This window comes from Fuscovulum blasticum DSM 2131, from assembly GCF_003034965.1.
Taxonomy (GTDB): domain Bacteria; phylum Pseudomonadota; class Alphaproteobacteria; order Rhodobacterales; family Rhodobacteraceae; genus Pseudogemmobacter; species Pseudogemmobacter blasticus.
This window is the reverse complement of the sequence record NZ_PZKE01000002.1, coordinates 162,218-345,620: the sequence shown is the minus strand read 5'-3', so window position 1 is coordinate 345,620 and position 183,403 is coordinate 162,218. Positions and strand designations below refer to the sequence as shown.

Sequence of the window (183,403 nt, the reverse complement as noted above, 5' to 3'; positions counted from 1 at the left end):
CTGCATGACACGATGGCTGTCTTCTATTCCGGCGATGGCGGGTGGCGCGACATCGACCAGCAGATCGGTCTGGCGCTGCAAAAGGCGGGTATCCCGGTGGTCGGGGTCGATTACCTGCGCTACTTCTGGCACCAGCGCACGCCGCAGGAAACCGCCGACGATCTGGCGCGCATCCTGCACAAGTATCAGGCCGAGTGGGGGGTGAAGCATGTCATGCTGATCGGCTATTCCTTCGGCGCCGACATCCTGCCGCAGAGCTACAGCCTGCTGCCGCCGGAAGATCAGGCCGGCATCGCGCAGATCAGCCTGCTGGGCCTGTCGCACCAGCGCGACTATGTGATCCATGTCGCGGGATGGCTGGGCGTTGGCAGCGACAGCACGCAAGACCCTACCGACGACATGAAGAAGATCGCGCCGGATCTGATCCAGTGCATCTATGGCAAGACCGACGATGACGATGCCTGCCAGTCACAGACGGGCATGGGCTATGAACTGGTCGGGTTCGACGGCGATCACCATTTCGACGGCGACTATGCCGGGGTCACTAAGAAAATCATGCTGGGCCTGCGGACCCGCCTGGGAAATTGACGCCGGCAGGCGGCCTTGCCCCCGCTTCTGCCGTGGCAGGACAGGTTCTGACCCGGCAATGGCGTCAGTCCGGCTCTATCGGCGGCGGACCGAGTTTCCGCCGTCAATGATGCGGTTGATCAGGGCGGCGACGGCCCTGTGCATTTCTGCCGAGCCATCGCCCGCGGGAGCGTTTGAGTGGGCTTCGGCCGCATCCCTGAGAACCCCAACGATCTCGCGCTCTGGCAGGATATTGTGATCATTCAGGGCAAGAAGGAGCGACTCGCAAATGGCAAGGGCGGCGGCTCCGGCAGCTTCGGGGGGCACGGGCATATGACTTCGACTTTCCACAAGAATTGTGACATCCTGCCGGCATCCGCGCCTTGAGGCGCCCTGACGCGCCGGGTCAGGTTCATCCGGCAACCATCGTTGCAGTAAATCGGACGGGTGGACTGATTTGCATCAGGATTGAGCCGCGTTGTTTGCGGAGAATGCACCTTGAGCGGAGGGCAGGGCGCTGCCTGCGCAGAAGAGGGTGGGCAATGGTCGAGCGGGACACCGCGCTGCTGATTCAGGACAGCCCGTTTGCGCGCAAGCTTTCGGCTTTCGTGCGGCTTGCGCCGGGCGATCTGTCGGTGATGTCCGATCTGTATCGCCGCCGGCGCCGCTTTGCCGTGGGCGTGGACATGATCCACCAGGGGCAGACCGACCATGCGGCCTATGTTCTTGCCTCGGGTTGGGCCTGTTCCTACAAGATCCTGCCAAGCGGAAACCGGCAGATCGTGGACATCCAGATCCCCGGCGATTTCCTTGGGTTGCGCTCGGTTCTGTTCCGCACGTCCGACCACAACGTCGAACCGATCACCGTTGTTCATGCCTCGGAGGTGACGCAGCGCGATCTGCTGTCAGCCTTTTCCGAGACGCCCCGGCTGGCCACGGCGGTGCTGTGGGCCGCGTCGCGGGATGAGGCGATGGTGGTCGAGCATCTGGTCGATCTGGGGCGCCGCAACGCAACCGAGCGGATGGCGCATTTCCTGCTGGAACTGGGCGCGCGGCTGCGGCTGGTGGGCTTGGCCGACAAGGCCGGCTTTGCCTGCCCGCTGTCGCAATACCTGCTGGCAGACACGCTGGGGCTAAGTGCGGTGCACGTCAACCGGGTGCTGCGCGAGCTGCGCGAGGAGGGTCTGGTGACGTTTCAGAAGGGCCACGTCACCTTCGATGATTACGAGGCGCTGGTCGAATTCGCCGGTTTCGACCGGGCCTATCTTGACCACGAAGGCCCGTTGCTGACCTGAGGACGAAGTTGCCCTTCCGGGACAGGTGTTCCCGGAAGGGCAGGCGGGCTTATGCCAGCGCGTGGGTGGCCGCATTCAGCGACTTCAGGCATTCGGCGTCATTCTTCGCTGCCTGGGCCTTTTCGGCCGCCTTGTAATGGGTCAGTGCCGCATCCTTCTTGGGGCCGGCCGGCGCCTTGTCCCAGGCGGATTTGACGGATTTCATCTTGTCGATCGTCGAGGTGGGAATGGTCATGGACATGTTCGTATCCTTTTCAGCGACCAGTCGCCGGGGGCGCCCCGACCGGACCTCCCCTGCGGGACCGGACCGGCTTTATCGTTCAGGGCGGGATCGGGTCTGTCGCCGATGACGGCCGCGGGTATTCGCGAACCATGGCCCAATCTAGGCCCGGAACAGGCGCCGGTGCTGATGCAGGTTTGCTTTGCGGCGGTTCAGCCTGGCTGCGCGGGAAAGCGGCAAGGAACCGCCGAGGGGGGCAAGGCGACGCCAGACGCGGACGAAAACCGCCCGCCAAGTGTGGCGGGCGGCAAGGCAGGCGGTCGGTCAGGCCGGGTCAGTTGGTCGGCGTGATCACGACTTCAACCCTTTGGTTCATTGCGCGCCCCGCCGCGGTGGCGTTCGAGGTGATCGGTTCACCCGATCCGCGCCCGGAATAGCTGATCCGGCTGGACGGCACGCCATAGCGGATCAGTGCGCGGGCCACGGCCAGGGCGCGTTCCTGGCTGAGTTGCTTGTTGTACATCTCGGACCCGACCGAGTCGGTATGGCCCACCACCCGGATGGTCGAGCTGGGATGGCTGTTCAGCGAACGCGCCACTTCGCGCAGCGCGGGCATGAAGCCTGGGGTCAGCGTGACCGAACCGGGCGCAAAGCTTACCGCTTCGGGCAGGATCACGCGCAACTGGTTGCCCGTGTTAGTGATGCTGGCGCCGCTGCCGGCAAGCTGGACAGTCAGCTCGCGTTCCTGCCGGGCGGCGGCTTCCGACAGGGTGCCCCCGGTCATCGTCCCCGTATAGGGGCGGCTGGGGGTGGTGGCGATATAGGTGCAACTGGTCACGGAAAGTACGGCCGCAACCGTAAGAAGGCGGATGCTGGACAACATGGGGTGATCCTTTTCGCGGCCGCCCCGGCGGAACGGCGGGCTGCCGCCTTGGCCGGGTCGGGCCATGCCCCATGGTGCCCCCCGCGCGATCGGGGCGCCCTAATCTGCATCAGCCCGGACCCGGATGTTCTGCCCGGCCCCCTAACCTTGATCAGTCTGGCCGCGTGACGGGGTGCTAGGCTTGTGCTTTGCAAAGGCGGAATGTGATGAAACAGGGCTACGTCGGAGCACTTGAACGCCTGACAAGAGACAACCGCGATTTTCGCCGCGTGCTTTTCACCGCAGGCCATCTGCAACTGGTGCTGATGGCCCTGCGGCCTGGCGAGGAAATCGGGTCCGAAGTGCATATGACCCATGACCAGTTCTTCAGGATCGAAAAGGGCAAGGGCCGGATCAGGATTGACGGTGTGAAGATCAGGGTCGCCGCCGGCGACGCGATCCTTGTGCCGGCCGGGGTGCGCCACAACCTGACCAATACAGGAAAGCGCCGCCTGCGGCTTTACACGATCTACGCGCCGCCCAACCATGCTGACCAGCTTGTCGAAGCGACACGGGCCATTGCCGACGCGCATGAAAAGGCGCGCGCGCTTGCCGCCTCGGCCGAACAGGGGCGCAAGGACATGATTGATGAGGGAGGGCCTGTGGCCGCGGCCACAGCCTGACCGCGTGTCCTGCCCACGCGCCCGGCTCCATTCCGCACCGATCCTTGTCCCAACAGCCGGTGCGGACGGCGTCGCCCGCCTTTGATTCCCTCAAGGCGGGCGGCGTGCTGTGGGCGCGCCGAAGAGATCGTATCCGGGCCGTCCGTCCCGCAGTTCCCCGGAAATCCCTCTCCTGCTGACGGGTGTTAGTGCGCGCCCCGGTTGTTTGACCCAGATTGCCCCATGCCGGTTTCGCAACAACCTCCGGCTTTCCCGCAGACCTTCGGACCTGCCTGCCGCTTCTGGCAGGTACCGGCAGGGTGCCCCTTATTCACACGGACAGGAGCCATCTCATGGCACAAGAAAACGCGAACCACCGGACCGCAAGCGCCGACTACGATGCCGTGGTCGAGCAGATGGCCACCCTGCGGCAAGACATGATGGAGCTTGCGAGGAACGTGCAGACTGCCGCCGGCACGCGCAGCCAGGCGCTGGCCAAGGATGTCACCAATGGCATGAGCGATGCCGTCAGCTACCTTGGGCGCAAAGGCCATGATGCCGATGTGCGGATCGAAGGCGCCGTGGCGGCAAACCCTTACATGGCGCTGGGGCTGGCGGTCGGAATGGGTATTCTTCTCGGGGCCATGACCCGGCGCTGATGGTTTTGCGCACCCTCTTGGCCGAACGGTTTCGCGGCACGCTGGACAGGGGCCGTTCTGCCCTTGTCTGGTCGGTGCTGCTGGCGGCGCTGCTGTCCGCCGGTTCGGCCCTGCTGCTGACTGCCGCGGTCATGGGACTGTCGCGCCTCATCGGGCCAAGCCTTGCCATGACGGCGGTCGGGCTTGGGCTGATCGTGGCGGCCGCGGCTCTGGCCCTTTGGCGGCGGCGGGTCAGGCCCGCAGGGCCCTTTCTGCCGGCAAGGCCAGCGGTGACGGCGGGTTATGCGCTGGGGCAGGCAGGGTTCGTTCTTGGCTTTCTTATGGCCCGAAACCTGCTGCGCCGGCGGCTGCCCTGAAGGCCGCACGAACCCCGATCGGCGCGGCACCGCGAACAGGCGGCCGCGCAGGATCGGGGCACATCCCTTGACCGTCCCCTTGCAAAGCGGAGGCAATCAGATGGCGTTACGTTCCACCCGTTTCATGGTGACCTTCCGGCATCCCTTTTCCCTGCCCGGAGATGCGGCCCGCCTGCCGGCAGGCGACTATGAAATCCTTGTCGAGGAAGAGCTTCTGCAAGGTCTGACCTTTGAAGCCTATCGCCGCACGGCCAGCTTTCTTGTGGCCGGTTCCGCGAAGACGGGCCGGACCGAGATGTATCCGGTGTCCGAGCATGACCTTCAGGGCATGCTGACGCGGGATCAGGCGCCGGACGCGGATGGCATCGCATTGCTGACAGAAAGCAGGTAGGAATGACCGATGGATTCCGAAAACCGGCAAGGCCGGCGGTTTGTGCGCCGAAACCGGGGGAGACCGCTTACGCCGGCCAGATGCCGCCGGACGCGCTGGTTCCCGCGCAGGGCGATGTGCCGGCAGACCGAACCTGCCTGCGCTGCCGCACCATTTTCAGAAGTGACGGGTTCGGTCAAAGGGTCTGCCCACGATGCAAGGCATCTTCTTCGTGGCGGAACACTGTCCCCCTTGCCGAAGGATACCCAAGGACGGGCTGACCCAGACCTGCAACCGTGACCCAACCGAAAGATCGGCCTGACCTTTGCCCCAAATCTCCATTCTGCATGAGACGCTTTATCGCTACCGAAACCCGGTTCAACTGGGGGCGCACCGGATGATGTTGCGCCCGCGCGAAACGCGGGATCTGAAGCTCATCTCTTTCGATCTGCAGCTTTCGCCCGAAGCACCCGTGACCTGGGCGCATGATGTGGCGGGAAACGCCGTCGCGACGGCCATCTTTCCCGGGATGACCGATACGCTCAGGATCGAGTCCCGCGCCTCGATTGATCTGAGTGCCCCCGCCTGGCCGGTGTTCGCCATCGCGACATCGGCCATCGAATATCCCTTCCTCTATTCCGCCGATGAACGCACGGATCTGGGGGCGCTGGTGGCCGCGCAATACGCAGACCCGGCAGGGCGCCTGTCAGCCTGGGCCAGGGGCTTCGTGATGGGGCCGGCCACCGACACGCTGTCCTTGCTGAAGGATGTCAGCCTGGGCGTTTCCAACCAGATCTCCTATCAGGCGCGGGATCTTGAGGGCACGCAAGGGCCGCTTGAAACCCTCGACCGCGGTTGGGGATCGTGTCGCGATTTTGCCGTGCTGTTTGCCGAGGCGGTTCGGACGCTAGGTTTCGGCGCGCGGATCGTCTCGGGTTATCTGTTCGACCCGACAGAGAACAGGCTTGGTTCGGCCGGCGCCGGATCGACCCATGCCTGGGTTGAGGTCTTTCTGCCCGGCGCCGGCTGGATTGCCATCGACCCCACAAATCGCGCGGTGGGTTCGGCCAACCTGATCCCGGTTGCCGTTGCGCGCAACATCCAGCAGGTCACGCCGGTATCCGGCAGCTTTCAGGGCTTTTCCGCAGATCTTGTCGAGCTCTCCGTGAAGGTGACCGTTGTGCAGGAAGAACCCGTCACCTCCACCATGACCCAGCCCGCGCCCTTTGTCCGTGACCGCTGATGGTTGCGGGCGTTTTCCGGCATTGTCCGGGCGTGGCCGTCTGCAAGACTGCCGCAAGTTAGCGCGCGGCAGGCGAAAGGCGCGCAAGCTGCATCATGCCGCTGAAGCTGCCTGTCGCACGGATTGCCACAGGCAAAGCCAGAGATCGCGATGCCAGGGCCGAAGCGCCGTTCCATTCCTTCAGAAGAAAGCCCGCACCAATGCTGACCAACATCCTTATCATTATCCTTGTCCTGATGCTTGTCGGGGCTCTGCCAAACTGGCGATACAGCGCCTCGTGGGGGTATCTGCCCAGCGGTGGCCTGGGGATCATTCTGGTGATCCTGCTTGTTCTGGTTCTGACCGGCCGGATCTGACGCCGGCAATCCGGGGTGCCAAAATCCGGCACCCCATGACCCGTTGTAACCGTGTTACTGCCCTGTGGTGATCAACCTGCCCCGGAAGCCCCTGCTTGCGGGGCAGGTCTTTTGCCCGGGTGCGCGGCTCACGCTATTCGACCCGGATGAGTGCCTTGTAAAAGATCCTCGTGACCCCGCTTGGAAGTTCCAGCTTCACGTCATGGGCGGTCTTTCCGGGTCTCAGATTGCTCCAGGCCCTCGGGGTGCGCAGTCCCTGAGGGACCAGTTGGTTGATTGTCGTGACATACTTCACGCCCTGACCGTCAGTGCAGATGATCTTGCCGTATCGGATATGGCCGCGAATCTTGACGGTGGGGGATCCGAACAGATCCTTGCCGCTTCTGACCTCTCCCCTTGCGCCTTCCGCCGTGCAATGACCGCCGCTGCTTCCCTTGCCGTTCAGGACAAAGGTGAACACCTGCTGGGCATCACTGGCGCCAAGGGCGGGGCTTCCATCGGGTCTGACGCAAGCTGAAAGTGCCAAAGCCATCACAAAACACAAAGCAACCCGCACTCGTTATTCCTTTCCAGGTTTTGACGGACATTCCCGAAGCGGTCTGTCGCCTGATCGCAAGATCGCCTGACAAGATAATTTGATCAAGAAATCTCTGCCCCAAGCGGTGACTTCTCCTTCGAAAAGACACCGGATTGGTCGGGGCGAACGGCGGTCTTCACGACGCTTGGGCGACAGGCCCGTTCTTCAGGGTCTTGCTGCACGGCCTCCGAATATCAAAGGCAATCACATCGACGATGCCGCAACCCCGCTGCCCAAGGGCCGTTTCTGCCACTGGTGTGGCAGGGCCAGTGGTGCCAGCACGGCGATCTGCGTCGCAGGGTCGTGCGCCGGCTTGCGGTCAACCCGGCGTGCCTTTTGCCCGGAAGCTGCCCCCGGTCAGGTGTTTCCCGCCATCATGCGAAGGCGCAGCCTGTGGGCGGCGCCGTCAAGCGGGATGCGGATCGTGTTGGTGGCATCCGGCTCTGCGCCTTCCTGCGCCTTGTCTGGCCCCTGCGTGACCGTGAGGTCGATCACCGTCCCCGCGATGCGGATTTGTACCGAGATCGCCGGCCAATGCGCAGGCAGACAGGGGGTGATCGACAGATGCCCCCCCTCGCGCCGCAGGCCCAGAATTCCCTCGACGGCGGCGCGGTACATCCAGGCGGCCGATCCGGTGTACCAGGTCCAGCCGCCCCGGCCCCTGTGGGGGGCAACCGAATAAACATCGGCCGCCACGACATAGGGTTCAACCTTGTAGCGCCGCGCCGCCTCGGGTGTCAGGGCGTGGTTGATCGGGTTCAGCAGGGCGAACAGGGCGGCGGCCCCGTCGCCATCGCCCAGTTTCGCGCGGGCAAGGATCGCCCACATCGCGGCATGGCTGTATTGCCCGCCGTTTTCCCGCAGGCCCGGCGGGTAGCCGGCGATATAGCCCGGATCGGGCCCGAAATCGGCGGCGGCATTGTCGAAGGGCGGGGTGAACAGCAGGGCAATTCCGGCGTCGGGGTCGATCAGGTGCCGCGAAACGGCGGCCATGGCCCGGCTGGCGCGCGCCGGGTCGGCCTGCCCGGACAGCACCGCCCAGCTTTGGGCGATGGAATCGATCCGGCACGACCTGCCCGCCGCCGAGCCCAGCCAGGTGCCATCATCAAAGGTCGCGCGGCGATACCAGTCGCCATCCCAGGCCTCCCGCTCCAGCGCGGCGCGCAACTGCACGGCATGGGCCTGCCACCGGGCGGCGCGGGCCGGGTCGCGCGATGCGGCCAGCGGGGCGAAGCGGTGCAGCGTGGCCAGCAGCAGCCAGCCCAGCCAGACGCTTTCGCCCTGTCCGCCTTCCCCGACCCGGTTCATGCCGTCGTTCCAGTCGCCGGTTCCGATCAGCGGCAGGCCAAGCGTGCCGGTCAGCGCAATCGCCCGGTCCAGCCCAAGGGCGCAATGTTCGTAAAGCGTGGCCTCGGCGCCCGATGATCCGGGCAGGAAGAAGGCGTCATGCTGGCCGGGCGCCAGCGACGGCCCGTCAAGGAAGGGCAGCGGGGTATCAAGCACGGCCATATCCGCCGTGACCGCCACATAATCGGCGGCGCAGAAGGCCAGCCAGACGCAATCATCCGAAATCCGGGTGCGGACACCCTGCCCGGAATGTGGCAGCCACCAATGCTGCACATCGCCTTCGGGGAACTGGCGGCCGGCGGCGCGCAGCAGATGCGCGCGCACGCGGTCGGGCTGGGTCAGGGTCAGCGCCATGCCATCCTGCAACTGATCGCGGAAGCCATAGGCGCCGCTGGCCTGATAGAAACCCGCCCGCGCCTGCACCCGGCAGGCAAGCGTCTGATATTGCAGCCAGCCATTGACCATGATGTCCATCGCGCGGTCGGGCGTCGTGATCTGCACGGTGCCCAGCACGCTGTCCCAATGCGCCTCGACGGCGGCAAGGCTGGCGTCAAGATCGGCCGCGCGCAGGCTGCGGATCAGCGCGCGCGCCGCTTCGGGCGATGGGGTCTGGCCAAGGAAATGGTCGATGGTGATGCTGGCGCCCGGGGCCAGATCCACCGTCCGCGCCAGCGCAAGGCAGGGGTCAAGCCCGGCCCCGGTTGCCCCGGACAACGGCAGCCCCCCGGTCAGCGCCAAAGGTGCCGCCAGATCGCCGCCCTGGCCCAGAAAGGCGGCGCGGTCGGTGGTGAACCCGGTCTGCGCGCCGCCCATATCGGCAAAGGTGATGCGGTCGGGAAAGGCAATGTTCCAGGGGTTGCGCGCCAGGATCGCGCCGGTTTCCGCATCCTGTCCGGTGGTGACGAAGGGCGCGGCCGAGGCGCGCGTGACGCCCAGAACCAGTTCGGCATAGCTGACCACGGTCAGCCGCCGTGGCCGCCCCGACAGGTTGCGCAGCGTCAGCCGCGAGATCTTGACCGGATCATCCAGCGGCACGAACTGCACCAGATCGAAACCGATGCCGCCGGCCTGATGCTGGAACCGGCTGTAGCCGAAGCCATGCCGCGCGATATGCCGCCCCGTCTGGCGCAGCGGCCGGGCGGTGGGGGAAAACAGCGCGCCCGTCGCTTCATCGCGGATATAGAACGCCTCGCCGGTGGGGTCGGACACGGGGTCGTTCGACCATGGGGTCAGCCGGTTCTCGCGGCTGTTTTCGGCCCATGTGCTGCCGCTGCCGGTGGCCGAGACGTGGAACCCGAACCCGTCATTGGCGATGACGTTCACCCAGGGCGCCGGCGTCGCGGCGCCCTGGTCAAGGACGGTCACATATTCGCGCCCGTCGCGGGCAAAGCCGCCCAGACCGTTGAAGAACTCAAGCTCGGGGGCCGGCAGCGGTGCCATGGGCCGCGCGGGCGGCGCAGGGTCCACCAGCGGGACCGGGTTCGCCGCATCGGCTGCTTCGGTCAGCATCGCCGCGATCTGTTCGGCCAGCGTGCCGCGCCGGGCCACCAGCACCACGCGCGCCACGCCGATCAGCAGCGCCCGCGCCTCGGGCGACATCAGATCGGCGCGCAGGGCAAACACCTGCCCTGGCAAGGCGCCTGCGTCGGGGGCGCGGCTGGCACGCAGGGCGGCCTCGATCCCGGCCTGCAGGCTCTGAACATAGGAGGCGGGGTGTTCGTTCAGGATCACCAGATCCACCGCCAGACGCTTGCCGCGCCAGTATTCCTGCGCCAGCAGCATCTCATGCACATGCGCCATGTCGGCCGGGTCGTCGATGCGCAGAACCACGATCGGAAGATCGCCCGAAACGCCCAGGGGCCACAGGGCCGATTGCTTGCCCAGACCGCCGGCGATCAGGTCAGGGCGGGCGCGGAACCGCGGATCGGAATACAGGATCGGCGCGGTCAGCCGCTGGAAGCCTGCCGCCTGCTGGGTATTGGCCCCCAGATGGCGCAGTTGCACCTGCGCCTGTGTCCAGGCCAGCGTCTTGGCCCGGTCAAAGGCGTTGCGGTCATGGTGGCGGTCGATCAGGTCCAGCAGCGCCGCCCGCGTTGGCGCGGCCACCATCCAGAACGCCAGCCGCACGGTGCCGCCCGCGGGGATGCGGACCCGCTGGCGCAGGGCGAACACCGGGTCCAGAACCGTGCCGACGCCGCCCGCCAGCCTTGCGCCCGGTTCCATGGCCCGGGCCGAGGCCAGATCATTGTCGCGCCCGACAAAGGCCGCCCGGTCGGTTTCATGTTCCGGCGGGGCCGAGGGTTCGCCCTCGATCACCAGGAACTGCGCGGCCCAGACCGGCGGTTCATCAGGCGAACGCGGCCGGCGGGTGGCGATGATGGCGCCGAATTCGGGCAGGTATTCCGTTTGCACGAACATCCGGGCAAAGGCGGGGTGGGCCGCATCCGCCGCGGGCGTTGTCAGCACCAGCTCGGCATAAGAGGTCAGCTCCACCTCGCGCGGGCGGTGCGAACTGGAACTGACCGAGACGCGGCGCACCTCGGCATCGTCCTCGCCCGAGACCAGAACATCCATCACCGTCGACAGGGTGTCATCCTGACGCCAGATCGCGGCGCGGTCCTCGAAGAACTGCACGTCGCGCTGGTCTGCGCCGCTGGCCGCGGCAACGGGGTGAAGCCGGCCGTTGCGCAGATCGCGCAGCCAGATGCCCGAGGTGGCGTTTTCGCGCGTGGAATCCGCCTGCCAGCGGGTCAGGGCAATGTCGCCCCAGTGGCTGTAGCCGCCGCCGGCGGCGGTCAGCATCACCGAATAGCGGCCGTTCGACAGGATATGGCTGACCGGCGGCCCCTGCGGTGCCCCCTCGATCAGCGCCATGCGCTGCATCTCCAGCGCGGTGGAACTGTCAGGCAGGGCCACCGCTTCGGGGCGCGGCGTCACGGCGGAAACATCGCGCGGAATGCGTTCCTGCAACAGCAGTTCTGCGGCGCGGATCATCGGTTCGGCGTGGAAGCGCGCGCGCATCCGGCCGGCTTGCAGCACATTGGCGATGGCGACGATGGTCATGCCCTGATGGTGGGCCATGTAGCTGCGCACCACGGCCACCGCAACGCCTTCGGGCAGGCGGGCGGGGGTGAAATCCAGCGCCTCGTAAAAGCCGTAGCGCCCGCGTCCGCCCAGCCCGGCCAGAGCGGCGTAATTGCGCCGTGCCTCAACCGGCGCGAACATGGCGGCCAGCCCGGTGGCATAGGGTGCCACCACCAGATCGGTCGCCAGCCCGCGCTTCAGCCCCATGCCGGGGATGCCGAAGGTGGAATACTGGTAGTTCATCTGAAGATCGCGCGCATTGAAGCCCGATTCCGAGACGCCCCAGGGGATGCCCCGCCTTCGGCCATAGGCTTGCTGCCCCGCCACCACCTGCCGGTTGGTCTGGTCCAGCAGGCTGCCCGGTGGTTCCTGCATCACCAGGGCCGGCATCAGATATTCGAACATCGAACCCGACCAGGACACCAGAACCGACCCGCCGCGTGACGGGGTGGCCGCACGGCCCAGCCGGAACCAGTGCCGCACCGGCAGATCGCCCTTGGCAATGGCGAACAGGCTGGCCAGCCGCGCCTCGGACGCCAGAAGGTCATAACAGCCCTCGTCAAGCGCGTTGTCATTCCGCGACCAGCCGATCGACAGCAGCTTGCGGTCAGGGTCGAACAGGAAGGCGAAATCCATGGCCAGCGCCATCGCCCGCGCCTGCGCCCCAAGGGCCATCAGCCGGGCGCGCAGATCATGGGGGCAGGGGTGCGCATTTCGGGCGCATTGGTCGTGCAGGGCGCCCAGCCAGGCACGCAGCTCTTCGGCTCCCGGATCCGCCGGCAGGATCGCCCGCGCCTTGGCGGCCAGGCGCAGAACGGCGGGCCAGGTGTCGCTGTCGGCACCGGGGGCAAGGATCGCGGCCTCCACCTCGTCCAGCAGGCCGTTCATGCGCGCCTCGGCGGCGCCGGGGGCCTGGCGCGCAAGGTGCAGCGTGTCCAGCAGGCCATCGCGCAGGGGGCTGCCGTCCCGCGCCGGCGGATCGCCCTCTTGCGACCATCCCTCGCAGGCATTGGCGAGCGCGATCAGGTGGCCCGCCAGATTGCCGCTGTCCACCGAAGACACATAGGCCGGGTCCAGCACCCGCCCGTCATCCGTGGCATACCAGTTGTAGAAATGCCCGTTGTGCCGTGGCAGCGCCTGCATGCTGGCCAGCGTCGCCTCCAGCCGGGCGGCGGCCTCGGGCGTGCCGATCCAGCCGAAATCGCGCGCGGCCACGCAGGACAGCAGGTAAAGGCCCATGTTCGTGGGCGATGTCCGCGCCGCCGTCAGCGGGGCGGGGGTTTCCTGATGGTTGTCGGGCGGCAGATGGCTGTGCGCCTCTGTCACGAACACCTCGAAATAGCGCCATGTCGCACGGGCGATGCGGCGCAGATCCTGCGCGGCTTCTTGCGGCAGGGCAGAGGCGGCCGCCGCACCCGGCGGCTGGCTGATCCGCAGCGCGATGACCGGCGCGGCCAGCCACAGGATCGCGAAGGGCAGGACCAGCGTCAGCGACGCCTGTCCCGGCCCCAGCGCGGCCGCGGTGACAGCGGTGCCCAGCCCCATGCCACCGGCCATGAACCGCACCTGTGCCCAAAGCCCCGGACGCGCGCCGTCCAGCGCCTGCGCCGCCGTGGTCCATTCCAGCAGGTGCCGGTGCGAAACTGTCATCCGCCACAGGCTGCGCAGCGTCGCATCCATCATCCGCCAGGCCGTATCCGGCAGGAAGGTCAGGATCAGCCCGATCCGCAGCCCGGCCATGTCCAGATCGCCCGCCGTCTGTTGCAGGTGGCTGGTCAGGTCCAGCCCGGACCGGCGCGGGATCAGCCCAAGGACCGCCGGCAGCAGAACCGGCACCGCCAGCACCGCCAACAGCAGCCCCGTTGCGATCGGCGCCACCGGGCCGGGCAGCAGCCATCCCAGCCCCAGCGCCGCCAATGTGGCCGGCGCAACCAGCGATCGGCGCAGCGTATCGGCCATCTTGACCCGGCCCAGCAGCGGCAGACCCGGCGCGAACAGCCAGCGCAGCAATTGCCAGTCGCCCCGCGTCCAGCGATGCTGACGGCGGGCGGCAACATCGACACGGCCGGGAAACGCCTCGACCAGTTCGACATCCGAGGCCAGACCGGCGCGGGCGAACACGCCTTCCAGCAGGTCATGACTGAGCAGCGTGTTGTCGGGCACGCGGCCCTGCATCGCCGCCTCGAAGGCATCAATGTCGTAGATGCCCTTGCCGGTGAACGACCCTTCGCCGAACAGGTCTTGCCAGATGTCCGACGCGGCCGCGGCATAGGGGTCCATCCCGCCGGGCCCGGCGGTTGCCTTCTGGTAAAGCGTGGCCGGAGCGCCCGGCTCCAGCGCCGGGGTGACGCGGGGTTGCAGGATGCCGTAACCGCCGGTCACACGGCCACTGGCCGCATCGAGCAGCGGGCGGTTCAGCGGGTGCGCGATCTTGCCGATCAGCCGCGCCGCCGTATCGCGCGGCATCCGCGTGTCGGCATCCAGCGTGATGACATACCGCACCCCGGCGGGAACGGCGGGCACCTGTCCATCCGCATCGCGAAAGCCGGTGTCCTGCGCGCCGCGCAGCAGGCGGTTCAACTCGTGCAGCTTGCCGCGCTTGCGTTCCCACCCCATCCAGACGCCCTCGGCGGCATTGAACCGGCGCGGGCGGTGCAGGTGCAGGAACCGCGGCCCCGCCGGGCCGGGCGGATGGCGCCGGTTCAGCGCGGCAATGCCCTCGGTCGCCTGGGCGAACAGCGCCGCGTCGCCGGGCATGACCTGTTCGGGGGCATCCACATCATCGGTCAGCAACACGAAGGTCAGGTCGCCGCCGGCCCCCGACAGGTGATGCACCTCAAGCGCGTCAATCTGTGCGCCCAGATCTTCGGCGCCCGAGACCAGCACCGGCACCGCAATGACCGTGCGCAGCTCTGACGGCACACCCGCCCGCAGATCCAGCCCGGGCAGCAGCGTGGCCCCGACGGCGGCCCCGGCCAGCCGGTCCACCAGCATGGCCGCGACGGCACTCAGCGGCAGCAGCATCGCCAGCAGCCACAGCGCGCCAATGACGGAGCCGCTGCCCGCCACCCACCAGGCGCAAAGACCCAGCAGCCCCAGCGTCACACCGGCAATCGCACCAAGATAGCCGCGAAGACCCGCCGCAATGCCCCATCTGCGAAGACGCAGGCGGGCGGGCGGGCGAACTCCGATCCTGCGTTCGAAATCGGCCCTGCCGCCGGCAATCAGCGACCAGCCCACGTCAGACCGGGGGTCATGCGGGGGCTGCACTTCGGCCCCTGCGCGGGCCAGCGCCACCACGCCGGTCTCGCTCAGGGTGCTGCCCCGCGCCAGATCTTCCACCGCGCTGCGATAAAGGTTGCGGCTGGCGAAATCCATCTGCGCATAACCGGGGTGGTCGTGCAGCCCGGCTTCGACAAGGCTGACCCCTTCGAAGAACTCGGCCCAGTCGGTGGCGGAAATGCTGCGCATCGCGGTCACGACATTGCGCAGGGTCACGTTCGATGCCCCCTGCCGCTCTTGCGCGTGGCGCACAACGGTATCAATCGAGCTGCCCTGCGCGGCCAGACGCTCTTCCAGCCAGCCAAGCGCGGGGTTGGTGCGCGGGTCGCGGTCGCGCAGGCGCTTGGCCAACTGGGCGGCAAAGACCTCGGACAACGGGCGCCGGGCCTGGCGCGCGATTTCGGGCAGCAGGGCCGCATGGGCCTGACCCGGCGCGCAGACCCGGTCCGCAAGGGCATCGGCCTCGGACCGGCGGGCGCGGCCTTGCGTCATCTGATCGGCCAGCCGCCGCAGGTTTTCGATCAGGACGATGCGCAGGGTGATCGCAACCGCCCAAAGCTCTCCGATCGTCAGCGGCTGGATGGTCTGATAGGCCACCAGAAAGCGGTGCAGCGTCCGTATGTCGAAATGGCTGTCGGTATGCGCCACAAAGGCCCAGGCAATGCCGAAGACGCGCGGATAGCCCGCGAAGGGCCCCGTCGCCAGCTTGGGAAGGCGCCGATAGTATCCGGCAGGCAGATCGGTGCGGATTTCACGGATCTGCGCTTCGACCAAATGGTAGTTGTCCAGCAGCCAATCCGCCGCCGGAACCACGTCACGCCCGGCCGCCACCTCGCGCGCGCTGGCCCGCCAGGCGGCCAGCAGCACCCGGGCGTTATCGTCAAGGCGGCGGCGCAAGGGCGGAATGTTGCGCGGCCGCGGCGCGATGGACTGCGCGGCGGCCAGCGTCAGCGCATGTTGTTCAAGCCGTTCAACGCTGAAAAGCTCGGCCCGGACGGGGGCGGTATCGGCCCAGGGATCAAGGGGGGCTGCCGTTCCCCGGCCAAGACCGGCCAGCATCCGCAGCATTGACGCGGGGGCGGGCCGGGGGCGGGGGCTCATTACTTTTTCTTCTTCGGTGTGGTCACGGCCGTCAGCGAGCCCTTTTCGAACAGCGGGGTCGCAACGGGGGCAACCTTCACCTGCTTGGGTTTCTTCGTCTCGCGATTGCCGCGCTTGTTTTCCTTTGCCACGAGAATATCCTTTGATTTTCCGGCCATTGGGCACGGATATGGAATTGCGTTCCCTGCGGGCTTGCAGGGCGGACGGGCTGTTCGCAGAAACCGAAAATGGAAACCTTCCCACGGAATGGGGGGCGATGTTTTCGGGGTATCAGGCAAACCGGGTCTGGCGGAGGTCTCTCGACGCCGGACCGGCCTTCGTCCCTTCAACATGGGCCGCCTTGGCGGCCAAGACAAGCCGCCTGATGGTGAATCGCGCCGGGAATCGCGGGCAGGAGCAACCCTGGCGCCGCGCGACAGGTGAACCGGCCAGGCCATGGCCGAACCGCCCCTTCGGCGCCCGGGGGCGGGCTGGCGACAATCCTGTTGCCCTGGCCGCGCGCGGTCTGTCCCGCTTATCGGGCTGAACCCTGCCCGACGGATTGATCTGCCCCGGCAACCAGCGGCGGCAGGTCTTCCAGCGTTGAAATGTGCGCCGCGGCCTTGGCCGGTGTGGGCGCCAGCGGGTCTTCGGAATAGAAGATGGCGGTCATCCCGGCCTCTGCCGCCGCGGTGACATCCCAGACGGGATCGTCGCCCACCATCCAGGCCCGGGCTGGCGGCAAGCCGAGATCGGCCAGAAGACCGGAATAGGCGGCGGCTTCCGGCTTTCCGACCCCAACTTCTTCCTCGATGCGGATGATCTGAAAGTATTTCTCCAGATCAAACCGCGCGATCTTGTCCCTTTGCCGTGGGCCTGAACCGTTGGTCAGCAGCGCAAGCCGCAGCCCTTGCCCGGTCAACTGATCCAGCATGTCCCGCGCACCGGGTTTCAGGCGGATGGTCTCTTCAAGAAAGGTCTCGAACCTGTCGGCGATCCGGTCGGCATCAACGCCGTGCAGCGGCTCTGACCCGGGCGGTCGGGCAAGGTTCAGCCGGTGGAAGGCTGACCGCACGACCTGCCGCCGGGTGGCGTCACCTTCCAGCCGCCACATCTTGCGCCCTTCGTCCCGGGACAGGAATTCCAGAACGCGGTTCAGCACATTGGCAGTAACCCAGCGGCTGTCATGTTCGCCAAGCGCATCGGCGTGTTCGGCGATGATCGCGGCCCAGGTCCGTTCCGGGGTCCGGTAGGCCGTCAGCAAGGTGTCGTCCAGATCGAACACAACCGCCACGGGCCGGCGCAGAACGCCGTAACTGGCGCCGCCTGTCATGCGTCCGCTGCCGCCGCAAGCGCGGCGGCCAGATCAACCGCATGGCCAAGCGCGCCCAAGGCCCGGGCAAGGGCCACAAGGTCGCCCAGAACCACGTCCTTCCGGGCGCGCGGGCCGGTATGGTTCAGCCGGATCAGCCCGTCCCCTCCGGGCCCGACGCCGGCACTCAGCGTATGCCCGGCGGGCGCATGGGCAAGCACCGCCGCCGCCGTGATCCCGGGGGGCAGGGCCGCGGCCGTGACAAGGTTCGAGGCGCGGTCAGGCGAAACCCAGGCGCGGCCGGTCAGGGCCAGCGCCCCCGCCCGCGCCGCCCGCGCGGCATCGGCATGGCGGGCCTGCAAGGCGGCCAGCCCTTCCTGTTCAACGCGCGCCAGCGTTGCGGCAAGCGCGTGGAATTCCAGCGCCGAAGGGGTGCCGGGCAGGGCCAGGCGCCCCGTTGCCAGCCAGCCGTCGCGCAGATCGGCCAGCGACAGGATCGACGGCGCTTCGTCCGCCGGGGCCACCCGTTCCCATGCGGCAGGCGAAATGGACAGCGCCGAAACACCGGCCTGCCCGCCCAGCGATTTTTGCGGCCCGATCACCGCGACATCCAGCCCCAGCCCGTCGACCTCCAGCCGGTGCCCCCCGACCGACGCCACCGCATCGACCACGATCAATGCCCCCCTTGCGCGAGCAAGCGCGGCAATTTCCTCAAGCGGGTTCAGGATGCCATAGGCGCTTTCGGCATGTACAACGGCGACAAGATCGAACGGCGCCGCGTCCAGCGCCTCGGACACCGCGTTAAGGCTGATCGGCTGTCCCGGTCGGGCGACCAGATCCTGCACCTCAGCCCCGGCGCGCCGCAGCCAGCCGCCAAACCACCGCCCATACATCGAGGTGACGATGTTCAGCGCCCTGAGCCCGGGCCGGCCCAGGGATTGGGCCACGGCTTCCAGCGCCACCACCGCCTCGCCCTGAAGCAGCAGCACATCGTTGCTGGTGCCAAGCAGGCGCCCGATCGCATCTGCCAGGGGCGCGAAGCCTGTGGCGGGAAATGCCGGGGCATCGGGCAGCGGGGTCCAGGGCGCGGGGGGTGTCATGGCAGGTCTCCGGGCGGGGAAAGCGTGGGAATGGCGGCAATCAGGCGACGGGTCAGATCGGCCTGCGGATGGGCAAGCACCTTGGTTGCCGGACCCGTCTCGACAATCCGGCCCGCGTCCATCACCGCGATCCGGTGTGAAATGGCGCGCACCACCGCAAGGTCATGGCCGATGAACAGGTAGGCCAGCCCAAGGTCACGCTGAAGCCGGACCAGCAACGCCAGGATGCGGCCCCGGATCGAGGTGTCCAGCGCCGACAGCGCCTCGTCCAGCACCACCAGCCGCGGGCCCGTGGCAATGGCGCGGGCGATCGCAACCCGCTGTTGCTGCCCCCCCGAAAGCGTGGACAGCGGCCGCGGCGCCAGGTCGGGGGCAAGGTCGACCTGTGTCAGCAGATCGGCAATCCTTGTTGCCCAGGCAGCGCGCGGCATCCCGGAATGAAGCCGCAGCGCCTCGGCCAGCGCGCCTTGCACGGTGGCGCGGGGATGAAAGGCCGCGGCCGGATCTTGAAACACCATCTGCAGCCCGCCGCGTGCCCGACGCAGATCGCGTCCGCGCAGCGCCAGCCAGTCCTGCCCGTCAAAGCGGATGGCCCCGGCATCCGGGCGATCCAGCCGCAGGATCATGCGGGCCAGCGTGGACTTGCCACAGCCCGAAGGCCCGACAAGCCCCAGCGTTTCGCCCGCATCCACCGACAACGAGACGTCTTCCAGCGCGCGCACCCGCCGGGCACCGTGGTGGGTCTTGCTCAGGTCGGTGACGGTCAGCAGGCTCATCCGCGCGCCTCCACCAGGGGCGGGCTGGACAGGTCAAGATGGGCCGCCAGCAACTGCCGCGTGTACTCAGCCTGCGGTGCGGCCAGCACGCGGGCCGTGGGTCCGATCTCTTGCAGCCGCCCATTGCGCAACACGGCAATCCGGTCGGCCAGTTGTGCCGCCAGCCCGATGTCATGCGTCACGAAGATCAGGGCCATGGTCCGGGCCTCGGCCAGATCCCGCAGAAGGGCCACGATCTCGGCCTGCACCAGAACATCCAGCGCCGATGTCGCCTCATCCGCGATCAGCAGCGCCGGCCCGGCCGCGATTGCCAGAGCAATGGCGATGCGCTGGCGCTGCCCGCCGGAAAACTGGTGCGGATAACCCTCCAGAGCGGCGCGCGGATCGGGCAGCCTGACCTGTGCCAGCAGATCGCCCGCCCGGTCCCGCGCCGCCCGGGGCGAAAGCGGCAGATGGGTTCGCAAGACTTCGACCAGATGCGCGCCAATCGAAAGCAGCGGGTCCAGACTGCCCCCCGGGTCCTGAAAGACAAAGCCGATGTCCCGCCCCGGAACAGGGGTATCGCCCGACCAGATCAGATCGCCCCCGACATGGCTTCCGCCGGGCAGCAGCCCGGCGATTGCCCGCGCCAGCGTGGATTTTCCCGACCCGGATTCCCCGATCACCGCCAGCTTTTCGCGCGGGGCCAGCCGAAGGTCGATGCCCTGCAGCGCGGGCAGCGGGGCGCCCGGATAGGTGACGGCGAGCTGTTGCAGGGACAGCAGCGGACGGTCGGTCATCGCGGCCTCCGCTCGGTCAGGCTGTCGGTCAGGGCTTCGCCCACGAGATAGGTCGAGACGACGGTGATCACCAGCGCCAGCCCCGGGATGATCGACAGCCACGCGGCCGAGCGCAACTGGTTGCGCCCTTCGGCGATCATGCCGCCCCATGTCACCACATTGGGGTTGCCCAGCCCAAGGAAGGACAGGGCTGCCTCGGTCAGGATTGCGCCCGCGACGATGATCGCGGTCAGCGACAGCACGGGGGGCAGGGCCAGCGGCATGATCTGGCGAAACGCAATCTCGGCGGGGTGCAGGCCAAGCACCCGCGCGGCGGCCACGAATTCGCTTTCCCGCAGCGCAAGAACCCTTGATCGCGCCAGCCGGGCAGGGCCGGTCCAGGCGCCAAGCGCGATGGCCAGAACCACCCCCGCCAGTGACGGCCCCGCGACAGAGACAAGGGCCAGTGCCAACAGGAAGCCCGGCACGATCTGGAACGCCTCGACAAGGCGCATCAGCACCGCCTCGGTCCAGCCGCCAGCCAGGCCGGCAACCGTGCCGACGATCATCCCGGCCGACAGCGCCACCACGGCCACCAGCAAGCCCACCGTCATCGAGGTGCGGGCGCCATGGATCAGACCCGCCAGCAGATCCCGCCCCAGCCGGTCGGTGCCCAGCGGATGGGCGGCATCGGTCAGCGGCAGGATCAGCGGCTTGCCCGCGATTGCCAGCGGATCGCCCGGCGACAGAAGCGGCGCGGCCAGCGCGATCAGGGCAAGCGCCAGCAGGACGGCCCCGCCCGCCAACGCTTCGGGGCGCTTCAGCAGGCCGGCCATCAGGTGCCCCCCCGTCCGACGCGCGGGTCGATCACGCCATAGGCCAGATCGACCAGCAGGTTGGTCAGGATCACCAGCACCGCCGAGACCAGGATCACCCCCAGCAGCAGCGGCGTATCCCGCCCGGCCACGGCTTCTTGCGCCAGCCGCCCGAAACCCGGCACGCCAAAGACGCTTTCCACCACCACAGACCCGCCCAGCATCGAGGCCGCCTGCAACCCCAGCAGGGTGATCAGCGGCAAAAGCGCATTTCGCGCGGCGTGGTTCAGCACGATGCGGCTTTCCGACAGGCCCCGGGCGCGGGCGGCAAGGATGTAATCCTGGCTCCAGGCCTCGGCCATGCCGCTGCGCATCACCCGCAGGAACAGCGCCAGATAGATCATCCCCAAGGTCGATACCGGCAGTACCAGGTGCCACGCGATGTCCAGCGCCCGGTCCATGCCGGTCTTGCCGGAGGCGATGGTCTCGATCCCCGACACCGGCAACCAGCGCAGTTGCACGGCGAAGATCACCGAAAGCACCAGACCCAGCCAGAAACCGGGAATCGAGTAAAGCAGCAGCGACCCGCCCGACAGCAGCCGGTCCACCGCCGAACCCGGCCTGCGTCCGGCCAGGATGCCAAGCGCCGATCCGGCAAGGAATGACAGGGCGGTGGCGCTGCCCATCAGCCAAAGCGTGTTGGGTAGCCGTTCGGCAATGACGGCGGCGATGGGGCGGTTCAGCGCGACAGACCAGCCCAGGTCACCCTGCGCCAGCCGCCCAAGGGTGAAGATCAGCCGCCGCCAGATGGACTGGTCCAGCCCATGCTCTGCCCGCAGTTTCGCGGCCAGGCCGGCATCGCCGCCCCCGATGCTGGCCAGATAGGCATCCACGGCATCGCCGCCAGCCGAATTCAGCAGCAGGAAAACCCCGATCACCACGATCAGCAGCACCGGAATGCTGCCGATCAGGCGACCCAGAATACGGCGCAGGGCAGGGGTCATCTCTGGCGGCGCGAAGGGAAAGGCTCAGGTGCCAAGTGTCAGGTCCGCCCAGTTCGAAACCGCCCAGCGGGGATTGTTCGCGATGTTCCCCAGCTTGTCCGAGGCAACCGAGGTGAAGGACCAGTCGACGACGTTGATCAGCGGCAGGTCCGCCGTGACCAGTTGCTGGAAGCGGTGATAAAGGGCCACGCGCGCGGCCGGGTCCAGTGTCGTCAGCGCCGTGTCGATCAGGCTGTCCAGTTCGGGGTTCACATAGCCCCCCTGGTTCGAGAAGTTCACCCCCGCAGGGATGCCCGACCGCACCAGATTGGTGGTCGAGATTGCCGGGTCGGCCCGGAATACGGGCGGCGCGACGGCAAGGTCGAAATCATGGTCGGTATAGACCGCCTTCTGATGCGCCGCGCTGTCATTCGCCACGATGGTCGCGTCAATTCCCACGGCAGCCAGCGCCTGACGCAGGTAATCACCGAACTGGCGGGTTTCGTTGAAATAGGGCGCGGGCAGCAATCGCAGGGCAAAGCGTTTGCCGCTGGCATCCGCCGGGAAGCCGGCTTCATCCAGCAGGGCCTTGGCCTTTTCGGGATCGAAGGCGTAGGTGGTCACATCCGGCGTGTAGAAGGTCGGATCGTTGGCGGGCACCGGCCCGGTTGCCTTGGCCGCATAGCCAAGGAAGATGGTGTCCAGCACGAATTGCCTGTCGATCGCGTGGGCAATTGCCTGCCGGACCTTCAGGTTGGCCAGATGCGCGTTGCGGTGGTTGATCTCGACCACCAGTTGATACGTCAGCGCCTCATAGCCCTTGGTGATGACGGTCAGGCCCGGCACCTTGCCGATCCGGTCAAGCTCGACCAGCGGCACCGATGAGAAGGCCGCAAGCTGGACTTCGCCCGCCTCCAGTGACCCCGCCGCTGCGGCACGGTCAGGCAGCACGCGGAACACAAGTTCCTCGGCCAGCGGCAGATCGGGTTGCCAGTAGGCCGGGTTGCGCTTCAGCAGATAGTATTCGCCGGGCTTGTAGTCGCCCCAGACGAACGGCCCCGTTCCGATCAGGGCCCGGTTGGCCGGGTTCTCCGCAATTTCGCTGCCATCATAGATGTGCTTCGGCAGCACAGATGACACCACGGGCAGCGCCTTGGCGATCAGTTGCAGCGGTGTCGGGGCCGAAAAGCGGAAGACCGCCGTATGCGCGTCCGGCGTCTCGACGGCGGTAAGGTTGGCAAACAGCGTGCGGCCGATGTTCTGCAACGGTTTCCACACCTGTAGCGCCGAAAATGCGACATCGGCCGAGGTGAAGGGCGTGCCGTCATGCCACGTCACCCCTTCGCGCAGCTTGAACGTGATCGAGAGGCCGTCCTCCGCCCCTTCCCACCCCGTTGCCAGCAGCGGCCGCAGCCCCGCTTCATCATAGGAAGCCTCGGCCAGCGGTTCGATCACCTTGGACGAAATGTAGAACACGCCGTTCGACGCCGCGATCGCCGGGTTCAATTGCGCGGGTTCGCTGTCGGCCGCAACCGTGATCCGGCCGCCGGACTGGGCGCTGGCCGAACGGGGCAGGAATTGCAGGGCAGCAAGCGCCGCAGTCGACAGGAACAGGCCACGACGGGACAGGACAAGGGTCATTCTGGCACCTGATGGTTGGATGAGGGGGAGTGTGGGGCAAGGGGCCCGGGCTGGCAAGCCAAGGCCGGCACCGGGGCTGTGAACGGGGCAAAGACAGCAGACAGGGATGGAAGGCGGATCAGCCCGTTGTCGCGCAAGACCCGGCGTAACCCCAACCACTTCGCCACGCCGGTGATCTGGATTGCGATCGGGGGCCCGCCGGGGCGACGGGCCAGATTTGTGGTCATTCCAAGCTCCGTTTGCGCGCTGCTTTCAGGCGGTCCAGGCGGGGCGTTCTCGCGCCGCGGCCTTGGGGGCCTGTCATGCCGGCAACCTTCGGGATAAATCACGTCAAGATCAATCGTCTATTTTGCGGAAAGACATCATGAAATTTCTCTGCGCCGCCCCTGCGCCGATGGGTTTCTTCCCGGCCCCGCCCGTTGAAACAGGGCACGCCAGTCCTTGACCGCGGGGTCCGCCAGCTTGCGCGCGGCGTGTTCACGCAGAAGGGCGCGCCTCTCCTTCCGTTTCGGCAGCATGATCGGGACCATCTTGCCAATCACGCCACATGGCCGTTCCGTGTTGGCGTTACCCGCCGATCCGTTCGCGTTTCAGCGCCCCCCGCAAGGGCCATGAACCCGCGCGAAAACGTGCGCATTTCGGGGCGCTGTAGGGCTGACATTGCCGTGATCTGGCGATGCAGCCCTTGCCGTCTTCCGGTCGCCGAAAGATCATAAGCCCGATCCATCGTAAGCGTTAACGTGAATCAACGCACCGACACTGGCACCCCACGGGCCCGTGTTTCGGTGCGTTTGGATCAGCGCATCCGAGGCCGGGCCGGACAGAAAGGCCGAAGATGACCGACACACCCGCCCCGCACCTGCAGCGTTTCCGGCAAGACCCGAAGCGGCGCAACCTGACTGTGCGCAGCGTTACCCAACTTACCCCCGCGATGATCCGGGTGGTGCTGGCTGGGGACGATCTGGCCGATTTTCAAAGCCTTGCCCCCGATGATCACGTCAAGCTCTTCCTTGGTCCCGACACCGCCGAGGCGCGGCCGCAGATGCGCGATTACACGCCCCGTCGCTTCGATCCCGTTCGTCGCGAACTCACGCTGGATTTTGTCGATCACCCCGGCGGACCTGCCGCTGACTGGGCACGCGCCGCGCAACCGGGCGATGTGGCACGCATCGGCGGGCCGCGCGGCTCGACGGTGATCACCGGCCCGGTCACGCACTGGCTTCTGATCGGCGACGAGACGGCCCTGCCTGCCATCGGCCGCTGGATCGAGGAATTGCCGGCGGGAACGCCGGTTACAAGCCTTGTCGCCGTGCCGTCAGAGGCGGACCGGCAAGGTTTCGAGTCCGTCGCCCGACACGAGGCGCACTGGATCGCGCGCCCGCTGGCCAAGGCCGCAGACCCGGGCCCCCTGCTGGCGGCGCTTTCCGGTATTGAACTGCGTCCGGGCACTTTCGCCTGGATCGCAGCCGAGGCGGGGGTGGCCAAGGCTTTGCGTGCGGCGCTGATCGCGCGCGGGATGGCGCCGAACTGGATCAAGGCCTCGGGCTACTGGGTTCAGGGGCAGGCCGATGCTTCGGTAAAGTCGCTTGATGATTAGCGCCAGTCTCCGCCTTGCGATCATTGCTGCGCCGACCGCTGTGCGGTGCATCGCCGGGATATGACAAAGGGACGTGCCATGATCTGGTCAGGTGTCACCTGCAGTTCGGGCACGTCGACACAAACATCCAAAAGGCCGGGGCCGCCCGCAAAGGCCCCGGCCCGTTGTCAAATGGCTGGCGCCGGCGGGCCATCACGATGCCCCCGCCCGTGCAAGACCATCGGGGCGCGGCGGTTGGGGGGACATCGGGCACAAGATGGGCCGCTCGTCCTCGCATCAAACCCACTTTCGATATGAACAAGGGACGGCCGGCGGCAGGTCAGCCGCAACAGGTATGCGGGACAACGCTGCCATTTTTGAACCCGACGCGAAGGGACGCTTGGTTCGCTTCAGAAGCGTCGATAGCAGAGCATCTGCGCATCGGCGGCCTGACTGGTCAGGCCGGTACTGGCACAGCACGACCGCCCGTTTGCGGGGAGCAGCGGATAATGCCTCGCAATTCTCGGTCAGATCGCGGTTCATCCCCGCGGATGCGGGGAACAGTCGCCATCAGCCGCTATCGCCAATTGGTCCATCGGTTCATCCCCGCGGGTGCGGGGAACAGAGGTCGGGCAGCCCGCCATACAGGCTTGCGGCCGGTTCATCCCCGCGGGTGCGGGGAACAGGGGACGGGCTCCCACTTCGCAGGCCAGCCGTGCGGCTCATCCCCGCGGGTGCGGGGAACAGGTGCCGAACGCCTGCTTGCCGCTGGTGCCCACCGGCTCATCCCCGCGGGTGCGGGGAACAGCCGTTACCGCGTTCTTCCATCTGCTTCTTCTCCGGCTCATCCCCGCGGGTGCGGGGAACAGATGCTGCCCATGGACGTGGCCGACCGTTCGAACGGCTCATCCCCGCGGGTGCGGGGAACAGACGTTCGGCATGTCTTCGGCCACCACCAACGGCGGCTCATCCCCGCGGGTGCGGGGAACAGGGGGATGGGGCCAGAGATCAGACCCCCCTCCCGGCTCATCCCCGCGGGTGCGGGGAACAGGAGGTTGAGAGACGGAAGCACAGCGCCTACGGCGGCTCATCCCCGCGGGTGCGGGGAACAGCCGATGGGGGTCTCGTGGTGGATGTGAGCGGTCGGCTCATCCCCGCGGGTGCGGGGAACAGCTCTTCCTTGAAGCCGAAGGCCATGAAGTTTGCGGCTCATCCCCGCGGGTGCGGGGAACAGAGCTTGGCGATCACCGGCTCAAGGCCAGCCATCGGCTCATCCCCGCGGGTGCGGGGAACAGTCTTTCTGCAGGCGATTGATCCTCCACGGAATTCACGATGTCAAAGAGCGCGCCGAGGTTTCGGCCTTGGCTGGTCGAGGTCAGGCGGGCTTCTCGGGAAGGAAACTCACCAGCTTGAGTCCGTCGAAATCCACCGGCATCCGGCGGTTGCGGCCATGGGTCAGGAAGTCATAGCCCTGGTCGGTCGGGGCCTTCCAGACCATCACGGCGTCGCCTTCGTCCAGACCGGCCAGCACCTGATCCCAGATCATCTCGCGCGTGCGGGCAGAGTAGTCGCCGACATAGACCCCGGCCCGCAGTTCCACCAGCCATGCGGCAAGGCGGCCGCGCAGGCGGGGCGGGGCGTTCGTGACCACCACGACCATCATCCGCGATGGCCCCCGTCGCCGCTGGGGTCTTCGGGAATCGCCACCGGCATCGCCTCGGGCGGGGGATCGGGGCGGGGCAGGTTGCCGGCCGAAAGCACGTCGTCGATCGCGGGGATGATGCGGGACAGAAGGCCGGTCTTGCGGAAGGCATCGCGGCAGGCAAGCCGGACGGCGCGGTCGGGGGCCATGTCCAGCCGGCCCTTTGCGGCCAGCCCTGCGATGCGAAAGGCCTCGGGCACCACGGTATCAATCTTGAAGAGATCCGCGATGTCATAGACGAAGGACAGGGGCTTGCCGGAATGCAGAAAGCCGATGGCGGGGGCGTAACCGGCGGCCAGCACGGCAGCTTCGGACAGGCCGTGCAGGCAGGCCGTGGCGGCAGACAGGCAGCGGTTGGGCACATCTCCGGCCTCCCAGTCGCGGGTGTCGTAGCGGCGGCGCTTCCAGTTGACGCCGTGACGGTCTGCCAGCAAGGCATAGGTTTCGCGCACCCGCACCCCTTCGATCCCGCGCAACTGGTCGATGGACCGGCGCGACGGTGCCTCTTCGCCAAAGCGCATCGCATACATCTGGCGAACGACCCGCAGGCGGGCGGCATCGTCCAGCGCGATCCGCGCCTGCCACAGCAGACGGTCCGCCCGCGCGCCGCCCGGCTGCCCGGCAGAGTAAAGCCGCACGCCGCCTTCGCCGACCCAGGTGATCAGGGTGCCGACACGGGCTGCCAGGGCCACGGCGGAATGGCTGATGCGGGCGCCGGGTTCCAGCAGGATGCAGGCGATGCCGCCCACCGGAATCTGGGTGCGGGTGCCATCGGCATTCACCGCGACGAAGGCGCCATCCAGCACATCCAGCCGGGCATGTTCGACAAAGACCATCGAGGCCCGGTCCTTGAGCGGGATCGGAGAGGGCGGGGCAAGTCCCGGCAGATCCTGCCCCGCGCCGGTCATGCCGCGCGCCGGATCAGCATCAGGCCGCAGCCGAAGGCCTTGGCGCGACCGAACCCCGCCGCAAGCATCGGCAGAAATGCCGCCGGGTCGGTGATCTCGATCCTGCCCGTCAGATCAAGGATGCCGAATTGCGGCTGGCCCTTGCGCGGGCCGCGATGGCCGGGCAGCACCTCGGTGCTGTAATCCGCCACCTCGGCCGCCAGCAGGTGAAACCCGGCCTTTTGCCCCTGGCGTGCCAGCCAGGCGCGGCCCACATCCTGTGCCAGGGACAGCCGCGCCGGTGCGCGGAGGCTTTGGGCCCCTTCGGGCAAATCCTTGCGGCCGGGAACCGCCTGCAGGGCATCCATGACCAGATCAATGTGGCGCTTCTTCTCTTTGCCACGTTCCGACAAGCCGCCGGTCTTTTCGGTGCGGGTGGCATTGCAGCGCAACTGGAAGTCCAGCCGGTCCCCGATGGAAAGGGCCGGGGCGAATTCCTTCACCTGATGCGGCTCGAACAGGTCGGTCTGCGCGGGGGGGCGGGCCGAGAGGGTGAGGAAACTGTTCTCCCGCTCTTCGCGCCACAGGAAATCGCGGTTGCGGTCGGGCCCATCGGTGAAGACAGACCACAGCAGGTTGTGCTGCGCGGCCTTGCGCGCCGCCGGGTCGGCGGGGGCAAGCAGGGGGGCCAGAGCCTGCGCCGAAGGCCGCCGCGACAGGCGCAGATGGCTGAGATAAAGCGTCATGTCGCAGCCCCCGTCACCGGCCGCACCGCCACCCGGCGCGGCGCGAAATGCCAGCGGGCACGGTCAAGGGCCCGATCGTGCAGCACCTCGCCTGCGGGGTCTTCAACCACCACGGCCTGCAACTGGTCCTTTTGCCGCCAGGGGGGCAGGATCAGTTGCGCCAGGGCGTCCTCTGCCCGTTCGGCCTGCACCAGCCGCGCCCCGGGCGGGGCGGCCAGCGGGCAGGATTTGCGGCCAAGATACAGCGTGAAGACCGGGGCGTTCAGCGCGGTTGCCAGCGCCGCAAGCCCCTGACCCGCCACGGCGACGCTGAACAGCGGCCCGGCGCGGTAGTCGCGCAGGGTGATGGTGGTGTTGGTGCGGCCCCGCGCGGCCCGAAGCGCCTCGGGGCGCGAATTGGGCGATTTCACCGCTGCCGAGGGCACCGTTTCGATGGTGTGGTAATCGCGCAAGGGGGCGCCGCTGTCATGCAGGCCGATGGTGATCTCCAGCGCCTCAAGCGCCGAAAAATCGCCGTCGCGGCGGATGCCAAGCGCCGCCCCCATCACCCCGATCACCGCCGACCGGCCGGGAAAGGTCAGCCCGCCGCGCCGCTCATGCCCGGCAAGTTCGCCCATGGCGCCCAGGTTGGCGGTCAGGCCAAAGATCAGGAAGGGCTGCATCAGGCCCCCCGAACCGCTTGGCCGGCAAAGCGCACGATTTCCGACAGGGTGCCGGTGCCGTCCAGCGTGTTCAGCGGCGTGCAGGTGTTTTCGGCCTGACCATCGTAATAGCAGGCGTCGATCTGTGCCAAGGTTTGCTCCAGCGCCTTGATCGAGCCGGTTTGCAGATCATTCGCGCCCAGATCCCGCAGCTTGCGGTCCACCGGGGTGAAGAAGGCCCCCGACAGATCGCGCGGCGCGCGGGGCCCGGCTTCGGCCCGCATGTAAAAGGCGATCGGGCGATGCGCAAAACTGTTCTGCTTGCCGGCGGGGCTGGTCTGCGGCAGGGCCTTCGCCAGCGCCTCGATCCCGCGCGCCGCCAGCTCCCTGTCGCCGCCAAGGTTTTCGATCAGCAAGTCGCAGTTCACGCAGACATACTGATAATAGATGCCCGAGCCGAAGGCGGTTTCGCCCAGGTGCCCCGCGCCCGTGTCTTCGGCCTTGTTCAGGTCGTCAACCGCCGAATACCAGTCTTCCTCGGCCTGTGCGCTGTGGGTGGTGATGGCATGGGCCACCTGCACCGCCGCATCACGGTTGAAATCGGCGTCATCGGCCAGCATCCGCCCGAACATGGCGATATCCACCGCGCCATCGGCCCGGCGCAGCACCAGCTTTTTCAGGTCCTTGTCCTTGGGCAAGGCCTCGCCCGCAGCCGCCTTTTCGGCAAGCTCCTCGGCCAGCGCCCATTCGGCGGGCGAGATGAAGGCCAGCGTCGTGGCCTTGACCGTCTCGGAGCCGTCCTTTTCCTTCACCGTCTCCAGTTTGCCGAAGATGGCCGCCACCTGCGTTGCGGCATCGGAGGCCGCCTTGTCGGCGATGCCCTTCTTTCCCAGATGCTCGCGCAGCCGATCATGCAGTTTCTTGGTGCGCGTGCCGGTATGCCCGGCCAGATCCAGCGCGAAAAAGCTGCTCTCCCGCAGCGCGCGCTTCACCGATTGCGACGACATCCGCAGCCGCGGCACCCCGCCGACCATCGCCTGTTTCGGGCGGCCCTGATCGTCACGGTTGGGGTTCGAGGGGCCATAGCTGGTCAGCAGGTGGAATTGCACGAAGGTGGTCATTCGGAGGTCTCCTCGGAATCCTGAAGGCGTCGGTCATCGTTTGTCGGGGCAGGAGTGTCGGGATCAAAATACTCGAAGCACCACCGTCGCCTCGCCGCCTCCCAGTTCATCAGATCGGCGGCGAAAACTGCCACGTTGCAAACTCGCCGTTCCGGTTTGAGCATGTGAATTGCATTGCGAAGGCCGTCCGTAAGATCATCGCCCTTTGCCCGGATCAGATGTTCGAAGCGCGACCTGGACAGGATGGGCTTTTCGCCCCCAAGGACTTGGGCCAAGGTTTGTCTGTCGTTACCCCGCAACTCGGCCAGCAGCGTAGCAAGACGTGCAAGATCATAGCTTTGGCTGGGCTTCATACGCAGGTCACGATACAGTTCATGTACCGCCGGCTCGCACAGGATCTTGATGATATCCGCTCGGCGCAAACGGGCAGACAGACCGCGTTGACCCGCCTCGTCCCTTCTAGAAATATGCTGCTTCCACCAGCCAAGGGCAATCGCACCCGGCCCCTTCCTTTCGTCGCTCATGCCGCTTTCCCCTTCTTTTCCGGCAGGGGCAGGTCAAGCGCCTCGAAGATCGCCTTGCCCTGCTTGCCATATCCCCCGAAGGCAAGGCCAAGGAACTTGCGCGCCGTGACGATGCGGTTGATCTGATCGGTCTCGCGCTGGTCGATCCCGGGAACCGCTAGCGCATCGAATTGCCGCAACGCCTGCGCCCGCAGATCGGCCAGCCAGTCGGCGCGCGGGTCAGCCCCGGCCCGGATCGCGTCCAGATGCCTGGCAAACCGCGTCTCGGTGGCCATGAAAAACGCCTCCCGCTCGGCCTCGCGCGCTTCGCCCCCGGCCAGCACCGGCTCCAGCGCGCCGCGCAGGGCGACACCCGCCGCCTCGGCGCCAAGGATCAGGAAGGCCAGCAGATCCTGCGCCTCGACCGGCAGGTCGGGCAGGGGCTGCACCGACAGGGTGAAATCGCGGGGTTTCATGTTGTCCATCGCCCAGCCCGCGACGATGACCGAACCGCCCCCGCCGCGGCCCTCCCAATTGCGCAGCGACAGCGAAAGCTCGGTCACCTCGCTTTTCGCTTCCTGAGCGACGATGCCCAGCCAGTTGCGATACCCGAACCGCCCGGCACGCGGGTGTTTCGGCAGCCATTCGGTGCCGGGTTTCAGCCGGTAATAGGGCGACAGCGGGTGCTTCCAGCGTGCATAGTTCGTCCCATAGGGTTTCTGGATCACCCCGGTCACGCCGCCTTCGCTGGCCACCAGCCGCAACCGGCGCGGCAGGCCGAAAAACGCCTCGGGTCCGAACAGGGCATCCTCGGGTGGAAAGGTTTCCAGCCCCTTGTCCGAAACGCGGGTGGCGCGCATCCAAGGCAGGCTTTGTGTGGTTCCGGGCTGGCCATAGGGCACATTGGCCCAGATGCGCGGCCAAAGCCCGTCCCCGGGATCGGCAAGCGTGACCAGCGGCCCGCCCCCGCGCATCGAGGTGCGATTGCCCGCTCCGCCCGACGGGGCGAAGGCCTGAAAGGTATAAAGGGCCATCGCCGCAAGGGCCGGGTCCAGCACCGGATAGCGGCAGCGATGCACCATCACATCGGCGTTGTTGCGGGCGGTATTGGCACCGGCACTGTCGATGAACAGCATGTCGGGCGAATTGGTCTCGCCCTCCAGCGGCTCCTGATCCTGCAGGAACCGCGGGCCATCACCAAGCAGGTCGAAGGCGGGCGCAAAGGGCGCCAGCTTCTCGCGCAGCCGGGCCGGATCGGGCGCGCGGCGATTGCGCCAGTCATGAAGGTCGGCGGGCGGATCGGCCAGATAGACCAGCCCGATCAGGAATTCATGGCAGGCGATGTTGAGATCGGGCCGCGGCCAGTCCGGCGAAAAGGGCCCCGGTTCGGCCATTTGCCACGGTGCGATGATCCGGCGCGAACCATCGGAACAGATTACCGGAATCCATGGATCGGAAATCAGATTGAGAGACATGGTGATCCCTGCTTGCAATCATGACGATAGAAAGCCGGTCCCGGCTCGCAGTAAAGCGGCAAGGTGACGCAATGGCGTAAAGCCGGGCCGGCCCGCAAAGGGCAAGGACATCATGTCATTGCCCGCGCCCGCAGGTGATGCTAAAAGAAAAGCGCCACGAGCGGGTTCAGAAAGGTATTTTCTGCATCTTTCACACCTCGCGACTTCTTGCCGTTGGCGCGGCGGGGATGTGGTCTTCAGGAGCCTCGGGCGAGTGATTCTCGTCCGAGGCTTTTCAAATTTGCGCTGACGCCTGGGCTTTGTCAATGCTAATGAACTTACATAGCATACTTAATCCCCGCGAGTGCGGGGAACAGATTTGAACCTTCATAGCATACGGTTCATCCCCGATCACGCCCGGGGAGTGAACACCAGACCGCAATCCGTGCCATACCGCAAGCCCTCGCAGATGGTGCCGTCTTCGGCAACCGGGCAGAGGATTGTCCCGGCACTCCTCCACTCGGGCCAGAGGCGGGTGATGGCCGCGATCTCGGGCGAGGATTGGTCGGGCAGGGGCAGGCGGTCCAGCTTCCTGCGGCTGGCCGCGACTTCCGAGAAGGCCCAGGCGTCTGACCAGCCAGGGTCGTTTGCCGGATCGGGTGGCGCCCAGGGGTGCAGCGCCGCCCCCACCCGGCGGGCCAGAACCAGAACGCGCGTCTCTTCGCCCAGGCGGGTGGGGTAGGCCACATCGTCCGCGCCCCGGCCCGCATCCCGGTAACCCGCGGACAGGTCCACCAGATTGTGCAGCGCAAGGGTGCGGGCGCCCGCTGCCTTGCCAAGCGCCTCCATCTCGGCCCGCACCAACGCCTCGGGCACATCCTCGGCGCCCGCGCCATGCACCGCCTCGATCAGCGCGCGCAATCCCTGCGGGGCCTCGATCCGCCCTGCCGCGAACAGCACGCGGGCGCTGCGCCAGACATCGGCAACCGAATAGACCCAGGCCCCGCTGCCCAGCGTGCCCTGCAGCCAGCGGTCATCGGTCACCTTCGCCGGATCGGGCGACAGCACATGCAGCACGGGGGCGGGGACCGGGCGCGTCGCGGCGGGGCGGCGGTCCATATGCCGCCACAGCCGCCCGGCCCGCTGGATCAGCGCCGCAATCGGGGCGATGTCCGAGACCATGACATCGAAATCAAGGTCCAGCGAAGCCTCCAGCACCTGCGTCGCCACCAGCACGAAGCCCGCCCGATCCACCCCATCCTTGCCGACGCGCGCCAGCACCTCGGCCTCGATCCGCTTGCGGTCGTTCAGCGCGAAGCGCGCATGTAGCAGCCGCGCGGCCACCCCCCGTTCCCGCAGCATCCCGACGGCGGCGATCGCATCATCCACCCCGTTGCGCACCCAGACGCAGGCCGCGCCCTGCGCCGCCTGCGCCACCATCAGATCGGCTGCCGCCTCGGCGCTGTCGATCCTGTCCACCTGCACCGGCCCCTTCACCGGCCGCGTATCGGCGGCGAAACCCGTGACCGAAGCCCCGCCCGCCACCGTCAGCGCCGGATAGGCCGGGCCGGGATTGGCCTCGCCATAGGTCGCCAGCAACCGCGCCCGCAGGTCCAGCGGCAGCGTGGCCGTCAGAAGGATGGCCGAACCACCCGCCGCGCGGTGCATCTGCAACAGACGCTCCAGCTCCTTGCCGATATAGGGCTCGCCCATCTCGTGAACCTCATCGACGATCAGGATCTTCGAGGACAGCCCGAAATGCCGAAGCGTCTGGTGCTTGACCGGCAGCACCGACAGCAGCGCCTGATCCACCGTGCCCACGCCGACATCAGCCAAAAGCGCACGGCGGCGGCTTTGTTTCAGCCAGTCGGTGCAGGATGGCGCATCCTCGCCCGGCGCACCCCCTGTCGGCAGATCGCGGAACGGAACCGAAAGCGCGGCGCGGCCATGCGCCAGGGTCAATCTCGGGGCGGCGAAGATCCGGCCCACGGCCTCGCTGGCACGGCCGAACATCGCATCCGCCGTCGCCATCGTCGGCAGGGCGAAGTAAAGGCCGCGCCCCTTGCCCGCCTGCGCCATGCGATGCGCAAGGATCAGCGCCGCCTCGGTCTTGCCCGCGCCGGTTTCATCTTCGATCACCGCCAGCACGGGGCCATCGGGCAGGGCGACCAAGGCACAGGCCGCCTGCATCGGGCGCAGGGCAAAGTCGAAGGTCGCGCCCGGTTGCACCGGGCTGCCCGCCAGCCCGGCCTCGGCCACGGCCCGCCCCGCCGCTGCGCGCGCCTCGGCCAGATAGTCGGCCAGCCGGGGCTGACCGGCCCTTGGCGGAAACCAGGTGGTGTTCGACCCGACCCAGTCAGCCGTGGCACAAAGGCCCGGCACCCACCAGCTCAGCGCGGTCGTGGCGGCGCCCGGGGCAAGGCTCTGCAGCGATGCGCCGGACCAGAGGGCGCTGAAAGCCGCAATGACCTCGCCCGCCGGTTCCAGCCCCGATCCAACCTGCCGCAGGACTTTCCGCAGATCCCGGCTTGATCCGCCAAGGTCGCCCAGCACAAGGTCAGAGGGCTGGCCGTGGTGCCCCGCGACGGCCGCGTAAAGCGCGGCGCGCTGAAGATCATCGCCACCCAGTTTTGCGCCCAGCAGCGCATCATGGGCGAAGAACAACGCCTCGGACAATTCCCAGTGGCGGTATGTCTGCCGAGAACCGTTCTCGATCATCGCCCGGAACGAGTCGCTGATCTTTCCCAGATCATGCAGCGCGACCAGAAGCACCAGCGCGTCGCGCAGCGCAGGCTCGAAGCCAAAGGGGGCGATCAGCCGTTCGGCGACGGCGCCGACATCCAGCATGTGCAGGACCGCCGGGTGCGGCACCTGCCCCTCGGCCGCGCTTTTTCCAGGCCAGGCAAACATTGAATTGTCGTCCATGCGATCCGTGAACCGGCCTGCGCCGGCGGAAGACAGCACAGGTGTTTGAAAAGCGTAAGTCCAGTCGGGTTGCCGACTCAAGGATCGACGGGATCATGAAATCTGTTCGCCGTCACCGGGTGCGGGGCCGTTTCTGGCCTATCGAAGCGCGGCGACCCGGACTTCATCGCCGAACTGCGGGGCTTGGTCGAAGCCGGTATTCGCTTCGCGACCGCTTTGTTCGAAGCGCCTGCCGCGCTTTCTGGCATTTCGCCGGAACGCTTGAACACCCTTCGTATGAATGCCGCCGTCGCCCATGTTCACCCTGGCATCGGGCTATGTGCCCACATGGGCCGCGCCAGAGGGGCAGCAACGGCTTGCAGACAGGGCGCAGCACGTCGCTTGGCTTGCAGGGGCAGGACGGCCCGATTTCCCCGCCGTAGCCGTGCTGCGGGTCGCCGCAGGGGCCACCACGCGCCAAGCCTGCACCGCTGCGGGTATCGACCCCGGCGCACCCCTTGTGGGGCTACCTGTCGAAGCGTTCACCGAATAGTTCCCGAAGTGAAGATCGGAACAACTGCCGCGCTTTCGGGCGCGGCTTTTTTCGTCGTCAAAGGCGAAGCAAGGTCTTGATTGCGTCGTGATAGTTCCCACATCATAACGGTATTAGGATCTAATAGAGGGGCAAATATGGCATCGTTCATTATTACGTACGACACGCACAAAGGGCGGAACTATGACGCCTTCTATGAAGGAATGAGAGAACACGACGGCGTTAGTCTGGCCGAAAGTGTTTGGGGCATCACGTTGAACAACACCGCGGCGCAAGTTCGCGATTGGGTCAAGGGCTTGCTAGACGGTGACGACACTATTGTTGTCGTTCAATTGAAGCCAAAGCTTTCATGGGGCACCCAGAAGGCATCGAAAGAAGCCGTCGCTTGGCTAAAAGAAAACGCCCAAGAATAGTTTAGAGACAACAGCCGCACCTTCCGGGGTGGCTTTTTACGAACCGTTCTCGCCGCTACCGCCGCGACTTGGGAAGATGTATCGAAGAACGATGTAGTAAAGGCCGATTACTTGAATGGTCGCGCCAGAGATAAGCGCGATAAGGACTTCATCCGACCGCGAAGACCAGATCAGAAGCCCAGCAACAATCACCAGCCAAGCGCAAAGCAGACCGTAAGTTGCCCATGAGAAATGCTTCCGAAGCTTAATGTCTTGGCGGTAATCGTTAAGTTTTTCGGTGTTGAACTGCTTGGTGTAGTCGTCCGGTTCAGTCGAAGCGCCAACAGTGTCGTCAAAGACAACCAGTTCTGTCGGCGCATCTTCGCACACCTTGGCGTCAGTGCTGTCGGCTTCTTTGGACTTTAGCACGATACACCTGTTCAATCAGTTCGTTGGGAATGGTGGGCTTGCCCGCCAAGTCCATCTTTTCCGCAACAAGGGTCCAAGGTTCACCTTGGGCATGGCTCGCGTTTGACAGTTGGATGCCCGAATGAGCCTTGTAGGAATTCCAAACGGATTCGAAGAACGGTTCCAAATCGCCCGAATATACCGGCGTTTCCAGTTGGAATTTTCCGTTTTGAACAGCGTAGCGGGTGCCAAGCTTGTTGATCGGGCCGCGACCCGCATCTTTGAACTGAATGTATAGGTCGCGAACGACCGGGCCATGCGGCCAAGCTTCAACGTCTTCGTCGAACAGCGGGCCGCAGCCGTTCCCGAGGAACCAAGCATGAGCGTAGAAGACCAACTTATACAGTTTCAGTTGGTCGCAGGGCGGCACCGAAGATTCCCGCCGCGAACGTTCGAGAAACCAGTTTGCAACCGCCATGGCCGAAGTAGGGGCCGCAGTAGCGTTCATTTCGACCTCCTTCTGCTTCGTCGTGTTATCCACAACTTACCCACAGTCTAACACAAGTTCCTTACAGATGGTGATTGCCTAGCGCAATCGTCAAGATTTGTGGGGACTTCGGCAGCTCGTCGCGCAGGAACATGATCTTGGGTGTTCACGTATGCGTGATCGTTTCCCGGTCTGGGGCGGGTCGGAAGGGCTGCTTTCGGGGGGCAATCTGTCATGGGTAGATTGTGGGTGGAGATTTTCGCACCTACAGATTATTGAGTAAAATCAACAACTTAAATAGGTGAAGTGGCAGCCCGTAGGGGAGTCGAACCCCTCTTCCCAGGTTGAAAACCTGGTGTCCTAACCGATAGACGAACGGGCCACGCTTTCGGTGTGGCGGGTGTCTAACGGGGCTGCGCGGGTTCTGCAAGAGGAAAAACGAAGGTTTTCCGATCAGGCTTCCGCGGCATCGTCCAGACGGAACTGCACGCGCGAACGGCCGCCCCAGGTGTTCACCTCCAGCTTGCCGGCAAGGTGGAAAAGCCGGTGTCCGCCCTGTTCCAGCGCGGGGCCAAGGGGGCTGTCGAAGGCGCCGAACAGCACCGCTTCCGGCCCGCCGCCGCTGCGCCCGCCGATGGTCAGCCGCAGGTGCGATTCGCCCATGCGGCGGGCGGCGACGCTGACCGAGGGCAGCGCGAATCGCGGCGCCGGGGCCGAGGCGCCGAAAGGGCCGGCGCTTTCGATCTGTTCGGCCAGCGCCAGGTTCGCCGCTTCGGGCATCAGCAACCCGTCGATGCGCAGGTCTTGCGGGCCGGCGGCGCCGGCGCCCTGACGGGCCAGCAGCTCGGACAGGCGGGCCATGGCGGCGTCAAGCCGGTCGCGGTCCACCGTCAGGCCGGCGGCCATCTTGTGCCCGCCGCCCTTGACCAGCAGCCCCTCGGCCGCCACGCGCTGCACGGCGGCACCCAGATCAACCCCGGCGACCGACCGGCCCGATCCCTTGCCGATGCCGCCGTCGAAGCCGATCACGATGGCGGGGCGGTTGGTGGCTTCCTTCAGCCGCGCGGCAACGATTCCCACCACGCCGGGATGCCAGCCTTCGGCGGCGGCCCAGACCAGCGGGCCGTCAAGCCCGCGCGCCTCGGCCTGGGCCAGCGCCTCTTCGCGGACGGCCTCGGTCAGCACGCGGCGTTCGGTGTTCAGCTCGTCCAGCCGGCGGGCCAGGGCCAGGGCCTGGGCGTCATCGGTGGCGGCCAGCAGGCGGGCGCCAAGATCGGCCTGGCCGATGCGGCCCCCGGCATTGACGCGCGGCCCCAGCAGAAAGCCCAGGGCATAGGCGGTGGGGGCGCTGTCCATGCGGGCGATGTCGGCCAGCGCGCGCAGGCCGGGCCGCTCCCGCCGGGCCATGACGCGCAGCCCCTGCCGCACGAAGGCGCGGTTGACGCCGATCAGCGGGGCCACATCGGCCACCGTCGCCAGCGCGACCAGATCCAGCAGCGCCATCAGGTCGGGGCCGGCGGTGCCCTGGCCGCGCAACTGCCGGTTGGCCTCGACCAGCGCAAGGAACACCACCGAGGCCGCGCAAAGATGGGCCAGACTGCCGTCTTCGTCCTGCCGGTTGGGGTTCACCACCGCATGGGCGGCGGGCAGGGTTTCGGTGGCAAGGTGGTGGTCAAGGATCACCACATCGGCCGGCGCGGCGGCGGCAACCGGCTCATGGCTCAGCGTGCCGCAATCGACGCAAAGGATCAGCCCGTGGTCGCGCGCCAGCGCCTGCATGGCCGGCACATTGGGGCCATAGCCTTCGTCGATGCGGTCCGGGATATACAGTGTGGCATCGCGCCCCAGCGCGCGCAGCCAGGCCAGCAGCAGCGCGGCCGAAGCCCCGCCGTCCACATCGTAATCGGCGAAGATGGCGATCCGCTCGCCCGAGGTCAGGGCGCGCACCAGCCGCGCGGCGGCTTTTTCCATGTCGCGCAGCGACCGCGGGTCGGGCAGCAGGTCTTTCAGCGTGGGGGCCAGAAAGCCCGCGGCCTGATCGGGCGGCACGCCGCGGCTGACAAGGATGCGGCACAGCGGCAGCGGCAGGCGGGTGGCTTGCGCCATCGCCTCGGCCAGACGGTCGGCCCCGGCATCGGGCCCGACCCAGCGGCGGCCGGTCAGCGAGGCCTGGACATTGAGAAAGGCGGCAGGGCTGGACATGGGGCAGGGGTGCCGCAACGGGGGCCTTCGCGCAAGGGGGAATGGTCGCTCCCGTCCGCCCCCCGCGGCACGGCTTGACTCTGCCCGCCGAAACGCGGCTTTCTGCGGGCGATGGTTCCGGCGGGCGCAAGCCTTCGGATGAAAATGGGAACGCGGTGCGGCGCCTTCGGGGGCCAAGGCCGCGACTGCCCCCGCAACTGTAAGCGGCGAGCTGATCCGCAATGGTCCACTGGTGCCCCGGCACCGGGAAGGCGCGGAAAGGCGAAGACCCGCAAGTCAGGAGACCTGCCATCACACCGAAACCCGAAGCGGGCGGGGCGCCCGACAGGAGACGTGATGGAAGACGGATTTTTCCCCGAACGGGCCTCTGCGCCCGAGGGGCCGGGCGACGCAATCCCCGGCCGAATGTCGCCGCGCTGGCAGGTGACCTGCGCGACGGTCTGCCCGCATCTGGGCCGGGTCTGCCCGGTGGGGCTGGACCTGACGCGGCGGCTGGTGGCGGCCATGGCCACCGGCGCGGGCGGGCTGACGCCCGATTTCGAAATCTCGGGAACGCTGGAGGCCGTGGGCTGCATCCGCGCCTGCCGGCTGGGCTGGCAGGCCGGGGCCAGGGCCACCTGGGTGCGCGGCGACCTTGGCACCGGGGAAACCGGGCCGGGTCCGGGCCTTGCGGCGGCGGCGATCACCGCCGCCCGGCCCGATGCGCTGATCGGGGCCGAGGTCTTGCCCGACCGTCTGGCCTGAGCCGGGGCCGTCACGAAAAAGGCGCCCCCCGAAGACCGGAGGGCGCCCGAAGTTCCGGCAGACCGTGCCGCGATCAGCGCAGATCGAAACGGTCGGCGTTCATCACCTTGGTCCAGGCGGCCACGAAGTCGCGGACGAATTTCTCGGCGGCGTCATCCTGGGCATAAACCTCGGCATAGGCCCGCAGGACCGAGTTCGAGCCGAACACCAGATCGACACGGGTCGCGGTCCATTTCACCGCGCCGGTCTTGCGGTCGGTCAGGTGATACAGGTTGTTGCCCGCCGGTACCCATTTCCAGGCCATGTCGGTCAGCGTGGTGAAGAAGTCGGTCGTCAGGGCGCCGACACGGTTGGTAAAGACGCCATGCGCCGTGCCGCCGTGGTTGGTGCCAATGGCCCGCATCCCGCCGACCAGCACGGTCATCTCCTGCGCGGTCAGGCCCATGAGCTGCGCCCGATCCAGCAAAAGCTCTTCGGCGGAAACCACATAGTCCTTCTTCAGCCAGTTGCGGAACCCGTCGGCCAGCGGTTCCAGCACGTCGAACGAAGCGGCGTCGGTCTGCTCGGCCGTGGCATCGCCCCGGCCCGGCGCGAAGGGAACCGCCACATCCATGCCGGCGGCCCGGATCGCCTGTTCAACGCCCCAGGTGCCAGCCAGCACGATGACATCGGCCAGCGAAGCGCCGGTCGCGGCGGCGATGGGCTCCAGCACCGAAAGGACACGCGCCAGACGCGCCGGTTCGTTGCCTTCCCAGCCGTTCTGCGGGGCCAGCCGGATGCGGGCGCCGTTCGCGCCGCCGCGCATGTCCGACCCGCGATAGGTGCGGGCGCTGTCCCAGGCGGTGGCAACGGCATCCGCCACCGACAGGCCCGAGGCCGCGATCCGGGCCTTGACGGCGGCCACGTCATAATCGCTGCGGCCGGCGGGCACCGGATCTTGCCAGATCAGGTCTTCGGCGGGCACGTCCGGCCCGATGTAGCGGACCTTGGGGCCCATGTCGCGGTGGGTCAGCTTGAACCAGGCGCGGGCGAAGGTGTCGCTGAAATAGGCGTGGTCGGCGCGGAAGCGTTCGCAGATCGCGCGATAGGCCGGGTCAACCTTCATCGCCATGTCGGCATCGGTCATGATCGGCATGACGCGGATCGAGGGATCTTCCACATCGACCGGCATGTCCTCTTCGCGGATGTTGATCGGCATCCATTGCCACGCGCCGGCGGGCGACTTCCTCAACTCCCACTCATAGCCGAACAGCAGGTCGAAATAGCCGTTGTCCCATTGGGTCGGATGGGTGGTCCAGGCGCCCTCGATGCCGCTGGTCACCGTGTTGCGGCCGATGCCGCGGCTGGTGTGGTTCATCCAGCCAAGGCCCTGTTCGGTCACATCGGCACCTTCCGGGCTGGGGCCAAGATTGGCGGCGCTGCCGTTGCCATGGGTCTTGCCGACGGTGTGGCCGCCCGCGGTCAGCGCGGCGGTTTCCTCATCGTCCATCGCCATGCGGGCAAAGGTCTCGCGCACCTGGGCGGCGGTTTTCATCGGGTCGGGCTGGCCGTTCACCCCTTCGGGGTTGACGTAGATCAGGCCCATCTGCACCGCGGCCAGCGGGTTTTCCATCGTCGAAGGATCGGACAGATCACCATAGCGGCTGTCGCTGGGGGCCAGCCATTCCTTTTCGCTGCCCCAGTACACGTCTTTCTCCGGGTGCCAGATGTCTTCGCGGCCGAAGCCGAAGCCAAAGGTCTTCAGGCCCATCGATTCATAGGCCATCGTCCCGGCCAGAACGATCAGGTCGGCCCAGCTTATCTTGTTGCCGTATTTCTTCTTGATCGGCCACAGCAGGCGGCGGGCCTTGTCCAGGTTGGCGTTGTCGGGCCAGGAATTCAGCGGCGCAAACCGCTGGTTGCCGGTGCCGGCGCCGCCCCGGCCATCGGCCAGACGGTAAGACCCCGCCGCGTGCCAGGCCATGCGGATCATCAGGCCGCCGTAATGGCCCCAGTCGGCGGGCCACCAGTCCTGACTGTCGGTCATCAGCGCCTTCACGTCGCGCTTCAGCGCCTCGACATCCAGCGTCTTCAGCGCCTCGCGGTAGTTGAAGCCGGGCAGCGGGTTGGTCTTGCTGTCATGCTGGTGCAGGATGTCAAGGTTCAGGGCATTCGGCCACCACTCCATGACATTGGTCCCGACGCTGGTCATCGCGCCGTGCATGACCGGGCATTTGCCCGAACCCCTGGTGTCGTTCCCGTCCATCCGTGTCTCCGATGCGGCTGTGGTTTTCATGGCGTTCCAGGCCCGGCCCGGCGCGGTGACGCCAGCTTTCCGACCCTGAATATGGAATCGTTCTAACATTTGTGTATCATAATTCCAAATTGCATTTTCTAAGGTGTGCAATAAGCTGGGCTTATGATCAGCCTTTCCATGCGCCACCTCCGCTATTTCGACGCGCTGGCCCGGCACGGCCATTTCGGGCGCGCGGCCGAGGATTGCGCCATCTCGCAACCGGCGCTGTCCTTGCAGATCAAGGAACTGGAGGATCTGCTGGGGGCGACCCTGGTGGAACGCGGCGCGCGGCAGATCCGGCTGACGCCGCTGGGCGAGGACTTCGCCCAAAGGGTGCGCGAAATCCTGCGGTCGGTCGATGAACTGGGCGATCTGGCCCGGGCCTCGGTCGGGCCGCTGGCGGGGCGGCTGCGGATCGGCGTCATCCCGACCGTGGCGCCCTATCTGCTGCCCCGGGTGATCAAGGCGCTTGCCGCGCGCTATCCCGATCTGGACCTGCGCCCGCGCGAGACGGTGACACAGGTGCTGATCGACGATCTGCTGAACGGGCGGCTGGATACCGCCATCGTGGCGCTGCCGGTGTCCGAACCCGCGCTGACCGAACAGCCGCTGTTCGACGAGGAATTCATCCTGGTGCGCCCGCCCGAAGATGCAGGCAAGCCGGTGCCCAACCCCGAAACCCTGCGCGAGATGCGGCTTCTGCTGCTGGAAGAGGGCCACTGTTTCCGCGATCAGGCGCTGTCCTTCTGCATGTTGTCGCCCTCGGCGCCGCGCGACCTGATGGAAGGCAGTTCGCTGTCCACGCTGGTGCAGATGGTGGGGGCGGGCATCGGCGTGACGCTGATCCCGGAAATGGCGGTGGCGGTTGAAACGCGCTCGGCGCAGGTGTCGGTGGCGCGGCTGCCTCAGCCGCGCCCGCTGCGCACCATCGGCATGGTCTGGCGCAAGACCAGCCCGCTGGCCGGACAACTGGCGCAGGTGGCCGAGATCGTCCGTCAGGCCGGGCTGGCGGGGCGCGCCGCCCCTGTCTAGCCGTCCCGGTCTAGCCGTCCCCGTCTAGCCGTGCTTCACCATGACGTGCCGCACCACGCTGTAATCCTCCAGCGCATAGGCCGACAGATCCTTGCCATAGCCGGATTGCTTCAGCCCGCCATGCGGCATTTCGCTGACCAGCATGAAATGCGTGTTCACCCAGGTGCAGCCGTAGCGCAACCGGGCGGCGGTTTCCATGCCGCGCCCCACATCGCGCGTCCAGACCGAAGAGGCGAGGCCATAGTCGCTGTCATTGGCCCAGGTGACGGCTTCTTCGGGGTCCGAGAAGGGGGTGATCGACACGACCGGGCCAAAGACTTCGCGCCGGACGATTTCATCACTTTGCCGCGCCCCGGCCACCACGGTCGGGCGGTAGTAGAACCCGGCAGTGCCCATTGTTTCGCCCCCGGCGGTCACCTCGACATGCGGCAATTCGCGGCGCGTTCCACNAAGGACGCCACCCGGTCGCGCTGCCGCAGGCTGATCAGCGGGCCGATCTCGTTGGTGGTGTCATCCTCGGCCCCCAGCACGATGGAGGAAACGGCGGAGCTGAGGTCTGCGACCAGCCTGTCGTAGATCTTCCTGCCCGCATAGATGCGGCAGGCGGCGGTGCAGTCCTGGCCCGCGTTGTAATAGCCAAAGGCGCGCAGCCCTTCGACCACGGCCTCCAGATCGGCATCGTCATAGACGATGACCGGCGCCTTGCCGCCCAGCTCCAGATGGGTGCGTTTCACCGTCTTCGCGGCGGCATCCAGCATCTTGCGCCCGGTGGCCACATCGCCGGTCAGGCTGATCATGTCCACGCCGGGGTGGTGGATCAACTCGTTGCCCACGGTCTGGCCCCGCCCCGGCAGGATGTTGACCACGCCGGGGGGCAGTTCGTCGGCCAGGATGCGGGCCAGTTTCAGCGCCGTCAGCGGCGTCTGTTCCGACGGTTTGAACACCACCGCATTGCCGCCGCCAATGGCCGGGGCCAGTTTCCAGGCCATCATCATCAGAGGATAGTTCCACGGCGCGATCGAGGCGACGACGCCGATCGGATCGCGGCGGATCATGCTGGTATGGCCTGCCAGATATTCCCCCGCCACCGCGCCCTGCTGGCAGCGCACCGCGCCTGCAAAGAAACGGAAGCAATCCACCACGCCGGGCAATTCGTCATTGGTGACGGCATTGATCGGCTTGCCGCAGTTCAGCGCCTCAAGCGCGGCAAAACCGGCGGCCTCGGCCTCGATCCGGTTGGCAATGCGGTGCAGCGCGGCCGACCGTTCGGCCGGCGTCGTGCGCGACCAGCCGCCAAAGGCGCGGCGGGCGGCGGCAACGGCGCGGCCGATCTGGGCCGAAGACGCCTCGGCCAGTTCCAGGATCAGCGCGCCGCTGCGCGGGTTCAGCACAGGCTCGCCCGGCTCCTGTCCGGGTTCGAAACGGCCATCGATCAGGAAATCGGTATCGGCAATCCGGGGCATCGGTTGTTGCATCGGCTGGGGCATCGGCTGGGACATGGGGGCTTCCTTCGGGATCATTTGCCCGCACCGGCGGTTTCGGAACCGCCGCGGGTCAGGACATAGGCGATCAGGATCGGCACCACGGTCGCGGCAAAGACCACGATGGCGACGACATTGGTGACAGGGCGCTGCCGCGGGCGGACCAGTTCGTTCAGCATCCAGATCGGCAGCGTCGATTGCTGGCCGGCGGTGAAGGTGGTGACGATCACCTCATCGAACGACAGGGCAAAGGCCAGCATCCCCCCCGCCAGCAGCGCCGAACCAAGGTTCGGCAGGATCACATGCCGGAAGGTCTGGAACCCGTTGGCGCCCAGATCGGCCGAGGCTTCCAGGATCGACCCCGACAGCCGGCGGAACCGGGCGACGGCGTTGTTGTAGACGATGACGATGCAGAAGGTGGCGTGACCCAGCACGATGGTCCAGGTCGAGAAGGGAATGTCCATCATCGCGAAGGCCGACCGCAGCGACATGCCGGTGATGATGCCGGGCAGGGCGATGGGCAGGATCACCAGAAGCGAGATGGAATCGCGCCCGAAGAACCGCGCCCGCGACATGGCGGCGGCGCAAAGCGTGCCCAGCACCAGCGCCAGCGCGGTGGAAATCGCGGCCACCTTCAGCGACAGGATCAGCGGCGGCCAGATGTCGGGGCGGTTCCACGCCACGGCAAACCACTTCAGCGTCAGCCCCGGCGGCGGGAACTGGTAGCTGCGCTCCTCGGTCGTGAAGGCATACAGAAAGATCAGCAGGATCGGCCCGTGCAGGAACAACAGCCCGCCAAGGGCCGCCAGCTTCAGGGCAAGGGGGGCGCGGCGTTCAGAGGGCATCGAAAGCTCCGATCCGGCGGGCAAAGACCAGATAGGCCAGCATCACCACGATGGGGATAACGGCGAAGGCGGCCGCCAGCGGCAGGTTCCCCGCGGTGCCCTGCAACATGTAGACCGCCTGCCCGATGAACAGCCGGGATGAGCCGACGATCTGCGGAATGATGTAATCGCCCAGCGTCAGCGAAAAGGTGAAGATCGTGCCGGCAATGATGCCGGGCAGCGCCAGCGGCAGGATCACATGGACGAAGGTCTGCCACGAGGTCGCCCCCAGATCGGACGAGGCTTCCAGCATGGCGTTCGGCACCCGTTCCAGCGAGGCCTGCATCGGCAGGATCATGAAGGGCAGCCAGACATAGACGAAGACGATGAAGGTGCCGATATAGCTGGTGGACAGCGAATTTCCCCCGATCACGGGCAGCGACAGCACCGCGTTCAGCACATTGCCCGCGCCAATGCCCTCGGCGGCCCAGGTCACGATGCCCTCGCGCGCAAGGATCAGCTTCCAGGCATAGACCTTGACCAGATAGCTGGACCACAAGGGCAGCATGACGCCCAGATAAAACACCGCCTTCATCCGGCCCCGCGCATAGCGGGCGGCGTAATAGGCAATGGGAAAGGCCAGCACGACCGAGGCGGCGGTCACGACCGAGGCCATGGTGACGGTGCGCACGATCACGTCGAAATTCGCCGGACGCAGCAGTTCGGCATAGGTCTTGAGCGTGAATTCCGGCACGATCAGGCCCGAGAATTCATCAATCGACCAGAAGCTCTGCCACAGCAGGGCGACCAGCGACCCCAGATAGACCACGCCCAGCCAGATCAGCGGCGGCGCGATCAGCAGCGCCAGCAGCACGCCGGGGCGGCGCCAGAACAGGCCGGTCAGCCGGTCGCCGGGGCCGCGGGCGGGGTGGAACGCGCCGCTCATGCCTCGCCCGCCATCTGATGCGCGGCGTCCGCCGCCCAGGTCAGGCCAACCTCGGCGCCCTCGGCGGGCAGGGCGGTGCCGGCGGGAACCAGCGCCACCAGTTCGGTGCCGCCCACATCCACGGCCAGCCGCGTGCCAAGGCCCAGATAGCGCAGCCCGGTCACCCGGCCCCGCGCGCGCGGCGCGGTGTCGGTCAGCCGGATCGCCTCGGGGCGCAGGCTGGCCCAGGTGGCGGGGCCGCCCAGCCGCGCCGAAAGGTCGGGCGGCAGCACGTTGGATGACCCCACGAAATCGGCCACGAAACGGGTGGCCGGGCGGTCATAGATTTCTTCCGGCGTGCCCACCTGCACGATGCGCCCGCGCGAAAAGACGGCCACGCGGTCGGCCATCGACAGCGCCTCGCCCTGGTCATGGGTGACGAAGACGAAGGTGATGCCCAGCCGGCGTTGCAGGTTCTTCAACTCGTCCTGCATCGCCTCGCGCAGCTTCAGGTCCAGCGCGCCCAGCGGTTCGTCCAGCAGCAGCACCTTTGGTTCGTTGACCAGCGCGCGGGCCAGCGCCACCCGCTGGCGCTGGCCGCCCGACAACTGCCCCGGCTTGCGGCTGCCGTAATCGGGCAGATGCACCAGCGACAGCATCTCGTCGGCCTTGGCCAGACGGCTGCGGCGGTCCACGCCCTTGACCATCAGCCCGTAGGCCACGTTGTCGCGTACGCTCATATGCGGGAACAGCGCGTAATCCTGAAAGACGGTGTTCACGTTGCGCAGGTTCGGCGGCACCCGGCTGACATCTTCGCCAAAGATGCGGATCGCGCCGGCCGTGGGCGTTTCAAACCCCGAGATCAGCCGCAGGCAGGTGGTCTTGCCAGACCCCGAAGGGCCAAGCATGGCGAAGAACTCGCCCTCGGGGATGGTCAGGTCCACCCCGTCCACGGCCTTCACGGCCACAGGCCCGGCCCCGTAATGGCGCGAGACGTTCAGGAATTCGACGGCAGCGGTCATCTGGTCACCGGACATGGCCCGCCCGACCGCGGCGCAGGCACGGCAGGCGCGGGGTGGGAAAGGCCCCTGTCCCCGGCATGGGGAAAGGGGCGTGGCTCTGTGGCTCAGCGGCCGCCGATCACGCCGATATAGTCGGACACCCAGCGGTAATAGGGCACGCAGTTGCCCGCCGGGCAGCTTGCGACCGGGGTGGTCCAGAACCGGATGCGGTCGAAATCGTCAAATCCGTTGGCGGTGCAGCCTTCCTTGGTCTGCATCCCGCTGCCATCGGTGCAGGCGGCAGGAACAACGGGGTTCGACCCGAACCAGACCGACAGGTCGGATTGCAGGTTCGAATTCAGCGAATGTTCCATGAACAGATAGGCGCAGGTCGGGTGCGGCGCCTCGGAATGCAGCATCAGCGTATCGGCCCAGCCGGTGGCGCCTTCCTCGGGAATGGTGCTGGCAACGGGCTGGCCTTCCGATTTCAGCAGGTTCACCTGGAACGGCCACGACCCCGAGGCAACCACGCCCTCGTTCTTGAAGTCGTCCACCTGGATCATCGCGTCGTGCCAGTAGCGCCCGACCAGTTCGCGCTGGGCGCGCAGCAGGTCCAGCGCGGCCGCGTATTGGTCCTCGTTCAGCTCATAGGGGTTGGTGATGTCCAGTTCCGGCTTGTGCGCCATCAGGTATTGCGCGGCATCGGCAATGTGGATCGGGCCGTCATAGGCCTGCACGCGGCCCTTGTTCGACTTGCCGTCGGGCAGGGTGGTTTCCTCGAACACCACCGACCAGGATTTCGGCGGACCGTCCTTGAACACCTCGGTGTTGTACATCAGCACGTTCGGCCCCCACTGGTAGGGCACGCCGTAATGCACGCCGCCCACCGTATGCCAGGGCGCGTCCTTCAGCCGGTCATCAACCTTGGACCAGGACGGGATCAGATCGGTGTTGATGGGCTGGATACGCTTGCCCGCCACCAGCCGCAGCGAGGCATCGCCGCTGGCCGTGACCAGATCGAAGCCGCCCTCGTTCATCAGGGCAACCATCTCGTCGCTGGTGTTGGCGGTCTTCACGTTGACCTTGCAGCCCGAGGCCGCCTCGAACTTGGTCACCCAGTCATAGGCCTTGTCGGTTTCGCCCCGCTCGATATAGCCGGGCCAGGCCACGATATCGACCTGGCCTTCCGGCGTGCCAAGCGCGGTCATCTGCGCGAAGGTCGGCCCAAGGCCGGTCAACAGAACAAGGGCCGTGCTGGCCATCAGCTTCATGGTGTTCATCGCAAACTCCCTGTGGATAGGCCGCTCCGGGCGGCACGCCGGTATTCCGGTCATGCAATCACGCTACGGAAGCGGGCAGGAATCGCAAATGCAAAAGATGGATGCGAGGTATTGGTGTTTCCGATGGCTGGCGGTTTCAGCCGGCCATCAGATGCCGATGGCTTTGCCAAAGCGCCGCGGTCAGCCGCGCCAAACGGGCCGGATCATGCGCGAACAGCGTTTCCGGCGGCGCGGCGCGCATCCAGCCGGGTGGCGGCGCGCCGTCAACGCGGCCCGTGTCCAGCCCCGGCAGGGCAAGGCGCCCGGTCTCGGCCAGCCAGCGGTGGCAGGTGGCGGCGCGCAGGGCGGCCTCGGCCACTTCGGGGTGCAGGGCCAGCGGCGCATCGGGCGGATCGCTGCGGTCCAGCGCGGCCAGCGGCCGGATCAGCCGTTCGCCCCGCCGCCGGGCCGCCGCCGTCAGCCCCCCGTCGCGCCGCAGCCGCGCCAGCAGCACCAGCGCCTCGGCCGACAGGCCGACATTCGCCTGATGCCGTGGCAGGTCGGCGGGCGTCACTTCGGGGCCAAGAAACCGGGTGACGAAATCGGTGCTGATGTCGCCCCCCTGCAGGGTGGCGCGGTCAAACGCCACCAGGTCGGGCGGGCGTCCGAAGGCGGCCTCGGTGTCCAGGATCGCCTCGCGCAGCGGCAGCCGGCTGGGCGGCAGCGGGGCGTTTTCGGTCTTGAGCCATTCCTGAAGCCGCGCCCGGTAATGCGAGACCGGATCGCGGATATAGAAGATCGGGGTGATGTCGGAGGTCAGTTCCGACAGGGTTTCCGCCAGCAGGGCCTTGGCCTTGCCGCGCGCCTGCTGGAACAGCACTTCGCTGGACAGCACCAGCACCCGGGGCGGGCTGGCCGCAACCGCGACGCATAGCTCGTTCCACACCTGCCAGGCCCTGTCCGCCGTCGCCTCGGGGCCGCCATGTTCCTGCAACGTCCAGCCGGTCAGCCGGTCGGGGTGTTCGCACAGGGCCAGCAGCAGGTGATGTGCAATGGCAGAACCGCCGAAGCGCGGGTAAAGCACCGATCTGGCCCGCAGCACCTCTGCCCCGTCATGCAGCGATTGCTGCAAGGCGGTGGTGCCGGTCTTGCCCGGCCCCATGTGCAGCAGGATCTTCACGGAACGGCGGGGCGCGCGGCAAAGCCAAGCTGCGCCGACCGCACGAAATTATGCGCCGGGGCCGAAAGCGGCGCCCCCTTGCGCCAGGCCAGCCCGACCTGCACCGACGGCAGGTCGCCCGAAACATCGCGGATCTCGATCCGGTCGCCTTCCAGCGACCAGGGCCGGTAAACCAGGCTGGGCAGGATCGCCAGCCCGGCGCCAGTAGCGACCAGCGACCGCACCGCCTCGACGCTGCGGGTGCGAAAGGCGATGCGGGGCCGCACCGACAAGCCGGCCATCAGGCGGCGGGTGCTTTCCTCGATCTCGTCCACCATCAGGCTGATGAAGGGTTCCTCGACCAGATCCTCGGGCGCGATGACTTCGGCCGAGGCCAGCCTGTGCCCCTGCGGCAGCCACAGCCGATAGGGCGACACCAGCAGCGTTTCCACGTTCAGCGCCGCGCGGTCACGGATGGACGAGGTGAACAGGACGGCCACGTCCAGCTCGCCCCCGATCAGCAGGTGTTGCAGATAGTCGCCGGTTTCCTCCAGCGCCGAAATCTCGATCGCCGGCCAGCCCCGGCGAAACCGCGACAGCACGTCCGACAGCACATAGCCCGCCACCAGCGACGACACGCCCAGCGACAACCGCCCCGGCACATTGCCGGTTTCCTGCTGGAACGATTGCCGGGCCTGCGACACGTCGCCAAGAATCTGGCTGGCATGGCGCAGGAACAGCCCGCCCTTGTGCGTCAGCTCCAGCCCGCGGGCGCGGCGTTCAAACAGAAGGACGCCCAGATCCACTTCCAGCGCGCGGATCGCTTCTGTGACCGAGCTTTGCGAGATCGACAGCATCCGCGCGGCGGCCGAAATGCTGCCGGAATCGGCCGCGGCAACAAAGAACTGAAGCTGGCGCAGGGTGAAGGCCAAGGTGCCTCGCGGGGGCGGTTGGGTCTGGCCAAGGATTGCACCCTTGCGCCGTCTTTGCCAGAGCGGGCCGACGCTTGCCTTTTCCCGCGCCGCCGGGGCAGGGTGCGGCAAGTGGGGATGAGAATGATTGACGTACCTCAAGGACTGGGCCACGCTTTTCCGCATAGCGAGGAGACATGAGCCGCCCCACCGTCAATGACATTGCCCGCGAAGCCGGCGTCAGCCTGGCCACGGTAGACCGCGTGCTGAACGCGCGGCCCGGGGTGCGGGCGAAAACCGTATCGGCGGTGCAGGATGCGGTGGCCCGTCTGGGCTATGTGCGCGATATGGCGGCGGCCAATCTGGCGCGGCAAAGGCGCTATCGCATGGTGGCGGCGCTGCCCGATGGCGACAGCCAGTTCGTCGAAACGCTGGCCGAGGCGCTGACCGAGGCGGCGCAATCCGCCGTGACCGCCCGGATGGAACTGGAGATCACGCGCTACCCGGCGGAAGACGCCCATGCGCTGGCGGCCCTGCTGGGCCGGATGGCGCCGCAGGACGTGGCGGGTGTCGCGGTCATGGCGCCGGAAACCCCGGTCCTGCGCGATGCGATCAGGGGGCTGAAATCAAAGGGAATTCCGGTCATCGCGCTGGCCTCAGACCTGCCCAGCACCGAACGCGACCATTTCGTCGGCATCGACAGCCGCGCGGCGGGGCGCACGGCGGCGGTGCTGATGGGCCGGTTTGCCGGCGCGGCATCGGGGCAGATCCTGGCGGTGGCGCAGTCGATGCAGTTGCGCGATGCCATCGAACGCCGCCGCGGCTTTGACGAGGTGATGCTGGCCGATTTCCCGGGGCTTGAGGTCTTGCCCACCTTGGAAACCCACGGCTCCGACGCCACCCTCCGCGCCGTGGTGACCGAGGCGCTGCGTCATGCCCGTGATGTGCGCGGCATCTATCTTCTGGGGGCAGGGCACCGGGCGCTGGCCGCCACCCTGGCCGATCTGGGGCTGACCGGGCGATTCGTCGTGATCGGTCACGAACTGACGCCGCACACCCGCCGTGCCCTGCTGGCGGGCCATATTGATGCGATCATCACGCAGAATCTGGGCCACCTTGCCCGGTCCACCCTGCGCGTGCTGCGCGCCAAGGCCGATCACGCCCCGATTGACGAGGCGCAGGAACAGTTGCGCGTCGAAATCGTCCTGCGCGAAAACCTGCCGCCCGATCAATAGGTTGCTTTGCGGCCGCCAGACGGCGCCATCCGGCCCGTCCCATGCTGCACCGCGAAATGAGGTGCGTACCTCATAAATCTGTGGACAGCAGACGCCGCCTGTTCCTATGCTTTCCGCAGGGAGAAGGCCCGGCCGGAGGTTTCCCGGTACAGGCACGTCACGGACTGCATCGACAACCGGGAGGATTACATGAAAGCTGGACATCTGGCCGCATCCGCGGCCCTTGCGCTTGTCGCGGCCTCGGCCGCCTCGGCGCAGTCGAAGGAACTGACCCTGTGCTGGGCCGCCTGGGACCCGGCCAACGCGCTGGTCGAACTGTCAAAGGACTTCGAAGCCCAGTCGGGCATCAAGATGAAGTTCGAATTCGTGCCCTGGCCCAATTTCGCCGACCGGATGCTGAACGAACTGAACTCGGGCGGCCAGTTGTGCGACCTGCTGATCGGTGACAGCCAGTGGATCGGCGGCAGCGCCGAGAACGGCCATTACGTCAAGCTGAACGATTTCTTCGACAAGGAAGGCATCAGCATGGACGATTTCGCCCCGGCGACCGTCTATGCCTATTCCACCTGGCCGAAGGGCGAACCGAACTATTACGCGCTGCCCGCCATGGGCGATGCGAACGGCTGGTTCTACCGCAAGGACTGGTTCGCCCGCCCTGAGATCCAGGCCGCCTTCAAGGAAAAATACGGCCGCGACCTGGCCGAACCGAAGACGCAGAAGGAACTGCTGGAAATCGCGCAGTTCTTCCAGGGCCGCGAGATCGACGGCCAGACCGTCTACGGCGCCTCGATCTTCACCGAGCGCGGGTCCGAAGGCATCACCATGGGCGCCACCGGCGCACTTTATGCCTGGGGGTTCAAATATGAAAACACCCCCGGCAAGTATGACATGGAAGGGGCGGTGAACAGCCCGGCTGCGGTGGAAGGCCTTGAATTCTACAAGGAACTTTACAAGACCGCCACGCCCCCCGGCTATGACAACGCCTATATGGAACAGTCGCTGGACGCCTTCAAATCGGGGCAGGTGGCCATGGCGATGAACTGGTTCGCCTTCTTCCCCGGCCTTTACGCCGACCCCAATGTCGGCGGCGACAAGATCGACTTCTTCGTGAACCCCGCGCAGAACGTGGCCGCCAGCACGCTGGGCGGGCAGGGCATCTCGGTTGTCAGCTACACCGACAACATGGATGGGGCGCTGGCCTATATCAAATGGTTCGCCCAGCCCGAGGTGCAGAAGAAATGGTGGTCGATGGGCGGCTATTCCTGCCACAAGGCCGTTCTGGAAGACCCGGGCTTCAAGGACAGCGCCCCCTTCGCCGGCGATTTCCTTGAAGCGATGAACGGCGTGCAGGATTTCTGGCAGGAACCGGCCTATGCCTCGCTCCTGCTGGCAATGCAGGACCGGCTGCACAACTACATCGTGGCCGATCAGGGCACCGCGCAAGAGGCGCTGGATGGCCTGATCGCAGACTGGACCGAAGTCTTCCAGGACGAAGGCAAGCTCTGACCCTTGATCCCCGTCCCCCACAGCGGGGACGGGGCCAGAGACCCCTCCTTCCCCCGTTCGCGCGGGGGAGGGAGGGCCCGGCGAGACGGCCGTCCCGTCTTGCGCCGCAGCGGGACCATGCCATGACCAACCCCATCGACCTTGCCGCAAGGGCCACGCCCGCCCCCGTCTCGCGCCGCATCCGCGGCCTGTCGGACCGGGCCATCGCCTGGATCTTCGTCGCCCCGACGATCTTTCTACTGCTGGCGATCAACATCTTTCCGCTGATCTGGACGGTGCGGCTGTCCTTCACCAACTACGCCGCCAACAAGCCGAACGCCGAGGTGAAATGGGTGGGCCTGCGCAACTATCAGCGCATCCTGACCGATGACGGCATCTGGGCCACCATGCAGACCACGGCGCATTTCCTGTTCTGGACGCTGCTTCTGCAGGTGGTGATCGGCTTCACCCTGGCCTGGCTGATCAACCGGAAATTCCGTGGCAACGATCTGCTGACCACGCTGATCGTGATCCCGATGATGCTGTCGCCCGCCGTGGTGGGCAATTTCTGGACCTTCCTCTACCAGCCGCAGATCGGCCTGGTGAACTATGTGGTCGAACTGCTGACCGGCACGCCGGCCAGTTCGTTTTCCATGCTGGGGCCGGGCGGGCTGGCGCCCTGGTCGATCATCATCGTCGACACCTGGATGTGGACGCCCTTCGTCATGCTGATCTGCCTCGCGGGTCTGCGGTCGATCCCCGATTACATCTACGAGGCGGCCGAAGTGGACCGCGCCTCGAAATGGCGGCAGTTCTGGACGATCACCGTGCCCATGGTGCTGCCCTTCCTGATGCTGGCGGTGCTGTTCCGTGGCATCGAGAATTTCAAGATGTTCGACATGGTGGCCCTGCTCACCGGCGGCGGCCCCGGCAACGAGACGCTGCTGACCAGCATCGACCTCAAGCGCGAGGCGTTCGAGAAATGGCGGACCGGCTATTCCTCGGCCTATGCCATCATCCTGTTCGTCACGGTCTTCGGTCTTGCGTCGATCTATGTCAAAGCCCTGAACAAGGTGAAGGAAAGATGAGCGCCTGGTCCGTCACCGAACCGTCGAAACTGTCGAAATGGGCGGCCGGTCTGCTGGTCACCTTCTACACCATTGTCACGCTGTTGCCGCTGGTCTGGATCATCTCGACCGGCTTCAAGTCCGGGCCGGACAGCATCAGCTATCCGCCCAAGGTGCTGTTCGAACCCAGTCTCGAAGGCTACGTCAACCTGTTCACCACCCGCACCCGGCTGGGGGCCGAGGAATTCGCCGCCCTGCCGCCGCCCGAAACCTGGTATGACCGGATCGTGCGCGGCAGCGGCATGGTGATCGCCGGCCCGTCGCGCTTTGGCGAACGCTTCCTGAATTCGGTCATCATCGGCTTCAGCTCGACCGCGCTGTCCATCTTTCTGGGCACGCTGGCGGCCTATGCCTTCAGCCGCTTCAAGGTGCCGCTGAAGGACGACCTGCTGTTCTTCATCCTGTCCACCCGGATGATGCCGCCCATCGCCGTCGCCATCCCGATCTACCTGATGTATCGCGAACTGGGCCTCTCGGACACGCATCTGGGGATGATCCTGCTCTATACGGCGGTGAACATCTCGCTGGCGGTCTGGCTGCTGAAAGGCTTCATAGACGAGATCCCCCGCGAATACGAAGAGGCCGCGCTGATTGACGGCTACACGCGGTTTCAGGCGTTCCGCAAGGTGGTGCTGCCGCAGGCGGCGACGGGCATCGCCTCGACCGCGATCTTCTGCCTGATCTTCGCCTGGAACGAATATGCCTTCGCGGTGCTGCTGACCTCGGGCAACGCCCAGACCGCGCCGCCCTTCATCCCCACCATCATCGGCGTCGGCGGGCAGGACTGGCCGGCGGTGGCCGCCGGCGCGACCGTGTTCCTGCTGCCGGTCATGGTGTTCACCATCCTCCTGCGCAAGCACCTGTTGCGCGGCATCACCTTCGGAGCGGTCCGCAAATGAGCAAGACGCCAGCAAGACAGAAGGAAGACGCAAGGAAGACCGTCCGATGACCGGCTTTCTGTCCCGCTTCCTGACCGGCCTTCTTCGCCTGCGCCGCGGCCCGTGGGAAACGCTGTCCACCATCCTGATCGCGCTGGGCGTGGTCATGCTGATGCAGCCCTTCGCGCTCTGGGCCTTCACCTGGTCCTTTCTTGTGACGCTGACCGGCACGGTGATGTTCATCATCACCAGCCATTTCCCGGAGTAAGCCCTTGGCCGAGATCGTCATTCGCAATCTCCGCAAGGAATTCGGCGCCTTCACGGCGGTGAAGGGATCGACCTTCACCATCGGCGATGGCGAATTCTTCATGCTGCTGGGCCCTTCGGGCTGCGGCAAGACCACCACGCTGCGCATGATCGCGGGGCTGGAACTGCCCACCTCCGGCGAAATCCTGATCGACGGCGAAGACGTGTCGCAACGCCCCGCCAGCCAGCGCGACATCGCCATGGTGTTCCAGATGTTCGCGCTTTACCCGCATATGAGCGTTCGGAAAAACATTTCATATCCGCTGGTTAGCCAGGGTATGCCGCGCGCGCAGGTGCAGGCCCGCGTGGCCGAGGTGGCGCGAATCCTGCGGATTGACCACCTGCTGGACAAGGGCGTGGGCGGCCTGTCGGGCGGCGACCGGCAGCGCGTCGCGCTGGGCCGCGCCATCGTGCGCAACCCCAAGGCCTTCATGATGGACGAACCCCTTGGCGCGCTGGACGCCGAATTCCGCGAGATCATGGCCGAGGAGCTGCGCGCCCTGCATGACCGGATGGGCGCGACCACGGTCTATGTGACCCATGACCAGTTGGAGGCGATGCAGATGGGCGACAAGATCGTGGTGATGAACCACGGCGTCGTCGAACAATTCGGCACCCCGCAAGAGATTTACGACCACCCCGCCACGCTCTTCGTGGCCGATTTCATCGGCAGCCCGTCGATGAACTTCCTGCATTTCGAAGGCGGCTTCCGCCCCGGCAGCACCACCGTCACGCTGGCGGGCACCCGGATCGAGGTGCCGCAGCTTCAGGAAGAGGCCGAGGGTCGCAAGCTGGTTCTGGGCGTGCGCCCCGAACATGTGACGCTGACCGCAGACGGCCCCTATCGCGGCCGGGTGGTGGCCACCGAATATCTGGGCACCACACAGATCATCACGCTGGACACCGCGCAGGGCCAGATCAAGGCCCGCGCGCCCTCCGGCCAGCGCGCCAGCGCGGGCGAGACGGTGGGCCTCAGCTTCGCCGCGCCGAAACTGTCGCTGTTCGATCAGGGCACCGGCCGTGCCTTCCGCACGGCGGCCAATGCGGGGGTGTTCCATGGCTGAGGTGGTGCTCTCCGGGCTGAGCCGGTCCTACGGCGCGGTGCAGGCGTTGAAGGACGTGTCGATGACCATTCCCGACGGGTCTTTCGTGGTGCTGCTTGGCCCCACCGGGGCGGGCAAGACCACCACCCTGCGGCTGATCGCCGGGCTTGACCGGCCCGATGCCGGCGACATCCGCATCGGCGGCGCCTCGGTCCTGTCGGACACGCCGGCCATGCGCGATGTGGCGATGGTGTTCCAGCAATATTCGCTCTACCCGCATATGACCGTGCGGGACAATCTGGCCTTTCCGTTGCGGTCGCCCATGATCGCCATGCCGGAAGACCGGATCGCCGCCCGCGTGGCCGAGGTGGCCGAGGTGCTGCGCATCCCGCACAAGCTGGACAACAAGGCGACCGCGCTGTCGGGCGGCGAGATGCAGCGCGTGTCCATCGGCCGCGCGCTGGTGCGCAATCCGCGCATCTACCTGATGGATGAACCGCTGTCGTCGCTGGATGCCAAGCTGCGCGCCGACCTGCGGATCGAGCTGAAGCGCATCCACGCCGATCTGGGCGCGACCTTCCTTTATGTGACCCATGACCAGATCGAGGCGATGACCATGGCCACGCATGTCGGCGTGCTGGACCAAGGCCGTCTGGTGCAGTTCGGCACCCCGCGCGAGATCTACGAATCCCCGGTGTCCACCTATGTCGCCAGCCGGCTGGGCCAGCCGCGCATCACCCTGCTGCCGGCCGATGCCTTTGGCCCCGGTGCGCCGCCGGGCGCGGTCCAGATGGGCTTGCGGCCAGAACACATTGCCCTTGGCGAAGGCCAGGCCGCCACGGTGGGCCGGGTGGAACATCTGGGCGACCAGACCCGGCTGCACCTGAGCCTTGGCCCGCACCAGATTGTCACCCTGGCCGATCCGCATACCCGGCTGGCGCCGGGCGATACCGTGCAGATCCGGCCGCAAACGCCGCTTTGGTTCGACGCCGCCGGAAACCGCCTGCAAGGAGGCCCCGCATGAAACAGTTCATGAATGACAGGGAAACCCTGGTGACCGAGGCCATCGACGGGCTGCTGCGCACGGCGGGCGGGCGGCTGGCGCGGCTGGACGGATACCCGCATATCAAGGTGGTGGTCCGCACCGACTGGGACCGGGCAAAGGTGGCGCTGGTCTCGGGCGGCGGTTCGGGGCACGAACCTTCGCACGCGGGCTTTGTCGGGCAGGGGATGCTGACGGCGGCAGTCTGCGGCGATGTCTTTGCCAGCCCCTCGGTCGATGCCGTTCTGGCCGGTATCCTGGCCGTCACGGGCAAGGCCGGTTGTCTGCTGATCGTCAAGAACTACACCGGCGACCGGCTGAATTTCGGCCTTGCCGCCGAACGCGCCCGCGCATTCGGGCTGAAGGTCGCGATGGTGATCGTCGATGACGATGTGGCGCTGCCCGATCTGCCGCAGGCGCGCGGCGTGGCGGGCACGCTCTTCGTGCACAAGATCGCCGGCGCGCTGGCCGAGGCGGGCGCCGATCTCGACACCATCGCCGCCGCTGCCCAGGGCGTGATCAAGGGCGCCATCTCCATCGGGATGAGCCTTGACACCTGCACCGTGCCCGGCAGCCCCAAGGAAGACCGCATCGGTCAGGGCAAGGCGGAACTGGGCCTTGGCATCCATGGCGAGGCCGGGGTCGAACAGGTTGATTTCTCGGGCGCGCGGGCGGCGATCCAGATGGTCGCGGCACGGCTGGCGCCGCATATGGGCAAGGGCGACCATGTGGCCTTGCTGAACAACCTTGGCTCCACCACGCCGCTGGAAATGAGCCTGCTGGCCGAAGAACTGGCGCGGTCGCCCATTGCGCCGCAGATCAAGGCACTGATCGGGCCGGCCCCGCTGATGACCTCGCTCGACATGCACGGGTTCTCGCTGTCGCTCTTGCCGCTGGACGAAGACCGCGCGCGGCTGCTGGCGGCCCCGGTGGCCCCCATGCCTGGCCCGGCTGCCTGCCCTTGGGGCCGGTGGCGGTGCGGCCCTTGCCCGACGGGCTGGCGCCGATCCAGCCTGTGCCTTCGGCCCATCCGGCGCGGCGGGCGCTGATCGCGCGTTGCTGCGCGGCGCTGATCGCGGTGGAAAAGGATCTGAACGCGCTGGATGCCAAATCCGGCGACGGCGACACCGGCAGCACGCTGGCCGGGGCGGCACGGGCCTTGCAGGCGGCGCTGGACCGGCTGCCGCTGGCGGACCCGACCCAGCTTTACCGCGCCATCGGCATGGAGCTGGCGCAGACCATGGGGGGATCGTCCGGGGTGCTGCTGGCGATCTTCTTCGCCGCCGCGGGCGACGCCTCGGCGGGCGGGAAGGACTGGATCGGTGCGCTTTCGGCGGGGCTGGACCGGGTGATGCAGGTGGGTGGCGCGGCGCCCGGCCACCGCACCATGATCGACGCGCTGGCCCCGGCCCTTGCCGCCTTGCCGCAAGGCGTGGGGGCCGCCGCCGCCGCCGCCCGCGCCGGGGCCGACAGCACCGCGGCCATGACCCGCGCCCGGGCCGGGCGGGCAACCTATCTGTCCGCCGACAAGCTGAAAGGGTTCAACGACCCCGGCGCCGAAGGCGTGGCGAGGCTGTTCGAGGATCTGGCCAAGGCCTGACCTGCGGCTTGCTCTGCACATATCCCATGGGAATCCGGGGGGTGCCCCCCGGAGCCCGGATCAGTCCAGCCCCAGCATCCGGCGGTTCGCGGCCCGGTCGGCACCCGATCCGGCGAAATCGTCGAACGCCTTTTCGGTGACGCGAATGAGATGGGCCTTCACGAAATCTGCCCCTTCGCGCGCCCCGTCCTCGGGGTGCTTGAGGCAACACTCCCATTCCACCACGGCCCAGCCGTCAAAGCCGTATTGCGTCAGCTTTGAAAACACGCCGCCGAAATCGACCTGCCCGTCGCCAAGGCTGCGGAAGCGGCCGGCGCGGTTCACCCAGGACTGGTAGCCGCCATAGACGCCCTGCCGTCCGGTGGGGTTCAGCTCAGCATCCTTCACATGGAACATGCGGATGCGGTCGTGGTAGATGTCGATGTTTTCCAGGTAATCCATGTGCTGCAGGACGTAATGCGAAGGGTCATACAACATGCAGGCGCGGGTATGACTGCCGGTCCGCTCCAGAAACATCTCGTAGCTGATGCCGTCATGCAGGTCTTCGCCGGGGTGGATCTCGTAACAGACATCGACGCCGCAATCCTCGGCATGGTCCAGAATCGGCCGCCAGCGCCGGGCTAGTTCGTCGAATGCCTCTTCCACCAGCCCTGCGGGGCGTTGCGGCCAGGGGTAGACATAGGGCCAAGCCAGCGCGCCGCTGAAGGTGGCATGGGCGGTCAGGCCCAGGTTGCGGCTGGCGGTCAGTGCCTTCTTCACCTGATCCACCGCCCATTCGGCGCGGGCCTTGGGGTTGCCCCGGACCTGCGGCGCGGCAAAGCCGTCGAAGGCGGTGTCATAGGCCGGATGCACGGCCACAAGCTGACCTTGCAGGTGGGTGGAAAGTTCGGTCACGGCGATGCCGTTCGCGGCGGCCTGTCCCTTGAAGTCATCGCAATAGCCCTTCGACGCGGCGGCCTTGTCCAGATCGAACAGCCGCGCGTCCCAACTGGGCACCTGCACGCCCACATAGCCACAATCGGCGGCCCAGCGGGTGATGTCGGGCCAGGTGTTGAACGGCGCGGCGTCGCCGGCGAATTGCGCCAGAAACAGCGCCGGTCCCTTGATGGTCTGCATCGTGCTCTCCCTTCCCCCCGTTTCGGTGCGGTGTGCCGCTAAAGCGCGGGCTTGACCCAGGCCCCGTTGCGCGCGCTTGACCGCACGCAGGCATCGACGAAGGCCACGCCCTCAAGCCCTTCGCGCAGGCCGGGGAAGGTGATCGCCGGGTCCGCCGCTGCGCCGTCGCGCCGCGCGATGATCGCACGGGCGGCCTCGGCATAGATATTGGCGAAGCCTTCCAGATACCCTTCCGGGTGGCCCGAGGGGATGCGCGAGACGCGCGCCGCTTCGGGGCCGGCGCCGGGGCCGTTGCGGGTGATGCGCTGGCGCGGCTGGCCAAGCGGCGTGAACCACAGATAGTTCGGGTCTTCCTGCGCCCATTCGATGCCGGCCTTCGTGCCATAGACCCGCAGCCGCAGCGCGTTTTCGTTGCCCGTCGCCACCTGGCTGCACCACAACATGCCCCGCGCGCCGCCCTTGTAGCGCAGCATCACATGGCCGTTGTCATCCACCCGCCGGCCCGGCACGAAGCGTTGCAGGTCGGCGGCCAGTTCCTCAAGTTCCAGCCCGGTGACGAAACCGGCCAGGTTGAAGGCATGGGTGCCGATGTCGCCGGTGCTGCCGCCTGCGCCGGTGCGGGCGGGGTCGGTGCGCCAGTCGGCCTGTTTCTGGCCCGACTGTTCGATCGGTTCGGCCAGCCAGTCCTGCGCATATTCCACCTGCACCACCCGGATTTCACCCAAGGCACCCGATTGCGCCAGCGCGCGGGCGTGGCGGATCATCGGGTAGCCGGTGTAATTGTGGGTCAGCGCGAAGATCACGCCGCTGGCTTCCGCCGCGCGGGCCAGTCGCTTTGCCTCGGGCAGGGTGGCGGTCAGCGGCTTGTCGCAGATCACATGGATGCCGCGTTTCAGGAACTGCATCGCCACGGGGGCGTGCATATGGTTCGGGGTGACGATGGCCACCGCCTCGATCCCGTCCTTGCGCCGGGCTTCGCGCGCGGCCATGTCGGCAAAGCTGGCATAGGCGCGGGGCACGCCCAGATCGGCCGCCGAGGCCAGCGCCTTTTCCGGCGAGGACGAGAAGCAGCCCGCGACCAGTTCATACTGGTCATCCAGCCGTGCCGCGATGCGATGCACCGCGCCGATGAAGGCATCGCGCCCGCCGCCGACCATGCCCAGCCGGATGCGCGGCGCCCGCGCCACATGCGCGCCTGTGATTGCCATGGAAACCCTCCCCAGGATTCGCCCGGTGTGCCGGGCCGCCCCCGAAAATTGTTAGCGGCAACACCGGGGCCGGTCCAGCTTGGAGTCGCGTTGCGGCTGTGGCGGGGAAGGGCCAGTCGCGCCCATGCGGCGAAGCCTGCCGGGGGATGGAAACCCTGCCTTGCCCTTGCGGCGCTGCGGGGTCTTACTCTGGCAAAAAGGTGTGTCGCCGTGAAACATGATCGCCCCGTTCCCCGCCAGACGGAAACGCCGAAGGCCGCGCCTGCGCTGCTGCCGGTGCGGATTGCCGGCACCGGACACGCCCTGCCCATGGCCGAGGTGACATCGGCCGAGATGGATGCGCGGCTTGGGCTGCGGCCCGGCACGCTGGCCGCCGCGACCGGGGTGGTGGCGCGGCGGGTTTGCGGGGCCGAGGACCAGATCGACCTGGCTGTCGCCGCCGCGCAGGCCGCGCTGGACCGGGCTGGGGTGGGGCCGGCGGACATTGACCTTGTGCTGGGGGCCTGCGGGATTCCCTATCAGACGCTGCCCGCCACTGCGCCGCTGGTCATGCAGCGGCTGGGCCTGCCCGAAGGCCGCGCCGCCGCCTTTGACGTGAACGCGACATGTCTCAGCTTTCTGGCCGCGCTGGACCTTGCCGCGCTGCGCATCGCGGCGGGAATGGCGCGCAACGTGCTGGTGTTCTCGTCCGAAGTCGCCTCGCGCGCGCTGCCCTGGGACGCGCAGCCCGAGGTTGCGGCGCTGTTCGGGGACGGGGCGGCGGCGGCGGTTGTCACGCGGGCGGCGCTGCCGGGGCAGGGCATCCGGGCCAGCCTGATGGAAACCTATCCCGCCGCCTATGACGCCTGCCGCCTTGGCGCGGGCGGCACGCGGATCGACTTTCACCGCGATCCGCAGGGCTTTGCCGCCGAGGCGCGGTTCCAGATGGACGGCAAGGCGCTGTTCCGGGTGACGCATCGGCATTTCCCCGATTTCGTGGGGCGCTTGCTGGCGGCGGCGGGCTGGACGGCGGCGGATGTCGATCTGGTGGTGCCGCATCAGGCCAGCCCGCTGGCGTTGGAGCATATGGTGCGCGAAACCGGCTTTGCGCCGGAGCGGGTGGTGAACATGGCGGCACGGCTGGGCAACCAGATCGCCGCCTCGATCCCCACCGCGCTGGACAGTGCGGCCCGCGATTGCCGCATCTGGCCGGGGGCGCGGGTCTTGCTGCTGGGAACCTCGGCCGGGGTCAGTTTCGGCGGCATGGCGCTGGTGGCATGAGCGGGCCACGGGTGCTGATCACCGGGGCGACCGGCTATCTGGGCGGGCATCTGGCGCGGGCGTTGCAGGCGCAGGGCTGGCCGCTGGTGCTGACCGGGCGCGATGCGGCAGCCTGTGCCCGGCTGGCGGGGCAGGGCCATGCGGTGCACCGGCTTGACCTGGCCGGGGGCTTCGATCCGGCGCTGGCGGCGCGGATCGGCGCGGTCGATGCGGTGGTGCATTGCGCGGCGCTGTCGGCCCCCTGGGGGCGGTGGGCGGCGTTTGAGGCGGCCAATGTCACCGGCACCGCCACCGCGCTGGATCTGGCCGGGGCGCTGGGCGCGCGGCGCTTCGTCAATATCTCGTCCCCCGCGGTGGGATTTGCGCTGCGCGACCAGATCGGGCTGCGGGAAGATGCGCCCCTGCCGCCGCCGATCAACGCCTATGCCCGCAGCAAGGCCCTGGCCGAGCGGCTGGTGCTGGCGCGGGGGGCGCTGGGGCCGGTGACGCTGCGCCCGCGCGGCATCTATGGGCCGGGGGAACAGACGCTTCTGCCGCGGCTGGCGGCGGCGCTGCGGCGGGGGCCGCTGCCGTTGCTGCGCGGCGGGGTTGCGGCCATCGACCTGACCCATGTCAGCGATGTGGTCGGCGCCATTCAGGCGGCGGTTCTGGCCGGTCCGGCGGTGGAAGGGCAGACCTTCCACATCTCGGGCGGCGAGATGGCGCCGGTGCGTGAGATCGTCGCCCGGGTTGGCGCGGCGCTGGACCTGCCGGTCCGCTGGCGCCCGATGCCGCTGCGCCCGCTGATGGCGCTGGCGCGGCTGGCCGAGGCGGTGACGCTGGCCCTGCCGGGCGGGCGCGAGCCTGTGGTGACACCCTATGCGCTGGGGCTGTTCGCGTTCCGGCAAAGCCTTGACCTGACCAAGGCCCGGTCCCTGCTGGGCTGGCGGCCGGTCATGCCCTTGTCGCCCGGGCTGGAAGACGCCTTGGCGGCGGCAAGGGGCGTTGCGGGATGAAGCCGGTTTTTCCCAACAGCGCGACTGTCACCGTGAACGGCCGGCTGGTGCTGCGCAAGGCGCCGCCGGGGCGGGTGGTGCTGAAGGTGCGCTATGGCGTGCTTGTCCACCCGGTTCACGGGCCGGTGCTGATTGACACCGGCTATGGCCCGCAGGTGACGGCAGCGCCGGGGCGCAGCCTGACGCTGCGGCTGTATTCCACCGTCCTGCGGCCGATGCTTGTGGAAGATCAGGCGCCGCAGGCGGTGCTGGCGCGGATGGGGTTCACGCCGGCGGATGTGCGGCTGGTGATCCTGACGCATCTTCATGCCGATCATGTCGCCCGGCTGGACGAATTTCCGCAGGCGCGCATCCTGACCCGGCGCGCGGTGCTGGCCGCCACGCTGGGCCGGTCGCGCTTTGCGAACCTGCATCGGGGCATCTTTCCCGAACTGCTGCCCCCCGGCCTGATGGACCGCTGCACCGACATTGACAGCCTGCCGCGCGTTGCGGCCCCGCTGGGCCTGCCCGATGGCAGCGATCTGTTCGGTGACGGGTCGGTGCTGGCGATGGACCTGCCCGGCCATGCCGAGGGGCATTTCGGCCTGTGTTTCCCGCATCTCGCGCCGCCGCTGCTTTATGCCTGCGATGTGCAATGGCGGGTGCAGGCGCTGGAGCCGGGCCGTGCCCCCGGCTATCCGGCCCGCGCCGTGGCCGAGGATCGGGCCGCCTGGGAGGTCACGACCGCGCAGGTGGCGGCCTTTGCGCGGGCGGGCGGGCAGGTGGTGCTGTGCCACCAGCCGGAAGACACGCCCTTCGATCTGCCTGCGGTCGCCCGATGACCGCGATCTGGCCAGCCGTTGCCGGGTTCGCCGGCACGCTTTGGGCCAGTCGGGCGGGGCAGGGCCGGGCGCGGTTCGAGGCGTGGCAGAAGCGGCAGCTTGACCGCTGGCTGGCCCGCGACCTGCCCCGCGTGGCGTTTTACGCCGATGCGCCGCGTCGCCTGCACGACCTGCCGGTGATCGACAAGGCCATGGTCATGGCCCGGTTTCAGGATTTCAACCGCGGCGGCATCACTGCGGAACAGGGCTGGCAGGCCTTTGCCGGGCCGGGCCGGATTGGCGCTGTCAGCATCGGGGCCAGCACCGGCACCAGCGGCAACCGGATGCTTTATGCCGTGACGCCGGAAGAGCAGGCCCGCTGGGTGGGCACCATGCTGGCCAAGACCGTGCCCGGCTTTCTGTGGCAGCCCGAACGGGTGGCGGTGATCCTGCCGCAAGCCTCGGCCCTGTATGACAGCGCCGGGCGCACCCGGCGCCTGAAGCTGCAGTTCTTCGATCTGGGGCAGGGGGTCGAAAGCTGGGCCGACCGGCTGGCGGCCTTTGCGCCGACCTGCGTGATCGCGCCGCCGCGCGTGCTGCGCCGGCTGGCCGAACTGCCGCTGCCCCTGTCGCCGCGCCGGCTGTATTCGGGGGCCGAGACGCTGGACCCGATCGACCGCGCGGTGATCGAGGCGCGGTTCAGCCTGCCGCTGGGCCAGATCTACATGGCGACCGAGGGGTTGTTTGCCGTGACCTGCCCGCAGGGGCGGCTGCATCTGGCCGAGGATTCGGTTCATTTCGAATTCCTGCCGGTGGGTGACGGGCTGGTGACGCCGCTGATCACCGGCTTTCGCCGCCGCTTCCAGATCATGGCGCGCTACCGCATGAACGACCTGCTGCGCCTGTCGCCCCACGCCTGCCCCTGCGGATCACCCCTGCGCGTGGTGGAGGAGGTGGTGGGGCGGATGGACGACAGTTTCACCTTTGACAGGGCCGATGGCACGGCGGTTCTGGTCACGCCCGATGTGCTGCGCAATGCGGTGCTGGATGCGGCGCGCGACATCACCGATTTCCGCATCTGGCGCGAGGCGCGCGACGGGCTGGTGCTGATCCTGCCGCCCGAGGTGCCCGCGCCTTCGGCACAGGCTGCGCGGGCGGCGCTGCAGGCGCAGACCGCCCGTCGGGGCCTTGCGGTAACCGTCAGCTTGCGCCGCGCGCCGCTTGGATTTGATCCCGGCCGCAAGCTGCGACGGGTTGAAAACCGCTGGCCGGCGGGGGGCGGTCAGCCCGCGCTGCCAAGCGCCTCGAACAGCTTGCCATAGGCGGTCTGGCCGCGGCGGAAGGCATCGAGACGGAAGAATTCGTCCGGGGCGTGCAGGTTTTCATCGTCATGGCTGAAGCCGAACATCACGCCATGCACCCCCAGATGTTCCAGCAGGGTGGTCATCACCGGGATCGAGCCGCCCATCCGCGTGCGATAGGGTTCGCGCCCATAGACCTGCCGCAGCACGTTGCCGGCAATTGCGGTGGCGTTGTGGCCGGGGGGCAGAAGGAACGGATCGGCCCGGCCGGGGTTCTGCGTCACCTCGGCCGTCACGCCGGGGGGCAGATGGGCCAGAACATGATCGCGGATCGCCGCGAATACCCGTTCGGGCGATTGCGTGGCGACCAGACGGCAGGTGATCTTGGCCCGCGCCTCGGCCGGCAGCACGGTCTTGGTGCCGGCGCCCTGCCAGCCCGAGGTGAGGCCGTTCACATCCAGCGTGGGCCGCGCCCAAAGCCGTTCGCGGGTGGAATAGCCCGGCTCGCCAACCGCCGCAGGCGCGCCGGTTTCGGCCAGATAGGCGGCTTCGTCATAGGGAATACGGGCGATGGCGGCCCGATCCGCCTCGGTCAGCGGCAGCACATCGTCATAAAAGCCGTTGACCAGAACCGTGCCGTCCGGCGCCTTGAGCCCGGCCAGCACCTGCGCCAGCGCCAGCGCCGGATTGGCGATGCCGCCGCCATGCAGGCCGGAATGCTGGTCCGACCGCGGGCCGCGCAGGGTGATTTCCAGCGAGACCAGCCCCTTCAGCCCTTCCAGCACCAGCGGCTGATCGGGTGCCCATTGCAGGCCGTCGGCGGAAAAGATCATGTTGGCCTTCAGCCGGTTGGCCTGGGCCGCCACAAAGGGCGGCAGGTCGGGCGAACCGATTTCCTCTTGCCCCTCGAAGAAGAACTTCACGTTCACCGGCAGGCTGCCCTGGCTGCGCAGTATTGCTTCGAAGGCAAGGATCGGGATCAGCATCCCGCCCTTGTCATCCGAGGCGCCCCGGCCCCAGACGCGCCCGTCGCGGACCTGCGGGTCAAAAGGCGGCGTGGTCCACAGATCGAAGGGTTCGGCGGGCTGAACGTCGAAATGGCCGTAGATCAGGATCGTGGGCCTGTCGGCCCCGGCATGTAGCCAGTCGGCGCACACGACCGGGTGGCCGGCGGTTGGCAGAACCTCGGCGTTCTCGGCCCCGGCGGCGGTCAGGCGCGCGGCAACCCAGTCGGCCGCGCGGCGCACATCGGCCATGTTCTCGGGCTTGGCCGAGACCGAGGGGATGCGGATGAACTCAAGCAACTCATCCACGAACCGCGGCTGTTCGCGATCCAGGTAGTCTTGCCACGTCATGGCCGTGCCTCCTGCTGATGCGGGCAGTCTAGGCAGCGGCGCGGCGGCGGCAAGGGGCGGTTACCGGCGGCGGCCCTTGCCTTCGGCCACGGCGCGGGCGGCCTCGGCGGCGGCGCGCAGTTCTTCGGCGATGTCCTCGGCCTCTTCCGGGGCGAAGTCGAGCGGCAGTTCGATGCCGCCATCGGCCTCGATATAGATGCGCACCATGCCCTGATCGGTGGGACCGATCTGGATGTTGGCGGCGATGTCGCTTTGCTTGTTGATGCTCATGGCGGTCCTCCGGCCTGTGACCCCAGCGCCTAGCGCGGGCGCGGCCATTCTGCAATCCTGCTGCTGAAATCCGCCTCTTGCAATCGCGGGCGGGGGCGCGTAAATGCCGCCCCGAGTGCCGGCTTAGCTCAGTTGGTTAGAGCACCAGATTGTGGATCTGGGGGTCCCCCGTTCGAGCCGGGGAGTCGGTACCACTCTTCCCCCACATCATATGTCTTCGCGGTCCGTTGTGGCGCAGGCTCTTGCCCGCGCGGCGCCGGGCAGAACCCGCGTTTGCGGGCCGGGTATGGCGAAATTCACCTAAGTGCGACGGGCATGAACTGTCTCATGGCCTGTATCGGCTGGCCTGACAGGGATGGCGGGCGTCCTGTCGCGTGACGCCGGATGTTTCGTCAGTTGTCGCATTTTGAAGCATGACCGGCTGCGCAACGGGTGCGCCGTGCCTGCCTTGGTCTGTGGTTCCGATATGGCCGATATTTGGTATTTCAGCTTCCGTTTGGGAAAAATGAACGGCGCTCATGGGGCTGATTGGGAAGAAATTTCGCCATATCGTGCACGATGCCTGGCCGGGCGCCGGTGTTGTGGCGCGGCACTTCTAACGTCTTGATGTGTCGTGAAATGTTATGCGTGTCGTGGGGTGTTTTGTGTGACGTGAAACGCTTGACGTTTCGCCAGTGGTATGGTGCATAGGTGAAGTAACTTAGTGGATCATATCCACATGTGCGAATCGGGTTTGTGATCGTGATGGTTCTGGATTTTGTAGATGGTTTGTCTGTTCGGCATCCGGGCCTTGTCGGGCGGCATAGCCCCCGTTTCTGGCGAGTTATCGAGAAGATACCCCTCCTCCCGCCCCTCCTGAATCCCACCCGCCCTTGAACGGCCACAGGCGCAGCAACAGGACTTCCAGCCTTCCATGGCAATGGCTGTAATCGCCCGCGAACGGCACGAAAATTAAAAGGTTGACCCGCCCATGACTGACATTACCGGAACCAACGGCAACGACACCTGGAACAACGACAACACCAACAACCGCTACTTCGGTCGGGATGGCAACGACACCATGACCGGAGGCAACGGCACCGGGGTGCTGTTCCCGGGGTCGAACGCGGCGGCCAACGGTGACTGGATCTACGGTGGCAACGGCAACGACCTGTATTACGGCAACGGGTCTAACGATGTCTTGGATGAAGGGGCGTCATCCGGTAACGATTCCATGTTTGGCGGCGACGGCAACGACACCATGGCTTCCGGCTCTGGCGCCGACCGCCTTTTCGGGGGCGACGGCCGTGATGAGATGCAGGGCGGAACCGGTACCGATTCCCTGTTCGGCGGCAACGGGATTGACTCGATCTTCGGTGATGGCGGCGACGACTACATCGAAGGGGACAGCGTCGCGCTGGCCGATACGGGCAATGACCAGATCTATGGTGGCGACGGCAATGACACGATCTTTGCGCAGCTAGGGTCTGACCTGGTCTTCGGTGGCATCGGCAATGATTCAATCTACGGCGACCGTGCGGACGGGGCGGGCGTGGGCGGCAATGATACCATCGCGGCCGGTGGAGGTAATGACAGCGTCTATGGCGGAGCTGGCAATGATAACCTGCTGGGCAACAACGGTGCCGGGGGGGATGCCGGAACGGACAACGACCTGATCTATGGTGATGCGGGCAACGACAGTATCTACGGCAACGAAGGCTCTGATACCCTGTACGGCGGCACGGGCGACGACTATGTGCAGGCCAACGGGGGCAGTGGCGCAGACGGCAATGACCTGCTCGACGGCGGTGATGGCAACGATACCATGTTTGGCGAGACCGGGGCTGACTCGCTTTACGGCGGCATCGGCAATGACTCGCTTTACGGCGGCTCGGGTGACGACTCCGTTTATGGCCAAGATGGCAACGATTCCATGTTCGGCGGCGACGGCAATGACTCGATCTCGGTCGGGGCTGGCGACAATTACGCCGAGGGCGGCATCGGCAACGACAACATTTCAGCAGGCGATACCGACACCGGCGCGAACACCATGTACGGAGGCGCGGGTACTGACACCGAGATTGGCGGGATCGGGGCTGACCTGCTTTATGGAGGTGACGACAATGACTACATTGTCGGTGCGCGCCTTGACACCCTGGCTGATGGCGCCGATTCGATCTATGGCGATGGCGGCAACGACTATATCCAGGGGCAGGCCGGCGCCGATCTGGTTTATGGTGGTGTAGGCAATGACGACATAGTTGGCGATGGCGCCAGCGCCAGCGTCGGCCAGAACGATTCCCTTTACGGTGACGAGGGGAATGACCGGATCTGGGCAGGCGGCGGCAATGATCTTGCCTATGGTGGGGCCGAAAACGACCGAATTTGGGGTGAAGATGGGTCGGATTCGCTGTACGGCGATGCCGGGAATGACTCGGTTTTTGGCGGCAACGGAAACGATACGCTGTTCGGTGGTGCCGACAATGACCAGGTTCTGGGCGATGCCGGGGACGACAGCCTGTCTGGCGATACCGGAAATGACACGCTTTTCGGCGGAACCGGCAACGACACGCTTTCCGGCGGCGATGGCGCTGACAACCTTGTCAGCGGCGACAATGACGACATCGTTTATGGCGACGCAGGCAACGACACGCTGTTTGGCGGGGACGGGGCCGATGCGCTGTATGGCGGCGACAATGACGATGCTATTCAGGGCGAAGTCGGGAACGATACCATCAGCGGTGACGCCGGGAATGACAATCTCTGGGGCGGCGACGGGAGCGACACGCTTTCGGGTGGTATTGGCGATGACTACCTTGAAGGCGATGCCGGCAGCGACACGCTGGCTGGCGACGTCGGAAATGACGTGCTTTGGGGCGGTGCCGACAATGACTCTCTGTCGGGCGGCACGGGCAACGACTACCTGGAAGGCGATGCCGGCGATGACACGCTGACCGGCGGCACCGGCGATGACATCTTTGTCTGGGACGGTGCCAGCAACGACATCATCACCGACTTCGGCGTGGACAGCGGCGGGCCTTACGATGACGCCAATCAGGGCAACAACGACTTTGTTGATCTGACGAGCTGGTACAACGACACGACCGTTGGAGATTCCGGCGGGCCCTTCGTGCACGCGCTGGACATGCTGAACCAGGACGCCGCAGACGGTGTCGTTGACGGCATCATCAACGGCGTTGACTACCGGACTGCACTTGGCATCACTGGCAGCCTGACCGTCAACGGTTCGGCCCCGCTGAACTTTGACACCACGGGCGTCACCTGTTTCACGACGGGCACCCTGATCAAGACCGAAGACGGCGAGGTTGCGGTCGAGTCGCTGGCAGCCGGCATGGACGTGCTGACGCTGGACAACGGCTATCAGCCGGTGCGCTGGATCGGGTCGCGTCATCTGACGGCCGAGGATCTGGCCGCACAGCCGAACCTGCGCCCGATCCGCATCCGTGCGGGGGCGCTGGGGCTCAACCAGCCGGAAACCGACCTTGTGGTTTCGCCGCAGCACCGCGTGCTGGTGCGGTCGAAAGTGGCAGAGCGCATGTTCGGCGAGGCCGAGGTGCTGATGGCGGCCAAGCATCTGCTGGCGCTTCCGGGCATCGAGGTTGCCGAGGACATGGCCGAAGTGACCTACTGGCACTTCCTGTTCGATGCGCATGAGGTGGTGTTCTCGAACGGGGCGGCGACGGAAAGCCTGCACACCGGCCCCGAGGCGCTGAAGTCGGTCAGCCCCGAGGCGCTGGAGGAAATCCTGACGATCTTCCCGGGTCTTGCCGCCGATCCTGACAACAGCCGTGCGCCGGTTCGCCTGCTGGTGCCGGGCCGTCCGGCCCGCCGGTTTGCCGAACGGGTGGCCCGCAAGGGCAATTCGAAGGTTGCCTGAGGTCTTCGGGTAACGGTAAACCCCTGTTGCTGACAGAGGCGGGAAGAGAGCAATCGCCCTCTTCCCGCCTTTGTGCAGAACGAGTGGCCTTAACGAAGTGGTCTGACCATGGACATCAACATCACGCTGGAGCGGCCCGAGGGCAGCCCCCAGTCTGGCCCTGTCACCGTGGGCTGGTTCTATCATGACGACAAATCCTCGATCATGATGTTCCCGCCGGAGCGGGTCAGTTTCCGGGGGGCCAACAAGGGACATTCCAAATCCGCATCGCGCTGTCCGGGTGTTGTGCAACTGGAAAGCCGCTATTTTCTGGTACGCTGCCCCTATGATCTGCACATCGGCTTTGCCCGCGATGACAAGGGGCAGGCGCGGCTTGTGAACCGGGCGGGTGATCGTGGCGGCGTGCGGTCGGGCAAGCTGGGCAGCATCCTGCATCTGGTGAACGAAGCCGAATGGCGCTACCCCGACAAGCCGACGGTGCAGCTTGGCCTGGGCTATTGCTTCGTGTCGGAAGAGGTCTGCTACATCAGCCAGATCGATTCCTTCGCCCATTACCGGCCGGTGCCGCTGCCCGGCACGATTTTCGGCGGGCGTTTCCCGATTCATGCCTGGGTGCGGCCGCTGATGTGGGCCTTCGAATGGCATGACACCACCAAGGATCTGATCCTGAAGCGCGGCGATCCGCTGTTCTATTGCCAGTTCGAGGCCGATGGCCCGGACCGCCCGGTGCAGGTGGTCGAGGTGGAGCGGACCCCCGAGATGGAGCGCTGGATTGCGTCGATGACGGGGGTGGCTTCGCTGATGAACCAGACCTTCAGCCTGTTCCGTGCCTCTGAGGCAGCCCGTCCGAAGAACCTGCTGGTCCGCAAGGGCTGATCAGCCGGCGGGGCGCGGCCTGCGCCCCGCAGCGGGCCAGGCGCGCCGCCTATTCGCGGAAGTGGCGGCTGTCCTTGATCTGGTCCCAGGCCCAGACCACCTCTTGCAGGCGCTCCTCGTCGCGCCGGTCGCCGCCGTTCATGTCGGGGTGCAGATCCTTGACCAGGCTTTTGTACTGCTTGCGGATTTCCGTCTTGGTCCAGCTATCGCGCGCATCGAGGATCTCGATCGCCTTGCGTTCGGTCGGCGGCAGCTTGCGCGTCGCGCCCGAGGCGGGGGACGGGCCGCGGTTCAACGTGGCCTTCTCGCCCAGAATTTCCATCGGGTCGTTCACGCCCATCCGGGCCCAGGCATTGCCGTCGCCCTGACGCGAGAAGGGCTTGGTCTCGCGGCCCCAGACGCGGTCCTTGTCGAGGAATTTCTGGAACTCTTCATCGGTGGTGCCGTTGAAGAAGTTCCATTTCAGATTGTATTCGCGGATGTGGTCCTTGCAGAACCAGAAGAACTCATCCAGCAGGTCGGGGGATTTCGGGGCGCGGAAGGCACCGACACCCTTGCAGCCGGGATAGTCGCAGGCGCGGCCCGCCGCTTCGGCAGGCGCGGCGGCACCGCCCCGGCGGCCGGCGGACTTGCGCTTCTTCTCGGCGCTGACACGGATGTCGAATTCAAAGGGAGGTTTGGTAACCATGGGGCAGGGGGCCTTTGCATGCCTTTCCGACTCGGGCGGCCAAGTTTAGGTGTTTCGGCAGCAGATTGAAGGGGCGTGGAAAAAAATGAACGTGAGGGACGAGATTGCGGCGCGGCTGACCGCCGCCTTTGCACCGCAGGAGCTGGAGATCGAGAACGAAAGCCATCGCCACGCCGGACATGCGGGCGATGACGGCAGCGGCGACAGCCATTACCGCATCCGCATCCGGGCCGCCAGTCTGGCCGCGATGGGGCGTGTTGATCGGCACCGGGCCGTCAACCGCGCCCTGGGCGACCTGACGACCCGCATCCATGCCATCGCGCTGGACATTGGCTGACCGGCCCGCCGCGGGGGCTGTCTCAGCCCGCCGCCTTGGCCTTCAGCCGCCAGGCGTGCAGCAGCGGTTCGGTATAGCCCGAAGGCTGTTCGCGCCCCTTGAACACCAGATCGCAGGCGGCCTGGAAGGCGATGCCCTGAAAGCCCGGCGCCATGGGCCGATAGGCCGGGTCACCGGCATTCTGGCGATCCACCACCGCCGCCATCTTTTGCAGCGCCGCCATGACCTGATCGGCGCTGACCACGCCATGATGCAGCCAGTTGGCCACATGCTGCGCCGAGATGCGGCAGGTGGCGCGGTCTTCCATCAGACCCACATCGTTGATGTCGGGCACCTTGGAACAGCCGACGCCCTGGTCGATCCAGCGCACCACATAGCCCAGGATGCCTTGCGCGTTGTTCTCGACCTCACGCGCGATCTGGGCCGTGGTCCAGGTGCGGAAGCTGGCCAGCGGAATATCCAGCACCCCATCGACATGCGCCCGCCGCCCGCCGCGCGCCAGCCGCGCCTGCACGGCGGCCACGTCGACCTTGTGGTAATGCAGCGCATGAAGTGTGGCGGCGGTGGGCGAGGGCACCCAGGCCGTGTTCGCCCCCGCGCGGGGATGGGCGATCTTTTCATCCAGCATGGCCGCCATCAGGTCGGGCATGGCCCACATGCCCTTGCCGATCTGTGCGCGCCCGGCCAGCCCACATTCCAGGCCGATGTCGACGTTCAGGTTTTCATAGGCGGTGATCCAGGATTTCCGCTTGATGAAATCCTTGCGGCTGAACGGGCCGGCTTCCATGCTGGTGTGGATCTCGTCCCCCGTGCGGTCAAGGAAGCCGGTGTTGATGAAGGCAACCCGTGCCCTGGCCGCGCGGATACATTCCTTGAGGTTCACCGTGGTGCGGCGTTCCTCGTCCATGATGCCCATCTTGACGGTGTTGGCGGGCAGGCCCAACACCTGTTCCACCCGGCCCATCACCGCATCGGCAAAGGCCACCTCGTCTGGGCCGTGCATCTTGGGCTTGACCACATAGACCGCCCCATGGGCCGAGTTGCGCAGGCCCCCGGACTTGCGCAGATCGTGCAGGGCGATGGTCACCGTGACCATGGCATCCATCAGCCCCTCGGGCACCTCGCCGCCGTCGGGCAGCAGGATCGCGGGGTTGGTCATCAGATGGCCCACGTTGCGCACCCACATCAGAGCGCGACCCTTGAGGGTGAAGGGGGTACCGGCCGGGTCCAGATAGGTGCGGTCAGGGGCAAGCCGGCGGTCCACCGGGCGGCCGGCCTTTTCGAACCGTTCGCTCAGAGTGCCGGTCATCAGGCCCAGCCAGTTGGCATAGGCCTGCACCTTGTCGGCCGCGTCGACGCAGGCGACCGAATCCTCGCAATCCATGATCGCGGTCAGCGCGCTTTCCATCTGCACATCAGCCAGACCGGCCTGATCGCGGGCGCCGATGAAATGCGCCCGGTCGAAGACCAGTTCGACATGCAGGCCATTGTTGCGCAGAAGCACCGCCTCGGGCGCCCTGGGGTTGCCGCGATAGCCGACGAATTTTTCCGGCTGCACCAGCGGCAGGTCATCCACCAGAAGCGCGCCGTCCTTGACGTGATAGCGCCGCACATCGGCATGGCTGGTGCCGGCAATCGGGAAGGCTTCGTCCAGGAAGACCCGCGCCCGGGCCACCACCCGCGCGCCGCGACCCCGGTCATAGCCGCCCTTCGGCGGGGCCGATCCCATGGCATCGGTGCCGTAGAGGCAATCGTAAAGGCTGCCCCAGCGCGCATTGGCGGCGTTCAGGGCGTAGCGGGCATTGGTGACCGGCACCACAAGCTGCGGCCCGGCCACGGAGGCGACCTCGGGATCGACGCCGGTGGTCTCGATGGTGAAATCGGAGCCTTCGGGGCGCAGATAGCCGATGTCGGTCAGGAAGGCCTTGTAGGCGGCATGGTCATGCGGCTGGCCGCGCCGCGCGACATGCCAGGCGTCGATCTGCGCCTGAAGATCCTGGCGCCGGGCCAGCAGCGCCCGGTTCTGCGGGGCAAAGTCGCGCAGCAGGCCGGCCAGCCCGTCCCAGAACCGCGCCGGAGTGATGCCGGTGCCGGGCAGGGCCTGCGTTTCAAGGAAGTCGGCCAGTTCGGTGGCGACCTGAAGGCCCGCCTTGTTGATACGCGTGGTCATGGGGCTTTGGTCCTTGCTGGGTCTGCGGCGCAGGATAGGGCGCGGCCTGTCCCCCCGGCAAGGCCGCAGGGTGGCCCGATTGCCGGGGCCGGGCGCGCATCACCTTTCGCGAAAGGCTGAAAGTTGTGGCCGAAGGGGGCTTTTGCCCGGAACAGCCGCGCCAGCGGCCCGGGCAGCGCCCGACCGCCCCCCGGGCGGGCGCTTTTGCGCGGAAGTTCCCTGCTCTGCACTCCGGCGGGCTTGCACCATAAAGTGCCGGCATCGCACTGTCGGGCGCCCACCCGCGGTCGGGCGCTGCCCTTATCGCAGCAAGGCGGCTGCACGAAAAGCAAGCCTTGCCCGCCGCCCCTGTTCGGTGATACTTAGCTTTATGGCTAAGCATGATCCCGATCTGTCGCTGATCTTTCAGGCACTGTCCGACCCCACCCGCCGGGCCATGGTGCTGCGGCTGTCGGCGGGGCCTGCGGCGGTGACCGAACTGGCGGAACCCAGCGGCCTGCGCCTGCCCACCATCCTGCGCCATCTGTCGGTGCTGGAAGCGGCTGGCCTGATCGAAACCCGCAAATCCGGCCGCAGCCGGATCTGCCGCCCGGTGCCCGGCGCCATGGCACAGGCCGAAGACTGGCTGGCCCGGGTCCGCGCCGACTGGGAAGCGCGCACCGACCGGCTGGAGGCCCTGTTGTCAACGATGGAGGACGAGTGATGAAGATTGACCCCGCAACCGACCTGGAACTGGTCCGCCACCTCAAGGCTTCGCCGGCCAAGGTCTGGCGCTGCTGGACCGAGCCGCGCCTGCTGGAACAATGGTTTGCCCCGAAGCCGGTGGTCACCCGCGATGTGGAAATCGACCTGCGCCCCGGCGGCAGCTTCAAGACCGTGATGGATGTGCCGGGCCATGGCGAAATGCCGGGTCACGGCTGCTTTCTTGAGGTGGTGCCCGAGCGCCGGCTGGTCTGGACCGATCTGCTGCAAGGCTGTTGGCGTCCGAACAGCGAAAGTTTCGGCTTCACCGCCTTCATCCTGCTGGAACCCGAAGGCAGTGGCACGCTTTACCGCGCGGTCGCGCTGCACCGCACCCCGACCCAGCGGGACGAGCATGAGAAGATGGGCTTCCATGACGGCTGGGGCACCGCCGCCGATCAGCTTGATGCGCTGGCGCAGGGGCTGTGAGCGGGGGGCTTGATCATGGATGACCGGGCCAACCGCACCTTGACGCTGACACGGGTGATTGCCGCGCCGCCGGCCAAGGTCTGGCGCTGCTGGACCGACCCCGCGCTTCTGCCGCGCTGGTTCGGCCCGGCGGGCTATTCCTGCACCACGAAAAGCATCGACCTGCGGCAGGGCGGGCAGTGGGTATTCGACATGAACGGCCCGGATGGGACGGTCTGGCCCAACCGCCACCGTTACAGGCTGATGCGACCGATGGACCGGATCGAATACATGATGGATGATGGCGAAGGGTCGGGTGATCCGGCGGAAATCGTGGTGATGCTGGCCCCCGAAGGGCAGGGCACGCGGCAGGATTATGTGATGACCTTCCCGACCGAGGCCATGAAGAAGGGGGCCGAGTCCTTCGGGGCTGTCGAGCTGGGTCAGACCACGATGGCCAAGCTGGCCGCCCTGGCCGAGGCGCTGTAGCCCCGGCGCAGGCCGGCGTCAGTTGATCAGCGACGGCTTGGCCGGGTGCGTCACGTTCGAGGGCAGCACACCGAGGCGGCGGGCCAGTTCGGTGTGAACATCGGTCAGCGGGCCGGGGTCGGCCTGCGTGCCATCGGCGCGCTCGGTCAGCCGCATGTCCCACAGGCGCATCGAATCGGGGCTGATCTCGTCGGCCACGATCAGGCGCATGAAATCGCCTTCCCAGACGCGGCCCACTTCGATGCGGAAGTCGGCCAGCCGCACGCCCACGCCCAGCATCACGCCCGACAGGAAGTCATTGACCCGCAGCGCCAGCGCGATCATGTCGTCCAGATCCTGCTGGTTGGCCCAGCCGAAGGCGATGATGTGCTCCTCGGCCACCAGGGGGGTGCCCAGCTTGTCATCCTTGAAGTAGTATTCGACGATCGGCCGCGGCAGCGGCGTGCCTTCCGGGATGCCCAGCCGCTGGCTGATATCGCCGGCGGCGAAGTTGCGGACCACCACTTCCAGCGGAATGATCTCGGCCATGCGGACCAGTTGTTCGCGCATGTTCAGGCGGCGGATGAAATGCGTCGGCACACCGATGGCGTTCAGGCCGGACATGAAGAATTCCGACAGGCGGTTGTTCAGCACGCCCTTGCCTTCAACCGCGGCGCTGATCGGCGAAACGGTGGTGGCCTGTTCGTCATCCTTGAAATACTGCACCAGCGTGCCCGGTTCGGGCCCCTCGAACAGGATCTTGGCCTTGCCTTCGTAAACCTTCTTGCGCCGTGCCATGCTTGCTCCGGGGAGAAATGACGAAAGGGGCGGCCCAGCCACCCCATGCTTGCCTTTGGCCTATAAGCCAAGGGGCCGCGCGTCGCAAGGCGGGCGGCTTGGGGCTTGCAGGCAACGCCCGAGGTGGGCATATGACGAGGAACAGTTCCAACGCGCCCGGGGGATACCATGACCACCTTCGACGATCGCGAACAGGCCTTCGAAGCCAAGTTCGCCCATGACAGCGAGATGCAGTTCAAGGCCGAGGCGCGCCGCAACAGGCTGCTTGGCCTTTGGGCGGCAGATCTGATGGGCAAGACCGGCGATCAGGCCGATGCCTATGCGATGGAAGTGGTCGGCGCCGATCTGGCCGAAGCCGGGCACGAGGATGTGGTTCGCAAGGTCGTGGCCGATCTGGCCGGCAAGGCCACCGCAGAAACCGTCCGCGCCAAGCTGGCCGAGCTGCTGCCGGTTGCCAAGGCGCAACTGATGACGGAAGTCTGACACCGCCCCTTGCCCGCCGCGCCCTGGCCGGTGACGCCGGCCTTCGGTTTGGATTGCATCCCTTGCGGGGCCATGGCACAGCTTGGCCCCGTTGAAACAGGTGTTTTCAGGAAGGGCCCGTGATGGCGACCGATGCGCTGACGAAACTGCTGTCTACCCGTGACTGGCTGATGGCTGACGGGGCCACCGGGACCAACCTGTTCAACATGGGCCTGTCTTCGGGCGAACCGCCCGAGCTGTGGAACATCGACAAGCCCGACAACATCCGCAAACTCTATGCCTCGGCGGTAGACGCAGGGTCGGACATCTTCCTGACCAATACCTTCGGGGGCAATGCGGCGCGGCTGAAGCTGCACAATGCCCAGGGCCGGGTGCGCGAGCTGAACCGCGTTGGCGCCGCGCTGGGGCGCGAGATTGCCGACAAGTCGGGCCGCACGGTGGTGGTGGCCGGGTCGGTGGGCCCGACCGGCGAGATTTTCGAACCCATCGGCAGCCTGACCCATGCGGCCGCAGTCGAGATCTTCCATGAGCAGGCCGAGGGGCTGAAGGAAGGCGGGGCAGACGTGCTGTGGGTGGAAACCATCAGCGCGCCCGAGGAATACCGGGCGGCAGCCGAAGCTGCGGCGTTGGCGGGGATGCCCTGGTGCGGCACCATGAGCTTTGACACCGCCGGGCGCACGATGATGGGCGTCACCTCGGCCGCCATGGCCGAGATGGTGGAAAAGCTGCCCAATCCGCCGATTGCCTTCGGTGCGAATTGCGGCGTGGGCGCCAGCGATCTGATGCGCACGGTTCTGGGCTTCATGGCCACCGGATCGCAGCGGCCGGTCATCGCCAAGGGCAATGCCGGGATTCCCAAGTTCCACGACGGCCATATCCATTATGACGGCACGCCCGAACTGATGGCGGAATATGCCGTGCTGGCGCGCGATGCCGGGGTGCGGATCATTGGCGGCTGCTGCGGCACCATGCCGGAACACCTGAAGGCGATGCGCGCCGCGCTGGAAAGCCGGCCCAAGGGCCCGCGCCCGACGGTCGAGGATATTCAGGCCAAGCTGGGCGCGTTCTCGTCTGCCTCGGACGGGACCGATGGCGAAGGCCCCGCCCGCCGCGAACGGCGCGGGCGGCGCGGCTGAGGCCGGACACCGGACCCTGCGAAGGGTCCGGGCAATTTTCTTCGAAGGAATTTGCCGACAGATGGCCTCCGGTCAGAACAGACCCAGTTGATCGCCGCGCCGGAACGGGACGGCGAACAGGTCGCAACGCAGGGGCGGCAGGGCCTTGTCCAGCCCCAGCCGGGCAATGGCCTTGTCGAACCTTTGCGCGATCAGCCGCGACCACAGCCCTTCGCCGCGCATCCGTTTGCCCCAGGCGGCGTCATAATCCTTGCCTCCATGCGACTGCCGGACCCGGTCCATCACCTTGGCGGCGCGTCCGGGGGCATGTTCGGCCAGCCAGTCGCGGAACAGTGGGGCCACCTCAAGCGGCAGGCGCAACATGATCCAGCTTGCCGCGCTGGCGCCGGCATCGCGCGTGGCTTCCAGGATGGCGTCCAGTTCGGCATCGGTCAGGCCGGGGATCACCGGCGCCACCATCGCCCGCACCGGGATGCCGGCAGTGGTCAGCCGGCGGATGGTTTCCAGCCGCCGCGCCGGGGCAGGGGCGCGCGGTTCCAGCCGGCGCGACAGCCCCGCGTCCAGCGTGGTGACCGAGACACCCACCCGCAACAGCCCCTGCGCCGCCATCGGTGCCAGCAGGTCAAGGTCGCGCTCGATCAGCGTGCCCTTGGTGGTGATCGCCAGCGGGTGGCGGAACTCGGCCAGAACCTTCAGCACCTCGCGCATGATCTGCCATTTCGCCTCGACCGGCTGATAGGGGTCGGTGTTGGTGCCAAGCGCCACCGGCGCGACCTTGTAGGACCGCGCCCGCAGCTCACGCTCCAGCACGGCGGCGATGCCGGGGCGGGCGATCAGCCGGGTTTCGAAATCCAACCCCGGCGAGAGGTTCAGGTAAGCATGGGTCGGTCGGGCGAAGCAGTAGATGCAGCCGTGTTCGCAGCCGCGATAGGGGTTGATGCTGCGGTCGAAGGGCAGGTCGGGCGAGCGGTTCCAGCTCAGGGCGGACCGCGGCTGTTCCTCGCGCACCTCGGTCGCGATCAGCCGCTCTTCCTCGGGGATGTCCCAGCCGTCATCGGCGCTTTCGCGGCTGTGGCCTTCGAACCGGCCCGTGATGTTGGACGCGGCACCACGGCCGCGTTTGCGCTGTCCGGGCAGAAGGGAAGGGTGGGGCGCTTGCATGGCGGCATTATAGAACAAAAAGCGAACATTTGCCAAGGTCCGGCTTTGCACCCTGGCCCCGCTTTTCCGCTTGCTGTCGGCTTTCATCCGGCGCATGTCGCTTACTGAGAAGTGCAAGAGGCGCTTTCGCCGCATGCACAATGGCAGAGACCGACACCCCGGAGTGCCCCATGGCCGACGACGAAGAAATCATCCTCTCCGAACTCTCGGACGACGAGCTTGTCCTGCAGATGCATGACGATCTTTACGACGGCCTGAAGGAAGAAATCGAGGACGGTACCAACATCCTGCTGGAACGCGGCTGGACGCCCTATGACGTGCTGACCAAGGCGCTGGTTGCCGGCATGAAGATCGTCGGCGACGATTTCCGCGACGGCATCCTGTTCGTGCCGGAAGTTCTGCTGTCGGCCAATGCCATGAAGGCGGGGATGACCATCCTGAAGCCGCTTCTGGCCGAAACCGGCGCGCCGCGGATGGGCAAGATGGTGATCGGCACCGTCAAGGGCGACATCCACGACATCGGCAAGAACCTTGTCGCGATGATGATGGAAGGCGCCGGGTTCGAAGTTGTGGACCTGGGCATCAACAATGCCGTCGAGAAATACCTGGACGCGCTGGACAGCGAAAAGCCCGACATTCTGGGCATGTCGGCGCTGCTGACCACGACCATGCCCTACATGAAGGTCGTGATCGACACGCTGAAGGAAAAGGGGATGCGCGAAGACTATATCGTGCTGGTCGGCGGTGCGCCCCTGAACGAAGAGTTCAGCCGCGCCATCGGGGCCGATGCCTATTGCCGCGATGCGGCCGTGGCCGTGGAAACCGCCAAGACGCTGGTCAGCCGCAAGCACAACCAGCTCAACGGCTGAGCCAGACGAAATTTCCAAGGCGGCCCCGGTATTTCCGGGGCCTCTTTCATTCGTGACTTGGAATCGGTCCGAAGAAGGACCAGATTGAAGGAACGGAGGGCGAGATCATGCCACTCACTCATTTCCTTGGTCTTCTGGCGCTGGTCATTCTGGCCGCTGGTCTGACCATTTTGTTGCTGGTCTGGGTCAAGGCCCCGCTTGCGGCCGCTGCCTTCGCCACGCTGGTCGGTAGCCTGATCGTCGGGGCGCGTCAGTGGCGCTGACGCCACCCGACGAGACGCTGACGCAGGACGGGCTGGCCGAAGCGCGGCAGGGGCGCATCCTGCTGGTGGCCTGTGGCGCGTTGGCGCGTGAGATTCTGGACGTCCGCGCGGCGAACGGCTGGACGCACCTTGATCTGCAATGCCTGCCCGCCAACCTGCACCTCTGGCCGGACCGGATTGTGACGGCGGTTGAGGCGGTGGTGCGGGACCGGCGCGCGGATTACGAACAGATCTTCGTGGTCTACGCAGATTGCGGGACTGGCGGTCAATTGTTCGAAAAGTGCAGGGAACTGGGCGTCGAAATGGTCGAAGGCCCGCACTGTTATTCGTTTTTTGAAGGGAATGAGGTCTTCGCCCGCCATTCCGAAAGCGAAATCACCGCATTTTACCTGACCGATTTTCTGGTGCGCCAGTTTGATGCCTTCGTCTGGCGCCCAATGGGGCTGGACCGGCACCCGGAACTGCGGGACATGATGTTCGGCAATTACACCAAGCTGGTCTATCAGGCCCAGACCAATGACCCGGCGCTGGATGCCAGGGCGCAGGACTGCGCCGCCCGTCTGGGGCTGGCCTATGAGCGGCGCTTCACCGGCTATGGCGATCTGGTACCGGTGCTGGCGCGGGTGGCCGGCTAGGCGGCGAAATCGGTGATGACGGCAACGCCGGGGGCGGTGGGGCCGTCGAAGGCGCGCAACTCGCCGGTGGCCTGCGACAGGGCCACGGTGCGGGCGACGATGGGGGATACGTCCACTCGCCCGGTCTCGATCAGCGACAACAGCGAGGGGTAGCGCCAAGCCGGCATCCCCCGGGTGCCGAACACCGACAACTGCCGCATGTAAAGGGCGTTCATGTCGATCTGCATGGTGGCGGTATGGCCGACCGGCAGGCCCACCTGCACATGCCGGCCCAGAGGGCGCAGACAGCGCAGCGAGGCATTGGCGGTGGCTTCGATCCCCAGCGCCTCGACGCTGACATGGGCGCCGCCGCCGGTCAGTTCCACGATCTGCGCCGCCACATCGCCCTGACGCGCATCCAGCGCATGTTCGGCCCCCAGCGCCCGCGCATGGGCCAGCTTTTCCGGCACCACGTCAACGACGATGACCCGCGCGCCAAGTGCCTGCCCCAGCAGCAGGCAGGACAGGCCGATTCCGCCCGTGCCATGCACCGCCAGCCATTCGCCCGCCTGCAAGGCGGCGCGGCCGGTCAGGCCGTGATAGGCGGTGGTGACACGGCAGCCCAAGCCCGCGGCCAGCGCGGGCGACAGGCTGTCGGGCAGGCGGGTCAGGTTGTGGGCATGGGGCACTGAGACATATTCGGCCCAGGCCCCCCTGTCGCCAAAGCCCGGCACGCGCTGGCTGCGACAGGTTGTGGTCTGGCCCGAGCGGCAGTCGGGGCAGTCGCCGCAGGCCAGGATGAAGGGCGCGATCACCCGGTCGCCGGGGCGCCATTTTGCCAGCGGCCCGGCTTCGATCACCTCGCCGCAGTACTCATGGCCGGGAATGTCGCCCGGGCGCACCTTGGGGTGTTCGCCCACCCAGCCGTGCCAGTCAGATCGGCAGATGCCGCAGGCCAGCACCTTCAGCACCACGCCATCGGCTTCGCAGACCGGGTCTGCGACGGTTTCCAGCGACAGGGGGGCGCGATAGGCGCGAAGGACGGCGGCGCGCATGGATGTTCCCTTCCGGCTGTCAGGTGCCCTGATGATGTTTCAGGCAGAAGACCCGGATCGCCGAGGCAAGGCCCTCCTCTCCGCGACGCGCGGCGTCGATTTCGGACGCAAGCTGGTTCACCGACAGGTCCCGCAGGGCGGCAATGTCGCGGAAGGCCTCCCAGAACTCGGGCTCCAGCGAGACGCTGGTGCGATGGCCGTGCAGGGTGAGGGAATGTTTCGCGGGGCGGGTGGTCATGGGGACGAAATCTAGCCCTGCGGCAGCGTTGAAGCCACCGGAGTTTTTGAAAACTCCGGGCCGGACCCTTCAAAGGCTCCGACGCGATTTCTTTGAAGAAATCGCGTCAGGCGACACGGCGGATCGGTTCGCGATTGCAGAAGATCACGAACTGGCCGGCGTTTTCCACAACCGGAAAGCCGCGCCGTCGCATCTCGGCCAGAAATGCCTCACGCCCGACATCCCGCAGCTTGCGGCGAATGACGCCGCCCTCGCGCGCCGCCTGCGACGAAAACAGATGCGCGATCCAATGTTCGGGGCTGAGATACCCGGGCAGATCCTTCATAGCCACCTCCTGCACCGGAGGATCGGGCAATGAGGGTTAATCTCCGGTTAATCCCCGATCAGCCCGTATCGCGGCGGTGGCCGTCGTGGTCGCGGGCGGCCTTTTCCGCCCGCGCCTTCTCCAGCTCGCGCTCAGCCTTGCTGCGGCCGAACTTCGCGGCGTTCTCGTCGCCCTTCGCGCGGGCGGCCTTGCGGGCCGCCTGCTTTTTCGCACTGCGAAGGTTGACGATCTCGGCCATGGTCAGTCCTTGGGGCCAATCATGTCTTCCGGCCGGACGATGCGGTCGAAGGTTTCGCCATCGACATAGCCAAGGGCAATCGCCTCTTCGCGCAGGGTGGTGCCGTTCTTGTGCGCGGTCTTGGCGACCTTGGTCGCGGCATCATAGCCGATGGTCGGCGCCAGCGCCGTCACCAGCATCAGGCTTTCCTTCATCAGCTTCTCGATCCGGGCCACATTGGCCTTGGTGCCCACGACCATGTTGTCGGTGAACGAGCTGGCCGCATCCCCCAGAAGCTGGATCGATTGCAGCACATTGTAGCTCATCATCGGGTTGTAGACGTTCAGTTCGAAATGGCCCTGGCTGCCGGCAAAGCCCACGGCCGCATCGTTGCCCATGACATGGGCGCAGACCATGGTCAGCGCCTCGGCCTGGGTCGGGTTCACCTTGCCCGGCATGATGCTGGAGCCGGGTTCGTTTTCCGGCAGGATCAGCTCGCCCAAGCCCGAGCGGGGGCCGGACCCCAAAAGCCGCAGGTCGTTGGCGATCTTGAACAGCGCCGCCGCCACTGTCTTCAGCGCGCCCGAGTAGAACACCATCGCGTCATGGGCGGCCAGCGCCTCGAACTTGTTGGGGGCAGTGACGAAGGGCAGGCCGGTGATCGCGGCGATTTCCGCCGCCACGCGCGCGTCATAACCCTTGCGGGTGTTCAGCCCGGTGCCCACGGCGGTACCGCCCTGCGCCAGTTCGTAGATATGAGGCAAGGCCAGCTTGACCCGTTCGATGCCGCGGTCAACCTGGGTGGCATAGCCGCTGAATTCCTGGCCCAGCGTCAGCGGCGTGGCGTCCTGCGTATGGGTGCGGCCGATCTTGATGATGTCCTTGAACTCCTCGACCTTGGCCCACAGTGCGCGGGACAGCTTTTCAAGGCCGGGGATCAGCACGTCGCGCGTATGGGTGCCGATGGCAACGTGCATGGCGGTGGGGAAGGTGTCGTTCGACGACTGGCCCATGTTCACATGGTCATTCGGATGGACCGGCTTCTTCGAGCCCATCACCCCGCCCATGATCTCGATCGCGCGGTTCGAGATCACCTCGTTGGCATTCATGTTCGACTGCGTGCCCGACCCGGTCTGCCAGACCACCAGCGGGAAGTTGTCGTCGAACTTGCCGTCGATCACTTCCTGCGCCGCCTGCTGGATGGCCCGGGACAGATCTGCCGGCAGGTCGCCCTGTGCCTCGTTCACGATGGCGGCGGCTTTCTTGATCACACCAAGGGCGCGGATGATCGGCACCGGCTGCTTTTCCCAGCCGATCGGGAAATTGATGATCGAGCGCTGCGTCTGCGCGCCCCAATACTTGTGGCTGGGAACCTCCAGCGGGCCAAAGCTGTCAGTTTCGGTGCGGGTCGCGGTCATCGGGTGCCTCCAGCAAACTCTCGCCGCCCGAATAGACCCGCGCCGGGGTGAAATCAATCGGCATACCGTCGCATACCGTTGGTTTCGCGGTCAGCTCCGGCGAAAGCGGAAGACGCGGGCCGGGGGCAGGTTGGCCCAGATCTTGTGGCCCTTGTTCACCCGCAGGCCAAGGGCGGCAATCACCTCGGGCGGCAGCGGCGGGCGGTTGCCATAGGTGAATTGCACATAGGTGCCGCGCGGGCCCAGAACGCGGAACGCCGCCGCGACGATGCCTTCGCGCACCGCTTCCGGCATCGACAGCAGCGGCAGGCCGGAGATCACCGTCTGCACGCCCGGCGCTACATGATCGGCGGCGGTCTGTGCCCCGGCCTGGATGACCGTCACGCCCGGAAAGCGGCTTTTCAGATGGACGACGAATTCCTCGTCCAGTTCGAACAGCGTCAGATTCTGCGGCGGCACGCCACGGGCCAGGATCGCCTCGGTCAGCCGGCCGGTGCCCGGCCCGAATTCTACCACGCGGCCCGATTGCGGGCCAAGCCCCAGCGTCATCGCGCGTGCCAGCGTCCGCGACGAGGGGGCAATGGCGGACACCTGCCGCGGATTTTGCAGCAGCCGGCGGCGGAACAGGTCCAGATCGTTGGCCAAAGGCCTAGGGCTTGCGGAACTGGTCGAGGCGCACGATTTCGGCGTCGTGCACGGGGACCGGGGTTTCTTCGGCGTCATCCCCTTCTTCGCCCTCGTCCTCGTCCCCTTCTTCTTCGTGGCTTTCGAAGCGCAGGCCAAATTCGACCGAGGGGTCTACGAAGGTGCGGACCGCATCGAAGGGAATGACCAGCGGTTCGGGGTTGTTGCCGAAATTCAGGGTGATCGAGAAGCCGTCGTCGGTGACTTCCAGGTTTTCGTACCAGTTCTGGATCACCACCGTCATTTCGGAAGGATAGCGTGCCTTCAGCCAGTCGGCGATGGCGACATCCGGGTGGGTGGTGTCGAAAGTGATGAAGAAGTGGTGCGCGCCCGGCAGGCCATGCTCTGCAACATCGCGCAGAACGGTCTGGATCAGGCCGCGCATGGCCTGATGCATGAGATTGCCATAGTCGATGCTGCGGACCATCCGGTGTCCCCCTTCGCTGCGGCCCAGCATAGGGGATTCGCGGGCCAAGGAAAGGGGGCGACGGCCTGCGGATGCACCGCCGCCGTCAGATCGCGCGCAGGATGATGGAAAGCAGGGCGGAAAGGCCCAGCACCGCCAGCAGCGGCCAGTGCCGGCGCAGCAGCAGCCAGCCCGCCAGCAGCGCCAGCCCCAGCGACAGCGGTTGCAGCGAGGCCAGATCGGGCCAGGGCATGTTGACCGGGCCAAGGGTCAGGCGCTGCACGCTGCCGAAAAGCACATGCAGCGCGAACCACAGCGACAGGCTGGCGATCACCCCCACCACGGCGGCGGTGATGGCGGCCAGCGCGCCCGAAAGCCGGGGCATCCGGGTCAGCCGTTCGATGAAGGGCGCCCCGGCGAAGATGAACAGGAAGGACGGGGCAAAGGTCATCCAGACCGCGATGCCCGCCCCGGCCAGTCCCATTGCCCAGCCTCCGGCGCCGTGGCCGGCCATGTAGCCGACGAATTCCGTAACCAGAATCAGCGGTCCGGGCGTGGTTTCGGCCAGACCCAAGCCGTCCATCATCTGCGGCAGCGTCAGCCAGCCGCGCACCTCGACCACCTCTTGCGCCATCCAGGCCAGAACGGCATAGGCGCCGCCAAAGGTCAGCAAGGCCAGCTTCGAGAAATAGAGCGCGATTTCGGCCAGCCGGGCCGGGGCAAAGGCCTGCACCAACGCCAGCGGCACCAGCCACAGCGCCAGCGCCACTCCGGCGGCGGTGTCCGGGCGGGGGGGCGGGGCGGTGTCAATGGTCGGGGCGGCTGTGGTCGGGGCGGAACGGAAAAACCCCCAAAGCCCCGCGGCGATCAGGATCACCGGAAAGGGCAGGGCCAGCACGAACAGGCCAAGGAAGGCGGCCAGCGCCAGCATCAGGTCCGCCCGCCCGCGCAGGGCGCGGCGTGACAGCCGGATCAACGCCTCGATCACGATGGCGATGACGGCCGCCTGCACCCCGGCAAACAGCGCGGCAACCGCCGGCACCGTTCCGAACCCCGCGTAAAGTGCTGACAGCGCCAACACCACCAGCGCGCCGGGCAGCACGAACAGCCCGCCCGCGATCAGCCCGCCCAACCCGCCATGCAGCCGCCAGCCGATCCAGGTGGCAAGCTGCATCGCCTCGGGGCCGGGCAGCAGCATGCAGAAGGACAGCGCCCGCAGGTATTCCTGTTCGGAGACCCACTTCTTTTCATCCAGCACCACGCGGTGCATCAGCGCGATCTGCGCCGCCGGGCCGCCAAAGGACAGGCAGCCGATGCGTGCGAAGGTGCGGGTCAGTTCAGGCAGGCCGGGTGTTGTCATGGCCGGGCACCGTAGCGCCGGATTGTGACAGGGCAACCGCGAATGAAGGGGGAAGGTGCAGGTTTCTGTTGCCAGGTACCTGCGGACCCCGCCTTACGCGGCTAAGCGGAAGGGCTTAGGTTTGGTATTGCGAGCTGCTTACGCAGCCAGCGCCACCGGAGCACGGTTGTCATTGGCAACTGTGATCTTGGACCGATAACGGTGGTACCTCACCGAGCGAAAGCTGGCCTCTTTGGTCGTTCGTCGATCCTATTTCGGCCCCACACGCCCGCAATGAACGGGAAAGTCTGGTGGAGCCGCCGGGTACCGCCCCCGGGTCCGAGCCGATTATTACAGGTGCGTTTATCGCCATAGTCCGGGTTGCCCCGGACAAAGCCAATATAGGGCGCGGTTCGGGGGGGCGCAAGACGGCCCGGGGGCCATCTCCCGACAGATCGGGGCAGGGGCGGCATCGGGCTAAAGTCATCGCAGGACTTCCAAACGCCCTGTCGCCACGGGGCCAAATGGCCGGCCAGGCGCCAGAGGCTTGGCCAAGGCTGCGCGGGCGTGATCCGCGCGATCCTCAGACGCCCTGATGGGCCAGGGCAAACGGCGTGGAAGGCCGCCTAAACCAGCCGGCTGACCTCGACCGCGGCACGGACGAAATCCGCGAACAGCGGGTGGGGGGCGAAGGGTTTGGATTTCAGTTCGGGGTGGAACTGCACGCCGATGAACCAGGGGTGATCCTGCACCTCGACGATTTCGGGCAGGCGGCCGTCGGGGGACATGCCCGAGAAGCTGAGGCCGCATTTTTCAAGCTGGTCGCGGTAGCGGATGTCCACCTCGTAGCGGTGGCGATGGCGCTCCTCGATCACGGTGGTGCCATAGACCTGCGCCACCTTCGACCCTTCTTTCAGGTTGGCGGTATAGGCGCCCAGCCGCATGGTGCCGCCCTTGGCGTCATCTGCCTTGCGCCGGACGGTGTGGTTGCCCTGCACCCATTCCTTGAGGTGATAGACCACCGGGGTGAAGCGCTTTTCGCCTGCCTCGTGGTCGAATTCCTCGGACCCGGCGTTCTTGAGGCCCACCAGATTTCGGGCGGCCTCGATCACGGCCATCTGCATTCCAAGGCAGATGCCAAGGTAGGGGATCTTCTTTTCGCGCGCGTAGCGGGCGGCCTTGATCTTGCCTTCGGTGCCGCGTTCGCCAAAGCCGCCGGGAACAAGGATAGCGTGGAAGTTTTCCAGGTAAGGCGCGGGGTCTTCGCGTTCGAAGATCTCGGCGTCGATCCATTCGGCCCGAACCTTGGTGCGGTTCGCCATGCCGCCATGGGTCAGCGCCTCGGCAATGGATTTGTAGGCGTCTTCAAGCTGGGTGTATTTGCCGACGATGGCAATGCGAACCTCGCCCTCGGGGTGGTTGAGGCGGTCCATCACGTCTTCCCAGCGGGCAAGGTTGGGCTTCGGCGCGGGGGTGATGCCGAAGGCATCCAGAACCGCCTGGTCCAGCCCGGCCGCGTGATAGGCAAGGGGGGCCTGGTAGATGGTCTTCAGGTCATAGGCGGGAATGACGGCCTCTTTGCGGACGTTGCAGAAGAGGGCGATCTTTTCCCGCTCGCGATCCGGGATCGGATGTTCGCTGCGGCAGACCAGCACGTCGGGCGCAAGGCCGATGGATTGCAGTTCCTTGACGCTGTGCTGGGTGGGTTTGGTCTTCAGCTCTCCACTGGCCGCAAGGTAGGGCAGCAGCGTCAGGTGCATCAGGATCGACTGGCCGCGCGGGCGTTCGTGGATGAACTGGCGGATGGCTTCAAAGAACGGCAGCCCCTCGATGTCCCCGACGGTGCCGCCGATCTCGCACAGCATGAAATCGACCTCATCATCCCCGATGTGGAGGAAGTCTTTGATTTCATTGGTGACGTGAGGGATGACCTGTATGGTCTTGCCAAGGTAGTCGCCCCGGCGTTCCTTTTCCAGCACGTTGGAATAGATGCGGCCCGAGGAGATGGAGTCGGTCTGGCGGGCATGGACGCCGGTGAAGCGTTCGTAATGGCCAAGGTCCAGGTCGGTCTCGGCGCCGTCATCGGTCACGAAGACCTCGCCATGCTCAAACGGCGACATCGTGCCCGGATCGACGTTCAGGTAGGGGTCCAACTTGCGCAGGCGGACGGTATAGCCGCGGGCCTGCAACAGCGCGCCAAGGGCGGCGGAGGCAAGGCCCTTGCCCAGAGAGGAAACCACGCCGCCGGTAATGAAGATGTAACGCGCCAAGGCGGGACTCCCGTGTTGTCAAAAGCGCGATTCGGGGGGGTGGAATCGCGGCACCACGGGATTTGGGTTATAACGCTGCGCGCGGCTGCGCGCAACCGTTGCCGCAAGATCATGTCTGCGGCGGCCCGTTCCCGTCAAAGGATTGTGGTCAGGGGGTGGTCGGGGTGCTGTTCGCGGGTGCGGCCGGTGCGGCCGGTGCGGCCGGTGCTGCGGGGGCAGCCGGAACCGGCGGTGCGGCGGGTGCGTCGGCCGGGCCGGGCGGCAGCAGGTCGGCGCCGGGAACCGGCGCGGCGGGTGCGTCCTGCGCGGGTGCGGTCGGTGCGATGGTATCGACGACCGATCCGGTGCCGGTGCCGCGCGTGCCCAGCACGGTCAGCGTGATCGAGGTGGCGATGAAGGCCGCCGCAAAGACCCAGGTCAGTTTGGTCAGCGCGGTGGCCTGACCGCGGGCCTGCATGTTGCCCCCGCCCGACAGCAGCGCGCCGCCTTCGTTGCGCTGCAGCAGAACCACGCCGATCAGCAGAAGGGCAAGGATCAGGTGGACGGTGAGGATGACGGTTTCCATGGGGCTTGGTCCTTCGCGGCCGATGCGGCTATCTAGGCGGAAGCGGCGGGTCGCGCAAGGGCGGCCGCGACATCGGGCGGCCGTCTGCCCCGAGGAACGAACTGCGGGCCGGTGTCGTTTTCGGGATGGCGGGGCGGCGGCGGGGCGGTTAGCGGTTGGGAATGAACAGCGACCGTATCCTTCCCGGCATCCTGCTGATGCTGGCCTTCTGCATGTTGGCCCCGCTTCTGGACGTATCGTCCAAGCTGGCGGCCGAGGCCGGGGTGCCGGTCGGCCAGATCACCACCGCGCGCTTTCTGGTGCAGGGCGCGCTGATGCTGCCGGTGGTGCTGTTCATGGGCGTGCCGCTGCGGCTGGACCGGCGGGCGCTGGGATTTGTCACGCTGCGGGCGGCGTTCCTGATCCTGTCCACCTTTTCCTTCGTGTCGGGCATTGCGGTGATGCCGCTGGCCGATGCGCTGGCCATCGCCTTTGTCGAACCGTTCATCCTGCTCTTGCTGGGGCCGCTGATCTTTGGTGATGCGGTGGGGCCGCGGCGCATTGCGGCCTGCGTGGTGGGCTTCGGCGGGGCGCTGCTGGTGATCCAGCCGTCGCTGGCGGTGTTCGGGATGGTGGCGCTGTGGCCCCTGGGAACCGCGTTCTTCTTTGCCTTCTACATGCTGGTGACGCGGGCCATCTCGGCCTACATGCACCCTGTTGCTATGCAGTTTCACACAAGCTGGACCGGGCTTGTCCTGTGCCTGCCGGTGATGTGGGCCTTCCATGGCGGCAGCGTGCCCGAACTGGGCACGATCTGGCCGCAGGGGGTGGTCTGGCTGTGGCTGTTCGGCGTGGGGTTCTGGGCGGCGGTCAGCCATATGTGCATGACCTATGCGCTGAAATTCGCGCCTTCCGCCACGCTGGCGCCGCTGCACTACTTCGAGATCGTGGTGGCGGTGCTGCTGGGCTATCTGATCTTCGATGACCTGCCGAACCTGATGACGGCGGCGGGCATCGCGGTGATCGTGGCCTCGGGCCTGTATATCATTTCGCGTGAGCGGGCGGCGCATCGTGACCGGGCGCCCTCGGCCGAGCCGGAAGCGCCCGCAGGGCCGTGACCGCCGCCTTCAGGCGCGCGCGCGGCAGGATCACGATCATGCCGGGGCTGTCGAAGGTCAGCCGGACATCCGGGGCCGAGACCCGGTTCGAGGTGCCGATGAATCCGTCGGGCGCGAAATGCAGCCCCGTGATCGGCCATTCCAGCCCGGTGCTGTGGCCGGTGACGGGGGCCATGGGGAACAGCGACAGCGGATCGCCGGGGCGCAGGCGCAGCGCCAGATCGGGGGGGGGCCGCGAAGGCCACGTCCTGCGGCCCGACGACCAGACAGCGACGGCCAGCATGGCGCACCAGCACGTTCATCACGGCAAGCCCGTGGTCGATTCGCGCGCCGGCGAATCCCAGGGCCAGAACGAAGGGCGCCACAATCGAGCGCAGCGCCTTGTCAAAGTCTGTGGTGGCCTGATCGGTCAGGTGATGCAGCACTTCGGGCGGCAGGGCGGCACGGGTCTGGCTGGAAATCGAATCCAGATCGCCGATCACCGCCTGCGGTGCGATGCCGGCCTGCATCAACCTGTTGGCCCCGCCGTCGGCGCCAACCACAACAGGTGCCATTTTCAGGGCGGTCTTCAGGTCGCGCCCGGTGACGGGCCCACCCCCGACAAGCGTAACCCCATAAGAGGATTGGAGAATCGGCTGGTTCATGGCGATACTTACGAAATAAGGCAGGCTGGCTGTTTGCGGGTCACAATCAATCCTTCAAATTACCCATGTCTGTCCATCGAATTGATCAGCCGGCAAGGCAGGGTCTGACGACGTGGAAGTGAGAGGTCTGCATCCATGAATGGTGCGAGCAAGATACTTACGGTTTCGTATGGCACCTTCAGCTGCACGCTGGAAGGGTTCGACGATCCGTTCAACACGATGCGGTCCATTGCCGAGTATTTCCGCGATCTTGCGGCCGAGGATCGTTATTTCGGAGCCGAGCCGCCGCAGCCCGATGCCGCCATGCTGCACCGTATCGCCGAACGTGAGGTGCAGCGCCGGGTCGAGACGCGGGTTCAGGACAACGGTGTTCTGCTGCGCGCCGGCGAGGCGCTGACCGAGCCGGTGGCCGAGGCTGCCGTTGCCGAAGCCGCGCCGGCGCCCGTTGCGACCGAACCTGCGCCGATGCCGGTTGCGGTTCCGGCCGCCGTGGCTCATGCGGCTGCGGTGCCGGTGGCGGTGCAGGCCCTCCCCCCGACTCGTGTGGCTGACCCTGTGGCGACGATGCCATCTGACGCGATGGCCGCACCGCAGCCCGCCGCCCCCACGCTGCGCCCGGCCATGCCCGAAGGTGTGGCGGCCAAGCTGGCCCGCTTGCGTCAGGCGGTTGCTGCGGCATCGGGCGGTGTGGTGGTGCCGATGGTGCCCCTGGCCCCGGCGGCTGCGGCCCCGGATGCGTTTGACGATGAGAATACCGAGACCATGGATGTGGCGCCGCTGCCGGCCGAGGCTTTTGCGCCCGTTCCGACCGGGGCCGCAGAGCTGCCGGTTCAGGCGGAAGCGGTGGCCGGCGATGCGACGGATGTGGTTCTGGAAAGCCTGATCGCCACGCTGGCCGGCGGCGAGGTGACGGCCTCAGCCGGTGTTGTGGCCGAGGAGGCCGGAGCCGCGCCCGTTCTGGCCGTGCCGGAGGTGGCCGAGGGTGCGGCGCAGACCGCGACAGACCCTTTTGCCGAAGAGACCGGCCTTGCACTGGACGAGTCGCTCTATGACCTGTCCGAACCGCCCGCGGTCGAGGCCTTGCCGCTGGTCTCGCCCGACGACCTGATCGACGCGCTACCCGAGGATCTTGCGGCAGAGCTTGAGGCCGAGACCGAAGGGGCCGATGACTTGCCGGCCCCCGCGGCGAAGCCCGAAGCGGCCACGGCGCCCGAGGAAGCCCCCGAGGATACGCTGGCGCTGGTCGCTGCGGCCCGCCATGCGGCCGAGGTGATGGAAAAGGCGCAGCGGGCGCGGGCGCGGGTGATCAAGATCCGCCGCGCCGATGTCGACCTGCCTGAACTGCCCGCCGCCGCGGCCGTTGCTTCCGAACCGACTGAACCCCCGGCAGAGGCGGGGGCCGAGCCGGATGTGGCGCGGCTGTTGCGACAGGCCGATGACGAGATGGCGGTCGAGGAAAACCAGCGCCGGCTGTCGGCGATCCAGCATCTCAAGGCGGCCGTGGCGGCGACGGTTGCCGACCGGCTGGCCGGGGTGAAGAAGCCTTCGGAAACCCTGCGCGCCGATCCCTACCGCGCCGATCTGGCCCGCGTGGTGCGCCCGGCCCGCCCCGCCGCCGCGCGCCCGACCCCGGTGGCCGTGCCCGACCTGCCGCCGGAGGACCGCCCGGTTGCCGAGCGGCCCGCATCCGACCGACCCGAAACCGACCGTCCGGCGCCGCTGGTGCTGGTGTCGGAGCTGCGGATCGACCGGCCCGCCACGCCCCTGCGTCCGCGCCGGATGGCCGGCAGCGCCGCCGTTGCCGCCGCGGCCTATGTCGAGGATGAGGAAGAGACGCCGCCGGTCTTGTCGCTGCGCGACCCGATCCTTGCGCCCGCCCTGGCGGAAGAGGCCGAGGATGAGGACGAGACCGCCTTCGCGCCGCAGGATCGCGGGGCTTTCGAGACCTTTGCCAGCCGTCTGGAGGCCGGGGATCTGTCGCAGCGGCTGGAGGCTGCCGCGGCCTATGTGACCTGTGTCGAGCGGCAGGAGGATTTCACCCGGCCGCATCTGCTGCGCTATGTCGGGGCTGATGCCGGCAGCCGTGAAGATTGCCTGCGCGCCTTTGGCGGGCTGTTGCGGGACGGGCGGATCACCCGGGCGCGGCGCGGCCGCTTTGCGCTGCCCGAGGGATCAGCGGTTCTGGCAAGGGCGCGGAACATGTCCCCCTGATCCGAGGAGCCCGCACGGAACCTTGATCAGGCGGAGGGGCCGGGCCCTTCCGCCTGATCCGTTTCTGCGTTCGGATCGGCCTGGCCCACGCCGCGGAACAGGCTGCGGAAGGGCAGGGCCCAAAGCAGACCGAGCACGATATAGACCGCCATTTCCGCCAGAAACGGCAGGCGTCCCCAGCGGGCATCAGCCCAGTTCACCACGCTGACCGCCACCACCACATAAAGCGGCATACCGATCACCAGGATCAGCAGCGACAGGCGTTTGCGGGCGGCGTGGCTGAGGGCCAAGGGGCGTGCTCCTGGAAGGATGGTCAGTCGGCGAAGGGATCGGTCACCAGGATGGTGTCGTCACGTTCGGGGCTGGTCGAGAGCAGCGCCACCGGGCACTGGATCAGTTCCTCGATGCGGCGGACGTATTTGATCGCGGCGCCCGGCAGGTCGGCCCAGCTTCGGGCGCCGGCGGTCGACTCGCTCCAGCCTTCCAGTTCCTCATAGACCGGGGTGACGCGGGCCTGAAGATTGGCGGCGGTGGGCAGGTAGTCCAGCTTTTCGCCGTCCAGCATGTAGCCGGTGCAGATCTTCAGCGTTTTAAACCCGTCCAGCACGTCCAGCTTGGTCAGGGCGATGCCCGACACGCCACTGGTGGCACAGGTCTGGCGCACCAGAACCGCATCGAACCAGCCGCAACGGCGCTTGCGCCCGGTGACGGTGCCGAATTCATGGCCCCGGGTGCCAAGGCGGTCGCCATCGGCATCGAAAAGCTCGGTCGGGAAGGGGCCTTCGCCGACACGGGTGGTATAGGCCTTGACGATGCCCAGCACGAAGTCGATCGAGGTCGGCCCAAGGCCGGTGCCGGTGGCGGCCATGCCGGCCAGCGTGTTCGACGAGGTGACATAGGGATAGGTGCCGAAATCCACGTCCAGCAGGCTGCCTTGCGCGCCTTCGAACAGGATGCGCTTGCCGGCGCGGCGGGCCTCGGTCAGCACCTTCCAGACGGGTTTGGCGAAGGGCAGGATCTTCGGCGCGACTTCCAGCAACTGGGCCTTCAGCGCGGCGGTGTCGATCGGGGCAAGGCCCAGCCCGGCGCGCAGCGCGTTGTGGTGCGTCAGCAGCCGGCCGATGCGGGTGTCCAGCGTGGCCTCATCGGCCAGATCGGCGACGCGGATGGTGCGGCGGCCAACCTTGTCTTCATAGGCCGGGCCGATGCCGCGGCCGGTGGTGCCGATCTTGGCCACCGAATTCTGCGATTCGCGGGCCCGGTCCAGTTCGCCATGCACCGGCAGGATCAGCGGGGTGTTCTCGGCGATCAGCAGGTTGTCGGGAGTGATGGTCACGCCCTGGCCGGCCAGCTTGTCGATTTCGGTCAGCAGCGCCCAGGGGTCAAGCACGACACCGTTGCCGATGACCGACAGCTTGCCGCCGCGCACGATGCCCGACGGCAGCAGCGACAGCTTGTAGACCACGCCGTCGATCACCAGCGTATGGCCGGCATTGTGGCCACCCTGGAAGCGGGCGACGATGTCGGCGCGCTCGGAAAGCCAGTCGACGATCTTGCCCTTGCCTTCGTCGCCCCACTGGGCGCCCACGACAACCACGTTGGCCATTGGCAGCGGTCCTTCCCCTGATCGGAATTGCGCCGATCCCATAACGGATGCGGCGCGCCGGGGGAAGGGGCGGTTTCGATGTGAAGCGACCGCGCCGGGCGCGGCCGAGGCGACCAGACCTGATGGCCGGTCAGCAGTTGGGGACGTTCACCGCAAGGCCACCCAGCGAGGTTTCCTTGTATTTCTCGTGCATGTCGTGGCCGGTCTGGCGCATCGTCTCGATGGCGGCGTCAAGGCTGACCAGATGGATGCCATCGCCGCGCATCGACAGCGAGGCAGCCGACACCGCCTTGATCGCACCCAGCCCGTTGCGTTCGATGCAGGGCACCTGCACCAGCCCCTTCACCGGGTCGCAGGTCATGCCAAGGTGGTGTTCCAGCGCGATTTCGGCGGCGTTTTCCACCTGTTCCGGCGTGCCGCCCAGCACGGCGCAAAGCCCCGCCGCCGCCATGGCCGAGGCGCTGCCCACTTCGGCCTGACAGCCACATTCCGCCCCCGAGATCGAGGCGTTGTGCTTGCACAGCCCGCCGATGGCGGCGGCGGTCAGCAGGAATTCCCCGACCCGGCCGGGGGTTGCGCCGGGCACATGGTCCAGCCAGTAGCGGATGACGGCCGGCACCACGCCGGCCGCGCCATTGGTCGGCGCGGTGACGACCTGCCCGCCGGCGGCATTTTCCTCGTTCACCGCCATGGCATACATGCTCATCCAGTCGTTGATCGTATGCGGGGCGACAAGGTTCAGGCCGCGTTCGGCCATCAGCGCGTCATGAATCCCCTTGGCGCGGCGGCGGACCTTCAGCCCGCCGGGCAGGATGCCTTCGCCCTGCATCCCGCGCGAGATGCAGCCGTTCATCACCTCCCAGATCCGGGCAAGGCCACGGTCCAGATCGGCCGAGGAGCGGAACTTCAACTCGTTCTGGCGCTTCATCCCGGCAACGGAAAGGCCAGAGCGGCGGGCCATTTCCAGCATCTCGGCGCCGGTTTCAAAGGGCCAGGGCACATCGGCGCGGGCTTGCGAGCGGGTGCCGCCGGCTTCGGCCAGTTCGGTGGCGGTCAGCACGAAGCCACCGCCGATCGAGTAGAAGGTTTCCTGAAGGATCACGTCGCCTTCGGCATCGGTCGCCTTCAGGATCATGCCGTTGGCATGGCCGGGCAGGGCGGGGCCGTAGTCGAAATGCAGGTCGGTGGCCGGGTCGAAGCGCATCGGCGGCAGGCCGGGCGGCGAGATGGTCTTTGTCGCGCGGATTTCGGCCATGGCGGCCTCGGCCCTGTCGGCGTCATAGGTTTCGGGGTGAAACCCGGCAAGGCCAAGGATGGTGGCGCGGTCGGTGGCGTGGCCGACCCCGGTGAAGGCAAGCGAGCCGTGCAGGCTGGCTTGCAGCCCGCGGAAGTGGAAGGGCGAGGCGCGCAGCATGTCAAGGAAACGGGCCGCCGCCACCATGGGGCCCATGGTGTGGCTGGACGAGGGGCCGATCCCCACCTTGAACATGTCGAAAACGGACAGAAACATGCGGTCCTCCGGGCTTTGGCGGAGGATGAAGGGCGCGGCGTAATCCGCAAGGGCGGAATCCGACATTCCGCGCGCGGTCCGCGTCAGGATGCCGCAGCTTTGTTCAGGACAGCGGCGGTGCGGGTGGCGGCGCGCTGAACGGGGTTTCGCCCAGCCCTTCCTCGGCGGCGATGGCCCGGGCCTCGGGCAGGGCTTCGGCGGCAAGGGCGTGGGCCAGAAGGTCGGGGAAGGCGGTCAGGTGGAACCAGCGCGGGTGATTCAGCGGATATTGCGCCGCCCAGCGGCCCAGCATCAGCACATAGGCCGACAGCGGCCCCAGCAGGGGAAACATTTCGGGCGTGGTGCGCAGGGCCTCATCCACATGGGCAAGCGCCGTCAGGAACCGCCCCGCGGTCAGCGTGACCTGCCCGGCGCCGGATTCCGCGGGGGCATAGTTCTGCGGCCAGACCAGCGGGCGCAGTTCGGCATTGGCCATGTTGGACAGGAAGAACAGCCATTTCAGAAAGGCGGGGCGCGCCGCATCGGCGGGACCGGGGCCAAGGCGGTGGAAATCGGACAGCCACAGCAGGATGGCGCCGGTTTCCGACACCGGGCCTTGCGGCGTTTGCAGCAGGGGAAAGCTGCCGGTCGGGTTCACCGCCCGCCAGTCATGGCCCTGCAAGGCCAGCGGCGAACGCGGAACCGGGCGCAGCTCAAGCGGAATTCCGCGGCCGGCCAGGGCAAGCCGGATGATTGTCGAGGCCGTGTCCGGAGCGGTGTAAAGCGCAAGCATGGCCAGTTCTCATCGGGAGCGGGGGGATCTTGCATAGCATGACACAGATGCGCGGTTTGCGAGTCGGCAGACTGCGCCATGTATCTTCTATCCGCGACATTGGCGTGATTTTCCAGTACCAACCGCAAGCCAAAGCGGGGTGTCGCCAAGGGGCGGTGAAAGCGGGAAAAGCCTTTTGCCCTTGTGCCGGCTTTGCGTTAAGCCGCGCTGTATTCTTCGATCCGCCAGATGACCCGACCGCAGGGAGCGTGTGACATGCCCGCCGATCTGAACCCCATCGACAACGCCAAGTTCGTGGCGGCGCGGCGCGCGGTCGATTTTGTCGAGGATGGCATGAAGCTGGGGCTTGGCACCGGATCGACCGCCGCCTGGATGGTGCGCAGCCTGGCCGAGCGGGTTCGCGACGAGGGGTTGCGGGTCACCTGCGTGGCCACCAGCCGCCGCACAGCCGAGCTTGCCGTTGGCCTGGGGCTGGATGTGCGCACGCTGGATGAGGTGAAGTGGCTGGACCTGACCATCGACGGGGCAGACGAGTTCGACACGCATCTGAACCTGATCAAGGGCGGCGGGGCGGCGCTGCTGCAGGAAAAGATTGTCGCCACCGCCTCGGACCAGATGATCGTGATCGCGGACGCGGCCAAGGAAGTGGCCCAGCTTGGCGCCTTTCCGCTGCCGGTCGAGGTGATCCCCTTCGGCTGGCGCACCACGAAGGCGCTGGTCGAGGAGACGCTGGTCAGCATGGATGTGATCGGCCGCGAGGTCACCTTGCGGATGACCGGCGACCAGCCGCTGCGCACCGACGGGCAGAACCATATCCTTGACCTGCACCTGAACCGGATCGGCAATCCGCGGCAACTGTCGCTGGTGCTGAACCAGATTCCCGGTGTGGTGGAGAACGGGCTTTTCATCGACATCTGCGATACCGTTGTGGTGGGGCACCCCGATGGGCGGGTGCAGGTGCGCGACATCAACTCGGGCCGGTTCGATGAGGGCCGGGTGGCGCTGCCGCCGGTCGAAAACATCTTCGCCGGGCAGGACTAGACGCGTATCGTCGCCCATCGGGCGGCTTTGGTCTTGCGGCCGGGAACAGGAAGGGGGGCACATGGCCTTCGACGTTGATCTTTTTGTCATTGGCGGCGGTTCGGGCGGGGTGCGCGCCGCGCGGATCGCGGCGGCCGAAGGTGGTGCGCGCGTCGCGCTGGCCGAGGAAAGCCGCATGGGCGGCACCTGTGTCATCCGTGGCTGCGTGCCGAAGAAGCTGATGGTCTTTGCCAGCGACTTCCCCACCCAGATTGCCGATGCCCGCGCCTATGGCTGGGACGTGCAGCCGGGCGCCTTCGACTGGACCCGGTTCCGCGCCGCGCTTGAGGCTGAGCTGTCCCGGCTTGAGGCCGCCTATCGCGGCACGCTGGCCGGGGCGGGCGTGCAGGTGCACGATACCCGCGCCACGGTCGAGGATGCCCATGCCGTGCGGCTGGCCACGGGCGAACGGATCACGGCCAAGCACATCCTGATCGCCACCGGCGGGCGGCCCTTCGTCCCCGACATTCCGGGCGCCGACCTGGCCGTCACCTCGAACGAGATGTTCCATCTGCCGGCGCTGCCCCGGCGGGCGCTGGTGGTGGGCGGGGGCTATATCGCCAGCGAATTCGCCGGCATCCTGCACGGGCTGGGCGTGCAGACGACGCAATACTATCGCGGCGCCCAGATCCTGCGCGGCTTTGACGACGAGGCGCGCGGCCATGTGTCGAACGCGATGCAGGCGGCGGGCATTGCCATTCATTGCGGCACCGATGTGCTGCGGCTGGAACGCACGCCGGGCGGTATCCGCGCCGTGGCGACCGATGGCACCGAGCGCGAGTTCGATCTGGTGCTGTACGCCACCGGGCGGCGGCCCAATTCCGCCGGTCTGGGGCTGGAGGCGCTGGGTGTGGAACTTGGCCGCCATGGCGAGGTGGTGGTGGATGACTGGAGCCAGACCGCCGTGCCCTCGATCCATGCGGTGGGCGATGTGACCAACCGCGTGAACCTGACCCCGGTTGCCATCCGTGAAGGCCATGCCTTTGCCGATACGGTGTTTCGCGGGGTGCCGACGAAATTCGATCACTGCCTGATCGCCAGCGCGGTGTTCACCCGGCCGGAACTGGGCACGGTGGGCCTGAGCGAAGAGGCGGCCCGTGCGCTGGGGCCCATCGAGGTTTATGCCGCGACCTTCCGCCCGATGCAGACGCTGTTTGCCGGGCGGCAGGACCGGGTGCTGATGAAGCTGGTCGTCGATGCGGCCAGCCGCAAGGTTCTGGGCTGCCATATCGTTGGCCCCGGCGCGGGCGAAATGATCCAGTTGGCGGCGATTCCCATCGGCATGGGCGCCACCAAGGAAGACTTCGATCGCACGGTGGCGGTGCACCCGACCATGGCCGAGGAATTGGTAACGATGCGGAAGCCTGTGCGAACGGGCTGACAAGGCTTGAAATTCCGTCGCGGATGCACAGGTTAGGCAGCGACACGAGCAAAAGGGAACAAGGTTCATGGCAGGAAGCGGCGGCCCCTGGGGCGGCGGAGGCGGCGATGACGAGGGTAACGGCAGCGGCAACCGCGGCGGCCGGAACGATGACGACAAGCGTGGCGGCCCCCGGCGGCCCGGCGAAGGCGGCCCGCAGATCCCCGAAATCGACGAAATCGTCCGCAAGGGACAAGAGCAGCTTCGCGTCCTGATGGGCGGCCGCAGCCGCGCCAACGGCGGGGGCGGCGGTCCGCGCGGACCGGGCCTTGGCGGCGGCTCGCCGTTGTTCACCCGGCAGGGGCTGGCGCTGGGCGCGCTGGCGCTGGTGGCGGGCTGGGCATTCATGTCGTTCTACCAGGTCAACCAGGAAGAACGCGCGGTCGAACTGTTCCTGGGCGAAAGCTCGGGCATCGGTCAGCCGGGTCTGAATTTTGCCCCCTGGCCGGTTGTCACCTATGAAAAGGTGCAGGTCACCGGCGAACGCACCACCGAGATCGGCACCGGCCAGACCGCTGATGGCGGGCTGATGCTGACGCGCGACCAGAACATCGTGGACATCGGGTTCCAGGTGGTCTGGAATATCTCTGACCCCGAGAAATACCTGTTCAACCTGGCCGATCCCGAAGGCACCATTCGCGCCGTTTCGGAAAGCGCCATGCGCGACATCATCGCCCGCAGCGAGCTGTCGCCCATTCTCAACCGCGACCGTGGCGTGATCGCGGCCGACCTGCGCACCGCGGTGCAGGCGACGCTGGACACCTACAATTCCGGCATCAGCGTGATCCGGGTCAACCTTCAGCGCGCCCAGCCCCCGGCAGACGTGATCGACGCCTTCCGCGAGGTGCAGGCGGCGCAACAGGAACGCGACCGGCTTGAGAAGGAAGCGGATGCCTATGCCAACAAGGTGACGGCAGGCGCCCGGGGTGAAGTGGCCTCGGTGCTGGAAAACGCCGAAGCCTACCGGGCGGCGGCCATCAACTCGGCCCAGGGTGAGGCGGCGCGCTTCCTGTCGGTCTATGCCGAATATGTGAAGGCGCCCGAAGTGACGCGCCAGCGGCTGTATCTGGAGACCATGGAAAAGGTGTTCGGCGGTATCAACAAGGTGATCCTTGACGGTGTCGATGGCGCTGGCGGGACGGGCGGCGTGGTGCCCTACCTGCCCCTGAACGAACTGATGCGGTCGGGCGGTACGGCTGGCGCGACCACGGGAGGAACCAACTGATGCGGGCGATGTATATTGTTCCGGTGATCGTCGTGATCCTGGTGACCGCGCTGTCATCGGTCTTCATCGTGGACGAACGCAAGAAGGCGCTTGTTCTGCAATTCGGCGACGTGACCCAGGTCAAGGAAGACCCGGGTCTGGGCTTCAAGCTGCCGTTCATTCAGGACGTGGTCTATTACGAAGACCGTATCCTGGGGCTGCAGACCGCCCCGATCGAAGTGACGCTGCTGTCTGACCGCCGGCTGGTGGTCGATGCCTTCGCGCGCTGGCGCATCACCGATGTGGTGGCCTTCCGCCGCGCGGTGGGCAGCGCGGGCGAAGACCGGGCGCAGGCGCTGCTGAACAACATCCTGACGCAGGCCATTCCCGAAGTGCTGGGCAACACCACGCAAGACCGGGTGCTGAGCCTGGACCGGACGGCGCTGATGAACCAGATCCTTGCCATCGCCAAACGCGAGGGTGATGCGCTGGGCGTCGATGTGATCGACGTGCGGCTGACCCGCACCGACCTGCCCGAGCAGAACCTTGCCGCGACCTTTGCCCGGATGCGGGCCGAACGTCAGCGTGAGGCGGCGGACGAGATCGCCCGCGGCGGCGAAGCCGCGCAGCGGGTGCGGGCGGCAGCGGATCGCGAAGTGGTGGAGCTGACCTCGGACGCGAAGCGGCAGGCGGATGTGATCCACGGTGAGGCCGATGCCGAACGCAACCGGCTGCTGGCCGAAGCCTATGGCCGCGACCCGGAGTTCTTTGCCTTCACCCGGTCGCTGCGGGCCTATGAAACCTCGCTCAAGGGCAGCAATTCCAGCATCGTGATGCGCCCGGACAGCGAATTCTTCCACTATCTGCGGGGGGATGACGGCGCCGGAGCGGTGCCTGCCGCCCCGGCACCCGCGGCTCCGGCGCCCACGCCATGAGTCTGGTGGTGCTGGCCATCGGGCTGGTGCTTGCGGTGGAGGGGCTGGCGCTTGCGCTGGCCCCTTCGCGCATGGAAGACGTGCTGCGGCTGTTTGCCGAAATGCCGCGCGACACCCGGCGGATGCTGGGGCTGGTCGCGCTGGCGGCAGGGGTTGCGCTGGTCTGGCTGGCCCGCAGCCTGGGGGCCTGACCCTGACGTGGCGGCCTTGCCGATCGTGGCCCCTTTCGTGACAGTCCGTTCACATGGGGTTGAAACGGCGCGACGGGGTTTGCATTGCGCCTCGCCTTGCCTAACTGTTCTGTCAGGTTCGAAGCGGCCCCCGGGGACAGCCCCCGCCCGCTGCTTGACACGCAAGAGGAGACCACGCCCGTGTCCCGCGCAAAGATGTCCACTTTCCGCTCCCTGACCTCTGCTTCCGTTCTGGCCATGGCGCTGGGCGCCGGCCTTGCGGTTTCGCTGCCCGCCCCGGTGCTGGCCTTCGGCGCGCCCGAAAGTTTTGCCGAGCTGGCTGACAAGATCAGCCCTTCGGTGGTGAACATCACCACCCGCGCCACCGTCTCGGCCCCGATGGAAGGCGGCCCGATGGTACCCGAGGGCAGCCCGTTCCAGGATCTGTTCCCCGATCTTGGCCCGAAGGGGCCACAGCGGTCCGAAGCGCTGGGATCTGGCTTCGTGATCAGCGAGGATGGCTATATCGTTACCAATAACCATGTCATCGAAGGCGCGGACGAGATCGAGATCGAGTTCTTCGGGGGCGAGAAGCTGCCGGCCAAGCTGGTGGGCACCGACCCCAAGACCGACATTGCGGTGCTAAAGGTCGATGCCAAGAAACCCTTGCCCTATGTCAGCTTCGGCAATTCCGACCTGATGCGCGTGGGCGACTGGGTGGTTGCCATGGGCAACCCGCTGGGGCAGGGCTTCTCGGTCAGCGCGGGCATCGTCTCGGCCCGCAACCGCGAACTGTCTGGCACCTATGACGATTACCTGCAGACCGATGCCGCCATCAACCGGGGCAACTCGGGCGGCCCCCTGTTCAACATGGACGGGCAGGTGATTGGCGTGAACACCGCAATCCTGTCGCCCAACGGCGGCTCGATCGGGATCGGCTTCTCGATGGCGTCGAACGTGGTGTCGAAGGTTGTCGACCAGTTGAAGGAATTTGGCGAAACCCGCCGGGGCTGGCTGGGCGTGTCGATCCAGGACGTAACGCCCGACATCGCGGAATCGATGGGCCTTGCCGATGCCAAGGGTGCGCTGGTCACCACGGTGATGGACGGCCCGTCCAAGGAAGCCGGGCTTGAGGTGGGCGATGTGATCACCCAGTTCGCCGGCAAGCCCATCGGACATGCCGGAGACCTGACCCGCCAGGTGGCCGATGCCGCCGTGGGGGAAAAGGTGGCGCTGGTGGTGTTGCGCGAAGGCAAGACCATGACGCTTGAGGTGACGCTGGGCCGCCGCGAGGAAGCCGAGGCGCAGGCGACCCCGGTCAAGGCCACCGGCCCCGGTGAGCCGCAGCAGCAAGAGATGCTGGGCCTGACGCTGGCGCCGCTGGGCGAGGACATGCGCAGCCAGATGGGCCTTGATGCCGATACCGCCGGTTTGGTGGTGCTGAAGGTCAACCCCGAATCCGAGGCCTATACCAAGGGCCTGCGCGACGGCGACCTGATCACCGAGGCCGGCCAGCAACGTCTGACGCGGCTGAAGGATCTGGAAGACCGCGTGGCCGAGGCGCGCGAGGCGGGACGCAAGTCGCTGCTCTTGCTGGTGCGCCGCGATGGCAACCCGCGCTTCGTGGCGCTGAACATCGAAGACTGATCCGGCGCGGGCCAGCACCGCGCGGGGCAGGGGCGGCGGGGCAACCCGGCCGCCCCTTTTCGTTACTCCACCTCATGCAGCAGGCGGGTGCGGAAGCTGGCCATCCAGTCGGCCCGTTCGGCCGCCATGGCCCGCCCGGTGGCGGTGCGCATGGCTTCGGCCACCGGGAACAGCTTGGTTTCCAGATGGTCCAGCGCGAAGCGGCGGTCGTCGCGCGGGCGATGCAGCGCCATGGGATCATCGGGGTCGAAGAGACCGCCCCCCATCTGCCCCGCCACATGGAACATCCGCGCAATGCCGATGGCCCCCAGGGCCTCAAGCCGGTCTGCATCCTGCAGGATTTCTGCCTCGGGCGTTTCGGGGGCGATGCCGGCGGAAAAGCTGTGCGCGGCAATGGCATGGGCGACGGCGGGGATCTTTGCCGCCGGATAGCCCGGCAGGCCGGCCAGAAACCGCGCCGCCGCTTCGGCCGACAGCGTTGAGGCGCGGGCGCGGTCCGGGTCGGATTTGGGCAGTTTCACCGCATCATGCAGGATTGCGGCCGGAACCAGCACCTCTTCATCCGCGCCGCCTTCGCCCAGGGCAATCCGGCGGGCATTGGCCAGCACCCGGCGGACATGGCCCAGATCATGCGCCCCGTCGTCTTGCCCCGCCCAAAGCCGGTTCAGTTCGGCCTCGCAGGCAGATTGCAGGGTGGCAAGGGGCAGGGCGGTCATGGCGGGCTCCTGTTGGCGGGCGGCCAGCCTAACCGCCCGTGCGGCCGGGGGAAAGCGTCCTGCCCCTCTGGCAAAGGCGGCGGAATCGTCCTATGTCCGCGAGGACAGCAAGATCCGGGGACGGCGATGGCGAAGATCACCTATGTGGAATACGGCGGCAAGGCGCATGAGATCGAGGTCCGCGACGGGCTGACCGTGATGGAAGGCGCGCGCGACAACGGGATTCCGGGCATCGAGGCCGATTGCGGCGGCGCCTGCGCCTGTTCGACCTGCCATGTCTATGTTGATCCGGCCTGGGTGGACAAGCTGCCGAAGAAAGACGCGATGGAGCAGGACATGCTCGACTTCGCCTATGAGCCCGATCCGGTGCGGTCGCGCCTGACCTGCCAACTCAAGGTGACGCCGGCCCTGAACGGGCTGATCGTCCACATGCCCGAAAAGCAGATCTGATCCTGTCCGCCGCCCCCACCGTTTGGTGGCGGGCGGCATCATGGGATGGACTTAAAGCTCGGTCTCGCCATTCGGGCCGGGCAGCCGGGGGCCGATCTTCGGCACAAGCGGAACCTTGCGGCGGATCAGGATGTCGCCGTTCGGCAGCACCTCGGGCGCCTGATAGTTCTGCACGTCGCCCATCAGGGCGATCAGTTCCTGAAACCGCGGCCCGATCTCTTCGACCATCGGTTTCATGTCGGACAGCGCCTTGTCCATTTCCTTGAACGTCGGTTCCATTTCCGACATCAGCCCGCGCAGCACCAGCTTCGCGCCTTCCTCCATCAGCGAGAATCCCTCGCTTTCGGCCTTGGGGGCCGGGTCTTCGGCGGCAAGCGGCAGCGGGGCCAGCGCAAGGCCGATCATCATGCAGGCAGCGGTGCGGCGCATGGACAGCACTCCCATCAGTAACTTTGGCTTAATATGGGAAGCCCCCCGCGCCCGCGCAAATCACGTTTGGCGACGGCGCGGCGCCTTGGCGGAAAGCGGCAGGTCCAGCGTGACGGGAAAATGATCCGACGCCTGCAACAACGCCTCGCGCAGTTCGGGCACCGCGGCGATGGCCGGATCATTGAACGGGTGCCAGATCCGCCAGTCCGGGCTGCGCAGCGCCAGATCGGGTGAGACCATGATGAAATCCAGCAGCGCCTCGAAGTAATGCTGCTTTGGCCCGTGCCAGAACCGGGCCGAGGTGGGCGCCATGGCGACCCGGCTTTGCAGCGCCATCGCGGCATGGGGATCTGTCAGCCGCAACGCCGGATCGCCGTCCGAACCAAGGACGATCTCGATCCCCGATTTGCCGAACAGGCGCTCGAACTCGTCCAGTCCGGGGCCATCGTTGAAATCGCCCATGACGACCAGGCTTTCCTTGCGGGCCAGATGTTCCTCGACCCGGGCGCGCAGCCAGATACACTGCGCCAGTTGCTTGCGCCGGTTCTCGATCGACAGGCGCAGCAGTTGCACCGGATCGGTCGCACCATGCGGGGCTTTCGACTTGGCATGAACCCCGATCAGCCGTAGCGGCAGCCCGTCGGGGCCGGTCAGCGCCACTTCCAGCGGCGGCTTGGAAAAGGCGATGGTCTCTGGCGCGGTGTCGGTGTCCAGATCGTAGCGGAAGCTGCCGTCGAAACGCGGGCTGTCCGGGCTGGGCGGGCCGCCCGGCCCCTGATGGTTGCCGCGCGGATCATGCGTCGCCCTGATCCGGTCGGGATCGTAAAGGAAGGCGATCTCCTGCTCGGTCTCCGAATTGAAGCCGTGCAGGCAGCGCCGCGCCCGCAGGCCGAAATGGCGGGCAAAGGTTTCCAGCGCCTGCACGGTCGAGCGTTTCGAACTGGTATCGGGCGCCTCGATCACCATGACGCCATCGGCGTCCAGCGCGGTAAAGACGATGCCAAGCGCCCCCAGTTGCGTGGCGCGGCTGATCTTGTGGCGGGCCGAGGGGGCGCTGTCTTCCAGCATCCGGCCCCGGTCGTTGAACAGCGCGTTGAACCATTCGACGTTATAGGTCGCCAGACGCAGGAAGTCGCGGGCCATCAGGCGGCGACCTTGCCCGAAATCTCGGCCCAGGCGGCGTTGATGGCGATCAGGCGGCGTTCGGCCAGACGCACCGCTTCGGGCGGCAGGCCACGGGCCTGCATCACATCGGGGTGGCAGTCGCGCACCAGCGCCTTCCAGGCGGCGCGGGCCTCGGCCAGCGTGGCGTCGCGCGGCAGGCCAAGCACATCATAGGGGTCGCGCGGGGCGCCCTCCACTAGCCGGGCGCGGACGGCGCGGAAACAGCCTTCGTCCAGACCGAACACCTCGGCCACATGGGCCAGGAAGGCATCTTCGCCGGGGTGATAGCTGCCGTCGGCCAGCGCGATGTTGAACAGCGCCTCCAGCAGGTCGATCAGGATGTGATGGTCGTCGGCGCAAAGGCGGGCGCCGGTCGGGTTGAACAGCCGGGCAATCTTGGCGGCATAGGCGTCAAAGCCGGCCACATCCTGACGGGCAAGGTCGAACACGCGGGCGGCGTGCTTTTCCTCGGTCCGGGGCAGGGTGAAGATGCGGCGGAACGCGGTCACCTCGGCGCGCGACACCTCGCCGTCGGCCTTGGCCATCTTGGCGCCAAGGGCCAGAACCGCGATGGTGAAGCCAACGCTTTTTTTCGGGGTCGGGGGCCCCGCGCAGCCGGTCGAACACCACCGACAGCGGTTCACCCGCCGCAAGGGCGGAAAGGGCATCGGCGATACGGGTCCAGATCGACATGCGGGCAGATTAGCGCCGCGCCGCGGCGTTGTCAGAGGAATTTCTGCATCAGCCACAGATCCATGTAGCGGCCGAACTTGTGGCCGACCTGCGGCAGGGTCGCGATCAGCCGGTATCCGATCTTTTCGTGAAAGGCGCGGCCTGCGGGGTTTTCAGCGGAAACACCTGCCATCATCTGATGCACCCCGGCGGCCCGGGCGTGCGATTCCAGTGCCGCCATCAGCGCCCGGCCGGTGCCATGCCCACGCGCCGCGGGCGACAGTATGACGCTGTGTTCCATGGTGCGGACATAGCCCGCTCCGCCGCGAAACTGCGCGTATGTGGCGAATCCCAGCAGGGTCTCCCCATCCTCGGCCAGCAGGAATTCCTGCCCGGCGGCGCGGCGGGTGGCGATCATCGCCGCAACCTCGTCCGGTGTCTTGGCGGTGGGGTTGAAGGTCACGGCGGTGCCGGTGATCCACGGGTTCCACAGCGCGGCAATGGCGCCGGCGTCATCGGGCGTGGCGGGGCGGATCATTCCAGCACACGCACCCCGTGCGGGGTGGAGAAGCTGGCGCGCATCGCCGGGGACGGGCCGGCCAGCACGACAACGCGCGGATCGGCCAGCCGCCCGGCCAGCGCCGCACGCAGGGCTTCGGCCTGCGGATGGGCAATCTCAAGCCGGGTCAGCCGGGCGCCGGTGTCCGGCAGGCGGGGGGCCGGGTGCAGGCTACCCTGCCAGTGGATCAGCGCGGGAAAGGCGTTGTCGAAGGGCAGGCGGCCATCGTCCGGCACCGCCATCTGCCAGCGGAAATCGCCGCGCTGCAGATCCAGCACGCGGCCGGTGCCGGGAGGCGACAGCGCCAGTTCGGCCGCGATGTCATCACAGCGGCAGATCCAGTTCGTCAGCCGGGGTCGGCCCGAGAAACGGTCAAGGTCGAACCAGCGGGGGCGGCCGGGCGGCGGTGCCGCGGGGTTGATCGCGATCACCTCGAAATAAAGGTCGCCCAGACCCATCAGCCGGTTGTGGGTGCCCATCAGCGGATGTTCGCCCCCGCCGGCCATGGGCAGGCCAAGCGCCGCCTCGACATGGGCGACGCCGGCCTCAAGCGTTTCGGCCGCAAGGGCCAGGTGATCGAAGGTCAGGGTCATGCGGCGCGGCCGATCTTTGCCTGGGCCTTCAGTGCCAGCGCCAGCGCCGCGAAGCGGGCCTGTGACACCTCGCCGAACAGGCCCTGGCCTTCCTCGGTCAGCTCCAGCCCCAGCGTGCGCTTCTTGCCTGCCACCCAGGTCAGCCGCCCCGCCCGCGCCGGATCACCAACCGAGAACATCGCGCCGAAGCGCATCGCCTTGCCCAGAACCTCGGCCTGGGCGATTTCTTCTTCTGTCAGCAGCCGGAACAGCGGTTCCATCCGGCTGCCGCTGCGGCTGTTCTTGTAGCGATGCAACAGCGCAAGGCCCAGGAACACCCGGCCGGGATGGTCCAGCCCGCCCAGGTTGGCGCGGGTGGCGTTGTCGAAACAGGCCTCGGCGCGATAGTCGGGATGGGCGCGCCAGGTGGTGTCATGCAGAAGGCAGGCCGCCTTGGCCAGCCGCAGCCGTTCCTTCGGCCAGTCCTTGAACAGCGGTTCCAGAAAACCATACAGCTTCTTGCCGAAGCCGGGCATCCGGGCCTGGGTGATCTCGCTCATCCGGGCCGCTTCGATCAGCGGGTCGCGGGCGCGCAGGCGTTCGGGCATCTGTTCGTACAGCAGCCCCTCGCGGATGCCATAGGCCGACACGTCGATTTCCGACGGTTTCAGCACCTTGATCACCTCGCGCAGCACCTCGCAGGCGATGGGGACCAGCTCCATCCGTTCGGCCGAGGTGCCGGTGCGGGCGCGCAGCATCGTCAGATCCGAGGCCGCGATCCAGTCGATGGTGTCCAGCAGGCCCTGCGGTGTCATCCGGTATTCGTGCAGCACGGTCAGCGGATAGTTCCGCCGCTCCATGTCCAGACGGGCGATGACGCGCCAGCTTCCGCCCACCAGATAGATTCGTTCGCCGCTGGATTTCACCTCGGCCTGCGCATCCTTCAGCACGCGGTCGATATGGGCGAGCCGCTTCTTCGGCCCGCCGTCAAGCTGCTGCAACCGGAACGGCCCCAGCGGCGTGGACACCCGCTTGCCCACCTTGCCGCCGCCGATCCGCGCCAGTTCCATCGAGTTGCCGCCCATGTCGCAGGCGATCCCCCTGGCGTCGGGCCAGCCCAGCAGCACACCCTGCGCCGACAGCCGCGCCTCTTCGTCACCGTCGATCACATGCAGCCGCAAGCCGGTTTCGCGAAACACTTCTTCCTGAAACTCGGGGCCGTCCCCTGCCTCGCGCGTGGCGGCGGTGGCGACCACGGTCAGCGGCCCGATTCCCATGCCGCGCGCCAGCAGGGCAAAGCGTTTCAGCGCGACCAGCGCGCGCTTGCGGCCTTCGGGGTTCAGCAGGCCGGTTTCGGCCAGCCCCTTGCCCAGCCCGCACATGACCTTTTCGTTGTAGAAATAGGCCGGGCTGCGCGCCGCGCCGTCAAACACCACCATCCGAACCGAGTTTGACCCGACATCCACCACGCCCACGCGCGACAGTGCCCGTACCGAGGCATCCTCGAACAGCGGTCGCCCGAAGGGTTCCCAGTCCTCTTCTTCGGGCATGGGCAGCGGTCCTTCGGCATTCATGGTCGATTCCCCGGTCTTGCGCGCAAGATTGGCGCTGCGGCGGGGCAGGGTCAACCCGCGGCAGCCGCAAAGCCGCTGCCCGGCGTCATGCCGGGCAGGGCACCTTATTGTGCCGCCGTGGCCGTGTTATCCTCGTCCCGCACGGGGACCAGCTTGGGCGCGTCCTTGGCCCCGGCGGTGCCGCGCCCCGAAAGCGACGGGTTTTCCATGAAGAACTGGTGGCAGGAAAACAGCGTGCCATCCTCTGGCGCCAGTTCGCGGGCATAGGCGCCATCGGGCGACAGCACCCAGCTTTGCGCCTCGTCCGCCAGATTTGCAGCCATGATCTGGCTCAGAATCTGGCTTTTCACCGTGGGGTTCAGCGCCTCGACCAGGGTTTCCACCCGGCGGGTCAGGTTGCGGCCCATCCAGTCGGCCGACGACAGGAAGACCCGCGCCTTCTTGGCGGGCAGGCCAAAGCCGTTGCCGAAACAGACGATGCGGCTATGTTCCAGGAACCGCCCGACGATGGACTTGACGCGGATGTTTTCCGACAGCCCCTTTATGCCCGGACGCACGCCGCAGATGCCGCGCACGATCAGGCTGATCTTCACCCCGGCCTGACTGGCGGCGTAAAGCGCGTCAATCACCTCGGGGTCGATCAGGCTGTTCATCTTGGCCCAGATTTCCGCCGGTCGCCCGGCGCGGGCATGGTCGGCTTCGGCCGCGATCAGCTCCAGCAGGCGCGGCTTCAGCGTGATCGGCGAAATCGCCAGGTTTTCCAGCCCCTGCGGCTGCACATAGCCCGACAGATAGTTGAACACCTTGGTCGCATCGCGCCCCAGCGCCGGGTCGCAGGTAAAGAACGACAGGTCGGTATAGATGCGCGCGGTGATCGGGTGATAGTTGCCGGTGCCGTAATGGGTATAGGTGACCAACTGGTCGCCCTCGCGCCGGACCACGGTGGAAATCTTGGCATGGGTCTTGAGGTGCATGAAGCCATAGACCACATGCGCGCCCGCACGTTCCAGCCGGCGTGACTGCCGGATGTTCGCCGCCTCGTCGAAACGCGCCTTCAGTTCCACCAGCGCGGTGATCGACTTGCCGCTTTCGGCCGCCTCGCACAGCGCGCTGACGATCGGGCTGTCCCAGCTTGTGCGATACAGCGTCTGCTTGATCGCCAGCACGTTCGGATCGCGCGCCGCCTGTTCCAGGAAGCGGATCACCAGATCGAAGGTTTCATAGGGATGATGCAGCAGGATGTCCTTCTGCCGGATCGCGGCGAACAGGTCGCCGTCATGGTCCTGCACCCGTTCCGGCACGCGGGGGGTAAAGGTCGGCCACAGCAGATCAGGGCGCGAGGACAGCACCAGTTCCTTCAGATCGGCGATGCCCAGCAGGCCCTTGACCTCGACCACCTCGTCATGGGCGGCGTTCAGTTCTTCCATGATCAGGGCGCGCAGGGAATCCGGCGCCCCGGCTGACATCTTGAGCCGGATCACCTCGCCGCGGCGGCGGCGCTTCAGGGCGGTCTCGAATTCGCGGACCAGATCTTCTGCCTCGTCCTCGACTTCCAGATCGCTGTCGCGCAGCACGCGGAACAGGCAATGGCCACGGTCGGTATAGCCTGGGAACAGCATGTCCAGATGCAGCAGCAGCAGTTCTTCCAGCGGCAGGAAGCGGATTTCGCCTTCACGGTCGGGCAGGCGGACGAAGCGGGCAATCTGCTGCGGAATCGGCAACAGCGCCTTGAGCGGACGGCGGTCGCTTTCCCGCTCAAGCTCCAGCGCCAGCGAAAAGCCGGTGTTGGGGATGAAGGGGAAGGGGTGCGCCGGGTCGATGGCCAGCGGCGACAGCACCGGAAAGACATTGGTCAGGAAGTGCTGTTCCAGGAATTTCAGGTCGCGCGCGGTCAGCTTGGACCGGGACAGGATGGCAATGCCGGTGGCATCCATTTCCTTTTTCAGCGCGTTGTAGGTGGTCTGCTGCGTCTGCATCAGACCGCGCGCATCGGCGTGGATCAGTGTCAACTGCTCGGCCGGGCTGCGGCCGTCTTCCGAATGCATGACGTTGCCGTTGCGAACCAGCGCGCGCAGGCCGGCCACCCGGACGGTGTAGAATTCATCCAGGTTGGTGGCGCTGATCGACAGGAAGCGCAACCGTTCCAGAAGCGGCACGGCCGGATTCGCCGCCTCTTCCAGAACGCGCCAGTTGAAGGCAAGCCACGAAAGCTCGCGGTTGAAGAAACGGCGCGGGCCGGCAATCTCATCGGCAGAGATTTCGACCGGGGCGGGGAACGGGGCTTTGAGGAAATCGGCGTTTGTCATGATCTTCTTCTGAAAGGCCGAAGTGACAGTATGATGACACTGTTTCACTCGGGCGGGTCGCTGTCCAGAATTTCGGCGGCAAGCCGGGGGGTTATGGCGCGGCCTTCGGCCAGGGCCCGCGCATCCAGTTCCGCGACCAGCGCGCGGGCGGCGCCGATGGAGCGCGGCATCCGCGCCACCAGCCAGGGGATCAGCACCGGGGGCACCGCAAGCTGACGGTCGGCGAACAGCTTGACCAGCACGGCGGACAAAAGCGCGTCATCGGGCGGATCAAGCCGCACCAGCGGCATCGCCTGCAACCGCGACAGCAGGTCGGGCAGGCCCAGCCCCCAGTCGCGCGGCGGGGTGGCGGCGGTGACCAGCAGCGCGCCGCTGCCTGCCAGCAGGTTGTAAAGGTGGAACAGGGCCGTTTCCGCTGCCGCATCGCCAGCCAGCCGGTCGGCATCCTCAACCGCAACGGCGCCGCTGGCGGCCAGCGCAGGCAGGTCGGCCCCGGCCAGCGCGGGCGCGGCGATCACGGCCGCCTGTGCCCCGGCCGCCCAGATCGCGGTCAGATGCGACTTGCCCGCCCCCTGCGGCCCGACCAGCAGCAACCGGCCGCCCGGCCAATCCCGCCAGCCGTCGATCTGTGCCAGCGCCAGCACATTCGCGGGCGATGGCACGAAATCCTCGCGCCGCAGGTTCTGTTGCGGCGGCAGGTCAAAGGTCAGTTGCCGTGTCACCCCTGGCCAACCTCTTTCGTGTCGTCCGTGTCCGTCACGGCCCGCCCGGCATGGCCCTGATACAGCAGGCTGGACTGATACTGTGCGATGGCAAAGCGGGTCAGCACCCCGATGGCGGCGGCGACCGGCACCGCGACCAGCATCCCGACAAAGCCGAACACCGTGCCAAAGGCCGACAGCGCGAAGATCAGCCAGACCGGATGCAGCCCGACCGAACGGCCCACCAGTTTGGGCGTCAGGATATTGCCCTCGATGAACTGGCCGGCGGCAAAGATTCCTGCGACGGCGGCGATGTGCAGCCATTCGCCCCAGAACTGATACAGCGCCAGCCCGATGGCCAGCGCGCCGCCGATCAGGCTGCCGATATAGGGGATGAAGGTGATCGCGCCGGCAATGGCGCCCACCACCAGCCCGAATTGCAGCCCCGCCAGCATCAGCGCCACGGCATAGAAGGTGCCCAGCAACATGCAGACAGACACCTGCCCGCGCACGAAGCCGGCCAGCACCGCGTCGATCTCGCGCGCAAGCTGGCGCACCACGGGCGCGTGGTCGCGCGGCAGCATGGCGTCGATCCGCGCGATCATGTGGTCCCAGTCAAGCAGCAGATAGAAGGCCACCACCGGCACGACCACGATGAACACCACGATCGAGATCACCCCCATCGCAGAGGAAATCACGCCGTCCACCATCTCCAGCCCCTTGGACTGGATCGCCGCGCCGATATTGGCCAGCGTCTGCCGGACGGTCGATGTGGAATCGGCCAGCTCGGGGAAGTGTTCCAGCAGGAAGGCCTGCATCCGGCGGGTCATTTCGGGGGCGGAATTCACCAGCGCGGTCAACTGGTTTACCAGCGTGGGAATGATCGCCAGCACCAGCAGGATCACCGCCAGCATGCCGATCAGCGAGATCACGGCCGTGGCCGCGGTGCGGCTCAGGCCCAGGCGTTCCAGCCGGTCGGCCACCGGGTCCAGGAAATAGGCGATGGCCCCGCCCACCAGAAAGGGCAGGATCACATCACCCAGGAACCACAGCAGCAGAAGGAACACCACCGCAGCGATGCCCCAGTATCTGGCCTGATCCCGCATCGGAAGCGCCATGTTCTGCCCATACCCCTGATCAACCCTTTCGATTCAGATGGCAGAGCAGGGGCCACTTCGCAAGGGCAGCGCCGAAAAGGCGGTTTTTCGCCGTCAGCCGGCGCTTAGGCGGGCAGGGATAAACGCCCTGCAGATCGACGTCGCCCGCAAAAGGGCCGCAGACAGGCGGCAACCGGGGTGCGAAAACCCCCTGCATCGCCGGTTCAACCGAAACCCGAACTGACCTGATCGAAAGGTTCCCCTCATGACCCGTACGCTTCTGATCGCGCTTGCGCTTGCCGCTTCGCCGCTGGCTGCGCTGGCCGCCCCCGCCGTGGGCGATATCGTCGGCACCACCCCCGAAGCGGCCACCGCCGCGCTCAAGGAAAAGGGCTGCGAGGTGAAGTCCTTTGAAGCCGAAGACGGCAAGATCGAGGCCAAATGCGCCGATGCCGAAGGCAAGGTGAGCGAAGTCTATATCGACCCCGCTTCCGGCGCGATCACCAAGATCGGCGGCGAAGAGGGCTGATCGGATGGTTGCCCCCCTTGAGTCTCCGTTCTCTCGCGCCCGCATTGCGCCCAGCCTGTGGGACCCTGTGATCCGCATTTCCCATTGGGGCCTTGCCCTTGTGGTTCTATCCAATGCGATCCTGACCGAGGGGGGCAGCACCCTGCACGTTCTGGCGGGCTGGATCGGCATCGGCCTGCTGGCCTTGCGTCTTCTGTGGGGCATTGTCGGCCCGCAGGAGGCGCGGTTTTCGGCCTTCCCGCCCAATCCGCTGGCCGCGCTGCGCCATCTGCGGCAGTTGGCGCAGGGCCGGCCCGAGGAATACGGCTCGCACAACCCCGCCGGGGCGATGATGGCCTATGCCCTTTGGGGCCTTCTGGCGGTGGTGATCGCCACCGGCCTTGTGATGACCGGCGGCCGCACGCCCATGCAGGTGGCCGCCGACCAGGCGGCGGTTGCATCGGGCGACTGGTCTGCACTGGTCAAGCCGGGCGAATCCGGCGATGATGAGGACGAGAACGAAGGCTGGAAAGATGCCGCGGAAGAGGTGCATGAAGTGGCTGCAAACCTGATCCTGTTTCTTGTGCTGCTGCATGTTGCAGGCGTTGCCCTTGAATCGCGCGCCATGGGCCGCAATCTGGTGCGGCCGATGCTGACCGGAAGCGACAAAGATCGGCGAAAATGACGGGACGCACCCCGCAAGAGGCGCGGCGGCGTCAGACCGCCGCGCTGGTTGCCTTCCTGCTGGTCCAGACGCTGGCCGTCGTGTTCTTCATCGGCGATGTGATCGGCGACCTGAGGGAAGATCCGCAGTCGATCCACTTCATCTTCGAGGCGCTGGTGACCGGTGCGTTGACGCTGGGGGTGGTCTTCGGCGCGCTGGCCCTGCGCCGCACCATTGATCTTCTGCGGGCGCAGGAAGCCGCGCTGGACGTGGCCCGCGGTGCGCTGTCCGATGTGATCGAGGCGCAGTTCGCCGCCTGGGGCCTGACACCGGCCGAACGCGATGTGGGCCTTCTGGCACTGAAAGGGCTGGACGTGGCCGAGATCGCCGAGGTTCGCGGCGCCGCCCAGGGTACGGTGCGCGCGCAGTTGACCCGTATCTATTCCAAGGCCGGCGTGTCGGGTCGCGCGCAGTTCGCCGCCTATTTCGTGGAAGACCTGATGGGGCAGGGGCTGAAGGCCCAGGCCTGAGCCCGGCAGCACAGCAGGCAGGGCATGTTGCCCGGCACATGGCACCCTGCCGGCACCGCTTCGCCGCCTTGCCCGAAGGGCCGCTTCCGGCTAGGAAACGGGCAACCCATCCTTACAAGGTCGCCTCAAGATGCGTCTGACCCGATACTTCCTGCCCGTTCTCAAGGAAAACCCCGCCGAGGCGCAGATCGTCTCGCACCGCTACATGCTGCGCGCGGGCATGATCAAGCAGCAGGCGGCGGGCATCTATTCCTGGCTGCCGCTGGGTCTGCGCGTGCTGCGCCGGATCGAAGAGATCGTGAATCAGGAACAGATCCGCGCCGGCCACATTCCGCTGCTGATGCCCACGCTGCAACCGGCAGACCTGTGGCGGGAATCCGGCCGCTACGATGATTACGGTCAGGAAATGCTGCGCATCACCGACCGGCAGAAGCGCGAGATGCTTTATGGCCCCACCAACGAGGAGATGATCACCGACATCTTCCGGGCCCATGTGAACAGCTACAAGGATCTGCCGCTGACGCTGTACCATATTCAGTGGAAGTTCCGCGACGAGATGCGCCCCCGCTTCGGCGTGATGCGCGGGCGCGAGTTCCTGATGAAGGACGGCTACAACTTCGACATCGACCGCGATGCCGCGCTGCACGCCTACAACCGCCACATGGTCAGCTACCTGCGCACCTATGAACGCATGGGCCTGACCGCCATTCCGATGCACGCCGCCAGCGGCCCGATCGGCGGCGACAACACCCATGAATTCCTGGTGCTGGCCAGCACCGGCGAATCCGAAGTGTTCTACGATGACCGCGTGACCGGCCTGAAGCTGGGCGCGCGCGAGATCGACTATGATGACCGCGACGCGGTGGCAAAGGTCTGTGAGGAGTTCACCACCCTTTACGCCCGCACCGATGAAACCCATGATGCCGCCGTCTTCGATGCCGTGCCCGAAGCGCATCGCAAGGTGGGCCGGGGCATCGAGGTGGGGCAGATCTTCTACTTCGGCACCAAGTATTCCGCCGCGATGGGCGCGCTGGTCGTGAACGACAAGGGCGAGCGCGTGCCGGTCGAGATGGGCAGCCACGGCATTGGCGTCAGCCGCCTGCTGGGCGCCATCATCGAAGCCAGCCATGATGACAAGGGCATCATCTGGCCCGAAGGCGTGACGCCCTTCCCGGTGGGGATCGTCAACCTCAAGCAGGGCGACGCGGCGGCGGATGCGGCTTGCGAGGGGCTGGAAAAGGCGCTGTTGGCCCGCGGGCTGGAACCGCTTTACGATGATCGCGACGAACGCGCCGGGGCCAAGTTCGCCACGATGGACCTGATCGGTCTGCCCTGGCGCATCACCGTCGGCCCGCGCGGGCTGGCCAATGGCGTGGTCGAACTGACCAGCCGCCGCACCGGCGAAAGCGAAGAGATGTCGCCCGAAGCGGCGGTGGAGCGTCTGGTACAGATCTACGCCGCGCACCCCTGACGGGCGCGCGGCCCCGACAACGGGGAGAAGCGGATGATCGGACGTGCGCTTGTGCTGGCCGGCGGAATTGCGGGGGCGGGAACGCTGTCGCAATTCCCCGAGTTTTCGCAGCAATACCTGCAACGCCTGGCGGGGCAGGTCGATACGCTTGACCGGATTGAGGCCGACTTTGACCGTTCGGCGGCGAAATCCGGCCTCAGCCGCGATGCCGCGCTTGAGGCGCTGGGAACCACCGGCTTTTCCGGCCAACATGCCCGCGACCTGCGCGCCACCTTTGCCCGGGCCGAAGGCTTGCGCAACGATCTGGCCATCCTGCGGCTGGCCGGCCCCTATGAACGGCTGATGATGCCGCACCGTCTGGCCGATCCGGCGCTGGTGCAGGCGACCTGGGCCGATTTCGCCCCGGCCCTGCCGCTGACAACCGAAGGCGCGGTCTGTGCCGGCATCGGCTTTGGTCTGGGATGGGGCGGTCTTGCAGCCCTGCTGGCGTTGCTGTCCGCGCCATTCCGCCGCCGCACCGCCTGACCCGGGCGCAATGTCGCGGCTTGCACGCTGGACCTGACTAAATCTGTCAACTATGACGGATGTCAGAAAGCGACGGAGATTTCGCGATGGCGCGCAGCGTTTGGTGTCTGGCCTTGGCCCTGATGGCGCAGGGGGCGGCGGCGGAAGAAGCAGCCCCCTATCCCGATCTGGCAAGCTGGGGCGAGGCGCTGTTCTTCGACGTGAACCTGTCGAAGAACCGCACGCAGGCTTGCGCCACCTGCCATGACCCGGCCGCCGGATTTGCCGACCCGCGCGAAACCGTGCTGGGCCACGCCGTTTCCCTGGGCGACGATGGCGCCAGCCTGGGCGACCGTAACGCGCCGACGGCATCTTACGCGCGCTTCTCGCCCCCCTTCGGGCGCGATGCCAAGGGCGCCTGGGTCGGCGGGCAGTTTCTGGATGGCCGCGCCGCGACCCTGGCCGATCAGGCCAAGGGGCCGCCGCTGAACCCGCTGGAAATGGCCCTGCCCGATGTGGCCACGGCCGCCGCCCGCCTGCGCGAGAACCCGCAATATGTGGCCACGCTGGCGGCGCTGTTCCCGCAGGCCCCCGCCAGTGACGAGGCGTTCTTCGATGCCATGGCGCAGGCGATTGCCGCCTATGAGGCCACCCCGGAATTCGCGCCCTTCGACAGCAAGTATGATCGTTTCCTGCGCGGGGAAGCCAAGCTGACCGATCAGGAAGAGCTGGGCCGGGTTCTGTTCTTTTCCAACCAGTTCACCAACTGCAACCAGTGCCACCAGTTGAAACCGCAAGGCGGCGCGGAAGGCGAGACCTTCACCAATTACGCCTATCACAACATCGGCGTGCCCGAGAACACGGCGGTTCGCGCGGGGAATGGCACGGCGCCTGTCACCGTGGATGCCGGGCTTGCCGCAAACCCCGCCGTGGCCGGGGCCGCGACAGAGCGCGGCAAGTTCAAGGTGCCAACCCTGCGCAACGTGGCCGTGACCGGCCCCTATATGCACAACGGGGTGTTTGCCGATCTGCGCACGGTGATCCTGTTCTACAACACCTACAACACCACTGTGCCGGCCCGGAAGATCAACCCCGAAACCGGCCAGCCCTTCGCCGCGCCCGAGGTGCCCGAGACCCTGTCGCTGACCGAACTGGAATCCGGCCCCGCGCTGGATGACCAGCGGATCGACGCGCTGGTCGCGTTTCTGAACACACTGACCGATGCGCGCTATGAGCCGCTTTTGCAGCCGGCCCCCTGAGAAAAGCTCGGCCTCAGCGGCCTGACCCAGCGTCATGCGGCCTTTGGCCGGATTGACCCGGACGGAAGGAATGCCATGTTTGGCGGAAACCCCCCGCCACCGGACCGACATGCCGCATACCCCGCCCAACCCCAGCCTGTTGTCGCGCAAGGTCTCGACCGCCGAGATCCTGGCGGACGGAATCGTTCATGCGCTGGCGATTCTGGCCGGGCTGATCGCCTTTCCCCTGCTTCTGGGCCATGCGCTGGGCTCGGTCGGGACGGGGGTCTTTGCGGCGCTGACGGTCTATGCGGCCGGGTTTTTCCTGATGTGGGGCTTTTCCATGGCCTACAACATGACCCCGCCAAGCGCGCTGAAATGGCTGCTGCGCCGGTTCGACCATTCCGCGATCTATGTGATGATCGCAGGCACCTATACCGCCGTGATTGCGCAGCTTGATCATATGGGCTGGTCCATCGGCCTGGGAACCGCCATCTGGGGGCTGGCCGCGGTGGGGGTGGTGATCAAGCTGGTGCTGCCGGGCCGCTATGACCGCGCCGCCGTGGTGGCCTATGTCGCGCTGGGCTGGCTGGGGGTGATCGCGATCGGCCCGCTGGTGGCCGCCTTGCCGGCGGCATCGCTGTGGCTGCTGCTGGCCGGGGGCATGACCTATATCGCCGGCATCTTCTTCTATGCCTGGTCCAGCCTGCGCTTCCAGCAGGCGCTGTGGCATCTGTTCGTGGCCATCGCCGCAGGCCTGCATTTCGCGGCAATTGCGGTGACGGTGGCCTGAGGTTGCAAACGGGCGGCCGAAATATGGCCGCCCGCCGTAGTCTGTATGACCTTACTTGGTCAGTTCGGCCATCATGTCGTCAATGGCCTTGCAGGTGCCGCTCAGATCATCGCCGCCGGCCTGAACCTTGGTGACCAGTTCCTGCATCTTTGGCGCAAGGGCGGCCAGCTTGGTCGGGTCCTGGGTGCCGACTTCGGTGATCTTGGCCGACAGGTCGGCGGCCTTCTTCTGCGCCACTTCCTGGGTGCAGGATTCCTTGTCGTCACAAGCCGACAGGAAGGCCGCGGCGGTAAGGGCGGCGAGAAGGGGAAGAATACGCATTCGCGTCTCCTGAATGGTTAAAATACATGCACGCGGCCCCGCAAGGTCACGCTTGCGGCTGTGCTTATGTCCCAAGCCGTGATTCTGCGCCATGGGAGAATTCGCGGGAATGTGACCCGGTCGCCGGCTTCCTTGACCTTTGGGTCCGAAGCCGTCACCTTCGCGGCCAAAAGAAAGCGGGCATGATGGCGGGCAGGACGGCACCTTTCAGCAGATTCGAATGGATGATCGCCTGGCGCTATCTGCGCGCCCGGCGGGCCGAGGGCGGGGTCAGCGTGATGACCTGGATTTCGCTGATCGGCATCACGCTGGCGGTCTTTGCGCTGATCGTGACACTGGCCGTGCGCGCCGGGTTCCGGGCCGAATTCGTGGACACGATCCTGGGCGCGAACGCCCATGTCACCGTCTATACGACCGACCGGATGGACGATCAGGGACAGTGGCTGAAAGGCTTTTCCGATTATGACGCGCTGTCGAAGACGCTGGCAGAGGTGCCCGGCGTGACCCGTGCCGCCCCGCTGATCAAGGGGCAGGTCATGGTGACCGATGGCGAGCGGACGAATGGCGCCGAAGTGTTCGGCATCGCCCCCGCCGATCTGGAGGCGATCCCGCGCGTCGGCAAGGGCGCGAAGGCCGTTGGCGATCTGGCGCGGTTTTCCGAAGGCATCGCCATGGGTTCGGTTCTGGCGCGCGAACTGGGCGTGACCGTCGGCGACCGGGTCCGCATCATCTCGCCTTCGGGCGTGAAGACCGCCTTCGGATCAAGCCCGCGCGTCAACGCCTATGAGGTGGTCTATGTCTTCACCGCCGGCCGCTACGACATCGACAAGACCCGCATCTACATGCCCTTCACCGAGGCGCAGTCCTTCTTCAACCGCGAAGGCTTTGCCGACGAGATCGAGGTGATGGTGGCCGACCCCGACCATATCGAGGCCATGTCCCTGCCCATCCTGAACGCCGCCGGTCCGTCAGCCCTGATCTGGACCTGGAAGGACAGCGCCGGCTCTTTCCTGCGCGCGCTGGACATCGAGGACAATGTGATGTTCGTGATCCTGTCGATCCTGGTGCTGATCGCGGCGATGAACATCGTTTCCGGCCTCATCATGCTGGTCAAGAACAAGGGGCGCGACATCGGCATCCTGCGCACCATGGGCCTGACCGAAGGCAGCATCCTGCGGGTGTTCTTCATCTGCGGCGCCTTTACCGGGGTGATCGGCACGGTCTGCGGTGTGGTGCTGGGCTGCCTGTTCGCGCTGAACATCGACACGATCATGGCAGCGCTGAACAGCCTGAGCGGGGCCGAGGTCTGGGACCCCTCGATCCGCGGCATCTATGCGCTGCCGGCCAAGCTGCAACTGAACGATGTGGCTTCGGCCGTGGCGCTGTCGCTGGGCCTGTCCTTCGTGGTGACCCTGTTCCCGGCCCGCCGCGCGGCCCGGATGAACCCGGTGGAGGCGCTGCGCTATGAGTGACGCGCTGGTTCTGGAAGGTCTGGAAAAGGGCTACAACCGCGGCAAGCCCTCAGAGGTGCTGGTGCTGCGCGGGGCCTCATTGCAGGTGGCCGCGGGCGAGGTGGTGGCGCTGGTGGCGCCTTCGGGGGCGGGGAAATCCACGCTGCTGCACATCGCGGGGCTGCTGGACACGCCGGATTCCGGCCGTGTGCTGCATGGGGGCCGTGAAATGACCGGCCTTGGCGACAAGGCCCGGACCGAGGCGCGGCGGGCCGAGGTGGGGTTCATCTACCAGTTCCACCACCTGCTGCCCGAGTTTTCCGCGCTGGAAAATGTGGTGATCCCGCAACTGGCCAATGGTGTGCCCAAGGCCGAGGCCGAGGCGCGCGGGATGGATTTGCTGGGCCGCGTCGGCGTGGCGGCCCGCTCGGGGCACCGGCCGGCGGCGCTTTCGGGGGGCGAACAGCAGCGGGTGGCCTTCTGCCGCGCGCTGGCCAATGCGCCGAAACTGTTGCTTGCGGATGAACCGACGGGCAATCTGGACCCGGGCACCAGCGAGCAGGTTTTCGCGGCGCTGATGGAGTTGGTGCGGGCGACAGGGATGGCCGCGCTGATCGCGACCCACAACCTGGAGCTTGCGGCGCGGATGGATCGCGTCGTGCGGCTGGATCAGGGCCGCGTGGTTGGGGGATGAGACGATGAAACGCATGATACTGGCAATGGCGGCGCTGGGGCTTGCGGCCTGCGTGCCGCAAGAGAAACCCACCGGGGCCGAGGATTTCGCGGCCTTCTGTTCGTCGTGCCATGGCGCGGGGGGCAAGGGCGACGGTCCGATGGCCGCCGATCTGGAACACAAGCCCGCCGACCTGACCGGCCTCAGCCGCCGCAATGGCGGCACCTTCCCCAAGCTGCGGGTGATGGCCAAGATCTGGGGCTATACCGGCGGCAAGAACGGGGCTGCGATCATGCCGAACTTCGGTCCGCTGCTGGACAGCCCGCTGGTGCCCTATGATTCCGGTGACGGCATCCAAAGCCCGACGCCCGAACGGCTGGTGCAACTGGCCGAATATGTGGAAACCTTGCAGAAGAAATGATGTCCCATGATGGGGGACGGCACCGCCACAACGATTTCAAGGGGTTGCGTGCCAGATTGGACTTTTTGTAAGATTTCGGGGCTGGGGGCGGCGACGTTCCCGCCCGCGCACCCACCGCAGCCCGTCTGCGGCATAGGGCGCACATTCGCGCGACAAGGCGGATTTTTCCCGTCACATGGTTGCCTGTCGGCGGGTTTGCCCGTCCTATCCGCCCGCAGGCAGGCACCCCAGAAGGAGGCACCTTGGCAGGCGCTGAAATGAAACCGAAGTCGTGGAAGATGTTCGTCTGGCCGATGATCGGCGCGGTGGCCATCGGTGTGTCGTTCTGGCTCTTGAGCAAGGAATTGCGGGGCCTGTCCTGGCCCGCCCTCTGGGCCGGGATCGAGGCGCTGAACCTCTGGCACTGGTCGATGATCGTGCTGTGCACGGCCGGCTGCTATGTCACGCTGACCATGTATGACCAGGTTGCGCTGGCCCACTTGGGCAAGCATGTGAATGTGGTCTTCGTCGGGCTGTGCGCGCTGACCACCTATTCGCTGTCACATACCATCGGGGCCTCGGCCTTTACCGGGGCGGTGGTGCGCTATCGCGCCTATACCTCAAAGGGCCTGACGGGGGCCGAGGTGGGGATTCTGGTAACCTTCTGCTCGCTCACCTTCAGCCTGGGCGTGATGATCCTGCTGGCGCTGGCCTTCCTGATTGATCCTGGGCTTGAGGCGCGCTTTGCCGGGGCTTTGTCGCCGTCGGTGGTGCGCTGGCTGGCGGTCGGGGTGCTGGGGGTGATTGTGCTCTATCTGGTCTTCAGCGCGCTGGGCCTGCCGCCGCTGCGGATTCGCGGCTTCTCGGTGGCCTATCCGCGGCTGTCCATCGCGTTGCGCCAGATCACCGTCGCCCCGATCGAGACGCTTTTCGCCGCCGGGATCGTCTATTTTGCACTGCCCGAAGTGGGCAACCCCGGCTTCGTGGTGGTTGCCGGCGTCTTCGTGGTGTCCTTCTCGCTGGCGCTGCTGTCCCACGCGCCGGGGGGGCTGGGGGTGTTCGAACTGGCCATGCTGACCGGCCTGCCCGAGTTTTCCAACGAAAGCGTGCTGGCGGCGCTGATCGTGTTCCGGCTGTTCTACCTGATCTTCCCGCTGATCCTGGGTCTGGTGACCGTCGCCGTGTTCGAGCACCGGCAGATCAAGGCGGGGCGGTAGGGGGGCCGTTGGCCTCCCCTACACATCCAGCTCTTCCACGAAGCGGGCGTTTTCCTGGATGTACTGGAAGCGCAGTTCGGGTTTCTTGCCCATCAGCCGCTCAACCAGGTTGGCGGGGTCTTCCTCCTCGTCGATCGAGACGCGGATCAGCTTGCGCGTGTCGGGGTTCATCGTGGTGTCCTTCAGATCCTTGGCATCCATTTCGCCAAGGCCCTTGAACCGCTGCACGTCGATCTTGCCCTTGCCGCCCAGGCCCTTTTCCAGCCAAAGCGCCTTTTCGGCATCATCGGCGACGTAAAGGCGCTTGGCGCCCTGCGTCAGCCGGTAAAGCGGCGGGCAGGCCAGGTAGAGATGGCCCTTGCGGATCAGCTCGGGCATCTGGGTGAAGAAGAAGGTCATCAGCAGGCTGGCGATATGGGCCCCGTCCACATCGGCATCGGTCATGATGATGATCTTGTCATACCGCAGGTCATCCAGCCGGAAGCGGGTGCCCATGCCCACGCCAAGCGCCTCGCAGATGTCGCGGATTTCCGAGTTGTCGTTCAGCTTGGCCGAGGCGGCGCCCAGCACGTTCAGGATCTTGCCCTTCAGCGGCAGCAGCGCCTGATAGGTGCGGTCGCGCGCCCCCTTGGCGGAGCCGCCGGCGCTGTCGCCTTCGACGATAAAGATTTCGGTCCCCGAGCGGTCGGTGGCCGAACAGTCCACCAGCTTGCCGGGCAGGCGCAGCTTCTTGGTGGCCGTCTTGCGCTGGGTTTCCTTTTCGGCGCGGCGGCGCAGGCGTTCCTCGGACCGCAGCACCACGAAATCAAGGATGGAGCCGGCCGATTTCGGATCGGCGGCCAGCCAGGTGTCAAAGCGGTCGCGCACCGCGTTTTCCACCCATTTCGCGGCTTCCTCGGTGGCAAGGCGGTCCTTGGTCTGGCCCACGAATTGCGGTTCGCGGATGAAGACCGAGATCAGCGCACAGCCGCCTGAAACCATGTCTTCGCGGGTGATCTGTTCGGCCTTGCGGTTCTTGATCCGCTCGCCATAGGCCTTGAGCCCCTTGAGAACCGCAGCCCAGAACCCGGCTTCATGGGTGCCGCCTTCGGGCGTGGGCACCGTGTTGCAGTAGGACGACAGGAACCCGTCGCGCGCAGGCGTCCAGTTGATCGCCCATTCCACCGAACCCGGAACGCCAAACTTTTCCTGAAAGCCAACCTTTCCGGCGAAAGGGCGCTCGGCATAGGTCGTCACACGGTCAAGCTGGTCTGACAGATAGTCGGCCAGCCCGCCGGGGAAGTGGAACACCGCTTCCAGCGGCATGTCGCCATCGGGGATGGCGGATTTCCAGCGGATTTCCACGCCCGAGAACAGATAGGCCTTCGACCGCACCATCTTCATCAGGCGGTGCGGCTTGAAGGTCTGGGTGCCGAAGATCTCGGCATCGGGGTGGAAGGTAACCGAAGTGCCGCGGCGGTTCGGGGCCGGGCCGACCATGCGGATGGGGGCAAGGGGTTTGCCGCGCGAAAACTCCTGCACATGGAGTTCCTTGTTGCGGGCCACCTCGACGCGCATCAGGTCGGACAGGGCGTTGACCACCGAGGACCCAACGCCGTGCAACCCGCCGCTGGTTTCATAGGCCTTGCCGTTGAACTTGCCGCCCGAATGAAGCGTGCACAGGATCACCTCAAGCGCGGACTTGTCGGGGAATTTCGGATGCGGATCGACGGGGATGCCGCGACCGTTGTCGCGGATCGTCAGCGCGCCGTTCTCGTGCAGCTCCACCTCGATCCTTGTGGCGTGGCCGGCAACGGCCTCGTCCATCGAGTTGTCCAGGATTTCGGCGGCAAGGTGGTGGTAGGCGCGTTCGTCGATGCCGCCGATATACATGCCGGGGCGCAGGCGGACGGCCTCGAGCGGTTCGAGAACCTCGATCGAGGAGGCGTCATAGGCCGTTGCGGCCTGGGAGAGGAGGTCGTTCGCCATTTGTGCTGCTCTTGTCATTGGGCGCAGCCATTAGACCACCCAAGCGGGGGCGGGCGCAAGATGTTGGGCCCGCCTGCCGACGGGCTTATGCGGGTTCTGCCTGGCGCGCCGCCCACATCGACTGGAAGGCGGGGCGCGACTGGCAGGCTTCCAGCCAGGCCTTCACCGCCGGGAATTCTGCCAGCAGGCTGGGGTGGCCCTGCGCATAGCGCAGACATTCGGCGGTGTTGATGTCGGCCACGGTGAAGCGGTCGCCCACCATATGGCTGTGCGCGGCCAGATGGCCCTGCAGCCGGGCAAGCGGGCGGCGCAGCTTTTCGGCGGCCACGGCGATCACGGCGGCGCCTTCGGGCAGGTCGGCGGTGCCATTGGTCTGGGCGAACAGGATTTCCAGCGCCGGGGTTTCCAGGGATGTGGCGGCAAACAGCGCCCACTGCTCCATCAGCGCCAGTTCGGCGTCATTCGCCGGGCCAAGCGGGCCGCCATGGCGCCGGGCGATATGCAGGGTGATCGCCAGCGATTCGGTCAGCACCAGCCCGTCTTCCTCCATCGCCGGAATCTGGCCCTGCGGGTTCACCCGCAGGAAGCTGGCCGAGGTCGTGTTCAGCGGCGCGTCGGGGGCGGCCGGATCTGCCAGGCGGTAGGCCTGGATCACGGGCAGATGGGTGAACGGCGTTCCGGTCTCTGCCAGCAGCCAGAGCGGACGCGAGGCGCGGCTGCGGTAAGCGCCGTAAAGGGTGATCATGATGCTGGCTCCTGCAGGGATGCGTCTTGTGCGGTTCGTGTCTTTCTTGCGCAAGGCGCGGGCAAGGTCCATGGGGTGCCGCCTTATTCTGCTTGCCGTAACGTCAGGCATGGGTCAAGCAAGAGCCATGACGGACCGCAACCCCCGCCCAGACGTGGCCGAATTTGCCCTGCGTGACCATAAGGCCGAGATTGTTGATCGGCTTTACGATGTTGCATTGGACCCGATCCGTCTTGAGGATTTGCTGGAGGTCTGGGAAGGCCGCGCCGCGCCCTTGCGGGGGGCCGCGGACGATGGGGCCATCGCGCCGGACGATGCGGAAATCGAGGCGCATCTGCAACGCGCCACGGTGTTTCTGGACCGGCTGGAAGCCACGCGCGACGATGGCGGCTATCGCAGCGTGCTGGAAGAGATACCGCGCTCGGCAGCCTTCCTGTCGGACGGAGGGGCACGCATCGCCGATTGCAACCGCCCTGCTTCGGTGGCTTTTGGTCTGGAACCGGACTGTCGCTTCGACCGGCTTCCGTTCGACCCCGAGGATCTGGACCTGCTGCGCGGCGAAATCCGCAAGGTGGCCGGGGGGCGGGCCGAAAAGGTGGTCACGCTGCGCATCCGGTCGCAGCGCACCGGCAGCCCGGTCATCCTGCGCGTCAGCCGGGTTGAGGCGGCATCACCGCTGGCGCTGGTGATCTCGACCGAACTTGTGTGGCCCGAGGGGTTCGAGCAGACGGTGCAGGACGCCTTCGGCCTGACCGGCGCCGAAGTCGAGATCGTGCGCGGCATCGCGTTGGGCCAGCCGGTGAAAGACATTGCCGAGGCGCGGGGCCGGTCGGCCGAAACGGTGCGGACGCAGTTGCGGTCGATCCTGGCCAAGACCGAGACCCACAGCCAGAGCGAACTGGTTCGGGTGGTGCTGGGCCTGATGGATGTTGCGCTGATCCCGGCCGGCGCGCGGGCCGAGGTGCGGCCGGGCGCAGGCGGGCTGGAGCCGCGGCCCCTGCACGAATTGCGGCGGCCCGACGGGCGGCGGCTGACCTGGATCGAATTCGGCGATCCGGCCGGGCGGCCGGTGCTGTACATGCACCTCGACTATGGCCTGATCCGGTGGCCCGCCACGGCCGAACGGGCCGCACGGACGCGCGGGTTGCGGGTCGTGGTGCCGGTGCGCGCCGGTTACGGCCGGACGGATCTGCACGCCCGGGGCAGCGATCATGTGGCCGAAGTCACCGCCGACTATGCCGCGGTTCTGGATCATCTGGGTCTTGCCGGGGCTGTGGCCCTGCCGCTGGGGGCGGACCTGCGCTTTGCGATGAACCTGGCCAACACGCGACCCGATCTGGTGCGCGGCATTGTCGGCTGTGCCTGCCAGTTGCCCGTGCGCACCGCCGCGCAATATGAGCGGATGGACAAGTGGCAACGGTTCATCCTGGCCAATGCGCGCTATGCCCCCCGCGTGCTGCCGTTTCTGGTGCAGGCCGGGTTCAGCCTGGCGCGGCGGCTGGGCAAGGAAAGTTTCTTCCAGCAGGTGAACGGCGGAAGCCCGGCTGACATGGAGACCTTCGCCCGCGCAGAGGTGCGGGCCGCCGTTCTGGAAGGATCGGATACCTGCCTGACGCGGAAATGGTCGGCGCATGAGGCGTTTACCCGCGAATGTATCAGCTCTGAAAAGGACTGGTCGTCCATCGTGCGGGCCTGCCGGGTGCCGGTTCTGCTGTTGCAGGGCGATCAGGATCCGCAGACCCCGGTCCTGACCCTGCGCGAACTGATGGCGGACTATCCGCATCTGGAGGTGCGGTTCCTGCCGCAGACCGGGCAGTTGCTGTTCTTTGCCGAATGGCCGCAGGTGCTTGAGGCGGTCTGCGCGATGGTCGGGAATTCCCCACCCAAAGGTTAAAATCGGCGGCTCTACCGCAAATGGAGTATGCGCGACCTATCTTCTCTCTCTATGCCTTGTCCTTGTCGTGGTGGCATTGACGGCAGGCGATTTTATCAAGAAATTTCTTCCCCTTGTGGGCAGGGCGGCAAACCGGAAGGTCTGTCGCCCTGTTCCTTTTCCGAGCCGGTCCCGGCGCCGGTTCTTCCTGTCGCGCGTTGCCGTGGTGTGACCTGAATCAAGGAAAATTGCCTGCCCGCGATGTAGGATTGCGGCGTCAGTTTTTGCAGGGAGATGCCGCATGGAAGATCAGGCGCCGGTGACGGATGTGCGCAACAGGCAGGCCCGTGGTCCGGCTGAAACGCCGGTCGTGGCTGCCGAAGCGGCTGTCTTGCCTGAACCGCCGGCTTCCGGCGATGAAACCACGGTTGGCGCGGCTGCTGCGGCCCCGGCTGCGCCGCGCCCCGAAGGCCATGGTGAGGGCATCACCGGCCCGCAGCATTACCCTTCGATCAGCTCGGATGCGATCCGCGATGCGTTTGAATCGGGGCGCTACCCCTATGCCCGCCTGATGGGCCGCGCCGCCTATGAGGCCGAGAAGGCCAGACTTCAGGCCGAATTGCTGAAGGTTCAGATCTGGGCGCAGGAAACCGGGCAGAAGTTCGTGATCCTGATGGAAGGCCGCGATGCCGCCGGCAAGGGCGGCACGATCAAGCGGTTCATGGAACATCTGAACCCCCGCTATGCCCGCGTCGTGGCGCTGACCAAGCCCAGCGACAAGGAAAAGGGCGAGTGGTTCTTCCAGCGCTATATCCAGCACCTTCCGACCACGGGCGAGATCGTGTTCTTCGACCGTTCCTGGTACAACCGCGCGGGTGTCGAGCGGGTGATGGGCTTCTGCACCCCGTCTGAATACCTGGAGTTCATGCGCGAAGTGCCGGAACTGGAGCGGATGCTGGTCCGTTCGGGCATCCGGCTTTACAAATACTGGTTCAGCGTGACCCGGGATGAACAGTTGCGCCGGTTCAAGGCGCGCGAGACCGATCCCCTGAAAATGTGGAAGCTGTCGCCCATCGACAAGGCGTCGCTGGACAAGTGGGATGACTATACCGAGGCGAAGGAGGCGATGTTCTTCTACACCGACACCGCCGATGCGCCCTGGGCCATCGTCAAGTCGAACGACAAGAAGCGGGCGCGGCTGAACTGTATGCGGCACTTCCTGTCCACCATCGACTATCCGGGCAAGGACTGGGACGTGATCGGCACCGTCGATCCGCTGATCGTGGGGCGGGCGGCGCAGGTCATTGCGGGGTCGGGCCGTATTCTTGATGCGGCCAGACCGCCGGTCGCGCGCAAGGGCTGAGGCGCCTCGCAAGCGCGTGACCAGGGTCATTCGGCATGTGGCGGCGCGCGGGGGCTGCGATTATGCTGCCGCCATGACGACACGCGCCCTTGCCCTGACGATTGCTGCCGCGCTGCTGCCCCAGGGGGCGGCGGCGCATCCGCATGTCTGGATCGACACCACGGTCGAGGTGGTGCTGGATGACGCGGACCGCGCTGTCGCGGTGCGCATCGGCTGGACCTACGATTCCTTCTTTTCGCTGTCGGTGATCGCCGATCGCGGATTTGACACCGATGGCGATGGCCAGTTGTCCGCCGCCGAGGTGGCCGCGCTTGCGGGGTTTGACATGCAATGGCCGCCGGGCGTGCCCGGCGATACCTATGCGCTGACCGAAACCCGCGATCTGGTGCTTGGCCCGCCGGAAGACTGGACCGCCGCCTATGACGGCGAGCGGATCACCACCACCCATCTGCGCCGCCTGCCCGAGCCGGTGGAGATCGGCACCGGCACCTTCTTCGTGCAGGTCTATGATACCGGCTTCTACACCGCCTATACGATTGTCGGGCATCCGCTGCTGACCGGCGGCACCGGGGCCTGCAAGGCGCAGGCCTGGGAACCCGATCTGGATGCGGCCGACGAGGCGCTGAAAGAGGCGCTGAAGGAATATTCCGCCGATCAGGACGTAGAGGCCGATTTCCCCGCCATTGGCCGCGCCTATGCCGAAGAGGTGCGCGTGACATGCGCCGCACCCTGACCTTGGCCGGGCTGGGTCTGGCGCTGGTGCTGGCGGCGCTGTGGCTGTCGGGCGCGTTCGACGCGCTGTCGGGCTGGATCGGTGCCGCGCAGCGCGCGACGCAGGACCGGCTGGCCGCTGCCGTGCGGGCGCTGCGGGCGGGTGAGCCTGGCGCCGTTGCCGGGCTTCTGGTAGTCTGCTTCGGCTATGGCGTCCTTCATGCGACGGGGCCGGGGCATGGCAAGGCGCTGATCGGCGGCTACGGGCTGGCGCGGCGGGTGCCGCTGGCCCGGCTGTCGGTGCTGGCGCTGGCCTCGTCTCTGGCGCAGGCGGCGGTGGCGGTGGTGCTGGTCTATGCGGCGGTGGCCGTGCTGGGGCTGACGCGCGATGCAGTCACGGCTGCCGGCGGGGGCTGGGTCACCGCAACCGGCAACCTGATGGTGGTGGGCCTGGGCCTGTGGCTGGTGATCCGTGGCCTGCGCGGGTTGGGGCGGCTGCGCAGCACGGCGCAGGCCGGTTCGCGCGACCATGATCCCCACACCCATGCGCATGACCACGACCACGGCCCCGATTGCGGCTGCGGCCATGCCCATGGCCCGACGCTGGATCAGGCGGCGGCGGTCACCTCGTTCCGCGATGCGGGGCTTCTGATCGCCGGCATTGCCCTGCGGCCCTGCTCGGGGGCGCTGCTGCTCTTGGTGCTGACCTGGCAACTGGGTATCGGCGCGGCGGGCATTGCCGGGGCCTTTGCCATGGGGCTGGGCGTGGCGGTGGTGACGGTGGCGGTGGCCGGCGTGGCGGTCTGGGCGCGTGAAGGCGGGCTGGCCGTGCTGCCCGAAGGGCGGCTGCGCTGGGCACTGCCGATGGTCGAAGTTGCGGCGGGGCTGATCATCGCAACCGCCGCCATCATGCTGCTTTTGCGGCAAATCTGACGCCGCAATGCGGCGGATGTCGTGGCTTGCCCTTCGGCGCCGCGCGTCGTAGGGGCAAATCATGATGTCCCGCATGTCTTATTCCGCCCACGCCCGTGCAACGCTGGTGCTGGGGCTGCCGCTGGTCGGCTCAAGCCTTGCGCAGATGGCCCTGCATGTGGCCGATACCGTCATGATGGGCTGGTATGGCGTGGCGCCGCTGGCGGCTGTCGTGCTGGGGTCGTCGTCGTTCTTCATCCTGTTCGTCATGGGGTCGGGCTTCGCCAAGGCGGTTCTGCCGCTGGTTGCACAGGCCCGCGCCACCGGGGACGAGGCGCAGGTGCGCCGTGATGCGCGCATGGGGCTGTGGCTTTCGGCCGGCTATGGCCTGCTGATCTATCCGGTGTTCTGGTTTTCCCACCCGATCCTGATCGCGCTGCACCAGACCGATGAGGTGGCCCGGCTGGCCGAGGGCTATCTGCGGATCGCGGGGCTGGGAATGATCCCGGCACTGTGGGTGGCGGTGCTGCAAAGCTGGCTGGCGGCCTTGGGGCGCACGCAGGTGGTGCTTTGGGTCACGCTGGCGGCGCTGGGGCTGAACCTTGTGCTGAACTGGGCGCTGATCTTCGGCAACTGGGGCGCGCCGGAACTGGGCGGGCAGGGGGCGGCGATTGCCACGGTGACGGTGCAGGTTGCCTCGGTCCTGCTGCTGGGCGCCTATGCCGCGCTGGCGCGGGGGCTGCGCGACTATCGCCTGCTGCGGCGGTTCTGGCGGGTGGACTGGCCCGCGATGCGCAGCGTGTTCCGGCTGGGCTGGCCCATCGGGCTGACCGGCATTGCCGAAGGCGGGCTGTTCGAAGCCAGCGCCATCATGATGGGCTGGGTCGGCACCGCGCAACTGGCCGCGCATGGCATCGCGCTTGAAGCGGCGGCAGTGGCCTTCATGGTTCACGTCGGCCTGTCCAGCGCGGCGACGATCCGCGTCGCCTCCTTCGCGGGCATGGGTGATGCGCGGGGGCTGCGCGATGCCGCCGTGGTGGCGCTGGGGCTGTCCTTCGTGGTGGGTATCGTGGTGATCGCGGCCTTCCTCAGCTTTCCGCACGCCATCATCGGGGTCTTCCTTGATGAGGCGAAGCCCGGCAGCGCCGAGATCCTGGCCTTCGGCATGGTGTTGCTGGCGGTGGCGGCGCTGTTCCAACTGGCCGACGCCATGCAGGTCATGGCGCTGGGGCTGCTGCGCGGGGTGCAGGATACGCGGGTGCCCATGGTGCTGGCCGCCGTCAGCTACTGGGTGATCGGGGTTCCGTGCAGCTATCTTCTGGCGTTCAAGCTGGGCTATGGCGGCGTTGGCCTGTGGCTGGGTCTTGTCATAGGGTTGGCCGCAGCCGGGGTCAGCCTGATGCTGCGGTTCTGGCTACTCGCGCCAAAGCCGGGCGTGGCGGGCGAACCGGCCCTGTAGCTTGGCCAAAAGCCGGTTGCCCGGTCCGGGGCCGGGCAGGGCGCTGTCGGCCAGCCGGTCCAGCGCCACCTCGGGCGGGCAGGGGCGGCGGCTGACCGGGTCCCAGTAGCGCGGATAGGCGATCAGCGCGGCATGAACCAGATGGATCAGGTCCGGCCGCGGTTGCAGACTGCCATCCTCGCGCCGCAGGCGGCGGGCGGGGATGCTGCCCAGATCGCGCGTCAGCCCCCAGCCGGCATAGAATGGCGCGCCCAGCGTGGTGACCGGCTTGCCCCGCAACAGCGCCTCGAACCCGGTGAGCGAGGTCATCGTCCAGACCTCATCCACCAGCGGCAGAAGGGCCGCCATGTCGGCGCGGGCCAACACCGCATCGGCATGGGTGCGGGCCGCCGCCTCTGGCACGGCGCCGGGGCGAAGGCCGGCCTCCACATCGGGATGCGGCTTGTACAGGATCACGGCCTGCGGATGGGCGGCACGGGCGGCCTCAAGCAGGGCAAGGTTGGTGCGCACCTGATCCGCGCCCAGCCGGATCGAGGCATCGTCTTCCACCTGCCCCGGCACAAGGATGCGGTGGCCGTCCGGCAGGTCGGGCGCGGCGCCGCCAAGGTTGTACTTGGTCAGGTTCAGCGCGGTCAGCCGGGTCAGCAGCCGTTCGGCCCGGTCGCGGCCGCCGGGCGGCAGCGGGGCCAGCAACAGGCGTTCCAGCCGCGAGGGGCGGGTGGGATCGTAGTAGATGCCCAGATCGTCCGTCACCAGCGACAGCGGCGGAATCAGATCGGCCCCCAGCCCGCGCGACCGCAGGAAGCCGTCTTCCACGCGCAGCGCGGGGGCGGCCAGGCCCGGTGGTTCCTTGCCGGCCCAGACCAGCAGCCCGCGCCCTGTGCCGGCGGCAAGCGCAGCAGCCTGGGCGGGATCATCGCGGAACACCAGCGGCTTGACCTGTCCGAAAAACGCATTCAGCCGCCCGCGCTTCCAGGCGCGCATCCCGGCGGCGACATGGCCGCGGCGATCCTGCCGGAAGGCGCGAACCTCGGCCTCCAACTGGTCCAGCACTTCCTCAAGGCTGCAAAGCCTGTCGCGGCAGGGGTCATACCAGACCGGGGCAAGGATCATCGCCCCGGCGAAAAGCTGCGCCGGCGTCAGCTTGCGGCCCCGGCGGGGCGGCGGTGTGCGGTCGGCGGTCAGGCCCCAGCCGGCATAGAACGGCTGGCCCCAGACCTGCGGGCGATGGCCGGCGAGGATCGCTTCGAAACCCAGTTGCGACGAGACGGTATAGACGGCAATCGCCCCGTCCAGCAGCGCCCAGGGGCTGTGCGCTTCGGTGATCAGCCGGATACGGCCCTGCGCGTGCTGCGGGCCATAATGACCCGGCCGCAGCCCGCGGGCGGTTTCGGGATGGGTCTTGATCAGGATCGGGGCCTGCGGATACGTCGCGGCCGCCGCGGCCAGCATGTCGTCAAACGTGGCTTGCGTCGCACCACTGGCCCGGACCGAGGCATCCCCTGCCACCTGGTCAACGATCAGCACATAGCCGGGGTGCGGTGGCGGAAGGTCAGGATCGTGATTGTTGTATTTTGACAGGTCAAAGGCACGGATACGCGCAATTGCGGCCTTTGACCGGGCAAGGATGTTTGAATTATCCAAGGGATCGGTCGTCAGGACATGTTCGATCAGCGACGGCGCCGCCGGGTCGAAGTGAACGCCAAGCGGGTCGACGAACAGCCCCAGCGGCGGTTCCCCCGTCCGCCCTGGCCGGATCGAGCGCAGGAAGGCATCTTCCAGCCGTACCAGCGGCACGCCCTTGCGGGCGGCCACCCGCTCCCCCCGCCAGGCGGTGGGGCTGGCGCCCCAGACGACAACGCCATCGCCGGGCCGGGGCAAGCCCGGCACCAGATCATGTCCGGCAAGCGACAGGATGCGCTGCAGGCGGCGGTTGGTCAGGAAACTGAGGTTCAGATGCGAAAGCCGCCGCGGAATCTCCGCGGCGGCCTGGGGAATGGGATCACGCTCGACGGCCAAGCGCCTGATGGTCCTCAGTTGCCATTCAGGCTGTCAGCCGTATTGGCAATATTCGAGGCCGTGCCGGTGGCGCCGGTCAGGGCGGCCAGCGTCTTGGTCCACTGAACGTAAGGCGCTTCGGTCACATAAAGCGTGTCGCCGTCGCGGATCAGGAAGTCGCGCGCTTCGAAGATGCCGCTCGGCTCGGTCAGGTTCAGCACATAGACCATGCGTTGCTCGCCGGTCAGATCGTTGCGGCCCAGCACGGCATTGGCGACCTTGGCCGATTCGTTGCGGAACACGAAAACGCCGGTCGGGTCGGCGGAATTGGTCTGCAGGCCGCCAACGGTCGCAATCGCCTCGACCGCTGACAGGTTCGACGATTTGAACGGAACGATGGACTGGCCCGTCGCCCCCAGCGAGGTGAACTTGCGCTTGTCCTCTTCGATCACGATCTTGTCGCCGGGGCGCAGCGCGATGTCCAGGTTGGGGTTCTGCCACAAATCGTTCAGCCAGATCTTGCCGGTCACGCCATTGCGCGTCACCCGCACCAGCGCGGTTGCCGGGTCAATCGACACGCCACCCGCGCGGGCCAGCATCCCGCCCAGCGTGCGGGTGTTCGGTTCGATCGGATAGACGCCCGACGCCGCCACCGAGCCGGCGATTGACACCGACGATCCTTCGCCCGCCAGCCGGATAACCGCGACCTGCGGGTCCGGCGTCTGGTCTTCCAGCTTGCGGGTAATGGCCTGGCGCAGCCCTTCCGGCGTCTGCCCAGCGGCCTTGATCCGGCCGGCATAGGGAATGAAGATATAGCCTTGGCCATCGACCAGCATTTCCGGCAGGGGCGAGGCGCGCTGCCCGGTTGCCCCCAGCAACGGGTCATCCTTGACGTTTTCGTAAACGGTCACAGCCAGCCGGTCGCCGGGAGAAATCGTATCGGGGCCGATCAGGCCCGCGCTCTGAAACGCCTTCGAGAAACCGAAGGTGGTCTGCTGCGAAGCAATGCGCGCGATCTGCGGGGTCACATCCACGATGAACGCGTCGCCACCCTTGATGACCGAACTGGCGTAAATCTCGCGCTTGTTCGGGCCAGACCGGGGCAGGCCACAACTGGCAACCATTGAAACGGCAGCAAGGAGCGCAAGGGCGCGTGCGCCCCGATCAAAATTCCGGGTCAAGGCTCGGGCTCCGTTCTGGGACTGCATCGAAGGCGTCGTGTTTTGCCGATGAACATACGGAATCGAAAAAGAAAACAGAAGCACCAGCTACCCTCTCACTCATCGCACAACACGCAACTGTTGCCGCAAGGCCGCGCGCCCCGTGATCAGGGCGTCGTAGGGGTCATAGGGCAACAACATCATATCCACAACCTGTGGTAAGAGCGAACGCCGGCCACGCGAGGAGTAGAATCCTCCGGGCAACTGGCTGGTTTCCAGCAGGAAGCGGCGGAAGTCACGATAGGCGCGGGAATCGGGGCGCGTCGGCCCCGAAAAGAACTGGTCGACGGGCTGGGTCGAAACGAATTCCGGCTTGGAATAGACCGCGCTGCCAAAGGCCCGAAGCGGCAGGCCGCGCCAAAGCGCCTGCTGGCCAGCCGTGGAATTCACCGTCACCGCGCTGCGGGCCAGATCCAGCAGCCCGGCCAGCTTGCCGCCGCGGACGAAATGGATTCGGTCAGTCAGGCCATGCTTGGCGGCAAGCTGCTGGATGGCCTCTTTCAGCGCCACGCGCCCGTCTTCCAGCGGATGCGCCTTGAAGACCAGGTGGTGATGCTGCGGCGCCCCTTGGGCAAAGCCCTCGATCACCAGCGCCAGAAATTCCTCCATTGAGGCGAAGGGGGAATGGTCGCGGAAGCTGGCGTCATGGGCCAGTTGCAGCAGCACAAGATGATAGGGAAAGCCGCCATTGCGGATGCGCCAGGTGGCCAGCCGCCGTTCCATGGCATGGACGGGCAGCAGCATCAGCCGGCGCAAGTATAGCTGGAATTCCTGCCAGACGGAAATGGCGCGATGGGGGCGGAAGTTGCGGAAGCGGCGGCCACCGGCCAGCACGAACCCGTGGTAGATCGCGCCCCAGAAGATGTGCTGGCGCATGTCGCCCCAGGTGGTGGGCACATCGGGCAGATCCGTATCGGCGCGGGCAAGGGCGGTGCGCATCGTGTCCAGCGACAGCGTCATCAGCCGGGAATTTCCGTTCGACCCGTCGCGTTCATAGGTCACCCAGTAGGGCCGAAGATAGCCTTCCTCGAACACATGCACGGTCAGGCCGGCGGCGCGGGCAATTTCAACCGCGCGCGCATGGACGGGGCGGGTATCGCCATAGATCACCAGGTCGGTGATGCGTTTTTCGGTGATCAGCGCCGAACAGGCCGCGGGCCAGTTCTCGGGGGTGTCGTCATAGGGAATGAAACTGTCTCGATCCGGCCAGAATGCCCGGTCGCCGCCATTGAAACCGACGCGCCAGACTTCGGCCCCCGTGGCCCGCAACATACGGCCAAGACGGTGGAAAAAGGGCCCGTGCGGGCCTTGCAGCAGCAGGAACCGTCTGTTTTGGCCGGTCAGTCGCATACTCGTTCCATCACAATACCGGGACCATAAGCAGCAAGATGGCCTGTGATGGAAGAGGGAATCCGCGCAACAGCGGCGGGCTTGCAACCGCAAGCGGCCTTGCGCGCGGGCTGGGCGGCGGCTAGGTGCAAAATGAAGGAAATCCACGGTCAGGAGCGGGCGATGTTCACCGGAATCGTGACGGATATGGGCGAGATTCTGACGCTGGACCGGCAGGGCGAGCTGACGGTGCGAATCGGCACCGCCTATGATGTGGCGGGAATCGACATCGGGGCCTCGATCGCTTGCGATGGCGTCTGCCTGACGGTGGTGGCCAAGGGAACCGACCCGCGCCCGTGGTTTCAGGTGCAGATCAGCGCGGAAACCGTATCCAAGACCAACATCGGCCCCAACGGCTGGGTGCCCGGCCGGCGGGTGAACCTTGAACGCGCGCTCAAGGTGGGTGACGAGCTGGGCGGCCACATCGTTTCAGGCCATGTCGATGGCGTGGCCGAGGTGATCGCCGCACGGAACGAAGGGGAATCGCTGCGGCTGACCTTCCGCGCCCCCGAAGCCCTGGCCCGTTTCATTGCCCCCAAGGGCAGCGTGGCGCTGAACGGCACCTCGCTGACGGTGAATGAGGTGGAGGGGCGCGACTTCGGCGTGAACCTGATCCCGCACACCCGCGCCGTCACCACCTGGGGCAGCGTGGCGGTGGGCGATGCGGTCAACCTCGAGGTGGATACGATGGCGCGCTATGTGGCGCGGCTGCGGGAATGGGACTGATCGGCCACAACGGCGGCCCGTCGCTGGACGGCGGGCGAAGCTGGCGCACGCATTGCTGGCGCGCCGCGCGTCATGCGCTGCTGCCCACGCTGCCAATCGAGGTGGTGCGGGGACGGGTGCGGCGGGCGGCCGATCTGGGGCTGGATTATCGCACCTATGCTTCGGTCCGGGCGCAGACCGGGCATGATGTGGTGGCCTTCCTTTTTTCGTCCAATGCCTTGCGGGCCACGATGGTGCAGCCCGCGGCCCCGGCCGATGTGGCGGTCAAACTGGCCGGGGTGCGGGCCGAACGGCTGGGCCTTGCCGTGGCGCCGCTGTCGGTGCCGGCCCTGGCGCTGGCCAATCCGGCGCTGGACGATTGCCACCCCGCCCCCTTTGCGCTGGCCCGCTGGTCCGAAGCGCGCGACCGCATCCGCGCGGCGCTGGGGCGCTTGCCGCGCGACGGGGTGATTCTGGTCGGTGCGCACGGGCTTGAAGCAGACTGGTGCGCCGCAGGCCGTCTTGCGGGCTATCTGCCGGCGGAACGCTACTTCGGCGCTTAGGGAGCCCCGCCGGCCCAATGCAAAACGGCGGCCCCGGGGGCCGCCGTTTTCGTAAATCCGGGGAGGGTGCCGATCAGGCAGCGCGCGAAAGCAGCACTTCGTCCACCTTCTTGGCGGCGCCGGCTTCATCGACGCCCGACACGGCGGCAACTTCGCGGGTCAGGCGCTCCAGCGCGGCTTCGTAAAGCTGACGCTCGGAATAGGACTGTTCGCGCTGGTCGTCGGTGCGGTGCAGGTCGCGGACCACCTCGGCAATCGCCATCAGGTCGCCCGAATTGATCTTCTGTTCATATTCCTGCGCCCGGCGCGACCACATGGCCCGCTTGACCTTGGCCTTGCCTTTCAGCGTTTCCAGCGCCTTCGACACCACATCGGGGGCCGACAGGGCGCGCATCCCGACATCCACCGCCTTGTTGGTGGGAACGCGCAGCGTCATCTTGTCCTTCTCGAAATGGATGACGAAGAGTTCGAGCTTGAAGCCCGCGATCTCTTGCTCCTCGATGGACATGATCTTGCCAACGCCATGGGCGGGATAAACGACAAACTCGTTCGGACGAAACTCGGGCTTCTTAGACTTGGTCATTCAGGTCTTTCCTCGGGTCGGGCTCCCGCCTGCAACATGAAAACCGCCCGAAGCCAGGGAAGCTTCGGCAAACCGGATGCCATACCGCAGAAATCACCGTCCCAAGCCATTCGCCTTGGGAAAGGTTGTCAGGTGTCCAAGATTGTTTGTGAACATTCTATAACACAGAATCACCGTGATTCCAACTGCCGCGCAGCTTGAAAGGGCTGTGCTTGCACATTGAAACGACTGGCATTTTCCTGCCGGTGGTGATTCCGGGCCTTGCCGTCAGCGAATCGTGATCAGCCAAAGGGGGGCGAACCGGCCCCGCGGTCAGCCGCCCTTGCCGGGTTTTTCCGAGAAATACTTGGCCCGCTTGCCGGTTTCGCCGTCGCGCGCCTCATAGCCGGGCAGGGGGTCTTTCTTGGTGGTGATCACCGGCCAGACTTCGGCATACTTGCGGTTGAAGGACACCCATTCCTCAAGGTTCGGCTCGGTGTCCGGGCGGATCGCGTCGGCGGGGCATTCGGGTTCGCAGACGCCGCAGTCGATGCACTCATCCGGGTGGATGACCAGCATGTTCTCGCCCTCGTAGAAGCAGTCCACCGGACAGACTTCAACACAGTCGGTGTATTTGCAGGCGATGCAGTTGTCGATGACGACATAGGTCATGGGATTGGGCCCCGAAAGCGGATCTTTGGCTGCTGACTAGATCAGCCTGCAGGATCAATCAAGCGGAATGGGCGTCGCAGGGGGCGCGCCGGCCTCCAGATCAAGGAACAGCGCCTGGGCTTCCGACGCAGGGCCGCGCCGCGCCCCCAGCGCAAGGATGCGGACCACGCGGATGCGGCCACCGGCGGCGAAGGTCAGGGTGTCCCCGGGGGTCACATCGCGGCCGGGGCGGGTGATGCGGCTGCCGTTCACGCGCACATGGCCGGCCGAAATGGCTTCAGCAGCCAAGGTCCGGCTCTTGAAGAACCGGGCCTGCCACAGCCATTTGTCAAGGCGCAGCCGGTCGGCCGCAAAGGAGGTGTCCTTCGCGCCGGGGCCGGCCAAACCTCAGACCTTGCCCTTGAGCGCAAGCAGCGCGGCGAAGGGGTTGTCGGGGTCGATGGGCTTGTCCTTGCGGGGCGGACGGGCCTCGAAGGTCTTGGCGCCCTTGTTGCCCTTGTCGCCATCGCGACGGTCGTCGCGCTTGCCCTTGGGCTTGCCGCCGTGGAAATCCTTGCGGCCGCCGTCGCCTTCCTTGCGCTCGCGCTTTTCACCCTGCGGGCGGTCGCCCTGGGGACGGTCCCCTTGCGGACGGTCGCGCTTTTCGCCCTGCGGCCGTTCGCGGCGGGGCTGGCCTTCCGGCCGGGCGCTGCGTTCGGGGCGCTGGAAGCGGGGCTTCGGCGCCCAGGCGAAGGTGTAGAAGGTTTCCATCTCGACCGGCGCGGCTTCGCCGCCCTCGGCTTCCGCTTCGGCCGGGGCTTCCGGCACCGGCGCCAGAAGCGACACCTCTTCGGGAATCGGCTGGCCTGCCGCGGCGGCGGCCTCGATCAGGGCATCAACCTCGGGCGCGGCCACTTCGGCCACCGCGGGTTTGGTCTTGGGACGTTCGCCCTTGTCGGCCTTGTAGCCAAGGCCGGTCATCAGGTCGGCGAACTGGTCCAGCGTCATGCCGGTGATCGACAGCATGTCGGGCGTTGCCTCGAACCCGGCCTTGGAATCCTTGGTTCGCAGGATGTCGGCCAGACGTTCCAGCATGTCGATGCGGATCGCCCGCGTGCCGGCGGGGTGATAGCCCGACAGCGTGTAATGCTGCTTCGGCACTTCGGTGATGTTCGGAATGGTCACCAAGCCGGGGGGCGGGCTTTCGGGGAATTCCGACAGCCCGTTCCACAGCGACCACAGCACCAGACGCAGCCGGGTGGCGGCGGGCTTCAGCAGCACCGGCAGGAACACCGTGTACTGGCCGAAGCGCACGCCATGCTTGCGCAGGGCGCCGCGAGTCTCTTGGTCCAGTTCCTTGACCTCGGCCGCCACGCTGTCCCGCGGCAGCACGCCAAGCGCTTCGGACATGCGGAAGGCAAAGCCGCGGGCAAGCCCGGCCAGTGCTTCGTCGCGGCCCATGGCCAGCAGCGGCTCGTACAGCGCGGCCACCTTGCGGTCGATGAAATGCTGCAGGCGGCGGCGGACCTTTTCGATCACGTCCGGCCCGGCCTCGTCGTCCACAAATGGTTCGACCGAGGGTTTCAGCGGATCAGCCCCCTTGACCAGCTTGCCCACCGCCGAGGCGCCCCACATCAGGCCCCCCTGTTCGGTGAAGTCCATCTCGGTATCGGGGGCGTTGTAGAACCTGTCGGCGCGCAGGCTGAACTCGGGGCGCAGCGCGGCAATCGCAGCCGTGCGCAGCGTCTTGGCCTCATCGGCCGACCCCGTGGCGTCCTGCTGGAACCGGAACCCTTCCAGCTTGCCGACGAATTGCCCCTCGACGGTCACTTCGCCCTTGTCGTTTACCTCGGCCACGAGGTCCTCCTTCTGTTTCAACCGCCGCAGCAGAACGCTGGTGCGCCGGTCGACAAAGCGTTGAGTCAGGGCTGCGTGCAGCGCATCTGACAGGCGGTCTTCTACAGCGCGCGTCTCGTCTCGCCAATGGGCTTCGTCGTCCACCCACCCCTTGCGCTGCGTGACATAGGTCCAGGTGCGGATATGGGCCAACCGGCGCGACAAGGTGTCGATGTCCCCGCCGGTCTGGTCAATGCGGCCAATAGCCTTTGCCAGCCAGTCGGAAGGGATGCGCCCGCCGCCCAGACCGCGACCGCAGAGAAAGTCGAAAAGCCGCGCCAGCAGGCCCGCGTGATCGCTGTCGCTGCTGCCCCGGAAATCGGGAATGCGGCAGACATCCCACAGCAGTTGCACCCGCTTCGGGCCTGTCACCTTGTCCAGCACCTCGGGCATGGCGGTCAGCGCCTTCAGCGCAAGCACATCGTCGGCATCGCGGGCGCGGCTGAGCCAGTCGTTCGAGGTGGGGGCCTCAAGGCTGCGGATCAGCCGCTCGGGGCTGCCGAAATCCAGATCGGCGTTGCGCCACATCAGTTTATTGACCGGGGCAAAGCGATGCGCCTCGATCGCCTCGACCAGATCCTCGTCAAAGGGCCGTGCCTCGCCGGTGACGCCGAAGGTGCCGTTTTCGGTGTGCCGCCCGGCGCGCCCGGCGATCTGGCCAATCTCCTGCGGCGTCAGCGGGCGCATCCGGCGGCCGTCGAATTTCGACGTGGACGAAAAGGCGACATGCTTGATGTCTAGGTTCAGACCCATACCGATGGCGTCGGTCGCGACCAGATAATCGACATCGCCATTCTGGTAGAGCGCCACCTGCGCATTGCGGGTGCGGGGCGACAGCGCGCCCATGACCACGGCACAGCCGCCCTTTTGCCGGCGGATCAGTTCCGCGATGGCGTAGACGTTTTCCACCGAAAACCCGACGATGGCACTGCGCGGCGGCATCCGCGAAATCTTCTTCGACCCCGCATAGGTCAGCGTCGAGAAACGGTCGCGCTTCACATAGGTGTGCTGCTGCACCAGCCCAGCGATGGCACCGCGCATCGAATCGCTGCCCAGGAACAGCGTTTCCACCAGCCCGCGCGCCCGCAGCAGGCGGTCGGTGAAGACATGGCCGCGGTCGGGGTCGGCGCAAAGCTGGATTTCATCGACGCAAACGAAATCGGCCCCGATGTCCAGCGGCATCGCTTCCGTGGTGGCGATCCAGTATTGGGTGCGGTCAGGGACGATGCGTTCCTCGCCCGTCACCAGCGCCACGACCGAAGGGCCCACGCGGGCAACCACCCGGTCATAGACCTCACGCGCAAGCAGGCGCAGCGGCAGGCCAATCACGCCGGTGCGGTGCATCAGCATCCGTTCGATGGCATGATGGGTCTTGCCGGTATTCGTCGGTCCAAGGACCGCCGTTACCCGACGGGTCGCGTCCATGCGTTACAGATCCTGCCCCTCGAGCTTGGCTTCAAGCCGGCCAATGGCCTCGTTTACGGCGTCGAGGTGGGGATGTATAGCCTGCGCCGCGCGGTAGGCTGCCAGCGCCCGGGTCTCGTCCCCGGTCTCTTCCAGGATGATTCCCAGCCCCGTCAGGGCGCCGAAATGTCGCGGGTTGGCGGTCAGCACATGGCCGATGTCGGCCAGCGCCGGCCCGATCTCGCCCGCAGAATAATAGGCGATGGCGCGGCCGTTCCAGGCTTCGGTAAACTCGGGGTCATGGTCGATGATGGCGGTGTAATGCTCGATCGCGGCCGGCGCGTCGCCCATTGCCATGGCATCGTTACCGCGCTGCAGCAGAAGATCCAGCGTCGGAGAGCCGGATTTCCCCCATTCGATCCAGATCTCCGATTCGATTCGGCCCGCCTCGGCGGCATCGGCGGTCAGCAGGCGCTGGAACAGGTCATCCAGTTTCGCCTGATCACCGGCCATCGCGGGCACCAGCGTCAGGAGAAGCGACAGAATTGCCGCAACGACACGATTGAGAAACCGAGGGGCGGCTTTCATAACAGGAAGCGTAGCCGATCCCCCGAAGAAATCCAGAGGCGCGGGGGTCACGAAAGGGAGACTTGGGACGATGAGCAAAGTGATTGATGCTGCGGTTGAAGCCCTGGCGAAAAAACTGCCGGGCGGATTCGACGGCGTGGCGAAGTTCGTCATCAAGGACGAAGGGGCGATCATGATGGATTCTGACGGCGTGCGCGCCGGCGATGAAGAGGCGGATGTGACCCTGACCGCCAGCACCGAAACCTTCCGCGGAATTCTGGATGGCGACGTGAACCCGACCATGGCCTTCATGTCCGGCAAGCTGAAGATCGACGGCTCGATGGGGCTGGCGATGAAGCTGGGCTCGGCCCTGTCTTGACCGAGGCAGCGCCCTTCTTCGCGGATCTGGCCGAAGGGCCGGAAGGGGGGCGCGCCGTTTGGCTGCGCACCGCAGACGGGGTGCGCATCCGCGCCGGCATCTGGGCCGGTGGCCACAGGGGCACCGTGGTTCTGCTGCCCGGGCGCACCGAGTATATCGAGAAATACGGTCAGGCCGCGGCTGACCTGCAGCGGCGCGGCTGGTCAACCGTTTCCATCGACTGGCGCGGGCAGGGGCTGGCCGACCATGCGCTGCCCGACCGCCGCTATGGCCATGTCGAGGATTTCGACGAATACCAGCGCGATCTGGATGCGGTGCTGGCGCTGGTCGCCGCCGAAGGCCTGCCGCAACCGCTGGTGATGCTGGGCCATTCGATGGGCGGCTGCATCGGCCTGCGGGCGCTCCATCGCTGCCTTGGCATCCGGGCGGCGGCCTTCTCGGCGCCGATGTGGGGCATTGCCCTGCCGGTGTGGGAACGGCCGGTGGCGCGTCTGCTGACGGCGGTGGCCGGCCCCCTGCACCTGACGCACAAGCTGGCGCCCGACCGCGGCCCCGAAACCTATGTCACCACAGCCCCCTTCGAAGGCAACCTGCTGACCGGCGACCGCGCAATGTGGAACTACATGCGCCATCATGTCGAGGCGCAGCCCGATTTCGCCCTGGGCGGGCCGACCCTGGGCTGGGCGCGCGCCGCCCTTGCGGAATGTGGGGCGCTGATGCGCCTGCCGCCGCCAGACGTGCCTGCACTGACGGTTGTCGGCAGCAAGGAACGCATCGTGACCGTCGGCCCGATCCGCCGGCACATGGCCCAATGGCCGGGCGCGACGCTGGATGTCTATGCCGGCGTCCGGCATGAGGTGCTGATGGAAGGGCCGGCGGTGCGCCAGCGCTTCTTCGACAGCGCCTGCGCGCTGTTCGAGGCGCAGCGCAGCGCGGCGCCCGTCTAACAGTCCTGCACCCGCTACGATCAGTCCTTGGTGCAGGATTGGCAGGTCAGGCCCTTGGACAGGTCGCGCACAAATTCCAGCACGCGGCCCTCGGGGCCGGTCAGCAGCATGCGGTCCGTGGTCACCTCTGCGCCGGTCACGGTCTGAAGCGCGTTGAAATAGGCGGTCTCGGCGTCAAGGTCGGGGCAGGCCATCCGCGTGGCCCCCATGGCCGCGAAGGCAATCTGCGGCAGCGTACCGCTGTAGCTGCCGAAATAGCGGTTGCAGGGCGCCTTGCCGGCGACCTTGCCGTCAGCGGCAAAGTCGATCGAGGCCGGGGCCTTGGCCGGTTGCCCGTCCAGCCCGATCAGGTGCCATTCGCCGCCGATCTCGGCGGTTTCGGCGGGGGTGCAGGCGGTTGTCATGGCGGCGGCAATCAGCAGGGCGGGCAAAACGGCGGGAAACAGGCGCTTCATGTCCGGGTTCCTTTCCTTGCGGGGCGCATCCCGCCCCGGTGACGCATCAGAAGGCGGCCGGCTTGGCTTCGCGGGCCATGTGGTCCAGCACGGCGTTCACGAACTTGGCTTCCTTCCCCTCGGGGAAGAAGGCCTTGGCCACGTCGACATATTCCGTGATCGTCACCTTGGGCGGCGTGTCCATCTGGGTGATCTCGGCCCCTGCGGCGCGGAACAGCGCCCGCAACACCGGGTCGATGCGGTCAATCGGCCATTTGGCGACCAGAGCGCGGTCGGTCAACTGGTCAATCATCGCCTGCCAGTTCACCGCTTCTTCCACCAGCTTGCGGAAATGGTCCACGTCGCCTTCGGCAAACTCGCCCTCGTCATAGGTGGCGCCGAAACGGTGGGTCTCGAACTCGCGGCACACGGCCTTGACGGCCTGGCCCGAGGCTTCCATCTGGAATAGCGCCTGCACGGCATAAAGCCGCGCGGCCGATTTCATCTGGCGTCTTTCGGTTGCAGTGGTCATGCGCGGAACCCGATCCCCTTCTTGGCGGTCGCCCAGGTGCGGGAAAGCGCGATCAGGTGCAAGGCTGCCGCAGCGGCACCACCGCCCTTGTCCTGCCCGGCCGGATCGGCGCGCACTTCGGCCTGCGCGCGGTTTTCCACCGTCAGGATTCCGTTGCCGATGCAGGCGCCCTGCAATCCCAGCAGGGTGATGCCGCGGCTCGAATCGTTGCAGACGGTGTCGTAATGCGTGGTCTCGCCGCGGATCACGCAGCCAAGCGCGACATAGCCGTCATAATCGGCCATGCGCGCGGCAATGCCAATCGCGGTGGGCACTTCCAGCGCGCCGGGAACCTCGATCAGGTCCACCGTTGCCCCGGCCTTTTCGGCGGTGGCGCGGGCACCCGCGATCAGGTTGTCGGCAATATCGCGGTAATAGGGCGCGACCACGATCAGCAGTTTCACCGGCTGGTCGAAGCGGGGCAGCGGCAGGGTGTAATGGGTTTCGGCCGTGGCCATCTGGATCACTCGGTTATCGGGTGGGTGCCGGCAATGGAAAGGCCATAGCCCTCCAGCCCGACAACGCGCGGTGCCTTGGAATTCGTCACCAGGGTGATGGTCTTCAGCCCAAGCGCCGACAGGATCTCGGCCCCCAGCCCGTATTGGCGCAGGGTTTGCGGCGAATGTTCGCCTTCGCCCACCATCTTCATCGTGGTGTCGCGCAGCAGGACCACAACGCCGCGGCCCTCGGCCGCGATCAGCCGCATCGCGGCGGGCAGCGCACCCGAGGTGGTGCCGATGCCCAGCACGTCTTCCAGCGGGTTCAGCGCATGGACACGCACCAGAACCGGCGCATCGGTGCTGAGGTCGCCCTTGCTGAGGACCACATGGTCGGCCCCCTGGGTTTCATCGGTAAAGACGCGCATCAGCCAGTCGCCGCCATGCACCGAGGTGACGGCGCGCACGGCGGTTTCCTTGACCAGATTGTCATGCCGGCGGCGATAGGCGATCAGGTCGGAAATCGTGCCGATCTTCAGCCCGTGCTTCTGGGCAAAGGCAATCAGGTCGGGCAGGCGGGCCATGCTGCCGTCATCGTTCATGATCTCGCAGATCACGCCTGACGGGTTCAGACCGGCCAGCCGGCTGACATCGACCGCGGCCTCGGTATGGCCGGCGCGGACCAGAACACCACCGTCACGGGCGCGCAGTGGGAAGATATGGCCCGGCGTGGCAATGTCCGACGCGCCCTTGGTCGGGTCGATGGCAACGCTGACGGTGCGGGCGCGGTCGGCGGCGCTGATGCCGGTGGACACGCCTTCGCGCGCCTCGATCGAGACGGTGAAGGCGGTTTCGTGGCGCGACGAATTCTTCGTGCTCATCAACTGCAGGCCAAGCGCGTCAATCCGGCGGCCCGGCAGCGCAAGGCAGATCAGCCCGCGGCCGTGGGTGGCCATGAAGTTGATGGCGGCCGGGGTGCACATCTGCGCCGGGATCACAAGGTCGCCCTCGTTCTCGCGGTCCTCGTGATCGACGAGGATGAACATGCGCCCGTTGCGGGCGTCCTCGATGATCTCTTCCACCGAAGAGATGGCATCGGAATAGTCGGTGCGAAGATCAGACATGGGCCTTGTCCTTGGGGAGTGGTGCCGGAAATAGCGCGGAGGGCCGCAGAAGGCCAGAGGGCTGTGGTGCAGGCTGGCTGTGCGGATCTGCGCTCAGGCAAAGACCGCAAGCGCCACGGTGAAGGACAGTTGCTGCGCTGCGCCAAGAATGTCGCCGGTCTGCCCGCCGATCCGGCTTTGCGCCGCACGGCCAAGGCCCGCGGTCAGCGCCGCCGCCAGCAGCGCGGCCAACAGTGCCGCAGGGCCGGCCAGCAGCAGCGCAACGGCCAGCGCCAGCGCCGCGCCCGACAGGGCGACACTGCCCGAAGGCCGGCCGACGGCCACGGAAACGCCGTTGCTGCGGGCGGGCGGCAGGGCCGACATCAGCACCGCCATCGGCGCGCGCGACAGCACGGCCGCCGCGATCAGCGCCGCCGCCGCCCCGCCGCCGGCAACCAGCCCCGACAGGGCCGACCATTGCGCCAGCAGGATCAGGATCAGCGCCACCGCCCCGAAACTGCCGATCCGGCTGTCCTTCATGATGTCCAGCCGCCGCTCGCGGGTTCGCCCGCCCAGCAGACCATCCGCGGTGTCGGCCAGCCCGTCCTCGTGCAGCGCGCCCGTCACCAGCGCCTGCACCACCAGCGCCGCCGCTGCCGAAGGGCCGGGCGGCAGGCCCAGCAGGTGGCAGGCCCACAGCGCCAGCGCCGCCAGCCCGCCGATCACCGCCCCGGCCAGCGGCCAGGCCCAGGCCGCCTCTGCGCCCTTGGCGCGGTGGTCGGGCAGGGGCAGCCGGGTCATCAGCCCCAGCGCCGACAGCAGCGCATCGGTCAGCGGGGACAGGGTGTCGCGGTTCATGGGGGCGGTCCTTTCCCGGCTGGTCCTTGCGGCGCGCTTGGGGTAGCCCCTTCGCCTCAGCAGTTCAACCAGGGAGAGATCCATGAACACCCCCGCCAGCCTTGCCGCCTTCCGCCGCGTTCTGGACAGCCTTCCCGCGCCGGATGCCGGGGCTCAGGCGGCCGCGCAGGCGCGCGATGCGGTGCTGACCAAGCCGCCGGGGGCGCTGGGGCGGCTCGAATCGCTGGTGCTCTGGCTGGCCGGCTGGCAGGGCCGCGCCATTCCGCAGGCCGACCGGGTGCAGGTGGCCATCTTTGCCGGCAATCACGGCATCGCCGCGCGCGGCGTCTCGGCCTTCCCGCCCGAGGTGACGGTGCAGATGGTGGCGAATTTCCGCGCCGGCGGCGCGGCGATCAACCAGTTGTGCAAGGCGTTCGGGGCCAGCATGGCCGTGCATGAACTGTCGCTGGACCGGCCGACCGCCGATTTCACCGAAGGCCCGGCCATGACCGAGGATGAGCTGGTCGAGGCGCTGGCCACCGGCTGGAACGCCGTCGATCCCGAGGCGGACATCTTCATCGCGGGCGAGATGGGCATTGCCAATACCTGCACGGCGGCCGCACTGGCGGCGGCGCTGTTCGGTGGCCTTGGCTGGGCCGGGCGCGGGACGGGCGTCGATGATGCCGGCCTGTCGCGTAAGGCCGCCACGGTCGAGGCGGGGCTGGAACGCCACGCGGGCCATCTGGACGATCCGTTCGAAGTGCTGCGTCGCCTGGGCGGGCGCGAGGTGGCGGCGATGACCGGCGCCTATCTGGCGGCGCGCGCGCATCGCGTGCCGGTGGTGCTGGACGGCTTCATTTCCTGCGCGGCGGCGGCGGTGCTGCACAAGGCGCGGCCCGGCGCGCTGGACCATTGCATCGCCGGCCACCAAAGCGCCGAAGGCGCGCACGCCCGCCTTCTGGCCGCGCTGGACAAGGCACCGCTTCTGTCGCTGGGCCTCCGTCTGGGCGAGGCGTCGGGCGCCGTGCTGGCGCTGGGCGTCATCAAGGGGGCGGTTGCCACCCATTCCGGCATGGCGACCTTTGCCGAAGCGGGCGTCACCGCCGGCTAAGGCCACGTCCACCCAACCCGGCCCCCGCTTCCGGGGGCCGGGGCGCAGGGCGCGTGTCAGTCCCAGCAGGACACCAGCACCGTCATGTCAATGGCGCGTTTCGACAGGTCTTCGGGCGGCAGCGCGCCGGTTGCGGTGGATTCGGTAACGCTCACCCCCGCCGCCTTCAGAACGCTGGCAATGCTTGCCGCGTCGGTGGCAAAGGACACGCCCGCCGGCAGCACCCGGCCCGTGTCTTTCGGCGCGGGCTGCAGCATCCCCAGCACCGCGCCGGTCGGATCGACCACCGGCCCGCCGGCATCGCCGTCCAGCGCCAGCAGCGCCAGCCGCTTCACACCCGCCGCGCCGTCCAGGCCCTTGGCCTCTTCCAGCGTGCCATAGGTCAGCACCGGGGCGGGCAGGCGGTCTTCGTAGGAATAGCCGGCCACCGCCACTTCGGTTCCCAGCCGGTCCGGGCCAAGCTGGAAGGCCGCAAAGCCGGGCGGTGACAGCGGGCGGGCCGGGGTCAGCACGGCAAGGCCGCTGGCGGCATCGGTCAGCTTCACCGTTACATCCTGATCGCGTTCGATAGTGACCTGACCGCAGCTTTCCACCGCCTCGATCGTGGTCAGCACGGTGCCATCGCCCCCTATGTAAAAGCCTGACCGGCTGAACTTCGGCTTGCGCACATCCAGCCCGGCCAGCAGCCCGCGCCGCGCCGCCTCGTCCAGCGGCACAAGGCCGGGGTCCAGCGCCGTATCGCCCACGCCGCGGAAGCTGGATTCCAGCACCGACAGGACGCGGGCGTCGCTTTCGGCGGTGGCGGGGGTGGAAATCACCATCCAGCCCTTGATGAAGCCGCGTTCGAACCGGGCATAGGCCGTACTGTCATGGGTGGCCGAAACGCCATGGATGCGGAATTCCTTTTCCGTCCGGCTGCGTTCGCCGGTCACCGGCATCGCGTCCAGCGTCTGCAACAGGTCGTAAAGCCCGTAGAACGACCCCAGGTCGCCCGGCTGCGAGATCAGCACGATCGACAGGCCCGAGCCGTTCTTTTCGCGGAAATGCACGAAGGGCGGCTCGTAGTGGTCAAACTCGACCAGCGCCAGCGGCAGCGTCACCTCGATGCCGGATTCGGTTTCGTTCACGGTGGCAAAGCCGAATTCATCCATCTCGCTTTGGTAATTGGCCACCAGCGTGGCGCGCTGGCGTGTGGTCAGCACCCCCGTCGGCTCCAGCCCAAGACTTTCCTGCCAGGCGGCCATCGACTTGCGGGTGCCCGACCCGAAGGCGCCGTCGATGCCCCCCTGATAGAAGCCGAACCATTCCAGCGCCGATTGCAGCAGCTTGCGGTCCGCTTCCGGCAGCGCCGCCTCCGAGGCGCGGGCCTCGGCCAGCGTTTCCTCGGGCACGTCAACCGCCACGGGGGCCGTGGGTTCCGGGTCCGGCGCGGCGGCGACAGGGTCGGCGGGGGCGGGCGCTTCACCTGCCGTGTCCGGCGTGGCGGCCGGTTCCGTTGACGGCGCGGTGCCTGCCGCCGGCCAGAACGGCTCGCGGAATTCGGCCCCGTCGGTGATGTAGCTGTCGGACGGGATCAGGTTTTCCCGCTTCAGCGCGTTCAGTTGCGCCGCGCCTTCGGCCACGCCATAGGGGCCCAGCACGATGCCGAACCAGCCCGACCGCAGCCGGTAGCCCTGGGTTTCGGGGAAGGCGCCGGCATAGGCTTCGGCGCGCTCAAGCGCCTTTTCCTCGGTCGGCTGCGCCTCGATCTGAAGCCACACCTTGTCCTGCGCACGGGCGGGCAGGGCGGCCATCATCACAAGGCCAACCGCCAGAACCGCCAGCGCGGCAAGAGGGCGAAGGGCGGCGGCACGCAGGGCAGGCATCATTCGGGCACAATCCTCTCCTGTCGGGCAGGGCGCCCGGCATGGTCACTGACGGGTCACATTAGCCATGGTCCCCGCAAGGGCAAGGCCCGCAAAGACGGCTTCGCCCCCGGTGCCGGGGAATTGACCCTCGGGGGCCGAGGGACTAGGAGGTCAGCGTCTGACGAAGGGTGCGCCATGGCCACGGGAACCGATACGCCGAAAAGCTTTCAGGAAATCATCCTGCGGCTGCAATCCTACTGGGCGTCCAAAGGCTGCGCCATCCTGCAACCCTATGACATGGAAGTGGGCGCCGGCACCTTCCACCCGGCCACCACGCTGCGCTCGCTGGGCTCAAGGCCCTGGGCGGCCGCCTATGTGCAGCCCTCGCGCCGGCCGACCGATGGCCGCTATGGCGAAAACCCCAACCGGCTGCAGCATTACTACCAGTATCAGGTCATCATCAAACCCTCGCCGCCGGATCTGCAGGAACTGTATCTCGGTTCGCTGGCCGCCATCGGCATCGACCTTGGCCTGCATGACATCCGCTTTGTCGAGGATGACTGGGAAAGCCCCACCCTTGGCGCCTGGGGCCTGGGTTGGGAAGTCTGGTGCGACGGGATGGAAGTCAGCCAGTTCACCTATTTCCAGCAGGTCGGCGGGCATGACTGCAAGCCGGTCAGTGGCGAGCTGACCTATGGGCTGGAACGGCTGGCGATGTATGTCATGGGCATCGACCATGTGATGGACATGCCCTTCAACGACCCGCAGACGCCCATCGCGCTGACCTATGGCGACATCTTCCGCCAGACCGAGGAAGAATACAGCCGCCACAACTTCGACGGCGCCACGACCGAGATGCTGTTCCGCCATTTCGAGGATGCCGAGGCCGAATGTCAGCGCCTGCTGGACTTTCCGCCCGACGATCCCAAGACCGGCAAGCGCATCATCATGGCGCATCCCGCCTATGATCAGTGCATCAAGGCCAGCCACCTGTTCAACCTTCTGGATGCGCGCGGCGTGATCTCGGTCACCGAACGGCAGGCCTATATCGGCCGCGTGCGCGCGCTGGCCAAGAAATGCGCCGATGCCTTCCGCCAGACCGAAGCCGGTGCCGATGCGGTGGAGGCCGTGGCGTGAATGGGGGCAAGGTTGCGGCAGGGGCCCTTGTGATGCTGGCGCTGGTGGCCGGGGTGGCGGTCTGGTGGCAGCAGGAACATGCCTATTATGAACCTGTGGCCTTTGTTCCGGGGCAGGAAATCCGGCTGATGCCCATCGCGGGCGACACGCCCGAGGTGATCGTGGCCGAAAACGTGTCCGGCATTGATGCCGACAGCAGCCCGCTGCGGTTCCGTGCCTGTTTCACCACGCCGCTCAGCCAGGCGATGCTGACCGAAACCTACCGCCTTTATGACAAGCCCACCCCGCTGGTCGGGCCGTCGTGGTTTTCCTGCTATGACGCGGGCGAAATCACCCGCGCGCTGGAAAGCGGCACGGCGCTGGCCTTCCTGTCGGAACACCTGCCGGAATACGGCATCGACCGCGTGGTCGCCGTGCTGCCCGATGGCCGGGCCTTTGCCTGGCACCAGATGAATGAATGTGGCAGCGCGCATTACGAAGAACGCGCCCTGCCGGACGGCTGCCCGCCGCCCCCCGCCAAAGGGAAGAACTGATGCCCGACCTGCTGATCGAACTGTTTTCCGAGGAAATCCCGGCGCGGATGCAGGGCATGGCCCGCGACACGCTGAAAAAGCTGGTCACCGACGGGCTGGTCGAGGCGGGGCTGACCTATGCCTCTGCCGGGGCCTTCTCGACCCCGCGCCGCCTGACGCTGATGGTCGAAGGCCTGACAGCCGAATCGCGCCCCGTGCGCGAAGAACGCAAGGGCCCCAACACCACCGCGCCCGCCGCCGCGCTTGAGGGGTTCCTCCGCTCCACCGGCCTGACGCTGGACCAGTTGGAACGCCGCGCCGACAAGAAGGGCGAGGTGTTCTTCGCCGTGATCGAAAAGCCCGGCCGCCGCGCACCCGACATCGTGGCAGAGGTGCTGGAAACCACGATCCGCAACTTCCCCTGGCCCAAGTCCATGCGCTGGGGCGCGGGCACCTTGCGCTGGGTGCGGCCGCTGCATTCCATCCTCTGCATCCTGTCTGACGAGACCGGGCATGAGGTCGTGCCGCTGACCGTGGACGGCATCACCGCCGGCGACAGCACCGAAGGCCACCGCTTCATGGGCATTGGCCGCTTCACCGTCACCGGCTTTGACGATTACGCCGCCAAGCTGCGCAAGGCGCATGTCCTGCTGGACAGTGCCGAGCGTGAGGCCGTCCTGTGGTCGGGCGCGCAGAACCTGGCCTTCGCCGCCGGGATGGAACTGGTCGAGGATCGCGGCCTGCTGACCGAAGTGGCGGGCCTTGTCGAATGGCCGGTGCCGCTGATGGGCCGCATTGCCGATGATTTCCTGCACCTGCCACCCGAAGTGCTGCAAACCAGCATGAAGGAACACCAGAAGTTCTTTTCGGTGAAGAACCCCCGCACCGGCCGGATCGAGGGTTTTGTCACCGTGGCGAATATCGAAACGCCCGACCACGGCGCCACCATCCTGAAGGGCAACCAGAAGGTGCTGGCCGCCCGCCTGTCCGATGCGCGTTTCTTCTGGGAAAACGACCTGCGCATCGCCCGCGCCGGCATGGCGGAATGGTCCGAAGGGCTGAAAGCCGTGACCTTCCACAACAAGCTGGGCTCGCAGGCCGACCGGATTGACCGCGTCGCCGCGCTGGCGCGCGAAATCGCGCCGCTGGTCGGGGCCGATGCCGACACCGCCGAAAAAGCCGCCCGCGTGGCCAAGCTGGACCTGCGCTCTGCCATGGTGGGCGAATTCCCCGAATTGCAAGGCACCATGGGCCGGTATTACGCGCTGGAAGCGGGCCTTGGCGACGCCGTGGCCAACGCCGCGCGCGATCACTGGCGGCCCAAGGGAGAGGGGGACACCGTCCCGACCGAACCCGTTTCGGTGGCCGTGGCGCTGGCCGACAAGATCGACACGCTGACCGGCTTCTGGGCCATCGACGAGAAGCCCACCGGCAGCAAAGACCCGTTCGCCCTCCGCCGCGCCGCGCTGGGGGTGATCCGGCTGGTGCTGGGGAATGGGGTAACACTTCCTCTGCATGCCTTGCTTATAAAACGCATAGGACGACTGACCGGGCAACTGAGAGCTTGGGACGCGCAACGCCAAGGGGCAGTCGTTGCCGAAGCGTTGATTAGTGTCGGAATGAAGGACCAGGCTGCTGACGCATACGACCAAGTGATTTCCGACAAGCGCCCGGACATGCAGAAGGCGGAAGATCACGCGATGGCGGTGAAGGGTGTGGAGAATGCTTCCGACCTCCTCGCCTTCTTCCACGACCGTCTCAAGGTCTATCTCCGCGATCAGGGCATCCGGCACGACATCATCGACGCCTGCCTTGCCATGCCCGGCAATGATGACCTGACGCTTCTGGTCAAGCGTGCCACCGCGCTGGCCGACACGTTGAAGACCGAGGACGGGGCGAACCTGATCCAGGGGTTCAAGCGGGCGAACAACATTCTGACCCAGGCCGAACAGAAGGACGGGGTGGAATATTCCTTCGGCGCCGATCCCAAGTTTGCCGAAGGCCCCGAGGAACAGGCGCTGTTCGCGGCGCTGGACGCCGCCGAGGCGAAGATCGGCCCGGCGATGGCGGCCGAGGATTTCCCCGCCGCCATGGCCGCCATGGCCGCCCTGCGCGGCCCCATCGACGCCTTCTTTACCGCCGTCCAGATCAACAGCGACAACCCGATCATCCGGCGCAATCGTCTGAACCTGCTGCACCGCATCCGCAGCGTCTGTTCCGGCGTGGCCGACCTGACCCGGCTGGACGGCTGATCCGGCCAAAGGCGCGGCCAAAGTCGCGGAATGCCTGACTTTCGGGCATTTCGCGGCAGACTGCCCATTCGTCTTGCTTGCGCGAAAGGGTAAACGGCGTATGCTGCATGTGCCCAAAGGATGCCGCAGTGCAGAAACACGACCCGATACCCGAGTTCATCGAAGTGACTCCCACCGCCCGGATCTCCGAGGCGGTTCACGGCTGGAAGGCGAAATGCCTTCAGCGGCTGGTGCGGCTTGACCTGCCGGTGCCGAAATCGGTGGCGCTGCCATCCTTCACCGTGCGCTCCATCGCCGCTGGCCATACGGCCGATGCCGCGGGAATTCTGGCCTGTTTCGGCCCCAGCCCGCTGGTTTCGGTGCGCGGATCGCCCGCCAATCTGGATTGGGGCGGCCCGGCCAGCGTGCTGAACATCGGCCTGAATGCCGACCGCCACGCCCGTCTGGCCGAGACGCATGGCGAAACCGCCGCCGATGCGCTTTATGTTCGATTTGTGCAAGCATACGCCATCCACGTTGCCCGCCTTGACCCCGATCTGTTCGAAGACATCAAGCCAGGACCGGGCGCGCTGGCCGAAGTGCTGCGGCTTTACGAGGTTGAGACCGACGAAGCCTTCCCGCAAGACCCCGCCCGCCAACTGTCGGAAGTCTTGCGCAGCATGTCCCGCGCCTGGGAAGGCACCTCGGCCCGGCTGTTGCGCGCCGCCAAGGGCGCGCCCGCCGATGCCGCGCTGGGGCTGGTCGTGCAGGACATGGCGCAGGGCTTCGGGCAGGGGCTCTCCGGCTCGGGCGTGATCCAGTTCGTCGACAGCGTCACCGGGCAGGCCCGGGTGACCGGCCGCTACCTGAACCAAAGCCAGGGCCGCGCTGCCCTGTCGGCGCGCGAGTCGCTCTATCTGACGAAAGACGCCCGCGGCCCGTCGCTGGAGGACGTGGCGCCGGACATCTTTGCCGACCTGCAACGCTTTGGCGCCATCTGTCGCGTGGGCCTGCGCGAAGAGATGCAGATCGAGTTTACCATCGAGGACGGTCATCTGTTCGTGCTGGATGCAGTCAAGGTCGCCCGCAGCGCCCGCGCCGGCCTGCGCATCGCCGTGGCGCTGGCCGAGGATGGCGTCATTCCCAAGGAAGAGGCGGTGCTGCGGGTGGAACCGCGCGCGCTGTCCGAACTGCTGCACCATCAGGTTGATCCGCGTGGCCCGCGCGACGTGATCGCCCGCGGCATCGCCGCCAGCCCCGGCGCAGCGACGGGCCGGCTGGTCTTTACCTCTGACGCCGCGCAGGCCAGTGCTGCACGCGGCGAACCCTGCATTCTGGTGCGCAAGGAAACTGCGCCCGAGGATATTCGCGGTATGCATTCGTCGGTCGCCGTGCTGACCGAACGCGGCGGCATGACCAGCCACGCGGCGGTGATCGCCCGCGGTCTGGGGGTGCCCTGCGTGGTGGGGGCCTCGGACATGCGGCTTGACCTGCGCGAACGCCGGCTGACCGCGCCCGATGGCCGGGTGTTCGGCGAGGGCGACGTGCTCACCATCGACGGTTCGAAGGGCGAGGCGATGGCCGGCGCGGCCGAGATGCTGCCGCCGGCACTGGACGACAGTTTCCGCCAGTTGCTGAACTGGGCCGACACCTTCCGCGACATCGGCGTGCGCGCCAATGCCGACACACCTGCCGACGCCGCCACCGCCCGCAAGTTCGAGGCTGAAGGCATCGGCCTGTGCCGGACCGAACACATGTTCTTTGACGAAGACCGTCTTGTCGCCATGCGCGAGATGATCTTTGCCGATACGCCGGGCGACCGGGCGGCGGCGCTGGCGCGGCTTTTGCCCATGCAACGGGCCGATTTCGTTCAGCTTTTCGAAATCATGGAAGGCAAGCCGGTCTGCATCCGCCTGTTCGACCCGCCCTTGCACGAATTCCTGCCCTCGGGCCGCGAAGGCCTGCGCGATCTGGCCGAGGCTCTGGACCGCCCGCTGAGCGAGGTCACCCGCCGCGCCGAGGCGCTGTCGGAGGTGAACCCGATGCTGGGGATGCGGGGCGTGCGGCTGGGCATTGTGCTGCCGGAAATCTATGACATGCAGGCCCAGGCAATTTTCGAGGCGACGCTGGAAAGCGCACGGCGCGGCGCGCCCGTCGTGCCCGAGGTGATGATCCCGCTGGTCAGCGCCCGCCGCGAGGTGGAACTGGTCAAGGCGCGCATCGACGCCGTGGCGGCCATGGTGCGCAGCCGCGCCAAGGCCGAATTCGACTACAAGCTGGGCGTCATGGTGGAAACGCCGCGCGCGGCCCTGCGCGCGGGCGAGATTGCCCAGCACGCCGCCTTTCTGTCCTTCGGCACCAACGACCTGACGCAGATGACCTATGGCCTGTCGCGCGACGATGCCGGGCGGTTCATGAACACCTATGTCCAGCAGGGCGTCTTCCCCGAAGACCCGTTCCACATTCTTGATGTGGACGGGGTGGGAGAGTTGTTGCTGATGGGCGCCGAGCGTGGCCGCGAGACCCGCCCAGACCTTACACTGTCGATCTGCGGCGAACACGGCGGCAACCCGGAATCGATCGCCTTCTGCCGCAAGGCGGGATTCGACTACGTTTCCTGCAGCCCGTATCGGGTGCCGATGGCGCGCCTTGCTGCGGCGCACCTTGCGCTTTCAGAGGCGAAGGTTTCTCGCGACGCATTTCGCAATGAGGAAGTTAAATCATAGCCTTGCGATAGAAAGCTGAAGTGATTTATCAGCTTTTTCGGCAGAATGTCGCCTATCCTGGCCTGAATTCCGTGCCATTTTTGCAACGGCACTGGACCGCCCCGCTGCATCTCCTCTACCTCCCGCGACATTAAGAAGGCGGGCCATGCGTGGCCCGTCTTGTTCGTAACAATGGATCTGGACATCTCATGACGAGCTTGCGGAAGTTGACGGGCCTCGCCCTTGTGGCGATCTGGGCCCTCGCTCAGGCGGCCGATGCCGATGTGTCGCGCAGCGACAAGAATACCCCCGCCAATGCCGTGATCGCCTCCGAAATGGGGCAGTTGCTTGGCGCCGAGAACCGCCGCCTTGGCGGCCTGTCGGGCGAAACCCTGGCGGCCATCGCGGCCGGACCCCAAGTTCAGGCCGTGCCCAAGGTCAAGCTGAAGGCGATGCAGCCCAAGCTTGAGCCAGCGGTGCAATATTCCGCCGCCTGGCTGATGACCCAGCCCGAACCCAAGGGCGATGAAAACTGGCAGTGCCTGACCGAGGCGATCTATTTCGAGGCGCGCGGTGAAACCATCAAGGGCCAGTTCGCGGTGGCTGAGGTGATCTTGAACCGCGCCGACAGCGGGCTTTATCCGCGCTCGATCTGCGGTGTGGTCAAACAGCGTGGCGGCGGGGCCTGCCAGTTCAGCTATATCTGCGATTCCCGTTCCAACCGCATGGGCGAGGCGGGGCCGCGTGCCATTGCCGGCCGCATTGCCCGGCTGATGCTGGATGGCGCGCCGCGGGCGCTGACCGATGGCGCCACCCATTTCCACACGCGCGGGGTTCGCCCCGGCTGGGCCCGCCGCTTCCCGCAGACCGCCGCCATTGGCGCGCATATGTTCTATCGCCAGCCCGGCACCCGGGGCTGATGTCGCGGCCCTTGCGCCGTGTGCCGTCTTGAGGCAAGGCGTGAAGGCCCGGCAGCCTTAGGCTGCGGGGCAACCACTGCGGCCTTGGGGGGCCCGATGACAACCGACACGCGCCTTGCCTTTGCCCATCCTGAAGAACGGGCCGAGGCGACTGCCCCGGCCGATCCGCGCGACCGGATTTCCCTGCGCGACCATGTGGTCGAGGCCGAGATCGGCGCCTTCCAGAAGGAACGCGGCACCAAGCAGCGCCTGCGTTTCAACGTCGTGGTCGAGGTGCGGCCCGCGCCGCAGCCGCTGGACGATGATGTTGATCGCATCCTGTCCTATGATCGCATCACCGAGGTGATTGCCGACGAACTGGCGGCGGAACGGCTTAACCTGCTGGAAACGCTGGCAGAACGTGTGGCAGAACGCATCCTGTCCGAACCGCAGGCCATGCGCGCCTTCGTGCGGATCGAGAAGCTGGATGTCGGCCCCTATGCCTTGGGCGTGGAAATCGTCCGTTCGCGCGCCGAGGTGCCCTTGCGCGCCGAAGAGGGGGCGGTGCATCCGCTGGTGGTCTATCTGGACAATGCCGCGATCGGCGCCCCCGATCTTTCCGCCCGGATCGACGCGCTGGCCGCGCGCGGCCTGCCGATGATCGTCTGCGTTGGCCTGCCCGATCTGCCGCGCCCCCGCACCGGCCACAAGCCGACCCAGCGGCGCATCGACCTCTTGGCCATCGAACAGAACGCCTGGGCGCTGGCCGCCCGCGATCCGCGCTGCGTGGTTGTCGCCAGCCGGACCGAAATCGACTGGGCGGTAAAACGCGGCCGCAGCGTGGTCTGGGCGCCGTCCAAGATCGTGCTGGATACGGTCGACGGGCCCAAGGCCACCGATCCCGTCGCCCTTGCGCTGTGGCTGGCCGAACAGATGGCGGCCACGGAACTTGTGGTTCACGGGGATGTTGCATTGCCGGCGGGAAGCCGCGTTCCGGTGCTGCGGGCCTGACCTCTCCCCTTGCCAGCCTTGGCGGGAACGGCTTAACCCCACCGCATGATCTATTGGCGCCCCCTGGTTCAAACCGATCTGTCCCGCCCCTCGGGCGCTGTTCCGCTGGCGGGCGGCCCCCTGTGGTTTGCGCAGGTCGAACGGTTGGAACGCGGCCGCGCGCCCGAAGTGGTGCCCGCCGCCGAAGCTGGCACAGCACTTGACGCGCTGGCCGCACCCCGCGCCGATTTTGCCGGTCTGGCAATGGACCGGCCCCGGATCATGGGCATCCTGAACGTGACGCCCGACAGCTTTTCCGACGGCGGCCGCTTTCTGGCGCCGCAGGCCGCGCTGGCGCAGGCCCGCGCCATGGCCGAGGGGGCCGAGATTCTGGACATCGGCGGCGAAAGCACCCGCCCCGGTGCGCAGACGGTGGCCGTGGCCGATGAAATCGCCCGCACCGCGCCGGTGATCGCGGCGCTGCGCGCGGCCGGGGTCACGGCGACAATCTCGATCGACACGCGCAAGGCTCCGGTGGCCAAGGCGGCGTTGCAGGCCGGCGCCGACATCGTGAACGATGTGGCCGCACTGACCTTCGATCCGGCGCTTGGCCCGCTGGCGGCCGAAACACAGGCGCCGGTGGTGCTGATGCACCATCTGGGCACGCCCGAAACCATGCAGGCCGACCCGCGCTATGACGATGTGCTGCTGGATGTCTATGACTGGCTTGCCGAAAGCGTGGCCCGTGCCGAACGGCTGGGCATCCCGCGCAGCCGGATCGCGGTTGATCCCGGCATCGGCTTTGGCAAGACGCTGGCGCATAATCTGGCGCTGATCCGGGGCCTGTCGCTGTTTCACGGCCTGGGCTGCCCGGTCTTGCTGGGCGCCAGCCGCAAGCGGTTCATCGGCACGCTGGGCGGGGCTGAGGTGGCCGAGGCGCGGATGCCCGGCTCGGTTGCCGTGGCGCTGGCGGGCGCGGCGCAGGGCGCACAGATTCTAAGGGTTCATGACGTGGCCGAGACGCGGCAGGCGCTGCGGCTGTGGCAGGCGATCAACGGGAGCAGGACATGACACGCAAGCTTTTCGGAACCGACGGGGTGCGGGGCCGGGCGAACACCCATCCGATGACCGCCGAAGTGGCGCTCCGGCTGGGCGCTGCGGCGGGCCGCTATTTCCGGCGCGACGGATCGGCGGCGCATCGGGTGCTGATCGGCAAGGATACCCGGCTGTCGGGCTACATGCTGGAAAATGCGCTTACGGCGGGGCTGACCTCGACCGGCATGAACGTGCTGCTGGTCGGCCCGGTGCCAACCCCGGCGGTGGGCTTCCTGACCCGCAGCATGCGCGCCGATCTGGGCGTGATGATTAGTGCCAGCCACAACCCGCATCAGGACAACGGCATCAAATTCTTTGGCCCCGACGGGTTCAAGCTCTCGGATGAGGCCGAGGCCGAGATCGAGGCGATCCTTGAAGGCGAGGTGCGGCTTGCCCAGGCCGAGAACATCGGCCGCGCCAGGCGGATCGAGGACGGGCGCGGGCGGTATCAGGAATTCGTCAAGACCAGCTTCCCCGCCGGGCTGCGGCTGGACGGGCTGAAGGTGGTGGTCGATTGCGCCAATGGCGCCGCCTACAAGGCCGCCCCCGAGGTGCTCTGGGAACTGGGGGCCGAGGTCATTGCCCTGGGTGTCAGCCCGAACGGCACCAATATCAACGACCGCTGCGGCAGCACCCACCCCGAAACCGCCGCCGAGGCGGTGGTGGCGCATGGCGCGCATGTGGGCATTTCGCTGGATGGCGATGCCGACCGGGTGATGATCCTGGATGAACAGGGCAGGGTGGCCGACGGCGATCAGATCATGGCCCTTTTCGCCGCCCGCTGGGCGGAAGAGGGGCGGTTGCAGGGCGGTACGCTGGTGGCGACGGTCATGTCGAACCTCGGGCTGGAACGCTTCCTGGATGCGCGCGGCCTGCGGCTGGAACGCACCGCCGTGGGCGACCGCTATGTCGTCGAGGCGATGCGCAAGGGCGGCTGGAACCTGGGCGGTGAACAGTCCGGCCATATCGTGATGACCGACTATGCCACCACCGGCGATGGCCTGCTGGCCGGCCTGCAGTTCCTGGCCGAGATGGTCCGCACCGGCCGGCCGGCCAGCGAGTTGGTGCGCCAGTTCGACACCGTGCCGCAGATGCTGAAGAACGTCCGTTTTGCCGCCGGGGCGAAACCGCTTGAGGTGGCCTCGGTCAAGGCGGTCATCGCGGCGGGCGAGGCGCGGATTGCCGGCAAGGGCCGCATCCTGATCCGCAAGTCGGGCACCGAACCGCTGATCCGCGTCATGGCGGAATGTGAAGACCCCCGGCTGCTGGAATCCGTGGTGGAGGAAATCGTCGGCGCGGTTGAAGCTGCGGTCTGACGCGGCGAAGATGAGGTGCCACAACGCCCGCATGACATCAAAAGATTAGACGCCCGGCCTGTAGGCCGGGCGTTTCCCTTTGCGCCCCCGTGTCAAAGAACCGCGTCCACCGCCCGGCGCAGACGGGCCACGGTTGCCGGCACATCGGCAATCTTGTCCAGCCCGAACAGCCCCAGCCGGAAGGTGCGGAAGGCCGCCCCTTCGCCCACCTGCAGCGGCACGCCCGCCGCGATCTGCATGCCTTGCGCGCGGAACTTCGCGCCTGACTGCACCTCGGGGTCGTCGGTATAGCTGACCACCACGCCCGGCGCCTGGAACCCCGGCGCCGCGACCGAGGCAACGCCCTTTTCCGCCAGCATCGCCCGCACCGCCTGGCCAAGCGCCCATTGCGCGGCCTTGGCCTCAGCAAAGCCCATGGCGCGGGTTTCCAGCATGGCATCGCGGAAGCCGATCAGCGCATCGGTGGGCATGGTGGCATGATAGGCATGGCCGCCCTTTTCATAGGCCTCCATGATCGCGCGCCATTTCTTCAGGTCCAGCGCAAAGCTGTTGCTGGTCGTCTCGGCCAGCCGCGCCTCGGCCCGGGGCCCCATCACCACGATTCCGGCGGAAGGCGAGGCGCTCCAGCCCTTTTGCGGGGCGCTGATCAGCACATCGACGCCGGTGTCCTGCATGTCCACCCAGATGCAGCCGCTGGCGATGCAGTCCAGCACCATCAGCGCCCCCACCTCATGCGCGGCGGCGGCAAGCTGGCGGATGTAGTCGTCGGGCAGGATGATGCCGGCGCTGGTTTCCACATGCGGCGCGAACACCGCATCGGGGCGGGTTTCGCGGATCTTGGCAACCACCTCGTCGATGGGCGGCGGCGCATAGGGGGCGCGGGCCTCGTTGCCGGTCTGGCGGGCCATGGCGACATGGGTTTCGGTGGCAAAGCCGCCGGCCTCGAAGATCTGGGTCCAGCGATAGCTGAACCAGCCGTTGCGCACGATCAGCGCGCGCCCCTGCCCGAACTGGCGGGCGACCGATTCCATCGCATAAGACCCGCCCCCCGGCACCAGCGCCACGGCGCTGCCGTTGTAAACCTCGCGCAGCATCCCCGAGATGTCGCGCATGGCCTGCTGGAAGCGGGCGGACATGTGGTTCAGCGAGCGGTCGGTGAAGACGACCGAGAATTCCTCAAGGCCGTCGGGGTCGATATGGGCGTGCAGTCCGGGCATGGCGGGTCTCCCTGTTCGGGGTGAAGCTAGGCCCTGCGGCCGCAGACGCAAGGGGGAGAGTGTCGCGAATGGATGTTGCCTGAGGCGACCCCGCTTTCGCAGGGCACAGGGGCCGTCCCACGCCCGACCGGAAGCCCCGGCCGGGTTAACAGCCGCGCAGCGGCCCCGGCCAGCGCCCGACCGCCCCCCGGGCGGGCATCCGCCTGATATGGGGCAGGAGTGGATGTCGTTTTAGCTCATTGCACACGTTGCCCGTGCGCGACTAATTGTTGCCGTTGTTCCTCTTAAAATTGGGACGGGGTAGCCTGTGCCTGTAGCGTAAGCCGGATCGGAGAGACCGGGGTCATTGCGTGATCGCGCCGGTTCGTATGTTCAGATACCATCGGTTTCGAGGCTGGATCCCACCGCAATAGGTGAAGTAGTAGTCCTGACCCTTTGCGGGCGAGGATGACCAAGCCCACTCACGGAAATCTGAGGGTTTACAGGTGCCATCATTGATCATCTTGAGAGAAGCCGTGCAGAACTGGTTAGAATATCTCCGGTAGTTGTCGGAGTTGTCTAGCCTCAGATCGCCGCAGTCTTGGGCGGTTTTGGGCGCTTCTGGCTTCTCGTTCGCTAGATAATCCGAATAAACCCAACGTGAGAACTGCCCATCAACGATCCCATTGGCTGGTGTGCAGGCAACATTCCCAGAATCCACCATACCGCTCTTGCCGTCGATGCACATGGCAGAGTGAGGTTCGTCGATCCGCGACCAGCCACTCTTTTCTTCGAAAACCGTGACCTTACTGCCATCCGTTATCCAGCCTGTCACCCCACATTGCGTCGAAGGGCAGGTGCGGATGGTTAATCGATCGGCGGTGCTCCACATTTCCTTTACAGAAGCGGGGGCGGGCTGGGGATTTGGCTCAGGCGAGGCGAGTGAAAGCTCTGCCGTCGCTGGCGGCGGTACTATTGAGGTGCTATTCTTAACGAAAGGGCTGCTGCTTCGTCGCAGCGCCTCTAAGTCTCGTTCGGTATTCCGCTCTATCTGCTTACTTGCGTCCTCATAGGCTTCATATGCCGCCGCCTCTAGGGCGCGGCCATGTTCCTCTATCTCGGTCTTCTTTGCTAGTGCTTCAGGGCCATAGTAACCATCTTCCATAAGCACCGTAGTGCCACGGGTGATGCTGTCGATCTTCCCATCGAAAGACACGTAGCAGTTGATGTCGTCGCCGAAGACGTGGCGCTCCTGGGTGAATATGCCCGACTCGACAAAGCTGTATCTAATTGTCGGAAAACCGAGGTACTCTACGGCAATAGTACAGTCCTCTTTTGGGCCGGCGATGCCGATTTTTGCACTGAGTAGTATCAAGTAAATTGCGGTGACTGTCGGTCGCACCATATGAATCCGCCTCTATGAAAAGACTAAACGCTCGATATTTCCCTTGGAAACCTCAAAATAGTGCAAACCATGTTTTTGAGTGTCAAGACACCATTCATTCTATTCTGTAAATGGCAACCTTCTGCATGGCCATGAAATTCGCTGGATTCAACAGCAGTTAACTTGCGCCTGACCGTCTGCCCCGCCCCTTCACCCCCGTTCGCTGACCCGATGCGTGCTGCGGTCCAGCCAGGCTGGGTTGATCTCCACTCCCCAGCCGGGGGCGTCGGGCACGGTGACGTGGCCACCGTCCACCCGGTAGGGGGTGCCCAGAAACAGCCCGTCCTGCCAGGGGTAGTAATCCAGCCCCTCGATCGACAGTTCCAGGTACTTGCCGGCATTCGGCAGCGCCTTCAGCAGGTGCATGGTGCACATCGTCACCAGCGACAGGTTGGCGGCATGGGGGGTGACCGGCAGGCCCGCGGCATGGCCCATGCGGGCAACCTGCAGCGTGCGGTGGATGCCGCCCATGTACATGACATCGGGTTGCAGGATGTCCACGGCCTTGTGTTCGATCATCAGTTGCCAGGCGGTGAACTCGCAATCCTGTTCGCCCCCGGCCACGTCGATGCGCAGCGCGCGGCGGACCTCGGCGGTCTGGTCCACCTCCCAATAGGGGCAGGGCTCCTCGAAATGGCCGATGCCGTGGTCTTCCAGCATCCGGCCCACTTCAATGGCGCGGGCGGGGGAATAGCAGGAATTGCCGTCAACCAGCTTGTCGATGCCGTCGCCAAGCGCCTTTGACACCACCGGAATGACCGCCTCGGTCCGCCCCGGCCATTCGTCGCGGTCGCGGCCACATTCGGCGCCGACCCGCCACTTGAAGGCGGTAAAGCCGTGGTCGTCGCGCAGCCGCAGGAAGCGGGCGGCCTCGTCCTCGGGGGTGATGTCGCGCTTCATGCTGCTGGCATAGGCGCGCAGGGGGCCGGGGGTGCCGCCCAGCAGTTCCACCACCGGCTTGCCCTCCAGCCGGCCCCGCAGATCCCACAGCGCGGTATCAAGGCCCGTCATGGCGCGGCGCAGATAGCTGCCGGGGAACTTGTGTTCCCGCTCCTGGATCAGGCGCAGCGTATCCTCGAAGTCCAGCGCATCGGTGCCCAGGGCATGGGGCGCGACCTGGCGGTGAAACACCTGCGCCGTGATGTCGGCCATGTAGGTTGAGGTCTGGCCCCAGCCAATATCGCCGGTCTCGGCGGTGGCCTTGACGAAGCAGACAAATTCATTCCCGAAGGTTTCAAGTTTCGCAATCTTCATTCGTCTGGTCCTGCTGCCGGTATGCCTGTCTGCGGGCCATGGTATCGGGCTGCGATCACGGTTTCACGACCGTTTCCGCCATGCCCAGCGGGCCGGGGCGTCGTTCTTCGGTCAGCAGCACATTGGCCTCGACATTGCCGACACCGGGCAGCGTCATGATGCGGCGGCGCAGGACACGCTCGAAATCGGCCAGGTCGCGGGCGACGACGCGCAGGCGGTAATCGAACAGGCCCAGTACATGCTGCACCACCTGCACCTCGGGAATGGCGGTGGCGGCGCGTTCGAAATCCTCCAGGCTGACGCGGCCCTTGGTGGCAAGCCTGACCCCCAGGAACACCGTCACGCCAAAGCCAAGCGCCTGCCGGTCCACCTCGATCCGGCGCCCGGTCAGGATGCCGGCCTCCTCCATCCGGCGGATGCGGCGCCAGGCGGCGGGCTGCGACAGGCCGATCCGGCGGCCCAGTTCGCCAGCCGACAGCGTGGCATCCTGCGCCAGCGCCCGCAGAAGCGCGCGGTCGGTATCGTCAAGGTCGATCACAGCGGCAACCCTTCGGTGTTCTTGATGGTCGAGACCAGCATCAGCGCCTCGACCTCGGCGATATGGGGCAGGGCCAGGATCTGCTGGCGATAGACCTCGGTCCAGTGGCCCATGTCGCGGGCGATGACGTTCAGCCGCACATCCACCCGGCCAAGGAAGGTTTCGATGGCAATCACCTCGGGCACCAGACGGGCCGCGGCGATGAATTCGTCAAAGGCGCGCGGATCGGTCTTGTCCAGCGTGAAGCGCAGCGAAACCTCGACCGCATAGCCAAGCGCCCTCCAGTCGATCACCGCGTGCTGGCCGCGAATGACGCCGGCCGCGGTCAGCCGTTCCAGCCGGCGCCAGCAGGTCGCGGTGGTGATGCCGGCGCGTTCGGCAAGGGCGGCGGTGGCCAGCCCCGGATCGGCCAGCAGGTGGCGCATCAATCGGCGGTCAGTATCGTCAAGCATAGGTATCTCATAAACCCTGGGTTGAGTGAATGATAGACTGCAATTCTCCCCAACATCAATGTGAATGCTGCGTCATCACGTCTGATCGTGAAAACTCTGGACGGGGGGTAGACCCGCTGTTACAGGCGAAAATGGGGACTTTCTCGCAAGAAAGAGTTGCAAATGGCCGTTGTAACCGTTCATCTTTTCTCGGCTTCGGCCTTGTCGGTGGTCCGCACCGACGGCCAGGGGTTCAGCAGCGGCGTCAACCCGGCCCAGAACCCCTACACCAACGGCAACGCCTATTCCTGGAACACGCCCTCCGATCTGGCGATCACGCTGCCCACGACAACGGTGTCGCTGACCTATCAGGACAGCAATGCCTCGCTGGATGGCGTCGACCCTTCGGCGACCCAGGTCAGCGATCAGCTTCTGGCCGCCCCGATCACCGTCGGCGGCACGAACTATGTGCCGAACGGCTCCGAATTCCGCTGGCAGGGCACGACCTTCGTTTCCAACCATTCCGAGGTCACGCTCTACGCGGCCGACGGTACGGAATACCGGATGGTTTCGGTCACGGTGACAGCCGGCTACAACACTCCGTCGGTTGTCGGCGTGTTCTTCGAAGGCCCGCAGCCCCCGGCGGGCGCCACGCTCTATTACCGGCAGGGCCAGTCGACCTTCCAGCAGGACGGCACCCAGACCGCCGTGCCCTGCTTCCTGGCCGGCACGCTGATCGACACCCCCGAAGGTTCGCGCGCGGTTGAGGATCTGCGGGTGGGCGATCTGGTGCTGACGCTGGACAGCGGGCCGCAGCCCGTGCGCTGGATCGGCCGCAGCCAGGTGGATGGCACCGGCGATCTTGCCCCGCTCTGCTTCCGCGCCGGCACCATCGGCAACACGCGCGATCTTCATGTGTCGCCCAATCACCGCATCCTCGTCCGCTCGTCCCAGGCCGAACTCCTGTTTGGCAGCTCCGAAGTGCTGGTCGCGGCCAAGTTCCTGATGGATGGCGTGAATGTCACGCGCGCCCCGCGGCCCGTGGCCGATTATCTGCATCTGATGCTTGACCATCATGAGCTGATCTTTTCCGAAGGCGCGCCGACCGAAACGCTGTTCGCCGGCCCGATGGCGCTGCAGGCGCTGCCCGAAGCCGCCCGCGCCGAACTGCTGGCTATCTTCCCCCGGATCGACGCCATCGGTCACCAGCTTGCCCGGGCTGACCTGACCCGGCAGGAAGCGCGGATGCTGGGTGCGGTGCCCGCTGTCGTGCATGAATTTGCGGATAATAACGCCAAGCACGCATGAAAATAGCGAAGACTGCGAAATTTCTTTGAAATTTGCAGGCATTTCCGCGCCCGCAGCTCTATGCTGCGCCCCAGACAGTCAACCAACAAGCAGGAGCGCCCGATGCGCGTCTATTATGATCGCGATTGCGACATCAACCTCATCAAGGACAAGAAGGTCGCCATCCTTGGCTACGGCAGCCAGGGCCATGCCCATGCGCTGAACCTGCGCGACAGCGGCGCCAAGAACCTGGTCATCGCCCTGCGCGAAGGCAGCCCGTCGGCCAAAAAGGCCGAGGCCGAAGGCCTCAAGGTCATGGGCATCGCCGAGGCCGCCAAATGGGCCGACCTGATCATGTTCACCATGCCCGACGAACTTCAGGCCGAGACCTACAAGAAATACGTCCATGACAACCTGCGCGAAGGCGCGGCGATCGCCTTCGCCCACGGCCTGAACGTGCACTTCGGCCTGATCGAGCCGAAGAAGGGCGTCGATGTCATCATGATGGCGCCGAAGGGCCCCGGCCACACCGTGCGCGGCGAATACGTCAAGGGCGGCGGCGTGCCCTGCTTGGTGGCCGTCCATCAGGATGCCAGCGGCAAGGCGATGGAACTGGCGCTGTCCTATTGCTCGGGCATCGGCGGCGGCCGGTCGGGCATCATCGAGACCAACTTCCGCCAGGAATGTGAAACCGACCTGTTCGGTGAGCAGGCCGTTCTCTGCGGCGGTCTCGTGGAACTCATCCGCATGGGCTTCGAAACCCTGGTGGAAGCCGGCTACGAACCCGAAATGGCCTATTTCGAGTGCCTCCATGAAGTGAAGCTGATCGTGGACCTGATCTACGAAGGCGGCATCGCGAACATGAACTACTCGATCTCGAACACCGCCGAATATGGCGAATACGTCAGCGGCCCGCGCATCCTGCCCTATGACGAAACCAAGGCCCGGATGAAGGCGGTTCTGCGCGACATCCAGACCGGCAAGTTCGTGCGCGACTTCATGCAGGAAAACGCCGTCGGCCAGCCCTTCTTCAAGGCGACCCGCCGCATCAATGACGAACACCAGATCGAAAAGGTCGGTGAAAAGCTGCGCGCCATGATGCCCTGGATTTCCAAGGGCAAGATGGTGGACCGCTCGCGCAACTAAGCGCGGCCAGATCGGCAAACAAAGGGCCGGAGGGGAAACCTTCCGGCCTTTCTCTTCCCCGCTTCCCCTTGGTTCAAATACCCCGCGGGGGTCCGGGGGTGTGAACCCCCCGGCCCGCGCCGTTCAGCGCAGCAGCCCCAGCAGAAGCGACACCAGCCGCCGCACCCGGCCGGTCACCGGCGGGAACAGCAGCGGCAGCACCGAAAAGCGGTTCACCACCACCGGCTTTTCATGGCTGAAGGCCAGGAACCCCGCTTCCCCATGCGCCGCGCCCTGACCGCTGGCCCCGATGCCGCCAAAGGGCATGGTCGGGTGGGCGAAATGCGCCATCGTCAGGTTCACCGCGACCGAGCCGGAGCGGGTTTCCGCGCGGATACGCTCGATCCGGGCGGCGTCGCTGTCGAAGACATACAGCGTCAGCGGCTTTTCCCCGGCATTGATCGCGGCCAGCACCGGGCCAAGGTCGTCATACTCGATCACCGGCAAGAGCGGGCCGAAGATCTCTTCGCGCATCGCGGCCATTTCGGCCGTCGCGTTCAGGATCAGCGTCGGCACCGTGCAGCCGGCGGGCGGCTGGCCAACCGGGCGCAGGGTGGCGCCCTTGGCGGCGGCATCGTCCAGCAGGGCCTGCATCCGTGGCCCGTGGCGGGGGGTGATCGGGCCGGTCATGTCGGGCGCCATGCGCGCCAGTTCACCCTCCAGCGCGGCCAGGAAGGGCTGGGCGATGCTGCGGTGCAGATACAGATGGTCGGGCGACACGCAGGCCTGCCCGCCGTTCGACAGCTTGCCCCAGGCCAGCATCCGCGCGGCGCGCGCAATATCCGCACCGGGGCCGACGATGACCGGGCTCTTGCCGCCCAGTTCCAGCGTCACGCTGGCCAGATGCGGCGCGGCAGCCGCCATGACCTTGCGCCCGACGGCGGTCGATCCGGTAAAGAAGATATGGTCGAAGGGCTGCGCCAGCAGCGCCTCGGCCACTTCGGGCCCGCCTTGCGCCACGGCGACATGATCTTCGGGGAAGGTCGCCGCGATGATCTCGGCCAGCAGGGCGGCGGTGCGGGGCGTCAGTTCCGAGGGTTTCACCACCACCCGGTTGCCCGCCGCAATGGCCGAAACCAGCGGCCCCAGCGTCAGCATGAAAGGATAGTTCGACGGGCCGAAGATCAGGCACAGCCCCTTGGGTTCGGGAATGACGCGGGTAAAGGTGCCGGCCATGGTCAGCCCCGCGCCCAGACGGCGGCCGCGCATCCAGCGGCCAAGCCGGCGGCGGGCGCTGCGCAGCTCCTGATAGACCGGCAGCAGTTCGGTCAGTTGCACCTCGACCGGGCCCTTGCCGAAATCGGCCAGCAGGGCGGATTTCACCGCCGCTTCGCGGGCGCGGATTTCGCGGCGCAGCCGCTCCAGCGCGGCCAGCCGGTCCGAGCGGGTCAGCCCGGCGGGTTGCAGCGCCAGGGCGGCGCGCAGGGCGGCAATGGTGGGGGCGTGATGTTCGCTGTCCATGGGCCACAGGCTGAACCGGGGCGCGGCCTCGCGCAAGCATGACCTAGGGTCCGCGACGACGGACCGCGCCCCGTCTCGGGGTGTCAGCCGCCGGTATGGGCCTTCAGCGCCGCAAGCGCGGGTTCGGGCCAAAGCGACAGGTCATCGGGATAGACCATCGGCGCCTTGGCATCCCCCACATGCCAGAAGGCGAACACCTTGCGCTTGGCCGCGTCAAGGTAAAGCCCGGCATAGTCTTCGTCGCAGGTGAACTTCAGGCAGGCCTCGCCCAGATAGTTGCCATCGACCAGCCCGCCCGACCCCAGCTCGCTGATCCGGTCGGCGAACTGCGGCCAGCTTGCCCCCAGGGCGGATTTCAGCTCCTGCTCGACCGGCTTGATCTTCAGCGCCTCGACCGGGTGCTTCTCGGCCAGGGTCGGCAGGGCGTCCCAGTCCAGCGTCGCGGTGCTGGCGAAACTTTCGGGCTTGCCGGCAACGAAGCCGTGTTCGGGCGTCCAGCTCCACACTTCGCCGGGCAGGGACGGCGTGGCTTCGCCGGTCCAGATCAGCGCCTCGGGCCGCACCTCAAGCGTCAGCCCGTTGCAGGTTTCCACCGGACCGTCCAGCCGGGCAGGGCCGCCCTGCGGCAGGACCAGCACGAAGGGCGCGGCGTTGCAGGCATTGCCGCCGGGGCCGGACACGCCCGAGATCACCGTCTCGCCGCCCACCTTTTCGGGGGAATCCAGAAAGATGTCGCCATCGGTATGCACGACCTTGTCATCCACGGTCAGCGTGTCGGTGCCTTCGCCATCATCGCTGACCGTGATGCTGTGGCCGTTCACGGTCAGGATCTGGTCGGCGTTCTGCGCCAGCGCCGGACCGGCAAGGACAAGGGCGAACAGCGGGGCAAGGCGATAGGGCATGAAGAACCTGCAAGGGTCATGGACGGGCAAGGCCGCACATTACCCCGCGGGCAGGCCGGGGAAAAGACGCGGTCTCGTGATGCCGGTTTCAGCGCACGCCCAGCCCGGCGCGCATCATGGTGCGGCGCAGCGGGGCCACCGAATACAGCGTGTCCAGCGCCGCCGCCCGCAGGTCGCGGAAGGTCTGTCCGCCCATCATCGAGGCGCGGTTCAGCGCGTCAATCCCGGCAACCCGCGCCTTCACCTCAAGATGCCGCCGCCGCTGGTAGGTCTCCAGCATCTTCGCCCCGCCCAGACCGGCGCGGTCGGCTTCGGCCAGTTCCAGCAGCACCCGCAGATCGGCCAGTGACATGTTCAGCCCCTGCGCCCCGATCGGCGGCACCACATGCGCCGCCTCGGCCATCAACGCCGTGCGCTCGCCGGTCATGCGGTCGGCGACCTGGCTGATGATCGGCCAGACCGACCGCCGGGTCGCCAGCTTCAGCGGCCCAAGGATCTGGCAAGACCGCACATTCATCTCGGCCTCGAAGTCGCGCTCGGGCAGGGCGGCCAGACGGGTCACTTCCGGCCCGGTCTCCATCCAGACAATGGCCGAGGCCGGCTGGCCATTGCGGTCCGGCAGCGGCACCAGCGTGAACGGCCCGCCCGAACGGTGGATCTCGGTCGAGATGTTGTGATGCGGAATCGGATGCGTCACCGCGAAGGCCAGCGCCTTCTGGCCATAGCGCAGGGTATGAACCCCGATGTCCAGCGCCTGCCGGATGGTGGAATTGCGGCCATCGGCGGCCACCACCAGCCGGGCGGTGACAATGGCGCCGTCCGACAGGGTGACGCGCGCCTCGGCCTCGCGGGTGAACAGCGCGGTGGTGGCGATGCCGGGCCGGAACGAGACGGTCGGCAGGTCCGCCAGCCGGGCCACCATCTCGCGGCGCAGCAGCCAGTTGGGAAAGTTCCAGCCGAAGGGTTCGTCGGAAATGTCGGCGGCGTCGAAATCCTTGACGATGCGCGGTTCCGCCACCGGCCCGCCCGCATCGACGATCCGCATCACCTGCAACGCGGCGGCATGGGGTTCCAGCCGGTCCCACAGGCTGGCGGCCTGCAACACCGCGCGGGACGGGTGCAGGAAGGCCGTGGTCCGCAGATCGGCGCCTTCGGCATCGCCATCGGTCACCGGCGGGGTCGGGTCAACACAGATGACCGAGAAACCGGCCGATCCGAAGGCGGCGGCGGCGGCAAGTCCGGCGGGGCCGCCGCCGGAAATCAGGATGTCGGTGGATTCGCGGGTCATGTGGGCCTCCGCATCCAAACTAGGGGCTGGGGGGCGCAGGCGCCAGTGCGCAGTTCGGCGGCAGGCGGCGCGCCCGGCGCCGTCAGGGCAGGGTGATCCAGATCAGCAGGACGAAGATCACCGGAACCAGCGTCACCGCCGTCAGCGTCAGCGCGACAAGGCCCCAGGTCTGCACCGCCAGCACCAGCGCAAGCAGCACGATCGGAACCGCCCAAAGCACGGTTTCCGCCGCCGCATCGGTCTCGCTGTGCTTCGAGGCCCCATGGGCAGGCCGGGCGGGGGCGGACAGGGCGGCGCGGGGCAGGTCAAGGTCGGCGGCAAGGGTCATCGGGAATCCTCTCTTTGATGAATCCCAGATATCCAATTTGGCCGCCACGAAAAGTGACGTTTTGCCGCAGTGCGGCAGAATCCTGCCGCAACGTCGCGTCGCCGCATGGCCCGTCCTGCATCTGCCTGCCGTTTCAGCGGGTCAGGCGGCGCAGGAAGGCGGTCAGGTCGGCGGTATGGTGCTGGATATGCGGCGCGGGTGCGGCCTCCGGGGCCACATGCACCGTGCGCAGGCCCATGTCATGCGGCACGGCCAGATTGCGCGGATCGTCCTCGAACATGGCGGCGCGGGTCGGCGCCAGCGCGTCGCGGGCAAACACCGTCTCGAACGCCTCGCGCCGGGGCTTGGGGTGATAGCCCGCATGTTCAACGCCATAGACAGCGTGGAACAGCCCGCCATCCAGCCCGCGCGCCGCCAGAACCTTGTGGGCATAGGGCGTATCGGCATTGGTAAAGACAATGCGCCGGCCGGGCAGGGCGGCAATGGCGGCGGCAAGGTCCGGGTCGGGCGTCAGCGGCGAAAAGTCGATGTCATGCACATCGGCCAGATACTCGCCCGGTTCGATGGCATGTTCATGCATCAGCCCCGCCAGCGTGGTGCCGTAAAGCGCCCAGTAATGCTGGCGCAGATGGTCGGCCCGGTCCCGGCTGACATTCAGGCGGGTCATCACCCAGTCGGTCATCCGCTGCTCGATCTGGTCGAACAGCCGCATCTGCGGCGGATACAGGGTGTTGTCGAGGTCGAACACCCAAGTGTCGACATGGGAAAAATCTGTTTGGGGCATGGCGGCGTTCTAGGCCGGTGCTGCGGCTTTGGGAAGGGTTGATTGGCCCCGGCCCGGGGTCTAGGGTGCGGGATGCAATGCAGCAGAGGGCCGGAAAGCCGTGCAGAAAGACGCCTATACGCTGATCCTTGAGGCGATCGAGGCCGGGACTTACAAGCCGGGCGACCGGCTGGTCGAAAGCGAACTGGCCGAACGGCTGGGCGTCAGCCGCACCCCCGTGCGCGAGGCGCTGCAACGGCTGGAAACGCAGGCGATGCTGACGCGCGACGGCCGCAGCCTGATCGTGGCCACGCTGGACCACAACCAGTTGGCCGAACTTTACGCCGTGCGGACCGAGCTTGAAGGGCTAGCCGCCCGGCTTGCGGCCCGCCACGCGACCGAGGAAGAGATCCGCGTGCTGCAAAGCATGGCGGCCGATGACCGCGCGCTGGTGGGCGGCGATCCGCGCGAACTCAGCCGCGCGAACAAGCGGTTCCACAAGCTCATTCATCTGGCCAGCCACAACAGGTTTCTGGTGCAGCAACTGGATCTTGTGCATCGGTCGATGGCGCTGATGGCGACCACCTCCTTCGCGGCCGAAGGACGCGATGAGGTGGCGCTGCACGAGCATGAGGAAATCGTTGCGGCCATTGCGGCGGGGGATGGCGAAGCGGCCTATCAGGCGCTGAAGACCCATATCAGCCGCGCCTTCGAAACCCGCCTCCGGGTCGAGGCGGGCGAGTTGCGGCTGCGCTGACCGCGGCTTACTCTGCCGGATCGGCCCCGCTGTCGTAAAGGCCGTGATGCGTCTTGTCCCAGTAGAAGGGGCGGCGCAGAGTTTCCCACAGCCCCTTGTAGGCGGCAAAGGCCGCCAGCGGGAAATAGGCCTGCAGCGTGAAGGCCCAAAGCGGGGAAACCCGGTGCCCGCTGCGGCGCAGCGCGATGATGCCAAGGCTGATGTTCACCGCCTCGGCCAGCAGGAACAGCGTGACCAGCGCGCCCAGCGTGGCGGGCGACAGCGCCGCCGCCAGCGGATGCGGCAACCCAAGCGCCATGATCCAGAACGACCACAGCAGCGGCGCCAGCAGCGATTGCAGGATACTGCCCAGGAACATCACCTGGAATCCGAAGAACCGGCGCGGCCCGATCTGCCGCCACAACAGACGCGGCGCCCGCATATGCACGGCCCATGTCACCATATAGCCCTTGATCCAGCGCGACCGCTGCCGGACCCAGGGCAGAACCCGACAATTCGCCTCTTCCCCTGTGACGGTCTCGATCACCTCGGTCCGATAGCCGTGCCGGGCCAGACGGATGCCCAGATCGGCGTCCTCGGTCACGTTATGGGCGTCCCAGCCGCCCAGGTCTTCCAGAACCTGCCGGCGGAAGAACAGCGTCGTTCCCCCCAGTGGCACCACAAGGCCCATGCGGGCGATGCCGGGCAGCATCAGCCGGAACCAGCCTGCATATTCGATGGTAAAGCAGCGCGACATCCAGTTGGTGCGCGGGTTGTAGTAATCCAGCATCCCCTGCAAGCAGGCCACTTCGGGGCCACGGCTGTGGAACCGCTCCACCACCTTGCGGATCTGGTCGGGGTCGGGGGCATCTTCGGCGTCATAGATGCCGATCAGGCTGCCCCGGCAATGATCCAGCGCGATGTTCAGCGCGCGCGGCTTGGTGCGAACCTGCCCGTCGGGCATCACGATGACGCGCATCCACGGCGGCAGGTCGGCCGCCGCCAGCGCGTCGCGGGTCAGGGTATCGTCCGCCTCGACCGCCAGCAGCACATCCAGCCTGTCGCGCGGATACTCCAGCCGCGACAGGCGGCGGACAAGGCGCGGGGCAATGTCCGCCTCGCGATACAGCGCCACGATGATCGAGACGGTAGGCAGGCGCAGCAGCGTGGCGGCGGCGGGTTCGGGCGGCGGGGCGCGCAACGCGGCCACGGCGGCGGCCAGTTTCAGCGCGGTGGACAGGATCAGCGCCCCCACCGCCACCGCAAGCAGCCCTTGCAGCAGCATCAGCGGCGCGGCCCACAGCACCGCCAGTATCAGGCCCAGACCGGCCGCCAGCCAGGGCATCGCCAGACCGCTGCCCCAGGTGCGGCAGCTTTCAGCGGCGTCAACGCGGGTTTCGGCAATCTGCGCCAGCCTCGCGCCGCGGCGGGCGTGCAGCGCCGCCTCGATCTGCGCAACCGGGGCCAGTGCCATCAGCACCGGGCCAAGCCGCCGCTCCAGCAGCGGGCGAAGCCGGGTGAATGTGTCGGGGCGCGAGGTGACGACCACGGTCGCCGCCCCCGCGCGCCGCCAGGGCAGCAGGCCGTGGCGCAGGCAAAGCTGCACCCCCAGCCGGTCGATCAGGGCCGGGTCGGGCAGCGGGGCGCAGGGATTGACCCGCGTCGTGCCGAAATGCCGGGCGGCGGCGTCCAACAGCCGGTCTTCCGCCACGCGGACATCGGCCCCGGTGGCAAGGTCTGCCGGCGCCAGCAGGCCCCGGCGTACCAGCCGCAGGGGCAGGGCCGCCGCCTTGTTTTCGGCGGACGGAGGGGCCTGTTGCAAGGGATCGGGAACATGCACCGCAACGCACCGTCTTGACCGGACGGCGCAGCATCGCGAGCCATCGTTAACGCTTGGTTAACAACAGATTAACAGCCGCCCCGCCGCCTGTCGTCGCGCTCAGGCGGCGCGGCGGGCCTGCATGGCGGCGGCAAAGCGTTCGAACAGGTAATAGCTGTCCTGCGGGCCGGGGCTGGCCTCGGGGTGATACTGCACGCTGAACACCGGGCGGTCGGTCATGGCGATGCCGCAGTTGGTGCCGTCGAACAGGCTGACATGGGTTTCCATCACGCCCTTGGGCAGGGTGTCGGCATCCACGGTGAAGCCATGGTTCATCGAGGTGATTTCCACCTTGCCCGTGGTCAGATCCTTCACCGGATGGTTCGCACCATGGTGACCGTGGTTCATCTTGCGGGTCTTGGCGCCAAGCGCCAGCGCCAGCATCTGGTGGCCCAGGCAGATGCCGAACAGCGGCAGGTCGGCCTTCAGCACGCCCTGGATCATCGGCACCGCATATTCGCCCGTCGCCGCCGGGTCGCCGGGGCCGTTCGACAGGAACACGCCGTCCGGCTTGTGCGCCAGCACCTCGTCGGCGGTGGCGGTGGCGGGCAGCACGGTCACATCGCAGCCCGCGCTGGCCAGGCAGCGCAGGATGTTGCGCTTGGCGCCGTAATCCACGGCAACCACCTTGAACCCCGGCCCGCTGCGCCGGGTATAGCCTTCGGGCCAGGCCCAGCGTTGTTCATCCCAGGTGTAGGACTGGGCGCAGGTCACATCCTTGGCCAGATCCAGGCCGACCAGCCCTTTCCAGGCCCGCGCCTTGGCCACCAGCTTCTCGATGTCGAACTTGCCCGCCTGATCATGCGCCAGCGCCACATGCGGGGCGCCCTGCTGCCGGATGGCGCGGGTCAGGCGGCGGGTGTCCACGCCACCAATGCCGATGCGGCCAACCTTCGTCAGCCAGGCGGTCAGCTCGCCCGTGGAACGCCAGTTCGACGGTTCGGTCGGGTCCCATTTCACCACCAGCCCGGCCGCGGCGGGGGCGGCGGTCTCGTCATCTTCGGGCGTCACGCCGGTATTGCCGATATGCGGGAAGGTGAAGGTCACCACCTGCCCCGCATAGGACGGGTCCGTCATGATTTCCTGATAGCCGGTCATCGCCGTGTTGAAGACCAGCTCGGCCACCGTCTCGCCCACGGCGCCGAAACCCTGCCCGTAGAAAAGCGTGCCGTCGGCAAGCGCAAGGCAGGCGGTGGCATTCTGCGGCGCAGGCATGGGCTGAGTCTCCGGAATGTGGCGAATTGGCGCGAACCTAAAGGGGGGGCGGGGCGGGGTCAACCCTTTGCCGGAAAAGGATTTCCTTTTCAGAACAACGGCTTGGTTCCGGGTCGCCGTGTTGCGCCGGACGCGCGCATCCGGTAATCTGTCGGCCAGTCAACAAAAGGGATGCAGCCAGATGTCTTTGCGGGACCGTCTTCAGACGGCGTTGAAGGACGCGATGAAGCAGCGAGAGGCCGACCGCCTGTCCACGCTGCGGCTGATCAATGCGGCGATCAAGGACCGCGACATCGCCAGCCGCGGCGAAGGCGGTGAGGGCATGGTGTCCGATCCCGAGATCGTGGCTCTGATGGGCAAGATGGTGAAGCAGCGCCAGGAATCGGCCCGCGCCTATGAAGAGGGCGGGCGGCTGGAACTGGCCGAGAAGGAACTGGCGGAAATCGTGGTGATCCAGGAATACCTGCCGCGCCAGATGTCGCCCGAGGAAGTGTCCGTCGCGATCGAGGCCGCCATGGCCGAGACCGGCGCCGCCAGCATCCGCGATGTCGGCAAGGTGATGGCGCTGCTCAAGGCGAAACACGCCGGCCAGATGGATTTCGGCGCCGTCGGGGCGCTGGTCAAGGCGCGGTTTGGCTAAGGCCCGTATCGCCGCCTTCGCCGTCAGGGCGGGGGCAGGGACATGACCTGGGTCCTTTTTCCCCTTGCTGCGCTGGCCGAGATCGGCGGCTGTTTCGCGCTCTGGGCCGTGGTGCGGCTGGGTGCGTCGCCGCTTTGGGCCGTGCCGGGGGCGCTGCTTCTGCTGGCCTTCGGTCTGGTCCTGACACAGGCGCCGGCCGATGCCGCCGGGCGCGCCTATGCCGCCTATGGCGGGGTCTATGTCGCGGCCTCGATCCTGTGGCTCTGGCTGGTCGAGGGGCGCTTGCCTGACCGCTGGGATCTGATCGGCGGCGCGGTTTGCCTGCTGGGGGCGGCCATCATCCTGTTCGGCCCGCGCGGCGCGGCGGGCTAACGCAGGGCCGCCAGCCGGGCCCGCAGCTCGCCCGCCAGCGCGGCGCGCTCGCCTTCGGTCAGGAAGGCGCCCAGTTCCACGTCGCGATTCGCGCCCCGCAGCGTCAGATACTGCGGCACCGGGCCGCCGGTCGGGTGCAGGTCAACCCGCACCCAATGCGGGTTCGCCTGCCAGTCCTGCCGGCGGCCATGCGGCCCGTGGCGCGACAGGCTGATCTGTTCGGGGGCCAGCGTCAGCACTTCAAGAATGTCACGGTCGCGACCGTTCTTGCGCAGCGCGGCCCAGATCGCCCAAAGCGCACCCCCCAGAAACGGCAGCAGCGCCCAAAGCACCTGGCTGCCGATCACCGCCGCCAGCGGCACGGCGATCAGTATCGCGGTCAGCCCGATGAACCAGACGAATCCGCGCTGCCCCAGTGACCGATGCGGCCACAGGTGCAGGCGCTGGGTTTCCTCGGCGGGCGGATGCCATTCATAGGGCATGGTCTGGCGGCACCGTTAGTTCAGGGCGGGCTTACCCAAAGCAAAAGGCCCCGGGGTTTCCCCCGGGGCCTTGCCCGCGTGCCTGAGGGCGCTCAGTGCGCGGGCGAACGGTCCCAGTCCTCACGCTTCGGCAGTTGCTCGAAGGTATGCTCCGGCGGCGGAGAGGGCAGGGTCCATTCCAGGCTGTCGGCGTATTCGTTCCAGTAGTTGTTCTGGGTCACGCGCTTGCCGGCGAACAGCGTGTAGAACACGATCCCCAGGAACAGCAGGAACGAAGCGAACGAGATCATCGCGCCGATCGACGACAGATAGTTCCAGTAGGCAAAGGCATCGGGATAGTCGATGTAGCGGCGCGGCATGCCCTGACGGCCCAGGAAGTGCTGCGGGAAGAACGTCAGGTTCGACCCGATGAACATCAGGAAGAAGTGCAGCTTGCCCGCCCATTCCGGGTACTGGCGGCCCGACATCTTGCCGATCCAGTAGTAGATGCCCGCGAAGATGCCATAGACCGCGCCAAGGCTCATCACATAGTGGAAGTGGGCCACGACGTAATAGGTGTCGTGATACACGCGGTCCACGGGGGCCTGGCTCAGCACGATGCCGGTCACGCCGCCCACGGTGAACAGGAACAGGAAGCCGAAGGCGAACAGCATCGGCGTCTTGAACTCGACCGAACCGCCCCACATCGTTGCGATCCACGAGAAGACCTTGATGCCGGTGGGCACCGCGATGACCATCGTCGCCAGCATGAAGTAGGACTGCTGGGTCAGCGACATGCCCACGGTGTACATGTGGTGCGCCCAGACCACGAAGCCCAGAACACCGATCCCGACCATGGCATAGACCATCGGCAGATAGCCGAAGATCGGCTTCTTCGCGAAGGTCGCGATGACATGGCTGATGATGCCGAAGGCGGGGATGACGATGATATACACTTCCGGGTGGCCGAAGAACCACAGGATGTGCTGGTACAGGATCGGGTCGCCGCCGAACTCGGGCTTGAAGAAGGCGGTGTCGAAGTTGCGGTCGGTGATCAGCATGGTGATCGCGCCGGCCAGCACGGGCAGCGACAGCAGGATCAGCCAGGCGGTGACGAAGATCGACCAGGGGAACAGCGGCACCTTGTGCATGGTCATGCCGGGGGCACGCATGTTCAGGAAGGTGGTGATGATGTTGATCGCACCCAGGATCGACGACGCGCCCGACAGGTGAACCGCGAACAGCGCCAGATCAAGCGAGAAGCCGTCTTCGCGATTCGACAGCGGCGGGTACAGAACCCAGCCAACCCCCGACCCGGCCTGACCATTGCCGCCCGGCGCCAGCACCGAAGCAATCGCCAGCGCGGTGCCCGCGACATACAGCCAGTAGGACAGGTTGTTCATCCGCGGGAAGGCCATGTCCGGCGCCCCGATCATCAGCGGCATGAAGTAGTTGCCGAAGCCGCCGAACAGGGCGGGGATCACCACGAAGAACATCATCAGGATGCCGTGCGCCGTGACGATCACGTTCCACAGGTGTCCGTTCGGGGTGCACTGGTCCACGGTGGTAGGAAGAAGGTGTGTACCTTCCATGCACATGTACTGCACGCCGGGGTGCATCAGTTCCATACGCATGTAGACGGTGAAGGCGACCGAAATCAGCCCCACCAGACCGGCGGTGAAAAGATAGAGGACACCAATGTCCTTGTGGTTCGTCGACATGAACCAGCGCACAAAGAAGCTGCGCTTGTGATGATCATGCCCATGCATGGCGGCGTCGGCCATCGGGTCCTCCGTTGCGTAATCCCGTACAGGCCGTTGGTTGGTTCCACGGCCCGGTTCCCTTGAACCTGTTCTAGCTGCGGTGCGGGCGACAGGCAATGAAATTGATATAGATCAAATTCTTGATTTTCGGCCGGTGGTTCCGGCAACGAAAAACGCGGCCGGTGTGACCGGCCGCGTCGGGAAAAGGCTCAGGAAACGGGGGCTTGTCAGCCGCCGACCGAAGCGAGATAGGCCGCCACATCGGCGCCGCCCGCCGTCAGTTTGAACGACATCTTGGACTTGGCGCTTTCGTCACCCGAAACCTGCTTCAGCCAGGCAGCCGGGTCCGCGACATAAGCCGCGATCGAGGCTTCGTCCCACGAGGCGCCGGTCGCGCCCGCCGCAAGGATGCCGTCGCCATAGCGGAAATCAGGGTCCGAGGCGACCCGGCGACCGAC

General features: G+C 66.8%; 174 protein-coding genes, 2 tRNA genes, 1 other RNA gene, 3 pseudogenes, 1 CRISPR repeat array and 1 riboswitch (1 of these 182 only partly in view). Of the genes and pseudogenes, 80 read left to right on the top strand and 100 right to left on the bottom strand.

What is annotated here, in order from left to right:
- The 3 genes from C5F44_RS03805 to C5F44_RS03795 all read left to right on the top strand — a co-directional run.
- A partial coding sequence (locus C5F44_RS03805) for a virulence factor (protein ID WP_219908659.1) occupies positions 1–588 on the top strand: 588 nt, incomplete at its 5' end.
- 177 nt (positions 589–765) lie between these two features.
- Positions 766–954, top strand: coding sequence for a hypothetical protein (locus tag C5F44_RS17925; RefSeq protein ID WP_181318177.1), 189 nt, complete (start codon positions 766–768; stop codon positions 952–954).
- 155 nt (positions 955–1,109) lie between these two features.
- Positions 1,110–1,862, top strand: a complete 753-nt coding sequence (locus tag C5F44_RS03795) for a Crp/Fnr family transcriptional regulator (RefSeq protein ID WP_107672156.1) — start codon at positions 1,110–1,112, stop codon at positions 1,860–1,862.
- A 49-nt stretch (positions 1,863–1,911) separates the two neighbouring features.
- Here the strand turns inward: C5F44_RS03795 and C5F44_RS03790 are convergent, their stop codons facing one another.
- Both C5F44_RS03790 and C5F44_RS03785 read right to left on the bottom strand, forming a co-directional pair.
- The gene (locus C5F44_RS03790; protein WP_235822493.1) at positions 1,912–2,103 is read right to left on the bottom strand and encodes a hypothetical protein; all 192 of its coding nucleotides are present in this window, start codon (positions 2,101–2,103) and stop codon (positions 1,912–1,914) included.
- A 313-nt stretch (positions 2,104–2,416) separates the two neighbouring features.
- Complete coding sequence (locus C5F44_RS03785) at positions 2,417–2,965, bottom strand: OmpA family protein (protein WP_181318176.1); 549 nt, start codon at positions 2,963–2,965, stop codon at positions 2,417–2,419.
- Positions 2,966–3,171: 206 nt separating this feature from the next.
- Here C5F44_RS03785 and C5F44_RS03780 point away from each other — a divergent pair, with 206 nt between their 5' ends.
- From C5F44_RS03780 to C5F44_RS18350, 6 genes are all read left to right on the top strand, one after another.
- On the top strand, positions 3,172–3,627 hold the full coding sequence (locus tag C5F44_RS03780) for a cupin domain-containing protein (RefSeq protein WP_107672153.1): 456 nt from the start codon (positions 3,172–3,174) through the stop codon (positions 3,625–3,627).
- A 332-nt stretch (positions 3,628–3,959) separates the two neighbouring features.
- Positions 3,960–4,265 (top strand): hypothetical protein, encoded by a 306-nt coding sequence (locus C5F44_RS03775; RefSeq protein WP_107672152.1) that lies wholly within the window; start codon positions 3,960–3,962, stop codon positions 4,263–4,265.
- On the top strand, positions 4,265–4,621 hold the full coding sequence (locus C5F44_RS03770) for a hypothetical protein (RefSeq protein ID WP_107672151.1): 357 nt from the start codon (positions 4,265–4,267) through the stop codon (positions 4,619–4,621). Before C5F44_RS03775 ends, C5F44_RS03770 begins: the two co-directional genes overlap by 1 nt.
- 100 nt (positions 4,622–4,721) lie before the next feature.
- Complete coding sequence (locus C5F44_RS03765; protein ID WP_107672150.1) at positions 4,722–5,012, top strand: hypothetical protein; 291 nt, start codon at positions 4,722–4,724, stop codon at positions 5,010–5,012.
- 304 nt (positions 5,013–5,316) lie between these two features.
- Positions 5,317–6,234 carry a transglutaminase family protein gene (locus C5F44_RS03760; RefSeq protein ID WP_107672149.1) on the top strand — a complete coding sequence of 306 codons (918 nt, stop codon included), beginning with the start codon at positions 5,317–5,319 and terminating at the stop codon, positions 6,232–6,234.
- Between the two features lie 95 nt (positions 6,235–6,329).
- Positions 6,330–6,590 (top strand): DUF3309 family protein, encoded by a 261-nt coding sequence (locus C5F44_RS18350; RefSeq protein ID WP_235822492.1) that lies wholly within the window; start codon positions 6,330–6,332, stop codon positions 6,588–6,590.
- 133 nt (positions 6,591–6,723) lie between these two features.
- Here the strand turns inward: C5F44_RS18350 and C5F44_RS03750 are convergent, their stop codons facing one another.
- From C5F44_RS03750 to C5F44_RS03710, 10 genes are all read right to left on the bottom strand, one after another.
- The gene (locus C5F44_RS03750; protein WP_107672147.1) at positions 6,724–7,122 is read right to left on the bottom strand and encodes a hypothetical protein; all 399 of its coding nucleotides are present in this window, start codon (positions 7,120–7,122) and stop codon (positions 6,724–6,726) included.
- Between the two features lie 402 nt (positions 7,123–7,524).
- Complete coding sequence (locus C5F44_RS03745; protein ID WP_235822491.1) at positions 7,525–15,981, bottom strand: glycoside hydrolase family 94 protein; 8,457 nt, start codon at positions 15,979–15,981, stop codon at positions 7,525–7,527.
- A complete protein-coding gene (locus tag C5F44_RS18230; protein WP_257791669.1) occupies positions 15,981–16,112 on the bottom strand; it encodes a hypothetical protein in 132 nt (43 codons plus the stop codon). Before C5F44_RS18230 ends, C5F44_RS03745 begins: the two co-directional genes overlap by 1 nt.
- A 383-nt stretch (positions 16,113–16,495) precedes the next feature.
- Complete coding sequence (locus C5F44_RS03740; protein WP_107672146.1) at positions 16,496–17,293, bottom strand: HAD family hydrolase; 798 nt, start codon at positions 17,291–17,293, stop codon at positions 16,496–16,498.
- Positions 17,290–18,372: an aminotransferase class V-fold PLP-dependent enzyme gene (locus C5F44_RS03735; RefSeq protein ID WP_107672145.1), complete on the bottom strand. Its 1,083-nt coding sequence runs from the start codon at positions 18,370–18,372 to the stop codon at positions 17,290–17,292. Before C5F44_RS03735 ends, C5F44_RS03740 begins: the two co-directional genes overlap by 4 nt.
- Positions 18,369–19,148: an ABC transporter ATP-binding protein gene (locus C5F44_RS03730; protein ID WP_107672144.1), complete on the bottom strand. Its 780-nt coding sequence runs from the start codon at positions 19,146–19,148 to the stop codon at positions 18,369–18,371. Before C5F44_RS03730 ends, C5F44_RS03735 begins: the two co-directional genes overlap by 4 nt.
- Positions 19,145–19,927 (bottom strand): ATP-binding cassette domain-containing protein, encoded by a 783-nt coding sequence (locus tag C5F44_RS03725; RefSeq protein ID WP_219908658.1) that lies wholly within the window; start codon positions 19,925–19,927, stop codon positions 19,145–19,147. Before C5F44_RS03725 ends, C5F44_RS03730 begins: the two co-directional genes overlap by 4 nt.
- On the bottom strand, positions 19,924–20,742 hold the full coding sequence (locus C5F44_RS03720) for an ABC transporter permease (RefSeq protein WP_107672142.1): 819 nt from the start codon (positions 20,740–20,742) through the stop codon (positions 19,924–19,926). The genes C5F44_RS03725 and C5F44_RS03720 overlap by 4 nt, the downstream gene beginning before the upstream one ends.
- Positions 20,742–21,725, bottom strand: coding sequence for an ABC transporter permease (locus C5F44_RS03715; protein WP_107672141.1), 984 nt, complete (start codon positions 21,723–21,725; stop codon positions 20,742–20,744). Before C5F44_RS03715 ends, C5F44_RS03720 begins: the two co-directional genes overlap by 1 nt.
- Before the next feature lie 24 nt (positions 21,726–21,749).
- Complete coding sequence (locus C5F44_RS03710; RefSeq protein ID WP_107672140.1) at positions 21,750–23,345, bottom strand: ABC transporter substrate-binding protein; 1,596 nt, start codon at positions 23,343–23,345, stop codon at positions 21,750–21,752.
- Between the two features lie 835 nt (positions 23,346–24,180).
- Here C5F44_RS03710 and C5F44_RS03705 point away from each other — a divergent pair.
- Positions 24,181–24,942 carry a siderophore-interacting protein gene (locus C5F44_RS03705; RefSeq protein ID WP_107672139.1) on the top strand — a complete coding sequence of 254 codons (762 nt, stop codon included), beginning with the start codon at positions 24,181–24,183 and terminating at the stop codon, positions 24,940–24,942.
- A 514-nt stretch (positions 24,943–25,456) separates the two neighbouring features.
- Positions 25,457–26,216: a CRISPR direct-repeat array (repeat unit 29 nt; unit sequence CGGCTCATCCCCGCGGGTGCGGGGAACAG).
- A gap of 80 nt (positions 26,217–26,296) precedes the next feature.
- Here C5F44_RS03705 and cas2e read toward each other — a convergent pair.
- The 8 genes from cas2e to cas3 all read right to left on the bottom strand — a co-directional run bounded on the left by cas2e (position 26,297) and on the right by cas3 (position 34,900).
- Positions 26,297–26,584 carry a type I-E CRISPR-associated endoribonuclease Cas2e gene (cas2e, locus tag C5F44_RS03700; protein ID WP_107672138.1) on the bottom strand — a complete coding sequence of 96 codons (288 nt, stop codon included), beginning with the start codon at positions 26,582–26,584 and terminating at the stop codon, positions 26,297–26,299.
- Positions 26,581–27,531 carry a type I-E CRISPR-associated endonuclease Cas1e gene (gene cas1e / locus C5F44_RS03695; RefSeq protein ID WP_107672137.1) on the bottom strand — a complete coding sequence of 317 codons (951 nt, stop codon included), beginning with the start codon at positions 27,529–27,531 and terminating at the stop codon, positions 26,581–26,583. The genes cas2e and cas1e overlap by 4 nt, the downstream gene beginning before the upstream one ends.
- Complete coding sequence (gene cas6e, locus C5F44_RS03690; protein WP_107672136.1) at positions 27,528–28,256, bottom strand: type I-E CRISPR-associated protein Cas6/Cse3/CasE; 729 nt, start codon at positions 28,254–28,256, stop codon at positions 27,528–27,530. The genes cas1e and cas6e overlap by 4 nt, the downstream gene beginning before the upstream one ends.
- Positions 28,253–28,918 carry a type I-E CRISPR-associated protein Cas5/CasD gene (cas5e, locus tag C5F44_RS03685; protein WP_107672135.1) on the bottom strand — a complete coding sequence of 222 codons (666 nt, stop codon included), beginning with the start codon at positions 28,916–28,918 and terminating at the stop codon, positions 28,253–28,255. The genes cas6e and cas5e overlap by 4 nt, the downstream gene beginning before the upstream one ends.
- Positions 28,918–30,018, bottom strand: coding sequence for a type I-E CRISPR-associated protein Cas7/Cse4/CasC (cas7e, locus tag C5F44_RS03680; RefSeq protein WP_107672134.1), 1,101 nt, complete (start codon positions 30,016–30,018; stop codon positions 28,918–28,920). Before cas7e ends, cas5e begins: the two co-directional genes overlap by 1 nt.
- Positions 30,015–30,542, bottom strand: a complete 528-nt coding sequence (gene casB / locus C5F44_RS03675; RefSeq protein ID WP_107672133.1) for a type I-E CRISPR-associated protein Cse2/CasB — start codon at positions 30,540–30,542, stop codon at positions 30,015–30,017. The genes cas7e and casB overlap by 4 nt, the downstream gene beginning before the upstream one ends.
- Positions 30,539–31,996 carry a type I-E CRISPR-associated protein Cse1/CasA gene (gene casA / locus C5F44_RS03670; RefSeq protein WP_107672132.1) on the bottom strand — a complete coding sequence of 486 codons (1,458 nt, stop codon included), beginning with the start codon at positions 31,994–31,996 and terminating at the stop codon, positions 30,539–30,541. Before casA ends, casB begins: the two co-directional genes overlap by 4 nt.
- A gap of 390 nt (positions 31,997–32,386) precedes the next feature.
- The gene (cas3, locus tag C5F44_RS03665; RefSeq protein WP_235822490.1) at positions 32,387–34,900 is read right to left on the bottom strand and encodes a CRISPR-associated helicase Cas3'; all 2,514 of its coding nucleotides are present in this window, start codon (positions 34,898–34,900) and stop codon (positions 32,387–32,389) included.
- A gap of 669 nt (positions 34,901–35,569) precedes the next feature.
- Here cas3 and C5F44_RS17780 point away from each other — a divergent pair.
- Positions 35,570–35,845: a hypothetical protein gene (locus C5F44_RS17780; RefSeq protein ID WP_146161903.1), complete on the top strand. Its 276-nt coding sequence runs from the start codon at positions 35,570–35,572 to the stop codon at positions 35,843–35,845.
- 36 nt (positions 35,846–35,881) lie between these two features.
- Here C5F44_RS17780 and C5F44_RS17775 read toward each other — a convergent pair whose 3' ends face one another.
- The 4 genes from C5F44_RS17775 to recJ form a co-directional block, all read right to left on the bottom strand.
- Positions 35,882–36,253, bottom strand: a complete 372-nt coding sequence (locus C5F44_RS17775) for a hypothetical protein (RefSeq protein WP_146161902.1) — start codon at positions 36,251–36,253, stop codon at positions 35,882–35,884.
- Positions 36,222–36,740, bottom strand: coding sequence for a Panacea domain-containing protein (locus tag C5F44_RS03660; RefSeq protein ID WP_146161901.1), 519 nt, complete (start codon positions 36,738–36,740; stop codon positions 36,222–36,224). Before C5F44_RS03660 ends, C5F44_RS17775 begins: the two co-directional genes overlap by 32 nt.
- A gap of 286 nt (positions 36,741–37,026) precedes the next feature.
- Positions 37,027–37,101 (bottom strand) — tRNA-Glu (locus C5F44_RS03655).
- Positions 37,102–37,172: 71 nt separating this feature from the next.
- On the bottom strand, positions 37,173–38,921 hold the full coding sequence (gene recJ, locus C5F44_RS03650; RefSeq protein WP_107672130.1) for a single-stranded-DNA-specific exonuclease RecJ: 1,749 nt from the start codon (positions 38,919–38,921) through the stop codon (positions 37,173–37,175).
- Positions 38,922–39,016: 95 nt separating this feature from the next.
- A riboswitch (cobalamin riboswitch) is annotated at positions 39,017–39,228 on the top strand.
- Between the two features lie 29 nt (positions 39,229–39,257).
- On the opposite strand from recJ, the gene C5F44_RS03645 reads away from it, so the two are divergent.
- Positions 39,258–39,665, top strand: coding sequence for a hypothetical protein (locus C5F44_RS03645; protein ID WP_146161900.1), 408 nt, complete (start codon positions 39,258–39,260; stop codon positions 39,663–39,665).
- A gap of 73 nt (positions 39,666–39,738) precedes the next feature.
- On the opposite strand, the gene katG is transcribed toward C5F44_RS03645, so the two are convergent.
- Complete coding sequence (katG, locus tag C5F44_RS03640; protein ID WP_107672128.1) at positions 39,739–41,910, bottom strand: catalase/peroxidase HPI; 2,172 nt, start codon at positions 41,908–41,910, stop codon at positions 39,739–39,741.
- Between the two features lie 153 nt (positions 41,911–42,063).
- Between katG and C5F44_RS03635 the strand changes: the two genes are divergently transcribed.
- Complete coding sequence (locus C5F44_RS03635; RefSeq protein WP_107672127.1) at positions 42,064–42,972, top strand: hydrogen peroxide-inducible genes activator; 909 nt, start codon at positions 42,064–42,066, stop codon at positions 42,970–42,972.
- 24 nt (positions 42,973–42,996) lie between these two features.
- On the opposite strand, the gene C5F44_RS18225 is transcribed toward C5F44_RS03635, so the two are convergent.
- From C5F44_RS18225 to C5F44_RS03600, 8 genes are all read right to left on the bottom strand, one after another.
- Entirely contained in the window at positions 42,997–43,368 is a 372-nt protein-coding gene (locus C5F44_RS18225; protein WP_268876916.1) for an aldehyde dehydrogenase family protein, read from the bottom strand.
- 17 nt (positions 43,369–43,385) lie between these two features.
- A complete protein-coding gene (locus tag C5F44_RS03630) occupies positions 43,386–44,435 on the bottom strand; it encodes an aldehyde dehydrogenase family protein (protein WP_478210331.1) in 1,050 nt (349 codons plus the stop codon).
- Between the two features lie 53 nt (positions 44,436–44,488).
- A complete protein-coding gene (locus tag C5F44_RS03625) occupies positions 44,489–45,298 on the bottom strand; it encodes an ABC transporter permease (RefSeq protein WP_107672126.1) in 810 nt (269 codons plus the stop codon).
- The gene (locus C5F44_RS03620; protein ID WP_107672125.1) at positions 45,288–46,223 is read right to left on the bottom strand and encodes an ABC transporter permease; all 936 of its coding nucleotides are present in this window, start codon (positions 46,221–46,223) and stop codon (positions 45,288–45,290) included. The genes C5F44_RS03625 and C5F44_RS03620 overlap by 11 nt, the downstream gene beginning before the upstream one ends.
- Entirely contained in the window at positions 46,220–47,224 is a 1,005-nt protein-coding gene (locus C5F44_RS03615) for an ABC transporter ATP-binding protein (RefSeq protein ID WP_107672191.1), read from the bottom strand. Before C5F44_RS03615 ends, C5F44_RS03620 begins: the two co-directional genes overlap by 4 nt.
- Before the next feature lie 104 nt (positions 47,225–47,328).
- Positions 47,329–48,483 (bottom strand): ABC transporter substrate-binding protein, encoded by a 1,155-nt coding sequence (locus tag C5F44_RS03610; protein ID WP_219908657.1) that lies wholly within the window; start codon positions 48,481–48,483, stop codon positions 47,329–47,331.
- 136 nt (positions 48,484–48,619) lie between these two features.
- The gene (locus C5F44_RS03605; protein ID WP_107672124.1) at positions 48,620–49,642 is read right to left on the bottom strand and encodes a hypothetical protein; all 1,023 of its coding nucleotides are present in this window, start codon (positions 49,640–49,642) and stop codon (positions 48,620–48,622) included.
- A complete protein-coding gene (locus tag C5F44_RS03600; protein WP_107672123.1) occupies positions 49,639–50,553 on the bottom strand; it encodes a LysR substrate-binding domain-containing protein in 915 nt (304 codons plus the stop codon). Before C5F44_RS03600 ends, C5F44_RS03605 begins: the two co-directional genes overlap by 4 nt.
- 176 nt (positions 50,554–50,729) lie before the next feature.
- On the opposite strand from C5F44_RS03600, the gene C5F44_RS03595 reads away from it, so the two are divergent.
- The 8 genes and pseudogenes from C5F44_RS03595 to C5F44_RS03560 all read left to right on the top strand — a co-directional run bounded on the left by C5F44_RS03595 (position 50,730) and on the right by C5F44_RS03560 (position 59,248).
- On the top strand, positions 50,730–51,767 hold the full coding sequence (locus C5F44_RS03595; RefSeq protein ID WP_107672122.1) for a LacI family DNA-binding transcriptional regulator: 1,038 nt from the start codon (positions 50,730–50,732) through the stop codon (positions 51,765–51,767).
- A gap of 189 nt (positions 51,768–51,956) precedes the next feature.
- Complete coding sequence (locus C5F44_RS03590) at positions 51,957–53,273, top strand: ABC transporter substrate-binding protein (protein WP_107672121.1); 1,317 nt, start codon at positions 51,957–51,959, stop codon at positions 53,271–53,273.
- A 122-nt stretch (positions 53,274–53,395) separates the two neighbouring features.
- Entirely contained in the window at positions 53,396–54,340 is a 945-nt protein-coding gene (locus tag C5F44_RS03585; RefSeq protein ID WP_107672120.1) for a carbohydrate ABC transporter permease, read from the top strand.
- Positions 54,337–55,278: a carbohydrate ABC transporter permease gene (locus C5F44_RS03580; protein ID WP_107672119.1), complete on the top strand. Its 942-nt coding sequence runs from the start codon at positions 54,337–54,339 to the stop codon at positions 55,276–55,278. The genes C5F44_RS03585 and C5F44_RS03580 overlap by 4 nt, the downstream gene beginning before the upstream one ends.
- 46 nt (positions 55,279–55,324) lie before the next feature.
- Complete coding sequence (locus tag C5F44_RS03575) at positions 55,325–55,525, top strand: hypothetical protein (protein ID WP_107672118.1); 201 nt, start codon at positions 55,325–55,327, stop codon at positions 55,523–55,525.
- 4 nt (positions 55,526–55,529) lie between these two features.
- Positions 55,530–56,627, top strand: a complete 1,098-nt coding sequence (locus C5F44_RS03570) for an ABC transporter ATP-binding protein (protein ID WP_107672117.1) — start codon at positions 55,530–55,532, stop codon at positions 56,625–56,627.
- The gene (locus C5F44_RS03565) at positions 56,620–57,630 is read left to right on the top strand and encodes an ABC transporter ATP-binding protein (protein ID WP_107672116.1); all 1,011 of its coding nucleotides are present in this window, start codon (positions 56,620–56,622) and stop codon (positions 57,628–57,630) included. Before C5F44_RS03570 ends, C5F44_RS03565 begins: the two co-directional genes overlap by 8 nt.
- A pseudogene (locus C5F44_RS03560) lies at positions 57,627–59,248 on the top strand (dihydroxyacetone kinase subunit DhaK). The gene C5F44_RS03565 and the pseudogene C5F44_RS03560 overlap by 4 nt, the downstream one beginning before the upstream one ends.
- Positions 59,249–59,308: 60 nt before the next feature.
- Here the strand turns inward: C5F44_RS03560 and C5F44_RS03555 are convergent.
- Entirely contained in the window at positions 59,309–60,364 is a 1,056-nt protein-coding gene (locus C5F44_RS03555; RefSeq protein ID WP_107672115.1) for a sugar phosphate isomerase/epimerase family protein, read from the bottom strand.
- 38 nt (positions 60,365–60,402) lie between these two features.
- A complete protein-coding gene (locus tag C5F44_RS03550) occupies positions 60,403–61,572 on the bottom strand; it encodes a Gfo/Idh/MocA family protein (protein ID WP_181318175.1) in 1,170 nt (389 codons plus the stop codon).
- Between the two features lie 210 nt (positions 61,573–61,782).
- On the opposite strand from C5F44_RS03550, the gene C5F44_RS03545 reads away from it, so the two are divergent.
- The 4 genes from C5F44_RS03545 to C5F44_RS03530 are packed head-to-tail and all read left to right on the top strand — an operon-like array spanning position 61,783 to position 65,949.
- Complete coding sequence (locus C5F44_RS03545; RefSeq protein ID WP_235822489.1) at positions 61,783–62,832, top strand: 3-oxoacyl-[acyl-carrier-protein] synthase III C-terminal domain-containing protein; 1,050 nt, start codon at positions 61,783–61,785, stop codon at positions 62,830–62,832.
- Positions 62,829–63,827: an NAD-dependent epimerase/dehydratase family protein gene (locus tag C5F44_RS03540; protein ID WP_107672114.1), complete on the top strand. Its 999-nt coding sequence runs from the start codon at positions 62,829–62,831 to the stop codon at positions 63,825–63,827. The genes C5F44_RS03545 and C5F44_RS03540 overlap by 4 nt, the downstream gene beginning before the upstream one ends.
- Complete coding sequence (locus tag C5F44_RS03535) at positions 63,824–64,648, top strand: MBL fold metallo-hydrolase (RefSeq protein WP_107672113.1); 825 nt, start codon at positions 63,824–63,826, stop codon at positions 64,646–64,648. The genes C5F44_RS03540 and C5F44_RS03535 overlap by 4 nt, the downstream gene beginning before the upstream one ends.
- Positions 64,645–65,949 (top strand): CoF synthetase, encoded by a 1,305-nt coding sequence (locus C5F44_RS03530; protein WP_107672112.1) that lies wholly within the window; start codon positions 64,645–64,647, stop codon positions 65,947–65,949. Before C5F44_RS03535 ends, C5F44_RS03530 begins: the two co-directional genes overlap by 4 nt.
- Here the strand turns inward: C5F44_RS03530 and C5F44_RS03525 are convergent.
- Together C5F44_RS03525 and C5F44_RS03520 are read right to left on the bottom strand one after the other, a co-directional pair.
- On the bottom strand, positions 65,910–67,283 hold the full coding sequence (locus tag C5F44_RS03525; RefSeq protein ID WP_107672111.1) for a dipeptidase: 1,374 nt from the start codon (positions 67,281–67,283) through the stop codon (positions 65,910–65,912). The genes C5F44_RS03530 and C5F44_RS03525 overlap by 40 nt on opposite strands.
- 60 nt (positions 67,284–67,343) lie before the next feature.
- On the bottom strand, positions 67,344–67,553 hold the full coding sequence (locus C5F44_RS03520) for a DUF6324 family protein (protein ID WP_107672110.1): 210 nt from the start codon (positions 67,551–67,553) through the stop codon (positions 67,344–67,346).
- A gap of 117 nt (positions 67,554–67,670) precedes the next feature.
- Between C5F44_RS03520 and C5F44_RS03515 the strand changes: the two genes are divergently transcribed.
- From C5F44_RS03515 to C5F44_RS03505, 3 genes are all read left to right on the top strand, one after another.
- Positions 67,671–67,747 (top strand) — tRNA-His (locus C5F44_RS03515).
- 776 nt (positions 67,748–68,523) lie between these two features.
- A complete protein-coding gene (locus C5F44_RS03510; protein ID WP_107672109.1) occupies positions 68,524–71,430 on the top strand; it encodes a Hint domain-containing protein in 2,907 nt (968 codons plus the stop codon).
- A gap of 108 nt (positions 71,431–71,538) precedes the next feature.
- Complete coding sequence (locus C5F44_RS03505; RefSeq protein WP_107672108.1) at positions 71,539–72,306, top strand: hypothetical protein; 768 nt, start codon at positions 71,539–71,541, stop codon at positions 72,304–72,306.
- A 49-nt stretch (positions 72,307–72,355) separates the two neighbouring features.
- Here C5F44_RS03505 and C5F44_RS03500 read toward each other — a convergent pair whose 3' ends face one another.
- Positions 72,356–72,994: a J domain-containing protein gene (locus tag C5F44_RS03500; RefSeq protein ID WP_107672107.1), complete on the bottom strand. Its 639-nt coding sequence runs from the start codon at positions 72,992–72,994 to the stop codon at positions 72,356–72,358.
- An 85-nt stretch (positions 72,995–73,079) separates the two neighbouring features.
- On the opposite strand from C5F44_RS03500, the gene C5F44_RS03495 reads away from it, so the two are divergent.
- Positions 73,080–73,331, top strand: a complete 252-nt coding sequence (locus C5F44_RS03495) for a BolA family protein (protein ID WP_107672106.1) — start codon at positions 73,080–73,082, stop codon at positions 73,329–73,331.
- A gap of 22 nt (positions 73,332–73,353) precedes the next feature.
- Here the strand turns inward: C5F44_RS03495 and C5F44_RS03490 are convergent, their stop codons facing one another.
- Positions 73,354–75,501 (bottom strand): malate synthase G, encoded by a 2,148-nt coding sequence (locus C5F44_RS03490; RefSeq protein ID WP_107672105.1) that lies wholly within the window; start codon positions 75,499–75,501, stop codon positions 73,354–73,356.
- A 370-nt stretch (positions 75,502–75,871) separates the two neighbouring features.
- Between C5F44_RS03490 and C5F44_RS03485 the strand changes: the two genes are divergently transcribed.
- From C5F44_RS03485 to C5F44_RS03475, 3 genes are read left to right on the top strand one after another with little or no spacing between them, the layout of a single operon-like run.
- The gene (locus C5F44_RS03485) at positions 75,872–76,204 is read left to right on the top strand and encodes an ArsR/SmtB family transcription factor (protein ID WP_181318174.1); all 333 of its coding nucleotides are present in this window, start codon (positions 75,872–75,874) and stop codon (positions 76,202–76,204) included.
- A complete protein-coding gene (locus tag C5F44_RS03480; protein ID WP_107672103.1) occupies positions 76,204–76,671 on the top strand; it encodes an SRPBCC family protein in 468 nt (155 codons plus the stop codon). Before C5F44_RS03485 ends, C5F44_RS03480 begins: the two co-directional genes overlap by 1 nt.
- A 15-nt stretch (positions 76,672–76,686) precedes the next feature.
- Complete coding sequence (locus tag C5F44_RS03475) at positions 76,687–77,139, top strand: SRPBCC domain-containing protein (protein ID WP_107672102.1); 453 nt, start codon at positions 76,687–76,689, stop codon at positions 77,137–77,139.
- A gap of 18 nt (positions 77,140–77,157) precedes the next feature.
- Here C5F44_RS03475 and C5F44_RS03470 read toward each other — a convergent pair whose 3' ends face one another.
- A complete protein-coding gene (locus C5F44_RS03470; protein ID WP_107672101.1) occupies positions 77,158–77,916 on the bottom strand; it encodes a phosphoribosylaminoimidazolesuccinocarboxamide synthase in 759 nt (252 codons plus the stop codon).
- 168 nt (positions 77,917–78,084) lie between these two features.
- On the opposite strand from C5F44_RS03470, the gene C5F44_RS03465 reads away from it, so the two are divergent.
- Positions 78,085–78,399, top strand: a complete 315-nt coding sequence (locus C5F44_RS03465; protein ID WP_107672100.1) for a DUF1476 domain-containing protein — start codon at positions 78,085–78,087, stop codon at positions 78,397–78,399.
- A 122-nt stretch (positions 78,400–78,521) separates the two neighbouring features.
- Positions 78,522–79,535: a betaine--homocysteine S-methyltransferase gene (gene bmt / locus C5F44_RS03460; protein WP_107672099.1), complete on the top strand. Its 1,014-nt coding sequence runs from the start codon at positions 78,522–78,524 to the stop codon at positions 79,533–79,535.
- Between the two features lie 72 nt (positions 79,536–79,607).
- Here the strand turns inward: bmt and C5F44_RS03455 are convergent, their stop codons facing one another.
- Positions 79,608–80,696 (bottom strand): PA0069 family radical SAM protein, encoded by a 1,089-nt coding sequence (locus C5F44_RS03455; RefSeq protein ID WP_107672187.1) that lies wholly within the window; start codon positions 80,694–80,696, stop codon positions 79,608–79,610.
- A 170-nt stretch (positions 80,697–80,866) separates the two neighbouring features.
- Here C5F44_RS03455 and C5F44_RS03450 point away from each other — a divergent pair, with 170 nt between their 5' ends.
- The 3 genes from C5F44_RS03450 (at position 80,867) to C5F44_RS03445 (ending at position 82,463) form a co-directional block, all read left to right on the top strand.
- Complete coding sequence (locus C5F44_RS03450; RefSeq protein WP_107672186.1) at positions 80,867–81,565, top strand: corrinoid protein; 699 nt, start codon at positions 80,867–80,869, stop codon at positions 81,563–81,565.
- A 107-nt stretch (positions 81,566–81,672) separates the two neighbouring features.
- Positions 81,673–81,828, top strand: coding sequence for a hypothetical protein (locus C5F44_RS17920; protein WP_181318173.1), 156 nt, complete (start codon positions 81,673–81,675; stop codon positions 81,826–81,828).
- A complete protein-coding gene (locus C5F44_RS03445) occupies positions 81,825–82,463 on the top strand; it encodes a DUF1638 domain-containing protein (protein WP_107672185.1) in 639 nt (212 codons plus the stop codon). Before C5F44_RS17920 ends, C5F44_RS03445 begins: the two co-directional genes overlap by 4 nt.
- Here the strand turns inward: C5F44_RS03445 and C5F44_RS03440 are convergent.
- The 11 genes from C5F44_RS03440 to secG form a co-directional block, all read right to left on the bottom strand.
- Positions 82,460–83,497, bottom strand: coding sequence for a zinc-binding dehydrogenase (locus tag C5F44_RS03440; protein WP_107672098.1), 1,038 nt, complete (start codon positions 83,495–83,497; stop codon positions 82,460–82,462). The two genes, C5F44_RS03445 and C5F44_RS03440, sit on opposite strands and share 4 nt — an antisense overlap.
- A 19-nt stretch (positions 83,498–83,516) precedes the next feature.
- Complete coding sequence (locus C5F44_RS03435) at positions 83,517–83,735, bottom strand: ribbon-helix-helix domain-containing protein (protein ID WP_107672097.1); 219 nt, start codon at positions 83,733–83,735, stop codon at positions 83,517–83,519.
- Between the two features lie 106 nt (positions 83,736–83,841).
- Positions 83,842–84,060 carry an N-(5'-phosphoribosyl)anthranilate isomerase gene (locus tag C5F44_RS03430; protein WP_107672096.1) on the bottom strand — a complete coding sequence of 73 codons (219 nt, stop codon included), beginning with the start codon at positions 84,058–84,060 and terminating at the stop codon, positions 83,842–83,844.
- A gap of 58 nt (positions 84,061–84,118) precedes the next feature.
- Positions 84,119–84,298 carry a DUF4169 family protein gene (locus tag C5F44_RS03425; protein ID WP_107672095.1) on the bottom strand — a complete coding sequence of 60 codons (180 nt, stop codon included), beginning with the start codon at positions 84,296–84,298 and terminating at the stop codon, positions 84,119–84,121.
- A gap of 2 nt (positions 84,299–84,300) precedes the next feature.
- Entirely contained in the window at positions 84,301–85,695 is a 1,395-nt protein-coding gene (fumC, locus tag C5F44_RS03420; protein WP_107672094.1) for a class II fumarate hydratase, read from the bottom strand.
- A gap of 90 nt (positions 85,696–85,785) precedes the next feature.
- A complete protein-coding gene (locus C5F44_RS03415) occupies positions 85,786–86,340 on the bottom strand; it encodes a class I SAM-dependent methyltransferase (RefSeq protein WP_181318172.1) in 555 nt (184 codons plus the stop codon).
- 4 nt (positions 86,341–86,344) lie between these two features.
- Complete coding sequence (locus tag C5F44_RS03410) at positions 86,345–86,806, bottom strand: SspB family protein (protein ID WP_107672184.1); 462 nt, start codon at positions 86,804–86,806, stop codon at positions 86,345–86,347.
- An 85-nt stretch (positions 86,807–86,891) separates the two neighbouring features.
- Complete coding sequence (gene chrA, locus C5F44_RS03405; RefSeq protein WP_107672092.1) at positions 86,892–88,145, bottom strand: chromate efflux transporter; 1,254 nt, start codon at positions 88,143–88,145, stop codon at positions 86,892–86,894.
- Positions 88,146–88,199: 54 nt separating this feature from the next.
- Positions 88,200–88,555, bottom strand: a transfer-messenger RNA (tmRNA) gene (gene ssrA, locus C5F44_RS03400).
- A gap of 195 nt (positions 88,556–88,750) precedes the next feature.
- Positions 88,751–90,394 (bottom strand): CTP synthase, encoded by a 1,644-nt coding sequence (locus C5F44_RS03395; protein WP_107672091.1) that lies wholly within the window; start codon positions 90,392–90,394, stop codon positions 88,751–88,753.
- A 148-nt stretch (positions 90,395–90,542) separates the two neighbouring features.
- Positions 90,543–90,959 (bottom strand): preprotein translocase subunit SecG, encoded by a 417-nt coding sequence (gene secG, locus C5F44_RS03390; RefSeq protein ID WP_107672090.1) that lies wholly within the window; start codon positions 90,957–90,959, stop codon positions 90,543–90,545.
- Positions 90,960–91,120: 161 nt separating this feature from the next.
- Here secG and C5F44_RS03385 point away from each other — a divergent pair, with 161 nt between their 5' ends.
- Entirely contained in the window at positions 91,121–92,056 is a 936-nt protein-coding gene (locus C5F44_RS03385) for a DMT family transporter (protein ID WP_412917521.1), read from the top strand.
- Here C5F44_RS03385 and C5F44_RS18290 read toward each other — a convergent pair.
- Both C5F44_RS18290 and C5F44_RS18285 read right to left on the bottom strand, forming a co-directional pair.
- Positions 91,983–92,339, bottom strand: a complete 357-nt coding sequence (locus C5F44_RS18290; protein WP_328588455.1) for a hypothetical protein — start codon at positions 92,337–92,339, stop codon at positions 91,983–91,985. The two genes, C5F44_RS03385 and C5F44_RS18290, sit on opposite strands and share 74 nt — an antisense overlap.
- A 1-nt stretch (position 92,340) precedes the next feature.
- Positions 92,341–92,610, bottom strand: a pseudogene (locus C5F44_RS18285) (thiamine pyrophosphokinase); the annotation flags it as partial.
- 225 nt (positions 92,611–92,835) lie between these two features.
- Here C5F44_RS18285 and C5F44_RS03375 point away from each other — a divergent pair.
- The gene (locus C5F44_RS03375) at positions 92,836–94,911 is read left to right on the top strand and encodes a hypothetical protein (RefSeq protein ID WP_107672088.1); all 2,076 of its coding nucleotides are present in this window, start codon (positions 92,836–92,838) and stop codon (positions 94,909–94,911) included.
- A 26-nt stretch (positions 94,912–94,937) separates the two neighbouring features.
- Here the strand turns inward: C5F44_RS03375 and C5F44_RS03370 are convergent, their stop codons facing one another.
- The 4 genes from C5F44_RS03370 to C5F44_RS03355 all read right to left on the bottom strand — a co-directional run bounded on the left by C5F44_RS03370 (position 94,938) and on the right by C5F44_RS03355 (position 98,799).
- The gene (locus C5F44_RS03370; RefSeq protein WP_107672087.1) at positions 94,938–95,201 is read right to left on the bottom strand and encodes a DUF2842 domain-containing protein; all 264 of its coding nucleotides are present in this window, start codon (positions 95,199–95,201) and stop codon (positions 94,938–94,940) included.
- 23 nt (positions 95,202–95,224) lie between these two features.
- Positions 95,225–96,517 carry an adenylosuccinate synthase gene (locus C5F44_RS03365; RefSeq protein WP_107672086.1) on the bottom strand — a complete coding sequence of 431 codons (1,293 nt, stop codon included), beginning with the start codon at positions 96,515–96,517 and terminating at the stop codon, positions 95,225–95,227.
- Positions 96,518–96,647: 130 nt separating this feature from the next.
- The gene (locus C5F44_RS03360; protein WP_107672183.1) at positions 96,648–98,027 is read right to left on the bottom strand and encodes an L-serine ammonia-lyase; all 1,380 of its coding nucleotides are present in this window, start codon (positions 98,025–98,027) and stop codon (positions 96,648–96,650) included.
- Between the two features lie 103 nt (positions 98,028–98,130).
- The gene (locus C5F44_RS03355) at positions 98,131–98,799 is read right to left on the bottom strand and encodes a glutathione S-transferase family protein (protein ID WP_107672085.1); all 669 of its coding nucleotides are present in this window, start codon (positions 98,797–98,799) and stop codon (positions 98,131–98,133) included.
- A 255-nt stretch (positions 98,800–99,054) separates the two neighbouring features.
- Between C5F44_RS03355 and rpiA the strand changes: the two genes are divergently transcribed.
- From rpiA to C5F44_RS03325, 6 genes are all read left to right on the top strand, one after another.
- Positions 99,055–99,840: a ribose-5-phosphate isomerase RpiA gene (gene rpiA / locus C5F44_RS03350; RefSeq protein WP_107672084.1), complete on the top strand. Its 786-nt coding sequence runs from the start codon at positions 99,055–99,057 to the stop codon at positions 99,838–99,840.
- A 61-nt stretch (positions 99,841–99,901) separates the two neighbouring features.
- Positions 99,902–101,260 (top strand): glutathione-disulfide reductase, encoded by a 1,359-nt coding sequence (gene gor / locus C5F44_RS03345; protein WP_107672083.1) that lies wholly within the window; start codon positions 99,902–99,904, stop codon positions 101,258–101,260.
- A gap of 67 nt (positions 101,261–101,327) precedes the next feature.
- Entirely contained in the window at positions 101,328–102,524 is a 1,197-nt protein-coding gene (gene hflK / locus C5F44_RS03340; RefSeq protein ID WP_107672082.1) for an FtsH protease activity modulator HflK, read from the top strand.
- Entirely contained in the window at positions 102,521–103,438 is a 918-nt protein-coding gene (hflC, locus tag C5F44_RS03335; RefSeq protein WP_107672081.1) for a protease modulator HflC, read from the top strand. Before hflK ends, hflC begins: the two co-directional genes overlap by 4 nt.
- Positions 103,435–103,629 carry a DUF2065 domain-containing protein gene (locus C5F44_RS03330; RefSeq protein ID WP_107672080.1) on the top strand — a complete coding sequence of 65 codons (195 nt, stop codon included), beginning with the start codon at positions 103,435–103,437 and terminating at the stop codon, positions 103,627–103,629. The genes hflC and C5F44_RS03330 overlap by 4 nt, the downstream gene beginning before the upstream one ends.
- 195 nt (positions 103,630–103,824) lie before the next feature.
- A complete protein-coding gene (locus C5F44_RS03325) occupies positions 103,825–105,255 on the top strand; it encodes a DegQ family serine endoprotease (RefSeq protein WP_412917523.1) in 1,431 nt (476 codons plus the stop codon).
- 62 nt (positions 105,256–105,317) lie between these two features.
- Here C5F44_RS03325 and C5F44_RS03320 read toward each other — a convergent pair whose 3' ends face one another.
- Positions 105,318–105,971 carry an HD domain-containing protein gene (locus C5F44_RS03320; protein ID WP_107672078.1) on the bottom strand — a complete coding sequence of 218 codons (654 nt, stop codon included), beginning with the start codon at positions 105,969–105,971 and terminating at the stop codon, positions 105,318–105,320.
- A 126-nt stretch (positions 105,972–106,097) separates the two neighbouring features.
- Here C5F44_RS03320 and C5F44_RS03315 point away from each other — a divergent pair, with 126 nt between their 5' ends.
- On the top strand, positions 106,098–106,421 hold the full coding sequence (locus tag C5F44_RS03315) for a 2Fe-2S iron-sulfur cluster-binding protein (RefSeq protein ID WP_107672077.1): 324 nt from the start codon (positions 106,098–106,100) through the stop codon (positions 106,419–106,421).
- A 51-nt stretch (positions 106,422–106,472) separates the two neighbouring features.
- Here the strand turns inward: C5F44_RS03315 and C5F44_RS03310 are convergent, their stop codons facing one another.
- The 9 genes and pseudogenes from C5F44_RS03310 to C5F44_RS03270 form a co-directional block, all read right to left on the bottom strand.
- Positions 106,473–106,865, bottom strand: a complete 393-nt coding sequence (locus tag C5F44_RS03310; protein WP_235822488.1) for an AAA+ family ATPase — start codon at positions 106,863–106,865, stop codon at positions 106,473–106,475.
- Positions 106,866–106,910: 45 nt separating this feature from the next.
- A complete protein-coding gene (locus tag C5F44_RS03305; RefSeq protein WP_107672076.1) occupies positions 106,911–107,993 on the bottom strand; it encodes an endonuclease/exonuclease/phosphatase family protein in 1,083 nt (360 codons plus the stop codon).
- Positions 107,993–108,707, bottom strand: a pseudogene (locus tag C5F44_RS03300) (TerB family tellurite resistance protein). Before C5F44_RS03300 ends, C5F44_RS03305 begins: the two are co-directional and overlap by 1 nt.
- A gap of 31 nt (positions 108,708–108,738) precedes the next feature.
- A complete protein-coding gene (locus tag C5F44_RS03295; protein ID WP_107672075.1) occupies positions 108,739–109,224 on the bottom strand; it encodes a GNAT family N-acetyltransferase in 486 nt (161 codons plus the stop codon).
- A complete protein-coding gene (locus tag C5F44_RS03290) occupies positions 109,221–109,838 on the bottom strand; it encodes a VOC family protein (protein ID WP_107672074.1) in 618 nt (205 codons plus the stop codon). Before C5F44_RS03290 ends, C5F44_RS03295 begins: the two co-directional genes overlap by 4 nt.
- The gene (locus C5F44_RS03285; RefSeq protein WP_107672181.1) at positions 109,835–111,391 is read right to left on the bottom strand and encodes a Ppx/GppA family phosphatase; all 1,557 of its coding nucleotides are present in this window, start codon (positions 111,389–111,391) and stop codon (positions 109,835–109,837) included. The genes C5F44_RS03290 and C5F44_RS03285 overlap by 4 nt, the downstream gene beginning before the upstream one ends.
- Positions 111,392–111,495: 104 nt before the next feature.
- On the bottom strand, positions 111,496–113,697 hold the full coding sequence (locus tag C5F44_RS03280; RefSeq protein WP_107672180.1) for an RNA degradosome polyphosphate kinase: 2,202 nt from the start codon (positions 113,695–113,697) through the stop codon (positions 111,496–111,498).
- A gap of 44 nt (positions 113,698–113,741) precedes the next feature.
- Positions 113,742–114,419 (bottom strand): P-loop NTPase family protein, encoded by a 678-nt coding sequence (locus tag C5F44_RS03275; RefSeq protein WP_107672073.1) that lies wholly within the window; start codon positions 114,417–114,419, stop codon positions 113,742–113,744.
- Complete coding sequence (locus C5F44_RS03270; RefSeq protein ID WP_107672072.1) at positions 114,416–115,516, bottom strand: AI-2E family transporter; 1,101 nt, start codon at positions 115,514–115,516, stop codon at positions 114,416–114,418. The genes C5F44_RS03275 and C5F44_RS03270 overlap by 4 nt, the downstream gene beginning before the upstream one ends.
- A 244-nt stretch (positions 115,517–115,760) precedes the next feature.
- On the opposite strand from C5F44_RS03270, the gene C5F44_RS03265 reads away from it, so the two are divergent.
- The 7 genes from C5F44_RS03265 (at position 115,761) to trhA (ending at position 121,203) form a co-directional block, all read left to right on the top strand.
- Positions 115,761–116,024 (top strand): PepSY domain-containing protein, encoded by a 264-nt coding sequence (locus C5F44_RS03265; RefSeq protein WP_107672071.1) that lies wholly within the window; start codon positions 115,761–115,763, stop codon positions 116,022–116,024.
- Positions 116,025–116,028: 4 nt separating this feature from the next.
- The gene (locus tag C5F44_RS03260) at positions 116,029–116,688 is read left to right on the top strand and encodes a cytochrome b/b6 domain-containing protein (RefSeq protein WP_107672070.1); all 660 of its coding nucleotides are present in this window, start codon (positions 116,029–116,031) and stop codon (positions 116,686–116,688) included.
- Positions 116,685–117,197, top strand: a complete 513-nt coding sequence (locus tag C5F44_RS03255) for a helix-turn-helix transcriptional regulator (RefSeq protein WP_107672069.1) — start codon at positions 116,685–116,687, stop codon at positions 117,195–117,197. Before C5F44_RS03260 ends, C5F44_RS03255 begins: the two co-directional genes overlap by 4 nt.
- A gap of 130 nt (positions 117,198–117,327) precedes the next feature.
- Entirely contained in the window at positions 117,328–118,668 is a 1,341-nt protein-coding gene (proS, locus tag C5F44_RS03250) for a proline--tRNA ligase (RefSeq protein ID WP_107672068.1), read from the top strand.
- 33 nt (positions 118,669–118,701) lie between these two features.
- Entirely contained in the window at positions 118,702–119,193 is a 492-nt protein-coding gene (locus C5F44_RS03245; protein WP_107672067.1) for a DUF2937 family protein, read from the top strand.
- Between the two features lie 86 nt (positions 119,194–119,279).
- Complete coding sequence (locus C5F44_RS03240) at positions 119,280–120,431, top strand: cytochrome-c peroxidase (RefSeq protein ID WP_219908656.1); 1,152 nt, start codon at positions 119,280–119,282, stop codon at positions 120,429–120,431.
- A gap of 79 nt (positions 120,432–120,510) precedes the next feature.
- Entirely contained in the window at positions 120,511–121,203 is a 693-nt protein-coding gene (gene trhA / locus C5F44_RS03235) for a PAQR family membrane homeostasis protein TrhA (protein ID WP_181318171.1), read from the top strand.
- A gap of 51 nt (positions 121,204–121,254) precedes the next feature.
- Here trhA and C5F44_RS03230 read toward each other — a convergent pair whose 3' ends face one another.
- On the bottom strand, positions 121,255–121,524 hold the full coding sequence (locus C5F44_RS03230; protein WP_107672064.1) for a hypothetical protein: 270 nt from the start codon (positions 121,522–121,524) through the stop codon (positions 121,255–121,257).
- Positions 121,525–121,709: 185 nt separating this feature from the next.
- On the opposite strand from C5F44_RS03230, the gene C5F44_RS03225 reads away from it, so the two are divergent.
- The 4 genes from C5F44_RS03225 (at position 121,710) to C5F44_RS03210 (ending at position 125,265) form a co-directional block, all read left to right on the top strand.
- A complete protein-coding gene (locus C5F44_RS03225; protein WP_107672179.1) occupies positions 121,710–122,996 on the top strand; it encodes a lipoprotein-releasing ABC transporter permease subunit in 1,287 nt (428 codons plus the stop codon).
- The gene (locus tag C5F44_RS03220; RefSeq protein WP_107672063.1) at positions 122,989–123,669 is read left to right on the top strand and encodes an ABC transporter ATP-binding protein; all 681 of its coding nucleotides are present in this window, start codon (positions 122,989–122,991) and stop codon (positions 123,667–123,669) included. Before C5F44_RS03225 ends, C5F44_RS03220 begins: the two co-directional genes overlap by 8 nt.
- A 4-nt stretch (positions 123,670–123,673) precedes the next feature.
- Complete coding sequence (locus C5F44_RS03215) at positions 123,674–124,069, top strand: c-type cytochrome (protein WP_107672062.1); 396 nt, start codon at positions 123,674–123,676, stop codon at positions 124,067–124,069.
- Positions 124,070–124,326: 257 nt separating this feature from the next.
- Positions 124,327–125,265: a lysylphosphatidylglycerol synthase domain-containing protein gene (locus C5F44_RS03210; RefSeq protein WP_107672061.1), complete on the top strand. Its 939-nt coding sequence runs from the start codon at positions 124,327–124,329 to the stop codon at positions 125,263–125,265.
- An 18-nt stretch (positions 125,266–125,283) separates the two neighbouring features.
- Here C5F44_RS03210 and parE read toward each other — a convergent pair whose 3' ends face one another.
- Together parE and C5F44_RS03200 are read right to left on the bottom strand one after the other, a co-directional pair.
- The gene (gene parE / locus C5F44_RS03205) at positions 125,284–127,233 is read right to left on the bottom strand and encodes a DNA topoisomerase IV subunit B (RefSeq protein WP_107672060.1); all 1,950 of its coding nucleotides are present in this window, start codon (positions 127,231–127,233) and stop codon (positions 125,284–125,286) included.
- A gap of 85 nt (positions 127,234–127,318) precedes the next feature.
- Entirely contained in the window at positions 127,319–127,978 is a 660-nt protein-coding gene (locus C5F44_RS03200) for a glutathione S-transferase family protein (protein WP_107672059.1), read from the bottom strand.
- A 127-nt stretch (positions 127,979–128,105) separates the two neighbouring features.
- On the opposite strand from C5F44_RS03200, the gene C5F44_RS03195 reads away from it, so the two are divergent.
- The 5 genes from C5F44_RS03195 (at position 128,106) to C5F44_RS03175 (ending at position 134,296) form a co-directional block, all read left to right on the top strand.
- A complete protein-coding gene (locus C5F44_RS03195) occupies positions 128,106–129,872 on the top strand; it encodes a bifunctional helix-turn-helix transcriptional regulator/alpha/beta hydrolase (RefSeq protein ID WP_181318170.1) in 1,767 nt (588 codons plus the stop codon).
- 280 nt (positions 129,873–130,152) lie between these two features.
- Positions 130,153–131,214 (top strand): polyphosphate kinase 2, encoded by a 1,062-nt coding sequence (gene ppk2 / locus C5F44_RS03190; protein WP_107672057.1) that lies wholly within the window; start codon positions 130,153–130,155, stop codon positions 131,212–131,214.
- Between the two features lie 16 nt (positions 131,215–131,230).
- Entirely contained in the window at positions 131,231–131,947 is a 717-nt protein-coding gene (locus tag C5F44_RS03185) for a DUF1007 family protein (protein ID WP_181318169.1), read from the top strand.
- Positions 131,932–132,858, top strand: coding sequence for a nickel/cobalt transporter (locus C5F44_RS03180; RefSeq protein WP_107672055.1), 927 nt, complete (start codon positions 131,932–131,934; stop codon positions 132,856–132,858). The genes C5F44_RS03185 and C5F44_RS03180 overlap by 16 nt, the downstream gene beginning before the upstream one ends.
- 61 nt (positions 132,859–132,919) lie before the next feature.
- Positions 132,920–134,296 (top strand): MATE family efflux transporter, encoded by a 1,377-nt coding sequence (locus C5F44_RS03175; RefSeq protein WP_107672054.1) that lies wholly within the window; start codon positions 132,920–132,922, stop codon positions 134,294–134,296.
- Here the strand turns inward: C5F44_RS03175 and C5F44_RS03170 are convergent.
- From C5F44_RS03170 to C5F44_RS03160, 3 genes are all read right to left on the bottom strand, one after another.
- Complete coding sequence (locus C5F44_RS03170) at positions 134,252–136,315, bottom strand: capsular polysaccharide biosynthesis protein (RefSeq protein WP_412917520.1); 2,064 nt, start codon at positions 136,313–136,315, stop codon at positions 134,252–134,254. The two genes, C5F44_RS03175 and C5F44_RS03170, sit on opposite strands and share 45 nt — an antisense overlap.
- Positions 136,316–136,329: 14 nt before the next feature.
- A complete protein-coding gene (locus C5F44_RS03165) occupies positions 136,330–137,418 on the bottom strand; it encodes a polysaccharide biosynthesis/export family protein (protein WP_235822487.1) in 1,089 nt (362 codons plus the stop codon).
- 156 nt (positions 137,419–137,574) lie between these two features.
- Positions 137,575–138,864 (bottom strand): capsule biosynthesis protein, encoded by a 1,290-nt coding sequence (locus tag C5F44_RS03160; protein WP_107672052.1) that lies wholly within the window; start codon positions 138,862–138,864, stop codon positions 137,575–137,577.
- A 162-nt stretch (positions 138,865–139,026) separates the two neighbouring features.
- Between C5F44_RS03160 and C5F44_RS03155 the strand changes: the two genes are divergently transcribed.
- Together C5F44_RS03155 and C5F44_RS03150 are read left to right on the top strand one after the other, a co-directional pair.
- Positions 139,027–139,629, top strand: a complete 603-nt coding sequence (locus C5F44_RS03155; protein WP_107672177.1) for a riboflavin synthase — start codon at positions 139,027–139,029, stop codon at positions 139,627–139,629.
- Positions 139,620–140,171, top strand: coding sequence for a hypothetical protein (locus C5F44_RS03150; RefSeq protein WP_107672051.1), 552 nt, complete (start codon positions 139,620–139,622; stop codon positions 140,169–140,171). Before C5F44_RS03155 ends, C5F44_RS03150 begins: the two co-directional genes overlap by 10 nt.
- Before the next feature lie 73 nt (positions 140,172–140,244).
- On the opposite strand, the gene C5F44_RS03145 is transcribed toward C5F44_RS03150, so the two are convergent.
- From C5F44_RS03145 to C5F44_RS03125, 5 genes are all read right to left on the bottom strand, one after another.
- A complete protein-coding gene (locus C5F44_RS03145; protein WP_107672050.1) occupies positions 140,245–140,754 on the bottom strand; it encodes a CarD family transcriptional regulator in 510 nt (169 codons plus the stop codon).
- A 312-nt stretch (positions 140,755–141,066) separates the two neighbouring features.
- A complete protein-coding gene (gene fdxA / locus C5F44_RS03140; RefSeq protein ID WP_107672049.1) occupies positions 141,067–141,405 on the bottom strand; it encodes a ferredoxin FdxA in 339 nt (112 codons plus the stop codon).
- 54 nt (positions 141,406–141,459) lie between these two features.
- Positions 141,460–141,789, bottom strand: coding sequence for an RNA-binding S4 domain-containing protein (locus C5F44_RS03135; protein WP_107672048.1), 330 nt, complete (start codon positions 141,787–141,789; stop codon positions 141,460–141,462).
- A 3-nt stretch (positions 141,790–141,792) separates the two neighbouring features.
- The gene (locus tag C5F44_RS03130) at positions 141,793–144,705 is read right to left on the bottom strand and encodes a helicase-related protein (RefSeq protein WP_107672047.1); all 2,913 of its coding nucleotides are present in this window, start codon (positions 144,703–144,705) and stop codon (positions 141,793–141,795) included.
- Positions 144,706–144,708: 3 nt separating this feature from the next.
- Positions 144,709–145,272 carry a tetratricopeptide repeat protein gene (locus C5F44_RS03125; RefSeq protein WP_107672046.1) on the bottom strand — a complete coding sequence of 188 codons (564 nt, stop codon included), beginning with the start codon at positions 145,270–145,272 and terminating at the stop codon, positions 144,709–144,711.
- Positions 145,273–145,342: 70 nt separating this feature from the next.
- On the opposite strand from C5F44_RS03125, the gene C5F44_RS03120 reads away from it, so the two are divergent.
- On the top strand, positions 145,343–145,630 hold the full coding sequence (locus C5F44_RS03120; RefSeq protein WP_107672045.1) for an SCP2 sterol-binding domain-containing protein: 288 nt from the start codon (positions 145,343–145,345) through the stop codon (positions 145,628–145,630).
- Entirely contained in the window at positions 145,627–146,577 is a 951-nt protein-coding gene (locus tag C5F44_RS03115) for an alpha/beta fold hydrolase (protein ID WP_107672044.1), read from the top strand. The genes C5F44_RS03120 and C5F44_RS03115 overlap by 4 nt, the downstream gene beginning before the upstream one ends.
- 20 nt (positions 146,578–146,597) lie before the next feature.
- Here the strand turns inward: C5F44_RS03115 and C5F44_RS03110 are convergent, their stop codons facing one another.
- From C5F44_RS03110 to cobS, 5 genes are all read right to left on the bottom strand, one after another.
- Positions 146,598–147,032, bottom strand: a complete 435-nt coding sequence (locus C5F44_RS03110; protein ID WP_107672043.1) for an META domain-containing protein — start codon at positions 147,030–147,032, stop codon at positions 146,598–146,600.
- 46 nt (positions 147,033–147,078) lie between these two features.
- Positions 147,079–147,543, bottom strand: coding sequence for a transcription antitermination factor NusB (gene nusB / locus C5F44_RS03105; RefSeq protein ID WP_107672042.1), 465 nt, complete (start codon positions 147,541–147,543; stop codon positions 147,079–147,081).
- Positions 147,540–148,040 (bottom strand): 6,7-dimethyl-8-ribityllumazine synthase, encoded by a 501-nt coding sequence (locus C5F44_RS03100; protein ID WP_107672176.1) that lies wholly within the window; start codon positions 148,038–148,040, stop codon positions 147,540–147,542. Before C5F44_RS03100 ends, nusB begins: the two co-directional genes overlap by 4 nt.
- 5 nt (positions 148,041–148,045) lie before the next feature.
- Positions 148,046–149,143 carry a 3,4-dihydroxy-2-butanone-4-phosphate synthase gene (gene ribB, locus C5F44_RS03095; protein ID WP_107672041.1) on the bottom strand — a complete coding sequence of 366 codons (1,098 nt, stop codon included), beginning with the start codon at positions 149,141–149,143 and terminating at the stop codon, positions 148,046–148,048.
- Between the two features lie 93 nt (positions 149,144–149,236).
- Complete coding sequence (cobS, locus tag C5F44_RS03090; RefSeq protein ID WP_107672040.1) at positions 149,237–149,980, bottom strand: adenosylcobinamide-GDP ribazoletransferase; 744 nt, start codon at positions 149,978–149,980, stop codon at positions 149,237–149,239.
- A gap of 82 nt (positions 149,981–150,062) precedes the next feature.
- On the opposite strand from cobS, the gene cobT reads away from it, so the two are divergent.
- Positions 150,063–151,070, top strand: coding sequence for a nicotinate-nucleotide--dimethylbenzimidazole phosphoribosyltransferase (gene cobT / locus C5F44_RS03085; RefSeq protein WP_107672039.1), 1,008 nt, complete (start codon positions 150,063–150,065; stop codon positions 151,068–151,070).
- A 56-nt stretch (positions 151,071–151,126) separates the two neighbouring features.
- On the opposite strand, the gene C5F44_RS03080 is transcribed toward cobT, so the two are convergent.
- Complete coding sequence (locus C5F44_RS03080; protein WP_235822486.1) at positions 151,127–152,938, bottom strand: serine protease; 1,812 nt, start codon at positions 152,936–152,938, stop codon at positions 151,127–151,129.
- Between the two features lie 174 nt (positions 152,939–153,112).
- On the opposite strand from C5F44_RS03080, the gene C5F44_RS03075 reads away from it, so the two are divergent.
- The 8 genes from C5F44_RS03075 (at position 153,113) to glmM (ending at position 163,802) form a co-directional block, all read left to right on the top strand.
- Entirely contained in the window at positions 153,113–154,054 is a 942-nt protein-coding gene (locus C5F44_RS03075; protein WP_107672038.1) for a glycine--tRNA ligase subunit alpha, read from the top strand.
- A gap of 32 nt (positions 154,055–154,086) precedes the next feature.
- A complete protein-coding gene (locus tag C5F44_RS03070; RefSeq protein WP_107672174.1) occupies positions 154,087–154,587 on the top strand; it encodes a DUF6446 family protein in 501 nt (166 codons plus the stop codon).
- Positions 154,587–156,818 (top strand): glycine--tRNA ligase subunit beta, encoded by a 2,232-nt coding sequence (gene glyS, locus C5F44_RS03065; protein WP_107672037.1) that lies wholly within the window; start codon positions 154,587–154,589, stop codon positions 156,816–156,818. Before C5F44_RS03070 ends, glyS begins: the two co-directional genes overlap by 1 nt.
- Positions 156,819–156,946: 128 nt before the next feature.
- Complete coding sequence (locus C5F44_RS03060; RefSeq protein WP_107672173.1) at positions 156,947–159,523, top strand: putative PEP-binding protein; 2,577 nt, start codon at positions 156,947–156,949, stop codon at positions 159,521–159,523.
- Between the two features lie 206 nt (positions 159,524–159,729).
- On the top strand, positions 159,730–160,422 hold the full coding sequence (locus C5F44_RS03055) for a cell wall hydrolase (RefSeq protein WP_328588450.1): 693 nt from the start codon (positions 159,730–159,732) through the stop codon (positions 160,420–160,422).
- Positions 160,423–160,518: 96 nt separating this feature from the next.
- Complete coding sequence (locus tag C5F44_RS03050; protein ID WP_107672035.1) at positions 160,519–161,412, top strand: dihydroneopterin aldolase; 894 nt, start codon at positions 160,519–160,521, stop codon at positions 161,410–161,412.
- Positions 161,413–161,457: 45 nt separating this feature from the next.
- Positions 161,458–162,462 (top strand): dihydropteroate synthase, encoded by a 1,005-nt coding sequence (gene folP, locus C5F44_RS03045; RefSeq protein ID WP_107672034.1) that lies wholly within the window; start codon positions 161,458–161,460, stop codon positions 162,460–162,462.
- Positions 162,459–163,802, top strand: a complete 1,344-nt coding sequence (glmM, locus tag C5F44_RS03040) for a phosphoglucosamine mutase (RefSeq protein ID WP_107672033.1) — start codon at positions 162,459–162,461, stop codon at positions 163,800–163,802. The genes folP and glmM overlap by 4 nt, the downstream gene beginning before the upstream one ends.
- 92 nt (positions 163,803–163,894) lie before the next feature.
- On the opposite strand, the gene C5F44_RS03035 is transcribed toward glmM, so the two are convergent.
- The 5 genes from C5F44_RS03035 to C5F44_RS03015 all read right to left on the bottom strand — a co-directional run bounded on the left by C5F44_RS03035 (position 163,895) and on the right by C5F44_RS03015 (position 168,686).
- Positions 163,895–165,019 carry an aminotransferase class V-fold PLP-dependent enzyme gene (locus C5F44_RS03035; RefSeq protein ID WP_107672032.1) on the bottom strand — a complete coding sequence of 375 codons (1,125 nt, stop codon included), beginning with the start codon at positions 165,017–165,019 and terminating at the stop codon, positions 163,895–163,897.
- Positions 165,020–165,362: 343 nt separating this feature from the next.
- Complete coding sequence (locus tag C5F44_RS03030; protein WP_107672031.1) at positions 165,363–166,403, bottom strand: SH3 domain-containing protein; 1,041 nt, start codon at positions 166,401–166,403, stop codon at positions 165,363–165,365.
- A 189-nt stretch (positions 166,404–166,592) separates the two neighbouring features.
- Positions 166,593–167,696 carry a mandelate racemase/muconate lactonizing enzyme family protein gene (locus tag C5F44_RS03025; protein WP_107672030.1) on the bottom strand — a complete coding sequence of 368 codons (1,104 nt, stop codon included), beginning with the start codon at positions 167,694–167,696 and terminating at the stop codon, positions 166,593–166,595.
- A 55-nt stretch (positions 167,697–167,751) separates the two neighbouring features.
- Positions 167,752–168,234, bottom strand: a complete 483-nt coding sequence (locus tag C5F44_RS03020; protein WP_107672029.1) for an Lrp/AsnC family transcriptional regulator — start codon at positions 168,232–168,234, stop codon at positions 167,752–167,754.
- On the bottom strand, positions 168,231–168,686 hold the full coding sequence (locus tag C5F44_RS03015) for an Lrp/AsnC family transcriptional regulator (RefSeq protein ID WP_107672028.1): 456 nt from the start codon (positions 168,684–168,686) through the stop codon (positions 168,231–168,233). Before C5F44_RS03015 ends, C5F44_RS03020 begins: the two co-directional genes overlap by 4 nt.
- A gap of 162 nt (positions 168,687–168,848) precedes the next feature.
- On the opposite strand from C5F44_RS03015, the gene C5F44_RS03010 reads away from it, so the two are divergent.
- Together C5F44_RS03010 and ilvC are read left to right on the top strand one after the other, a co-directional pair.
- Positions 168,849–169,973: a Hint domain-containing protein gene (locus tag C5F44_RS03010; protein WP_107672027.1), complete on the top strand. Its 1,125-nt coding sequence runs from the start codon at positions 168,849–168,851 to the stop codon at positions 169,971–169,973.
- 102 nt (positions 169,974–170,075) lie between these two features.
- The gene (ilvC, locus tag C5F44_RS03005) at positions 170,076–171,098 is read left to right on the top strand and encodes a ketol-acid reductoisomerase (RefSeq protein ID WP_107672172.1); all 1,023 of its coding nucleotides are present in this window, start codon (positions 170,076–170,078) and stop codon (positions 171,096–171,098) included.
- Positions 171,099–171,221: 123 nt separating this feature from the next.
- Here ilvC and C5F44_RS03000 read toward each other — a convergent pair whose 3' ends face one another.
- The 5 genes from C5F44_RS03000 to C5F44_RS02980 form a co-directional block, all read right to left on the bottom strand.
- Positions 171,222–172,598, bottom strand: coding sequence for an aldehyde dehydrogenase family protein (locus tag C5F44_RS03000; RefSeq protein ID WP_107672026.1), 1,377 nt, complete (start codon positions 172,596–172,598; stop codon positions 171,222–171,224).
- A gap of 83 nt (positions 172,599–172,681) precedes the next feature.
- A complete protein-coding gene (locus C5F44_RS02995; protein ID WP_107672025.1) occupies positions 172,682–173,500 on the bottom strand; it encodes a hypothetical protein in 819 nt (272 codons plus the stop codon).
- Between the two features lie 88 nt (positions 173,501–173,588).
- Complete coding sequence (locus C5F44_RS02990; RefSeq protein ID WP_107672024.1) at positions 173,589–174,788, bottom strand: UbiH/UbiF family hydroxylase; 1,200 nt, start codon at positions 174,786–174,788, stop codon at positions 173,589–173,591.
- An 82-nt stretch (positions 174,789–174,870) separates the two neighbouring features.
- Positions 174,871–175,116 (bottom strand): hypothetical protein, encoded by a 246-nt coding sequence (locus C5F44_RS02985; protein WP_107672023.1) that lies wholly within the window; start codon positions 175,114–175,116, stop codon positions 174,871–174,873.
- Positions 175,117–175,249: 133 nt separating this feature from the next.
- A complete protein-coding gene (locus C5F44_RS02980) occupies positions 175,250–175,900 on the bottom strand; it encodes a pyrimidine 5'-nucleotidase (RefSeq protein ID WP_107672022.1) in 651 nt (216 codons plus the stop codon).
- A gap of 100 nt (positions 175,901–176,000) precedes the next feature.
- Between C5F44_RS02980 and C5F44_RS02975 the strand changes: the two genes are divergently transcribed.
- Positions 176,001–176,636 (top strand): GntR family transcriptional regulator, encoded by a 636-nt coding sequence (locus tag C5F44_RS02975; protein ID WP_107672021.1) that lies wholly within the window; start codon positions 176,001–176,003, stop codon positions 176,634–176,636.
- Positions 176,637–176,643: 7 nt separating this feature from the next.
- On the opposite strand, the gene C5F44_RS02970 is transcribed toward C5F44_RS02975, so the two are convergent.
- Together C5F44_RS02970 and carA are read right to left on the bottom strand one after the other, a co-directional pair.
- Positions 176,644–178,437, bottom strand: a complete 1,794-nt coding sequence (locus C5F44_RS02970; RefSeq protein ID WP_107672171.1) for a glycosyltransferase — start codon at positions 178,435–178,437, stop codon at positions 176,644–176,646.
- Between the two features lie 117 nt (positions 178,438–178,554).
- The gene (gene carA, locus C5F44_RS02965; RefSeq protein ID WP_107672020.1) at positions 178,555–179,709 is read right to left on the bottom strand and encodes a glutamine-hydrolyzing carbamoyl-phosphate synthase small subunit; all 1,155 of its coding nucleotides are present in this window, start codon (positions 179,707–179,709) and stop codon (positions 178,555–178,557) included.
- 181 nt (positions 179,710–179,890) lie between these two features.
- Between carA and C5F44_RS02960 the strand changes: the two genes are divergently transcribed.
- Positions 179,891–180,349, top strand: coding sequence for a GatB/YqeY domain-containing protein (locus tag C5F44_RS02960; protein ID WP_107672019.1), 459 nt, complete (start codon positions 179,891–179,893; stop codon positions 180,347–180,349).
- Positions 180,350–180,391: 42 nt separating this feature from the next.
- Positions 180,392–180,721, top strand: a complete 330-nt coding sequence (locus C5F44_RS02955; RefSeq protein WP_107672018.1) for a YnfA family protein — start codon at positions 180,392–180,394, stop codon at positions 180,719–180,721.
- Here the strand turns inward: C5F44_RS02955 and C5F44_RS02950 are convergent.
- The 3 genes from C5F44_RS02950 to C5F44_RS02940 all read right to left on the bottom strand — a co-directional run.
- A complete protein-coding gene (locus tag C5F44_RS02950) occupies positions 180,718–181,203 on the bottom strand; it encodes a DUF2244 domain-containing protein (RefSeq protein WP_107672017.1) in 486 nt (161 codons plus the stop codon). The genes C5F44_RS02955 and C5F44_RS02950 overlap by 4 nt on opposite strands.
- Before the next feature lie 92 nt (positions 181,204–181,295).
- Entirely contained in the window at positions 181,296–182,966 is a 1,671-nt protein-coding gene (gene ctaD, locus C5F44_RS02945; RefSeq protein ID WP_107672016.1) for a cytochrome c oxidase subunit I, read from the bottom strand.
- A 206-nt stretch (positions 182,967–183,172) separates the two neighbouring features.
- Positions 183,173–183,403 carry the 3' portion of a c-type cytochrome gene (locus tag C5F44_RS02940; RefSeq protein ID WP_107672015.1) on the bottom strand. It continues 183 nt past the right edge of the window, so the window shows 231 of its 414 coding nt (coding positions 184–414); its start codon lies off the right edge, out of view — the gene reads right to left on this strand; it ends in the stop codon at positions 183,173–183,175.

What these genes read in the sequence shown, in the direction of transcription:
- C5F44_RS03795 (WP_107672156.1), top strand. Translation starts at nt 1,110, where the DNA reads ATGGTCGAGCGGGACACCGCGCTGCTGATTCAGGACAGCCCGTTTGCG.
- C5F44_RS03790 (WP_235822493.1), bottom strand. Translation starts at nt 2,103, where the DNA reads ATGTCCATGACCATTCCCACCTCGACGATCGACAAGATGAAATCCGTC.
- C5F44_RS03785 (WP_181318176.1), bottom strand. Translation starts at nt 2,965, where the DNA reads ATGTTGTCCAGCATCCGCCTTCTTACGGTTGCGGCCGTACTTTCCGTG.
- C5F44_RS03780 (WP_107672153.1), top strand. Translation starts at nt 3,172, where the DNA reads ATGAAACAGGGCTACGTCGGAGCACTTGAACGCCTGACAAGAGACAAC.
- C5F44_RS03775 (WP_107672152.1), top strand. Translation starts at nt 3,960, where the DNA reads ATGGCACAAGAAAACGCGAACCACCGGACCGCAAGCGCCGACTACGAT.
- C5F44_RS03770 (WP_107672151.1), top strand. Translation starts at nt 4,265, where the DNA reads ATGGTTTTGCGCACCCTCTTGGCCGAACGGTTTCGCGGCACGCTGGAC.
- C5F44_RS03765 (WP_107672150.1), top strand. Translation starts at nt 4,722, where the DNA reads ATGGCGTTACGTTCCACCCGTTTCATGGTGACCTTCCGGCATCCCTTT.
- C5F44_RS18350 (WP_235822492.1), top strand. Translation starts at nt 6,330, where the DNA reads ATGCCGCTGAAGCTGCCTGTCGCACGGATTGCCACAGGCAAAGCCAGA.
- C5F44_RS03750 (WP_107672147.1), bottom strand. Translation starts at nt 7,122, where the DNA reads ATGGCTTTGGCACTTTCAGCTTGCGTCAGACCCGATGGAAGCCCCGCC.
- C5F44_RS03745 (WP_235822491.1), bottom strand. Translation starts at nt 15,981, where the DNA reads ATGAGCCCCCGCCCCCGGCCCGCCCCCGCGTCAATGCTGCGGATGCTG.
- C5F44_RS03740 (WP_107672146.1), bottom strand. Translation starts at nt 17,293, where the DNA reads ATGACAGGCGGCGCCAGTTACGGCGTTCTGCGCCGGCCCGTGGCGGTT.
- C5F44_RS03735 (WP_107672145.1), bottom strand. Translation starts at nt 18,372, where the DNA reads ATGACACCCCCCGCGCCCTGGACCCCGCTGCCCGATGCCCCGGCATTT.
- C5F44_RS03730 (WP_107672144.1), bottom strand. Translation starts at nt 19,148, where the DNA reads ATGAGCCTGCTGACCGTCACCGACCTGAGCAAGACCCACCACGGTGCC.
- C5F44_RS03725 (WP_219908658.1), bottom strand. Translation starts at nt 19,927, where the DNA reads ATGACCGACCGTCCGCTGCTGTCCCTGCAACAGCTCGCCGTCACCTAT.
- C5F44_RS03720 (WP_107672142.1), bottom strand. Translation starts at nt 20,742, where the DNA reads ATGGCCGGCCTGCTGAAGCGCCCCGAAGCGTTGGCGGGCGGGGCCGTC.
- C5F44_RS03715 (WP_107672141.1), bottom strand. Translation starts at nt 21,725, where the DNA reads ATGACCCCTGCCCTGCGCCGTATTCTGGGTCGCCTGATCGGCAGCATT.
- C5F44_RS03710 (WP_107672140.1), bottom strand. Translation starts at nt 23,345, where the DNA reads ATGACCCTTGTCCTGTCCCGTCGTGGCCTGTTCCTGTCGACTGCGGCG.
- C5F44_RS03705 (WP_107672139.1), top strand. Translation starts at nt 24,181, where the DNA reads ATGACCGACACACCCGCCCCGCACCTGCAGCGTTTCCGGCAAGACCCG.
- cas2e (WP_107672138.1), bottom strand. Translation starts at nt 26,584, where the DNA reads ATGATGGTCGTGGTGGTCACGAACGCCCCGCCCCGCCTGCGCGGCCGC.
- cas1e (WP_107672137.1), bottom strand. Translation starts at nt 27,531, where the DNA reads ATGACCGGCGCGGGGCAGGATCTGCCGGGACTTGCCCCGCCCTCTCCG.
- cas6e (WP_107672136.1), bottom strand. Translation starts at nt 28,256, where the DNA reads ATGACGCTTTATCTCAGCCATCTGCGCCTGTCGCGGCGGCCTTCGGCG.
- cas5e (WP_107672135.1), bottom strand. Translation starts at nt 28,918, where the DNA reads ATGCAGCCCTTCCTGATCTTTGGCCTGACCGCCAACCTGGGCGCCATG.
- cas7e (WP_107672134.1), bottom strand. Translation starts at nt 30,018, where the DNA reads ATGACCACCTTCGTGCAATTCCACCTGCTGACCAGCTATGGCCCCTCG.
- casB (WP_107672133.1), bottom strand. Translation starts at nt 30,542, where the DNA reads ATGAGCGACGAAAGGAAGGGGCCGGGTGCGATTGCCCTTGGCTGGTGG.
- casA (WP_107672132.1), bottom strand. Translation starts at nt 31,996, where the DNA reads ATGTCTCTCAATCTGATTTCCGATCCATGGATTCCGGTAATCTGTTCC.
- cas3 (WP_235822490.1), bottom strand. Translation starts at nt 34,900, where the DNA reads ATGGACGACAATTCAATGTTTGCCTGGCCTGGAAAAAGCGCGGCCGAG.
- C5F44_RS17780 (WP_146161903.1), top strand. Translation starts at nt 35,570, where the DNA reads ATGGCATCGTTCATTATTACGTACGACACGCACAAAGGGCGGAACTAT.
- C5F44_RS03660 (WP_146161901.1), bottom strand. Translation starts at nt 36,740, where the DNA reads ATGAACGCTACTGCGGCCCCTACTTCGGCCATGGCGGTTGCAAACTGG.
- recJ (WP_107672130.1), bottom strand. Translation starts at nt 38,921, where the DNA reads ATGTCCAGCCCTGCCGCCTTTCTCAATGTCCAGGCCTCGCTGACCGGC.
- C5F44_RS03645 (WP_146161900.1), top strand. Translation starts at nt 39,258, where the DNA reads ATGGAAGACGGATTTTTCCCCGAACGGGCCTCTGCGCCCGAGGGGCCG.
- katG (WP_107672128.1), bottom strand. Translation starts at nt 41,910, where the DNA reads ATGGACGGGAACGACACCAGGGGTTCGGGCAAATGCCCGGTCATGCAC.
- C5F44_RS03635 (WP_107672127.1), top strand. Translation starts at nt 42,064, where the DNA reads ATGATCAGCCTTTCCATGCGCCACCTCCGCTATTTCGACGCGCTGGCC.
- C5F44_RS18225 (WP_268876916.1), bottom strand. Translation starts at nt 43,368, where the DNA reads ATGGGCACTGCCGGGTTCTACTACCGCCCGACCGTGGTGGCCGGGGCG.
- C5F44_RS03625 (WP_107672126.1), bottom strand. Translation starts at nt 45,298, where the DNA reads ATGCCCTCTGAACGCCGCGCCCCCCTTGCCCTGAAGCTGGCGGCCCTT.
- C5F44_RS03620 (WP_107672125.1), bottom strand. Translation starts at nt 46,223, where the DNA reads ATGAGCGGCGCGTTCCACCCCGCCCGCGGCCCCGGCGACCGGCTGACC.
- C5F44_RS03615 (WP_107672191.1), bottom strand. Translation starts at nt 47,224, where the DNA reads ATGACCGCTGCCGTCGAATTCCTGAACGTCTCGCGCCATTACGGGGCC.
- C5F44_RS03610 (WP_219908657.1), bottom strand. Translation starts at nt 48,483, where the DNA reads ATGAACACCATGAAGCTGATGGCCAGCACGGCCCTTGTTCTGTTGACC.
- C5F44_RS03595 (WP_107672122.1), top strand. Translation starts at nt 50,730, where the DNA reads ATGAGCCGCCCCACCGTCAATGACATTGCCCGCGAAGCCGGCGTCAGC.
- C5F44_RS03590 (WP_107672121.1), top strand. Translation starts at nt 51,957, where the DNA reads ATGAAAGCTGGACATCTGGCCGCATCCGCGGCCCTTGCGCTTGTCGCG.
- C5F44_RS03585 (WP_107672120.1), top strand. Translation starts at nt 53,396, where the DNA reads ATGACCAACCCCATCGACCTTGCCGCAAGGGCCACGCCCGCCCCCGTC.
- C5F44_RS03580 (WP_107672119.1), top strand. Translation starts at nt 54,337, where the DNA reads ATGAGCGCCTGGTCCGTCACCGAACCGTCGAAACTGTCGAAATGGGCG.
- C5F44_RS03575 (WP_107672118.1), top strand. Translation starts at nt 55,325, where the DNA reads ATGACCGGCTTTCTGTCCCGCTTCCTGACCGGCCTTCTTCGCCTGCGC.
- C5F44_RS03565 (WP_107672116.1), top strand. Translation starts at nt 56,620, where the DNA reads ATGGCTGAGGTGGTGCTCTCCGGGCTGAGCCGGTCCTACGGCGCGGTG.
- C5F44_RS03555 (WP_107672115.1), bottom strand. Translation starts at nt 60,364, where the DNA reads ATGCAGACCATCAAGGGACCGGCGCTGTTTCTGGCGCAATTCGCCGGC.
- C5F44_RS03550 (WP_181318175.1), bottom strand. Translation starts at nt 61,572, where the DNA reads ATGGCAATCACAGGCGCGCATGTGGCGCGGGCGCCGCGCATCCGGCTG.
- C5F44_RS03540 (WP_107672114.1), top strand. Translation starts at nt 62,829, where the DNA reads ATGAGCGGGCCACGGGTGCTGATCACCGGGGCGACCGGCTATCTGGGC.
- C5F44_RS03535 (WP_107672113.1), top strand. Translation starts at nt 63,824, where the DNA reads ATGAAGCCGGTTTTTCCCAACAGCGCGACTGTCACCGTGAACGGCCGG.
- C5F44_RS03530 (WP_107672112.1), top strand. Translation starts at nt 64,645, where the DNA reads ATGACCGCGATCTGGCCAGCCGTTGCCGGGTTCGCCGGCACGCTTTGG.
- C5F44_RS03525 (WP_107672111.1), bottom strand. Translation starts at nt 67,283, where the DNA reads ATGACGTGGCAAGACTACCTGGATCGCGAACAGCCGCGGTTCGTGGAT.
- C5F44_RS03520 (WP_107672110.1), bottom strand. Translation starts at nt 67,553, where the DNA reads ATGAGCATCAACAAGCAAAGCGACATCGCCGCCAACATCCAGATCGGT.
- C5F44_RS03510 (WP_107672109.1), top strand. Translation starts at nt 68,524, where the DNA reads ATGACTGACATTACCGGAACCAACGGCAACGACACCTGGAACAACGAC.
- C5F44_RS03505 (WP_107672108.1), top strand. Translation starts at nt 71,539, where the DNA reads ATGGACATCAACATCACGCTGGAGCGGCCCGAGGGCAGCCCCCAGTCT.
- C5F44_RS03500 (WP_107672107.1), bottom strand. Translation starts at nt 72,994, where the DNA reads ATGGTTACCAAACCTCCCTTTGAATTCGACATCCGTGTCAGCGCCGAG.
- C5F44_RS03495 (WP_107672106.1), top strand. Translation starts at nt 73,080, where the DNA reads ATGAACGTGAGGGACGAGATTGCGGCGCGGCTGACCGCCGCCTTTGCA.
- C5F44_RS03490 (WP_107672105.1), bottom strand. Translation starts at nt 75,501, where the DNA reads ATGACCACGCGTATCAACAAGGCGGGCCTTCAGGTCGCCACCGAACTG.
- C5F44_RS03485 (WP_181318174.1), top strand. Translation starts at nt 75,872, where the DNA reads ATGGCTAAGCATGATCCCGATCTGTCGCTGATCTTTCAGGCACTGTCC.
- C5F44_RS03480 (WP_107672103.1), top strand. Translation starts at nt 76,204, where the DNA reads ATGAAGATTGACCCCGCAACCGACCTGGAACTGGTCCGCCACCTCAAG.
- C5F44_RS03475 (WP_107672102.1), top strand. Translation starts at nt 76,687, where the DNA reads ATGGATGACCGGGCCAACCGCACCTTGACGCTGACACGGGTGATTGCC.
- C5F44_RS03470 (WP_107672101.1), bottom strand. Translation starts at nt 77,916, where the DNA reads ATGGCACGGCGCAAGAAGGTTTACGAAGGCAAGGCCAAGATCCTGTTC.
- C5F44_RS03465 (WP_107672100.1), top strand. Translation starts at nt 78,085, where the DNA reads ATGACCACCTTCGACGATCGCGAACAGGCCTTCGAAGCCAAGTTCGCC.
- bmt (WP_107672099.1), top strand. Translation starts at nt 78,522, where the DNA reads ATGGCGACCGATGCGCTGACGAAACTGCTGTCTACCCGTGACTGGCTG.
- C5F44_RS03455 (WP_107672187.1), bottom strand. Translation starts at nt 80,696, where the DNA reads ATGCAAGCGCCCCACCCTTCCCTTCTGCCCGGACAGCGCAAACGCGGC.
- C5F44_RS03450 (WP_107672186.1), top strand. Translation starts at nt 80,867, where the DNA reads ATGGCCGACGACGAAGAAATCATCCTCTCCGAACTCTCGGACGACGAG.
- C5F44_RS17920 (WP_181318173.1), top strand. Translation starts at nt 81,673, where the DNA reads ATGCCACTCACTCATTTCCTTGGTCTTCTGGCGCTGGTCATTCTGGCC.
- C5F44_RS03440 (WP_107672098.1), bottom strand. Translation starts at nt 83,497, where the DNA reads ATGCGCGCCGCCGTCCTTCGCGCCTATCGCGCCCCCCTGTCGCTGGAA.
- C5F44_RS03435 (WP_107672097.1), bottom strand. Translation starts at nt 83,735, where the DNA reads ATGACCACCCGCCCCGCGAAACATTCCCTCACCCTGCACGGCCATCGC.
- C5F44_RS03430 (WP_107672096.1), bottom strand. Translation starts at nt 84,060, where the DNA reads ATGAAGGATCTGCCCGGGTATCTCAGCCCCGAACATTGGATCGCGCAT.
- C5F44_RS03425 (WP_107672095.1), bottom strand. Translation starts at nt 84,298, where the DNA reads ATGGCCGAGATCGTCAACCTTCGCAGTGCGAAAAAGCAGGCGGCCCGC.
- fumC (WP_107672094.1), bottom strand. Translation starts at nt 85,695, where the DNA reads ATGACCGCGACCCGCACCGAAACTGACAGCTTTGGCCCGCTGGAGGTT.
- C5F44_RS03410 (WP_107672184.1), bottom strand. Translation starts at nt 86,806, where the DNA reads ATGGTCCGCAGCATCGACTATGGCAATCTCATGCATCAGGCCATGCGC.
- chrA (WP_107672092.1), bottom strand. Translation starts at nt 88,145, where the DNA reads ATGACAACACCCGGCCTGCCTGAACTGACCCGCACCTTCGCACGCATC.
- secG (WP_107672090.1), bottom strand. Translation starts at nt 90,959, where the DNA reads ATGGAAACCGTCATCCTCACCGTCCACCTGATCCTTGCCCTTCTGCTG.
- C5F44_RS03385 (WP_412917521.1), top strand. Translation starts at nt 91,121, where the DNA reads ATGAACAGCGACCGTATCCTTCCCGGCATCCTGCTGATGCTGGCCTTC.
- C5F44_RS18290 (WP_328588455.1), bottom strand. Translation starts at nt 92,339, where the DNA reads ATGCTGGCCGTCGCTGTCTGGTCGTCGGGCCGCAGGACGTGGCCTTCG.
- C5F44_RS03375 (WP_107672088.1), top strand. Translation starts at nt 92,836, where the DNA reads ATGAATGGTGCGAGCAAGATACTTACGGTTTCGTATGGCACCTTCAGC.
- C5F44_RS03365 (WP_107672086.1), bottom strand. Translation starts at nt 96,517, where the DNA reads ATGGCCAACGTGGTTGTCGTGGGCGCCCAGTGGGGCGACGAAGGCAAG.
- C5F44_RS03360 (WP_107672183.1), bottom strand. Translation starts at nt 98,027, where the DNA reads ATGTTTCTGTCCGTTTTCGACATGTTCAAGGTGGGGATCGGCCCCTCG.
- C5F44_RS03355 (WP_107672085.1), bottom strand. Translation starts at nt 98,799, where the DNA reads ATGCTTGCGCTTTACACCGCTCCGGACACGGCCTCGACAATCATCCGG.
- rpiA (WP_107672084.1), top strand. Translation starts at nt 99,055, where the DNA reads ATGCCCGCCGATCTGAACCCCATCGACAACGCCAAGTTCGTGGCGGCG.
- gor (WP_107672083.1), top strand. Translation starts at nt 99,902, where the DNA reads ATGGCCTTCGACGTTGATCTTTTTGTCATTGGCGGCGGTTCGGGCGGG.
- hflK (WP_107672082.1), top strand. Translation starts at nt 101,328, where the DNA reads ATGGCAGGAAGCGGCGGCCCCTGGGGCGGCGGAGGCGGCGATGACGAG.
- C5F44_RS03330 (WP_107672080.1), top strand. Translation starts at nt 103,435, where the DNA reads ATGAGTCTGGTGGTGCTGGCCATCGGGCTGGTGCTTGCGGTGGAGGGG.
- C5F44_RS03325 (WP_412917523.1), top strand. Translation starts at nt 103,825, where the DNA reads ATGTCCACTTTCCGCTCCCTGACCTCTGCTTCCGTTCTGGCCATGGCG.
- C5F44_RS03320 (WP_107672078.1), bottom strand. Translation starts at nt 105,971, where the DNA reads ATGACCGCCCTGCCCCTTGCCACCCTGCAATCTGCCTGCGAGGCCGAA.
- C5F44_RS03315 (WP_107672077.1), top strand. Translation starts at nt 106,098, where the DNA reads ATGGCGAAGATCACCTATGTGGAATACGGCGGCAAGGCGCATGAGATC.
- C5F44_RS03310 (WP_235822488.1), bottom strand. Translation starts at nt 106,865, where the DNA reads ATGGGAGTGCTGTCCATGCGCCGCACCGCTGCCTGCATGATGATCGGC.
- C5F44_RS03305 (WP_107672076.1), bottom strand. Translation starts at nt 107,993, where the DNA reads ATGGCCCGCGACTTCCTGCGTCTGGCGACCTATAACGTCGAATGGTTC.
- C5F44_RS03295 (WP_107672075.1), bottom strand. Translation starts at nt 109,224, where the DNA reads ATGATCCGCCCCGCCACGCCCGATGACGCCGGCGCCATTGCCGCGCTG.
- C5F44_RS03290 (WP_107672074.1), bottom strand. Translation starts at nt 109,838, where the DNA reads ATGACCCTGACCTTCGATCACCTGGCCCTTGCGGCCGAAACGCTTGAG.
- C5F44_RS03285 (WP_107672181.1), bottom strand. Translation starts at nt 111,391, where the DNA reads ATGAATGCCGAAGGACCGCTGCCCATGCCCGAAGAAGAGGACTGGGAA.
- C5F44_RS03280 (WP_107672180.1), bottom strand. Translation starts at nt 113,697, where the DNA reads ATGACAAACGCCGATTTCCTCAAAGCCCCGTTCCCCGCCCCGGTCGAA.
- C5F44_RS03270 (WP_107672072.1), bottom strand. Translation starts at nt 115,516, where the DNA reads ATGGCGCTTCCGATGCGGGATCAGGCCAGATACTGGGGCATCGCTGCG.
- C5F44_RS03265 (WP_107672071.1), top strand. Translation starts at nt 115,761, where the DNA reads ATGACCCGTACGCTTCTGATCGCGCTTGCGCTTGCCGCTTCGCCGCTG.
- C5F44_RS03260 (WP_107672070.1), top strand. Translation starts at nt 116,029, where the DNA reads ATGGTTGCCCCCCTTGAGTCTCCGTTCTCTCGCGCCCGCATTGCGCCC.
- C5F44_RS03255 (WP_107672069.1), top strand. Translation starts at nt 116,685, where the DNA reads ATGACGGGACGCACCCCGCAAGAGGCGCGGCGGCGTCAGACCGCCGCG.
- proS (WP_107672068.1), top strand. Translation starts at nt 117,328, where the DNA reads ATGCGTCTGACCCGATACTTCCTGCCCGTTCTCAAGGAAAACCCCGCC.
- C5F44_RS03245 (WP_107672067.1), top strand. Translation starts at nt 118,702, where the DNA reads ATGATCGGACGTGCGCTTGTGCTGGCCGGCGGAATTGCGGGGGCGGGA.
- C5F44_RS03240 (WP_219908656.1), top strand. Translation starts at nt 119,280, where the DNA reads ATGGCGCGCAGCGTTTGGTGTCTGGCCTTGGCCCTGATGGCGCAGGGG.
- C5F44_RS03230 (WP_107672064.1), bottom strand. Translation starts at nt 121,524, where the DNA reads ATGCGTATTCTTCCCCTTCTCGCCGCCCTTACCGCCGCGGCCTTCCTG.
- C5F44_RS03225 (WP_107672179.1), top strand. Translation starts at nt 121,710, where the DNA reads ATGGCGGGCAGGACGGCACCTTTCAGCAGATTCGAATGGATGATCGCC.
- C5F44_RS03220 (WP_107672063.1), top strand. Translation starts at nt 122,989, where the DNA reads ATGAGTGACGCGCTGGTTCTGGAAGGTCTGGAAAAGGGCTACAACCGC.
- C5F44_RS03215 (WP_107672062.1), top strand. Translation starts at nt 123,674, where the DNA reads ATGAAACGCATGATACTGGCAATGGCGGCGCTGGGGCTTGCGGCCTGC.
- C5F44_RS03210 (WP_107672061.1), top strand. Translation starts at nt 124,327, where the DNA reads ATGAAACCGAAGTCGTGGAAGATGTTCGTCTGGCCGATGATCGGCGCG.
- parE (WP_107672060.1), bottom strand. Translation starts at nt 127,233, where the DNA reads ATGGCGAACGACCTCCTCTCCCAGGCCGCAACGGCCTATGACGCCTCC.
- C5F44_RS03200 (WP_107672059.1), bottom strand. Translation starts at nt 127,978, where the DNA reads ATGATCACCCTTTACGGCGCTTACCGCAGCCGCGCCTCGCGTCCGCTC.
- C5F44_RS03195 (WP_181318170.1), top strand. Translation starts at nt 128,106, where the DNA reads ATGACGGACCGCAACCCCCGCCCAGACGTGGCCGAATTTGCCCTGCGT.
- ppk2 (WP_107672057.1), top strand. Translation starts at nt 130,153, where the DNA reads ATGGAAGATCAGGCGCCGGTGACGGATGTGCGCAACAGGCAGGCCCGT.
- C5F44_RS03180 (WP_107672055.1), top strand. Translation starts at nt 131,932, where the DNA reads ATGCGCCGCACCCTGACCTTGGCCGGGCTGGGTCTGGCGCTGGTGCTG.
- C5F44_RS03175 (WP_107672054.1), top strand. Translation starts at nt 132,920, where the DNA reads ATGATGTCCCGCATGTCTTATTCCGCCCACGCCCGTGCAACGCTGGTG.
- C5F44_RS03165 (WP_235822487.1), bottom strand. Translation starts at nt 137,418, where the DNA reads ATGGTTGCCAGTTGTGGCCTGCCCCGGTCTGGCCCGAACAAGCGCGAG.
- C5F44_RS03160 (WP_107672052.1), bottom strand. Translation starts at nt 138,864, where the DNA reads ATGCGACTGACCGGCCAAAACAGACGGTTCCTGCTGCTGCAAGGCCCG.
- C5F44_RS03155 (WP_107672177.1), top strand. Translation starts at nt 139,027, where the DNA reads ATGTTCACCGGAATCGTGACGGATATGGGCGAGATTCTGACGCTGGAC.
- C5F44_RS03150 (WP_107672051.1), top strand. Translation starts at nt 139,620, where the DNA reads ATGGGACTGATCGGCCACAACGGCGGCCCGTCGCTGGACGGCGGGCGA.
- C5F44_RS03145 (WP_107672050.1), bottom strand. Translation starts at nt 140,754, where the DNA reads ATGACCAAGTCTAAGAAGCCCGAGTTTCGTCCGAACGAGTTTGTCGTT.
- fdxA (WP_107672049.1), bottom strand. Translation starts at nt 141,405, where the DNA reads ATGACCTATGTCGTCATCGACAACTGCATCGCCTGCAAATACACCGAC.
- C5F44_RS03130 (WP_107672047.1), bottom strand. Translation starts at nt 144,705, where the DNA reads ATGGACGCGACCCGTCGGGTAACGGCGGTCCTTGGACCGACGAATACC.
- C5F44_RS03125 (WP_107672046.1), bottom strand. Translation starts at nt 145,272, where the DNA reads ATGAAAGCCGCCCCTCGGTTTCTCAATCGTGTCGTTGCGGCAATTCTG.
- C5F44_RS03120 (WP_107672045.1), top strand. Translation starts at nt 145,343, where the DNA reads ATGAGCAAAGTGATTGATGCTGCGGTTGAAGCCCTGGCGAAAAAACTG.
- C5F44_RS03110 (WP_107672043.1), bottom strand. Translation starts at nt 147,032, where the DNA reads ATGAAGCGCCTGTTTCCCGCCGTTTTGCCCGCCCTGCTGATTGCCGCC.
- nusB (WP_107672042.1), bottom strand. Translation starts at nt 147,543, where the DNA reads ATGACCACTGCAACCGAAAGACGCCAGATGAAATCGGCCGCGCGGCTT.
- C5F44_RS03100 (WP_107672176.1), bottom strand. Translation starts at nt 148,040, where the DNA reads ATGGCCACGGCCGAAACCCATTACACCCTGCCGCTGCCCCGCTTCGAC.
- ribB (WP_107672041.1), bottom strand. Translation starts at nt 149,143, where the DNA reads ATGTCTGATCTTCGCACCGACTATTCCGATGCCATCTCTTCGGTGGAA.
- cobS (WP_107672040.1), bottom strand. Translation starts at nt 149,980, where the DNA reads ATGAACCGCGACACCCTGTCCCCGCTGACCGATGCGCTGCTGTCGGCG.
- cobT (WP_107672039.1), top strand. Translation starts at nt 150,063, where the DNA reads ATGAACACCCCCGCCAGCCTTGCCGCCTTCCGCCGCGTTCTGGACAGC.
- C5F44_RS03080 (WP_235822486.1), bottom strand. Translation starts at nt 152,938, where the DNA reads ATGATGCCTGCCCTGCGTGCCGCCGCCCTTCGCCCTCTTGCCGCGCTG.
- C5F44_RS03075 (WP_107672038.1), top strand. Translation starts at nt 153,113, where the DNA reads ATGGCCACGGGAACCGATACGCCGAAAAGCTTTCAGGAAATCATCCTG.
- C5F44_RS03070 (WP_107672174.1), top strand. Translation starts at nt 154,087, where the DNA reads ATGCTGGCGCTGGTGGCCGGGGTGGCGGTCTGGTGGCAGCAGGAACAT.
- glyS (WP_107672037.1), top strand. Translation starts at nt 154,587, where the DNA reads ATGCCCGACCTGCTGATCGAACTGTTTTCCGAGGAAATCCCGGCGCGG.
- C5F44_RS03050 (WP_107672035.1), top strand. Translation starts at nt 160,519, where the DNA reads ATGACAACCGACACGCGCCTTGCCTTTGCCCATCCTGAAGAACGGGCC.
- folP (WP_107672034.1), top strand. Translation starts at nt 161,458, where the DNA reads ATGATCTATTGGCGCCCCCTGGTTCAAACCGATCTGTCCCGCCCCTCG.
- glmM (WP_107672033.1), top strand. Translation starts at nt 162,459, where the DNA reads ATGACACGCAAGCTTTTCGGAACCGACGGGGTGCGGGGCCGGGCGAAC.
- C5F44_RS03035 (WP_107672032.1), bottom strand. Translation starts at nt 165,019, where the DNA reads ATGCCCGGACTGCACGCCCATATCGACCCCGACGGCCTTGAGGAATTC.
- C5F44_RS03030 (WP_107672031.1), bottom strand. Translation starts at nt 166,403, where the DNA reads ATGGTGCGACCGACAGTCACCGCAATTTACTTGATACTACTCAGTGCA.
- C5F44_RS03025 (WP_107672030.1), bottom strand. Translation starts at nt 167,696, where the DNA reads ATGAAGATTGCGAAACTTGAAACCTTCGGGAATGAATTTGTCTGCTTC.
- C5F44_RS03015 (WP_107672028.1), bottom strand. Translation starts at nt 168,686, where the DNA reads ATGCTTGACGATACTGACCGCCGATTGATGCGCCACCTGCTGGCCGAT.
- C5F44_RS03010 (WP_107672027.1), top strand. Translation starts at nt 168,849, where the DNA reads ATGGCCGTTGTAACCGTTCATCTTTTCTCGGCTTCGGCCTTGTCGGTG.
- ilvC (WP_107672172.1), top strand. Translation starts at nt 170,076, where the DNA reads ATGCGCGTCTATTATGATCGCGATTGCGACATCAACCTCATCAAGGAC.
- C5F44_RS03000 (WP_107672026.1), bottom strand. Translation starts at nt 172,598, where the DNA reads ATGGACAGCGAACATCACGCCCCCACCATTGCCGCCCTGCGCGCCGCC.
- C5F44_RS02995 (WP_107672025.1), bottom strand. Translation starts at nt 173,500, where the DNA reads ATGCCCTATCGCCTTGCCCCGCTGTTCGCCCTTGTCCTTGCCGGTCCG.
- C5F44_RS02990 (WP_107672024.1), bottom strand. Translation starts at nt 174,788, where the DNA reads ATGACCCGCGAATCCACCGACATCCTGATTTCCGGCGGCGGCCCCGCC.
- C5F44_RS02985 (WP_107672023.1), bottom strand. Translation starts at nt 175,116, where the DNA reads ATGACCCTTGCCGCCGACCTTGACCTGCCCCGCGCCGCCCTGTCCGCC.
- C5F44_RS02980 (WP_107672022.1), bottom strand. Translation starts at nt 175,900, where the DNA reads ATGCCCCAAACAGATTTTTCCCATGTCGACACTTGGGTGTTCGACCTC.
- carA (WP_107672020.1), bottom strand. Translation starts at nt 179,709, where the DNA reads ATGCCTGCGCCGCAGAATGCCACCGCCTGCCTTGCGCTTGCCGACGGC.
- C5F44_RS02960 (WP_107672019.1), top strand. Translation starts at nt 179,891, where the DNA reads ATGTCTTTGCGGGACCGTCTTCAGACGGCGTTGAAGGACGCGATGAAG.
- C5F44_RS02955 (WP_107672018.1), top strand. Translation starts at nt 180,392, where the DNA reads ATGACCTGGGTCCTTTTTCCCCTTGCTGCGCTGGCCGAGATCGGCGGC.
- C5F44_RS02950 (WP_107672017.1), bottom strand. Translation starts at nt 181,203, where the DNA reads ATGCCCTATGAATGGCATCCGCCCGCCGAGGAAACCCAGCGCCTGCAC.
- ctaD (WP_107672016.1), bottom strand. Translation starts at nt 182,966, where the DNA reads ATGGCCGACGCCGCCATGCATGGGCATGATCATCACAAGCGCAGCTTC.